Below are 230686 nucleotides of genomic sequence, written 5' to 3' on the forward strand. Positions count from 1 at the left end.
CATCAAGATTATGTGATATATGATAGCTTTTTTTGGAAGAAGGAGATTATTAATAGTGCAAATAATGTAAGTGATTTGTTACTAAGGGTTAAAGACGAAAAGGGTGATGTCATTATTGACGAAATTTTAATACCTCTTGGAAAAAGTGTTAAATTAGACGGTTTGAAGAGGAAAGAAAAGTACTTTTTTGAAATAAAGGCTCCACAAGGGCGTTTTAGCATTAATGCAGTATAAGGATTAGTTGGAAGTCTTAAAGATTGGGAAAAGTTTCGGAATTAAATTGAAATTTCTTATTCAACTTCCGGGTGCTTTAGTAGAATAGAGCGATAGCTACTATTGTAATTTAACGTTGCATGTTAGTTCAAGAGTACTGTTTGTCAACAATTGGACTATTTTGTGGAAGATAAGCAGAAACTATTGAGATCTTTATCAAAATAGTAATTAATCTATGGATGTTGTAAAATTAGGTTATGAATAGTTCTGGGGGGATTTATATAAATTATAATGCTATTAATCTAAGCGAGAAACTGTCCAAATTCAGTGAACACTGGTCTCCCAAAGTCATTGGGGAAATGAATGACTATCAGTTTAAGTTAGTTAAGATTCAGGGAGATTTTGTATGGCATGATCATAAAGACACCGATGAGGCATTCATCGTGATAGACGGCGAGATGTCCATCGAATTCCGTGATGGAGAGGTTAAACTTTCTAAAGGAGAAATGTATGTGATACCAAAAGGCGTGGAGCATAAGCCTTACGCCGAAAAGGAATGTCATATAATGCTGGTAGAGCCTAAAGGTGTAGTCAACACTGGTGAAACTAATGTTAAATTAACTGCAGAAAATAATATATGGATTTAAACCAATAATTCAGTTATTTCTTTGGAATAACACATAAAGGGAAATTATTTTCCGCAGTCAGGAGCGATTCTTTAATAAGAATCGCTTTTCTTATAGAACTACCATTAAAATAAACTTCTGTAATTTAGCAAAAAAGGCATTATCGCAGTTCATTCGTTTTAAACAAAGGTGGAAGAGATATGTTCTTCTTTCACTACGGTTGCTTTTGATTTCGACGGGATAATTTTTTATCGAAACATAAAGTAGATCTCAGAAATCCATAGTTAAATGTTACACTTAAACCAAAGCAGGATAATTGAACAACTCATTAGAGGAATTTTTCCTTAAAGAAACGAATTCTTTAAATAGTATTTTAAATTGAGAGTGGGGAATTATTATATTGTTTCATAATGGGGATTTAAAAGTTCGAATATTAGAAGATGAAGATAATGTTCTGTTAGCAAAATGGCTCTCAAATCCATCGGTTCTTGAGTTCTATGAAGGTAGGGATAATCCATTTGATTTAGACAAAGTGAATGAAGTTTTTTATGCCCCTGAAGATGAAGAAGTTAAATGTATTGTAGAATATGATGGTAACGAAATTGGGTATATCCAATTCTATCAGTTAGATGATGAAACTAAAAATGAATATGGGTATCTTAACGAAAATGTTTATGGGACAGACCAATTTATTGGAGAAATAGAGTATTGGAACAAAGGAATTGGAACATTACTTGTTACATCTATGATTAGATTTTTAATCGAAAACAAAAAAGCAGACCGAATAGTTATGGACCCTCAAACAAGAAATACTAGGGCTATAAAATGTTATGAGAAATGTGGTTTTAAAAAAGTAAAAATACTTCCAAGTCGTGAGCTTCACGAGGGAAAATATCAAGATTGTTGGTTGATTGAGTATCATAAATGAAAAATTTCTTGTTCAAATAACGTAGGCTTGTGATTTTTAAACTTTCAGACAGTTCACTAAAAGAGGTTAAGAATTTATTGAAAAAGATTAAATTTTTATTGCAATGCAGGGTCTTAATTCGAACGCAGTAGGTTCGCTGATGAGTGTTGTTTAAATTGGGGCAAATAAGTTAAGAAGATTAACTCATAACAATTAAAGGAGATGCACAAATGAAAAATATTTTTGATCATATGCATACAGCAGAAATTTTAAAGCGTATTGACAAATTGAGTCCAACTTCACAACCACAATGGGGAAAAATGGATGTTGCTCAAATGCTAGCGCATTGCTCATCTTTTCAAGACATTGCAATGGGAAGTTCTTTTCCACCAAGAAGTTGGTTAGGATTAATAGTAGGGAGGTTTGCAAAACATATCATTTACAATGACAAGACACTGCCCCATAATATGTCTACTATTCCAACCATTTTGATTGCAGATGAAAGAGAATTTGAAACAGAAAAAGAAAAGCTTAAACAAAAAATTATCACATTCCAAAATAATGGACCAGAGAAGTGCACAACTCATCCGCATCCCTTTTTTGGAAAACTTACTTCTGAGCAATGGGGTAAAGGTATATACAAGCACCTTGACCATCATTTAAAACAGTTTGATGTTTAAACATTGATCAGAAGTGAAAAAGTTGCTCAATGGAATATAGGGAAAAATAACTTATATTTTTGAGATTAATATTAATTAAACCAAAAACCTCGTTGTACCTTTACTTGAAAATCGATGAACTGCTTATCAATTTGTTCAAGAGGCGTACTAGACTGGGCAAGGTCCAGAAGTTTCAAACAAACGAGCAAGAAGAGGTAAACTATTCATTAAAAATACTCTAAACTAAATTAAAATCAAAAAGGGTTTCGAAATAAGACAAGCTACATTAAATTGTGTTTTCGTAATTTCTAAAATTGGTCATCAGGATGCAAGTTATTTCGCATAAGTTCCCTTACTTTGTCAACTTGCTCGTTAGATGCTATCTCGGTCGTATACCAGCCTTTATTGCTCATTATATCAAAAAGCTGAAAGTGGTTTGAGCTAGCATTTTCAAAACATTGCTTATATATTTCCCATAATTGCTGATGTGTGGTCTCTAACATGGTATTGCTGATGCTTCGGCAGCGTCCCTTCTCAAGCTCTAGACAAAGCTGGAGCATTTCACGGTCTGTTAAGCCTCGCCCTGCGATATTATTTGGCATATGAACCCCCCTTTGCAATTATTGAATGTTGTTTGTTCGGTTGAAGTACTGGGAGAGCGCGGCAATTTTTAACTGGTGTTTTTCTGCCATCTCCTCGAGTGCTTTTCTTAACTTGTGGTCTTTGCATTGTGTTGCACACCAGTTCATCGTTTTTGCGGTTATCTCCTCCGCACGGATTTCATCCTCTATAAATGCCAATTCTTTCATCGTTAAGACGGTCATCTTAATTCATCTCCATTGTATTGTTGGACATAGTAGATTATTCTCACCTGTTTCGTGTAGCTATTGCCTAACTAGTGTAGCCTATTTAATCAATCATAAGCAGTATGTGTTGAATATCATAACTCAAATTCTAGAGGGAGGCGTTTGAGCCTTTTTCTCTAGTATTTGAGTTTGACTCTTTATAAATTTTCGTTTTGTTGTTTAATTTCGTCGCCAGTAATTATAATATTGGCTTCTTCAAGCGCTTTATGCTCATTTACAGAATTCCCTGGTACATTTTTTAAATTTGGAAACGTTGAACCATTTTCAATTGTTATTTGAGACTTCTTTGGCGCTGTTGTAAGATAAGTTTCTTTTTTATCCAATCTTCATCACTCCTCTTTAAAGTTTTTGCTATAGTAGATAAACTTATACATATTTGACTTTTAAGGAATTGATAAAAAGCGAAAAGATTAGTGAAAGAAGGATACTGTTCTAAATAGGCTAGGAATTTCAAGTAGGTGGTGAAATAATTAAAGGTGCCAGGAAAACAATTCGAAATTGTTTTCCTGGCACCTTATATTTGTGAAAAAAACATTGAAAAAAGTAAAGAACAATGGTAAGTTTATATAGAAACACAGTTTATTTGTCGTCTAGAGTATAATATCCCTATTTTAATTTTATTACACATTGTTCGAAAAGTCAACCCCCATTTTTATTCTATAAAGGAGTGCTTGATATGAAAACGGATCTTCGGACGGAGCAAAAACGATTGGATAGCGTAATGGAGGCTATTACTGAACAAATCGGCAAGCTGGAAGACGAAACCAATCGGAGTCGAAAAGAAGTGATTGATTTCCGCAAACATTTTTGGGATGACATCAAGGTAAACACCGATACTTTTGACGATTATCTTGAGACGATCATCAGCTTGAGACAACAAGCTCAGAATCTTTCAGTTGGTCAAAGTACTCACAGACAAGTCTTTAACAAATTAACCGCGCTACGTCGAATGAAGGAGATACCTTATTTCGGCCGAATTGACTTCAGAGAAGAAGGAACTTTGGCTACGGAAAGATTCTATATAGGCATTTCCACCCTCAGGGATTTAAGTGGAGAGGACTTCCTTATCTACGACTGGAGAGCTCCAATCTCGAGCATCTACTACAATTACTCGCCGGGACCTGCCGAATACACTACGCCTGGAGGAACTATCCACGGCATACTAGACCAAAAGTGGCAATATATCATCCGCGATGGGGTTGTAGAATCGCTGTTCGATACTAATCTCACTATCGGAGATGAGATTTTACAACAGGTGCTCGGAAAAGGCACAGATAAACATATGCACAATATAGTGTCTACCATTCAACTAGAACAAAATCGAATTATCCGGCATGATCATGGCAGGCTACTCATCGTTCAAGGAGCGGCTGGAAGCGGGAAGACATCTGCCGCACTTCAGCGTATTGCTTATTTGCTCTATAAGTATCGGGATAGACTGAAAGCCGATCAAATTATTCTATTTTCACCTAACTCAATGTTTAACAGTTATGTATCCAATGTTTTGCCCGAACTCGGCGAAGAGAATATGCAGCAGGTCACATTCCAGCAATACTTGGAACATCGCCTAAGCAACTCATTTCAAGTTGAAGGACCTTATGAACAATTGGAGTATGTGTTGACTTCGGCGGATGACTCTTCATACAAGACTAGGACTGAGAGCATACGATTTAAAGCATCAGTTCGTTTTTTTGAGATAATTAAAACATACAGGCAGTCACTGGAATTATCCGGAATGCAATTCAAAGGAATTATATTTAGAGGAAAACCACTCGTCACTTCCAACCAAATGTCTGAAAGGTTTTATAGTAGTGACACATCTCTCCGCTTTCATAACAGACTTGAGAAGTTGAAGGATTGGCTAAACAAACAATTAGATGAAGCAGAGATGCTAGAGCGGAACGAGCTATGGGTACAAGAAGCAATTGAACTACTCAGCAACGAGGATTACCAAAAGGCATATAACCACTTACGGAAAAAACATAGCCTGAAAGGGAAATCATTTGACGATTATGAGATTGAACCCGAAGCGCTATGCCGATTGATTGTTCGGCAGAAGTTGAAGCCGTTACGCAAACGAATTCGAACACTAAATTTTGTTGACATAAAGGGAATGTACAAAGGAATTTTTTCCGATTTAACGTGGATCAAACCTTGGGTAGAGGGGGAAAGACCCGAGGAGTGGGCAAATATTTGCTTATCGACTGTGAAAATGCTAGATGAAGGAAAGCTATTCTATGAAGATGCTACTCCTTTTTTACTATTGAAAGAATTGATTCAAGGTTTTCAAACGAACGGCTCTATAAAACACGTGCTTGTAGACGAAGCGCAAGATTATTCTCCGTTTCAATTTGAGTTTTTGAAACGTTTGTTTCCTTCGGCCAAGATGACCGTGCTTGGCGACTTTAACCAAGCGATATTCGCCCATTCCAGCGAAACGCTTGATTTTCACACGCTTGCGAGCTTATACGGACCGAATGAGTCGGATACGATAACATTGACCCGCAGCTACAGATCCACAAGACCGATCGTCGATTTTACGCGTGGACTCGTTCCTCGCGGCAAACAGATTACCGCTTTTGAACGCGACGGAGAGATGCCTGTCCTTACACAATTGTCCAATCGATTCGAACTACATCGGTGCATCGTTTCCAAAGTCGCAGATTTGCAGAAGCGGAGGTATAATACGATTGCAATCATATGCAAATCTGCGGAGGAAAGCACCAACGCATACGATGCTCTGATCGATATCGAAGAAATTAAGCTCGTTAAGAGCGGCTCAATTGACTATGAGCAAGGAGTTGTAGTCATACCAGCGTATTTGGCCAAAGGTATCGAATTCGACGCCGTAATCATATATGACGCATCGGTGCAAGTATACGGTGATGAAAGCCTACGTAGATTGTTCTACACAGCCTGTACCCGGGCTATGCATCATTTGCAGCTATACAGTGTAGGAGAACCGAGCCCTTTTTTGCTCAATTCAGCACCAGAGAGTTTACTTCTAAGCTGAATGAGAACGGGAATGTTTTGAGGAGACTTACTTTGATGTTTAAGTGAAAATAAAATGAAAGTGTGGATTGAAGTAGGTAAACTAAAAGGTACAAGATCCTAAGACAATCTGAATCAATGGTAAATTGGTACACAGCACTAAGGAACCTCAATTATAAATACACTCTTTTTCGCTTATTTTAATCAATTTCCAGTAAAATTGGTGAACCGTTTACATACAGTTCACCTCCTAAGTCTTGAGTATTTTCTCGTAAATGAAATTGGCTTCTAAACAAAACCAAATATAATCGAGGGTTAAATTGATGAAAGATTTTACGAAAAGATATGTTGGGATGAAATAAAAAATAAGAAACTTGCACCAATTACCAGGTCATTAGTTATCATTATTGAAAACTAAAGAAGTGAAAAAAGAGAAAAAGCCTTTAATAATAGAAACAAACGGGAAAGAAAAGAAGTCCCCTCTGCATAGAAACAAATAGAATTTAGTTTCTAAGCAGGGAGGCTTTAAGTCTATACATATTGATAAAAGTAAGCTTTCATATAGTTCTCACATATCATATACTACTATTATTTATTTTTGAGAGATTGGATATTCTTATTTTTGTTAGTTGCATTGATGTTTGCTGTAGAGCCAAATTCTACAGCAAATTCCTGGCTTATGTTATCGTTATTGCTGTTGCTATTTTTATTTTCTTTATAAATTTCGAAACTATTATGCGTTCTTTCATTCATTGTTTTTTTATTGTTTTTACTCATTAATTATCACCTCCTATTTCCTAATGTGCACATTAGAGAAGGTTTTATTCTTAAAGAGCTCGTAATTTGCCAGGATTTAAAACCAAATAAGGACTAAGAATATTGTCTAAATTATGAATAGTACAGAACAATAATATGGTCTGATATGTCAACAGATTGTCACCTAGTAAAGAAGGCGAATAGTCCATAATTCTGTTATATTTAGAAGAGTAATAATATCGAGAAATTCGAAATGCGTTCAGGAAATGAAGGAGTGTTATCTAAACACTATGCAAAAGCTATCTTATTTGAACTTATGGGCACTAGCACTAAAAACTGGGATTATTAAATCTAATTTAATTCCAATGGTAGCAGGTCTCATGCTCGCTATATACACGTATGAGTTAAGTTTTCGTGACAATATTTTAAATGTTGTCTTTGCAATTTTAGGAACAGCCGCAGTAATTGCAGCAGCAGGATCGTTTAATAATTTGTATGATCGTGACATTGATATTGTGATGCAACGTACGAAAAATCGTCCCACTGTAACAGGTGATTTATCTCCAAAACTAGTTTTAGTCGTTGGAATCTCTCTACTTATTATTGGAACTGGATTACTTGCATTAACGACCCCACTTGCGTCGTTCTTAGGTTTTCTCGGAGTATTTTTCTATGTAGTACCATATACTATTTGGACAAAACGTCGTACAATTTGGAACACAGAAGTTGGTAGTATTTCAGGTGCCATGCCCCCACTTATTGGTTGGGCAGCAGTAGCACCCGACATTTGGCATCCAGCAGCGTGGGCATTATTCATTATCGTCATGATTTGGCAAATGCCACACTTTTATGCAATAGCTATACGTAAAAAGGATGATTATGCCGCAGCAAATATTCCAATGCTTCCTGTGGTAAAAGGAGAACGTCGTACTTATATTCAAACTAACATTTACTTAGTTTTATTAATTTTAACAAGCTTCTTATTTTTACCACTTAGCTTAGGACTTACATTTGTTTCAATTATTTTAGGGGCAATTTGGCTTTGGATGAGTATTATGGGATACCATAAGAAGGAAGGGAAGAAGTGGGCGAATCGCATGTTTGCTTACTCACTATTTCATATGATGTTCATTTTCGGCACGGTTATTATTTATGCATCTATAGGAATAATTTTAAACAATCATTAAGTTTGTTACCCTGTTTCAGAATAGTGTCTGACACAGGGTCCACAAACTATTTTTTACTTCTTACGAACAACACTTTATACCACTGATTAACTAAAAATGGCATAAAGGACAAGCAGTAAATATAGCCTAATTGTACTCTACTCAAAGCCGCGACTTCAAACACACCAGTAAGCTTTGGTATAAATAATACTAAATGTAAACATAAAAATCCTATTAAAAATGCTAGCCATGTATATTTATTTGAAAATACACCTATTGTGAAGATTGATTCTCTAGATCTAGAGTTGAAGCCATGTATTAATCTTGATAAACATAATGTTGCAAATGCCATTGTGCTGGCTGTCAGACTATCTCCTGTAGACAATCCCATCTGAAATGCAATGATAGTAGATATAGCTATCAATAACCCTTCGAGCATCACTTGAATAGTAAATTTTTTATTTAATAAATGAGTGTTAATTTTTCTAGGCTTGTCCTTCATTGTTTTTTTATTATGAGGCTCTAAACCGATTGCGATTGCTGGCAAGCTATCGGTAAGTAGGTTAATAAATAATAGATGCACTGGTGCAAAAGGAACTGGTAAACCTAGTACCGTTGCATATAAAACAACAAAAATAGCACCTGCATTCCCTGATAACAAGAATAGAATGGCGTTTTTTATATTCGTATAAATGCTTCTTCCATTCGCAATAGCTTTTACAATCGTTGAAAAATTATCATCTGTTAAGATCATAGAGGATGCATCTTTCGCTACCTCGGTACCGGTTATCCCCATTGCTATACCGATATCTGCTTGTTTTAGAGCAGGTCCATCATTGACACCATCTCCAGTCATCGCAACGACATTTCCTTTTTCTTGCCAAGCTTTCACAATTCGAATTTTATGCTCTGGTGTTACTCTGGCGTAGACAGAGAAATCTTGAACCTTTTCTTGTAATTCTTTATCAGTTAATCCTTCAATTTCTTTTCCTTCAATAGCTTCTGATGGATCTTTTAAAATTCCAATTTGCTTGGCAATTGCGGTTGCAGTTATTTTATGATCTCCTGTAATCATAACTGGCTTAATGCCAGCATTTATACAGCTTTCTACAGCAGCTTTTGACTCTTTCCTAGGTGGATCCATCATCGCCATTAATCCTACAAAGATTAAATCTCGCTCATCTTTTACATCGATTGTTTGTTTGTCCTTTATCTCTTTGTACGAAATTGCTAGTACTCTTAAACCATTCATAGAAAAGTCTCGGTTTACTTCTTCAATCTTTTTACGATGTTCTTCTGTAATATTAAGGATACCTTGGGAAGTTTCGATTTTCACAATTTTAGTTAGTAGAACATCTAATGCTCCCTTAGTAATCATAATAGATTGTCCATTGATATGGTTTAATGTACTCATTAGCTTTCTGTCTGAATCAAATGGAATTTCCGTTACTCTAGGATTGTGATATCTTACCGTTATTTCATCAAGATCATACTGCTTTCCTAATTTGACGAGAGCAATTTCAGTAGCGTCACCGATCTCCTTATTATCTTTTTCCACGGCGTCATTACATAATAGTGCCATTAAGATATGATTTTTCTCAATTGTATTTCTAATATTTAGTTGATCATGTGAAATTACTTTTTGATCCACATATACTTGTTGAACAGTCATTTTATTTTCAGTTAATGTTCCCGTTTTATCTGAACAAATAACAGAGACACTTCCTAGACTTTCTACAGTATAGAGCTTACGTATAATGGCATTTTCTTTCGCCATTTTTTGTGTACCAAAAGCTAGCACTATTGTGACAATTGAACTCAATGCTTCTGGAATTGCTGCAACTGCTAGTGAAACAGCAAACATAAAAGATTCTACTAACTCTCGTCCTCGAAAAAGATCAATAGTGAAAATAGCTAAACAAATCATCGTAATACCTAACGCTAAATTTTCCCCGAAGTGATCTAGACTTACCTGTAAAGGAGTTTTCTTTTCTTTCGCAGTATCAAGTAAAGTTGCGATTTTTCCTATTTCTGTTTCCATCCCAATAGAAGTAACAATTACAATACCCCGTCCATTAGTTACGAAGCTTCCAGTAAAAACCATATTTTTCTTATCACCAATAGTTACTTGATCTACATCGATAGGCTCGGTACTTTTTCCTACTGCTAATGATTCACCAGTCAACGAGCTTTCATTAATATGGAGATTATGGCTTTCTAATAATCTTCCATCGGCATTTACATAATCACCAGCGTCCAAATACAGAAGATCCCCAACTACAATATCTTTTGATGAAATTTTCATTAGCTGATTATTTCTCATCACTTTTGCAATTGGAGAACTCAAAGCTTTTAGATTGTCTAAAGATTGTTCTGCCTTCACATGCTGAACAGTGCCTAGTATTGCATTAATAATAACGACAATCATAATTACAATGGTACTTTCTACTTCACCTAATAGAAATGAAATGAAAGCAGCAATCATTAAAATAATGACTAATAAATCTTTAAACTGCCCAAAGAACACTGCTAGTGTACTTGTTCTTTTTCCTTCGACCAATTTATTGTAACCGTATACTTCTTGTCTCTTTTCGACGTCATAATCATTCAAACCTTGAGCTGTCACGCTAAGCTTCTTCATGACTTCAAGTGATGATTTTTGATGATATTCTAACATTCGATTCCCCTTCCAGTGTGAAATTATTAGATTATCATGCTAGTTAAAGAAACTCTCAGATGTTGAAGATTCTTGGAAAACTGGAATAAATCAAATTGTAATGGAAGAAAATTAGCTAGGAAACGATGAGAAAAACTAGTAGCTAACGATTTAAAACCTCCAAGTACTATTTGATTGATATATTTTTTGTTTTAAACTTGTCCAGTTTATTTTTATAGGAAAGGATCTTACTATCTAAATAATCTTTCATTTAGCAACAGCTTGATTTCCATTAAGTAGAATTGTAAATTCACTTCAATATATTTCTGAAAAGTAGCATTCGAATTATCATTCCAATTTTGTTCAATATATACTCCACCTCCATTAGCTATAACAATAATATTCCTTGGTCTATTCCAGTATGATAACAATCGATAGAGAAATTAAATTATTTGTTATATCAGAGGAAATATAAATGTAGATTCACTATAATTATGGAAGTAATTTCCTCCACTTTGTAATTAGTAAAATTAATTTATTTTCCATGTATTTTTCTGCAATCATTGCAACTTTATAAGTTTAATAATAGCGTTAATTCTTTTATTAATGATTGAATTTAAAGGAACTTTCTTACATGTGTCGAAGTGTTATTAATTGAGAATTGTTTAATGCAAGAAAAGGGCAGCAACGAAAAGTAGGAGGGTCTCGAATATCATGAAAGATTTAGTGAAGATTATATTGATCTTATTCCTTTTAAGCGGTTGTTCATACAATACCGGTAATTACATTAAGAACATTGGTTGTCCTGATGGTGAAATTGAATGGATAAATGCAGTTATGATGAATGATATTAAGTTTGAAAACAATTACTTTCCTAACCCAGCAGATGAACCTATTCCATTAGTGATGGAAGAAGGAAATGAAATTGGTAAAGTAACTTATAGGATGGCAGGTAGTGCTTGTAGTAATCATCGGATGAAAAATGGTGACGCCACATTTTTAGAAGAAGGTACACCCATTTTTGAAATTAAAGGGTATCCTCCATCTTTTGTAGTATTGGCAGATAATCAGCCCTTTGTAGTCAGTCAAAATAAATACGCAAAAAAGGCTAGTGAACTATTACCTTTAGATTCATTGGTGAAAAACATTTATTTTGAAAGTTTGGAGGATGGTAGCAGAATACATACAATCTCCCAATATTCAAAAGACAAATTCATAAACAGCTGGTATGAATTACAATTAGAAGATGTTGAAGGTTTAATTAATGAAGGAAAGTTGGAAGGCACACGTGTTTTTTTAGAATTTGAATTGAACAATGGGATTACTTTTAGAATGCTTTATTGGGCCGATTCGAACACATTTCATTCTGGAGTAATTGGAAATGATGAAATAAAAGATATCATTGATGATGAACTATCAAAAGTTATTAATTGAGTTAATTTCATACATAGCATTAAATGAATAAGTACAATGCTTAACTTATTTATTGGAAAGAGAGACGGCGCCTCAAGCAGGATGTTAGAAAGATGAGCCATTACAAGCGATGCGAATGCTATTCTTAAAGGAAGGAAAGGTGTATATGTTTGAAACAATAGATTACTTACGATTCGGAAACAAAAAACAAAAAGATGCTTATTCCGCCATCAAGAAATTGGGAATCATGCAAAACCTTTCAGAATATACTCCCATACTTTGTGGTACTTTCCCAATTGGGATTGATATAGTTAGTTCCGACTTAGATATTATAATGAATGTTTCAGAGTTCTCATCATTTGAGAAAAAAGTAACTACTATGTATGAAAAGCAAAAAGAATTCACATTAAAAAAAATTTCAATTCGAAATGTATCAGTAATTAAAGTTAATTTTAAATATGCCGGGTTTGAATTTGAACTATTTGGTCAACATCAACCAGTAAAAGAACAATTTGCTTATCATCATATGGTAATTGAAAATTCAGTATTAAGACATTTCCCAAATTTCAAAGAAGAAGTAATTAGGTTAAAAAGACAAGGGGTTAAAACCGAGCCTGCTTTTTGCAAGCTTTTAGGTTTAGAAGGCGATCCGTATATTGCTCTTTTAGAATACGGAAAACAAAAAGAAATCATTTAATCATTTTTTGAAACAGGCTTTTATGATTTTTACATAACGAGTTAATTCACTTGATAATATCACTACTCTGAATACAAATTCTGTGACACAACCATTTAATCTTAATAAACGATTAGTAGGGGGAGATTATTTTGAAAATTAGAGCTGCCACTTTGGATGATGCTATAGGTATTTCAAAAGTGCAAGTTGATTGTTGGAGAACTACCTATAAAAATTGTTTGCCAAGTGAATTTCTGGATAAATTGTCTTACAAGCATAAGACAGAATCTTGGATAAAGAATATAACAGATAATAATCATTATGTATTTGTTGCAGAAAATAGTGAGGGTAAGATAGCTGGATTTGCTGATGGAGAAAAAAGATATACGAATAAACTCAAATGCTCTGGTGATTTAACTTCCATCTATTTACTTGAGGATTATCAAAAAATGGGAGTAGGAAAAAAGCTTGTGAATAAACTATTTGAAACATTTAATAGACTAGGTTATAAAACAATTTTTGTTGAAGTTTTGGAAGATAATGATTCTAAATTTTTCTACGAAGCTCTTGGTGCCCAACTATTTAAATCGAAAAAAATCAATATTGCTGGTATTGAATTAAACCTATTGATCTATAGATGGGCAGATATTAGAAATGAATTTTTTCATCTAAAACAATAAAACCGATCGTACTCAAGTTGAGATTACTGATCGGTTTTATTTTATCCAATTACTATTAAGATACTTTTTTTTGATAATTATTTAGTAGAACATCCAGCTCTTGACTACATGAAACAACAATAGGATGGGTTAGCCCAAAATTCTTAGCCTTCCTATACATATCTTTTCTCTTAATACTAATTTGTGTTAACAATGCTTTTTCATCCAACAAACTTTTCACAAAAACTTCCTCCATACAATATATTTAGCTTCAATTCTTGAGGAGATTATCTAGAAGGTAGGGAAGCAACTTTTTTTATTTTAATATATTAAAAATGCAAAACTTGTCATATTACGGAGGAATTTAGAAAGTTCACAATTTTGTCACATAATAGTGGGATATAAGTCGAATATAGAAAAACGCAAATATAAATTTTTAGTAAATCACTAAAAAATAAAAGGTAATTAGTAGAAAAGAGGAATATTAATAAGTAAGGAGATACTATTCCAGAGAGTTGTACTTATTGAAAATGTAAAGATAAGTGTATTAATTATGGAACATTATGCATGGTTCCTGTCATTATCGTGTTTATTATACAAATTTTTTATTTGTAGACAACATATGATAGCTATGAATTCTGCGTAAGTGTGATCCTAATTGATCAATCTTAACTTAATTTTGAAAGGAAAACTATGTTAGATAAATGATTTAAGTTAGTTGGAGTAATAATAAAATCTTTAACTAGCTTCTTGTGAAAAATTCGAAAATTGAAACCAATCCCAAAGTTTTTTCGTAGTAGTTAGTAAAAGGGGTGTAATAATGAAAAAATATGTTGTATTCATGTTAAGTTTTACTTTGTTTTTATTGGTGTTCCAAATTTTATCGGGATGGCTACAAACAATATTATATACTCCAGATTTTTTGCGAAAGACGATTTCAGATCCAACTACTGTTTTGGGACAGAGCTCGACATTTCATTTAGTTGGAATACTATTCATAGCTTCATTGGCTTATTTTACTTCGCAAAAGCTCTCAAAAATCTAAATTTAGGAGTTTTCTATAAAGTAAAGCGACTTTTTGTTAGATAAATGCATAACTAGTAATCGATAGTAATATAAACCGCGATTTAATTTAGTAGTTCAATATGCAGCCATCATCTTGGAGATCATTTATATTTCAATAAAAACGGTCAAACCTTTTTCAAAGAATAATATAAATTTTTATGCCATGAACAGGTTGATTTCCGCTGCAGGCGGACGCTTTCCAGGGGGCAAGCATCAAGCCGCTTCCTTCGCTTCGCTCAGTCCAGGGTCTTGATTTGCTTGCTAATCCCCTAGGAGTCGCCGCCTTCCACTTCAATCAACAGTGCAACTTAAAGACAAATTGCTTTGTCGAAATAATGAACTGGCACTTTGCTTATCCATATGGCAAGCGGAAGTAGAGAAAAATAGGTAGTGTCTACCCATAAAGAAGTGAAGATCTTCCGAAATAGTATCTTCGGAAGCTTTTAAAAGAGTAGGGAAGTATTTCTTCTCTAATAATCCAAAACAAATGCATCATGTCTTTACATATTCCAAAAGGGCGACGGACAAACATCCGCCACAAGATTATCGAGAAAATGGATTGTGAAGTGACAGCTAATGTTTCGTCCAGATAACTCAGGAATTAGTGAAGCCAGGATGCACTTAAAGGACGCTGGCGCTTTTCTTAATCCTTGGGAAATTATTCCTTGGAAAGAATTAAACGAAGAGTGGAGTGCCTATACATATCGCATTTATCGGAAAGCGTATAACAAGTTGAATACGAAGGAGGATTAATCTTGAAGAAAAAAGTTATACTAATGAATATGATAGGGGTAGCGATTATATTATTCGGCTGTGAGAATACTAATGTGAATGGTAATAATGAAACCCTAAACGAAAATCAATTAATCATAAAAGAGCAAGAAGCCCAAATAATTGAATTAAAAAAACAAAATGAAGAACTGTTAATTAACTTGGATTCTTCTCAATTAGATCTAAGAATTGCGAGAGAACAAATTGATTACTTTCAACAATTCAGTCAAGACGCATTGCATTATTTAAGTGATAAAGAATTACTTGAATTAGCGAAAAAACAATGGGATTACAGGTTGGAAGTAAACAATCAACAGGTGCCAAAGGAAGGAACAATGGAAATACAAGAAAATACTATTGAGATTTCTTTATCCCAAACACAATCTACATTTAATGCTTTACCAGGTGAAATTTTTAGTAAAGGCGCAATTAGTGGAAGATATGAAAAACATATACTAGATTTCAAGCCAACCCCAATGGAAACATATTGGACGGATGGGACAGTTGTAACTGCGATACATTATCAGTATTTTGAAGTTAAAAGCGGTACAACTATTTCCTTTTCAATTACAGATGAGTTGGCAGAAAGATTAGGATTAGACACAACCCAAATTTCCATTGTGAAAAAATAATTTTTGAATGAATAGGGGTCTTACCAATTAATTATCTTTGGAAGTTAAATATTATTAGTGCTATATATGCGTTTTTTTTATTCGTTTCTTTTGAACTTCAACTTAACTTTTATCGAATGTTGCGATTAAGTGGATGGGAAGCTAATACAATAAGTCTTATAACTGGAGTGTTACATATTATTGGATTTATATTATTAACATTTCTTGTTTATATGTTCGATAAAAAGTGGATGCACGGTAAAAAGTCAAGGTATTGGTCATCCATTCTTTGGCTTCCATATTTAATTATCTTTGTCTTTATTTTTGCAAAACTATTCCCGATAACGTATAGAGGAGATGACCCTGCACCAGCATCTGGACTTATTATTATTGGTCAGCTCATTATTTATCCGTTTTATTTGTCCTTTATTTATTTTATTAGGTATGCCATCGATGGTGTTTCTGAAGAAAAATTAGTTTAATGAGCAATCAATATTAATTAGTCGGATTGTTATAAGGTTCAACTTCTTGAATTGTATAGCCTTGAGAAAAGTATTAGTTTAAGTTGTTTACATAATTTTGGGTATTACTATCTCCGGTTTTATTCCAAATCTTCGGTGGGCCGATATAGGGAGAGGCATAACAAGAGCAATTGCCTGTTTTCATTGATTTTTGTCATTCATGATCGCAATTGTAATACGAGGGTAATCAGTTACTTTTCATGTATTTACCCAATTTATTGTGTAAAAAGCGAAATAAGAAGTACATAAAAGGAGCTTATTTATGAACAATTCAATTCACCCAGCTATTCTCGAACATTTTGAAACAATTATAGGCAAAGTGGATACTTTTTCATTCCCTAAAAGACAAGGTGCTACGTCAGAAGTAACATTTTTACAAACGGCGAATGGGTTGTTTGTTTGTAAAATTGCGAAGAAATCACCGTATAAAGACTGGCTTTTAGAGGAAGCAAAGGTAATGAAACATTGGAATGAAGAAACAAACTTACCTATTCCAACTTTCTATCAATTTGTTGGAAAAAATCAAGAGAGTTATTTACTAATGAGTCTAGAAAAAGGAACTCCACTAAGGGAAGCACTTCTGAAAGCAGAATCAGATGAAGAAAAATATGCACTTCTCGAAAGTTTCGGCGCTCTTTTAAAGCAATTGCATGAAACAATACCACCAACATCGTGTGTTACAAAAGATTCTTGGCTTGATGAACAATTGGAAAAAGCTACATATAATTTACAAAACTACGAGGTAGATGGGGATCAACCATTACTGGATAAATTAAAAAGGCATAAACCTGTCCCATTCAAACAAACGTTAATCCATGGTGATTGCACCATAGATAACGTTCTTGTTTCAAACGGAAGAGTACGCACGTTTATTGATTTAGCTGGTTCAATATATGGGGATCCTCGGTATGATATTGCATTAGCTACTCGTTCAATCATAAACAATGAAGCGCTGTTACTAGCTTTTTATAAGGGGTATGAAGGAGAAACTATCACGGAAGAGGAATTTGATTACTTCGACAGGGGATTGTATGAATTTTTTTAAAAAGTTTTTTTATAATGTTAACTTGGAGGAAATAGAATGAAATTTATTGGTCCGTTTATTTTTTTTATTGGTATAGCAGGGGTGGGCTTTTCTTTATACGATTTTTTTACTTCGAACTCATGGGAAGGACCTGATTATTTCTGGTTAGGTTTTGTAGCCATGCCTGTAATATTTGTTGGTTTTATCCTAACAGCAATTGCTTATCGGAGTAAAATAACAAAATTAGACGAAGATCTTTTAAGAGATAAAATGAGGGTTGTAGGGCAAGGATTAAAAGAGGGCCTTTCTGATTCCGGTCACTACTGTTCCAATTGTGGCCATCAAGCCGAACGAACTGCAAAGTATTGTTCGGAATGTGGGAGAGAGCTTATATGAAAATGAAGCTAAAAGAGGAAAATTTAATGAACAGTTGGAAAACACTAAATTCAAGTTACGTATACAAAACTCCATTCGGGAATTTAAGGAAAGATGATTGCGAGCTTCCTGATGGACAAAAAATAGAGAGCTATTATGTCAACGAATACGCAGACTGGGTGAATGCAATTGTTCTCACAAAAGAGAAACAGATTGTACTCGTTAAACAGTATAGATATGCAGCACAAGACTTCTTTTTAGAAATTCCAGCAGGTAAGCTTGAGGAAAATGAAGCATATGAAGAAGCTATTTTGAGAGAGGTAAGGGAAGAAACAGGATATATTACGGAGAGAAAACCTGTATTATTAGGGAAATTTTATATTAATCCAGCAACACAAACGAATAAAGTAATAACATTTCTACTATTCGAAGCCTATAAGGCATTTGAACAAGAATTAGATCCTACTGAGTTTATTGATGTACATTTGGTTGACTTAAATGAAATGGAACCGATGATTACTAATGGGGAGATCAATCAACTATTTTCTGTAAGTGCTTACTATATGGCTAAATCATTCCTTACTAAATAATGAAGGAGGCTGGAATTGGAGTTAAAATGAAAACTTTTTTGAAATTATTTGGTATATTAATTCTTTTTATCATATTATCTATTACAAGCTTCTTAGTACTATTTAATCAACCCATGAAAACAGGTATTATAGTAGGGATTGTTTTGCTTGTTCTGAACGGTATTATTTTTTTGGTAAGTATTTTTGGACTGGTGTCAGGTAAGATATTAAAATGGAAGCTCTATAATAGAATTGAAGTGGGAGGCTTACTATTAAGTAACCTTTTCTTAACTTTGTTTATTTTTCTATTTACAATTACAAATACTGCGATGGAAGACACTTTAGAAAATCCAACCTTTAGTGAAAAAAAACATCTCGTATTAAACTTATTTACGTATCAATCTAGTCAAAAAGATGTTGTAAAGGAGAAAAGACAAGGAATTACATATATGTTTCATCCGGAAAATAGAGATACAGTTGATGAGTTCGAAGCTTTGTTTTTAGAAAAGAAATCATCTATGGATGCACTTTTTGGAAGCGAACTTAAAGACCGTTTAATTATAGAAATTTATAATGATCCTACTAGATTACAAGCAAACTCCCACTTTAATGATGTTGCAGGTTATTATGATTATACTAACAAGTCTATTAATGTACTAAAAATTGATAAAGATTATAATGATAATTGGAAACAAATTCTACTACATGAATATACACATTACAGAATTCAACAGTTTTCTAAGATGAACCATCTTGCTCAAAATTCAGAACAAGTACCTGTATGGTTTAATGAAGGCGTTTGTGTATTAATAGGTTATCAGAATAGACGAATAAGTAGTGTAACCGAATTAAAAGATATTGCCGATTTTCATTTACTAGACTCGAGTGAAAGTTATCATGCAGCAAGAGAAAATTATAATCCATATCTTCAGAGCTATTTTGCAGTGAAAGCATTAGTAAATGATTATGGGACATCGATAATTCCAAAACTTCTACTTTCAAAAACAGTAGACGATTTTTATAACAATCTTGAACAAATTACTGGTAAGAATCTAAAAGAGTTTAAGCAAACCTTTTTAAATGGTCTTCAATTGAAAGAGGAAGAGATTAGCGAAAAATTTGCTCTAGTTTCAAATGCTATTTTGGATCATCGATATAATGAAGCAGAAAAATTATTAACTGAAATAAAAAACGAAGGTTTTAAAGAAGATATTGATTATGCAAATTCCCTTTTAGTAGAAATTTATTTGGAACAAGGACTGTATGAAAAAGCAATAAATTTATTAAATAATGAAATACAAGATAAAGGAAATATAAGTTACTTAGCTAATATCATGCAGTTGGCTGAGATTTATCTTTTATTTGACTCTGAAAAAGCACTGGAATATGCAGAAATTGTCGAACTAAATGCGAAGAAAGCTCCGGTATACAACATTGAAAGAGCTGTGAATTTTGCAGAAGCGCTTCGTTTAATAAATTCTGGATTTCCTGTTCCCGGTTATAAACGACTGCTTGAAGAACAGCAAATTTTTAACGCACCAATACGAAATGAACTGCTTAAAAAATTAAAAGAAGATTATCCAGGACAGTGGTAAAGAAGGGTATTCACTATTTACTGCTTGACCATCAGCTCTATTACAAATTGCGCGTATTGACTTGAATTTCTATTCAAATCTCATAAGATTAGCAGTGGATTCAAATGATTGAATTCTTCACCTGTTTGGAGAAGTACATGTCCATTTAGTACTCAATTTCTTGAAGAAAGCGGGATTTTAAAAGGAATCTGCTGTGCGCGATTTTCATTAAATTAGAAGTTAATATGTTACAATAGTTGAAAGGAGTGATGACCGTGGACAACCAAGTTTTAGAAGTGTTAGTTGAAATAAAAAAAGAAATGCAAGAAATGAAACAAGGTATGCAAGAAATGAAGCAAGATATGTTTGGAATGAAACAAGAACTGAAAGAAACAAAACAAGAACTGAAAATGGAAATACAAGAAACAAAGAACGAAATGAAAATAGAAATACAAGAAACAAATAACAAAATGAAATTAGGTTTTGAATCGGTAAATACACGACTTGATAGTATTGAAAGTAAATTAGATGGTATTGGTTACCAATTTGAGCAACAAACCGCTCATACTACAGAAACAGTTACAACAATAGAGAATAAAACAGCTTACTTATTGGAAAAATCCCAATTACACGATATTGAACTTCATAGAATTAAACAAAAAATTTAACTTCTAGCATCCTATTGGGTGCTTTTTCTTTTTCCTCAAATAAACATTTCTATAAATGAAATCTATAAGTCCTGTAAAAGCTGAAGTTAAGCTAATTTAATATGAAGAACAACCGAATCGCAAGATAAAGAGATCAAATCGAAAATAGGATGCTAGAATCGCAAGCAAAGTTATTCAAATCGGTAAGTACCTTGTTAAAATCGCAAAAATTTGTGGTTCTAAATATTAGTTGGAAAATTAGCAGGTTAAGTTGGAATATAAGAGTGTTTAGTTGGAATATAGGAGTATTTAGTTGGAAAAATAGAATAGTTAGTTGGAATAGGTTTTTTCTTACAATTTTTTCGTCGGATTTAACGTGCTTTTTATAAGAATTCAGTTGGAATTGGTGTATAATATTGGTAAAGAAATTCAACACTTTCATGGATTACTGATTGTCTTAGTTGTTTTATTCTATTCTCCTTAACTGCAATTGAAAAACTGTAATTATGTAAATCAAAACGATCGTGTTACAGAACTTCTAAAGATAAAAAGTAATGATTTTTATGCGAGTAAAGAACTAAGATAGTAGGTGTTAAACATGACTACAGTCGGCTTAATAAGGCATGGAATTACAGAATGGAATGAACTAAAAAGAGCACAAGGGATTTCTGATATTCCATTAAATAAAGTTGGTATAAAACAAGCGCAAGCATTAGCTAATAAGCTTTCAATTGAAGAGAAATGGGATGTCATTATCTCAAGTGATTTAACACGTGCAAAAGAAACTGCACAAATAATTGCAAATCATTTAAATTTGCCTCTTTGCATTTACGACCAGAGAATATGTGAGATCAATTGCGGTGAAATAGAAGGAACAACGGAAGAAGAACGACTTCAAAAGTGGGGAATCCATTGGAGAGATTTAGATTTGGGTATAGAAAAATTTGAAGAAGTAGCAAAAAGAGGATTGGAATTTTTAGAAGAAGCAGTAATTACATATAAAGATAAGAGAATATTGGTTATAAGTCATGGAGCTTTAATTGGACTAACTTTACAACGATTGCTTCCAGAATTGTTTCCAACTACATATATTGAAAATACATCCATAACCATTCTTAAAAATAACGAAAATCAGTGGGACTGTAATCTATATAATTGTACTAAACACTTAGAGGTCTATTGACCATACAAAATGACATTTGTCATCTTTAGAAGGAGGGAAAACATTGTTGGAAAGAAGTTTATCTATTAAGCAACTAAGATTGTTTACTACTATTTTAATGTTAATAGTAATATTTATAGCTGCAATTTCATTTTTTCTAGAATTTTATCCAGGTGGTTACTCACTTCAAAATGAAAATCAAGAAAAAATAACTTTAATCAAAAAAAGCTTTTTTCAAAAAGAACAATTTGAAATTGCGGTCACAACAGAAAATGAACTTAAAGTTGCCTTATTGAAACATGAGTTAAATTTTGTAAAATCATTTTGGTTTATGAATCTAATTATATTTCCAATTTTTTTACATTCATTAGCTTTGTATTACTATTTAAAATATAAACAAGTTTTCTTATTGGTTTTGACATTTTTTGTCTTACTTATTCCATTAGATACTTATGTTTTCATCCAGAGTTTGAATTTTATCGAAAAATTATTAATGGGATTAAAAAATTAGTAGAAATGCTACCTTCAATTTATAAATCAAAGTATAGTAATCCAATATAAGTCAATCAGCCAATTCGCCTTCTGGTGAGTTGGTTTTTAAATTTTACCAATTTAAACACATTACATTGACACGCATAGTAATATGTTATACATTCTAATTAGAGGTGATGATTGTGTCTGAAAATGAAGTAAGTGCCGATTTGATACGTGGAAATATCGACACAATTATTTTGCGAGTTTTAAAAAATGGAGACAATTATGGATATGAAATTATGAAAGCCATTTCTGAAGGAAGCTCAGGAGAGTACATTTTAAAAGAACCTACTCTGTATAGTAGTTTAAAAAGACTCGAAAAAGCCGGTTTTATAAAAGCGTATTGGGGAGATCAGTCTCAGGGGGGTCGAAGAAAGTATTATACACTAACTGATGAAGGTATCACTTCCTTTAATAAAAATTTGTTAGCGTGGAATAGAGCGAAAGAATTAATTGATAGGTTAGTACAAGAAAGGAGTGAGAAAAATGAAGAATGTTAGAAAACATGTTGATAAAATGTTTGCCAAATATCCTAAAACAGATGAAACGTGGGAATTAAAAGAAGAAGTAATAGGAAATTTAGAAGCAGAAATAGAGGACTTGCAAAAGAAAGACATTTCTTTTGATGAAGCGTTTCAAATTAGTATAGGTAAGATGGAGAAATTAGATGATCTAATCGATGGAATAAAACCGGTACAGATCACTAGTATTGTTATGGAATTGATGCAATGGACGCTTATCTTCACAATTATTGCATGGATTCTTACCATTCCTTTAAGTATATTCAGTTCGATAAGAGGTATTTCTTGGATACTTTTCATTATCATTATTATTATAGGTGTAATTTACTTGATTCTATATTTTAGTCGTGGGTTTCTCCCAAAACATATTGTAAACATCAATCTTTTCAAAATTCAGGCAGGGAAAAAAATTATTTGGATTATCTGGGCTTTCTTTATCGTTGTAAAATGGGGAATGGTAACTGCATTACTTTTTGCTAGTAACATATGGTTTTGGCGTCCAATTAATATTAATGGACCTTATGAATTTGCAGGAATTTGTATGATGTATGCATCTCCACTTATCTCTATTATAATTCCTCTTCTAATGAATAAATTGAAAAGGATAGTTGATACATATGAAGAATAAATTGATATTAGGATTATTTGTAGTGGGTTTTATTCCTTTCATCTGGATGCAAATGGTTTATTTTCCAGGTCAAGAAAAACTTCGAGAAGAAGATAACTTGAAGCAACTCGATCCTGAAATGCATGATTTTGAAAAAGTGATTAAATATCAAAATCTTTATATGGGGAATGCTAGTAATGATTTTAACCTATTTGGAAACTTACCACTAAAACAGCATCTTGGAACGTTTGAAATAGATTCCGATCAGTTTTTACTCATTATTAAATACGGTTCAATGGAAGGCGTGTCGGAACGTATGATACAACAGTCGGTCATTTATAATACGACTGCTGCTTTTGTCCTCATTAAAAATTTACAGCAAATTGAGATGCAATTTCCGAATAAGTCATTTATAGTTCCACGTAGTAATGTAGAAAAGTGGTTCAACAACAATCTATCTAATTTAATTGACCCCACACAATTCAAGGAGATAGTTCAAGATCCACTAAAGAAAAACAATTTAGAAGAATGGTTGGCAACTTATACAGAGAAAAGAAATTAGGATAGAGACGATTAACAAAAGGATCAAAATTTTTTGATCCTTTTGTTGTATAATTTATAAACTTATTCAACAGATAATCTAATAAGAGTCGTATGGTTTTTCCTAATGATCAGTTGGTTTGAAATGAATTTTTGGAAAAGTGGAACTTATTATATTTATAAACGTAAGTATGATATTGGTATAGTAAGGAAAGGGCAAATAAAGAAGGACTACGGAAGTTTATATTGTCGGTTACTGGCAAAGTACTATTATTATTCAAGCAAGATGGACTATGTAATTTGTCACTATAGCCACAAATACTTAGCATTTCAGACTGTTAATATAAAAAGGAGAACATATGAAACTAAAAAATGGAGAATACCACGTAGTTATCAATGGAATCAAACACTGGATAAAAGTTGAAGGGAAAGAAAATAATACGATCCCATTAGTCATTATTCATGGTGGGCCAGGAGGAAACCTATATACATTCGAAAGAACTGTCGGCCCATACCTTTCAAAAGAAAGAACAGTTGTATATTATGAACAGCGTGGATGTGGAAGAAGTGAAAAACCCATTTCGGATAATGCTTATTCTATTCACGAATTAATTGATGACTTTAAGAAAATTCTTCAGTGGTTGAATATTAATAAAGTTGATTTATTAGGCTACTCCTTTGGTGGGGAACTAGCGCTTGAATTTAGTTATGCACTTCCAACTAATATTAATAAAATAGTGCTATCTGGGCCAAGTTTAATGTCTTTAAATACTCAATATATGTTTCAAATAGCTGGTTTCGTATCAATTGCAGATACTCCCTTAGTACATAAAATAGAAGAAATACTTAGTGAAAATACTTCAATTGAAAATAAATATAAAAAAGTATGGGAGATTGTAGATAGTGATACCGTTGACCGATTATTATTTGTAAATCAGGATATTGCTAGAAAGTACCGAGAATTGGCAATGAAAAGTAATTTGCATAATACAGGGCTGATGTTAGAAGAACTAAAGAGAAATCCTGTAGATATATCTTTATTTGAAAGACTTCAATATATTCCACATAAAACATTACTTATTACTGGAGTTCAAGATCGAAATACGGGGATACCTATATCTAATCTTATTAATAGAAATCTAGCAAACAGTGAATGGATATTGTTTAATGATAGTGCTCATTTTCCGGAATTAGAGGAAAAGGAAAAATTTGTTGGAGACGTATTGAATTTCTTGAAAATTCATTATGCATAACAGAAAAGAGGGGGAAATAATGAATATTAGGCTCGCTGAAAGAAAAGATATTAACCAGTTAATTCAAATGAGATGGGATTTCACATTGGAATACAATCAAAGTAAACTTTTCAATGAGAGTGATTTCAAAGCATTTAAATTAGAGTGTGAAGACTTTTTAGACAAGGCTCTTAATAGTGAAACCTGGTTTATTTGGGTTGCAGAGGAAAACTCAAATATTGTATCTCATATCTACATAGAATTAATACAAAAAGTACCGCGTCCTGGTAGGGTAACTTATCCTTTTGCATATATGACTAATGTCTATACAGTCAAGGAATTTAGGAATAAAGGAATTGGTAGTAAATTAATTACAACAATTAACGAATGGGTAGAAAGCGAGAAATATGAATTTATCATCGTTTGGCCAAGTGATGATAGCATTGATTACTATAAAAAGAATGGATATATGCATTGTAAAGAACCTATGGAGTTTTTTCCTACATAAAAAGGATGTGTTCAGATGAATACAGAAAAGGAAACACCTGAAAATAGAAGAGAAAGATTAAGACTAGAAGAATTGAAAAGGAATCCAACCGGGAATTTAAATGATGCTTTTAATCGAACAGGTACTGGTAGTTTTACGGATATGGGATGGAAAAGTACTGGAGTTCTTATTCTTGTATTAATAGTCGGTTTTATTATTGTATCAATTTTTTTTAAATGATGTGGGATTCCAAGAATTTTACAAATACTGATAACAGAAAAGTTTATGGAGGAAACGAAAATGGATCTTAATGAGCATGAAAATCCCTCTGGAATAATAATCGTATCATACAAAGAACAATGGAGAAGTGAATTTCTTTTACTAAAACAAATATTGAGTGAAATTCTTGGCGAATTAATGATTGAAGTAGAGCATGTTGGAAGTACCTCAGTTAGAGGTTTAGCTGCTAAACCAATTATTGATTTAGATATAGTCATAGATAATAACAGTAAGTTTGGAATTGTCTCTCAAAAACTTTTTGATATAGGATATTTACATGAAGGTAATTTAGGTATTGAGGGGAGAGAAGCCTTCGCTCGAAAAGATGAGTTTGTTCCTTGGAGGGACGATCAAAAACAATGGGTAGAACATCATTTATATGTATGTACAAAGGATAATGAAGAATTGCGAAGACATCTCAAATTTCGTAACTACTTAAGAGAACATCCTGAGGTCACAAGGGAATATGAACAATTAAAAATATTATTAGCAAAGAAATCGAAATCTCGTTTGGAATATACGGAAGCGAAAAGCGAATTTATTCATAGAATTTTAGAATTAGCAGATAGATCGGCTCTTTAAAAGACATGGAATCTTCCTAAGAGAATAAGAATAGATGGTGATAAAAAAATGTACGGAGTAATTGCTTTATTTGATGGTGAAACGGAGCAGATGATTAAAGAGATCTGGAAAGAGTTAAAGGAAAAGTCGATTAGTAATTATGCATATGAAGTAGAAGATAGAAGACCCCACATCACTTTAGCCAGCTACAATCATATCGACATAAAGACGTTTATGAAACAGATGGATGAATTTTATGAAGATAAAGAAGCTGTCGATATTACTTTTAGTACAATTGGTTCGTTTTTAAATTCGGGGACATTGTTTTTTTCGCCAATAGTTACGAATAAATTATTTGAACTCCACGCCAATCATCATCGGAATTTTAATATACATAATGATAATCCTAATTCGTTATATTTACCGAATAGTTGGATACCTCATTGTACTTTAGCAAATAGATTGTCCTCAGAAAAATTATTAGAAGCATTTAATTACTGTTCCAACACATTCGACACGATTTTTGGAAAGATAATTGAAGTTGCAATAATAGATGTAACTAAGCCCACCGTTGCTCCTATTATTTATTCAAGGGAATTAACATAAGAGTTGAATGAAGAAGATTGGGAGAGATATTTAATGATAAAAAGTGTATTTAAAGATTTTATATATCACAGATATTCGAGTGATTTAACAAATAGTGGGAAAATCTTTTAGATAAAGACTTAGGAGGAAATTATTAATTGATAAATTACGGTGAGGATTTATTTAAAGGTTCAGCATTATATTATTCACGTCATAGGCCATTATATTCTGCTTCTTTAATAAGATTTTTAATAAGTAGGTTTTCTTTAGATGGAAAGGGTAAAATGCTAGATTTAGGTTGTGGTGATGGAAGATTAGCTTTAAGGTTTTCGGATTGGTTTGAAAAAATAGTTGGAGTTGACTTGGAATCTGAGATGATTCAAGTAGCACAAAATCTTAGCAAAGAATATAGAGTTGAAAATGCGGATTGGTTTATTGGGGATGTTGAAAAATATAAAAGCCTATCCAACGAAGATTTCAGATTGGTGACTATTGCCAAGGCTTTTCATTGGATGGATAGACCTCTCGTTCTAGATCATTTATATGAAATAATTTCTGATGGAGGGGGTATAGCTATTATAGACAATTTTTCTCCAAATGGAGTTCACGTAGCGTGGCAAGAGAAAGTGAAAGATGTAGTAAACCATTGGTACGGAAATAAAAGAAGAGCAGGTAATACGATTTATTCCCATCCGGAAATTACACACCAAGAAATAATAGCTAACTCAAAGTTCAAATTAGAAGTTCATCAAATGCCACCATATGTACAGTTATGGACAATCGATTCTATTATCGGGAATCACTATTCAACTTCTTTTGGTTCTAAACGATTTCTTGGAGAAAATGCGAATTCATTTGAAGAGCATTTAAAAGAAGAACTATTGAACATTAATCCAACTGGCGTGTTTACAGAAGAAATTAATACATCGGTTAAACTGGCACTAAAGGATTAGAAAAAACTGCGCCTAAAAATAATAAAAAACAGTGAATTCAAGGGGGGATGAAATTGTTTGAAATAAGATACATAAATGAGAATGAAAAGAGTTTTCTAATGGACATGCTTTACGAGTCAATTCACATAGAGATAGAGAAAAAACCACCCCTAGATGAACTTCTTTATACAGATGAGTTGAAGAAATACCACCAAAACTGGGGTCGAAAAGGTGACAAAGCGTTAATAGCGGTTGATAATACAGGAACTCCTGTAGGTGCAGTATGGTATAGATTATTTAGCAGTGAAGAACGTGGGTATGGCTATGTGAACGATGATACACCTGAGTTAGGAATTGCTATTAAAAAAGAAGTAAGGAGAAAAGGTCTTGGCACTCAACTAATGCATTCAATAATAGATGAAGCAAAAAATAATAGCTTTAAAGCATTATCATTAAGTGTAGATGCTGATAATACGAATGCTATAAATCTGTACCGTAGTTTAGGTTTTGTTGAGCTTGGAAGAGAAGAAACTTCAATCATTATGGTATTAAAATAAGGAATTTGTATTAATCAAATATTATTCTATGTGGAGAGTGATTTACGTTAAATTTTGATGTGCTTTGGGATTACAATCATCCTGAAGAAACCTAGCAGAAATTTATCAGTTTGCTAAAGCAAGCAGAGGACTCAGGAAACATTGGCTACTTAGTGGAACTTTTGACTCAAATAGCACGTTCTCAGGGATTACAGTCAAAATATGAAATAGCGTATGAGACGCTTGAACGTGCAGAGAGTTTATTAAACAAAGATTTAAGTGTAGCTAGAATTAGATATTTTCTAGAAAGATGTAGAGTTTTTAATTCCTCATCTCGACGTCTGGACGCTATTCCGTTTTTCCTCCACGCACGGGAATTGGGAATCCAATCTGGTGAGGATGATTATGCTGTTGATGCAGCTCACATGTTGGGAATTGCTGAAGCAACTTCCGAGAAACGAATGGAATGGAATATGAAGTCGCTAGAGTATGCCGAAAATCATCCTAAAGCCAGCCGTTGGTTAGGTTCGTTATATAATAACATCGGCTGGGCGAAGGGAGAAAGTGGAAATTTGGAAGAAGCACTTGTATTATTCAAGCGAGCGTTGGAATTCCGTATAGAGCAAGGTAACTCAAATTCGGTGTTTATTGCAAAATAGTGTGTAGTACCGATTACTTTGAACATGATGGAGGATTTCCAGGTGTAAGTAATAGATTACAATAACAAGAGAAGTAAGAAAAATAATCTCGGAGCAAAAAGTAGAAGGTTTTTAATGGATAGTAGTAATAATTGTGGAAAGAGCTACTTACCGATAAGTAGCTTTTTTTCAACTAAAAGTAGGTTTAGTAGATGAACAATGAGATATGAAACAGTTTTTTTCTTGAAATCTATCGGGGGAGGTTAGTTCAAGAAGGAAAAACTAATTTAAATATAGAAATTAGTCCATATGTCTATTTTTAAAAAAGGAGATAACAAATTGATTGAATATAAAGTAAAAACATATGAGGAAGCCTTAGATGTAATAGAAGAGATTGGTTTACTTCCCCTTGCCCCTTTAATACCCGATTTTCCTTCTTTAAATACTATTACTTTAGCAAAGTATTGGCATTCTGAATCAGAGTTTGATCCATGGATTTGGAGGACAAAATTTTCAACAGACGGGGTTGCGGCATACGGTAAATTCATCAAGAAAAAATCGGTATTGGTTTCGCGCCAGCTTCTCCCATATGTAAAGAAGGTTTTAGGATATACAGAGTCTATTGAAGAACGATATTTTAATGGAAACGTTTCAAAAGAGGCTTTTGGTATATACAAAATTATTAGCCAAGAGGAAGGGATAGACACAAGGTCATTAAGAATGATGGCAGGACTAAAGGAAAAAGACAAAAAAAGGATATTTGAGAACGCTTTATTAGAATTACAAGGAACAATGGATATTGTAATTTCAGGCATTCATGAGAAAAGAAATGCAGAAAGTGAAAAGAAAGGATGGAGCAGTACAGCTTTTGAAACATATGACTCATGGGCTAATAGAAATAGAATTGAGTCCATTAATATTGACAAAGAAGATGCAAGAAAATATCTTATATCCTTTTTTTCAAATGTTTGTAGTAATGACTCAAGAAAGAAACTTGAAAAAATATTCGTATAATTAAAGAAAATAATGTATCAGTCTTCCTCTCCCAAGAGTAGTGAAAGTATTGAATCTATTACCTTGGATTCTCTGTGATGAAGGGCTGATTTTGCTCTTCATCGATGGGATCAAGTAAGGTTAGTTGTAAAGTGCTTTAATTATTGTTATATTACAAACGAACATACATTCTTTTTAGGGGGTTAATTATGAGTAAAAAACGTAAATTGGTATTGTATATTGCAAAAAGTATAGATGGATACATAGCTACTAAAGATGAGTCATTAGAATGGTTATTTAATGTTGAAGGTGAAGGTGATAATGGATATTCAGATTTTTATGAGACAGTAGATACAGTTTTAATTGGAAAAAAAACTTACGATTGGATTGCAAAACATGATGCAGGTGAATTCCCATATAAAAATAAAGAATGTTACGTTTTCACAAGGACTTCAATTAAGGATACCGAAGATGTCAAATTTGTTAATGATGATATAGTTAGTCTTATTAATAAATTGAAAAATCAAGAAGGAAGAAACATTTGGATTGTTGGTGGAGGAGAATTGTTACAATATTTTGTAAAAGAAAAATTAGTTGATGAAATTATCTTAACAGTTGCTCCAACAATAATAGGAAAAGGAATTCCATTATTTAAAGAAGGAGATTATCAATTAGACCTCTCATTAAAAGGAACAAGGATTTTCAATCAGTTTGTAGAACTACATTATGTAGTTAAAAATTAATTATCTTCTTCAACCAATAAGGTGAAAACTGTTGATCCCTCAATGATTATAGAGGGAGTTTATTATAATAAAAATAATTGTCTTACTTTTTCAGGGGGAGTGATTAGTTGAAAAAATTAGGGATACTTATTTTTATCTTGTTGTTTGTTGTAGGCTGCTCGGATGAAGATGAAAAAAATCAAATAGTTATCAAATACGAGAGCCAGATCAAAGAACAGCAAAAGGAAATTGGGGAATTGAAACAAGAAATTGAAGCACTTAACTTCATTCCGGACGTAAATTATAGATCGTCTTTACAGGAAGCTGATCGCGAAGCACGGAAAATACTGCGTTATATTTCAGAAGGTAAATTTGAAGAGTTAAAGAAGGAATTTGATGTTGAATTTGAAGTAAAGGAAGATGCAGTAGATTTTGGTGTACCAGAATCCAATACACCATTTCCTATCGAATTGACTGGAAATTTTATGTACATCGCCAACTTTATTAAACAACCGGGTGGGATGGAGATAAGTTATTTTATTGATGATCCAAAGAATGAAAGATCACAATTAATTCATATGTCTTTTGATATAGACATGGAATTTAAATTTATTTATATAGGAGATGCCTAAATAAAGTCTCTCCGGTCTGGTATATCGCGTATTATTTCATCCTCTGTAGTAGATAAAGATCTTGGCTATATGAATTGATAACCCTACTCAAGCAGTAGAAGATTTCGGTTTAAGAATAAAATACAATTAAGGCTATGTTTAAGAATAATATTTATTATTTTTAAGGAATTAAGTATGGACTACTTAATGAATATTATTTGAAGTTGAGAAATCAACACTTGAATATCAAGTTTATACAACACAAATCTAAAAATAACGTCTCACGCTATTCATATATTTTATATACTCTTCGCCAAATTTATTGATACACCATCTTTCCTCTGAAAGAATAATCCAATGAGCTGAAATTTGGAAAACTATTAATAACCCAAGTAATATCCATGAATGAGTAAGCAATGCACAACCCATGAAGTAAATGAAATATGAAACATACATAGGGTTTCGGGATATTCGATATAACCCGTTTACATTTATCCCATTCATTTTAGGATGAGCATAATTTACTGTAGATACCGTATATAGAACAATTCCTAAAATATAGATTATCAGCCCAATATAAAACAGAACAGAGTCTGTTCTAATTTTGAGTAGTATTAAAAATAATAGAATAACGGCGGTCGTAATTTGATAAATCCAGTAAGCTACTTTTTCTTTTTTCGATAATGGAGCAAAGAAACCTGCACGTTTAGACCCCTCTTTACTTATCGCACTTAATATACCATGCCTAATAAGTAAAATTGGTATAACTGTTAAAATTGCATTCATTCTATCCCACCTTTTAGGTCTTAAATTTATTGCTACATTATTTATTTTACGGATAATACAAAAAATGTAGAAGTACATTTACTTTGTAAAAATGTATTCGTATCCCTTAAAGCTATCTATTTCCAAATTATCGGAGTAGAAAATGATTAATGGGATAGTCTGTATTTCTCACTGAAGCAAGATTCCTTGGTATTTCATTGATCATTTTGATCAATACCTATTTTTATTGAAGCCACAATAGAATACCATATTGTGAATTTATAGAAATTTCTATATAATCAATTTAACAATGAAAGGTGGGGTTTTTATGGAAAAAATCACTTTTAATAACCTTAATTATATCGTAAAAAAAGAAAAGGAAACGGCTATCAAGTAATCATTAAAATAATTTAGATGCTCGATAGCCTTATTAGAACAATAGGGGGAGCATTCATGCTAAATCAAAAAGGATTTAATTTATGGGCGGATGGTTATGATAAAACTGTTCAGCTGAGTGAAGAAAACAATCAATATCCGTTTGCAGGTTATAAAACAATTCTAAATACAATTTTTAACGAAATAATGCAAAAAAACGAATCGTCCGTTTTAGATATTGGCTTTGGGACAGGTGTTTTAACATCAAAACTTTACGAAAATGATCATCAAATTGATGGGTTAGATTTTTCATCTAAAATGATTAAAATTGCACAATCTAAAATGCCGCAAGCTAATTTAGACGAGTGGGACTTATCTCGTGGATTGCCAGCTACAATCAAAAACAAAAAGTATGACGCAATCGTGAGTACTTACGTTTTACACCATCTTACAGATGAAAAGAAGGTTGAGCTAATTGAAGAATTGCTAACTTTACTTACTGAAGACGGCAACATCTATATTGGGGATATAGCTTTCGAAACGAGGGTACAGTTAGAATCTTGTCGATTAAATAGTTTAAATTATTGGGATGATGAGGAATTTTATTTTGTTAATGAGGAGTTAAATTTTATGCTAAAGAATTTGAGTAAAAGCGTGTTCTACCCAATATCACATTGTGGTGGAGTGTTTATTATTTCAAAAAGAGTTTAAGAGAAAAAAACTGGCGTTCCTACTATAATAGGGACGCCTTTATATTAGGAAACTCAATATTTAATAAACCAGTTCTCTTTCTTGTATTGGAACTCTTCGTTAATACTGTTTAAAAACGCAACTAACTCACTTAATGTATAAAGATTTTGAACTTTTTTATGTTTAGGTGTTTATGGTACGGAAAGAAGGATTGGTGCTTTATTCGGGGGCAGAATTTATCCTGTGAGTAGTTTGATTCCAGTTAAGGCAAGTCCAATTAAGGCACCGCATAATGCCCCATTTACACGGATCCAAGTGATGTCGTTTCCAATCTTGTTTTCAAGCAACACTGTAATTTCATCGTTTGTCATCTTATCCAAATTATCTTTCACTAATTGCCCGATTTTTTGGTGATTTTGTTCGATAATATCGAGAATTTCTTCCTTTATCCACGCATCTAATCTCGATAGTGCGGTCGGATGTTCTTTCAATTTGACAATTCCTTTTTTAATAATTGGCGAGAGTATGTCATCTATGAAATTTTCTTGTCGAACGTATTCCAACAAAAGGTTTTGAATTTGATTTTTTAGAGTTTCAAATAATGGCTTCATGTCATATTTATTTATTGTACTCTGCTTAAGTGTATCGATTTGTTGAATAACGGATTCGTTGTTTTTAACTTTCTCCATTTCGTTTTGAATAAAACCAATGATTTTTTTTCGGTTTTCACTGGTATCGCTATTTAAGTCTTCTAGAAATTCCGTGATCGTAACATCGATGATTTCTGCCACTTTTCCACTAGCCATAGACATCAAAGATTTTAAGGCGATTCCAAAAATTTTATTTTCTGAATTTTTTTCAATTGCGTTTGTGATCATTTTAGTAATCTCATCTTTTGTATTTTGGTCAGACAATTTACTATCTACCATTTTAAGGGTCATTGTATATAATTTTTCATCCATTTGATTTTCTAATGCTTTATCAATGGCTATTTGAATCACGTATTCTGTTTTGATGTTACTCATAAGTTTTTTTGCACACATCTCAAATTGAGGCTTGAATGGGTTTAAATCGAAATTACTAGCTAGATAAATAGTGGCTTTTTGAAGTTGCTTTTTCATCTCATTACTTTGAAGTTCCGTTTCTATTTTGTCTATTAGCAATTGTGCAATTTGGATGTTGTTAATTTTATTAATAATACTTTCTTTCGTGAGCCATTCATTTTCTAATACGTGTAAAATTGTTTGAATGATCCGTTCACGGTTTTTAGGTAAGAGTGCTGTGTGAGGGATCTTTATATTGAGTGGGTGTCGAAATAACGCAGTTACTGCAAACCAATCGGCTAAGCCCCCTATAAGACCTGCTTCAAATCCTCCTTGCAACAACTTTCCCGTTTTGGAATCGTTTATTGGCAGGGTAGCCAAGAATCCCATACCCATTATGCCGAGTGACCAATTCGCAATTTTTTTAGAATTTGCTTTTCTCTCTATTTTAGTCAATTGTTGTCACTCTCCTCTGAAAAATAAGTTATATCCATTATAGGTCTTCCTATTCTGTAAGAAAAGAAATGTCTTTTTAAAAAATTGCTGATCAGCCCGAGGTAAAACAACACCAGATCTTTATGATGGGTGTGGTCTTTTTTAAAATTGGGATGTTTTAACAAGCAGAAGAGGAGGGGATGTGAAAATCCCCTCCTTAATTTCATTTAATGCATATAAATAAGTCTGTTTACTTTTTATTTCTTAAGCATTCACACACTTTTTTAGTTTGTAGATTCCAATTAAAGACTTACTAAACTGAAATTAGTACACATCTCTTTTCGTAAAAGTAATAAAGGCAATAAGAAGTGCTGTGATTCCCCATATTGTAAGGATTGTCATCGAAAAGCCCAGGTTCATTCCTTGTATGGGGGGAGCACCTCCACTGATATAATTCGTGATTCGAAGATTGACCATAAATAGATATTTTGCCGATTCCCAAGATGAGACCATATTGGCTAAAATGGGACCCGAGATAAGAGTTGCCAGCATAACGCCAGTCACAGCTGCCGTACTGCGTATTAAGACAGAAAGCATCAGCGTAATTGATCCGACAATGATTCCAACAAACCAAGTAAGACCCAATTCCATCAGAAGGTATTGCCATTGGCCAATTACGTGAACGTACGTTGTGACGAGGTCATCTCCATTTGTTGAAAATCCGGTCAGAATAGGCATCGTCCAACCGGAATATCCGAAGACAATTCCCGATATGAGATATGACAATGAACCAAGGGACAACACGATAAAGGAAACAGAAAGAATCATGGTAAGAAACTTGCTCAGTAAAATCCGCGACCTTTTAACCGGTCTCGTCAGGAGCATTTTAATTGTCCCACCGCTTAATTCGGAGGAAACTAAATCACCAACGACGACGACAACCATCAGCGGCAACAATAGGTCAATAGAGTTTTCCAAAAATATGCGCATGAAGGTAGGGGCTCCTGGTGCAGAGGGATCGATATCATGTTCCAAATAATATTCCTGCTGGCTGACTCTAATAAGTAAATATTTACGGAAATCATCTGGAATCGTACTAGATGCAAGGCGGTTTTGTGTATTCACAATGTCCTGTTGCAATTGCGTTCTCCAGTCGGTAGTGCCCAATCGTTCTTGTAAAGATTTCACTTCTTTCATTTGAGCGTAAGTAAACAATGCAACAAGAACCGCCACAATAGCGACAATGACGTATAGACGCTTTTTACGAACAAGCTTGATGAGTTCATTCTGTACTAAATTAATCAATCGTTTCACCTCCAGTTAACTCGATAAATAAATCCTCAAGCGTTGGAAGTTTTGTTTGGATTCCACTTACTTTAACACCTTCGCGAACCAATCTTTCATTAATGAACGAGAGTCTTTGCTCATCATAAAGAGTAATTAACAATCCATCCTGCTCAGACAATATGGTTGTTTCTTCTGATAAAATTCTTCTGCCTTCTGCTATCGGATGAAGCTTCCAAGATACTCGCTCCTGTTCGGCAAGTATATGTGCAACTGAATCAATCTTAATGATTTCTCCTTTTGAAATAATCGCTACTCGATCGCACATAAGTTGGATTTCACTGAGTAAATGGGAGGAGATAAGAATGCTTATTTGATCTTTCTCTGCCAACATCCGAATAAATTCACGCATTTCCCTTATTCCTACGGGATCGAGACCGTTTGTAGGTTCATCAAGAATGAGAACTTTGGGTTTTCCCAATAAGGCTTGGGCAATTCCAAGTCGCTGACGCATTCCTAAAGAATAGGTTTTAACTAGATCGTGAATTCGGTTTTGAAGTCCGACTTGGGCAATGACTTCATGTATACGATATTCATTGATTTCTGGAACCATTCGAGCAAACTGCTGCATATTTTCCCAGCCCGATAAATAAGGATAAAGTTCAGGATTTTCCACGATACATCCAAGATTTTTTATGGCATTAGAAAAATCTCCCTCTAAATTGTAGCCACAAATGGAAATCATCCCTGACGTTGGTTTAATCAAACCAACAAGCATGCGAATTGTGGTTGTTTTACCTGCTCCATTCGGACCCAGAAATCCAAAAACCTCCCCTTGCTTCAATTCGAATGTAATATTTTTAATGATATCTTTTTTCCCGATTGTTTTTTTAAGATTTTTAACAAATAAAGTAGACTGAGTGCTATTCATTTTGATTATTCTCCTTCTCAAAGGTAATGAGAGTTGCAACACGATTTCCGATTAATTGGTACCCATTACTGTTTGGATGGAATTTATCACTGGATAAATTATCATTTACATTCATTTCAAATAAGTCAAAAGTTGGCACCACCACAATTTTTTTATAAGAAGCTGCCAACTCTGCAGTATCGAAATTCCATCTGCGAACAGCCTTGGAAGTATTTTCGGAATTGGGTAATTCGATGAAAGGATTGTAAATTCCAACGTGGAAAACGGGTGCTTGTGGATTAATTTCTCTTATGGTGTCATAGATTTTTTTCAAATTGCCTAAATAGTTTTTTTCAAGTGAATTAATAACTGACTGATCAAGATTAGAGAGCGTATTGCCTCCTTGAAATAAATCATTCGCACCAATGGTCATAACAATCAGATTGGAATCACGTAATTGTCTTTGAATTTCTGTTTTTTCAAGCTGGTTTAAAAGTTGTTGGGAAGTAAGGCCCTTTATTGCTAAATTCGATAATTGCACTTTTTGTTTCGTTTTTGATTTCAAATCGACCAACATGTATTGAACATATCCTTTTCCAGTTGAATCTCCAGTTCCACGTGTTAATGAATCCCCTAGGGCAACGATTGAGATGCCCTTTGTTTGAGCTGGGTTTAACGAAATGGCAGTTGAAGTTGGTTCAGATGGAGGAGGGTTCTTGAAAAATTGATCATTTATCGTTAAAAATAAACCTCCAACCCACATGATAGTTGCAACTATTGATAGAATCGTAATGATTTTGACCATATTTATTTTCACGGTATCATCCTCTTTATTGTTAAGTAAGTTAAAGGTACTGAATAATGTTTGGAAAGTAAAGGAAAGAGTGTTCTGTAACAAAATGAAAAGAATTATCCAAATCAGGTTCAACTTCATGCCATTCATACCGATACTTCGTCAGTGAACCATTTCCACATACTGGGCTAAATTATTCTTTAGAATTATATAGCGGGTAATTTAGCTGAAGCAGTAAGGTGGATTTCAAATGATTTAAACAAAAATTGAGAATAAGTGCTTATTAATCCAACGGCTGCGTTGATCGTTGTTCCTCAACTAGGCTATGCAGGTTAGTGAAATAACTGCATTTGCAGACTTGGAGGTAGTTATTTGAATATAACGAAGAATAATGGTTTTGAGTTTTTGAATTTATTAGTACAAGAGAAGTAGAAATTCATAACTCTCAACCCGTTGCAGGTTAGTTCAACAAGAAATAGGCATAGATTCAAAAAAAAGAAGGTTTTTTTGATATTACATAGAATATTACTAAAACTGCAAATAAACGGAGGGATTAGAATGAATTTTGTTGGATTTAATAAGAAAACTAAGGGTTTATTTTATTTTTTCCTTTTGTTTTTAGTTTTGGGATTAATAAGTTTCAATCTAGCTGATTTAATAAAATCTAAATACAGTGTGGTTCGTGATAACTTAGTTAATCAAATTAATGGTAAAGAGCTTTCCAATAATGATATCAATAATATCGAAAATACTCTTCAAGTTATTAATGACAAATTTCATACATCTGAAAGTATTGCGATATATGCCAAAAAAGACGTAATCAATGACGTACAATATTTAGATTTAGATTTAATAGAGGCAGAATATTTGTTTCCAATAAATGCTGTAAAGGAAGGGAAATTGATAACTGAATTATTTTACCCAACTGAAGGATTCAATGCAGGGAAATATTATATCGTACATAGCTATTTTCCAGATTGGTATTATTTATTCCCAGTTGGATTGTTTACTGTAAGCGGAGTATTATTTATATTTTGGCTTTTATTTCAAATTAAATATGTATACACCTCAAGAATTTTTAGGCTAAAACTTAAAATTAATTAATCTCTAACTTGCTGAGATACTTAAATAAGCCATCGCCTTTTTCGATCACTTTTTATGCAAGATATGGATCTTCTAGTATGCCTACCGCAATTACCGGTACATTTAATGCTTCTTTGTATGCTTGAGCAAACAGAACTTGGTAACCAGGAGTATTTGCTGGTTTTATTTTACCTGGAGTTGCTTCACCACCACTTGAAACATGGAACACATCCACTCCAGCATCTTTATATTTTTTAGCAATTCTAATGAATGCTCTAGTCGGTATCCATTATCCAAATACTCAACAGTTGTTATGCGGGATAGCATTCCGTTTAATGAGTCCTTTTTAGATTGTGTTAGTTATGTAAGGTTGCAGGTGAAGGAGGATTTAGAGGGCTTTTGTAGAATATTGATAGATATGTTCATGTTCTTTTGAGTGAGCACGGGAAGAGAATATTTAATAACAAATTATTTGTGGGGGTTAAGAGAAAGTGAATTATATGATTATTGATGAGTTTAACGATAAACAATTACAAGATTTACATAGTCTATTTAAAAACGAATGGTGGACGAAGGAACGTGAGCTCACAGAAATAAGAAAAATGGTAGAAAACAGTGCTGTGGTAGTTGGATTAGTTGATAATGATACGGAAGATTTAATTGGATTTGCAAGAGCGATTACAGATACACTTTATCGAGCGTTTATTTTCGATGTTATTGCAAAAGAGAATTCTAGGAATAGTGGAATTGGTACTATTTTGATGAAAAGTATTCTAGAACATCCACTAGTTCGAGAGGTAGACAGAGTAGAACTATATTGTCCTGAAAGATTAGTAGGATTCTATGAAAAATTCGGTTTTTCAACAGATGTAAATGGTAGTAATTTAATGAGATTAAAAAAATGACCAGTATAAATAACTTATTAGTAAATGGATAACTTACTATCTTAAAGATTGAAGAAAATTTTTAAAGGGTGAGGGGAAGTATGGGTTCAAGAATAATGCACTTGGTTAGCGCAAATAGAATCGCAGAGTATCTATCGATAGAAGATAAAATACCCTTTTTAATAGGAGGCATTGCTCCAGATGCTGTTTCACCTAAAGATTTGTCACATTTCTTTATAGGAGAAGTAGAAGATTATTCAAGAAGTATTGATTATAAAGGATTTTTACATAAATATGCTTCGCAAGTAGAAAGTCATTATATATTGGGGTATTTTACACATTTGATCGCTGATGATATATGGCTGAAAGGTTTTTATCTTCCTTGGTTGAAAAACAGAATGGAAGCTAGTAAAGAAATATTAAGTTTATACCATAATGATTTCCGATTACTGAATGGAAAATTATTAGAATACTATGGTTTTACGGATGAATTGAGAAAAATGCTAAAGTTCCCTTCGACAGTCCTTGATTTGCAAGAGGTTAAATCCAAAGAGGTTGAACAATTCATTCCTTATGTATTAGGTGATCTGGAGTACGATAAGGAAGTTATAAATGAAAAACTTAATGTATTTACGTTTGATCAGATAGTTGGTTATATAGAGACATCAGTTGATAAGGGGTTATTGAATATAAAACCTATCCTTACTTAATATATTTTTAAATTACATTCTTCAGCTAAAGTGGATGGGTCATTATATTGTATGTTGCTTAATAGGAGGTGGGATAACTGATTAATTCAAATATTAATTTTTCGAGTAGAATGCTTAGGATATTAGAATACGCTGAAAATGAAGCCCAATTATCAAAATTTAAGGTATTACAGCCAGGATACCTCCTAATAGCATGTTTGAATGAGAAAACAGGAGCTCTTGGAGAAATATCTCTTAAAAGCAATTTAGACATTACCTCACTGAAAGAAGAATTAGCGAAAATGGAGGATATTCCAAATCAAAATACAACAAACAGTGTTTTTTTCAACGTGAGAGTTACTAAAAATGTAGTTAAAGTTATGGAAGTTGCTATTAGTTATATGAAAAGATATAACCAAGTATATGTAAATGAAGGTCATTTACTTAAAGCATTAATAACAACAAATGTAATTGACAATTTCTTGTCCAATGAGACTAGAAATATAATTTTATCCCTTGGTACTACCTCGCGAGATATGATTACTAATATTGGGAATTATTCATTCCCAGTAATTAATTCATCCTTTGTCCGTAAAGTTAATAAGAAGGATGTTAACGATCTTGTTCATTTTATTGAAACTAATTTCTCGATTGAGTGGTCACAAACTATTAGAGAAGCATTCCTATTAAGTGATCCTCCGATATACATTGCTTTAGATAATAGCGGAGATATTGTTGGGTTTGCTGCATTTGATATTTATAAGAGTAAGAAATGTTATTTTGGTCCTATGGGTGTTGAATTAACCAACAGAATTAAAGGGATTGGCTATTCTTTACTGCATCATTGTTTAAAAGATATGAGTGACATTGGTTATGAGTATGCAATTATTGGAGATGCGGGACCAATAGAGTTTTATGAAAAAGCATGTAATGCTGTTGTAATTCCTTCAGATATAGTTTAAAGCACTGAATATAATATAAAAAATAAAGGTAGTATTAAGAAAGTTTTATATTAACTAGTTTTAGAATAAAAATCTATAAAAGATTTATCAAAGAAATAGAATAAGTCCTTATTTGAACAATAACTGGAGGTTTTACATGGACGAGTTGCAAGTTATATATTTAGATAGAGTATCATTCCAATTAATAGAGAAACATAACTTCGAATGGCTAAAAGATTATGGAGAAGTGTTCAGCGTTTTTGCTGAACAAGATTCTGGAAATATATGCTTCGGAATTGAAAAGGATGGAATAAAAAAGTTTGTGAAATATGCAGGTGCGAAGACGAAAGAATATTCAGGACTACCAGAAGATGCAATAGCAAGGTTAAAGAATTCAATACCAATTTATCAAGATTTACAACACGAACACTTAATAAATCTACTTGACCATTTTGAGGTTGAGAAGGGATATGCGTTAGTTTTTGATTGGTTTGATGGTGAATGTCTTCATTCCCATTGGTCATTTCCTCCTCCTCATAAATATACTCATCCTGATTCCCCTTTTTTTCGATTTAAACAGTTGCCTATTGAAAAGCGCTTAGAATCATTTAAAAGTATTTTAGAATTCCATGTCAATATGGAAAAGAATAATTATGTAGCAGTTGACTTTTATGACGGGAGTATTTTATATGATTTTAATAAAAATGTAACTAAGATTTGTGACATTGATTTATATCAGAAAAAACCATTTATAAATACAATGGGTAGACTTTGGGGTTCATCTAGATTTATGTCCCCAGAAGAATTTGAATTAGGTGCTGAAATTGATGAAATAACGAATGTGTTTAATATGGGGGCAATAGCATTTGGATTGTTAGGGGGAGAAATTGACCGTTCTATATTAAAATGGGATGCAGGTAAGGAACTATATGAAATAGCAATAAAGGCAATTAATACAAATAAAAAAGAAAGATATTCAACAGTAGAAGAATTCTCCTTAGCTTGGGATTCAAAAACGGATCTTCTGATTCAACTAACGGAAGGATAGTTGAAATATAAAGTCAAAACCTATACTTTACAAGCATAAAGAGGTTTTGACTTATATTATAATTACTTAAATAATAAATCTGAAGAAATTGGTTTAATCCCGATTTCCCTTGACCAAATAGATAATTGTCCAATATGGTGAACCTCATGTGTTATGACATGACGGATTATTTTATCATAAGAAAAATTATATGTAGTTCCATTCTTACTTTTCATTTCAATAATTTTTTTACCAATTTCACTAGTATAAGATTGTAAAAAAATGAGCGTATTCGTTTTTGTAATATTTGAAAACTCGATAACTTCCTTTAGATTAGATATAGTATTAATATCTTTAATAATTACCGGTGTTCCTATCATTTGATTAAACCAAATTTGCTCACAATCGATTACATGAAATAAATTATGTAAGATACTTCCCAGCCCTCCAACACGTTTCTTAATTAATTCTTCATGTGAAATATTTTGACACCAATTAAACCATTCTTCTCTTACTTTCCAATTATATAAAAACATATCTAACATTTATTTCCCTCCATTTAAAGAAAGTATTCAAGTGTATTATCGCAAATATCAATATATTTTGATATATTCATTTTAGATAAGTGTTAGTATCTGAATAATTGCAGCAAAGGTACTTTGGTGAATAAGAAGAAGTTAATATTGAAGAGTTATCTAAATCGAGGAAAGTCTAGGTGGGGTGAAATGATGGAATTAATAATAAGAGCAGCATTTATTTTAAATCCAATTTTAGCAATTGTATTTTGCTTAAATTTAGTATCACTAATCAAAAAGGTTAGTAGAGATACCGAAGCTCATACATCCAAAAATACAATTTGGTTGACCATTTCAGCTTCCTTTATCATATTCAGTATAACTTGGTTGTTTCTATTTATAAGATAATTTTGTAAAAAGATGAGTAATGCGGCTTTACTTAAAATTCGTTAAGATATTTTCTAACTGAACAAAATACGAGTTTCTTAATTATTATTTGGAGGAAATACGTTGGAAAAATTTTTTTATATTTGGACCACAAGCTGTTGGGAAAATGACAGTTGGACAACAACTATCGTCCTTAACTGGATTAAAGTTGTTTCATAACCCTATGACCATTGATTTATTAGAACCTCTATTTGGATTTAGTTCTGAAATGTGGAGTCTAACACACTTATTTCGTCGAGAAGTATTTCTTTCCTTTTCCAAAAGTGATCAATACGGAATGATATTTACGAAAATATGGTATTTTGATCAAAAAGAAGATTGGGATGAGATTGAAAATATATGTAATATTTTTAGTTCTCAAGGGGTTGAGATCTATTTCGTGGAATTAGAAGCAGATGTAGAAGAGAGGCTAATTAGAAAAACAACCCATCGACTTGAACACAAGCCAACCAAGCGAAATGTCGAGCAATCGGAACAACATTTACTTAGCACATTAGAAAATAGAAGGTTAAACTCAATAGATGGTGAAATCAAAAGAAAAAATTACTTACGAATTAACAATACAAAATTGGATGCACAGGAAGTAGCTCTTATGATCAAAAATGAATTTAACTTATAGTTGAAAAATATTACTTTATGCAGAACTGAAGATACTTGTTAGATAAAAAAGAAGGAGTATTTATTCATCTTATAGTAAATAAGTGTATTTTAAGTAGTGTTGCTGATAGCTGCTGCATTTTTCTCATAAATCGGTAGCAATTAGTAGAGCCGCTTTTTTACTAATGAATAACGATTGTCAGAGATGTGTTTATGGTAAAATTGTGGAAAAGGTGGTAGGTCCTAATTAAAACTAAAATCAATTATCCATTTATCTATTTTTTTATGGAACCCAATGTCGTTTTTGTTTATCACATGGAAACACAAAAATATGTAACAATTTCGGATTTGAAAGATATTGGCAGATGGGAGACATTTGAACTTAATCATACAGAAAGCTTTGAAACGTTCAACTACAAGAAAAGCCAGCCAGTTGAAGGAAAAGGATTCATGATAAATCAGGATGATATGAACAAGATGGTGGAAGAAATAAATAAGCATATTCAAAAAAGCCGACATATGAAGGGGGTGGTGAATCAATTTGGTGCTGTACATATCGTAACTTCAGAGTCTGTTGCAGGTTCTTTAAGAGTAGGAGTTGAAAGACCAAAGACTGTAATTGGATTTCCAGACTCCTTTTCGATTGGCCCATTGTGGAAGTTAGATGAAAAAATTGGTCAAAGCTTTCGTGAGGAATGGCTATTTGAAAATATTAACTTTGAGCAAGATGATTATGAATATGAAAATAAGTTTAACAATACACTGCGTGAGATTGAGGATATAGCTAATAATGTTCCAATCTATATTTGGTGTGGTAATAATGCTGATGAACAAACAGGTCTTCGTTTTTACCTCTATTTATTGCGAGAAAAGACAAATGATATTTTTCTTATGAACTCTACTGAATTCTATAAGAAATATAGTGCTACTGAAGAAGTGCAACCTATTTTGCATACAGCTCAAATTGATCCGAAAAATCTAAGATTATTTTTTGAAAAAAATAAAGAGAATAAACCATTATCTCCTAAAAAACGACTTCAATTTCATAGGGAATGGGAAAAACTATCCCAATCTAAAGAAGTGTTACGTTTGTGGAAAGACGATAAAATTAAATGTATATCAGAAGATCATTATGATCCACTCATTATCGAAACAATTGAAAAGCTCCATCATAAACAAGGAACGAAAGAATTTATAAGGACTGGAACTGTGATTGGAGAAATCTGGACACAAAAGGAAGCTTATATGGATTATTTCTTTTTAGAATATAGGATTCGGCATTTAGTATACAGTGGTGTACTCGAGTTAAAAGGAATACCTAAATCAATGAGACATTATAGTATAAAGCTTCGGTAGTTCTTAATTACATAAAAATTATAAAAATAAACCAATAAAGGAATTGTAGTGAAATACAATTCAATTATTCATTGACTCAACCATTTAGTTACGATATAGTTTTCTTAATTATCTAATATCAAATATACGGCTAAGAAGAGAAGAGTAGTTTTGATCCATTATTTCCAGAGAGCTCCTATAGGTGAGAAGGAGTAATAATGTTCTTAATGAAAAAAGTCTCTGAGCTTCGCACGGATCTAAAATTTTTTAGTGATACTGCGACGGGATCTCCCGTTAAAGAGATAGGGTATAATCAATTTTTTAAAAATTGCCGTACCCGAAGAGGTTGATGTGGCAACATATCAATAAACTGAGGTGGTAACACGAAGCTAATGGCTCTCGTCCTCAAGATGAATAATCTTGGGGGTGGGAGTCTTTTTGTTGTTTTTCGTATAAATTTTATAATTCAAATTGCATTAAAAAAAATATAGACTGGAGTGAAATACAATGAGTAATGAACAAAATACTCAAAGAACAGAGAAATTAGAGACATTAAGAAATCAAGGAATTCATGTATACCCAGAAAAATTTTCAGCGAATTATGAACTTCATGAAGCGGCAATGCTTCAAGACGGAACATCTGGAGTTCGAGTTGCTGGAAGAATAATGAGTATTAGAAACTTCAGTAAATTGAGTTTCATTACGCTTTCAAACATTCATGGAAACTTACAGCTTCTTTTTAAAAAAGAGGAAATAGGGGAAGATTCATTTTATCAATTCCATCATTTATTGGATATTGGAGATTTTATCGGTGTGGAAGGACATATGTATACAACTAAAACGAAAGAGAAAACACTGCGTATGGAGAGCTATGTGTTTCTTGGAAAGGCATTGAAAACTCTTCCAGAAAAATGGCACGGATTAAATAATGTAGAACTTCGATATAGACAGCGTTACTTAGATTTAATCATGACAAAGGATACTCAAAATCGTTTATTAGTAAGAACTAAAATGGTACGTGCCATTCGTAGATTCTTTGAAGACTCAGATTTTTTGGAAGTAGAAACGCCGGTATTACAGCATACTTCCTCCGGTGCACTAGCTAAACCTTTCAGTACATATCATTATTCTTTAGATACTGAATTAAACCTAAGGATTGCCCCGGAAACCTACTTAAAAAGACTAATTGTAGGTGGTTTTACCAAAGTATTTGAAATAGCAAAGTGCTTTAGAAATGAAGGGATCAGCCCTCAGCATCTGCAGGAGTTTACTATGGTTGAAGGATACGCAGCATACTGGAATTATGAGGATACGATGAAATTAATGCGTGAAATGTTTCTGTATGTACTTGAGAAAACTTTTAATACAACGATAATTACAATGCATGGTCAAACAATTGACTTCTCATTAGAATGGGAGATTGTCTCGTTTAGAGATCTAATATTAAAAGACACTGGTATTGATATAATCCTATTCATGGACGTTAAAGAACTATATCAAGAAACAAAAAGAAAAAATATCAACTTAGAACATTCGGATATTCATTCATTAGGGAGAGGAAATTTAATTGATCTTCTATACAAAAAAATGTGTCGTCCTCAACTTATAAAACCAACATTTTTAGTTCAGCACCCTATCGATTTATCTCCGTTAGCAAGAGCTAATGATGATAACCCTACTCTTACAGATCGATTCCAATTAGTCGTGAATGGTGCTGAAATTATTAATGCCTATTCTGAGCTGGTTGATCCAATCGAACAAAGAAAAAGGTTAGAAGCTCAAGCTCTTCTTAAGAGTAATGGAGATGTAGAAGCTATGGAGATGGATGAAGATTATCTAATAGCCATGGAATATGGTATGCCACCCATATCTGGATGGGGATTCGGCATTGAACGCCTACTAATGGTACTAACTGATTGTGATACGATCAAAGATTGTGTTTTATTTCCGTTAACTAAAAAATTATAAACTTCATGAAATTGAATCTTTTGGTATATAAATATTAATGGGTTTCAAATAGGTTGATGGAATACTAAAATAACATTTTATACTCTATGGCACAATGATTCATCAAACTTCCTTTCCAGCTATAGTTTTCACTACTTTTTTCTGAAGGCATTTTCATTATCTATGGTGTAGAACCTTTTGCGCTTACTAGATGAACAACGAGGATGTTAGATTAATAAGCAGGTAAAATAAAATACATGTCGAAATAGTCAATATCACAAGTTACCAACTAATAGACAAATATTGAAAGAAAATGAGGTGTTGAACTTGGTAAAAACGAAAGAAAAAAATGAATTAATAGAATGGGTTAAAGTAATAGGAATTGCTATTTTAATAGCATGGGGAATACAGTTTTTCTTATTAACACCAATTGTGGTTAGTGGAGCTTCAATGATGCCTACATTTGAAGACGGTGATAAAGTAATTATTAATAAATTTGGCCCAAAATTAACGGAGTATAAACGATTTGATGTGATTGTTTTTGAAGCAAAAGAAGACACTAATTATATCAAGCGTATAATTGGAATTCCTGGAGACCACATCGCCTATCAAAACGATGAGCTTTTTATTAATAATAATAGATACGAGGAACCATACTTAGATGAATATAAAAAAGAATTAAAAGATAATGGGAAATTAACGGAAGATTTTACGTTAGACGAGTATCTAAGTGAAAAAGTTGTACCTGAGGGTTACTTTTTTGTATTAGGAGATAATCGTCGTTTTAGTACAGATAGTCGAGACCCTAGTGTTGGATTTGTTCCAATAGAGAAAATACTAGGTTCTGCAAGAATGATTTTTTGGCCTTTAGATAATATAAGGATTATAAACGATAAAGGGACTAGCGAGACGACAAATAAGTAATCCTGTATTCTTCATCAACTTACGTATTAATTTAATAAAAAAACAATGAGCTGCATAGACGGCTCATTTTTCTTTCTTTACAAATTGTGAAGGTTAGTTTTACGAAAGGTTCTGCTCCAAATTAAGAATGATCACATTCACTAAACTAATGAGAAATTAATTCATCATGCATGATGATGTTGGTTAATAGGAGGCAGTCAATGGAAAAGAAAGAATTGTATGTTTACCATATCGTTACTCGAAAAAAAATGAGTCTTGGGCAGATAATTAATTTTGACAATAACCAAAAGAACACATTATACAGCTTCTTTTTTGAAAAGGAACAGTTGAATTCTAAAGGTGAAGACTTCATTCAGATTTTACAAAGTAAATATACAAATGAAGGCTTGAACTTGAATAATGAAGATGCCCAAGTAGCTTTAAATTATGTTGGCCAAACAATCAGAGCTATTAGAGAAGTAATAGTAGAAATGGTTAGAATACAAGAATATCCTGAATATCCTTCAAGGTTGTCTTGCTTATTTGCTTCGAAAAGCTATGAAGATGCATTAAAATGGAAAGCATTATTTGAGTCTTACAATAGAAAAGTTTTGCAGATTGTTAGACTTCGAGTTATTGGGGAATCTTTTGAGGGAGATGGGAACCTTTTACCAAAGGAGGATGGGGTCCCTTTTTCTAAAAAAATTGAACAAGCTAGAGAATATTGGAAGGGTAATGTAAAAAGTGGGCTACCAGAACTTTTAATTAATGGAATAATTGAAGTGGTAGAAATTATTGAAGATTTCTCATAAAATTCATTGGTTTATTGTTTTTAAAGTTCTTATTTAAAAATCTGGGGCGTTGTTTCGAGTAGAAGTAATCCTAAGTATTAATGATATGGAAGAAAGTAAACCGCGCCTCAGCCTAGCTGACAATAGGGACGGTTTACTTTTCTTTACTTAATTAAAATCCTCGTTTATAAGGTGTAGGGGGTACTGTTTTACCTGTGATAACTTCTTCTGCATGTAGTGCCCAATATGGATCCTTTAACATGCCTCGTCCAATAGCAACTAGTTCTGCGTCGCCTTCTTCGATCACTTTTTCTGCAAGATTTGGATCTTCTAGTATGCCAACTGCAATCACAGGAACATTCAATGCTTCTTTGTATGCACGAGCAAACGGAACCTGGTATCCAGGTGTGTTTGCTGGTTTTATTTTACCAGGAGTTGCTTCACCACCACTTGAAACATGGAATACGTCCACTCCAGCGTCTTTATATTTCTTAGCAATTTCTAATGAATGCTCTAATCCGTATCCATTGTCCATATACTCAACAGCGGAAATTCGGAATAGGAGTGGCATTTCTTTTGGCATGACGCTACGAACTGCTTGAATAACTTCTACTCCAAATTTGGACAAGTCTTTTCCATACTCATCTGTTCTATTATTAATCGCTGGTGAGTGGAATTGATGGATTAAATATCCGTGGGCTCCGTGGAGTTCAATCGTATCAAATCCAGCTGTCACAGCACGTTTTGCAGCTTCTTTATATTTTTCAACCATCTCTTTGACTTCCAAGGTTGTCAGAGCTCTTGGTATTTTCCATCCTACATCTACAGGAATATTAGATGAGCCAACAGGTTGTATTGCATCTGTTGCTTTTCTACCCGCATGCGCAATTTGAATACCGATTTTGGAATCATATTTATGCACCTCATTAACGATTCTTTCATATGCAGGAATTTGCTCGTCGAACCATAAGCCTAAATCGAAATCAGTGATTCTACCATCTGGATCAACGTCGGTCATTTCAACAATAATCAGTCCTGTTCCACCAACAGCTCTAGAAACATAATGTACATAATGCCAATCATTTGGGGAACCGTCCTTTGCTTCCACTGAATATTGACACATTGGAGCCATTACTATTTTATTCTTTAATTTAAGTCCTTTTAATGTAATAGGGGAAAATAAATTCGACATTCCAACACACTCCTTTCTACTATTATCTTTTTATCTTTCACTGAAATCAATTAAAGTGTTTTGCAAATGAATTTATTGCTCATATTTATGAAGTATTTGTTGTATTTATACATTCCATGTGATAAATTGTGTATATTAATACTGATTTATTGTATATAAATACAAAGGAGGATTATAAAATGAACAAAAAAGTCGTTTTAGCATATTCAGGGGGACTAGATACATCCGTAGCAATTACTTGGTTGAAAGATGAAGGGTATGACGTAGTCGCAGTTTGTCTAGATGTTGGCGAAGGAAAAGATCTAGAATTTGTAAAAAACAAAGCAATAGAAGTTGGCGCTATTGAAAGTTATATGATTGATGCAAGAGAAGAATTTGCGAATGAATATGCATTAATTTCTTTACAAGCACATACTTGGTATGAAAACAAATATCCACTTGTTTCCGCATTATCACGTCCGTTAATTTCTAAAAAGTTAGTGGAAATTGCAGAACAAACAGGAGCAACTGCTGTAGCACACGGTTGTACAGGAAAAGGGAATGACCAGGTACGTTTCGAAGTTTCCATTAAAGCATTGAATCCAAGTTTAGAAGTAATTGCCCCAGTTCGTGAATGGAGCTGGAGCCGTGAAGAAGAGATTGCATACGCAAAAGAGAAAAATATTCCTATTCCAATTAATTTAGATAGTCCATTTTCTATCGACCAAAACCTTTGGGGTCGAGCTAATGAATGTGGAATTTTAGAAGATCCATGGGCTGCTCCACCAGCAGATGCATACGATTTAACGGTTGCATTAGAAGATGCACCTGACACTGCGGATATTATTGAAATCGAGTTTATAAATGGTGTTCCTGTTGCGCTTGATGGTGTGGAATACAAACTATACGAATTGATTTTGAAATTAAATGATTTAGCAGGTAAGCACGGAGTTGGTCGTATTGATCACGTAGAAAATCGTCTTGTTGGAATTAAATCACGTGAAGTATACGAAATTCCAGGTGCTCATACATTACTTCTTGCACATAAAGAATTAGAAGATATTACACTAGTAAAAGAATTGGCTCACTTTAAACCTGTAATGGAGAAAAAACTAACAGAGCTTATATATGAAGGACTTTGGTTTTCTCCACTAAGAACTGCTTTAGAAGGATTCTTAAAAGAAACACAAGTATATGTAAATGGTACAGTTCGAGTGAAATTATTTAAAGGACATGCAATTGTAGAAGGACGTAAATCACCAAACTCTTTATATGATGAAAAACTTGCTACTTACACAGCAGATGATGAATTTAACCATGCATCAGCAGTTGGATTTATCGAACTTTGGGGTCTTCCAACAAAGGTTCATGCCATGGTGAACAAGGGAGCAGGGAAGGTGAAAGCATGAGCAAACTTTGGGGCGGAAGATTTCAAAAATCAGCAGAACAATGGGTAGATGAATTTGGAGCCTCTATTAGTTTCGACCAAACATTAGTAATGGAAGACTTAGATGGCAGCATTGCGCATGTTCAAATGCTTGGAGACTGCAATATTTTACCTTTAGAAGATGTACGGAAGATTTTAGGTGGTCTCATACAATTAAAAAATCGTGCAGCAGAGAATGCATTAGAGTTTTCTGTTGCAAACGAAGATATTCATTTAAATTTAGAAAAAATGCTAATTGATCTAATCGGACCTGTAGGTGGAAAGCTGCATACAGGCCGCAGTAGAAACGATCAAGTAGCAACGGATATGCATTTATTTTTGAAAAATAGAGTAGGAGAAATAATTGAGTTAATTGAGCTTTTCCAAAAAACAATTGTCGCTCAAGCCGAAATCCATGTAGAAACACTTGCGCCTGGATATACCCATTTACAACGTGCACAGCCAATTTCGTTTGCTCATCATTTAATGGCATATTTCTGGATGCTTGATCGAGACAAAGAGCGTTTTCAGGATTCCATTAAACGTATAGACATTTCGCCACTTGGAGCAGGTGCTTTAGCCGGAACTACTTTCCCAATCAATCGTAAGCTTTCCGCAGAATATCTTGGTTTCTCGAATGTTTATGCAAACAGTATGGATGCGGTAAGTGATCGTGATTTCATCGTGGAATTTTTAAGTAATTCTTCTATGTTAATGGCGCATTTATCTCGCTTTGCTGAAGAAATTATTTTATGGTCAAGTTCAGAGTTTAACTTTATTGAACTAGATGATTCTTTCTCCACGGGTTCAAGTATTATGCCACAAAAGAAAAACCCTGATATGGCCGAGTTAATCCGTGGAAAAACGGGCCGTGTTTATGGAAACTTGATGGGTTTATTAACTGTAATAAAAGGATTGCCACTTGCTTACAACAAAGATATGCAAGAAGACAAAGAAGGTATGTTTGATACGGTGCATACAATCGTTGGATCGTTGAAAATATTTGAAGGAATGATTCGCACAATGACTGTTCATACAGAACGACTACGCGATACCGTTCACAAAGATTTTTCAAATGCGACAGAGCTTGCCGATTATCTTGCAGCAAAAGGGCTTCCATTCCGCGAAGCGCATGAAGTGACAGGAAAGTTAGTATTCATATGTATCCAACGCGGTTATTTCTTATTGGATCTCCCGCTAGAAGATCTGCAAGAAGCAAGCAGTCTAATCGAGTCCGATATTTTCGATGTATTATCACCATTAGCTGCTGTAAAAAGAAGAAATTCACTTGGTGGAACAGGCTTTGAACAAGTTCTTCTTCAAATTGAAGAAGTTAAGAGACGGTTTGCATATTAAAGACTGTAGATAATACTGATTTTCATATTGAATCATAATCACACAGACATTAAACATTCAATTTGACAATGAAAAGCCATCTCATATCAATCTTTATGAGATGGCTACTTTATTTACTTGATTAATTTATCAATTAAATTGTTGTGACTTTACGATATAGTCGTTAACAAATGCTTTTATGAAAAAAATTTCATTCTCATTAGGGTCCCTTTTATTTTCTAACTTAAAGCTCTCCATAGCATTTTCTAGTGATGTAGAATTTACAGCTTTACTTGCTCCTGTTAACTCTTTCCAATAAATATTCATTTCATCTTTATAACAGATAGACTCATGACCTAGTAGGAACATTTCAGAATCATATTTTTGAATGTCTTTTATCATAGGTAATAACAATAACTTCTTGTAATGAAATAAAGAGTTTGTAGTCGTACCATACGTACTATCACCTAAAAAAATTACTTTTTCATCAGGAATATAAATGATTGTAGAGTCATCAGTATGAGTGCTTTTGATCCTTTCAATTATGCAAACTTTATTTCCTAGATCAATAGTTAATGTTTTTTCAAAGATTACATCTGGAGAATTCAACTTAAAACTCTCCCTATTTTCCATCTCAATTTGTATTATCTTCATACACATAGAGCTCATCTGATTATTAATGACATATTGATTGAGTGAAATATCATCATACGAATAGCTTTTCCATTCATTTATCATTTTATTTGTTTCACTATTAACTATAACAGTAGCATCAAATTCATTCATACCTAGAAAATGATCCCAATGTGCATGCGTAATTACCAAATATTTAACTGGTGGTACATCTAGCTTCTCGATTTCTAGTAAAAAGTCCTTAGCATGTTGAGTAGAATTACCAGAATCTATGATTAAACTACATTGGTCACCAATTACCAAACCTAATGTCGGTCGATCTCTATCATCTTGATTAGAAAAATAATAAATACTATCACTTAATTTATTTAACATGTTAAAACTCCTCTATTCTAATAATATTAATTAATTTTATGAAAGAGAAAATCTACATGTATATTCCAAAATTAATAAAATAATTTAAGATTTTCTCATTTTATTTATTTACCATTGGACTTAGACCTCCTTTACTAATATGGAAAAGTATAACATATATATTAAAATCTAAGTTATTTTTATAAAAATTTTAATACCTTTTTTACTCTTCAATTATTTATAATTCGATGTTCGAATACAAAATGAAGCCATTCTTCTCAAATGAGTATTAAAACTAATTGTATTAGAAAGGGCTTATCCGCGACTCTCCGATTATTAATCACCAATAGCCTCGCTATCCGAACCATAATCGGATTATTCTGAATCTAAACAGCCGTTTTATTTATTGAAATTCACCTGAAGAGTATATGGACAAGAGTGTTTCAGAAGGGAAGTCCCTATTTTTGCACACCAATTTTTATTGCGGGCAAATGAGATAACAAATCGTTCGTAAACAGAAATAACATTATATAAGCCTAAAAGAAGTGCAAAACATTTGAATGGTCATTATTACGTTGGATTAATTGTTGATGAAACATTAAATGAAACTCCAGTCGGAATGGAATATATTTAAACTACAACGGATTACATTAACATCAGAGGTAAAATAGCTAGTATAGGTGAACTTCATATGAAGTTATTAAATTGGGCTGAAGAACAAGGATTACAAAGAAACTTAGAGGCTTTTATTGTAGAAACATATCATAAAGGTGAAAATAATGAAGAAGTGGTAGAAATTTATTTGCCAATTTTTTAGACACAAATTATGATTAGAAAAAGGAATCACAAAAAATGTATATAAAAAACTAAAAAAGACAGGTTATCATAACCTGTCTTGCTTATACCCTATATTAGCAACCTTCGACAACACCATTTGATAGGAAACTTGCGCCAATTATTATTAATAAAATAAACAGAACAATAATTAGAGCAAATCCTGATCCTAATCCTGGTCTTGCATATCCCGGTCCGCATACAGGTCCGCAACCATATCCATATCCTCCATAACCATAACCCATTTTGTACACCTCCTAAGGCGAGATAATTCATTCTATGTCAATATTGGATGTTCACCTGATTCATTTGCTTATTTTTTTAAAAAAAATATTTTTTAATATCACTGGAGGCACAGCCGAGGAGGTATGATGTACCTCTCAGTTATAAATTAGTTTATTCAATACTTTAAAAAGTACCGGGGCTAATACCTGAAGTACCAAAGAAAATTAAGATTTAATCAAAGTAAATCATATACAGAACGGGGTTACTAATCCTTGTTGCCCGCTAAAGAAAAACAGCGCAAATGATTTCCGCTGTTTGGATAGCATTCCTCTAACGAGGCGTTTGTTTACTCGTCACTACGTTTCAGGGGCCATCATTTCCGTTTGATTTCACTTTTATATTGTTTTAAATTTAATCATGAAATTGATTCAATTTATTCTCCTAAAAAATTTACCATGAGCAAAACCTCCCTAAAAATTTACTATTAATTTATTGACAATTATGAATTGCAGAACTATAGTTGGTATGTAAGGGCTTACATTTAATTACCAAAAACTAAAACGTTTTCGTTAAAACGAATTAATACTTTAAAGCGCACGTTTTTTTCGATTTTCCGAAAACGTTTTCGGATTCTTGACTTTTACTTCTAGAAAGGAGAATCTCATATTTTGATAAATTATTCACAAGGTAAGGAAGAACTAGAGAATTGGATTGTTTCGGAGGTGCAATTCAATCCAGAATCACTTGGAAAAAGCGAGGCAATCATGTGTCTTGGAAATGGCTATTTGGGATTACGCTCTGCAACAGAAGAGCCATATAGATGTGAAACAAGAAATTTGTTTGTTAATGGTACTTTTAACAAGGCAGATAAAAATGAGGTCACTGAGTTGCCCAATTTAGCAGATGTGACAAAAATTGATATAAGAGTAGATGGTGAACGATTTAGTCTTGAATTTGGCAAAACAAGAGTCTATGTACGTCAATTAAACTTAAAGACAGCTGAACTGACAAGAAATATTGAATGGACTTCTCCTAAGGGGAAAAAAATTCAATTTCAATTCAAACGGTTTGTCTCACTTCATAATTTGCATTTGATTGGGATGAAAATGATCGTAAAAAGTGTAACAGATCCGGTTCAAATTTCCTTTGATACTGGTATTGATGCACAAATGAGTAACTCAGGCTCACAGCATTTTCTTGAAGGGGAGCGTAGAATATTCGATAAAAAATTCATTCAGTTAGTTCAAACTACGAATGAATCAAATATTGATATTGTTCTTAATACTTCCCACAAAATTATTATAAACGGAGAGGAAAGAGTAGTAGAACCTGAGATGAACATGACTCGCCGTAAAGTGTGGCTTACATATGATTTGGATCTCCAGACTAGCGATACACTGGAAATGGAAAAGTTAACAACAGTGTATACAAGTCGTGATAAAGAATATGTTCACTCCGAATACAATATTCTCCAACTACGTGAGAATTCATTAAACGATATATACGTCAATTCTGAAAAAGGATATGAATTGCTTTTTCGTTCTCATCAGGATATATGGCTAAATAAAGTGTGGAATGCATATAACTTAGAGATTAATAGTAATGATTCCTTTGATCAACTTGCTTTGCGATTTTCACTTTATCATTTAACTATTATGGCACCTGCACATGATGAAAGAATGGGAATTGGTGCGAAAGCATTAAGTGGTGAAGGGTATAAAGGACATTCGTTTTGGGATACAGAATTATTCATCCTCCCATTTTTCATCTTTTCAAATCCAAAAGTTGCAAAATCACTTTTAATGTATCGTTATCATGGTTTAGAAGGTGCAAGGAAAAAAGCAGTTGAAAATGGATATGTAGGAGCGATGTTCCCTTGGGAAGCAGCTTGGCCGACTGATGGAGAAGTAACACCGAAACTTGGGGATATAGATATCGTTACAGGTGAACAAACCAAAATATGGTCAGGATTTATAGAACAACATATTTCCGCAGACATTACATTTGCAGTTTATCAGTACTATAGTGTAACAGACGATCATGATTTCATGAATAGTTATGGATATGAAATTATTTTTGATACAGCAAGGTTTTGGGCAAGTCGTCTCGAGTGGAACGAAGATAAACAAGAATATCATATTAACGATGTAATTGGCCCCGATGAGTACAAAGAACATGTCAATAATAATGCATTTACCAATTATATGGCCTATTTTAATATGAAACTAGCAATCCATTATTATGAAAAATTAAAAAATGAAGACTTACAAATAATAACAAATTTGAATAAAAAGTTAGATTTAAATAATTCATACCAACTTTGGCGGTCGAAAGTAGAAAAAATCTTTTTACCTAAACCTCAAGAGGAAGATTTAGTAATACCACAGGACGATACGTACTTAGAGCTAAAAAAAATAGATCTGACAAAATATAAAAATCAAGAAAGTGTTAGAACAATTTATCGAGATTATAATCCAGAACAGATTAATTCAATTCAAGTGACAAAGCAGGCAGATACATTAATCCTTATTTACTTGTTGCAACAAACTTTTTTGCATGATGATCTTCGTTTTTCAGAGGCTGTCAAACAAGCTAATTATCATTATTATGAGCCTAAGACATTACACGATTCGTCTTTAAGTTTAGCCACTCATTCAATTTTGGCAAATGATATTGGGGAGTTTGACTTAGCGTATTCTTTATTTAAAAAGGCTTGTGAAGTCGATTTAGGATCTTTGTTGAATACTTCAGACGATGGCATTCATGCAGCCGCTATTGGTGGGATTTGGAAAGTGTCGATATTTGGATTTGCCGGATTAAGACTAAGAGATGGAAAACTATGTATTAATCCAAAATTACCAAAACACTGGCATCAAATGCAATTTACAATTCATTGGAAAGGTCAACCTATAACAATTTTCCTTTCAACTTCTTCTATATCTTTAAAAGCAGAAAACAAGGTTAAAGTAGCATTTGAGATATATGGGAAAAAGTATGAGTTTGACGATTTTATTAATATAGAATTCAATTCGATAATGTGAATAGTAGATACTTGATGACGTTTTCAAACGATTCGACTTTCATTCTAATTTAATACTAAGAGAAAGTAACAAATGTAGGTAGTTATAAAATGTTTTGTCATTTTATTCTATAGAAATTCAAACTTATGGGGGAGGAATTCAAATGAAGTTCCAAAAAAGAACGTTCGGTAGTTTATTAGTAGTAGCATTATTAATGATTTTAGCTGCATGTAGTGGGAATGGCGACGCTGGAAATGCGAGCGAAAACAAAGATGACTCTGGAAAATCAACCAAGCAAAAAATCACCATTTTCCAAAGTAAAGTTGAAATTTCTGATCAGTTAGAAGCGCTAGCAAAGGAATATACGAAAGAGACTGGCGTGGAGGTCGAAGTTTGGGGAACAACAGGGGATGATTACTTCCAACAACTGCAGATCCGTATGAATAGTAATCAAGGACCATCCATCTTTAGTCTTCAAAATATAACGGAAGCAGAAAAAATGAAATCATATGTTTACGATATGAATTCAGAAGGATATGTAAAACATATTGCACCTGGAATGGAACTTAAAATTGATGACAAAATTGTTGGTGTTCCTTATGGAGTTGAAGGATTTGGATTGGTTTATAACAAAGACTTAGTTAAAGCTGAAGACGTTGCTGATTATGACTCTTTTGTACGTACTTTAGAAAAATTTAAAGCAGAAGGTATTAATGGACTTGGGCTTTCGAAAGAAGCATATTTCTTAATTGGTCATATTAGTAACTATCCTTTTGCATTACAAAAGAATCATTATGAATACATCGATAAGTTGACCGAAGGGAAAGTAACAATGGCTGAAACGAAAGAGTTCCAAGAATTTGGAAAGTTTATGGATGCGATTAAAGCAAACACTCCGAGTCCTTTAGATGTGACATATGATAAAGAAGTTGGTGACTTTGCCGCTGGAAAATCAGCTATGATTCATCAAGGAAACTGGGCTTTTGGTATGCTTTCTGATTTCGATTTTAATTTCGAGGTAGGTATGCTTCCATTCCCATTAATGGGTAATGATAAATTGGCTGTTGGAGTCGGAAATAACTGGGCTATCAATGGTAAAAAGGATGAAGCGGAAGTAAAAGCGGCAAATGATTTCTTAAATTGGATGTTTACAAGTGAAATTGGTCAGAGATATATTGTAGAGGAATTTGGATTTGTTCCTGCTTTGACAAATATTAAATCAGATAAATTGGATCCTTTATCTCAAGATGTGTTGAATGCTTCTAATAGTGGTAAAACAATTCCTTGGGCATTAAATTACTATCCAGCTAATATAATTCCAAATGATTTTGCACCAAAAGCAGAAGAATTCTTCTTGTCAAAAGATATGACTGGTAAAGAACTTGTTGATAAGTTAGATGATGCTTGGAAAAACGCTGTAAAGTAAAATTTGGACAAATAATTATATCTTTGAATCAATTTCATAAATAGCATTAAAATACTAAAACACGAACAAAACTGCACTTATTGATTGGAGCGACAGGCGGCGACTCCAGACGGAGGCCAACAGGATGTTGGTCACGAAGGCTTTGCCACAAGATGTGGCGCTCTTAGCCTTCGTTCCACGGAGACAGATGAGTCATCGCAAACGACGCGAATGAGGCGGTGATGGCTCATCACTCACCCCGCGGAAAGCGTCCGCCGATAGCGGAAATCATGCTGATTTATAAAGCGAATATTATACGTGTTCAAGGATTTCACTTTAAAATTGTTCGTGTTTTATCTTTAGATTTGAATTGTGTAATTGATTCCTTTTATTAAACTAATTTTTCTGGGCATCTCTTTTTATAAGGTGTCCAGTACCTTCCTTTTAGTGATTATACAAACTACATGAAAGAAGTGATGACATGCCAAATAAAAGTAATAAATGGTGGTATATATTATTTACTACTCCGCTATTGTTAATTTTTATAACAGTAGTGATTATTCCATTTTTAATAGGAATTTATTACTCCTTTTTTGAATGGGATGGTATTTCAGCAAATCCAAAAGTGTTTGTTGGATTGGATAATTTTAGCCAATTATTTGGGGATACTCGTTTTCTAGCATCTACTGGGAAAACAGTTTTATTTACATTGTTAGCAGTAATTTTTGTAAATGTAGTTGGACTCGTATTTGCACTCCTCGTAACGTCTAAACTTCGAACTGCGAATGCGGCACGTACGATGATATTTATGCCTTATTTAATTGGCGGATTAATTTTAGGGTATATTTGGCAGTTTATATTTTTGGATGTTTTTACTCTCTTCGGTAAAGTAACTGGATTCGACAATGTATTTTTTAATTGGCTTATCGATGTTGATTACGCTATGTATGCATTAGTTTTCGTTTTTACTTGGCAAATGGCTGGATATATCATGATTATTTATATAGCAGGTATTCAAGGAATTCCAAATGATGTAATTGAAGCATCTAAAATTGATGGGGCAAACGGATGGCAAAGGCTTAGAAAAATTACTTTTCCACTTTTAATGCCTGCCTTTACAATTAGTTTATTTTTAACACTTTCATCGGCATTTAAAATATACGATGTTAACCTATCTTTAACAAATGGTGGGCCAGCTAATTCTACCGAAATGTTCGCGATGAATATTTATAATGAGATTTTTGGTTATAGTAATTATGGTTTTGGTCAAGCAAAAGCAATTGTTTTCTTCTTTATCGTTGCTGCCATTACACTAACACAAGTTTATATTACGAAGAAGCGGGAGGTAGAAATGTGATGAGAAAAATACGTGGATTTACAAAAGAAATATCACTTCTCATAATAGCTCTTTTCTTCCTATCTCCTATTTACATAATAATTGTAAACTCTTTTAAAGATCGTCAGGAGTTATATGAAAATGCACTAGCATTTCCTAAAAGTTTTAGTTTTAAATATTATCTTGAGGCTATGGAAAAGATGAACTTTTTAAATGCTTTGGGAAACTCATTGTATATTACGATTATATCTGTATTAATCATCGTCGTCTTATCCTCTATGACCGCATGGATGTTAGCAAGAACAGACAATAAGTTGAGCAAGTTTATTTTCATGACTTTTATCGCGACCATGCTTATTCCTTTCCAAACACTTATGATGCCTTTAATGCAACTCATGAGTTCCATTACGAATATGTTACACATTCCAATGTTCAATACTCGTGAAGGATTAATTTTTATGCACGTTGGATTTAGTTCGAGTATTTCAGTCTTTCTATATCATGGTTTTGTCAAATCCATTCCAATTACTTTAGAGGAAGCAGCCACAATTGATGGAGCATCCAAGTTCGGGGTTTTTTGGAGAATCATATTCCCGATGTTAAAACCGATTACTGTTACAGTGATGATTTTAAACGTTATTAATATTTGGAATGACTATCTATTGCCTTCTCTGACACTGACTGATAAGGGACTTCGTACAATACCACTATCCACTTTTTATTTCTTTGGGGAGTTTACGATTAAGTGGAATTTGGCAATGGCAGGTTTAATGCTAACTATCATTCCTGTAGTGATTTTCTATGTTCTCGCTCAAAGACATATTATTAAAGGTATAGGGGAAGGGGCAGTAAAATAAGACCAATCTTTCAGGAGGGATGAAAATGAGAGAGTTTCCAGGCTTCTTGGGAGTATTGTACAGTTCTACGGAATGGGTTATGCGGTTTTCTGTTATTAATGTATTTTGGTTTCTCATGAATATCCCCAACATAATAATTATTTTAAGTGTTTACTTCAATAATTCTAGTAATGAATTTCTTCTATATTTAATACCATTAGTAATTTTAATACCAGCATTATTTTTCCCAAGTACGATCGCTATGTTTGCTACAATGCGTGATTTGGTGATGAAAAAGGACCTAAATTCCATTACAAAAGCGTTTTTTTCCTACTTAAAGTCTTATTATAAGAAGAGTTTACTATCAGGACTAATCTTGATGTCTGTTTGGCTCATTTGGGTTGCTGATTTTTATTATTTTAAAAATGAAAACGACTTAATTAGGACAATGATTTTGTTAGTAGGGATACTATTGTTTGTGTATACAATTAATTTCTACTCATTAATTGTACATTACTATATGAATATTAGGGCTCTACTCATCAATACGTTTTTTGTTACGTTTAGTAATCCTGTCTTGTTCTTATTTGTCTTAAGTAGTAATTTCCTGTTGTTCTATATAAGTGCATCAAAGTTTTTATTCTTGTTTCCTATTTTTACAGGATCATTAAGCGCATTTTTTTCTTTTTCTGCTTTTTATCGTTTTACTTTAAAAATAGAGAAAAAAGCAATGTCCATTAAAAAGTAGTTAAAATAATTAATAATGTAGGAAGTGACTAATTGAAATGGCCACGATAAAAGATGTTGCTAAAAAAGCAGGAGTTTCGATAAGTATTGTGTCAAAAGCATTTAATAATTATGTAGATGTAAATGAAAAAACTCGACAAAGAATATTTGAAATAGCAAAAGAACTAAATTATACACCTAATATAGTTGCTAAAAATTTATCATCCAAAAAGCAAATGACAGTCGGATTGATTTCATCTGGCGTTCTTAACAACAATGAAAAGGATAATAACGCATTCGATATATTCAAAGGAGTATATACAGCTGTTTCGGAAAGTCAGTTTGAATTGTCAATCTATCTAATAGATTCTCTGCGGCAAAAACAAAAAAGCTATGCTCAATACTGTAGGGAACGAAATATTGGGGGGGCTATTTTACAGGGAATCCGTATAGATGATCCATACTATATGGAATTAATCGATACGAATATACCTTGTGTTGTCCTCGACATTATGACAGAAACAGACAATGGACTAATCGGGAGTGTCTCTATTAATAATGCGGAGGCTAGCAGAGAGATTGCTGAATATTTATTGGAACGTAACCACCGAGATATTGTCATCATGGCAGGGACATTAGAAACTTACGTAAATAAAGAGCGTATTAAAGGAGTGCAGGACGCCTTTAAAGCAAGGAAGTTGGAATTTTATGAGGAGAAAGTGTTGTACGCGCAATTTTCAGAGGAAGAAGCTTATACTTTAGCGAAAATATACTTACAAACGAAACAACCTACTGCATTTCTTTGCTTTAGCGATCTAATGGCATTCGGTGTAATGAAAGCTATAAATGAAGCCGGTTTTAGAATTCCAGAAGATATTTCTGTTACTGGATTCGATGATTTAATGTTAAGCAGTTATACACAACTTACCACGATTAGTCAGAACTTTTTTGAAATCGGAAGGTTGTCAGCTCTTCTATTGCAAGACTTAATTGAGAATAAATTGGATCGACAACATATTTATGTAAAACACCAGTTAATTGAACGAGGAAGTGTCTATACACTCGTTAACAACTAAGATAGAAAGGAAAAAAACAAATGATCCTATACCCACAGGCATTTATATACGATCTTGATGGTGTTATTACCGATACAGCAGAATTTCATTTTTTAGCGTGGAAGAAACTTTCAGATGAATTAGGCATATCGATTGATAGACGGTTTAATGAGCAACTCAAAGGAATAAGTCGTATGGATTCTTTAGAGCATATTCTAAAACTAAATTCTTCCTTATTAAAACTGACTCATGAAGAAAAGGTAAGACTAGCAAACCAAAAAAATGAATACTATTTAGAATTAGTGGAATCTATTAATTCATCGAATATTTTACCGGGAATTGAAACTCTTTTGAATAAAAATAAAGAACAAAATATTAAAATTGCGCTTGGCTCAGCAAGTAAAAATGCCCTTCAAGTGTTAGATAAGCTTGGACTTTCTAAATACTTCGATTATATAGTAGATGCTTCGAAGGTGGAAAAAGGAAAACCGGATCCAGAGACTTTCACGACTGCTGCGGATTACCTCGGTATTCCTTACAAAAAATGTATTGGCATTGAAGATGCTGCCGCAGGTATTGAAGCTATCAATAAAGCCGATATGTTTTCTGTAGGAGTTGGAAAAGGAGAACATTTATCTCACGCTGATTATTTAGTGGGAGATACTTCTGAATTGATTTATGAAGAAATCATAAATCAATATATATATAAGTTACATATGGAGGAGAGATAGCTTCATGACCTGGAAATTGACTAAATCAGAGCTTGATAATCGTAACCTTTTGTTAAATGAAAGCCTTTTGTCTTTAGGTAACGGTTACTTAGGTGTAAGAGGTAACTTTGAGGAGGGCTATGAAGATACATACAATACGATTCGTGGTACATATATAAATGCTTTTCATGATGAAATAGAAATTAGTTATGGAGAGAAATTGTATGGATTTCCAGAGACTCAGCAAAAAATCTTGAATGTCATTGATGCGCAAACCGTACAAATCTATTTTGATGAGGAACTTTTTTCTTTATATGAAGGGGAAGTACTTAACTTCGAAAGAAACTTATATATGGATGCAGGTTATGCGGAACGAATTGTACACTGGAAATCTCCAAAAGGGAAAGAGATACATATTTCCTTTAGAAGGCTCATTTCTTTTGTTACAAGAGAACTATTTGCTATAGATGTAAAAATAGAACTTTTAAGTCATGTGAAGCAAGTAAAAATTGTTTCGTCTGTAAATGGAGATGTCTCAAACTTTGTGGATAAAAATGATCCTCGGGTTGCTTCTGGTCATGCAAAACGTCAATCTGTGGAAGAAGTTCGAAGAGATGACAATTATAGTATAATAAAAAGTAAAACATATGCTACAAAACTAGAAGTAGCATGTGTAACCACAACCAGTATTGGATTAGAAAAATATGAATATATGAGTAATACTGATGATACTAGTGTAGTAGAGACCTATATATGTGAGGATAATAAAGCAATTCACTTTACAAAGTACAATGTTTACACAGATACATTAAGACATGGGAAAGAAGTAATTAAAAAAGCAATTGCTATTCAACAAAAGTTAAAATTAACTACCTTTGAAGATTTATTAATACAACAAAAAAAATATCTAAATAATTTTTGGAATAAATCCGATGTGATTATTAATGGAGATTTAAAACTTCAAGAAGGAATTCGATTCAATCTCTTCCAACTCTTACAATCCGTCGGTAAAGATTCAGTAAGTAATATAGCTGCTAAAGGATTATCTGGTGAAGGGTATGAAGGACATTATTTTTGGGACACGGAAATCTATATGTTCCCTGTTTTTTTAATGACCAATGCGACCATAGCAAAAAATTTATTAGTACACAGATATTCTATTTTAGATAGTGCTAGAAAAAGAGCGAAAGAGATGGGACATAAAAAGGGAGCATTATTCCCATGGAGAACGATTACTGGTCCGGAAAGTTCGGCATTTTTTCCAGCGGGAACTGCGCAGTATCATATAAGTGCAGATATTGCTTATAGCTATATCCAATATTATTTAGTAACAAAAGATGAAGCATTTTTAACAGATTATATGGCAGAAGTCCTTTTTGAAACCGCTCGTTTATGGCTGGATACAGGTCATATGAAAGATGATCTTTTTAGAATCGATAGTGTAACTGGTCCTGATGAATATTCTTGTATTGTTAATAATAATTATTATACAAATGTCATGGCAAAACATAATCTTCAATGGGCTGCTAAAGTGTATAATCTTTTAAAAGAAAAAGATAAAAATTATTTAGAGCAATTATCGGATAGGTTAGAACTATCACCATTAGAAGTGGAAGAATGGAGCTATGCTGGAGAAAAGATGTATCTTCCATATGATAAGAAATACAAAATCAATGCACAGGACGATAGTTTTTTACAAAAGGATCGCTGGGATTTAGAAAATACGCCAAAAGAAAAATTTCCACTTTTGCTAAATTATCATCCGTTAACACTTTATCGATACCAAGTTTGCAAACAAGCTGATACTGTATTGGCACACTTTTTGTTGGAAGATGAACAAGATCTTGAAACGATAGAAAATTCCTTTAACTACTATGAAAAAATTACAACACATGATTCTTCTTTATCTTCTTGTGTATTTAGTGTAATGGCTTCCAAACTTGGATATAAAGAAACGGCATATAAGTATTTTAGAGAAACTGCCCGTCTGGATTTGGAAAATACACATGGTAATACAAAAGATGGTCTCCATATGGCTAATATGGGCGGTACATGGCTTGCTATTGTTTTTGGATTTGCAGGTTTACGTGTGAAGGAAAGTGGTCTTTCTTTAGCACCTTCTCTTCCAGATGATTGGGAGTCACTTAAGTTTCATTTGCAATATCAAGATAGATTAATAAAAGTAATTATAGAAAGAAATTTTGTAATCTATTTGCTAATAGAAGGAGAAGAATTGACCCTTTCTCACAAAGGAGATTTTATTTATCTAGAACCTGGAAAAGAAGTGAAGGTTTCATAATGTAATATATAAAGCCAAAACATTGGAGGAAAGATAATGGCAGATTTACAATTAGTGAATATCAAAAAGGTATACGATAAAGACATTGTTACAGTACAAGATTTTAACTTAGAAATAAGAGATAAAGAGTTTTTAGTATTGGTCGGACCATCTGGTTGTGGGAAATCTACTACGCTTAGAATGATTGCTGGTTTAGAAGAAATAACAGATGGAGACCTTTTTATAGGTGGCAAAAGAGTAAATGATATCGCCCCAAAAGATCGAGATATTGCAATGGTCTTCCAAAACTATGCACTATATCCTCATATGAATGTGTTTGATAATATGGCTTTCGGTTTAAAACTTCGCAAATTGAAAAAAGATGAAATAAAAAAACGTGTGCATAATGCAGCAAAAATTTTAGGTTTGGAAGATCTCTTAAATCGCAAACCAAAAGCTCTTTCTGGTGGACAACGTCAGCGTGTGGCTTTAGGACGGGCAATAGTTCGTGATGCGGAAGTATTCTTGATGGATGAACCACTATCAAATTTAGATGCAAAGTTACGTGTTCAAATGCGTGCGGAGATTCAAAAACTGCACAGACGACTGCAAACGACAACTATTTATGTTACTCATGATCAAACAGAAGCGATGACAATGGCAACACGTCTCGTAGTGATGAAAGATGGTATTATCCAACAAGTAGGAGCTCCCAAGGAGGTTTACGACAAACCTAATAATATATTTGTTGGTGGATTTATCGGATCACCCTCCATGAATTTTCTAAAAGGCAAATTAGAAGAGAATTATTTTGTTATGGGAGATGTAAAAGTACTCGTTCCAGGAGGAAAGCTACAAAAGCTTCGTGATCAAGGATATATGGGGAAAGAGCTCATTCTTGGAATACGCCCAGAAGATATTCATGATGAGCCATTATTCATTGATTCTTCCCCTGAAACAAAAATTAATGTCTCCATAGAAGTTGCTGAACTTATGGGAGCAGAAACTATTCTATATTCGAAAGTAAATGACCAAGACTTTGTGGCACGAGTGGATTCGCGTTTCAATGTTATAGCTGGTCAAACAGTCGACTTAGCATTTAATCTTAATAATGCACACTTTTTTGATTGTGAATCTGAATTACGTATTCAATGAATCAATTTTATAATTCAAAGTTAGAACATAAAACACGAACAATATTAAAGTGAAATGAGAGAATATGTATAATATACTCTTCATATATCCGTATGGTTCCCGCTATCGGCGGACGCTTTCCGCGGGGTGAGCGATGAGCCATCACCACCGCATTCGCGTCGTTTGCGATGTCTCATCTGTCTCACAGAGGAACAAAGGCTAAGAGCGCCACATCGTGTGGCAACGCCTTCGTGACCAACATCCTGTTGGCCTCCCGCTGGAGTCGCCGCCTGTCGCTCCAATCAATAAAATAATCATAGTTCGTGTTTTAATAATTACATGCTATTTATGAAATTAACTCCAATAAGAATATTTAATATAAAATATAAAAGCGTAAAGTAATTTAAAGACTTTAGACACCCGTATTATTACGAACATGTCTAAAGTTTTTTTCTATTAATTAATCTTAAGATTGTTTTGATATAATATTCTTAAAAGAACGAAAATTCAGGAGTTGAGATTATGATTGATGTAAGACGACTGCAATTAGATAAAACAAGACGTTCAATAGTTATTTCCGATATACATGCAAACTTAAAGGTATTTAAAGAACTTTTAGGCAAGGTGAAATACACGAAGGAAGATTATTTATTTATTAACGGTGATCTTTGCGAGAAAGGACCGAACAGCTTAGGGGTTATTGAGTATGTAAGGGAGTTATCTGAGCAATCTCAAAATGTGTATGTAACAAAAGGAAATTGTGATGTTATATATCGTTATGTTTTTAACGGGAGTGAGGGAATCATTCCATACATGAACAAACAACCTAATTCGGTTTTAAATGAAATACTAACAATACATAGTAAAACACTGGATGATTTCTGTAATTTAACTGAATTAGCTCATTTTTATCGGGAGCATTTTCAAGATGAAATAGAATGGATTGAATCATTGCCAAATGCTTATGATACAGATGATTTTATTGTCATCCATGCAGGTATTGAAAAGATAGAAGATTGGTATCAAACAGAAGAAAAGTTTGCTTTATATATAGACTCCTTTTACGAAAAAGAACACCAAGCGGATAAAACAGTCATTGTAGGGCACTGGCCAGTCGTTAACTATCGAGCAAAGCAAATAAGTTCACATAATCCATTAATTGATTTAGATAAAAAGGTAATTGCATTAGATGGTGGTAATCAAATTAAAAAAGACGGCCAGTTAAATGCTCTAATTATTAATAACGATACGTTTTCATATACATATGTAGATGAGTTAACAGAAGAAATGATTGTACAAAAAGATTATTCCGATTTAGCGAACAGAATGGGAACCGTTACTTATCCAAACTATGAATTGCGGATATTAAAGCGAGAGGAATACTTTACCCTCTGTGAAAATATGAAACTAGGAATAGATCAATGGATAAAAAATGAATATCTAGTAGATAATGATAATTTAACAAATTGCAGAACTGATCTTAGTACAACTTTTTTGTCTGTAAATCGAGACGAAAAAGTTTGGATCGTTGATAAGGAATGTGAAGGGTATATTCTTATTAAGAGGGCAAATGGAGAAGTAGGCTGGATACCAAAAAACTGTTTGGATGTTTGACATGAAGAAAGTGTTTTGAAAGATCCATGGGATTACTGAATAATAAGGAAGGGGGAATAATTTGAGATTTTCAGAGATTCATCCATTTCTATACCATATTCGGATTAAGCAAAAGACCTTATTTCGTTATCTACAAAACATGAGAGACAGAAAAAAATTTGCAAAGAACCACAGCAAGGATTCTTATCCTTTTACATGTAAAAAACACCAATCGCTCTTAAGGAGGCGGTTAGGTGATAGCGATCCACGACTTCAAGAAAATAAAATAGTAAATCTATCCATTGCAACGAATGATATAGATGGGATCATTATCCGTCCTGGTGAGACTTTTTCGTTTTGGGAATTAGTAGGGAAAACAACAAAAGCAAAAGGATATATAGAAGGTATGCAACTCTCACATGGAGAAGTGAAAACTGGTGTTGGTGGTGGGATTTGTCAACTTGCAAACCTACTTTATTGGATGGCTTTACATACTCCGTTAACTATTTTAGAAAGACATCATCACAGCTTTGACCCATTCCCAGATGATGGTAGAGTTCTTCCTTTTGGTAGCGGTGCAAGTGTTTTCTTTAATTTTGTAGATTTAAGATTTGAGAATAAAACGAAGTACTCCTTCCAAATCCGTGTTTGGTTGACTAATAAGCATTTAAAGGGAGCAATCTATTCAAACGAAAAGGTACGGTATACCTACCATTTAGAAGAAAGGAACCACATGTTTTTTAGGGAGAATGAAAAAAATTATAGACAAAATGAAATTTGGAGAAAAACGATTGATAAAAAAACAGGTAACTGTATAAACGAAGCACTACTTATAAAAAACTTTGCAGAGGTAAAATATGAAATCAATTTAGACTAAAAAAGCTCTTTGTGTTAGAAAATTATCGTTCTAAAATAAACTGGTGAATTTTAGAGGATTGAAAATATCTTTAGAGGGTACCGTCAGCAGAATGCGGATAATCAACGTTAAGACTATATCTCTGAATAAGAACTATTTATTTGACCAATATTGGAGGGTAAATAATGTAGATTTATGGTGAAGGAGAAGTAAATGGCTATGAAAGAAGACAAGAAGACCAATTCCAATTTTACAAATGTCTCTGTTTACTCAAATCGAAATCTATGGTCGGGGGTTCTATTCGGGGTTGGAGTAGCCGCTTTTATAGATGAGACAATTTTTCATCAACTACTGCGTTGGCACCATTTTTACGATAAATCTACGACTGATATTGGACTAATTTCAGATGGTCTTTTTCACGCTTTTAGTTGGTTTGCAACAATAGCAGGTTTATTCTTGTTTTCCGATCTTCGTCGGCGAAACGCACTATGGATTAGCAGGTGGGTGGGTGGTGTGTTGATTGGAGCAGGTGGTTTCCAATTATATGATGGTGCAATCCAACACAAACTAATGCGGATACATCAGATTCGTTACGTGGAAAACGTTATTGTCTATGACTTAGTATGGAACATGCTAGCTGTTTTAATGATCATAATTGGTCTCATTCTTATTGTTCGCACACGAAGTAAGAAACAATTCGGAAAGGCAGTTTCACATGAACATTAATAATCACATTTATCATAACGATGGGAATGAGATACCGCATATAGCCTGGATAATACCTCAGATGCTCCTAGCCCTGCCATTTATAATGGCATTGATTCTGTATATCCTAGCTGTAGTCCTTTCTAGTCGGTGTTATAAGCCGTGGCCATTATACCGAACCATCTGCTGGACTTTCGGAGTTCTGTTTGCGGTTATTGCTGTTGCTGGCCCCCTTGCCAATCGTTCCCATACTGAATTCACAGCGCACATGCTCGGTCATTTACTATTGGGAATGTTAGCACCATTGCTTATGGTAATAGCCGCACCAATGACTCTTGTGCTAAGAACGCTAAGCATCCCTTTAGCCCGACGACTTTCTCGTATTCTGAAGAGTTGCCCGTCTCGCATAATGACTCATCCCATTGTTACATCCTTCCTTAATTTAGGAGGTCTCTGGTTGTTGTACACTACCGACATATATTCGCTTGTGCACGAGAATACCCTTTTTCATCTCATAATGCATTTCCATGTATTCATAGCTGGCTATCTATTCACGGTATCCATGGTTTATATTGACCCACTACCCCATAGAATATCTTTCTTGTACCGTTCAATCGTATTAATTATTTTCTTAGCAGGTCATGGCATTCTATCAAAGTTCATCTATGCTCACCCACCTACTGGAGTACCGTTAGAACAGGCACAACTTGGAGGCATGATTATGTTCTATGGTGGAGATGCCATTGATATTATTGTTATCTTCATCCTTTGTTTGCATTGGTATAGAGCGACTCGTCCTCGAATAAAACTATCCATTAACTAGTAGTGGCAAAAAGTAAAATAAGCGGTTTTATAGGGTATTAATGAAAATTGATTGCTCCATCTAGTCACCTTTGGTAGGAAACACATTAATTCACGGAGGGTATACCATTTTAAATCGGAGAAAGTATTCTCTTTAGATTCTTTAAGACCAGTAAAATTTTCGTGACTTTGTTAAAAAAGGGGGAATCGTCTTAAAAATCGGCTTAGTGTTGTAAAACCGTCCCCCATAGAGAAATAATTAGAATATTATTAACAAATTAGAAGAAGACAATGATAAAATATAGATATAACTGAGTTAATTTCATAAATAGCATGTAATTTTTAAAACGCGAACAATCCTTAATTTATTTATTGGAGCGACAGGCAGCGACTCCAGCGGGATGAGTGAGACAGATGAGACATTACAAACGACGCGAATGCGGCGGTGATGGCTCATCGCTCACCCAGCGGAAAGCGACTGCCTATAGCGGAAATCATGCTGATTTATGAAGAATATATTATACATTTTCATGCATTTCAATTTAATATTGTTCGTGTTTTATGCTCTAAATTTGAATTATAAAATTGATTGAACTATAAGAAAATGAACAAATAGATACTAATAAATTTTTCATTACTTTCATTTTCTTTTCAATAAAGCTTTTTCATATATTTTTATGGAATTTATAGTGTGGATTTATGGGATAGAGACCTTATTTTTGAACTTTTTCATAAAGTTTTGGATTTTAAAAGGGGTGTTAGAATGGGTAATATGAACTTATTGGGAGCTGGAAATTGGATTGGAATACTTTCTATAATACTGATTGTATTATGCTTTTATTTCTCTCTTACTTTCTTTCAACACTTAAAAATAGGTGATGAACGTCTGATAAAACAGTCAAAATTAGCAGCAGTCGTTTGTCTTGCTATGAGTTTATTAATTCCAGCATTATACAGTCTTTATATCTATAATCAGATGATGAAATAATAATAGATTCAAACTATGATGATTTTTCATTAAGTCGCAAATCTAAAAACTATAACAAGTAAAAGGAATTGTTAATATGCATAAATACAACCTTTTAGAAAGATTATTATTTCCTCCTACATATTTCAATAAAAAGAAGTTAAGCAGTAAACTAAATGGAAAAACGATTCTTATAACTGGTGCGAGCTCTGGGATAGGAGAGAAAGTAGCTTAACTAGCAGATATTCATGCTCATCTTATTTTAGTTGCCAGAAGAGAAGATAAGCTTTCAATAATGAAAAGTGAAATAGAAAAGGAAGTTGCCAAAGTAAGTATTTTCAGGGCAGATCTTAGAAACAAAGAAGAGATGGAGGAGTTACTGGATTTTATTCATCGACTTCCCAATGGGTTGGATATAGTAGTTAGTAATGCAGGTTTATCAATTAATCGCTCTATTCACAATTCATTAGACCGATTTCACGATTTTACCCGTACGATGGCTATTAATTATTTCGCTCCAGTTCAACTGCTTTTGTCAGTCATTCCTTTGTTAGAAAAAAATAAAGGACAAATTATCAACATTTCCACAGTAAACGCTCTTTTAATACCAATTCCATATTGGGCTGCATATCAAGCATCCAAGTCAGCTTTTGATACTTGGTTTCGATCTGCAGCTCTAGAGTTAAATATGATGGGAATATCTACAAGCTCTATCTACTTACCATTAGTTAAAACCCCCATGATACTTCCTACAACTGTTTATCTTAAGATGCCTGCCATGTGCCCGAAACATGTAGCACAGATTATTTGTAAATCCATGTATACCAAAAGGAAAAAATATAGGCCATGGTGGTTAATATTTGGCCAGTTGACCTCCATATTTTTTAGAGGCATTCTGGAAACTTGTATTACTAGTGTTTTAAGAAAGAGGGGAGAAGGAAAGTGAGATTAGTAAAACTTATAAAAGTTTTATATAAAATCAAGTTATTTTCTCCATTAGGAATATATTGGTTAATAATTGGTATTTATAAATGTGGAGTAAATACCATGTTTCTGTTATATATTGCCGAGAGGGCATACGGCAATAAAATCGCACTAGTATACGAAGAAGAAACAATAAGCTATAAGCAATTACTATTACAATCCGAAAGATTAGCCTTTATTTTAAAAGAAAAATTCCAATTAAAATCAGGGCAGAAGGTTGGCTTTTTGTGCAAAAACCATTCTTCTCTGATAAAATCTATTTTTGCTATCTCCCGTTTAGGTCCTGACATCTATTTGCTTAATACAGAAATGAGCAAAATGCAGTTTAATCAATTAGTAATTCAACATAATTTCGCATTAATTGTCTATGATTTTGAATTGAGTTCTTATATAGAAGAAACCCAATACAATAAAGAGAAAATTTTGAGCTACCATGATAACTTTCAGGCAATTAATAACTTACTTCATTCAAGAATAGATGTTAAATACAAGCTTCAAAAGTCTTCAAAGAGTAAAATTGTGCTGCTAACAGGTGGAACTACAGGGAAATCAAAGGAAGTCGCACATACACCTTCAGTATTCAATTTTTTAAATCCATTCTTAGCATTAATTACACGATTAAATCTATTAAATTGTCATACTGCATATATTGCTACTCCCCTTTATCACGGTTATGGGATTGCTGTTTTATTTTCGTTTATTGGATTAGGGAAAACAGTGATTTTAAATAAAGGATTTCATGCTGAAAAGGCTTGTTGCCTTATACGTGAGAATAATGTTGATATTGTTACAGTCGTACCATTAATGATACATAAAATGTTAAAAACCAATCCAGAAGATTTGCAATCTCTTGTTTGTATCGCTTCTGGAGGAGCAGAGCTGAATCCTAAACTTGTAGAGGATGTCTTCAGTAAATTAGGGGATGTTTTGTATAATTTATATGGCACTTCGGAAGCTGGTTTGAATATAATTGCAACACCAAATGATCTGAAGTATTCGGTTCATACGATCGGTAAAAAAATAGACGGTGTTCGATTAAAAATATTGGATAACAATAATAAAAGGGTCAAAAATGGTGTAATAGGACAATTCTTCATTAAAAATAAATGGTCGATGACAAATAGTGAGAAATGGTGGATAGAAACCGGTGATTTAGGTTACCGAGATAATAATGGGTACTATTTTTTACGAGGGAGAACAGATGATATGATAGTTTCAGCTGGAGAAAATGTTTATCCCATTGAAATTGAGCAAGCATTAATAAATCATGAACTAGTTGAAGATGTAGCAGTTATCGGAATTAGCGATGAAAAGTTTGGTCAAAGATTACAAGCATTTGTACAACCAGTTGATGTTCATCTCTCCAAAGAGGAGCTCTTTGTATGGTTACGTCCAAGGGTAGCGCGGTTTCAATTACCAAAGGATATTGTATTTGTGGATCATATTCCGTATACACCATTAGGTAAGATTGATAAAAGACAACTTAGACAAATCAAGGCAAAGGTAGCACTTCAAGATTACCGCTAAATTTAGAGTTAATAAAAGCATGTTTTCCACCAGTTGATATTCAAGTGGAATACGTGCTTGCTTATTATAATGCACTAGAGATTTATCTACATTTTTTGTTTGTGCAAAATAAGATAGTTGGAAAACTTGAGGGAAGGCAATTCAAAGAATGCAATTAGTTTACAGTTTTAGCAGTTACACATGTTAATGGACTAATAAATAACTTCATATGGAGGTGTAAGATTAAATTTGAAAAAATGGCTTTTTGTTATTTCATTTATTTTTATCATTTCTATAATTTATTATCAAATGGATTATAAGACATTAGAAGAAGCCATAGAGGAATCAAACGTGCCTATGGATGAAATTTTTTATACCACAGAAATGAAAGGAAATACTATTATCATATATGGAGATAATAATATTTTATCCGCTGCTCTAATCGAAAAAAACTTCTTCGGCTATCGTTGGTCTGGTGGGTCTGGAGGTGAAGAATTCAATCGGAATGACTCGATATTAACTAAATCACTTACCAATTTGCTTCCTCGTAGATCATCATCATTAGATGATTACGTTACAATCTTAATGGGTGTTATTTATGATGATGAAATCGAAAAATTACTAATTCAATATAAAAATCTAGAAAGTACTGAGGCTACAATTCTAGATACTAATAAAGGACGTATATGGTTTAGTTTCTCACCAACTCCTATTAATTATGATACAGAAGTGATTAGGATCTATAAGGATGGAACCAAAATAACTGGATGGTATTAATGATAATTCTTTAAATAATTCTACTAAATTAAAACAAGGCGTTGATTAACCACTTTCTTACATAAAATCCTTGTATGAAATGTGCTCCATTTGCATCTATACGTTTTCGGTTTGCTTTGGTTTGAATATTCGATTAGACATGGTTGAATTGACTAAAAGAGAATTTTATACTTATACATGAAAAAAAGCGGCATGATTATTCATCAAATCATGCCGTTTTTTCAATGTTTATTATCCTAAATCTTGCCCAGTGATGATAATATAACAGATTAAGAATATATTCAAAATGATGATTAAAACGGTACATATCCAAGCTAATATTTTTACTGGTAATCTATTTGCAAATTCACCCATTTTCCTTTTATCGCTAGTAAACATTACTAAAGGAACAACGGCAAATGGGAGAGCTAGACTTAATACGACCTGACTCCATAAAAGTAGTTCACCTGTTCCTTTTGATCCAGCAATCCAAGTTACAACAAAAGCAGGGATAACTGCTAATAATCGTGTAATCAAGCGACGTAACCAAGGGGAAATTCGTAAATGAATAAATCCTTCCATCACTATTTGACCACTCATCGTTCCAGTGATAGTAGCATTTTGTCCGGAAGCTAGTAAAGCAACTGCAAATAATGTACTTGCAATACCAACACCTAACGTAGGACTTAATAATTCATACGCCGCTTCAATTTCGGATACATTTAAGTTTGTTCCATAAAAGGCTGCTGCTCCAAGAATTAATATAGCAGAATTGATGAAGAAGGCCGCAGTTAGAGAAAATGTAGAATCAATGAGTGAAAATTTTAATGCCTCTTTTTTTCCCTCTATTGTTCTTTTGTAGTTTCTCGTTTGAACTATGGAAGAATGCAAATATAAATTATGTGGCATAACCGTAGCACCTAATATTCCAAGTGAAATAAAGAGCATGCCTGGGTTTGTTACAATTTCCATTTGCGGAACATATCCTCCAAATAAAGCGGAAATCTCCGGCTTGGAAATAAACACTTCAAATGCAAATATGAAAAAAATCGTTACCATTAATACGATGACAATCGATTCTATAATCCGAAAACTTTTCTTTTGCAAATAAAGTAAAAGTAATACATCTAGTGTTGTAATAGTAATCCCTAATAAAAGAGGAATTCCAAATAATAAATTCAAAGCAATCGCAGAACCGATGACCTCTGCTAAATCTGTTGCAATAATTGCAAGTTCCGTTAAAATCCAAAGAAAAATAGCCGTTTTCTTCCCGGTTGCATCCCTTGTTGCCTGAGCAAGGTCTCTTCCAGTTACAATCCCTAGTTTTGCTGACAATGACTGTAATATTATTGCAATTAAATTAGAGAGTAAAATGACACTTAATAGCGTGTAACCAAATCTTGCACCACCTGCAATGGAAGTCGCCCAGTTTCCTGGATCAACATATCCAACAGCTACCAACGAACCTGGTCCAGCAAACGCCAGAAGCTTACGCCAAAATCCTCCTTTAGTCGGAACGTTTACTGAGCTATTTACCTCTTCCATACTTACATTAGAACTTTCTTTAAACCATCCCTGGTCGTTTGACTTATTTTTGGGCCGAGAACTCATTTTTCATCCCTCCTAAATTTCTTTTTATGTTAAAATGTTTCCCAAGACCAACTTTTGAGGTAATATAATACACTTTTTAGTATATGTAAATATCTTAACATGGTATCTTGTCTTTGTAAAAGTTTTTTTCTCTAAGGAAACTTTTATTGTGATAGAACCATTCAGGACAAGGTCTCAAATACTTGGGTAAGTGAAAAAAACTATAGGAAAAAATGATTTTTTCTCAAATATTTAATAAACAGGAAACAATAAGAACGTTTTCCACTGATTTAAGTGATAATAATATTTAGTATGTACAAGGAAGTTGACTTTAGTTCTATTAAGATCGAATCGATTATTCCTAGTCGAGCGGAACCAGCCTACTAGGTAAAGATTATTACTCATAATCTGGAGTAGCCCGAGATGAAGTTTATCCATTCGATACACATAAGATCATCTGTTGACACGATAAGTGGTCTACGTTTGAAGCATTGATTGCACAAAAGGAAGTTTTCTTAAGTTATTTAGATGTACGTATTGGAATCATTTAATAGAGTAGAAAAACATGAAACTGATATCTCTAAAGTAATTGCTACACAGAACTTGAGAGATGAGATTGAACTGCAATTATTGAAAAATGAAAATACAGTATTTGCGCAGCTTTTAAAAAGGGGAAATTATTGTCGATTATGGCGTGTATCTGTATTTATTTTATTATTATCTTAATAGAGTGACTCTATTGAGATACATGTAGCGTACTGGTAAAATCATAGTTAGAAGATCCTGTATTTATGTAGAAATAAAAGAAAATTAGAATAATTCCAAGGGAGAAGAGTGATGATTGATATTTTAAAGCTTTTTACGGCCTTAGCTTTGGGTTACCTTTTAGGCAGCCTTAATACAGCGGTGATTGTAGGGAAAATATACGGCAAGGACATAAGGAGCCATGGAAGCAAAAACGCCGGGCTTACCAATACTCTGAGGGTACTTGGGAAATCTGCTGCGGTGTTTGTTCTTGTGGGAGATATATTAAAGGGGATAATTGCCTGTTTAATAGGAATTTTCCTCAGCGTTAATTTTTATTCGGGAGATGCTAAAGACTGCTTAAGCCTTTTAGCGGCAGGCGCAGGAGTGGTTATAGGGCATAACTGGCCGATATATTTTAAGTTTAAAGGGGGCAAGGGAGCACTTACAGCAGTGGCTGTGCTGTTTATGGTTGACTGGGTTATGGCCCTTTTATGCCTTGGCTTTTTTGTGATAATAGTAGCTTTAACCCGCTATGTTTCTTTAGGCACAATATGTGCTACAATGCTTTTTGCGACTATTTCATTTATCCCTGTTTTTGGGAATACCTTATATTTTTATATATTTGCGTGCCTAATGGCGTTTATGGTTACTTTTAGGCATATGGAAAATATACATAGGCTACTTTCAGGAACAGAAAATAAACTTATTTTTTCGCGACGTTGATCAGTCTTCGAATCGTTAAATTACTATATGAACACGATCGTACATTACAGGATATTACCGAAAAATTAAATATCGGTAAATCTACCATCCATCATCATCTTAAAATATTGAGAGCAGCTAAATTAGTGGAGATTATCGATGCAAAGTATTCTCTTAAGAGAAATGCGCTCGATATGTTATCAAAAGAATTGGAGTTATATTTAAATCAATGAGGAGAGGGATACGTAACAACTTATTAGAAAATCGTCCTTTTCTCATTGTATGGGTAGGTAATGTCATTTCTGAATTAGGAGGAGCATTCGGGACTTTTTGTAACTCCATACTAATTTATCAACTGACCAGTTCCACAATGGCAATAGGCAGTATGTGGTTATTGTATTTTATACCTTCCCTCTTTTTGCAATTGTTTATTGGTCCATTTATTGACCGATGGAGTAGAAAATAGATAATGGTATTTTCTCAATGGACTCGAGGGTTAATTTTTCTCATACCACTTGTATCTTTTACTACTGGAAGTCTTGAAACCTGGCATATTTATGCTGTTCAAATAGTAGTTGGTTTAATTATTCCTGTCTATACACCAGCCAATCAAGCGATTATACCTACTATTGTTTCTAATAATCAATTAGCAACAGCGAACGCATATATTGACGGAACGGTCCGATTAATGACCTTCCTTGCACCGATTCTAGGTGGAGTTGTTATCGAGGATTTAGGCGTAATACCAACTTTAATATTCGTATGTGGAATACTTTTTACAAGCGGTATACTGTTACTTTTTATACAAGAGACAAGAATCACTCAAAATGTACGAAAATCTTGGCTCGAGCAATTCCTTGAAGGAGTAACTTATTTTTTTGGTCAACGTCTTATCGTTTGGTTAGGAATCTTTTTAGGTTTTGTTCAATTTGGAGTAGGGGTGACGATGGTTGTCACATTGCCTTATATTACAAATGAATTAGCTGGTAGTTATTCAGAATATGGATACTTCATGGCAGGTTTTCCATTAGGCTATGTAGTTGGTTCAATATTAGTTGGAAAAATTAAATACAAAAGTAGAAGAGTTTTAATGTTAGGAGCTTTAGTAATTGGTGGTTTAACTTTTATTACGTTAGGCTTTAGTCATAGCATTATCTTAGCTATTATTACCGAAGTTATTGCTGGGATAGCTATGGCAATCTTTGGAGTACATAATATAACCATTTTTCAGCAAACCGTACCAAATGAGTTAATGGGGAAAGTATCTTCCGTTCGACTGTTTATAATTAGGGGAGCTATGCCATTAGGGGTTCTAGTAGGCGGAGTTTTGAGCGCACAATGGGGAATACGGCCATTGTACTTTTTGATAGGATCTATTATCTGTACCGTGTCTTTGCTAGGAATATTTCTTCCTTATTTCAAATTTATGGATATGTCTTCAAGAAGGACTTAATACGTTTATTAAAGAATAGAAACTTATACGAATAAAAGGAAGTGGGCTATTCTATGTTTTTGTTTATAGGTAGAACCGGTCGAGTATTATTCTATATTTCTTTGTTTTTATTAATAGTTTTAGGTTGTTCCAATGAAATAATAACTGGAAATCCAACACCAAAAGATATGCTTAAAAACAGAGATGCAGATATTTTTCTTTTAGAAGATATTGTATACGCGAATGCCCAAGAGATTGAATGGGTTACAGAATCCGAATATACGCTAGGTGAGCAAGTTGGGATAATAATAAAACAAAAAGAATCTGCATTTAACTTTAATAATGGTACAGCAAATAAGTTGCCTGTTGGAACGAAGATTTATACAACAGGTAAGGGTTTTAAAATTGCTGTGGTTGATGGAATGGAGATTCCTTACATACCATTGTTGGAAGGTTAGTTTAAAGATCATTTATAAATTTAAGAAGGAAATAAAGCGTTTCATCTTGAATTAAAACGTAGACCACTGAAAGGAAGTGGACTCATAAATGAGAACAACACGAAAAATTGCTCGGTGCAGTATTAATCTAATAGCAGATTGTACCGCGGAAAATGAAGATGCTATTAATTAAACTGCGTCATTTCTCATTTTAATTGACTGCGAAGCGAGATAACCCTCTTGATGAGTGCCCCCTGGAAAGTGTCCTCCTGCAGCGTAAACAAACCTGTTCATTCCATAAAATGTTATATATAATTTTCTAAATAATCTGTGATATAATCTATTAAATTACAAGTTATTGGAGGCATTATATGCTGCTTTACAATTGATTCATCCTGATCGACCTTATTGAATGATAAAAATGTTGGATAAGGAGTGTTCAGTATGAAATGGGTTAAAAATTTTTACGAAAAACAATTTCAATTATATAAAGAAGGTCTAACAGGTCCAAACGAAGAGCATGAGGAAATATTGGCGAAAATCGAGAAAATGGTCTCTAACCCTTTCCATTCCATTTTGGAGTTAGGTGCGGGAGGCGGAGAGTTTGCAATAACAGCTGCTAAAAAGGGATACTCTGTTACTGCAGTAGAACTAGTAACATCTCGAATTGACTACATGAAAAAGCTGAAAAGCGAACATAGTTTAATCGGGGAGCTTGAAATGGTAGAAGGCGACTTTTATGAGGTAGAACTTCATAACTCTTTTGATGTTATTTGCTATATAGACGGATTCGGTATTGGTGAAGATCAAGATCAACACAAATTATTAAAACGAATGAGCAATTGGCTAAAACCTGATGGTTGTATCTTAATAGATATTTATACTCCTTGGTACTGGGCAAGTGTTGCTGGTCAAGAGATGGCAGTAGAAAATACACTTCGAAAGTATGATTTTGATTTTTTGAATTGCCGTATGCTTGATACATGGTTTGATGGGGAAGGAAGCGTTACTCAATCTTTAAGATGTTACTCTCCTCAAGACTTGAAAAAGTTATTAGAGACTACTGGACTTACGCTTGTCGATATTGAACCTGGTGGTGCGATGAACTACAAAACTTGGGAATATCATGTGCATGTTGACTTAAACGAAGCAATGTCTTACATGGTTAAACTGAGAAAAGAATAATATGTAAAAAATAGTTGGACAGGCTGATAAAAGTCTGTCTTTTTTGTGCTCACTTTTAAGAACAGAAATTAAGAAACTTAAGTTTACTTTTTATACCATGAAAATTTTCTTTTTAAGTGCTATACTGTTTTTATAGATGAATAGTCCTTCGGGGTCGGGTGAAATTCCCAATCGACGGTGATGAAGAAATTCTAAGCCCGTGAGCCTTCTTTAAGGCAGGATTTGGTGCGAATCCAAAGCCGACAGTATAGTCTGGATGGGAGAAGGATGTATGAGCAAGCTTATTTCCTTATGGAGAAAATACACTTCAAGAGGTTTATTTGTTGATGCTTTAAACAGAATTTTCCTAATTACCCCGTAGAGATATATCTATGGGGTTTTATTTTTAAATAAAACCTAGCAAAATGCAAAATTTCATACATGTAGTCCTTCGGGGTCGGGTGAAATTCCCAATCGACGGTGATGAAGAAATTCTAAGCCCGTGAGCCTTCTTTAAGGCAGGATTTGGTGCGAATCCAAAGCCGACAGTATAGTCTGGATGGGAGAAGGATGTACGAGCAAGCTTATTTCCTTATGGAGAAAATTACTACTTCAAGAGGTTTATTTGTTGACGCGTAAAACATAATTTTCCAACTACCCCTTAGAGATGTTTCTATGGGGTTTTATTTTTGAGTAAATTCTTAAACAGAAAAGAGGTGTAGCCTATGTTCACTGGAATTGTAGAAGATTTAGGCAAAGTTAAATCGATGAAAAGCGGACCTAATAGTATGCAATTAACTTTGGAATCCAAAAAGATTGTAGAAGATATTCACCTAGGGGATAGTATTGCGGTTAATGGTGTATGTTTAACAGTCATTTCTTTTTCGAATGAACTATTTACAGTGGATGTTATGCCAGAAACGGTAAAGTCTACAAGCATTCAATCTTTGCAAATTGGTCATGCTGTTAATTTGGAGCGTGCAATGCCTGCTAATGGTCGATTTGGTGGTCACTTTGTTTCGGGCCATGTGGACGGTACGGGTGTCATTTTAAGACAAAGAAAAGTAGAAAATGCCGTATATGTAGATATTAGCATTAGTGAGGAACTCAGTAAATTCTGTATGCTAAAAGGTTCGGTTGCAGTAGATGGCATTAGTTTAACCATTTTTGGTATAAAGTCAAATCAACTAACAGTTTCCCTTATTCCACTTACATTTAGTGAAACACTTCTCGGTATTAAAAAAGAGCATGATGTAGTGAATATTGAAAATGATTTACTTGGCAAATACGTGATAAACCATTTGGAAAGAAAGCAAGAAAGTTCGTCGATCTCAATGGATTTTTTAAGACAAAATGGATTCTAACGAAAAGGCGGTACATTACATATGTTCCATACAATTGAACAAGCAGTAGAGGATTTGAAAAAAGGGAAAATTATTATCGTTGTAGATGATGAAAGCCGAGAAAATGAAGGTGATTTTCTAGTGTTGGCAGAGTACGCAACACCGGAAAACATTAATTTTATGGCAACATATGGTCGGGGTTTAATTTGCACGCCTGTCACTCAAGTGTTAGCAGATCGTCTTGATTTATATCCGATGGTTCAAGATAACACGGACAATCATCAAACGGCGTTTACTGTAAGTGTGGATTATAAAACGACTGAAACAGGCATTAGTGCATTTGAGCGTTCAGAAACGATATTACAACTGTTAAACACGGAATCGGTTAGCTCGGATTTCCGCCGACCTGGTCATGTGTTCCCACTTGTAGCAAAAGAAAATGGTGTACTCGAGCGTCCAGGTCACACAGAAGCAGCTGTTGATTTTGCGAAACTTTGTGGTATGCAACCTGCAGGAGTTATTTGCGAAATTATGAGTGTAGACGGCTCAATGGCGAGAGTTCCTGAATTACATACTATTGCCGAAACACATGGTTTAAAGTTTGTGACGATCGAAGCATTAGTGAAATATCGAAATGAACAAGAACAAGAACAAGCAGTTTGATAAAAAAATTTAAAATGAACTTATAGGAGAGATAAAGAATGGGAAAAGTATTTGAAGCGAATTTAATAGGTACAGATTTAAAAATTGGTGTAGTTGTTGGTAGATTTAATGAATTTATTAATGGTAAATTATTGGATGGTGCATTGGATGGATTGAAGCGTCATGGCGTTGCCGAGGAAAATGTAGATGTTGCATGGGTGCCTGGTGCATTTGAAGTACCTTTCATCGCAAAAAAAATGGCAGAAACGAAAAAATATGATGCGATTATCGGTTTAGGTACCGTTATTCGCGGTTCTACGACACACTACGATTATGTTTGTAACGAAACAGCTAAAGGCGTTGCAAGTGTTGGCTTAACTACAGGTGTACCAGTTATGTTCGGTATTGTAACTACGGAAACAATTGAACAAGCGATTGAACGTGCTGGTACAAAAGTCGGAAATAAAGGCTATGATGCTGCAGTGTCCGCAATTGAAATGGCGAATTTGAATCGTTTATTTTAAGTGAATTAGCAATTTAATATACATCTAAGGACAGGCTGAAATGAGTCTGTCCTTTTTGTAATCATTGATCATATACGTAACGTATTATTAAATATGATACGATATGTTTTATAGTGTAGAGAAGTAATAAAAAGGAGAAAATATAATGGACAACACGAAGAAATTCAACGGTAAAGCTGCTATTTATGCAAACGCAAGACCTAGCTATGCGCCTGAATTGATTAACCATTTATCATACATTGGGATAGCTAAGGACTCCTTTGTCGCTGATATAGGTTCGGGAACAGGGGTTTTTTCAAAGACATTACTTGAAATGGGATGTAATGTGTACGGCGTTGAACCAAGTGAAGACATGCGAAGTGAATCTAAAGAAAATTTAGGACAATTCTCAACATTTTATCCAGTGAATGGAACTGCGGAACATACTACTCTTCAGGCAAAAAGTGTAGATTTTATTACTGTTGCACAGGCGTTTCACTGGTTTGATACAGTTAGATTCAAAATGGAGTGTAGCCGTATTCTTCATGACAAAGGAAAGGTTATTTTAGTATGGAATTCCCGTGTGATGGACAGTCCGTTAGTACAAGAGAATGAACAAATCTTTAGAAGGTTTTGCGCGGATTTTAAAGGTTTCAGTGGAGGAATTGGATATATGGATGAAAAAATCAAAACGTTTTTTAGTAATTTTGATGTACATCGTTTTCAAAATGATTTGCAATTTAATAAATCAAAATTTATCGAAAGAAACCTGTCAGCATCCTATTCACTAAAAGAAAATGACGTGGAATATGATAGTTATATAAAGCAGCTGAAGAATTTGTTCGACAAATATGCCATAGACGGTAGGCTTATTGTCCCAAATGAAACAATCGCATACATTGGGCAGATATAAAATAACAGATGAAGAAACCCATGAAGGAATGAATCTACTTCGTAGGTACTTCACTATTTGTATGGAGATAGTAGTCAATTTATTTGAACCAATTTCATAATTCAAAGTTAGATAATTATTTCGAGATGGTAGGAATAATTAGAATTTATAATAAACTGCCTCATTCGCAGGAAATATCCAAAAATTCTCTTTTTTTATAGTTCACTATGTTATGATAATTTCATCATAATTTTCTGATAGTGAGGCGATTTTTTGTGAAGGGCTTTTTGAAATGGATGCTTCAATTAGTTGTTGCATTCGTAGGTATACTACTAATTAGTGGACTACCTATACTGATTACTGGTTTTCAACAAGGAGAATTTTTGTGGAAAGAATACGGACAACAATTACTTGTTCTATTTCCACTTTCCAATTTTATGGACCAATATTATGGTTCACAAATCGGATATTACATTAGCTATTCTTTAGAAATATTGTTTTTGGCAATGATTTTCGCAGTTTTTTTAGCACTCCTATTTACAATTATTACAATGTTGTTTAAAGAGCGGGCAAGACAACGAATTAAAACAATCTTTTTCTTTTTGGAGTCATTTCCTGACATTTTAGTTATTTTGCTTGTTCAATTAACAATTATCATGATTCATAAGCAAACAGGTGTTTTTGTTTCAAAGATTGCTGTGACTGGTGGAGAAAGAATCTATATGTTACCTGTTTTTTGTTTGATGATTTTACCAATGGTTCAACTGTATCGTTTAAGTATGCTCACATTTGAAGCAGAGGAACGAAAAACGTATGTTGAGCTTACCAAGTCTCTTGGTTTTAGTAAGTTGATTATTTTAATTATACATATTTTTAGAAACGCAGTTATTAGTATATTTTTTCAATCGAAAAAGACGATGTGGTTTATGCTTTCCAATTTATTTATATTAGAACGAATGTTTAACATGCCAGGTATTATGTTTCACTTGAGTGAACACTTGTCAGGGGAATTATTTTTTATTGCTGTTTGCAGCTTTTTCTTCCCAGTATTCTTCATATATAGCTTTGGTGAGTGGTACTTCTTGCATCGTTTAAATCGTGGAGGTGCTTTGGAATGAAATCTGTTTGGAAGCAACCGTACTTTGTTTTTGGATTTAGTGTGCTAACATTCTTTTTGGTTGGTAGTTTTGTATTTGAATGGATTTTTGGACCGGACCCGAAACAAACGTATTTTATCTATGAAAATGGTAGGTTGGTGGCAGCCGCTCCGCTATCTCCTAGTTTAATGCATCCTTTTGGGACCGACCAGTTCGGATATGATATGCTTTCGAAAATTATGCTTGGCGCAAAATATACAATTATAGCTGCGATGGGTGTGGCTGCCGTGCGTATGCTTATTGCAGTACCTCTTGGATTTGCAATCGGTACGTATTGGCAAAAGAGACGTTTATTGGTTAATAGTTTCATTGATCCACTTCATTATATCCCTATGACTATTTTTTCTTATTTGATACTGTACCCCGTCCTATGGGAGCCAATAGAGGGGTTTTCTACTACTGTGTGGGAGCGTATTGTTATTCAAGTTGTGCTAATGGCGATTATTACAGTGCCAATTGTTGCGTCGTTAATTGGCAATGAAGCGAATTTACTTTATCACGAGGAGTATATTTTGGCTTCAAGAACACTTGGTGCTAGTCGACTTCGAATTATTACGCGACATCTGTTTCCAATGATGCGCGAGAAATTATTTGTATTATATGGGCAGCAAGTTGTTGAAACATTAGTTGTTTTCACTCATTTGGGTCTTCTTAAATTATTTATCGGAGGAACGAAAGTGAGCTATGATCCAATGTTTGGAGATCCTCCGAAATCGATTGCCTATGAGTGGGCTGGACTTTTTGGTTCATCGTTTCGTTATTTGTTGGGTGTTCCATGGCTTCCGCTTGCACCTGCTATTTGTTTCGCCCTTGTCATTTTAGCAGTTGCTGCAATGATCGAAGGCTATACGAGAGCTGTGAATGGCCAAGTCAAAATCCCTAAACGAAAGAAAGTTGCTTTTGTGTCGGATGAGACACTCAAATGGAATAAGCAGCAGTTAAAAGAAAAATTGCAGCTGTTGCTTCAAAATGAACAAGAAAATACACCAAAACTGTAGACCTCTGTCTGCAGTTTTTTATCTCGGGAGGGATTGATAGGGATGAAAATTAATCAGAAGGATTTTAGTGTTAACGGGGTTTCCTACATAGTAAGACATGCGATTAATAAAGATGCGAAGAATTTGTCGGAAATCAGATTACAGATTGATGGAGAGTCTCAAAACCTTGATAGAGAAAAAGGGGAAGCATATATAGACACAGCTGGTTTTGAGAATTTAATCAAAACGGATACGGAAAATAAGAAAAACCTTTTTCTAGTTGCCGTTATTAATGATAAAATTGTCGGATTTTCAAGATGTGAAGGAAATTTTTTGAAACGTTACGCCCATAAAGTAGAATTCGGGGTCTGTGTATTAAAGGACTATTGGGGTTTCGGTATTGGAACAAACCTTTTAAAAGAATCTATTGATTGGGCTGATTTGAACGGAATAAAGAAAATAACTTTAAATGTTTTAGAAACAAATGACAAAGCGATAAATCTTTATAAAAAGTATGGTTTTAAAACGGAAGGTATTTTAGAAAATGACAAAATCCTTTCAGACGGTCAATATTACAACACCGTTGTTATGGGAAGATTTAATGAATAAAACACCAAAATAAGCATTACAGTCTAATGTATAGTCGCCGCCTGCCTTATTTTAATTAAATGCTATAAATTAGCTCGTTTATTGATATCACTTACATACGCAGCGGTATTAAAGCATATGTAGTTGTTTCAAATACAGTTGTAACCAGTTTGCTTTATAGTAGCACTTCTTTAATAAAACAAAGGAGTTTCTAGTGTGACTGTAGAATAGTAAAAATATAATAAATAAAGGAGCATACAAATGCACAAATTACTGGAGAAAAATGAGTACGCACCGTATTATTCAACATATGTAGAGTTAGTATCTGATGGGGATTCCATACAAACTTTAGTTCAACAGATGGAAGAAACCATTGCATTACTTCACAACATTTCTGATCATCAAGCTCATTTCCGCTATGCGCCCGAGAAATGGAGCATAAAAGAAGTGATTGGGCATATGGCAGATACTGAGCGAATTATGAGCTTTAGGCTGGTTTCCATCGCTCGAGGAGAAACCGCTGCTCTCCCTGGTTATAATGATAATGAATATGTACAAAATGCATCTTTTAATAAACAGTCTGTAGAGGACCTTCTTCAAAATTTGAATATTGTTCGCCAGTCAACTATTCATTTAATTAAGAGCCTATCAAGTGAAGATTTACTTCGCCGGGGAACTGCAAACAATGCTGAAGTAACTGTCCGTGCACTTATCGCTATTATAGCTGGTCATGAACTGCATCATCGCAACATAATTAGAGAACGTTATATTTCTTCCGAAGCTTACCCTAATAGCTAATTAAGAACTAATAAAATGGCAAGTGAATCTAATTGATCGTTGTCAGAGTGTGTTTTGATTAATATGTCAAAACGCACTCTTTTTTTATTGGTCCCGCGTGTATCTAAAACTATTTATTACCATTGTATAAGAACGAATGTTTGTCATATACTATTAAGAACAAATGTTCCTTTTTTAGGAGTGGAGAATATGTATGAAGGGTTAGAAAACCGAAAAATTATATGCATTGATATGCGAAGCTTTTTCGCAAGTTGTGCGGCAGCGGATGCTGGACTTGATGTGATGACAACACCTATTGCTGTGATTGGTAATTTGGAGCAAAAGGGGAGTATTGTGCTTGCTGCTTCGCCGAGAATGAAAAAAGAATTTGGTGTAAAAACAGGAACTAGGCTATTCGAAATCCCAGATCATCCATCTATTCATCTAATCGAGCCGAAGATGGAGTTTTTTGTTCGTGTTTCTGTAGAAATCGTCCGTTATTTAAACCAGTTTGTTCCGAATGAAGCGATTCATGTGTATAGCGTGGACGAATGCTTTGCAGATTTAGGAGGAACCGAAAAGCTTTGGGGACCAGTAGAGAATACAATTAAGCGCATACAAGATGGGATGTATAGTCAATTTCAATTGCCATGTGCGGTTGGAATGGGACCAAATATGCTTATGGCGAAGCTTGCATTAGACTTAGATGCGAAAAAAACAGGTTTTGCAAAATGGACTTATGAGGACGTACCGAAAAAATTATGGCCGGTCTCACCATTAAATAAACTATGGGGAATTGGCTCCCGTTTAGAGAAAACGCTAAATAATATGGGCATTTTCACTGTAGGTCAGTTAGCGCAAACTCCTTTAGAAATATTAGAGAAGAAATTTGGTGTGATGGGAAATCAGCTATATTACCATGCTTGGGGAGTTGATTTATCCGAACTTGGTGCACCTCTAGTAGAAGGCCAAATTAGTTATGGAAAAGGGCAAGTATTATTTCGTGATTACCGAACGAAAAAAGAAGTGATGGCGGTTATTTTGGAGATGTGTGAAGACGTGGCAAGACGTGCAAGAGAAGCAAATATGGCTGGAAGAACGATACATCTCGCGGTCGGATACAGCAAAGATGCTTTTGGAGGGGGATTTAACCGTTCTCGCTCCATAGAAGAATCGACGAATGCCACGATGAAAGTATATAAAGTATGCGAACAAATCTTCGACGATTTTTATGATCATCGTCCGGTTCGGAGACTATCGATTTCTTTAACGAATTTAGAACCGGAGCACTCGATGCAACTAAGCTTATTTGAAGCGGACAAATGGAAAATACGAAAACTGGGAAAAACCATGGATGACTTGCGAAGTAAATATGGTTCCACCGCAATTTTGCGAGCAGTGTCCTATACTGAAGCAGGAACCGCTAGAAAACGAGCTGGATTACTTGGAGGACATAAAAAGTAGAAAATTAAAGGGAAATTCGAAAATTTATCGAAATAAATAAAAAGAAGGATAGATAATCAAGGAGTTATGAATGGGGAGAATTCTATGAGCTATAAAAACACTTTTATTTTAATTTCTGAAGATTCACCAGTTACTTCCGCGGTTATACCGATGTCTAAAAATGAAAAACCTACAATTGCTTATATTGAATACGATTTAATCTACAACAATCCCTACAAATACACACAAGAAGATGTGCAATTTAAAACTTACCTGATCAAGAATCAAACTAAATCCAATCAGTTAGAAGAACTACGAGAACAATTTTTTGCAACATCTAAAGCATGTTTCAGAGCTTCAGCTTTAGTAAAAAAGTATGGGTGGGGAATCCACTATGATGAAGAAGGGAAAATAGCAATTTATGATGCTAATAGTGATAAATATAAGCAATTTCTACAGTCAGATGCGATTACAGTTTTAAAAGGAATGCGTTCTAAAAGAAAGAGTAAATAAGGGGGAGTTAATTTGGAACAAACAATTTTTCAACATATGGAGACAGTACGAGGAATAACAAAAGAATTCATTCAACAGATACCGGAAGAGATTGCGGATATAGTTCCAACAGGCTTTAATAATAGTATTCGTTGGAATTTCGGTCATATTGCGTTTATACAGGAAAGACTCGTATTTGCAGTATTAGGTGAAGAGTTAGATGTACCAAGTAACTATGAAGAACTGTTTAGCGCTGGAACGAAACCAGCTGATTGGAAAGTAACACCGCCATCACTAGCAGATATTCTTATTGTATTAACCGAACAAACAACAAGAATAAGAGAATCTATTCAAGGAAATATAAATAAAACACTACCAGCGCCATTTACAAATAGATTAGGCATCACTTTTCACAATAGAGGGGAAACATTTCTCTTCAGCTTTTATCACGAAGCCATGCATATGGAAGCGATTAAAAGAATATATCGAGCGATTACGGTGGAATGAAAGGATATTTCTTCAAACGCTTCGATAAGATTGCACCAGAAATTCTGTGAAATAAAGGGTGAGAAATGATTAAAAAAAGCAATAGCAATAGGTTTAATTATTGTTTTCATTTTACTCTCAGGATGTAATACGAAAAATTTAAACAGTGCTGAATTCACTAACACTACACCAGCTATAATTAAAATAGACAACTTAACCTACCGAATGACCGATGAAGTTATACCCACTAACGAGGTGGAAGAACAAATAGGTAAAATTACACGAATTCATGAAATAGTCTCCTACTCGGAAGACCAAAACCCATATGAAAATCCTAGTAAAATTTTCAAAATAAAGGATATAAATGTAGGAGATGCAATAGCAATTCAAGTTAATAACAGTCTATTTAAAGCAAATATAAACTAAAAAATAGTTTTAATATTTGAGTGGAATCTAATTTCGTGGAGAATAGGGGACTTTTAAATGGAACAAACAATTTTTCAACATATGGAGACGGTACGAGGAATAACGGAGCAATCTATCCTAAAGACATCAGAAGAGATTGCGGATATAGTACCCAAAGATTTTAATAACAATATTCGTTGGAATTATGGCCACATTGCATATATTCAGGAATACCTGGTTTATGGAGTATTAGATCAAAAGATAAATCTCCCAGTAGAATATAGAGAATTTTTTAGAGCAGGAACTAAGCCAACTGATTGGAAAGAAACACCCCCATCATTAGCCAATATTTATTCCGTTTTATCTGAACAAAAAATAAGAATCCAACAATCCCTTCAAGGAAATTTACATAAAAAACTACCAAAACCATTTACGAACCATTTTGGCATCACATTTCACACACTTGGAGAAACATTTCTCTTTAGCTTTTATCACGAAGCTATGCATCTGGAAGCGATTAAAAGAATATATCGAACGATTATGGTGGAATGAAAGGTTGAATAAGTATCTTATTTAGGGTAGTTATGTGAAGTAAAATTACGCAGATGAATTAACAAGTATCTAAGGAGGTGCATATGAAATATTTATGTACGATATTCATAATTTCTATGTTGACCGTAAGTGGTTGCTCGAACAATGAATCTGAGAATCATTTAAAACAAGAAAATGAACAGTTAAAGAAAGAAAATGCAATGTTACTAGTAGAAAAAAAGCAATTAGAATCGGATCAAACTATAGAAGTAAGTTCGGAATTATCTCAAAAAAATGATCAATTAAATTATGAAATAAAAACATTACAAGCAGATAATGAAGAGCAAAATGAAATGATTACACGTTATCAGAAGGCATTTGAATTTTTAAATACAAACACGAATACCCTCGTTAATACATTAAGTATTTTTTCATTAGAAGAAGTTAAAGAAGGAAATAAAATCGCTGGACTAACAGTTTCTGATGTATATATGGAGACTACAAAAGAGCCAGCTAGTTATAATGTGAAATTTTCAGGCGAATTCCAAGTTAGCGGATCAATAGTGCACAACGTAATTGGAGGAAGCAAGTATTCTTTTATTGTTAGAGAGAATCTAGAGAGAATGCCACACACGTTAGAACAGTTTCAACAAGGTAGTGTCTATCTTGATATTGAAAATGAGGATGGATTAAAAAAAGCCTTAGGTGATAAATTAGAACAATTACCTGAAAATGGTGAACTAGAAATAGAAGGCATTTTTAAAAATTATTCTTATATCTATGTACCTGAAACAGATTTTCCTAGTTCCGCAGAATTTGTGAGATTGAAAGAACAGAATTGATTAAAGGCGGTAGCAAACAAGGTGAAAAATAGTTTAGAACTACCAATTGAAATAATTGGAGTTCAAAATGTTGAGGAAGCTGTACAGCGAATAAATGAGCTAAATAATAAGTAGAAACAAACCAACAGGTACTAAAAATTTGATTATAAATGTACCTTCTTTCCTTGTTGATGTAGGAAGTTGGATAGCGAGTTCTCAATCGTAGTTGAACTCGTTTTTTATTGAGCAAAAATAAAATGAACGATTTATCATTTCAGACTGTCTAATAGATAACGAGGGGGTGGGAGTTTGGATTTGGAAAAACGAGCAATTGCGGGTGAAGAACAGGCGATAGTGGAGCTTTTGAAGCGACATGAAGATACGCTCTATCGGACAGCCTATGCGTACTTGAAAAATGAGCATGATGCTATTGAAGCGGTACAAGAGCTGACGTTTCGAGCTTTAAAAAAGATTCATAGCGTCAAAGAACCCGCATACATAGCAACATGGCTTGTTCGGATTATCATTAATATTTGTTTAGATGTGAAAAAGAAGCAGGAGAAGTTTGTCTATAATCATGATGTGGAAATTCCATCGGCAGATCAGCAACCATTTGAAATCACAGATATTATCGCCAGTTTGCCAACAGAACAACAGGAACTGATTTACTTAAAGTATTTTCAGGACATGAAGAACGCAGACATTGCACAGTTGAAGCAAATTCCCGAAGGCACTGTGAAATCGAGGCTACACATGACGTTAAAAAGATTACGCCTACTCATTGGAAAGGAGGGACTGTAAAATGACTACCTTAAACGAGCAGGATCGGCAGAAGCTAAAGGAGGAATTAGAAGCAATTGAAATCCCTAAAGAAGCGTTACATCAAGCACGTACAAAGGCTGTGCATCAGCATCGGTTAACGAAGAGGAGAAAACGCCGTCTGTATTCAGTTGCCAGTGTCGCCGCTATTTTACTGTTGCTATTTGTAACTTCCATTCGTGTATCTCCCGTATTTGCACAAGCTGTAGCCAAAATCCCTGGGTTTGTTTCAATCGTGCACATGATTGCTACTTATGATAAAGGAATCAGTGACATTGTCGAAAATAATTACTATGAGGAACTTGGAATTGTGGTAACTGAGGGTGATTATACCTTGAATTTACAGGGTGTGGTGGCTGATTATTCGGGTATGACTATATTCTATCAGCTTGAATCCCCCTTTGATCATTGGGGTGTAACTTCGATAGAGGTTTCTCAACAAGGCATTCCATTTGGTGTCATAGATTCCTACATGTCACGTCCAGGTGAAGGGAATGTAATTGAAGACAATGTTGAAATTAGGTCTGCCGATGATTTATCATATGAGAATATGACATTTGAATTTAATTTACACTTGAGTGATGCAACAGAAACAGAGACAAAGTTCTCTGTGCCATTCACACTCACCAAGCCTATTGAACAACCAAAAGTATATGAATTGAACCAAGACGTTGTAGTAGATGGTCAAACAATTGATATTAAACATTTGAAAATATCGCCGTTACGTGCAGAAATCCGACTAGCTACTGACGAACAAAACACGATGCAATTACTAAAATTTATATCGGTCCGGTTGATGGATGAGAATGGCGAAGATTGGGCTCAACCAAGAAATATCTCAGGGGGCATCCACAATTTGTCTGACGGTGAAGTGAGTCTGTTTTTACAAAGCAATTACTTCCAACAGCCGAAAAAATTAACGTTAGTGTTGGAGAGGATTCAAGCAGTTCCAAAAGGCTCCGACTATATCGAGGTAGATTTCGAGCAAAAGAAAGTGCTGTATGTACCGAGTGAACTGGATATTGACGTTCAAGTACCATCACGCAATACATTGGAAGTTACTTATCCATCTAGCGGTTGGCAACTATTTTCAGAAATGGTGGATCAAGAAGGAAATGATTTTACTAGTAATTTAATCGAAACGAACTTAACTCATTTTAGCAGAGGAGAACCTTATATCACACAAACCTTTATATTTGTTCCTAATAATGGAGTGAATCCAATTCGTTTCAATATTAATAGCTATCCGATGTATTTGGACGGCAAGGTGGAAATTGATATTCCACTTAATTAATAGGCTTCAACCTTAAAAAAATTATAACCAAAACATACAATAAACGCCACCGCTATGAGCAAGTAAGTTTTCATAGCGATGGCGTTTATTATGTTTTGGGCTCGATCCATGAACTCATCAAACGTATAAACACTATAATTCAAGTTGTATTTCTAAACCATCTTGAAAGTCTTCTTTGTTTACACATTGATGGCATATCTTCAAACAAAAAAGAAGGTATTTGAAATAATTTATTGAATAAAGAAAGTTATGTAAAATATTTCTTTTTGGGGTGTATTATGAATAACAAAGTAAGAGAAACCTATAATCAGCTTGCAAACGATTATGAACACAACGTAGATAAAAAGAGCCTATTTAATACGGAATATGAAAGACCAGCTATGATGAAACTACTTCCAACAAATTTAAGAAAAAGGAAAGTTCTAGATGCAGGATGTGCAGCAGGCTGGTATACGTCTCAATTAGTTAAATCAGGTGCTGATGTAACTGCAATCGATATTAGTCCTAACATGGTAGCAGCTACTAAAAGACGGATTGGAGATAACGCGAAAGTTATGTGTTTAGATTTGGAGAATAAACTACCTTTTGCAGATGAAACTTTCGATTTAATTGTAAGCTCTTTAGTACTTCATTATATAAAGGATTGGAGCAAGTCTTTCAGCGAGTTTCACAGAATATTGAAACCAAATGGGAAGTTTCTTTTTTCAGTCCACCACCCATTTATGGATATTAAATTGTCCAAAACCGATGATTACTTTTCAAATGAATTGATTATTGATCAATGGGAAAGAGAAGGTATATTGATTGAAGTACCATTTTATCGACGTCCTCTTCATGAAATAATGAACAAAACACTTGAATATTTCTCTATAGAGAAAATAATAGAACCACAACCCACAAAGGATTTTAAATTAAAACAACCAAAAAAGTACGAACAATTAATGAAAAACGCCCACTTCTTAGTTGTAGAAACAATGAAGGAAAAATAGAAACAGAAGAAACTTTTTTTGGACTGATTAGTGTTCATACATTAGTCAGTCTTTTAAAATATACTCTATTGCAAAAAAACGTTAGCAGTTTTTATTTCCGTTAGATCTGCCCATTCATTTATTATATCTTCGTTGAATCACTACTAGCACCATCTTATCCAAAACAGTAGCAATCATAATTCCTACGGCATAACGAATTAGGTCCACTACAAGAAATCCTTTACCTAGAGTCAATGCCCCTAGCAATGTACCGCGAATTTGATTGATCAACTCTGCTTGATACAGCTGGCTGAATTCAATGCCAAAACTGAAAGAGATACTAAACCAGATGGCTGTTACCATGCTTTTACGTATTAAAAGAAAACGAAAACCGATATAGACCATCATGGCCCACATGACATCCCCAGCATTATGAGCAATAAATAACGGAAGAAAATGACCGTATTTTCTAGAGGATAGACCTAATAAAATGGTAATAAAAATCGCAAATAAATAAACTATCCTCAAATTACGGTTTCCCACTTTAAAATGTTTGTTTTTATAAGGCAATCTCATCACTCTTTTACATGTATTGGTGATCTTTTATTGTGAATATACAAGTAGTGAATGAGAGAAGCAAGCATTATTTGTTATCAATCACTTATTTAGATATGATCCATTTATCCTTACTTGCAAGAATGTGGAGGATATTAGCAATATTGCATGTTATAAAGGACGAATCAGTAATTCAATTTAGTTTATCCTTATATTTTCGCGCTGCAAAGTAAAGTTAACTAGTCAAAAAGTAAAATAAACTATACAAAACCATCATTTAATTATACAATTCGAATAGAATGTTTGGAGGGAGCAGTTTGTTGAAAAATCGAGTAAAAGAATTAAGAGCCAGATTTAATTTGACGCAAGGGGATCTAGCAGAAAAAACTGGTGTAACAAGACAGACAATTGTTTCATTGGAAAAAGGAAGTTATACCCCTTCATTACTACTTGCTATGAATATCGCTCAAGTGTTTGAAGAGCCAATTGAACAGATTTTTTATAAGGAGGAGGATCTGAAATGAGGATGTATATTACGATTACTTTGAGGGTGTTGCTTTACGTATCTCTCGCTATGATGGTTTATGACTATGTAAAAGTTGAGCAATATTTCGTAATGATGGAAAGAGGATATATCGAAGGATTTTCCGTATATGTCACTACATGGAGAGGTGCTTTTTTTGGTGCAGTCGCAGTACTTCTTGTCGTTTTCAATGTTATCGATTTTATTGTAGTAAAGAAGAAGAAACATGCCCAATTAAAAGAATATATTCTTTCTGAATATGATGTTGCCGATGAACGAACAGTAGAGATTACAGGAAAAGCAGTTCGATATGCATTCGTTGTTATTTTACTTTATACATTTTTACTACTTGGTTCTTATATGTTTATACCAAATTATTTTCTCGATTATCCTTGGTATCCAATTTTTACGACCGCTTCGGTACCAGTATCGGGTCTTCTCATATATTTAATTACATTTAAGTACTTTCATGCTAAATAGAAAATGAGGTGGGGTTTGATGAAAAATTTATTCATAATAATTACGTTAAGAATACTATTAATTATTTCAACTGCAGTTTTTGCATTTGTTACAGTTAAAAATGCTCAACTTTCTAATATGTTTTTAAACGATGAAATAGGCTTTAAATATTATAGAGAAAATAGGTTTAACGTTGGATGGTATAATGTTTTACCAATATTTTTTGCGAGCATGAACTCCTGGTACACAAACTATCATTCAAAAAAGCGGAATAATGGAAGAATTAAAATTAAAGAAGTGGTAATTCCTGAAATGATTCACGATGATGAGAGAGAATCTGAAATAACAGGTAAATCGGCAAAAGCAGCATTTTCAACCATGTTTGTTTTTAGCTTTATTTTGTTAGCAAGCTTCGCTTTAGTTCCGCGTGCATTGAATGATCCTTTATCATACGCAATCTTCGCCATTGCAGCTCTTCCAATAACAGGATTTATCACTTATTTCATAACATATAAAGTACTGTATTCTCGGTGAATTGATTGGAGCAAATATGTTTGGTTGGTTAGAGTTTCTGTAAGGTTGATGGAACCATGACATTAAGATTACTATAATATGAAAGTGGACAACTTTAGTGAATCTCTAGTGATTCAGACAAAACATATATAGCACAATGATTAAATTCATTGAAAAGTATGTTTAGAAAAGCTCTTTGAGGAAATGCAAAGAGCTTTCTATTATTACACTAGTTTACTTTGAAAACGAATCATGAAGTCACTAAGTGCTTGACAAGCTTCTAATGGGACTGCGTTATAAGCAGATGCTCGGCAACCACCAACAGAGCGATGTCCATCTAATCCTACAAAACCAGCTTTTTTTGCTTCCGATAAAAATTGTTTTTCTAAAGCTTCATCAGAGACGCGGAATGTGATATTCATTAGTGAACGGCTTTCCGGAGTAGCATGTCCAGTGTAAAAACCGTTGCTATTATCAATAGCATCATAAATCACTTTTGCTTTTACCTCATTGTTTTTGGCAATTGCTTCTAGTCCACCTTTTTCCTCAATCCAATTGAGTACTTCTCCTAGCATATAAATACCAAAAGTAGGGGGAGTGTTATATAGGGAATTGCTATTAGCATGTGTGCTGTATTTTAAAATAGTTGGTATTTCCGTGTTTGCTTTTTCAAGTAAATCTTTTCGAACAATAACAACTGTCACACCAGATGGTCCAAGGTTTTTCTGCGCACCTGCATAGATCATGCCAAATTTACTTATATCAACTGACTTCGACATAATATCACTTGACATATCTGCTATTAAAGGAATATTTCCAGTGTCAGGGAAGACAGACCACTGAGTTCCATAAATTGTATTATTAGAAGTTAAATGAATATATGCGTCGTCTGAATTAAATTGAATATCTTCTAATGCAGGAATGTTGGAGTATTTGTTTTCTTTTGAACTTGCTATCTCATAAGGTTTTCCAAATAATTTGGCTTCACTATAAGCTTTCTCCGACCAGGATCCAGTCATAATGTAGCCAGCCTTTTGATTAATTTCCAAAAAATTCATAGGGATCATAGAAAATTGTAGGCTAGCACCACCTTGAAGAAAAAGAACCTCATACTCATCTGGAATAGAAAATAATTTCCTCATTCGCGTAATGGCTCCGTTATGTACCTCTTCAAAAATTGCACTGCGGTGAGACATCTCCATGATGGACATACCTGTCCCACGAAAATTAACAAGTTCTTTTTGAGCTTTTTCTAGAACTTCTAGTGGAAGAGCAGAAGGGCCTGCATTAAAATTAAAAGTTCGATTATTTGAAAGATCCATGATAAACACTCTCCTGTCATATATGAATGATTTTATTTATTCATTATATACGCTTTTGTTTGCTAGACAATGAAACTAACGAAATTTTTTAAAAAAAGTGAATAAATTGTTAACGAAACTAATTAATAATAGCTATAAATTAAGACATTGATACGATAAACACTTCCTATGCTTAATAGGTTAGGTGCGGATAACTTCGTTTTAGGTGCCTATAGACTCCGAGTAGGTGCGGATAACCATATTTTGTGCTCAACTCCACAGTTTACGTGCTTATAACTTCGATTTAGGTGCTTATAGCAATACTTTAGGTGCTTATAGACTCCGTGTAGGTGCAGATAAACATATATTGCAATCAACTTTAGTGTTTAGGTGCTGATAGCTTCGATTTAGGTGCTTATAGACTCCAAGTAGGTGCGGATAACCATATTTTGTGCTCAACTCCACAGTTTACGTGCTTATAACTTCGATTTAGGTGCTTATAGCAATACTTTAGGTGCTTATAGACTCCGAGTAGGTGCGGATAACCATATTTTGTGCTCAACTCCACTGTTTACGTGCTTATAACTTCGATTTAGGTGCTTATAGCAATACTTTAGGTGCTTATAGACTCCAAGTAGGTGCGGAAAACCATATTTTGTGCTCAACTCCACTGTTTACGTGCTTATACCTTCGATTTAGGCGCTTATAGACTCCGAGTAGGTACGGATAAACATATTTTGCGGTCAACTTTGCTGTTTAGGTGCGGATAACTTCGATTTAGGTGCTTATAGCAATACTTTAGGTGCTTATAGACTCCGAGTAGGTACGGATAAACATATTTTGCGGTCAACTTTGCTGTTTAGGTGCGGATAACTTCGATTTAGGTGCTTATAGACTCCGAGTAGGTGCAGATATACATATTTTGTGCTGAACTCCACAGTTTACGTGCTTATAACTTCGTTTTAGGTGCTTATAGACTCCAGGTAGGTGCGGATAACTTCGATTTACGCGCTTATAACAATAATTTAGGTGCTTATTGACTCCGAGCAGGTGCGTATAGCCACATCTTAGTTAAACTTCAAAATTTCTTTAGAAATTGCACGAACCTAACTTTTCTATACTTCAAAAATAAATGCTGGAACGATGAATAATATTTCAAAATCCGAATTATTTTGTTTTCTTATCTTTCCCAATCTTCGAACATTTGCTAAACTAGTAAAGTCTTAATATATAAACATGGGGGAAATAAAGTGAAAGTATTTTTAGATTTGGGCTGGTTTTTTAAAGAGAGGAAAAAGCAGTATTTAGTTGGGATTCTCATGCTTATGTTTGTTGCATTTCTTCAGCTGCTTCCGCCGAAAATAATTGGTTTTATTGTAGATGAAATAAGTGAAGGTACATTGACTACAGCTTTTTTAGTTAAATGGCTTGGTTTTTTAGCGCTTTCAGCTATTGGGATGTATATTCTACGTTATTATTGGCGAATTATGATATTCGGTTCAGCTATCTTTTTAGCAAGACAACTTAGAGAGAGACTGTTTCATCATTTTACAAAAATGGCACCATCGTTTTATCAGAAAAAACGTGTTGGAGATTTAATGGCTCATGCAACGAATGACTTGTCCGCGGTTCAACAAACAGCAGGTGCTGGTGTTTTAACACTGGTCGATTCTATTACAACAGGTGGATTTGTTATTGCAGCTATGGCAATTACGATTAACTGGAAACTTACGTTAATAGCACTTATCCCACTTCCTTTAATGGCAATATTAACGAGTTATTATGGTAAGTTACTGCATCAACGTTTTCGATATGCCCAAGAAGCATTTTCTGATTTGAATGACAAAGCACAAGAAAGTATTTCCGGTGTAAAGGTTATTAAAACTTTTGGACAGGAAAAAGAAGATACGGAGGACTTTGTTCAGTTATCCCAAGAAGTCGTGGAGAAAAATATCCATGTAGCAAAAGTGGATTCGTTATTCGATCCAACGATATCGCTCATTGTTGGCATGTGCTTCTTCCTATCAATAGTATTTGGAACTCGTTTTATCCTTGCGAATGACATGTCCATTGGAGATTTGTTCGCTTTTACATCGTATTTAGGTCTACTTGTATGGCCAATGCTTGCTTTTGGTTGGTTATTTAATATTGTGGAGCGTGGGCGTGCCTCGTATGACCGAATTAAGGATTTATTGGATGAAAAAGTAGAAATTGACGATATAGAAAATGCGTTGGATCAAAAACCAGAAGGGGATGTACATTTTAATATAGATGAATTTAAATTTCCTGGAGATGACCGAGTGGCACTGCATAATGTTCACTTCACGTTAAAACGCGGAGAAACATTAGGAGTAGTCGGAAAAACCGGTTCAGGAAAGACAGCAATTTTAAAACTATTGATGAGAGAATTTGAGGGGTATGAAGGGCAGATCATTTACGGAGACCATACCATCGACGAATACAAAAAACGTCGCTTACGAGAAGCAATTGGTTATGTACCTCAAGATCACTTCTTGTTTTCGACGACCGTTGCTGGTAATATTGCCTTCGCAAATGCGAGTGCAACGATGGAGCAAGTACACGAAGCAGCAAAACTCGCATACATCCATGAAGATATACTACAGTTTACGGATGGCTACAATACCGTTGTAGGGGAACGAGGTGTGTCACTTTCTGGTGGACAAAAGCAACGAATTTCGATTGCTCGTGCTTTAATGATGGAGCCTGAATTACTCATATTAGATGATTCATTATCAGCAGTAGATGCCAGAACAGAAGAAGCGATACTAGAAGCATTGAAAACAAAACGGACAGATGAAACTACAATTATTACTTCGCATCGTCTAAGCGCGATTCAACATGCACACCAAATTATTGTCATGAGTGAAGGAACTATTATAGAAAAAGGGTCACATGAACAGCTAATGGATTTAAAAGGAGTATATTTTGAAATGTATCAGCTGCAGCAACTAGAGTCTTTAGTTGAAAAGGGGGGTGAAGAGGTATGAATGAAAAGCAACCACAGCTTTCAGGAAAAGATCAGTGGAACATATTAAAGAGATTATTAACCTTCTTAAAACCACATAAAAAAGTAATTGGAATTGCATTATTTTTGCTTGTATTAACAGTGACAGGAGATATACTTGGACCATATTTAATTAAAACGTTTATGGATGACTATTTAACACCCAAAAGTTTTCCAACTGGACCACTTGTAGGATTGGCTTTAGGTTATGTATTTATCCAAGTTGGAAATGTCATCGTAAGTTATTTTCAATTATTAAAATTCCAAGAGATTGCATTGAAAATAATACAACAAATGCGAATTGATGTGTTCACTAAAGTGCATAAGCTAGGTATGCGTTATTTTGACAAAACTCCGGCGGGAAGTATAGTGTCGCGAGTAACAAATGACACAGAAGCGATTAAAGATATGTTCGTTAGTGTATTAGTAGGATTTGTACAGAGTGGTTTTTTAGTAATTGGTGTGTACATTGCTATGTTTATTTTGAACGTAAAATTGGCACTGTTCGCAACGATTTTATTACCAATTATGTTTGTGATTATTAAAACATATAGAAAGTTTAGCTCGGTTGTTTACCAGGATTTACGTGAAAGACTGAGTCAACTTAATGCTAAGCTTGCAGAATCGCTACAAGGAATGACTATGATTCAAGCTTTTAGACAAGAAGACCGTTTACAAGACGAGTTTAATGAGATTAACGATTCCCATTGGAATGCAGGGAAACGCAATATCAAACTGGATAGCATACTGCTTCGCCCCGCAATCGATTTAGTTTACGCTTTAGCGATTATCATGGTACTAAGTTATTTTGGAATTACTTCGATGAATAACATTGTAGAAGTAGGGGTTATATATGCATTCGTAACTTATATAGACCGTTTCTTTGAGCCGATAAATCAAGTGATGCAACGTCTATCTATTTTCCAACAAGCAATTGTTGCGGCTTCACGAGTGTTCAAACTTTTAGATGAAGAAGATTTAGCGCCAGTACAAAAAAATAGTGTAGAAGCTAAAATAGAACAAGGAAAAATTGAGTTTCAAAATGTGACGTTTTCATATGATGGAAAAACAAATGTTTTAAAAAATATTTCATTCACAGCAGAACCAGGTCAAACTGTTGCTTTAGTGGGACATACAGGCAGCGGAAAAAGTTCTATTATTAATCTACTAATGCGTTTCTATGAATTTGAACAAGGAAATATTAAGATTGATGGCCACTCTGTCAAAGACTTTCAAACAGAGGAAATTCGTGAAAAAGTAGGGTTGGTACTTCAAGATCCATTTTTATTTTATGGTGATATTGAAAGTAACATTCGATTACATGACAAAAATATGACGGATGAAGACGTTCAGGCAGCAGCAGAGTTTGTCCAGGCGAATAACTTTATTGAGAAATTGCCGTTTGGTTACAAGCAAAAAGTAACAGAAAGAGGATCTACTTTCTCGAGTGGTCAAAGACAACTTGTTGCATTTGCACGAACAATAGCAACAAATCCAAAGATATTAGTATTGGATGAAGCTACAGCAAATATTGACACTGAAACGGAAGTTGCTATACAAAGTAGCTTAGAGAAAATGCGTAAGGGTCGGACAACGATTGCAATTGCCCATCGGTTAAGTACTATACAAGATGCAGAGTTAATATTAGTTCTCCATCATGGAGAGATTGTTGAACGAGGTACACATCAACAACTATTGAATGAAAAAGGTTTATATCATAAAATGTACTTACTTCAAAACGGAGTTGTTGATGAAATCGCTTAAAAGAGTCAAAAAGCTGTCACAAGCTTTAGTAGAGTAAAAGTGTGAAAAATTTGGTACGATAGGGACAGTAAATCGGAAAGGAAGACTGCCGTGAGTACCGATATAAATTTATTATTGGCTTTTGGAGCGGGATTTTTAAGTTTTATCTCGCCTTGTACTTTACCATTGTATCCTGCATTTTTATCCTATATTACAGGAATGTCTTTAGAAGATATAAAAACAGATAAGAAACAAATGCAAAAAAGAGGGATGCTTCATACGTTATTCTTCTTATTAGGGTTTTCTATCATATTTGTTGCAATAGGATTCGCAACGTCATTTGTAGGAACATTTTTCATTCAATATGATGATCTTCTTCGTCAAGTCGGAGCAATTTTTATTGTAATTTTTGGTTTAATCATCATAGGAATCTTTAATCCAGCGTTCTTAATGAAAGAGAAGCGTCTCCAGTTTAAAAATCGTCCAGCTGGATATTTGGGAACAATTTTAATCGGTATGGCGTTTGCTGCTGGGTGGACACCATGTACTGGACCTATTTTAGCAGCGGTAATAGTTATGGCTGGATCGAATCCTGATGCAGGGATGTTATATATGCTTGCTTATGTATTTGGATTTGCTATTCCATTTTTCGTATTATCGTTCTTTGTCACGCGACTTAACTGGATTCGTAAAAATAGTAATCTAATAGTGAAAATTGGCGGATATATTATGATTGCACTTGGAATCTTATTATTTTTTGATGGTTTAACTTTCATTATTCGTATTCTAAGTCCAATTTTTGGCGAATTTCAAGGATTTTAAAGAGAGGGAGGCATGATGATGCCAACAGTGTTAGTTGTTGACGATGCAGTCTTCATGCGAGCAACTATAAAAAGAATGCTAGAAAATCATCAATTTGAAATAATTGGTGAGGCTGCAAATGGGAAAGAAGCAATTGAAAAGTATCGTGAATTAGTACCAGATGTGGTGACAATGGATATAACTATGCCAGGGATGACTGGCATTGAGGCAGTGAAAGTAATTACATCTGAATTTCCAGAAGCTAAAATTGTCATGGTCACTGCTCTTGGCCAACAAAAACTCATTGTAGAAGCAATTGAAAGCGGGGCAAAGGATTTTATCACGAAACCTTTTAATCCAGAACAAATTATACAAGTTTTGCAAAATGTTACTAATTGAAATGAAATTTGATGCCCAAGATTTCTCGTGATAAAATACTTAAAAATATGTGTAACCATTAAAAGTTTTAAATGATATGGGGAATTCTAATGTTTGAAAAGATTCAACCTAATTTAATGATTATTGTTACTTCCGTCATGGCTATAGGTATGGGAATACTTGTAACAACCATACGAGCAAGATCGTCGAAAAAGCCTGCAAGCGTCAAAAAGATATTATTACCACCGCTGTTTATGTCTACCGGTGCACTCATGTTTGTATATCCATACTTTCGCGTAACAGGTGCGGAAATATTAGAAGCAATTGGAATTGGAATGTTATTCTCAACAGTGTTAATTTGGACATCAAAGTTTGAACGAAGAGATGGAGAAATCTATTTAAAGCAATCAAAGGCTTTTATTTTCATAATAATTGGATTGTTAATTGTACGTATAGTAGGAAAGGTAATATTAAGTTCAACAATTGATGTAGGACAGCTTAGCGGAATGTTTTGGTTATTAGCATTCGGTATGATTGTCCCGTGGCGTATGGCGATGTTTTTACGCTATAAAAAACTTCAAAAAGCAGGAGCAAACGAATAAATTAAAAAGCGAGTACCTTTTGAAAATGGGTACTCGCTTTTATAGTTATGCTTTTTTTCTATTCTCTGATTCTTCAAAGAACATGTTATATGGGGTAACGTCTATCTCCATTTCAGCAAGTTTTTTTCTTAAGAACTTATGATCCCGCTTTGGAGTAGCTATTATATAGCCCCGAATTAGTAATTCACGAGTTATAGAAGTTGCTTTTTCTTCTAAAGCTAGCTGACCAATTTTACCAGCAATTTTCTGTTTAGCAACAGGTCTAAAAAGGTCTGGAACAGGACTCACTAATTCATTTAAAAGCGCTTTTTGATCATCATTCCAGAGATGAATGGTACTATCCACGTAATACTCTTCCCAATCTAAGTCCGATTTCCCATCATTTTTGGGAAGTGCTTTTAAGAACTTACGGAACATAAAAAATCCTCCGATGGCCATTAAGACTACTAAAACTACTACCCAAAATAGGATAAACCATAAAAACCAACCAGTTAAAGCCAATCTATCACCTCATTTTTCTATCTTAAGTATAAGATGTTCTTATAAAAATTTCACTCTCTTTGTATCCTTTCTTAAAGAAAGTTTCTATTTACTAGTTGAAAGGTGGTGATACAAATGGCAAATCTAGAATACAAGCAAGCAGTATTAAGATTGGTATTTGAAGGTGGATTGACTCATGACGGTAAGATGAAATTTAAATCAAAATCCTATCGTAGCATTAGAGCAAGTGCAACAGCCAATGGATTGGAAACAGTCGCTACTACACTTGCAAACTTCACAAACAGCCCTTATATAGGTGCTGAAAAAATGGAAACATCGATTATTATCTAATTTAAATTAATAAAAAAAAGGAGGAAATGAAGTGGCAAAATCATTACAACTTAACTTTGAAACTGCAAACGGAAAAAGTTTAATGCTTACTGTAGATGATCCAAAAGAGTCGCTAACCAGTACTGAGATTGATGAAGGAATGAAAGCAATTATTGCTAGTAATGTATTTCATGTTGAGGGGACACCTCTATCGATAGTAAAAAGTGCAAGAGTTGTAGAACGCAACGTTACAAATATTATTTAATTATTTAGACTCTCCAGTAATGGAGGGTCTTTTTTAAAAAGGAAGTGAATAATATGGAACAGTGGCTTTCGTTGATTCAAGATGTTGGCTTTCCTATATTTGTGTCATTTTACTTAATGCACCGAGTAGAAAGCAAACTAGAAGAAATCAAACATGTCCTGTTATCTTTAAAATGAGCTATCTATTCACAAAACTGTTGAAATAGATGAGACAATGTAGTTGAATGAACAAAATTCTTTCGATAAGATAAAGCTATGAATAGAAAAGAGAGGTCTCATAAATGAAAAAACTATTAGCTATTATTTCCATCACTTTGCTCGTCCTTGCAGGTTGTGGCAGTAGTGGCAACTTTGAAGCTCAAACAAATTGGCAGGTGCAAGATTTCACTAATGTGAACCAGCATAATAAAAAGGTTTCATTAGAGGATTTGAAAGGAACCGTCTGGTTAGCTACATTTATCTTTACCAACTGTACTTCAGTTTGTCCTCCAATGACCTTTAATATGAGCGAAATTCAACAAGTGCTTCATGATAAAGGGATAGAGGATTATAAAATTGTAGCCTTTAGTGTTGATCCAGAAGTAGATACACCTCAGAAGCTCCAAGAATATTTAGCAAACTATGACGTAGCCGATGAAAGTAAGTGGGAACTATTAACTGGTTATAAACAAGATGAAATTGCAAGCTTTGCTGAAAAATCATTTAAAACATTAGTAAAAGATGATCCGAAATCCAATCAAGTAATTCATGGTACATCCTTTTATTTAGTAGACCAAAATGGAATAGTAGTAAAAAACTATAGTGGAGTATCGGACGTTCCAAAAGAAGAAATTGTTATGGATGTTGAATCATTAATTAAAGATGGGAAATAATAGAGGAACCTATTTCTGAGATAGGACTTTGCAGACTGTAAACATACTCGATTAAAATGGAGTTTGTTTACAGTCTTTTTTCCTTTAAAATAGTAAGTAAGAAAATAACACCTAAAAACTCAATTGCTACAGCGGACAAACCGTCCTGACTCCTCACTAGTTTCACTCTAGGGCACTAATCTGAGATTTCTATTTACGCAGATGCTACTATTTGTTAGAGAATTATTAGAATTACACCAACTCTGGGGACTCCAGCGCTTCATTCATGAAGTATCTCACAAGTCCGTTTTTACTACGTATGGGTTTCGGGTATTTTCTTGAAAATGTATAACATTAAAAATTCATAACATTTTCAGACTATTGTTTAAAGTGATTTTGTGCTATTGTTTTCCTAGAACGTAGATGGGTGGTGTACCAAAATTTGTTTAAAAGAACATTCCGAAAAATATCTTTTCGAATAGTATTCATATATGCAGTTACAGGTATATTATGGATATCACTATCAGATAAATTATATTTTCAATTTTTCCCAAATGGAAATTCTGTACTAAAGGGTTTAATATATATATCATTCAGTGTATTTTTACTTTTATTTTTAATGAAACAATCCTGGAAAACACAACAAGACCTATTATTAAAAGAATATGAAGACGAATTAACTGGCTTACAAAATAGAAGTTCATTGCAAAACGTGTTAACTAATTTAATCCGCAATAAAGAAATATTTTATTTATTATTCGTGGATTTCGATCGATTTAAAACGATTAATGATTTATATGGGCATGATTGTGGAGATATCGTATTAGTTGAAATTTCCAATCGATTAATTGGTAATGATTATGTCAATGCTTCCGATACAGTTGCACGTTGGGGAGCTGATGAATTCATCCTAATTTTAAAAAATAGAACTTATGAAGATATTGAAATAATCGTCAAAAACCTTTTAAATGAATTAGCAACTCCACTACATATAAATGGTAAAGAAATCATGAGTTCGTTAAGTATTGGATCTGTCCAATGCCCAATTGATTCAATTAAACCGAAAGAACTGTTGAGATTTGCAGAACTTGCAGTGGACGAAGCCAAAAAAAATGGTGGATTAACGCATGTTAAATACCGTAAGGAATTATCCGATTTATCAAATAAGGAATTATTCTTAGAAAAGGGCTTACACAATGCATTAGAAAAAAATGAATTGTTTTTAAACTTTCAACCGCAAATAGCTTCAGAAACGCATGAAATCATTGGAGTAGAGGCACTTCTTCGATGGAAACATGATGGTCAATACATATCTCCAGGAGAATTTATTCCTATTGCGGAGAAAAGTGGGCATATAATAAAAATTGGTGATTATGTTTTACGCGAAACGTGTAAAGTTATTCCTATAATTGAAAAAGAAGTTGGTAAAGAGCTAATCTTTAGTATTAATGTTTCAGCTCGTCAATTTTATCAAAAAGATTATATTGTCCGCACAAAGAAAATATTAGAAGAAACGAATATACATCCTAGTAAAATTGTTTTGGAAATTACGGAATCCATTATTATGGAGTACACAGACTTTGTAATAAAGTCCTTGCAAGATTTAAAGGATTTTGGGTTTCAAATCGCAATAGATGATTTTGGAACTGGATACTCTTCTTTTAAATACTTAGAACTTTTACCTGTATCCATTATTAAAATAGACCAAAGTTTTACCCAAGCTATACATAAAGTAAGAACAAAGGCCATTGTTCAATCCATTATTTCTCTTGCTCATAATTTAAATATGAAAATATTAGCAGAGGGTGTAGAAGATATTTTTCAAGTTGCAAACTTAAATGAATTACAATGTCACTATCTTCAAGGTTATTTTTTCAGTAAACCACTATCACAAGAACAACTGCTAATAGAATATAAAAAGTAATTTATGGAATAGGTGAAGTAACCGATGAAACAGAAGAAGAATAACTCATATAAAACGAAAATCTGGATAATTATATTACTTCTCCCATTTACAGTTACAATTTATATTGTAGCAATCATTGGATGGCAAGAGCTGAAGAAAATACCAGCTGTTCAAGAGTGGGCAGAATCTATACAGCAAGTACCTAACGGTAAGAAATTGGATGTTCCAAATGAATACATTCCTATATATAAAAAAGCTGCAGAAAAATACGGTATTCCATGGACACTTCTTGCTGCACATCATCGAGTTGAAACAAAATTCTCAACAATGGATCCTTTAATTTCTCCATTTGGTGCTGAAGGTCATATGCAGTTTATGCCTTGTACATTTGTAGGTTGGTCCCATCCAAGTTGCAGTGGACTAGGTAAGGGTAATATACCAGAGGAAGATAAAACAAATCCTAAAATTATTGCAGAATATGGTGGGTATGGAGTAGATGCAAATGGGGATGGTAGGGCAGATCCATTCGATATGGAAGATGCCATATTTAGTGCTGCAAATTATTTAGCGGCAAGTGGTGCTGCGGACGGCAAGCTCGAAAAAGCTATCTTTAATTATAACCATAGCGAGAAGTATGTTAAGGATGTTCTTCATTTTTATAATTTGTATGAAAGTCAGTTAGAGGAAATTCAAGCAGCTTCTATAAAAAAGTCAACTAAAGAGGTTGGGCTCTAATATGACCCAACCTCTTTAGTAGTAATACCAAATATTTATTTTATTAAGTATCTACTTTGACCAAAGCACGTGTGCTTTTCACGGTTATTTTCGCATAGATTTTAGGATGAGGCTTAAAATAGCTACTAAAATTATAGCCCCAATTAAAGCCGGGATAATTGCCATGCCCCAAATATTTGGACCCATGTCTGGGAATATTAATCCGCCAATCCAAGCCCCGATAATACCAGCAATGATATTACCAATAATTCCTCCTGGAATATCTTTACCTAAAATTAATCCTGCTAACCATCCGATAATACCACCGATAATTAAATATAGAATAAATCCCATTTATTCCATCTCCTTTAAAATGATTTATAAGGTAACACTCTTTATATAACCATAAAGAAGAAATGCTAAACATCATGAAAATATTTTTTAAACAATAGCACCAAAACATTTTTCGTGAAAGCTTGCATAGCATCCTATTGAGCAACAATCGAAATCCAAAAAGCAGTATGGAGTACACATATATCTGTATTGACAACTATTATATGAATTTCGTCAGTAGTCCGTTCTTCCTCAAGTAAATTTGTAGTCATAATAGAGATATAGTGCATTTATCCATTCATATAATTCATTCTTCATTAATTTCATATACTGTTTTAAGCTTTCTAAATAATTCACATTCTGGTGAATTACAAATATTATAAGGAGAGAAAGGTGCACGGTTCAATTTAAAACTGATTGTTATGTTCATATGGATTCGTTGATAAAAACTACAAAATGTTTATTAGCAATAAGTTCATTCGTTAATCGAACAATTTAATCCTCTAATTCTTATCTTGGCATCCCACAATTAAATTCTCCTCATCCGCAACTAAATCATCTTTATTGTCCTCTGTTACTAAGACTTTATAAATAAAATAGCTCTCTTCCTTTTTCTTTTATGGTGAATTAATCAAAAAATATAATGCGAGAAAAAAGGAAAAAGAATTTTCGAAACATTTTGCGTTTTGTATTTAAAAGTATTATAATTGAAAAAAAAGGGAGTGGAGAATATGGACATTCAAAAAACAAGAAAGTTAAATAAGCAAGGATTATGGTTTGTCATTCTTCATACAATCTTTATTGTAAACTTGGCTGCCGATATGTTTTCCTTACATTAAAAAGAACAATAAATAATTGTTCTCAGACTGTAGACAAACTCGAAAAAATCGAGTTTGTCTACAGTCTTTTTTGATAGAAAAGAGTCCGACTATTACTATTTTAAAATTATTTGGCGTGGCGCGTGAGAATCCTGTAGGAAAGCGATTTCAACGAAAGCGCGGCAATGGCTCCATGTGCAGAGGCTCGTCGACTCTAGAGTACGAATGTAGAACGCTAAATTGCTGGAGTATTTTATCTGCAATATAAAGAACATTTAATTGCTTAGTTCTTTTATGTAAACTAAAGTTCAATTTGAAGCCAGAAAAAAATGATTGGTCTCCTAGTGAAATAATGGATCATTTAGATAAGATGAAGACAACAATTAGAAGATCCAACTAGTCCAAAAGCAAAGAAAAAACCAATTCAACTTTCTACCTTAGGAATTAATAAGATAAAAGCTCCAACTCATACAATTCCAAGTGAGGGGAATCATACAAAAGAAGAAATGAAGTTGCCCTTCTAGAATGGTACTGCTTTCTATTAACGTAGACGCATCAAGAAAAATTAATCTATAAAACATCCAATTTTGGACAAGACCACTAATAAAATGGTTTCCTTTTGTAGGACTTCATGAAAAAAGACATCTATAACAATTAGTAAAAACAATTGAAAAAATAAAAGGTCATAAGAAATAGTTATTACTTATAATAATTTTAATGTAATTTACTTATAGACTCTAGTGAAGTATGATAAGTAGTGGAGAAAAGTCATTTTAAAAGATCTTTTCAATAGACATTAGGAGGAACACAAATGGCAAAAAGTAATTTACACAATAGCCGTACTTCTTTTTCGCTAAATGGTAAAGAGTATAATTATTACCGAATAGCTGCAATAGAAGAAGCGGGTATCGCAAATGTTTCACGCCTTCCTTATTCAATTAAAGTATTATTAGAATCAGTTTTACGTCAATATGATGGCTATGTAATTAAAGAAGATCACGTAAACCAACTTGCAAAATGGGGTAAAGACGCAAACACGGAAGCAGAAGTTCCATTTAAACCTTCTCGCGTTGTACTTCAAGATTTCACAGGTGTTCCAGTAGTAGTTGATTTAGCTTCATTACGTTCAGCTATGAATGAAATGGGTGGAAATCCTGACAAAATCAATCCTGCTATACCAGTTGATCTTGTAATTGACCATTCTGTACAAGTAGACAAATATGGTACTTCAACAGCATTAAAAGCAAATATGGATTTAGAGTTTGAACGTAATGCAGAGCGTTACAACTTCTTAAAATGGGCTCAAACATCTTACGATAATTTCCGTGCTGTACCTCCAGCAACTGGTATCGTTCACCAAGTTAACTTAGAGTATTTAGCTCCAATCGTACATGTGAACGAAACTGCTGAAGGCGTTTTAGAAGCATTTCCAGACTCAGTAGTAGGTACTGACTCTCATACAACTATGATCAATGGTCTTGGTGTACTTGGATGGGGTGTTGGTGGTATCGAAGCGGAAGCAGGAATGCTTGGTCAACCTTCATACTTCCCAATTCCTGAAGTAATCGGCGTTAAACTAGTTGGGGACCTTCCAAATGGAACAACTGCAACTGACTTAGCACTTAAAGTTACTCAAGTACTTCGTCAACGTGGAGTAGTTGGTAAATTTGTTGAGTTCTTTGGTCCTGGTGTATCAAAATTACCGCTTGCTGACCGTGCAACTATTGCAAATATGGCTCCTGAATATGGTGCAACTTGTGGTTACTTCGCAATTGATGAAGAGTCACTTAATTACTTACGTTTAACAGGTCGTGACGAAGAACATATTGCAGTAGTAGAAGCATATTTAAAAGCAAACGACATGTTCTTTGACCCAACTTTAGAGCCTGTTTATACAGATGTAATAGAAATTAACTTAGCGGATATCCAACCAAATCTTTCTGGACCAAAACGTCCACAAGATTTAATTCCACTTACTGATATGAAAGCTCGTTACCATGAAGCAGTTGTTGCTCCACAAGGTACTCAAGGTTTCGGTTTAACAGAAAAAGAATTCGATAAAACTGCAACTGCAAAATTTGCAGATGGCGATGTAACAATCCCAACAGGTGCAGTAGCAATCGCTGCTATTACTTCTTGTACAAACACATCTAACCCATACGTAATGTTAGCGGCTGGTTTAGTTGCGAAAAAAGCAGTAGAAAAAGGATTAACAGTTCCTGCATACGTAAAAACATCTTTAGCACCTGGTTCAAAAGTAGTTACAGGTTATTTACAAGATTCAGGTCTAGATCAATATTTAGATCAAATTGGTTTCAATACAGTTGGTTACGGTTGTACAACTTGTATCGGTAACTCAGGTCCTTTATTACCTGAAATTGAAAAGGCAATTATTGACGAAGATTTGTTCGTTACTTCTGTTCTTTCTGGTAACCGTAACTTTGAAGGCCGAGTACATCCACTTGTAAAAGCCAACTATTTAGCTTCACCACCACTTGTTGTTGCTTATGCACTTGCTGGTACAGTTGATATCGATTTACAAAAAGATTCATTCGGTAAAGACAAAGACGGAAATGAAGTATTCTTTGCGGATATTTGGCCATCTACAGAAGAAGTAAACAAAGTGCTTTCAACAGTTGTTACACGTGAATTGTTCCAAAAAGAATATGCACGTGTATTCGATGAAAACGAAGCATGGAATGCAATTGAAACTTCAACTGAGTCTCTATACTCATTTGATGACAAATCAACTTACATTCAAAACCCACCATTCTTCCAAGGATTATCGAAAGAACCTAGTGATATTCAAACACTTTCTGGACTTCGTATCGTCGCGAAATTCGGTGATTCTATCACTACGGACCACATTTCACCAGCGGGTGCAATTGGTAAAGATACTCCTGCAGGTAAATACTTGCGTGAAAACGGTGTAGAAGTTCGTGATTTCAACTCATATGGTTCTCGTCGTGGTAACCATGAAGTTATGATGCGCGGAACATTCGCTAACATCCGTATTCGTAACCAAGTTGCTCCAGGTACAGAAGGTGGATACACTACTTACTGGCCAACTGGCGAAATCATGTCAATCTACGATGCTGCTATGAAGTATCAAGAAGAGGGTACTGGTTTAGTAGTACTTGGTGGAAAAGATTACGGAATGGGATCATCTCGTGACTGGGCAGCTAAAGGAACAAACCTTTTAGGTATTAAAGCTGTAATTACGGAAAGCTTTGAACGTATTCATCGTTCTAACCTAGTAATGATGGGTGTTTTACCACTTAATTTCTTACCAGGTGAAAATGCTGAATCCCTTGGCTTAACTGGCAAAGAAGAAATTAGTATAAATATTGCAGAAGGTGTTAAACCTCGTGATATTCTACAAGTAACAGCAAAAGCGGAAGATGGTACTGTAAAACAATTCAACGTACTTGCTCGTTTCGACTCAGAAGTAGAAGTAGACTACTACCGTCACGGTGGTATCCTTCAAATGGTGTTACGTAACAAAATGCTTGAAGCTTAATTAAATGAGTAAGGACCTAATCCTTTGGGAATTAAGTCCTTTCCGACTGTAGACAAACTCGATTTTATTGGGTTTGTCTACAGTCTTTTTTCTTTTCATTTAAAATAAGCTTTATAAAATCCCCTTCAAGTAAAATGTCTCGTCATTTTACGATACATGGTTTTTTCACCGTCTACTTAAAGGGTCCAATATCAAGGTAAGTTGAGAGAAGTGGTTGTTTTTAACCTGACTACTCCTTTTAGTTATGTGGTAATAGGTTCTCTACTAAGTTCATATCATGAAAATAAACACTGGAGGAGTGAGTTAAGCGAAAAAAAAGAACCCCGTAATTGTTGGGAGTGTGTTATTTTCAGCAATCTTTATATATCTTTTTTCATATACGCAAACCACAAAATTAGTATTAGAGCTTTGTTCCCCGTATTTAGAGGAACCTGAAATAGCACAAAGCTTTCAATACAATTTTATGCAAAAAGAAGGTTTGTACGATCAATTGGGCCAGCAATTGAAAGAAAAAGGATATAATCATCTTATTATTACTGGTATAAATTCCAAAAAGGAAATATTAGTAAAGCTTGTACTGAAAGATATGGAAGCAAATGAACAGAGACAAGAAAAAATTAAAGAGATATTTAATGATTTCCTCATAACTAATAAACTAGATCCAAGTCTATTTAAAGTCAAAGTAAGTAATGATGAGAGTCTTTACTGGTAGACAATTATTTTACTTTTTCCAATCGGGTTGGATTAATGAAAAAACAAAAGCATCATTAGACTTGTCATTTTGGTAAATATAACCTCTTAAGAGTCCTTCTTTTTTAAACCCTAATTTCAATAATAACTTATAGGAGGGTTCATTTTCTGGAAATGTAACCGCTCCTATTCGATATAAGTTTAATTCCTCAAAACAATAATGAATTACCGCTTCCACTGCTTCACTAATAATCCCTTTTCTCCAATAATCAGGAATTAAGTCATACCCTATTTCTGTTCGCTTACTCGGAAGAAGGAGATTGTTTAATCCTACTGTGCCTACAAATTCAAGCGTGTCCTGCAGCACAATACCCCAACGCACCGATCGTTTTTCGATAAAGTTTTTTGAAAATGATTTGATAATATTTTCTGCTTGTTCCACTTGTGTGAAAGGTGACATACCATAGTACTCTATTACTTCATCATTTGAAAAAATACGGAAAATATCATCTGAATGTTCTTCTTTTATTTCTATTAACATTAACCTCTTTGTCTCTAAAACTGGAAATTTCATGTTACATCTTCCTTCCTAGTTTCATTCCAATCATCTAGTTATTTTACCATATTTTTATATCTTCTAATACAATTGAATTATCATTCAATTTCGAATATTTATATGTTAGGATAAATAGAAAAACTATAATTTAGGAGTGGAGGTAAAGGATGGAACATTCAACGATTATAATATCTAAACTGACCCCTCCTATTACCTCATCTTTTTATATGAGAAGATCATCTCTCATAAAGAAATTCCGATCAAATGAAGGTAGGAAATTAACTCTGATACATAGTGGGGCTGGATTTGGTAAAAGCTCTGCTTTAGCACAGTACTATTCGGATTCGAATGAATTGTTTTCGTGGTATACCATATCAGAAGAAGATGATGACATCCTACCATTTTTACGACATTTATTACATAGTATTCGTAGAATTGTTCCCATGTTCGGAGAGACCTTAATTGATAAAGAAATAATTTCCATGTATCCAAAGGAAGAGGAATTAAAGCAGTGGTATTCTTTGTTTAGTAATGAACTTTCCATGATCCATGCTCCTTTTACGATAATTCTAGATGATTTTCACCTCGTTGATCATGTGTTTCATATTAATTATTTAGTGGAAAAAATAATTGAGTTTTTACCTGCACATATTCATCTTGTCATTGCATCGAGATGTCGTCCTAAATGGTCTAAGTTGGTAAATCTTAAGTTAAAAGGACAACTGGTGGAAATCAGTGAACAAGATTTTATTTTTAATGAAGAAGAAATACAAGTTTTTTTTGAGGATTACTTTGAAAAAACTATTTCGTACGATGAAGCAGTAGAAATAATGAGAATTACAGAAGGCTGGGCAATTGCAATACATTTAATTGCGATGCAGCTTGCAGAGACGAGTAAACAAATAAACGAGTTATTTGATCCTGCTTTCAAAGATTTGTTTTCTTATTTATCCGATGAAGTATTTTTTCGAATGAACGAGGAAGATAGACAATCCATTTTAAATTTTAGTATTTTTCCAACCTTTAACTCGGAGGTAATAAAGACGTTATTTGGGGAAAATGAAGCAACTAATCTAGAAAGATTGGCGAATAGCCACACTTTTATTCAATCGTTAAGTGATACGGATTCTTATCGATTCCATGCATTGTTTCATCAATATTTGGAGACAAAGTGGCTACAAAAAGATCAAAAGTCATATTATGACACACATAAAAGAGCTGCTACTTTTTATGCTGGTCAAAATAATGTAATTCAGTCGCTTCATCATGCGGTTAAAGCAAACGATGAATGTTTTCTAGGAAACAAGATTGTTCATTTTGCACACTCTATGATTAGAGCAGGTCAATTTGATTGGTTGTTAGAATTACTAAAAGATCATCTCTCTGAGAAAAGAAGAAAAGAATTTTACGAACTTTTTTATTATGAAGGCGAATGTCATCGATATAGGGCTTTCTATGAGAAAGCAAAAAAGGCATATGAAATGTGCATTTTGTTTGCGATGGAAAATGAAAATTTGCTATTTTTAAGTCGTGCTAATGCAGGTATAGCCCATATTTATCTGGATACGATACAACCGAAACTCGCTAAGCCTTTTCTTGAAGACTCGGTGAAATGGGCAATGAAGAGCTCTGACATAACAAAACATGAAATGCTATCTCTAAAACGCTTATTAGCAGAGAATCTTGTCAATTTAGGGAAGGCCAAAGAGGCTAGAGAGTGGGTTAAACAAGAGGAATTTGATATTTCTATTCTCAGGGAAGGGAACTTAGATGCACGGATACTGCTCCGTACCGGGATGCTAAATGAGGCACAACTTGTTTTAGGAAATAGAATAAACGACGAGTTAAGTTTACCTGATTCGCATAGGGAAACAGAAGTCTTATTATCATTTATCTATTCTTTAATGGGTCAAGCAGATGACGCAAAACGAGCTGCTATAAAAGGAATCGAAACGGGATATCGTGAAAAGTCAGGTTTTGTAGAAGCTGTTGGGTGGATTAGAAGAGGTCATGCAGAAATATTAGATAATCCTTTCGATTTGGAAACACCTGAGAGCTATTATCTAAAGGCTGTTCAACGAATGGAAGAGTTAAACGTCTCTAGAGGAAAAGCGGAGCCATACATGGGTCTTTCAATTTTAAATTCTAGAAAGGGATTATTTCATGAAGCAATTTCTTACGGGGAAAAAGGGCTAAGAGAGACTGATAAAGGCAACGATTATTGGTTGTCTGCTTATATTTTAATATGTTTAACGATTGCATATTTTGAGAAAGGAGAAATGGAGCAGGCGATAAAAAAAGTAAATGAAGCAAATCACCATTTTACAAGTAGTGGAGATGTTTACGGTGAAATGATTTCTCACTATTGGTACATGAATATATATAATTATGAAGGAAATAATGAAGCCTTTATTCTGCATACCGAAAAATTTGCATTCCTTTGCGTTCAGTTCCATTTTGAGTTTTTCTTATTAAGAAAAACTATGTTCGGTCCTAGAGATTTACAAATACATTATCCATTGTTTCAGAAAGCGCTTCTATTTAATATCAGTTCCAACTATCTAAATTCAATTATAAAGTTGCTAAATATAAATGAAACAAGTAGTTACCCAGGCTACGAACTAATGCTCCAATTCCTTGGACCTTTTACACTTTTTATGAGCAGTAGAGAAATTAGTGAACGGAAGTGGCAGAGGGACAAGTCAAAAGAATTATTTACTTATCTTTACATCCATAAAAATCGATTCGTTCCAAAAGATGAATTAATGCGTGTTTTATGGGGAGAAGTTGATGATAAAATAGCCGACCGTGATTTTAAAGTGGTCTTAAACTCCTTGTTGAAAGTAATAGAACCGAATCGGCTAGCGAGGGTTGAATCTTTCTTTATAACCCGAAAACAATCGATGTATCGTTTAAATCCGAGCGCAACGATTTATAGTGACTTAGAATTTTTCCATGTTTATATTGAAAAAGGTATGAATGAAATAAACGCAATAACAGCTAAAGAATATTTGTTAAAAGCAGTGAACTTATATAAAGGTGAACTATTAGAAGATAAACCTACTATTGAATGGATATTATATCATCGAGAGAAAACTCAAAACGAATATTTATTAGCTATAGAGCGCCTTGCACAGACTTGTACAAGATTAAAAGAATTTGAACAAACAATTTTCTGGGCTGAGAAGCTGATAAGGTTGGACCCCACTTGGGAAGAAGCATATCGCTTATTAATGTTTGCCTACTATCAGCTTCGAGATAGGACAAAAGCAGTCAAATGGTACGAGCGGTGTATTTCAGTTTTAAAAGCTGAATTAAAAGTAGAACCAATGAATACAACAATTCAAATGTATGAAATGATAACGAGTTACAGTTGAGGAAAGGAAAACCTGTGCTTTAAAACGAGCTTCTGTTTTCCTGTAACTCTTTTGTAACTCTTCTTTTATATTCTTAAACAGAAGCATGAGAGCGCTCACAAAAAATAAGGGGGATTTGGATGACAAAAAAATGGGGCTTACTTTTAATACTTATTATTTTTGCTATTTTTAGTGTTGCTTGTAGCGATAAGACAGGTACTTCGGGTACCTCGAAAGAGGAAGAAAAGGAAAAAGAAGAAACAACACCTGTGTCAAGTACAGTGACAGAAGAAGCTGGTACGATCAAAATCGGAGTTCTTGCTTCCCTGACAGGTGCCCTTGAGTCATATGGTAAACAAACGAAAAATGGCTTTGAATTAGGACTTGAATATGCCACTGGAGGAACAATGGAAGTTGCAGGAAAGAAAATTGAAGTTGTCTATGAAGATACGGAGACAAAACCAGAAGTTGCAGTACAAAAGGCAACGAAGCTTTTAGAAGACGATGAAGTGGATTTCTTAGTTGGTTCTTCTAGTTCTGGTGATACATTAGCTGTTCTTCCACTTGCAGAAGAATATAAAAAAATAATGGTAGTTGAACCTGCAGTTGCTGATAGCATTACTGGCTCAGAGTTTAATCCTTATATTTTTAGAACAGGTCGTAACTCTTCCCAAGATGCTGTTGCTGGTGCGGCGGCAATTGCAAAACCCGGTGTAAAAATTGCAACATTTGCTCCAGATTACTCTTTTGGATGGGATGGTGTTGCGGCATTTAAAGCGGCGGCAGAGAAGTTAGGAGCAGAAGTGGTGCTAGAAGAATTTGCAGATCCAGCTGCAACTGACTTCACATCAAATTTACAAAAGATTATTCAAACAAAACCAGATTATTTATTTGTCATTTGGGCAGGAGCAAACTCTCCATGGAACCAAATTGCTGATTTAAAAATCCAAGAAAAAGGTATTAAAATTTCTACAGGTGCTCCAGATATTGCTGCGTTATCTGTTATGGAGCCTCTAGTTGGTATGGAAGGATTCACAGTTTATTATCATACACTTCCTCATAATAAAGTGAATGATTGGTTAGTGGAAGAACATAAAAAACGTTTTAACGGAGTCGTACCTGACTTATTTACACCTGGTGGAATGTCAGCAGCAATTGCGATTATTGAGGCACTGAAGAAATCAGAAGGTGTTGCAGATGGTACGGAACTAATTAAGGTGATGGAAGGAATGTCATTTGAAACACCAAAGGGAACAATGACTTTCCGACCAGATGACCATCAGGCTTTACAAGCCCTTTACTCTATTAGGTTAGAAAAGCAAGATGGGTTGGATTATCCTGTACCCGTTCTTATAAGAGAATTATCTCCAAGTGAAACCGAACCACCGATACTAAACAAAAAATAAGTAAGAAAATCCTTGCAAAAGAAACACGGTCCTATAAAAGACCCTGGACTGAGGGAAGCGACTTGATACTTGCCTCCTGGAGCGGAGATCAAACTGTTCATGTAATTGTAATGAAAATACCATGAATTTTAGGTTTTATATACGTTCTTTGTAAAAAAGTGACGACCTATTGGATTAGGTCGTTCACTCTCCATATGATAGACCATCTCTCTATCATATGGAGAGTGATGTTGGAAAGGAGCATTTTAATGATGGAACCTATACTACGAACAGAAAACTTAACAATAACATTTGGAGGTCAAACTGCTGTAGACCATGTGGACTTTTTCATGTCAAAGAAACAATTTAAATCCATAATTGGCCCTAATGGTGCAGGAAAAACAACTTTTTTCAATTTGATAAGTGGTGAGTTAAAACCAACTGTGGGAGATGTTTTTTTTAATGGGGAATCCATGGCCAAATATTCTTCGGTAAAAAGGACTAGAAAAGGACTTGGTCGTTCTTTTCAAATAACTAATGTATTTCCTAATCTTACTGTCATTGAAAATGTTCGGTTAGCAGTCCAATCGAAAGAGAATATTCGGTATCAAATGTTTCGCCATTTTTCATCTTATAAAAGTTTGCATATCCAGGCAGAAAAATTATTAGAAATTGTGTTACTTTCCAGTAAAGCAAACTCCTTTGCAAACCAATTATCTCACGGTGAGAAAAGGAAATTAGAAATTGCGATGTTGCTAGCACTAGATACGGAAGTACTGTTGTTAGATGAACCAACAGCAGGAATGTCTTTAGAAGAAGTTCCGGCTATTCTTGAAGTGATAAAGCAAATAAAACAAACGGATGAGAAAACAATTTTATTAATCGAGCACAAAATGGATATGATTATGGATTTATCAGACTCTATTATGGTTTTGTTTAATGGGAGATTACTAGCAGATGGTACACCAACCGAAATAATGAATAACGAAACTGTTCAGCAAGCTTATTTAGGAGGGTTGTACGATGAGCGTCTTACTTAAATTAGAAAATGTCCACACATTTATCGGACAATATCACATATTACAAGGAGTTTCTTTTGTAGCACAGGAAGGGGAAGTGAGTGTTCTATTAGGTAGAAATGGGGCTGGTAAAACAACTACTTTAAAAACCATTTTAGGGTTGACTCCAGCAACTTCTGGTTCAATTATTTTCCAAAATCAAAACATTACAAAAAACGCGACACATCACATAGCATCAAATGGAATAGGGTATGTTCCTGAGGATCAAGGGATTTTTGGAGCATTGACTGTAGAAGAGAATATTAAAGTTGCTATGAGAAAAGAGGATGATGCTGCTCATGGGAGGCAAGAATTTGTACTCGATTTATTTCCAGACTTAAAAACCTATTGGAAAAAAGAGGGAGGGCATTTGTCAGGTGGGCAAAAACAAATGTTATCAATGGCTAGAGCGTTTGTAAATGACAGTAAGTTGCTTTTAATCGATGAACCCTCTAAAGGCCTGGCACCTGTTGTTATTGAAAAAGTAATGGAAGCGATTATAGAAATGAAAAAGCAGACTTCCATTATTTTAGTAGAGCAAAATTTTATGATGGCAAGTCGAATTGGAGATACATATACACTTATTGATGATGGGGAAACTGTTCAATCAGGACAAATGAGTAGCTTAATAGAAAATGAGGAATTGAAACGAAAGTATTTAGGAATCGGGTAAGGAGGTTAAAAGATGGAGTTACTTATCAATCTATTTATAAATGGTTTAGCTACAGGAATGCTTATCTTTCTTCTTGCTGCCGGATTAACTTTAATATTTGGGTTAATGGATGTGTTGAACTTTGCTCATGGTGGGTTGTTTGCATGGGGGGCTTTTTCAGGCGTATGGTTTTATGGATTAACAAATAGTTTTACGTTTGCAATAATTGGTGCGATATTAACTGGTATTATACTTGGATTTATTACAGAGAAGCTCATTATTACGCCAGTTTACGGGAATCATGTTCAACAAATCCTGATCACACTTGGCTTTATGATCGTATTATCGGAAATGTTAAAAGTAGTTTTCGGTCCAAATCAAATTGCAGCGAAAACACCTCCCTTACTCGCTGGAAGTTGGGAAATTGGAGATGTCATTATTATTAAATATCGTTTGTTCATCATCCTAATTGGATTTTTAGTATTTGGGGGTTTTCAATTTTTATTAAAACGTACGAAGATAGGTTTAATCGTTCGTGCAGGTGTGATGAATAAAGAAATGGTGCAAGCTCTCGGGATTAATATAAAACAAATATTTTTATATGTATTTATGGCTGGAGCAGCGCTTGCAGCACTAAGCGGAGTTCTAATGGCTCCATATTCTGGAGTAATTTATGCGGAAATGGGGATGGAATTCGCCATCCTAGCTTTTATCGTTGTTGTCATTGGTGGAATGGGTAGTTTTCCTGGATCACTCCTTGCAGCAATTCTTGTAGGGCTTGCGGGTAGTTTCATGGCTTACTACGTTCCAGCTTTATCACTTGCGGTTAATATGATGCTTATGGCAATTGTATTAATATTCCGTCCGCAAGGTTTGTTTACAGCGAAAGGATGATGTGAAATGATATCAAAATTTCAATTAAATAATGTCATACTATTAGTCATCATAGCTATACTCGCATTTTTTCCTTTTATCTCAGACTCACGTACTTGGACAATTTTACTTACTCAAATATTCATTTTTTCAATACTTGCAATGAGTTACGATATTTTACTAGGTTATACGGGGATTGTTTCCTTCGGTCATGCTATGTTTTTCGGGATGGGTGCTTATACAACGGCTATTATGCTTAATCATTTTGAAGCTACTTTAAGTATGTTTTTCATTTCGATTATCGTTGGCATGATTATCGCAGGATTCATCAGTTTTTTAGTAGGGTTACTCACACTAAGATTAAAAAGTCATTTCTTTGCAATGTTAACATTGGCTGTTTCAGGTTTGTTTTTAGTTCTAGCAGAAAAATGGAGAACGCTTACACATGGAAATGATGGTTTCACGTTTAAAGCACCAGAGTTCTTTAAGGATCGTATGATGTTTTACTTGCTCGTTCTCGTTTGTTTAGTAGTTGTGTACTTTTTCTTGCGAAGATTCGTGGAATCACCACTTGGGAGAATACTAATTGCCGTCCGTGAAAATGAGCAAAGGACGAAATCGTTAGGTTATCAAACACTTTATTATAAAGTAATTGCTTCAGTCATTGCAGGAGCAGTCGCAAGTTTAGCTGGATCTCTTTATGCGGTTTCATTAAGATTTGTAAACACTAGTGTACTTACAATGGATATTACATTAGATGCATTACTTATGACAATTATTGGCGGAGTAGGAACACTAATTGGACCTATTATTGGCGCAGGTGTCATAGAGCTGGCCCAACATTATTTGTCCGGACTTGCAAAAGAATACCCTATTTTCGAAAGATGGATTATTTTCTTCGGAATTATTTATATTTTAGCTGTAATCTTCTTTCCAAGAGGGATTGTTGGAACGATTCAATATGCTTTTTGGAAACGAAAAAATAAAGCAGTAAATGTAGGGATACGTCCTTCCAGAAGAAAGGTGGAAGCAAAATGACCATAGGAATAGTTAGTACTGGTGTATACATACCAGATCACAAAATGACTGCGGAAGAACTTGCAAGCCTTTCTGACATACCTGTAGAAATCGTGAAAACCAAAATGGGTATTACTCAAAAACCTCTCCCGGGCCCAGATGATCATACCGTGGCAATGGGGATACGAGCAGCGGAAAAAGCAATTCAAAAAGGAGCAGTGGATCCGAAAACAATTGACCTAGTCATTTATATTGGGGAGGAGCATAAAGAATATCCTTTATGGACTGCTGCAATAAAAATGCAAGAAGAATTAGGAGCCTATCATGCATGGGGATTCGATGTGGCCCTACGCTGTGGGACTACTATTATGGCAATCAAGGTAGCGAAGAGCTTGATGGAATCAGATACTACTATTAATACCGTTCTTCTTGCAGGTGGATACCGGAATAACGATTTTATTGATTACACAAATGAACGAACTCGTTTTATGTTTAACTTAGGTGCTGGAGGAGCAGCGATGATCCTAAAAAAAGATCATCCAGAAAATATTATTTTAGAGTCAGACATCATTACAGATGGCTCTTTTTCTGAAGATGTAGTAGTACCTGTTGGCGGGACTAAGGTGCCTTTAACTGAAGAACATTTGCAAAAAGGACTTTATCGTTTGGACGTGTTGGATCCAGCAGGAATGAAGGCAAGGCTGGAACAGAAATCCATGCAAAACTTTTTAAAAGTGATTCGAAATTCGTTGTTGAAAAGCGGATATTCTGATAACGATATCGACTATTTAGCTATTCTTCACATGAAAAAATCTGCGCATGACTTTGTACTAGATGAATTAGGTTTAACAAGTGAACAATCAATCTATCTAGATAACTACGGTCATATTGGACAAATGGATCAAATAATTTCGCTAGAGCTTGCACAGGATTCAGGAAAATTAAAAGATGGAAATTTGGCAGTATTAGTGAGTGCAGGAATCGGATATGCCTGGGGATCAGTGGTAGTTAAATGGGGAAAGGAGCTTTAAAAATGGAATTTCAAAAAGTTATGTTAGCAAATGGAGAGGCAATTGCTTATAGGGAACGTCTAGGTGGAGAATATGTGATTGTGCTAGTGCATGGAAATATGACTTCATCAAAGCACTGGGATGTGTTATTAGAAAAGTTAGATAAGAAGTTCACTATATACGCTATTGATCTTAGAGGGTTTGGGGGGTCCACTTATTATACACGTGTACAAGGAATTAAAGACTTTTCAGATGACTTGAAAGAATTTGTTGACCTATTATCGTTAAAACAATTTCATTTAATTGGATGGTCAACCGGTGGGGCAATATGTATGCAATTTGTTGCAGATTTTCCAGGATACTGCGAAAAACTTGTTCTTCTAGCATCTGCTTCTACACGTGGCTACCCATTCTATGGAACGAAATCAGATGGAACTCAAAACCTAGAACATAGATTACAGACACTAGAGGAAATAGAATCAGATCCATCTAAAACCATTGTAATGCAAGGATTATATGACACCCGGAATAAAGATGGATTAAAAGCAGTTTGGAATGCAGCCATTTATACACATAATCAGCCTTGTGAAGCTCATTATGATGCATACGTGGATGATATGTTAACACAACGAAACTTGGCCGATGTCTATCATTCATTAAACACGTTTAATATCAGTGGCGAACATAATGGCGTAAAAATCGGATCCAATCAAGCAAAAGACATCACCATTCCTACACTCATTATAAGAGGAGATCGAGATTATGTAGTCACGGAAGAAATGACACAAGAAATTGTCTCGGATTTAGGAGAAAATGCTACGTATATTCCATTAACCAATTGTGGTCATTCGCCTTTAATCGATGATTTGGAGCAGTTAACAAATCGTATTGAAACGTTCTTAACAAAGGAGAATGATATATGAGATTAAAAGAAAAAGTAGCGATTATAACAGGTGCTGCTAATGGCATAGGTTTAGCTGCTGCAAAACGTTTTGCTGAAGAAGGTGCGAAAGTTGTATTGGCAGATTACAATGAAATTTCTGGATCTGATCAGGCAGAATCATTAGTAGAACAAGGTGCAGAAGTAAAATTTATTCAAGTAGATGTAGCGAACCGTGAGAGTGTGGACTCTCTAATTCAACAAACAATTGATTATTTTGGAAAAATTGATATTTTAGTAAATAATGCAGGAATAACGAGAGATGCAATGTTAACTAAAATGACAGAAGAAGATTTTTCGGCTGTCTTAGATGTTAACTTAAAAGGTGTTTTTCATTGTACACAAGCAGTAGTGCCTTATTTAATCGCGCAGGGTTTTGGAAAAATCATTAATACATCCTCCGTAACTGGTGTATATGGTAACGTCGGTCAAACGAATTATGCTGCCTCGAAAGCAGCTGTAATTGGGATGACAAAAACTTGGGCAAAAGAGTTAGGGCGAAAAGGGATTAATGTCAACGCAGTTGCTCCTGGATTTACGCGTACTGCGATGGTTGAGAAGATGCCTGATAAAATAATAGATCAAATGAAATCCGTTATTTCCCTCCAACGACTTGCGGATCCAAAAGATATTGCGAATGCTTATTTATTTCTAGCTTCTGACGAATCGAGTTATGTGCATGGGCATGTGTTACAAGTGGATGGCGGTATTATGATGTAATGAAAGGAGCGGTGCAATTTGTATACAGAGCAAACTTGGATATATAAACGTGCAGCACTGTCTCCAAAGAAGATTGCTTTAATTGATAGTAATTCAGGTGAAAAATGGAGTTATCAAACGTTAACTAACCATATCTCTAAATGGATTCATTATTTTAATCTTCAACAATATCAAAAAGGCGATAGAGTTGCTATTTTGTCTCAAAATAGAATTGAACTGTTTTCAATTTTATTTGCATGTGGTTTAAAGGGGATTCTATATGTTCCACTCAATTTCCGATTAAGTGAACTAGAATTACTGTATATTTTGGAAGATTGTCAACCAGTTCTCATTATCCACGATGCAGAACATCAAATTATTAGTAGTAAGTTTACAAATATCAATCGATTATTAATATCGGATATAAAAGATAACAATTCAGAGTTATCAAGTTCCTATTCTAATTGTACCCCATCTGATCCATGGTTTATCATATACACGGGCGGAACTACTGGTAAGCCAAAAGGGGTAGTACTATCTTTTAATGCGATCAATTGGAATGCTATCAACACGATAATTAGCTGGGGTTTAAATAAAACGGATTGTACACTCAATTATATGCCAATGTTCCATACAGGAGGTTTGAATGCCCTTTGTATTCCAGTACTAATGGTAGGTGGAACCGTTGTCACTGGTAGTCGTTTCCATGCAGAAGAAGCCTTAAAAGCTTTAAATACATATAAGACGACTATTTCATTATTCGTACCAACAATGTATCAATCGATGCTTCAAACAGATTATATGAAAACTGCCACATTCCCTACTGTAAAAGTTTTTTTATCAGGCGGAGCTCCATGTCCCAAAACAATTTACAAAGAATTTGAAAAGAAAGGAGCACTTTTTAAAGAAGGATATGGATTAACAGAGGCTGGACCAAATAACTTTTATATTCAACCAGAAGTAGCAAGAAATAAAATAGGATCTGTAGGGAAATGTATGCAATTCAATGATGTAAAAATTATAAATGAATTAGGAAAAATCTGTAAGACAAATGAAATAGGGGAGTTATATATTTCAGGAAAGCATGTATTCACTGAGTATTGGAACAATGAGCTAGAGACGAGTCAATCGCTCGTTAATGGTTGGTTAAAAACAGGGGATTTAGCAAAAAAGGATGCAGACGGGGATTATTTTATCGTAGGCCGGATAAAAGAACTGATCATTTCTGGTGGAGAAAATGTATATCCTCAAGAAGTGGAGCAGTGTCTCATATTACATCCTAATATACGAGAAGTAGCGGTAATTGGAGTAAAAGATGATAATTGGGGAGAATGTGTTACTGCCTTCATAACATGTAAAGAACCGAATGAATTTGATGAATCAGAGATTATTACCCATTGTAGAAAGTCACTTGGAGGCTTTAAAGTTCCAAAAAAGATTTTTAATGTAGAAGAACTTCCACGAACTGATATTGGTAAAATTGATAAAAAAAAATTGTTACAATTAGCTGTAGAGTAGTACTTTACAGCTTTTTAAGTCGTCTTTTTGTATAATAGATATAGAGGTGACTTTCAAATGTTTATTAGTGAAAAAGAAATTGAAGTACGATATGCAGAAACAGATCAAATGGGAGTTGTATATCATGCGAACTATGTTATTTGGTTGGAAATAGGGCGTACTCAACTAATTCAAGACTTAGGTTTCACCTATGCTGGGCTAGAGGAACATGGCTTTATATCTCCAGTGACAAATGTGAATATTAGCTATAAATCTTCCGTTAAATACGGTGAAAAAGTAATCGTTAAAACATGGATTGAAAACCATGGTAAATTAAGAACTACTTATGGATATGAGATAGTACATAAAGATGGCACTATTGCATCTACCGCGACATCAGAGCATGTTGTAGTAAAAAAAGACACTTTTCGACCAATTTCTCTAAAGAAAATAGATCCTATTTGGGATGCGAAATATGCCGAAATCGCCAAGGTAAATGAATAATGGCTTTTGGAATAACTCGAGATGAACTTAATGAGTGGAAAAGACAAGTAAAAAACGAGCAAATAGCATTCCTTACTCACTATTGGGTTGATAAGCGATTCCCCGGTTGCAAGACAGTTACAAAAGTAGGTTGTAGCAACATCTCTACACTAATAGAGTGGGGTAAAAAGTACGGATTAAAAGAACAATGGATTGATTTAAAAGAAGGATATCCTCATTTTGATTTGTTCGGAAAATACGAATATGACATTATGGAAGAAGAAGGACTTCTATCACAATTAAAGAGGTTCAAATAAAAAAAGCGTGGTATAATCACGCTTTTTTATATGAATAAGATAATTCGTCTAACTCTGAATCTAGATTAACATAGAGATCATGACCATCAAAGAACCATTCATCTAGTTCTTCGATAAAGAATAAAATATTTTTTAACATTAATGTAACAGATGGTATAACCGGAGTATCCTTTGTCATGCCAATAGAAAACCCATCATGTAAAGGACTTGATCCACCGTAGCGAGCATAAAAGCGAATTTTGTCTCCACCTTTCGCTTCCATTTCTTCTTGGAACCAGTTCATTGCTTCTGTAGAGATGAATATTTTCAAACTAATCACCAGCTTTCAATAGCTTAAATCCATTTTACTTTCGGTTCGGTTCCTGCTTTGATTCTTTTTATATTCGAACGATGTCGATAAAAGATAAAGATTGCAATTAGTAAAACGACTCCGATTAACGGTAAATCATGATCAAAAGTAAAATAATAAATTATAGAATATAATAAGGCAATGATTGCTAAAATCATTGAAGTTAAAGACACCATTTTAGTTATCTTAAGTACAACCAAAAAACCAACAATTAATAATACAAATATTGGCCAGTTATAACCAAGTAATATTCCGCCAGAAGTGGCAACTGCCTTACCACCTTTAAAATTAGCGAAAATTGGGAACATATGGCCAACCACTGCAACTATGCCAAGTATTAAAGGATGAACATTAGTAGATTCAAAAAATGGAAGCAAACCAAGTAGAGTGGCAGCAGTTCCTTTTAGTATATCCATAATAGTAACAACCAAACCAGCTTTTTTGCCTAAAGTTCGGAATGTGTTCGTTCCACCTAAATTTCCGCTACCATGCTGTCTTATATCAGTATTATAAAATAATTTTCCAACCCACAGGCCAGAAGGGATTGAACCAATTACATATGCAAGTAATAGCAAAATAATGATCATCATAAAATACTCCTTTTAGTATAAAACTAATAATATATTGAACTCTTAGTTTACCATGTACGATAAGCACTGTTCAATGTAAAGAACGTCAAACGAATGAAAATCAGTTAAAATATTTATAAGTTGAACTTATTATGTTTACCATGTAAGCTAAGTTCTGTTAAACATAAAGAAGGAAAAATGCATACCAATAGAGAAAGCTAGTGTATAGTAGATTGCAAACAGCATTATATTTATTTACAATTAAAGCTGGCCCTATGTAAGCAAAGTATTGACATACGAACAATCTGTTTGTAGGCTTAAAGAATAGCTAAGAACAGATGTTTTGTTTTTTTTGGAGGGGAACATATATTGAGTAAAACCGAAATAATACACAGCTATAGTGATGATGATATTCAGGTATTGGAGGGGCTCGAAGCCGTCCGTAAAAGACCTGGTATGTATATTGGTTCCACAGATGCAAGAGGATTGCATCATTTGGTGTATGAGATTGTAGATAATTCTGTAGATGAAAGCCTCGCGGGATTTGGTAATCATATTACCGTGACAATTCATGAAGATCAAAGTATTACTGTTCGAGATTATGGACGAGGAATGCCGACTGGTATGCATAAAACTGGAATACCGACCGCTGAAGTTATATTTACAGTATTACATGCTGGCGGTAAGTTCGGTCAAGGAGGGTATAAAACAAGTGGAGGTCTACACGGTGTAGGGGCTTCCGTTGTGAATGCGCTTTCATCAATTGTCGAGGTTATTATCCATCGCGAAGGAAAAAAATTTATCCAACGATTTGAAAATGGTGGGAAAGTTGTCCAACCGTTAAAAGAAATTGGGACGACAAAAGAAACTGGTACATCCGTACATTTCCTTCCAGATGACTCCATTTTTTCTGTAGTTAAATATAACTACGAAACATTAAGCGAAAGATTAAGAGAATCTGCTTTTCTTCTAAAAGGATTAAAAATCGAATTAATTGATGAACGAACAAGTACCCATGAAACTTTTTATTATGAAACTGGAATACAAGCATTCGTATCTTATTTGAATGAAGAAAAGGATGTCCTACATCCCGTGTTCTACATGGAAGGGATACAGGATGAAATAGAAGTAGAGTTTGCCTTTCAGTTTAATGATGGGTACTCAGAAACAATTCTCTCGTTTGTAAATAATGTCCGTACCAGAGATGGCGGAACGCACGAAACTGGTGCAAAAGCTGCACTAACAAGAGTTTTTAATGAGTATGCTCGGAAAACAAGTTTATTAAAGGAAAAAGATAAAAATTTAGAAGGTTCAGATATTCGAGAAGGAATATCTGCTATAGTTTCTGTTCGTATTCCAGAGAATTTACTGCAATTTGAAGGACAAACAAAAGGGAAACTTGGGACAAGTGAAGCAAGAAGTGCTGTTGATGGAGTTATTTCGGAAAAACTTCAATATATTTTGGAAGAAAATGCTGAGCTTACATCCTCGTTAATACGAAAGGCAATTCGTGCTCAACAAGCTAGAGAAGCAGCACGTAAAGCAAGAGAAGACGCTCGTAATGGAAAAAAACGAAAACGTTCTGACACGTTATTGTCTGGTAAGTTAACTCCCGCTCAATCTCGAAATGCTTCTAAAAATGAACTCTATCTCGTCGAAGGAGATTCTGCCGGAGGATCTGCCAAGCAAGGAAGAGATCGAACTTTTCAAGCAATACTTCCTTTGAGAGGTAAAGTAATTAATACAGAAAAAGCAAAACTTGCGGATATTATGAAAAATGAAGAGATTGCCACTATTATTCATGCTATCGGAGGTGGAGTAGGAACGGACTTCCATATAGCCGATATTGCTTATGATAAAGTAGTAATCATGACTGATGCTGATACTGATGGCGCTCATATTCAAGTGCTATTGTTAACCTTCTTTTATCGCTATATGAAACCACTGATCGAAAACGGGAAAATATACATCGCTTTACCTCCTCTTTATAAAGTATATAAAGGTCTAGGTAAAAAAGAAGTGTTCCAATATGCTTGGACAGAAAAAGAATTAGACGCGGCTTCCAAGAAGATTGGGAAAGGATTTATGCTCCAACGTTATAAAGGGCTTGGAGAAATGAATGCTGACCAATTATGGGATACAACTATGAATCCTGAAACTCGTACATTAATTCGTGTAACTATAGAAGACGGTGCTCGTGCTGAAAGACATGTAACGACTTTAATGGGTGATAAAGTAGAGCCCCGTCGTAAATGGATTGAAGCTAATGTTAATTTTAGTTTAGAAGATGATTCAAATATTTTAGAAAATGAAAGAATTCACACGGAGGATGAACAAGTATGACACAAGCCGAACGTTATCAAGATTTACCACTAGAAGAAGTGATAGGTGATCGGTTTGGACGTTATAGTAAATACATCATTCAAGACCGTGCACTACCAGATGCAAGAGATGGGTTAAAACCTGTTCAACGCCGTATTTTATTTGCAATGTTCCATGAAGGAAATACAAATGATAAACCTTTCCGTAAATCCGCTAAAACAGTTGGTAATGTTATCGGTAACTACCATCCTCATGGCGATAGCTCTGTTTACGAAGCAATGGTTCGTATGAGTCAGGATTGGAAACTTAGACATATGTTAGTGGAAATGCATGGTAATAATGGTTCTGTTGATGGGGACCCACCTGCTGCAATGCGTTATACAGAAGCAAGACTTTCTGCTATTTCACATGAGCTTCTCCGAGATCTTAATAAAAACACAGTAGACTATATTCCAAATTTTGATGACTCCGACTCAGAGCCTGTTGTTTTACCTGCACGTTTTCCAAATCTATTAGTTAATGGATCGACTGGTATATCTGCAGGATACGCTACAGATATACCACCTCATGCTCTTCATGAAGCATTGGATGCTGTATTAATGCGAATGGAAAATCCTGCTGCTACAATCGATGAGTTAATGACAGTTATAAAAGGACCTGATTTCCCAACTGGCGGGATAATTCAAGGTGTGGATGGCATTAAAAAAGCATATGAAACAGGTAAAGGGAAAATTGTTGTTCGTTCTAAAACGGAAATAGAAGTAATAAAAGGCGGTAAAGAGCAAATAGTTATTACTGAAATTCCTTTTGAAGTAAACAAAGCCAATCTAATTAAAAAAATTGATGAACAAAGACATGATAAGCGTCTCGATGGAATTGCAGATGTTCGTGACGAATCCGACCGTACGGGATTACGTATTGTTATTGAGATGAAAAAAGAAGTAGAGGCTCATGGTATCCTTCAATTCTTATTCAAAAATACAGATCTACAAGTAACGTATAACTTTAATATGATTGCAATTCATAATAGACGACCTACAATGATGACCTTACCATTGTTATTAGATTCATATATCGGTCATCAAAAAGAGGTTGTGACTAGAAGAACTGCTTTTGACTTAAAAAAAGCAAAGGAACGTCTGCACATTGTTGCTGGCTTAATGAAAGCATTATCCATTTTAGATGAAGTAATTAAAACTATCCGTGCTTCTAAAGATAAACGAGATGCTAAAAATAACTTAATGACTGCATTTGCTTTCTCTGAAGCTCAAGCTGAAGCAATTGTTTCATTGCAATTATATAGACTAACTAATACAGATATAACAGAACTACAAAATGAAGAAGAAACGCTCAATGCGTTAGTAAAAAAATTAGAAAGTATTCTAGCTAGCGAAGCTGTTCTTTTAAAAGTTATAAAAAAAGAATTGTTAGAAGTCCGAAAACAATTTGCAGAACCAAGAAAATCTGTAATTGAAGATGAAATTGAAGAGATTAAAGTTACGCTAGATGTATTAATTCCAAGTGAGGAAGTAATTGTAACAGTTACAAAAGACGGGTATGTTAAACGTACAAGTATGCGATCATTTACTGCTTCTAACGGACAAGACTTTGCAATAAAGGAATCTGATTACGTATTATACAAAGAACCAATTAATACACAACATCATTTACTACTATTCACTTCCAAAGGAAATTATATTTATCAACCTGTTCATGAGTTGCCTGATATTCGCTGGAAAGATCTTGGTCAGCATATTTCAAGCATAGTACCTTTAGAAACGAATGAATCCATCATAAATGCAATAGGTATAGAATCATTCGATCTGGATTTATGTGTACTTACCGCAACTAGAGATGGCCAGATTAAACGATCTTTACTTTCTGATTATGTTGTTCAACGATACGCACGACCGATTAAAACTATCAACTTGAAAAAAGAAGATGAATTAATACTTGCAGAACTTGTTTCACCTTCCGATGAAGTATTATTTACCACTTACAATAGTTACTCCGTTCGATTCTCATTAGATGAAGTGCCAATCACTGGCGTTAAAACGGGTGGAGTTAAAGCTATAAACTTAAAAGAAGATGATTACGTAGTAAGTGTTAATATAATTAGTCAAAATAGTCATGATGATATTACATTGGTGACGCATCGTGGATCAGTGAAAAAAATGGCCTTAAAAGAAATTGAAACAGGTGGTCGTGCGAAACGAGGAATTGTTACCCTTCGTGAATTAAAAACGAATGCACATAGAGTATTTACAGTAATTTTAACGAATAAAACAGATGAACTTGTCTTAGAAACAGAAAAAGGAGTTCAGGAAATCGTTCAAACGAACACTTTGCGTCCAACTGACCGTTATTCTAACGGGTCATTTATTGTAGATACTGAAAAAGACGGTAAACTTGTTCGAGTATGGAAACAGCCGATTGAGCTGAAAGAATAAGGGTATAATATGTGGAGAAATACGAATGTTTGGATTGTTTTAATAGGGGAATTGATTGCAGGCTTCGGTCTATGGAGTGGCATTATTGGTAATCTTGAGTTTATGCAAGAAAAAGTTCCATCTGATTTTCATAAATCATTAATTCTTGCAAGCGGACTATTAGCAGGTGTATTGATAGGTCCGTTTGCAGGGAAGATTATTGATCAATCTAAGAAAAAAAAGGTGTTAATCGTTTCAAGTATCGGACGGGTTCTTAGTGTTTTGTTTATGTTTGTTGCAATTGCTACAGGTTCGATATGGTGGATGGTATTATTTTTAATTAGTTTACAAATATCCGGAGCTTTTTATTTCCCTGCTTTACAAGCAACATTACCTTTGATTGTTAAAGAAAAGGAATTGTTACAACTTAATGGTTGGCATATGAATATATCTACTATTGCACGTGTAGCTGGAACTGCTATTGCTGGACTTGTACTTGTGTATTGGCCAATACAATCACTTTATATTGGATCAATGATTTCTTATACTGGTTTGTTAGTGTTTACTTGTTTTCTTAAATTAGAGGAAAAAGAAAAGGTAGCAAGACAAGTTGGGAAAGAGAAGAGCGGATTTAAAGAGATTTTTCCAATGTTAAGGGCAAATTCTGCTGTTCTCATGACACTTATTTTAACGTTAATTCCAGTCTTATTTTTGGGTTCTTTTAACTTACTTGTTATTAATATTAGTGAAATACAAGGCTCGTCTTCGATTAAAGGAACTATTTATGCAGTTGAAGGAGTTTCCTTTATGCTCGGTACGGTAGCTGTAAAGTATATTGGCGCAAGGTGGAAAATAAGTAATGTTTTATTTGCATTTGTATTTATCATCGGTTCTGCTGAGATTTTACTATACTTTGCTGCAAATCAGGCATTAACACTAATTGTTTTTGCTATTTTTGGTTTTTCACTTGGTTGTTTCTTCCCAACAGCTATGACTATTTTTCAAAAGCAAATACCTAAAGCATTTCACGGTAGATTCTTTTCATTCCGAAGTATGTTGGATAGAATAGCTTTCCAAGTTGTTTTGCTATCGACAGGAGCTCTTTTAGATGCCATCGGTATGCAATACATGGTCATTGTCTTTGGCCTGCTTAGTGTATCGATAACGTCCATTTTCGTATGGAGAATGAAAAAAAGTAAATTAGCTTTTATTTAAGCAACATAAAAAGCATTTCCATCGGGGCGTAAACCTTGTTGGAAATGCTTTTTATGTTTATTTTGATACTGTTGTAATTTTTCTTTCTTTGTTTTTGTCATTCGTACGTGGGTACTAAAATCAACATCATTTCTAAATGCAGATACATCTTTTCCTGTGTTTCGAAGCTGGTGAGCTCGTTTTTTATATGCAGCAGATTTTGCCATCTCAATCACTCCTATAGTAATTATTTCTTTCAAAGGATAGCGTATATTAATTTTAGTGGAAATACAAGTTAAAAAACTCATTTTGTCAGAATGCTTAGATAATATAAAAATCAACTTATGATATAAAAAAAGTGCAATAGAATAGTGTGTTCATGGGCGGTCAGCATTTCCTTTATTCCTATTTACTATCCCTGTTTTTTAACAGGAATAGGGAAAGGAGATGTTGCATATGACGACTTTTGAAGCTTTGATGTACGCAGTAGTGTTCGCTGGTTTAATTGTCTACATTCTTACTTTTTCAAAAGAAAAAAAGTAAACCGCCCCTGAGCCGTAGCAAGCATTGGGTAGTTTACTCTTAGTAATTGCTGATCGCCTTTGAAGCGACACTATTTTATTGCAAGACTGTTGGGTGTTGTTGCACCAAACAGTCTTTTTTTTAATATATTCAATTGATACTTATATAATACCACCCACTTTGTTATTTTCAACTAAATTGACTAGAGTAAATCAATAGAAGTATTAAAGTAAAAGTTACTACTTGAAGTCAAGTGGTAATTTTTAAAGGATTGAGTAGTTAAACCAACAAGTTATCAGCCTAGTTATGCTACACAATTATAAATTGTCGTTTATGACAATTTATTCATATAATCATATTAGACAATTCTGAAATCTATTAGCCGAGAAGAGGTGGCAAAGATGGCACAAATTGAGGTTAGAAATTTCCAAGAAAAAGATATGCAGCTTTTGAAAACATCTCGTGAGAATTTAACAGTTAAACAGAAAGTTATTTTTTGGTGGGTAGGACCAAAAGAAAATTGGCAAAATGTATTTTGTGCATTTGAGAATGATCAAATGATTGCAAAAGGACAGGTGCAAATTGTCGCGGAAATCCCTGCGGGCACTCCAGGGATTCATAAAATCTTTACAAATCTTAAGATTTTACCAGGGAGAGAAGAAGATAATAACCTCTATGATTCTGTGTATGTTATTGCTTCAAAAAGCAAACGAATTAAAGCAATCGCTCTCAAGTCAAAATAAAACGATGCTATGTGTTGGAAATTATTCAACTGAAGAACTTAATAATGCATTTTTCATACGTCAAGGATTTAAATACATAGAGAGTATATTCTCGATGCAAAGGGATTTAGATAAGCCTATCGATAAACTTAAAATTAATGCACCTTTTCAATTTCGTATCTGGGAAATGACAACTAATAAGGACATGAAGGAATACTTAAAAGTAGAAGCTGAAATTTGGCCAGATTCACCACTTAGATTGGATCGATTAATTGAATATCAAAAAAACCATTATGGAAAGCCCTCACTATATGGCGCGATAATACACTAGTTGCTAGCGTGATGGTATGGAAAGAAGACGGGCATGGCTGCATTGAGGATCTTTTTGTTCGTGAATCCTGCAGAAAGCAAGGGATTGCAAGATTTTTACTTTCTGAGGCACTTTCTTATTTAAAAGAGAACGGTTGTAAATCAGCATTTCTAGATGTAAATACAAACAATGAATCAGCAATGTTATTATATACATCTGTTGGTTTTGAACAAGAATATGAAGAAGTTCGATACGGAAAAGAAATATAAGAATCTCTCCATAAATGAATGGGGAATTGAGGAGATTAGGAATTGTATGAGTTTTATAAAATGTCTGGAGCAATATATAAAAGCTACAAACACTCATAATTTTGAAAACGTTAAAAGTCTATTGCATCCAAATGTAGTTTATTGGTTTTCTGATAAATCTTGTACAACTATCAATGAAATTCAAAGTTATTTTGAAAATTCATGGGAAGTTATTAAAGAAGAGGTCTATTCAGTATCCAATGTTCAGTGGTTAGTAACTGAGGAAAAAACGGCAACTTGTATTTATACATACCACTATGAAGGTTATTATAATGGCAAATTTGTTTCTGGATGTGGACGTGCAACAAATGTTTTTATTAAAAAAGATCAGAATGAATGGAAATTAATTCATGAACATTTAAGTAGTGTTTTATCAAGTTTTTAGGATATAAATGCCTTACAACATATGCACCAGAACATTATATATGAGGGGAAGGTATAATGTTTTTACTTTTTTATTGATCATATGGTAAATGCACCCATATGAATTGTGATAGGAAAGAGTTTAACAAGTGATTAAATATACAGATGATTTAGCAAATATTCAGTCAGAATTATTAGAAGGATTTTTTGTCGATTGGCCAAACCCACCTTCAACTGAGACTCATATGAAAATACTCAAGGCAGTTCTCATAAAATATTAGCTATCGATTCCGAAAGTGGGGGAGTAGTAGGGTTTATAACAGCAAATTGTGATGGCGTTATAAGTGCATATATTCCACTTTTAGAAGTTTTAACTGCATATAAAAATAAAGGTATCGGGAAAGAGCTACTACAAAGAATGATTGCGGAGCTTAAAGACCTCTATATGATTGATTTACTATGTGATGACCATTTACAGGCTTATTATGAGAGGCACGGGATGATGAAAGCATCCGGCATGATAATTCGAAACTATCAGAATCAAGCTGGTATACTAGAATAATTACTTTAAACAGGGGAAATCTGATGATAATAAAATTAGCAGGGGTAAGCGATTTAGTACACATACTAGAAGTTTTAAATAAAGTTACGATTGATTTGCAAAAAAGGAATATAAATCAATGGTCTAATCCTTGGGATTCTGAGTATATTTGTAATGAAATTAGTGAAGGTAATTCATATAAATTAATGCATAACGAAAATGTAATTGGTACCTTTTTTATTGAAACAATTGTTAAAATAGGTGAACATACAATTGAGCCTGAAAGCTTATATTTATCAAAAATTGCAATTCTTCCAGAATACCAGGGAAGTAAAATAGGTTCTAAAATAACTGATTTTGCATGTACTAGTGCTCAAAGTTTAAACAAAGTACTATATTTAGATTGTTGGGCTGGTAATATAAAACTTAAAGAATTCTATACTAAAAATGGATTCCAATATATTGGCGATTTTTTCGAAGAAGATTATTTAATTAGTATCTTTAGATCTGGTAGGAAGTAGTTTTAATAATTATCAAGAATGCAAACGTAAACAATGTCAATCCATTGATTACGTTTGTTTTTAGTTGCAAATAGTGAACAGCTACTAAAGTTCATAAAATACTAAAATTATGTAAATTTCTCTCGAATATCTCAATGTTTCAAGTATACTTTATTAATGAGATACAACTGCAGATAATATATATTATGTAAACTTAATTATTTTCAGGGATACCAATAACCAATCATTTACCTTCCCATAATTATTCATATGGTCAAGTTCCTCCACTCAAGTTGACCATAAGAAACAATGCCTGCTGAATAAGTGGCAGGTACGTACCTATAACTCTCTGGGACGGGACAGAATTTCACGGTGTGTACAAATAATCACTTTTTAGGAGGTCTTTCTAATGGAAATTCAGCAAGCCGTAGACGAATTCTTATTGTATCTCAAGATCGAACAAAATTATTCGGAAGAAACCATTCGCAGCTATGAACAGGACCTGACATGTTTCCGCCACTTCTTAAAGCACCACCAGCGCTCATGTGAGCTACAGGATCTAAATCGCTCGATTGTCAGACGGTTTATCCAAGATCAGATGATAAATGCCAAAATGAAGCCTAGGACCATCCAGCGGCGTATCTCCGGCCTCAAGTCGTTTTGTAAGTATGCGCTAAAGGAAAGCTTTATAGACACCGATTTTATATTGCCCAAATTTAATTTTAATTATTTTTACTGAAATTCGCCCATTGTTCAGTAGGTCCTGTGTTATCTATTATGAATAAACTACCGTCTTTCTTATAAAGAAAAATCTCATTCCCAGATTCAGCACCATCTCCTAATGCAGTTAATGCGTTTGTTGTGACAATTTGACTCATATCCACTTGCTCTTTTGAAATAATTCTGTTAAAAACATACTTCTCACCACCATAATTTATCCATTGCAGTGGAAGAGGACCACCTGTGATTATGGTATCTTTAGCGGTTTCTTTCAAAGAATCTTTTGCACTTTCTTTAATTTCTGAAGTCGGTCCACATCCATTAATGACAATAAGTATGAATAACAATAACCACAGCTTTAATAGATGGCTCATATGCCTCACTCCTTATTAGACGTACTAACTCAAAATTAGCTTATTGAACTAACTTGCTTCGTTACTTCAATAAGAAAAAGGCTTTACTCCTTTCAGAAGTAAAGCACACTGTTTTAGTTAAATAAAACTTATGAATGCAAAACACTATGAACAAAATATTTTGCATCATCTGCGTCTCTTTTTCTAACAGAAACAACATATTGTTTTTCATAATTCTTGTTCATTCCGAAACTTCCAAAGTTTCCTCTTGATGTACCAGGTCCCAACCATTTTCCTGAAGGGTCTATAACTTTATAGGTATATTTAATACCTTCTCTTTTTAAAATTGCTGTTACCTTTGATAATTCTTCCATTGAAAATCCCATATAAACATCTTCTTTATTAAAGAAAAACATATCCATCCCCCTATAAATATTAAGAAACCACTGTTTATACACTATTCTGTACCCGTTATTTCAATATTTTACATATATTAACCTATTCAACACAATAGCAAAAAAACCTTCTTATTCAACTAAACTGCCACTTTAGTTCAATAAGGAAAAGGCTTTACCCCTTCTTGAAGTAAAGCACCCGTTAGTTTAAGTGAAATATTTCACAAACTTGCTTGTTAAAATAAAAAAAGGGATGTTTTTACACCCCTATTTCGTTAAGATTAATTTTGCTGTTTAATTGTGGTATTTTCATTGTTGTTATCACAAGAACTTAATAGAAAACTAGACATAATAGTTAAACAAGTAACCAAACATAATCTAATCCAAGTATTCTTTTTCACTTTAATTATCTCCACCTTTATTTGACTAACAGGCCTCTTTACTTTAATACGGATGTAAGAAAAAAGGGTTCCAATATTTTCAATTTCAAATAAAGAAAAAACCATATAGCTTATTAAACTAACCTGCTGCGTTAGTTCATTAAGAAAAAAGCTTTACTACTTCTTGAAGTAAAGCACCTCGCACCTCGTTAGTTGAACAATTCAATTAGAATAGCATCAACTCTTATTGTTATCATCTCTTCTTTTATAACTTTCAAGCACATCTTCAACCGTTAAACTTTCTTTTACTCTTTCCCCTTGTTCTTTTTCAAGTAATTTGCCAATAGCTGAATTGTTAATTCCTTTTGTAACTGCTGCCTGAATCACATAATATAATATAAGAAATCCAATAATCATAAACCCAATACTTATATATCCTTCCATAACTAACAATACCCTCCCAAATAAATATTTTTAGGTCGACTCCAACTAATCTGCAGCTTTACTTGAATACGTTTGAGACGAATTGAGGTTCCATTTTTAAATAAATTTCCCATTTGAAATTATCAAAATTCTTTAATGGTGGACAAATATGACTTCTGTCCATTAACGTAATATAAATATGTAATATCAGTGAGTAGTACTTTTCCTGGAATTCCTTGTTTAAAGTCTCGATTTAATAAATTGGGCACTACAGTGTGTTCTTGAGTGGCTTTCAACATTTTCTTGTAAGGATTAGTCCTTCTAATAGGACATACAATTTCGTATTTCTTCATAACTCTTCGAATCCGCTTTAAATTGTAAGTAATTTGAAACTGTCCTTCTAATGATCTTAATCTGACGTGCACCCTTTTAGTTGAAGAAGAAAAGTGAAGCTTACTCGACAATCGAGTCCGTTTGCTGCAAATATAGCACCAAAGCAAAAGGTGATTCAGTTCAGACCTATACATTTAATCTACGTTATTCTTTGGTATCACCAATCAAATCATAAATATAGTTATAGTCAAAAGTAGAATCCTCAATTTCATAATATCCATCCTTGAACCCAGTTATGGAAGAACTAATACGAAGGACACTAGGGGTGTCTATAGATATATCCGAGATAAATATCATTTCCGATTCATTAAACTTTAGCATCCCATTAAAATAGGTTGCATTTTCATAATTAAGCATTTTTTGTGCTACCTTATCCTTTAAAGGTATTAATTTTAGACCGCTAAGGTATTCCAAAACTAAGCCACAATTTTTTGCATCATGGCATTTTGCATTGAATCCTTCACCATTAGGGAGATTTTTTGTAATATGAAAGTCAACATCGGATTCAGATGAGTACTCCTTAATAGGATTGAAAGGAATCGAATAATATATGAAACTCTTATATAGATAGATTGATAATAAAACTAAAACTATCGCAAAGGCTAAATACTTAATTTTTTTCATCTTAAGACCAATTCCTTTCGATTTATCTTTATATTTATTGCTATCACGGTCTCTTGAAGTAAAGCGCCCGTTAGTTGAATAAGGACAACTCATTTTTCTGTTTCCAATTCATTTATTAACTTGCAAAGATAGCCAACGATATATTCTCTTTGAGTCGTTTCTTCAATGTCATTATTATCTACAAGGTCATTAATTCCTTTATTAACAATGTCCCATAAAGGTGTTCCTTCAAATATTTCATACGGATGTGCCATTAACTTATAACCTCCCTGTTTATCTGCTGATGGTATTTCGTTAATAGATAATATCTTCTTCACTCCTACCCCTTTAGTTTAATAAGAAAAAAGGCTTTACCCCCTTCTTGAAGTAAAGCACCCGTTAGCTTAATAAGAATAATCCGTTTCTATTGTTTCTGAGACACATCTTATCTCGTCCCCAGAGTTTAATGTAATTGTAGTCTTAATATATTCATCTTCTACTTCTAAATCAATTGAGTAGATATAAAAGCCACTTCCCCATGGTTCTAGCATTGGAACGTGTAAATTTCTTACCTCATTGAAAAACAACTTAATTTCCCTTGTATTTGTATCTTGGTTCGTCGCTGTTCTTAGATTTATTTCTATTTCCTTTTTACTGTAATTAACCAATATATTTTGAAGTTCGGAATCGTGTAAATAAATGTCTTTTAATTTTTCGTAATTATTTATTGAATAAATAGCCACTTTGAACCCCTTTCTCATAACATTCTCAGATAAAAATATAGTACTTTTAACAAATTTTCTAATTCAACTAAACTGCACCTTTAGTTCAATTAGAAAATTATGATTTTATTTCTTTATCAAGAAGGTACAATAGCTTTCTTCGTGCTTCTTTACTACGAATAATTTTTCTAACACGAATTGTGCTTTGTAAATAACGTCTGACGTGTTTATTTACAAAAAACAAACGGTGATATTCTTCATCCTCGTAAATCTTTTTAAACCAATCGTATTGATTTAACCGTTCAATATTTTGGTCAATTTTTTTCGTATTTAAAGTGTCACTATATCCAACACTGCCGAATAATCCTGCAATTAATTCAAATAAAAAACTAAACATAGTTTACTCCTATCTACTTTTCCTTTTGAGAATTCTCTCCTGATTGTGCCTAATCCTTGTTCAACTAACCTGCCCCTATAGTTTAATAAGGAAAAAAGCTTTACTCCTTCTTGAAGTAAAGCACCCGTTAGCCATCCATGAAGCGCAAAATCAGCGCTTCACCACAGAGAATGAAAATGGTTAGAGGAGTCAATACTAGTAGTCCACTGAAAACAATAGACTTATTAATGTAGCTCTCCTCTTTTTTTACGATTACGCAGGGGTCTTCTTAAGTATTGTCATTTTTCTTTTCTTGAAGTAATTAATTTTCATGGTAGTTCATCAAATCTACTTATTTTTATTATGCAATTCAAATGATTCTTCAGTTTCATTCCATTTTACATGTACTTGTATAACTTCATCTTCGTTTACTTTTGCTCCACCTCCTGAACTTCCCCTAGAAGTAAATATTAATTCTTTAGGAGGGTCAGTGAATTCCTCTGTTGATTTCCCACTACTACTAAATGTTTCATAAGAATATTCAAGTTTTTTCATAGAAGACAATTCTTTTAAAGCTCCTTTGTATTTTAATACAAATTCATGGTTATCTTCGTTAGAGTAAGTTTTTGTTCCGTTATTATCTCCCCATGTTTCTGTTCCTTTATAAATATATTCAGCTTCCCAATGTTCACTTTCTCCAATAAATTTATAATTATTGTTAGTAACTTCATCTTTAGTAATTTCATTTTTAGTGACTTCTGTACAAGCCGTTAAAACTAATATTGTAAATAATAATAGCGTGAGTATTTTTTTCATTTTATTTCCTCCTTTTATAATTTTACTTTACTCATAATAATATAAATGCCTTATTCAACTAAACTGCCGCGTTAGTTGATTAAAGATTTTTGGTTTTTTAATCTTTTCACCAATTCTAATACTTTTTTAGTTGAATCAATTAAAGTAGTATCTCCTTTTAATTCTCTTAGATTGAGTGCTTTTGTAAAGCTTATTTCAGCTTCATCTAACCTTTCCTTTTCCATTAGACATTTTCCCTTATGTTGTAAAGCAAAATCTAAGTAAGTGTCTAGCTTATTGTCTTTACAATTTTTAATGCTTTCTCAAAAAACTGTATCGCTTCATCATGTATTTCATCATATTTTAATACTTCACCAAGTCGTATTAATGTGACTGTTTCCCTTATTATGTTTCCCTCTTCTAATGCATGACATAGGCAGAAATTTAAGTAATTGAGTGCTTTCTGAGGCTCTCCGCAAATTCTATACAAATTACCCACTGTTCCGTAAAGGAAATACTTATCGCTTTCTTCAATACTAATTTTTAATAAATATTCCGCATCAGCAATAACTTGTTTTAGTCTCAAAGGATTTGAAGTCTTCTCTCGTAAATAATCATTACTATCAAAATAAATAAATTCACTTTTTAAAGAAAGACTTTTTTAAAAATCTACTATTCTCATGTCTTATCCTCCAAAATTAGCTATGCCCTCTCTAAAAAAAACTGCGTCGCTAATCCAATAAGAAAATTAGGTACCTAAGCAATATTCTACTAAAGCAGCCGTTAGTCATCCATGAAGCGTATAAACTAGTACTTCACCACTGAGAATGAAAATGGTTAGAGGAGTCAATACTAGTAGTCCACTGAAAACAATAGACTTATTAATGTACGCTCTCCTCTTTGATTACGCAGGGGTCTTCTTAAGTGTGTTTCTTGAAGAAATAATTTTCATGGATTTGAAGAAGAAAAAAGAGACGCATATTAAACAATTGCTCCCGATTGTTAATGTAATAAATAATTACCTTTTTAAAAGATCCTCTTAAATAGTTACAACATCGAAAGGTATTGATTTGCCATCCACTTGAACGTCTATTACTTCATGAGTTGAATCAGTTGTTAAATAATATACATTTTGTTTTACGGCATCATCTTTAGAATTACGTACATTAAACTTTATAATTACTGTATTCCCCTGTGTCTCTAAATCAGCTTCTACTTCTCCACTTGAATGAAAAATAATATAAGAACCATTTGTTTCATTAATTGACTGAAGTCTTAAGTTAGGATCAATTTTATCTTGCACTTTGTTTGGTACGTTTTCAATTTCACTAAAACTTAACTTTGATGAGTTACAAGCCGACAAAATTGAGAGGACTAAAAACATCATAACAAATAATTTCCTCACTTATTTCACTCCTTCACTCTATTTTTAATTATCCAACAATCTGGCCCAATTGTTGAACACAAGTTAAACAGCGCTCTTCAACTAAACCTACCTCGTATTTCATAATTTTCTAATGCAGTTTTTCCTTCTGCTTTTGTTTCAGAATTATCATTATTCCCTAATACTATGACTAAAGTCGATATTCTAATAAGAAGTTCTAAGGCTAGGTTATTAAACATGAAAGCTCTTCTTTTCATCTTGTTCTACTAAGGACCTGTTAGAGTGTAATTCTTCATAATGTTTATTTACTTTATATCACCTAATTCAGCAACAAAAAGACTAATACCAGATATAACACAAAGCGATAACAGTAATACTAATCTTAACCAATCCATTGATACCCAAAAGTCCCCGCCATTAACAATATCGGTGCTTAAACCATACTCATCGACAAATTATGATACTGAAAAGTAAAAGAATTATTTATATACTTTTTTTATTACTTGTTGTTTTACTTTCGGGATGTAATGGTAAAGAGAAGTCAGTTAGTAATTACTATTTATCGTTAATGGGAGAAAGTCAGACCTGGATTTTAAATGGATACGAAGTTGTGATAACACCAGAAAGTTTTAAAGTAGGCAATGGAATTTTACATTTAAAAAATGGAAATAAGTCTATTGTAGACTCTATTCATTTCGAAACACACATAGTTATTAACGAAAAAGACGTAGTAGTGCATTCTGGTGCGGTAACTGGTGTTGGAATTGATATTACTGAGGAATCAACTGGCGCAATTGAAGGTGGAACATATCTGAACGAAGATGGAACCCCTATTACATTAAACGAAGTAAATAATATTTACATGATTGTTGAATGGGGGGGGAAGAGTGAAAGTGCTAAAGAAAGAATTGACTTATACATCAAACCTAACAAAGAACAAACCTTCTTGTACTACCGGGCTTTACTTCAATAAGGCCCCCAATTTTCCACATATCCCTAAGTCTATTAAAACGCCAAAAATCCCTACTTTTATTTTGAGAGTAGGGACTTTTCTTTGTATTCAATTATAAGATTTTAAATTAAATCACTACACTACATTGAAGAAGAAAAAGAACTTAATTATTTTTTCTTTAAAGCAAACAACGTTTCTAACGTATCTGACATTATATCCATTTGTCGTTCTATTTCATTTAACCCTTCTTTTACCTCAATAATACAGTTCAATAAAACTTCATCTGATATTTCACCTTTAATTGACTCTATCAATTGATGTGCTTGTGCTTGTACTTCAAAGTTTCCATTTATCAAATGGTAAATTAGTGTTTCTAAATGTGCTGAACAATCGAATGGTTCTAGTGCGTATAATAGTGTTCCTCTAAAACCTAAAGTTTTTGGGTCATTAATAACATCTATTAACGGTTGTACCACTTCTTCGTCCCCAATATCACTTAACGTTAATGCAATGGAGTTTCTAAATAAAGCATTTTCTGTACTTTGTAAGTATTCAATAAGTAGAGGAATTGCTTGAATGTCCTTACTTCTGCTAATTTCCTCTAAAATGATTTCTGCATCATCAAACTTTTCATTTTCTATTGCCAACCTTAATGAATTATTGTCCATAATAATTATCCGAACTCCTTGTCATTTACCGTAATTAAACCAACCTAGATTAAAATACTGTTCTTCTTCAACTAAACTGTCTCGTTAGTTTAAGTGTAACATTTCACATTGTACATAAAAATAGACCATCATTTTTTTTGATGGTCTTGTTTAACTAACGCACCCGTTAGCACAATAATAATTTTATTTTGTTCTTAATATGGGCTCATGACCAAAACAGCACTGGAAAGGTATTCTAAAACCTTTTTACATAAAAACTGCTATAGAAAAAATCAAAGAAAAAGTTAATCCAACGCTCCATACACAGCCTAGTATTTTTTGATTATGTATGTCTTTTCCTTGGTTTAATTTTTCTAATAGTTGGACTAAATTAAGAAACCATAGTATCGAAAACAAGAACGCTGCTAAAAAGTATTCCATTTTACACCTCTCTCCCTTTTTTAATAACATTTTACCATTAAAAACCATTTATTGTTAAACTAACCTGTTTCTTTAGTTCAATAAGAAAAAAGAGTTGTCTAAGCAGCTCAACGATCTTCCACTAAAGCACCCGTTAGACATCCATGCAGCACAAAAAAAGTGCTGCCACAGAGAATCTTAAGTATTATCATTTTTCTTTTTCTTGAAGAAATTAATTTTCATGGTAGTTTAATAAGAACAGCGACGCTTATTAAAAAATCGCGCCCGATTGCTGAACTGTTTTAGAATTTTGGATTAGAACTATTCAATTATGATTACTTCTCCATCCCTTAATGCTTTAAATAGAATTTTATTATCGATCATAAATTCAATTGCTCGGTCCATATCGTTAGATTCTTTGTGGTCTGATTTATAATGTGGGGCAATTACATAATCCAAAATGCATAAACCTTCCCATATAGCTTGATGTTCATTTCCGTAAGGTTTCTGCTCAGGTTCGTCTGCTAAGTGTATGCCTTTTAAAGTTGGTCCAAGAATACAACCACCTGCACTATATCCCCCATATAGAATATCTCTTTTTTCTCTATAATACTTTTTAATGATTTCATCGAAACCGCTTAATCTCATTGCTTGTGCAAGAACAAAAGTATTGCCACCTCTTACCCAAATAACATCGTATTGGTCAAGCTTTTCTTTCAATCTTTCGTGGTTATGGAAGTACATTTTCAAGTCTAAAATATCCACTGTGAAACCTATTCTTTGCAGTTCACTCACGTCTGCAACATCACTTTTATTTTTTCTTTCTCAATCAGTCGCAAAGTCTAATGCATTATTGATATATGCAACTTTTTTATTCCCATTTTCCGTTAATTCGATTAGTTTCCGTTCTTCATTTCCAATTTTAAAAGATGAAAGATAAAATTTCATATTGTCCCCCTTATTGTGTATTTCAATTGCTCACTTTTTAAGCTTTCCTTTTCTGTTAAACGGCACGATTGTTGAGCGCAAGTTAAACATCACTCTTCAACTAACCTGCGGCGTTAGTTCAATAAGAAAAAAGAGCCGTTTATGCAGCTCGTTGATCTTGAACTAACGCACCCGTTAGCTTAATAAGAGCAGAGACGCTTCTTCACCAACCCTATTGTTGTGTCAAACTAATTCCTTCTCCATTGTCCAGTAAGTCTCATACCAGCCAACATGAACATATCCGAATTGTTCGTAAAAGCGACAAGCTGGATTTCTTGGGTCTACACTTAAACATAATTTCTGATAGCCAAAATTTTTTGCTTCCGTTTCAAGCACGCTTAATAAAGCATTTCCAATTCCTTCACCCCGAAATTCTTTAAGGATGGCAATTCCTATTTCTGGCGTTTCATCATCACCATAGCCCTTGCGTTCTTTATCAAACAGACGCAACCAAATGGCACCAATCGATTGTTCATCTTTTTCCGCAATCAATCCAATATCACCACTCTGTTCCCCCCATCCATCCACATATTTTGAGACAGATGGTTCTTCTAATATTGTTCGTGGGAAAGGGTTTTGTCCTTCTGGTACAAACGCGGACTCATACACCATATCTCGCAAGAAGGGGATATCGTGTTTTTTAAGATTTCTTATTTCAAAATTCATAGGATTATCACCTGACCTTTTTAGTTTGTCCTCCATTGAAATGTTCTACATACCCTCCTACCATGATAATTATAAATCAAAATCTCGACTCGATTAAACCAACCTGACCTCGTTAGTTCAATAAAGCTTGTTCCCTTATATGTCTCGATTGTTGAACACAAGTTAAACATTACTCTTCAACTAAACTGCTTCTTTAGTTCAATAAGAAAAAAGGCTTTACTCCTTCTTGAAGTAAAGCACACGTTAGTTGAAGAAGCATTTTTTCCTTCTTTTTGGCAACTTTGTCTCCTCACTAATTATTTAAGTAACTCTGTAACAAGCCATGAAATTATGCCCCCCAAAAAAAGTAGGATTAAATTAAATAACCAATGACCATTTGCCATTTCATATAACCCTTGGATAGATAGACCATATATATCTTTTTTCTTAGAATCTGTTTTTAAATTTTTATCTAGTACCTTATTAAAAATATCATGCATTACATTTACTTTTCTTAAAGTAGAATGATGCAATTTAATATATTCTCCATTTTCAAAAGCTGCCGCCTCTTCTGCGCCCTTTAAAAAATCCTTATCAGAAATAGCATTCTTAATAATTAACTTTTCAAAGCGGGGGTGTTCAATATAGTTATCACCGAAAATTATTTTCAGTTTATCAGCTAAATCAAATTTTTTATCGTCGGCAATTATCTTTGGTTCTCCTCCTAACACTCGTAAACGATGGTTTATCGCTTGGAAACCATACCCTATATCTCGCATATTCCAATGAATCCAATAATAGTTATCATGACGATTAACAAATTCAAAAAAATCTTCTAACATTATACTTTCTAATTCATCATAGTGTGATTCAATACTATTTAATTTACCTTCCTTTTCAGCTGTAGTATGAATTGAAAAACTCACCGACTGTCCCGTTTCAAAATATCTTACTGCAATTGAAGTTATACGAGCTGAACGTCCCGATTCTCTTAAATCATAAAAACTCTCACAAGAATAATGAATGAATAAAAGTTTTGATGCATGCTCATCTAACCTGTCTAATTCTAATAATACTTTTTTTCTTTTCTTTAATTTTCTTTTAGTATTTGTCATCAAGATCCCCCCTAAAACGTTTGCTTATTATCATTACTACTCTATATTTCCAGTACATATTAATCTCTTTCCATGCTACGCCTTATGTACCAAATACGACATAAAACTTCTCCTTCTCTAATTGAACTAAACTGCTTCTTTAGTTGAAGAAGAATATGGCTTTACTCACTCTTGAAGTAAAGCACCCGTTAATTGAATATGATTATTGAAATAAGCCGAAAACCCAAACTATAAGATACATAGGAACCGCAACAATTATCATCCCTGCAAGTAAATAGCTAATTGGCCTTATAATAAATTTAAAAATATCATATATAGCACCTGCTAAGTCATCAACAAATCTCAACACTAAAACCCCTCCCACAACATATACTTACCAATACCATTTTAACATTATTTTCCTTTAGAGAACAAAATATATATAGTTCATTCAACGAAGTTCTTCTTAAACCTACTGCCACGTTATTAAAAACACATCCTATGTCTATAATTCTATTAAGTTGGCAATAATCCTTTTATATTACTATTTTAGGGGGAATGGAATTGTTACTATCAAAAGCATGGGCTTCGTTTGAAGCGGATAAACGAATAGAGGGCTTTTCGCCACGAACATTGAGGGCCTACCAGTTACAGTCTTTGCTACTAATTGATTATTTTAAGGATGTAGACATGGAATTGCTGGATACAAATCGACTAAAGGAGTACCTTGCTATATCCGGCAAACATTTAAAACCAGCCAGTCTTGCACATCGTATCCGGTTTATGAAATCATTTTTTCGTTGGTCTCATGAAGAAGGCTACCTGAATAAGAATCCAACTTCCAAAATTAAAGAACCCAAAGTAGGCAAGCGGATCCCCAAGTATTTAACCGAACGGGAGATCGAACACCTTCGTGAATCCTGTCATTCCCCAATGGAAAAAGCGATTTTTGAATTCATGTTTTCCACTGGTTGTCGAATTGGAGAAGAACCATATTAATTGGTCCAATCAATCTGCTATCGTTAGAGGAAAAGGTGATAAGGAAAGGGAAGTTTATTTTAATACACGTTGCGATTTATGGCTTAAACGCTATATGGAAACCCGTAACGATCATAATTCAGCTATCTTTGTAACAGCAAGACAGCCACATCAAATGAGTGTTGCCCAAATGAGATACATCATCAAGCGGATCTCCAATCGTGCAGAAATCAATAAAGAGATTCATCCACACCAACTTAGACACAGCTACGCAACTCATTTGATGAATAATGGAGCTCCTATTGAAGTCATACAAAGTCTTATGGGGCATGAGAAGAGTGAAACCACCAAGATCTATGCTCAGTTAAGTGGAAGGTTAAGGAAAGAATATTATCAGAAGTACTTTTAAATATAAAAAGAGCAACGACTATATAGACGTTGCTAATCGATTGAATATTACCTTATCTTGGATTATTTCTTCTTTTTTGGTCGATTTTCAGTCGTTTTTGCGTTAATCCTTCTTTCCTTAACTTCTCCGGATAATAAATAACACCCGAATTCTTTATATTTCAAGAGTTTCGGGTGTTTTAAGAAATGTCGAATAACTAAATAATTACTAATACATGCAAGTATATTTCCATTAATTAAGTCCATAATCCTTATCTAGAAACTATTATCTATAATGTATTAAATATTTTAAGTATTTTCTTGCCAAGAATAAAATTAAGTATATCCTTGCCGATATGGCAAAGATATACTTAAAGTCACACACGTTCATTGAAACTCAATGAAATTGTATTATGGAGACGGCGGGAGTCGAACTACTGTCTCTTAAAAATGCGTTCCGGAGATTAAGCTACTTAAATTTTCTAGCTCAACACTCATATTTATTTAGCAGTCTCATCAAAAGTTTTATCTGGTCCACCACTCTCTCGATAAACACGTTCAAGACTGGCCATTAATACTTCTTTCTTTACTTTGGCTGAATTTCTCACCTTTTTGAATTAATCCTTCTTTCCTTAACCCTAAAGCAAAATAAAATACAGCCAAAACCTTGGCGATATAAGGATTTTGGCCAATTTATATTAAGATGATTATTTGCTAATTTCACTATCATGAGGTCGCTATTTTACTAAGTCCCACTAACTGATGCGTTAACTTAATAAGATGGGGAATAAATTCTACCTTTATTAGTATCGATTGCAAACTTGATTTTAAAATTGCCATCACCACAACAAACAGCATATTTAAAGCGATAAGTGCTCACTTACCCATTTACCCACCAGTTATCTCTTTAACCGGTCTGCGCCTTGCCACTAAAAGTCAATCTATAGCCTCTCCCGAAATAATTCTTAATTAGAGTAAGTTTTTTTCTATTAGTTTTAAAGCAATTTTTGGATGTTTATCCAATAATACTAAAATTTTTTCCTTTAATAAGTGTATTTTTTCCGATTTATTTATTTCGTTTGATTCATAGACATCTACTTTCCTACTTTTATCATGCTTTTCCACAAACTCATGTTCTGTGATTACATCTTTGACTTCTTGGGTCAACTAGGCAAACTAAAAAGTCTAGCTTTGCTGCTAATTCCACTAATGGTTCGGTATCGGGACCTGCTCCAAATATATAGAGAAGCTCCTTTGGTTTATACAGTTCCATTAGGATCTCTCCCATTGTCCCTGTTTTAAGAATCACCGTCTTTTTTTTCAATTTTGAAGAATTATTTTCCATTTTATTCACTACTCCTTAAATACCTCATAAAGTTATGGATGGCTAAAGATTCAGGAAAAGTTTTAAGTATATCCTTCCATTATGGCAAAGGTATACTTAAAGTCGCGGATTCTGACACATGGAATTTGTTTATTGTATAGAGACAGCAGCCGAACCAACCGTCTCAGAAAGTTTGTGGGGGCATTGATTATTTTTGACTATGATTTTGACTACAAGGTATAAAAAATTGCGGGATAAAGATTAGTAAAAGAATTATCATTGAAAAAGACAGACTAAGGGTTTCCCCTAGCCTGCCTTTGCTATGTCTTATTTTGGAAGCTCATTTATGTAGAAAATACAGATGATTATCCGCATTTTCTACATCCTCTCTTTAGCACTACCCTACTTGATCACTCTTATGTACATGTCTGTGCCACCCGTATTTTGTCGAATTATAACAACTAATAAGGGAGCGACAGGCATTGTATTTCATTCAATACTATTTGGCCATTGTATTCACAATCAATCCAATATGTGTAAAGTAATTCATGGCTCCAAATAGAACAAAGGCGATGCCTGCAATTCCCCAAAGGTATTTAATAACTTTAGCAAAGTTTGGATTTGCGTCTTTGTTTAAAGAAAAAGGAAATAATACTGCTCCAATCCCTATAATCGCGAATAATCCTGACATAAAAGTAGCCTCTAACATTGGATAATCAGCAAAAGTTCCTGATATTGGTTCTTCTGGTGGTGCTGCAAATAATTGAAATCCAATACCTGCAAATGCGATAGAAATGAGTGCTAGCCCCATTGCCGCAGCAAAATAAGATAAAGGTTTAAACAAGTATGGCAACTCACTACTTAAAGAATTGGATACAATTTTCGTATCGTTCATATTAATACCTTGTTTTAAATATAGATTAGATTTTCTCCATAATAAGACGGCTGCAGCCAGAAGCATAATCCCAAAAGCTAAAGAAGTCTCACCAAAAATAATATCATCAAACGGGAATCCAATCTTTGACAAGGGCCAAGTAAGTGTCATATGAGCTCCAGTTAGCGTTAATATAATGCCAGGTATTCCAAATCCTATTGCCCAACCTTCTAGTTGTCCAACTTTTTCTTTAGCCAAATGGGAACTAAATTGAAGAATTAATAATAACCCAATGCCAGATGAAACCGACATAATTGTGTTATAGACTGCTGTTACTGACCAATCGATAACCATATAAAAAACCCCTTCCTAAATATCTCGAATTTGAGATGTATTAAATTCGAATTAATTCTATTCCTATATCATAAGTTTGTCAATAAAAGTGGAAAATGATAATACAGTTTTGAAATTTTGATAAAAAAATATTTGGTTTGTGCGGCAAAATCGAGCATTAGAACGGGAAAAAGAAAAGTGGGTTGAATATTACGAATTAACATTCTAATTGTAAATAACATAAAAAACGCCTCGTGAATAATTCTCTAAGCGTATTTTTCTTTTCTTGTTAAACTAATGTACAACGTTAAGTACAAAATTTTAAAAGCATTCTAATAGCATTCCTATTTTTCACGGTAAATAATAAGAATCTGGTTTAAAAGTAAAGCTTGATTTTTATAAAAAAATTTGTTCAATTTCTAGTTATGCTGATCAAAGATCGTGTCCAATTGTGGAATAATGAAAAATCAAAAATACTTTCACTTTTTTTCTATTTTTGAGTCCTCTAATTTGTTCCATACCTTTTAGCCGCTCTAGTACGAGCACGCTCAGCTTCGACCTCACGATTCCGTGGCTCGGTACTAGTTACTAGTGTGTTCATTAGATCTCTAGAAACCATTGCAATCTCATTGACTGCACGAATAAACGCCTCCTCATTCGCCTTCGAGGGCTTGTTATAACCCGTTATCTTTCTGACGTACTGAATAGATGCTTCATGAATCTCTTCTTCGGTAACTGGTGGGTCGAAATTAAATAATGTTCTAATGTTTCGGCACATAACTTACTCCTTTTTGTTTACATTATTGTTGGTTTTGAAAAAAGATTGAATAAATTTTACGCATATAAAAGTTCATCATTTCGAAAAAAATTGATCAAAAACATGGTTCTTTTCTATTTTCAGATTTATTATTGATCGAAAATTCCCATTCATTTCTAACACCTACTTATAAATAAAGGCTTAGGTATTTATTCTCCATTGTTTTTAACAATACCTTCTTTCACTAATCTGTACGATAGCTCAATAAGAACAGCCGCCCTTTATGAGCTAATTACCATAAATCATAGAATACACCCAATACAACTTAGTTTTATATCAGATAATTTTTTATAAGCAAATAGTATTAGTTTTCCGCTGGTTTTTAAATCCTAATTAAAATATTTAATAAAGAGCTTATTGATAATTATCTTGATTGGGAAACTGCTCTAGATAAAAAATCATTTAAGGATCTGTCTGTAACATAGCTTCCTTTTTTAATCGCCTCTTTTACATTGCCACTTAAAGCATTGATTAAAATGATGTGTCCATCTTCCATTTTCGAATTTGTCAGAAGAATATGAGCTTTGACTTGGAAGACAAGAAAATTGAGTAGTTAGGATTTTTGCTTGTAAAAACAACCAATTCTTCTACATTTAAATCAAAAATATTACTTCTTTCATTTTCATTTTTTAAAATTTTTGCACATGCATCAATAAATATCAAATATATTCCCTTCATTTCTTCTGAACAAACGTTTTTGTTTACATAATATTATTATGGTATTTTACTCTGATTATAAAAAAATGTTGCAATTAAAAAATACTTAAGGTGTCATATACTAAATATGAAAAAACTCCTTCGCATGGTTAAGAGATAGAATTGATACAAGCAATACTAAAGATACTATTGCAAAGATCTCTATTAAATACATCATATTTGACCGGTTCCTTTACAAACAGTGCACTTTATATTCATTGGTATAGGTAAGAATATTTTTATTTTTCCAGTACCATTACACTTTTTACATATCATCTGGATCACCCCCGTCATTAATATTAGTTCTTATAATACTCTCCCTACTTTCCATCTTTTTCCTGTGTAATACCTTAAGAGAATCGATAAGGTGCTTTAAGCCCTCTTCATCTAAAGTATCTATTTTCTTCACTTGTTTCGTAATATACGTATGTAAATCCTCCTCATCGTGATCAAGTGGATCATCTACTAACTGAATTGTCCGTTCGATATTAGAAAAGTAAATTGCCATGCTCCCTGTTATAGAACCTATTAAACCAATGCCCACAAGCATTAAAATTCCTGCTACAATTCTTCCTCCTACTGTAACAGGAGAAATATCCCCATACCCTACACTAGAGACAGTTACCATAGCCCACCAGAAAGAGTCACCAACGTTGTTGATACTAGGGTTATAACCTTTTTCAAACAGGAAATTGCTTATTGCTCCCCACGCCATCACGAGAAAAGTAAAAATAAATACATAGGTTAAACCACCTAATTTGAAAACACTTTGTAATGTCTTGGATACCTTCATTATCCTAATTAAACGAACAAGACGCATTAAACGAGCCACTTTAAAAAAGGCATCGAAAGGAATTAGTGCTATTAGATCAAAAATATTATTTTTTACAAACTCTCCTTTATTATCTGATTTAAGTATTCTTATGATGTATTCTACAGCGAAATATACAATAAATGTGTAGTCAATCCATTTAACTTGTTCTTTCGTTAGCAATTCGCTACCTGTATATCCCACAAGAATAATGGTCAAGTACAGTAAGATTAACAAAAAGATAAAAAATTCATATACAACAAAAAGTCCTTTCATAAGAACACTCTCCAGTAAGCTTAGATCCACTTAATAACTTGTTTTTTCTTTTCTTTACCCTAACTATGAAAGAGTATTCCAACATTTTTTAAAATCTCTTATAAAAACGAGAATTTCGGTAATACTAAAAATAACAATCAATTGGAGGAGTTATTTTTGGATACTAATGAATCTAAAATTTCCATTTTTGCATTAGGTGGAATAAATGAAATCGGAAAAAATATGTATGTCATCCAATCATCCGATGATATCGTAATAATAGATTGTGGATCCAAGTTTCCGGATGAAAGTCTATTGGGAATTGATTTAATCATTCAAGACATTTCTTATCTAAAGGATAATAAAGAAAAGATTCGTGCTTTAATAGTCACTCATGGACACGAAGATCATATTGGTGGAGTCCCCTATTTTTTAAAACAATTGAATGTACCAATTTATGCAACCAATTTAACGTTAGGCTTAATTGAAATTAAGTTAAAAGAACATGGGTTATTAAGACAAACGAAGCTTTTTATGATCGATTCCGATTCAAAAATTCGATTAGGCACCATAAATGCAACATTTTTTAAAACAAGTCACAGTATACCCGATTGCTTGGGTATTGCATTCCATACTCCACAAGGCACAATTGTGCATACCGGCGACTTTAAATTTGATTTGACACCAGTGGACCATCAAGCTCCGGATATACACAAAATGGCGGAGTTAGGGCAAAAAGGTGTTCTACTACTTTTATCAGAAAGTACCAATGCGGAAAGACCTGGCTTTACTCAATCAGAGCTGGTTGTCGGTGAACATATTGAGGATGCGTTCCGTCACGCACCTCGAAAAATTTTCATTTCCACTTTTGCATCTAATGTAAACCGAGTACAACAAATAATACAAGCTGCTATTAAGACGAATCGGAAAATTGCTCTTCTAGGTAGAAGTATGGTTAATGTTGTTTCTGTAGCGATGGACCGTGGTTATTTGGAAATGCCTGAGGGAATGTTAATAGACGCTAGTGAAGTAAATACAATGAATCCAGAGAATGTAGCCATTATTTGTACCGGAAGCCAAGGGGAACCAATGGCAGCCTTATCTAGACTCTCTTCCTCTAGATTTCGCCAAGTAGAAGTACTTCCGGAAGATACAGTCATTATGGCTGCAAGTCCAATACCAGGGAATGAAAAAAGTGTATCACGAATTATAGATAACTTATTATTATTAGGGGCAAAAGTAATCTATGGATCGGGTAATGTAACTGGAATGCACGTTTCCGGTCACGCTTGCCAAGAAGAATTAAAACTAATGCTAACGTTAATGAAACCCAAATATTTCATTCCTATTCATGGAGAATACAGAATGCTACATAAGCATAGTATGTTAGCTGAAGCCGTAGGAGTTAATAGGGAGAACATATTTCTTATTAATAATGGTGACGTAGTAGATTTAATCGATAAAAAAGCAATTCAAACTCGTAGTGTTGATTCTGGAAATGTCTTTGTCGACGGCTTTGGAATTGGAGATGTTGGGAATATTATTTTACGCGATCGAAAAGTACTTTCAGAAGATGGAATGCTAGTAATCGTTATTACCTTAAGTAAGTCTCAAGGAAAAATAATTTCTGGACCCGACTTACTTTCAAGAGGTTTTGTATATGGACCAAATGCAGAGGAACTTTTAAATGAAGTAAACGAATCCATCAGCACGACTATTAAGAAATTGAGTGATAGAAGTAAAAATCAACGAGAATTAAAGCAAGATATTAAAAAGTCAATTGAACACCTTCTATATTCACGTACTAAAAAAAGACCAATGATCCTGCCAATCATAATTGATATATAAAAACACAAATCTCAAAACTGTCCTATTTAAGAATATTTTTCTTATAGGGCGGTTTTTTTTATTTGGTTTACCCCATTCGATGTTAGGTTAGTGTAAAATAATGTTAGAGTAAATTTAACAAATAAAGGAGTAATACATACATGCTAACATCCAAACAACTACTAGATATTGAAAAGCTTCAAAATGAATGTGAAACGTATGATCAGCTCCAGTTAAAATTAAACTGGGAAATGCTTCGGCATAGAGAGTCAGATCAACTAGATTACCTTCATTATGAAAACGGAGAACTAGTAGCCTTTTTAGGTTTATACGCTTTTGGTTCAACAGTAGAAGTATGCGGAATGGTAAAACCAAGCGAACGACGAAAAAGTCATTTCTCCCGATTGTTTCAGCAAGGCATGACTACGGCAAAACAAATGGGTTTTAAACGAATATTGTTAAATGCACCTTCCAGATCCACGGAAGCTAAAGCTTTTTTAACGAAACATGGAGCTAGCTATGGATTTTCCGAACATCAGATGAAGTGGCAAGAAAAGCATTTAGAAGAAGTACATGGTTTTACATTGCGACATGCAAATACTGAGGATTTAGAAATGCGTATTCGTTTAGATATCGAAGCATTTGATATAGCTAGAGAAGATGCACAAGCAATGGAAAGTAGAATAGACGGAGATGCGGACAACGATATGTTCATGATTGATGTAAACGAGGAAACCGTCGGGAAAATCCGTGTGAAACGAGAAAATGGTGAAGCTTGGATTTATGGATTTTCCATCTTACCGACATATCAAGGGAAAGGGATTGGAAGAAAAGTATTGAAAAGAGTAGTTAAGGAACAGTCTGAATCAAGACACTCTGTTCATTTGGAAGTAGAAACTTTAAATGAGCATGCACTTGGACTTTATCAATCAATAGGATTCCAAGTGGTTCATGCTCAAGACTACTATACGTATGAATAAATAATTAAAACCCTGGTTTTTCTACAAACCAGGGTTTTAATTATTTATTCTATTGTAAGGTCTCCCCTGTTTCAAGTAGACTTTTCAGATTGCTCAAAATCATTGGCCAGCCATTATTATAGCCTTTAAATCCATCGTTTTCTTCAACAAAATCCGTTGGCAAAAGATCCAAATGATTGAGTGTTAATTTTACAAACGAATTTATCTGTTTTAGTTCAAAGGATACCGTTGTAGGACGTTCACGTATTGTTTTATCTTCCAACCATTGAAAAGTATATGAAAGAAGTTGAAATGGCTCATTTATTAGTACTTTCCCTTGGTCTGTAATCTTTCCATTCTTATCTAAAAAGGAAACTATTGATCCTACTTGCCAATCAGTTTGAACTTGTAAATCAAACCAATATTTTTTTATAATATCGCTGCTAGTTAGAGCTTCCCAAAGCTTGTTCCGAGTTGTTGCGATGTAGATTTCATAAACAAATGTTGTATTAGTCATCATTTCCCCCCTCTAATATTAACTTATTAAGCTAATTTATTATTCCAATCACGAGCTAACATTCCATAAACAACATGATCAACATAATGGTCATACAGCCACTCGGCTTCTCGTACACAACCTTCTTCTGTGAAATTTAGTCTTTCTGGAATCGCTCTACTCTTATTATTTTCTACAGCTGCACGTATCTCTACTCTGTTCAATTTCAAATCATTAATCGCATAATCAACAAAAGCTTTTACTGATTTAGTCATTAAACCTAGCCCTACATAGTCATTACCAAGCCAGTAGCCAATACTTGTTGATTTATTACTCCAGTTGATTTGATGAAAGCCGATAACACCTGCAATTTTGCCATCATACCAAATTCCTGTTTGAAAACCATTATTGTCTGCAAATTGTTTCATCGTGGATTGAATAAAGTTCTGAGTGTCTGCAACAGACCTATTGTAATCGATAAATGGTAGCCATTCTTTCAGAGTTTCTTTTGAATGAATCGTCAAATCGAACAAATGTTCAGTGTCCCGTAAATCGAGCATTTTTAGTTTTGTTTTTTCATCAATTATGTATGTAAACATAAAATCCCTCCTTATTGTTGTTTATAATAATACTAGATTGTTTAGAATATTTCCAAATTATAATGAAATAATTAGTTTACATAATATAATTATATTAACCCTATTTTGTTAAAAGGGTTACTTTCTATCACTTGTATAATTTCTTTATCTTCTACATGCGTATATATTTGTGTAGTAGATACACTCGAGTGACCAAGAATATGTTGCAGACTTCTAATATCAGCACCATTTTTGTACATAACTGTTGCTGAAGTGTGTCTTAGCTTATGTGGTGTAATTTTTTCTTTATTTAAGCCGGAGTCGTTGTTGATTTGTTTAACAATTTTTGCAACGGTTTGGCGGGTTAGTCTTGTCCCCTTTTGAGATAAGAATAGAGCTTCATTGTCATTTACACCGTTTATGTATGTTCGTTCTTTTTTCATATAAACTTGAAGAGATTGGATACAAGCATTGTTTAAAAATACAGTACGTTCTTTGTCACCTTTCCCGATAACATGCAATACATTACCTTGGATAGATGTAAGATTTAGACTACATAGCTCTGTAACACGTAACCCTAAGTTTAAAAAGAACATCATCATACTATAATTACGATAATAATGGTTGCTCCTTTTTATCCCTTTTATAAACAACTCCGCTTCTTGTAGATCCATATAGATTGGCTTTTTCTTTCCTATTTTCGGGGATTCCAGCTCATCAGCAGGATTATCTTCTAATAGTCTTCTCTTTCCTTTTAAATATTTAAAAAATGATTTAAGTGTCGCTGCTTTTCTTGCTCTAGTTGCTGGACTATTTTTCCGCTGAACTTCACAAAACTCTAAAAATAAATACATGTCTTCTAATGATATTTCCTTAATAAAATCTATTGTAATGTCCTTAATGTTGATTTTATCCATATTGTCAATTTTAATATCATCTTTCACTGTTTTTAGAAATCTGAAAAACAAACTCAAATCATATTCATATTCTTTTCTTGTTCGTAGTGATTTTCCTTTAATCGTAGTTAAGTATATTAAAAAATCCTTTAGTAGTTTTGGAATTTCTCTCTGCAAAAATATCACCTCATATCCTCCTATTTTATCACAAAATAAAGTTCCCAAATATGAATTTGGGAACCTTAATGTATTTTTCAGTAAAAAATCTAATTGGAAGTAGATTTTATACACATAATCTTACTACTTTCAAATTCGCTCTGAGAAGCTTTTAACTTTTCCACTGCTAGTAATTGTACGTAATTTACCTCTCAACTCATATGAACCGTAAAATCTTATAAGAACAACATTTTACGATTGTTCCGCTTTTTTAAATTGTTTTTTACGGAATGCATATACAATTGCTAACAATATAGGAATAAAGAGAAAAACAGCTACGGAACTGGCTGTACTAGCGTGTGAGTCAAAGTTCTGTTTTGAAATAAAATCAGGAGCAATAACCATTGAAAGTACAATAACAATTATTAGTAAAGGATAAGTTAAAGGGCGATAATCTTTCAAATTAAATATTTGTGCCAAACCTATCGTTCCAGCATAAAAATATAACGCCATTTTAAAATAGAGCGATATTATCCATAATGCCGCCATTAGAACCTCAATGCGATTTAAGAAGTTTCCGATATTTATTTGCCTCGCTAATACGTAACTTGGATAAACTTGCCTAGCTGTTGTACTTGAACCTAAAACAAAAACGCATAACAGGGTGGCAATAATTATTACCAATCCACCAATAATATTTCCTAAAAAGAAAGATTTTTTTCCTTTTTTAACTTCTTTTACAAGTGAAGGAAATATCATTAATAAAACAAGAGAATTTACTGATGATGTAATAGTTACGTAAATAGAAGGCCTCCATAGAGTACCTATATCGGAAACAAAAAATGGTTCGAGATTTTGAATATCTACTTCCGGAAGAATAAAAATGACTAATCCTATAAAAAGGAATAGGAATAAAAAAATCAGTATTTCTGCGGATCGTGCTATTGTTTCTATACCAAGCCGAATACCCATAATTAAAATAGTTGACTTAAGAATATTTAGGTAAATAATCGGTGTATTTGGGTATAATTGTGATGATAAAAAGAAACCAGAATGGTTCAATAAACTCGCTGTAAATAAAATACATACAAAAATAAATAAAAGACTACTGAATTTACCAATCCATTTCCCAAAGATTTTTTCATTAAGTTGAACATAAGTGAGATTTGGAAACCAAGATGCTATTTTGGTGTAAAACCAAACAACCAATATACCTATTCCTGTACCTATAATAGCTGCAATCCATGCATCTTGCTTAGCGTCTGCAGCTATAACGGATGGTAGTTCAAGGATACTAGTACCAATCATAAAGAAAATGACAAGGACTAGGAATTGAAAAGGACTTATTTTAATATTTTGCATTCCATCACGCCTTTCTACAGCTGCTTTTCATTATTTTTTTGTATTTAATACATTAATTATAGGCTTTAAAACGAATGATAAAAAATCTGCCGGATTTGGAATTGCTTTATTTAGTGCCAATGCAACACTCAAGCCAAAACTTAAAGCAATGAGAAACGAAAAAACAATAATTCCTTTTTTATCCTTGTTTTTCAATAATTCTGGAATTTCTAGTTTTAAAATAATTCCAAAAACAATAATTAATCCTATTATTTTTTCCATAATTAGTTAGTCCCTTATTTTTTCTTTAAAAGAATTGTTAATTGAACCTATTAATTGAATATCAAGCTTTACAGAAACGTTTACTTTTAAATTAGGAAACTCTTCATCCCAATTTTTCTCTACTTTTTTCCATCCTTTTGGATCATCATGATAAATGGCTGCTCCAAATCCAAAAATATCAACGTCTACTTCTTTCTGCACTCTTTTTATTGTCTTTTCGATAGCATCTTTTGCTTCTTTTTCAAATGTTTTCTCTAATGCACGAAGTGTTTCTACTTTCATTAAATCGAGTTTACATTCTACTCCCCCAACATTTCCTTTGATTAGAATGTTGATATCTACTTCTGGCTTCCCATTTTTAAATTTACCTTTCATTTTTGAATTATATTGTTGAATTTCTATGTTAACTTTCCCCTTCTTAGGGCAGGAAATAGTTGCTACAGACTTGTTTATGTGATTAGTAACACTATTAAAACTTTTGGTTTCTTTTTCCTCCAACCAGGCTACAAGTTTATCTTTTTTAAAAATGGCTAATCCATCGAATTCTATTTTAGCGGCCGGTTTGATGGAATCTATATTAGACTTATCTGAACCACTTTTAGGATCGCCTATAATGTGAACACCAGTTAATACAGGTTGTTTACCTGTTCTATCTAGATCTCTTAACAGTTCAAGTAAAGTCACGCTTAATGTATTTGCATAAGTTTTATCTGAATTTAGTAGCGTAAAGTACATTTCTGCACCTGGAATGTTCTCTAATGGAGTTTGGACATTCAATATGTTTTCAGCAGTACTATCCTTTGCAATTGCAACATAGAAATCCCATCTTACTTCCCAATTTCTTGCAAGGAAATCTAATGAATCTCCTATCCCTTCTCTTGCTAAAGTTTCCCCTATTATTAACATTCTTAGATGCCCTAAGTACATAATTCTTGGAGAAGATTTGGTCAGTTGACGAATTGCTTCAAACACGGTTGGTCCTTTTGCTTTGTAAAGTGTTACTTGAGAGTGACCTGGTCCACCTCCTTTCGATGAAAGCTCAGATGGTACCGCAACTTGTGCAGAGACCAAATATTCATCATCGATTTTATCTATGCCAATTGCAACTATTATGGCAAGTTCATTTAACTCTCTTTTATCCCAACATCCAGAAACGAAAAGGATGAGAATTATTAGTATAAAAATTCCTTTTTTCACATATACTCTCTCCTTTACTCATCCTTCCCTCTCTCACTTGGTTTAGGAGGAGTAAAATTTTCTCTTACGTTATTTTTTGAGATTGCCTGAGGCCGCGTCTTCATTTTCCAAACTGGCAATCGAATTATCGTATCTTTTTGATCTGAAAGGTTAAAAGGTGCTAAAGGAGACATAAAAGGAACCCCAAATGAACGTAAACTGCATAAATGTAAAATAAGTGCTATAAAACCAATTGTCATGCCATAAAAACCAAACACTGCAGCTAATCCTATAAAAGCAAATCGTAGAATTCTACCAGCAATTGCAATATCATAGAGTGGTGAAACAAAACTAGATATAGCTGTAAGTGATACAACTATAACCATCGCCGCTGAGATAATACCTGCCTCAACAGCCGCAGTTCCAATGACAAATCCCCCTACAATTGACATAGCTGCACCTACTACTCTTGGCATTCTTAATCCTGCTTCTCGAAGTATTTCAAAAGCAATTTCCATAATCATTACTTCTATAAATGCTGGAAATGGAACTTTTTCACGTTGTGCCGCAACACTTATAAGCAGAGCTGGTGGTATCGTTTCTTGATGGAAAGTGAGGATGGAAATATAAAATGCAGGAAATAGCAACGAAATCAAAAAGGCAAAATAGCGTAGAAGACGAATTAAGGTTGCCATTAATGCCCGTTGATAATAGTCTTCTGTTGATTGAAAAAATTGAACAAATAATGCTGGAACCATTAAAACAAATGGTGTACCGTCAACCAGAATAGCTACTCTCCCCTGCAAAAGTGCTGCAGCGACAACATCAGGTCTTTCGGAATTATACATTGTTGGGAAAGGCGAATACTGTGAGTCTTGAATTAATTCCTCAATATAGGCACTTTCCAATATTCCATCAATGTTAATCGCATCTAATCTAGAATTTACTTCCTTAACAACACCATCTTCCGCTACTCCCTTAATATACATAATGGCGATATTCGTTTTGGACCGTTTCCCTACAACTTTGGATTCCATCCAAAGGTTTGGATCCTTAATGATGCGCCGAACAAGTGCAGTGTTGACTCGGATATTTTCAGAGAAGCCTTCTCTTGGACCTCTCACTACACTTTGAGCAGTTGCCTCGGTTACTCCACGTTCAGCCCAATGCCTATTACCAATTATTAATCCATTTGTATATCCATCCAACATTAGAATTGCGTCACCAGATAATAGGTGAGTAAATAGATCATCAAAATTGTTTAAATCCTTAATTTCTCCAACTGTCATAGCAAAATCTTTTAAAGTATTAATTATATTAGGATTTGGAGTTAAATCGTTTTCCAGTGATGTTCCTTTAATGTCCAACATTAGTGTTTCCAAAATAAAGTTTTGTAATGAAGCTGCATCGCTTAAACCATCCGTATAAACGACTGCTGCTTTTATACTCCCATCTTTACCAATTTTTATTTCACGGATTATAATATCTCCGCTTTTTCCAAGTGTTTCATTTATTTTTTGAATATTTTCTTGAATATTTGAATTTAGTGCAGTTTTTTCTTCTGACTCCTTCTCTTGAGGCGAAGGAGGCGGGGGATTTAATACAATATTATTATTCTTTTTAAAAAAACCCATACGTTCCCTCTTTATCATTTATTTATTTTTTTGTAGCATCTTTTGTCATAATAGAGTATTGCCAATTTAACAAGAGCTTATACTTTATTCCTATTTGAAGACATATTTACGAGATTTTTGTTTATTTTAATAGAATTCTTACTAATTGAGCTTATATCGATTTTTCATATAGGAGAAAATGACAAAAAAAACACCAAAGTGATTAAACTCTTGGTGTTTTAAAACTTGTATTATGTTTATTGAAACGTAAAATTTCTGTATCAGATAGTTAGGCTTATTTCTTCCTGATAAGTTCTAATATCAATATCTAGAACAATAAAGTTTGCAAGAAACCTTCTCTTAAATTTGTAGATTATTCAGCCTTAACTTGCTTCAAAGTAACTTCATTATGACCTTTTAGCTTATAAACTAGTGTCCCAACAATAAATCCTACGATTGCTGGTACTAACCAACTAAATCCATCTGAAGCAAGTGGTAACTTTGCAATTATGTTTGTTAAAACTGGTGTCTTTAATAAGGATCCAACGGTTTCTAAAAAGCTAACGATGAAAGTTAACAAAATAGCTCCTTGATAAGAACCAGCATTCGGAATAAACTTAGCAAAAACACCAAGTAATACTAATACAATAGCTACAGGGTACAATGCTAGGAAGATTGGCATGGCATACGTAACAATTGCTCCAACTCCTGCTGAACCTATAACAATCCCGACAACACAAATAATCCCAACCCAAACTCGATAATTTAGTTTATTTTTGGTCAAATCATTCAAGAATTCTCCGATAACAGCAATAACTCCAATTGCAGAGGTCAGACATGCTAAGGCAATTGCAACTGCAAGAGCTACCCCACCAATACTTCCAAGCGAACGATCAATTAATAGAGATACTAAAGCAGTATCTTCAATACCTTTTGGTGCAAACCCACTTCCTGATGCTCCAATAAATAACAAACCACCATATACAATCAGTAATCCTATACCTGCTATAAGTGTACCTGTTAACGCCATTTTCCGAGCAGATTTTCCTTTATAACCAAAGCCAGCGATCGCTGCTATAAATATTGGCGCACAAAATATTCCTGTCACTACATCTCCTGTTTGGTAAGCACTAATAAAAGCATTAGAAAATGAATTTTTAATATTTGTTACAACTGGAGCACCAATTGGGTCAAAAATACCTTTACCAACGATAAATAACAGGATAACTACTAGCAAAGGTGTAAGTATTTTTCCTATTTTATCAATTACATTTGATTTATCCATTGCAAAGTAAAAGCAAATTGCAAAGAATACAATAATTGTAACAATGGATGGAACACTAGGAAAAAGTTGATGAACTCCTAATTCATGGGTAGTTGCAGACATCCTTGGAATTGTTACAAACATTCCGATTCCAACCATTAATAACAAGTTAAACACTTTATAAAACCAAGGACTGATTGGTCTAGTTAAATCTTCAAATTTTCCACCAACATTTATAATCGCAATAACTGACAATAGTGGTAAAACGATTCCTGTTACACAAAAACCAACTAAAGCTACTATCCATTCAGTACCTGATACATTCCCTATAGATGGCGGAAATATTAAATTTCCTGCCCCGAAAAATATAGCAAATAATGCAAATCCTACTATTAAACTATGTTGTACTGTTTTACTCATAAAATTCCCCTCTTTCAAATATAACCCCATTGAAAACCCTTACAAAACTACAAGAAAACGTTCATCACATCTTCAGCGGTTCCTTTTCGTAGGAAGAGATGTGCGAAGTAAAGTAAAAAACTATAAGGCTGTTTAATTGACCCCCAAGTTCTAATTTTCTAATAGTTATTTTTTATAATATATAATTATGAGTAATAAAAAAAGGAGGTAAATATTTCACCCCCTTTGTAAAAACTTTTTACCTTAACTCGTATTTTTCCATCTTATATTTTAATAACTGTTTTGAAATTCCCAATCTTCTTGCTGACTCAGCCAGTTTACCACCCGTGTTTCTTAGTTCCCCAACAATTAAACTCTTTTCATATTCTTCGACTTTATCTTTTAGATTCATGCTGCTTTCCGTCTGATTAATTCCAATCGGGTTAGTTAAAGAATTTTTTATTTTGGTAGGAATATCATTCATAGTAATAATTTTTGAATTTGCATTGTTATATGCTGTTTCAATCGCATTTTTCAGTTCGCGCACGTTACCTGGCCAATTGTATTGTTTGAATAAGAATAATACATCTTCGTCCATTCTTTCCATTTTAATATGCATATGGCGATTATAAAACTGTATGAAATATTTCGTTAGCCCTTCGATATCCTCTTTTCTCTCTGACAATAAAGGCAAATCGATACGAAAAACACCTAAACGATAATATAAATCCTCACGTAATACCTTATTAGCAACTAACCTATCAGGATCCGCATTCATAGCAGCTATAACACGAATATTTAAATGAACATCATATGTACTACCCATTCGACGAATAATCTTATCTTCAATAACTTTCAATAACTTTGCCTAGATCTTTAAATCCAATGCATTTACTTCGTCTAAAAAAATTGTTCCTCCATTAGCTTGTTCAAATAAACCAATAATATCTGGTGTAGCAGTTACACTATCCTTTTCAGTTCCAAACAGAATATGCTCAATAAAATCAGTTTGAATCTCTGCACAATTAATAGAAACAAATGGTTGGATGAACCGTTTACTCAAGTTATGAATAGCTTGGGCTACAATTTCTTTTCCTGTTCCAGTTTCTCCATAAATTAATACAGTAGAGTCTGTGTTAGAAACTTTTTGAATCTTATTCTTCACTTCTTGCATGCAGTTACTTTCTGAAATAAAGTTATCTATCGTGTAAAAAGTATTATTTTTTCTATATATTTTATTTTCAGCAAATTGTTCAAGCTTTTGAATATCTTCTTTTTGATAAAAATGTTTTGAGAACTCTATAGCCCCAATTATTGTGTCTCCTTTTTTAATGGGAAAGGAGGAACTTTTCGATATATAGCTAAATCCATTTGTGGACGTTAATTTTTGTTCTGTATTCCATAATGATTCTCCAGTTTTTAACACATTCATCAAAGTGCTATTTTCTATAGATAGGTCTTTATAAAAAGACGTTATGTGCTTTCTTAAAAACTCTTCGGGCTTTAACCCTAATTGCTGTAAAATATTCAAATCCGCTAAATCATAAAAAATGGTAATACCGTTTGCATCGACTATTAAAACATTGTCGTAATCAGTCAAATGATAAAGTTCGATGAAATTCATTGATTTGCCAGTCCTTTCAATACCCTTGTTATCTGATGAAAATTATGGTTTCGGGTAAAAATACAAGGTTAAATAAATCTCATAAATTCCTCAAACCACTGTGCGCATTTAAAAGAGTTTTCCCATTCAGGATCACTGTCTTCTATTCCCCAACAAGCATATAATGTGGACATCGCTACGGCCGATTTTAAAAGTCTTTCTTTATTTAATTGCATTTCTTCACAGAGCAAAAAAACTCTCTGTTCTAATAATTGTCTTGGATCTGGTTTATTAAACAATTGATTTGTTAGAAATGAAATAAAGTCAAAGTACGTGTCACCTTTTACTCCCTTTGGATCAATTGCAAGCCATCCGTAATTATTTGAGTACAATATATTCTCATGATGTAAATCGCCATGCAACAAATCGTTATTGTCTGAGGAACTAGCTATTTCATTAAAATAAGTTTTTGCAAGAAATACAAAATGTTTGGAGATGGGACCTTCATTCGTATGATATTTTTCTAGATAACGATCGAATGCTTGCATCCAATCCGCTATAGACGGATGATTAGCATCTTTTTCCACTTTTCTTCGGAGAGTAGTCCAAACATAAGAATATTTTTTTACAGCAAGAAGTTCTTCTAATTCGGTAAGCATCGTACCAGGCTGTAAATGCTCTAATAGCATAACACCATTTTCAGAATCCGCTTTTATTAATTTGGCACACCCACTTCCATTGTACGTTTGGATTGTTCGTATCTCGTTTCCAAAATCGTAATTAGCAATTCCTAGTTTTAAGATTGCTCTTTTTCCGCTTTCGTCTATTACTTTTAAAACATAATTATATGATAAATTTTCTACTGCACCTTCTGAGTGAAGGTTCCATTTTTTCAAGTATGTATCCACCAATGTTTCTAATGTACCTAGCCATTCTTTTCCTTCTTCACCAAAAGCCCCAACAATCTTCATTTCAAAATCACGAGGATATTTCATCTATTTTACCTGCCTTTACAATTTAAAGTCTTCAAAATATTATCGCGCAATTCATTAATTTCTCGCAAAATTACCATCGACTTCTATTGTTTCAAAAATATTTATAAATGCACTTTTATCATGTTTGCGAACAATTTGTTTAATTTGCATCGTTTCATATCGTGTAACGACCATCATTAATATTTGTTTCTTTTCTCCCGTATAGCCACCAAAACCATCTGTAATAGTTAACCCTCGATAAATGGACTGTACTAATTCATTGCGTATTAAATCACCCTTAGTAGTTACAATCTGCATTGTCAGTTTTTCATGATTTGTGTAAATCGTATCAATCATCTTACCTGTCAAATAAATAGATAAAAGTGTATATAACGATATTTCCCAAGAGAAAACAGCTCCTGATATAAGTACTATGATGCCATTCATTCCAGTTAGTAGCAGGCCAACACTCATATTACTAGTACGTGAAATGATAATTGCAATAATATCCAAACCACCGGAAGTACCCGCGTACTTCAAAATTATCCCAACTCCCATTCCACTAATAATGCCACCGAAAATTGTTGATAGTAACATATTATCAGTAACAGCAACAACAGGGAGCACATATAAAAAAACAGATAATGAAAATACACAAAGAAGTGTACTAATTGTAATCTTTTTACCAAGTTTAAAGTACCCTAATACAAGTAGTGGTAAATTAAGTACAAAGTTCAGTAATCCGGTATCAAAAGGAGTAATAATTCCAAGTAAGATTGCAATTCCACTAATTCCTCCACTAAGTATTCCTTGAGGAACTAAAAACAAATTAAACCCAAATGCAATAATAAGTGACCCAACAACAACAATTAAATTTTTCATAATGACCCCCATATTCCTCTAATTAGATATAAAATTTTTCAGACAAAAAACTCGTCCCTTGTAAGGAACGAGTTTTTTACTCCCGTGAGCACCCATAATTCACAGTTTAACATAATAGACACTCTATTAATAAACTATTTACATGAAGAAACACACACTTCTTTTCTATAATCTTTTAAAGAATAATTTCCTGTTAAGATTTCTTTACAATTATTTTACCGTTGTCTAATTGTAAATTGATCAAGTTTAATCCATCTCCAAATATCGTTTGTGTATTCGAATGCCCAAAAATATCAATTTTACCTACATCCACTTTTGCTTGAAAAGTCGCATTAGAAGGTTCTTTATCGGTTTGTATTTCGATTAGACCATTATCAGTTTTAAAATCAATGGATCTTTCCAAATTATTTGTAATTAATACAATGCGTCCATTATCCGTTTTCGCTTTTAACTTGCCTTCTACATTATCCATTAGAATTTGTCCGTTATCCGTTTTAGTAAGAACAGAAACTGAATTAATATTCTTTAATTCAATAGAACCGTTATCTGTTTCTAAATCAACGTTTTTGACATTCAAATTTTCAGCAACTATACGTCCGTTATCTATCTTTGTCATAAGTTTACTGTATTCTTGCTTTGGTACATATACAGTTAGTTTAATGTCATGTGAAGTTAAACCAAATTGAATAAAGCTCCATCTTTTTTCTTTTAACTCAACTTCTAGTGTATCCCCTTTTACATCTGCATGAAAATTGTATCGGGACTTTTTTTTCATTTTTCCCGAAAACATTACTTTTGTTGTTTCGTTTTTCGTCGGTATAACTTCTACTAAAGCATTATCACTCAAGATATGAATGTTTGTGAAAGAATTATTTTCCACTATAATCTCATCTGATTTATTTATCAACGCGTCCTTTAAGTTTAAAAAAATACTAATTGCTGCTCCTACTAATAAAACAAATAATGATATAATAGCAATTTTTTTAATCCCCATCTACTTAATCCCCCATTTGATTGAACTATTTCTTATATCTTATTATACTGTACAGACAAAACATTCATATGGTCTCTAGGAGTGTTTTATATCAGCCCTAAGACGTAGAATTGTTATTATAGATAAGACTATTCACGAATAAATTTGATTCAAATTTGTTGTCAGAGCAGCGATATAAACGTATAATAAACTTATAGAATGAATAAAATAAAAAAGACCGAAAGATGTTGTAGCATCATTCGGTCAGAGTAACAGAGGTGCCCTCTAAGGGCTTCGACTTCTGAATGGTTTGACTACCCATCCCTACGAGCCGTTAACTCAAGGATGGGTTATTTTCTTTTCTGGTTAAATGAAAGTATTAACACGATTAATGTTGCAAAAGCTATAGCAAACATTAATGCCTCGAATACTGTCATTGGCGTCACCCCCTTCCATAGGAGAGTGAGCCGACCACCCTTGAGTCACCTATTCTATTACTATACCATTATACCACACGTATGTTCTGTTATGAGAATAAATGCTAAAAATAGCCTCAAAATTTTCACTATAAATTACCTTATACTAAAGTCCTCATCCAATCATCCTCTATGCTTGCTCGTAATGATATAAACCTCGACTGCATATCTTATTGGTTGTACCATTTCGGAACAAGTAACTTAAAATCATCAAATTGATCTATTGTAAAACGAGTATACTTTTGAAACTTTTCCAATTGATTTATACCACCTTCATGGCCCCAAACTTCTGCAAATACAATATGCATTGCTGCATACAAACGATGCAATTCCCAAAAAGAATCCGGTATAGACTTTTTATCATAATAACCATCGAAAACCCCTTTGGAATAGTTTCTACTAATTGGTACATTAAAATATTCCATTTTATAAAACTCATTGATCGGGTCCGCGTATGTAATTTTTTGCATATCTATCAAACCAGTAAAGGTATCTCCATGAACCAATATATTACCAGGGTGAAAATCATAATGTTGAACACAACATGGTCTACTTTTCAATAAATGTAAATTGTTTCGGATAAAAGGTAAGATGCTCTGATAGCGTGAATTTTTTTCTACTATTTCACTAAAACGGGGAGCTTGTAGTTCAAGTCGATTTCCCCAAGTCTCTTCCCAGGAAGGAAAGTTAGCTGGAGCAGGAAAACTATGCATTTTCTTAAGAGTTTTACCTACTTGAATACCAATTTTGTATTGATCTTTTTCACTTTTCAGCGGTAAAGCTTCTTCCCCATTTTCTCCATTTATATAATCTAAAATCATATATGCCTTATCTCCATATATTCCAACATCATGAACTTTAGGGATGTGGCTGTCCACTGAATGTACCTTATTTATTATTTCTGCTTGTTTTGTTAATTTATATATATCTCCATGTGGTGAAATACGTAGTAAATAGGTGTGGTCTACACACCATTTTTCATCGTCTGAAAACCCTTCTTCTATTAATTGAAAATAGGAGCATGTATTTAGAAATGGTATATCCAACTTATTCATTCTGTTCCTCCTCATTTTTTTCTGTATTGGAAGTTTTTGAACAACGAATTTTTACTTTACATTATTTTCAGATAGTTCGCAACAAAATTTTCCATAATAAAAAGCCGCTCGTAGATTGAATAACGGAGCCGCTTTTTAAAGATTAAAGTATTTGGAGTATCCCGTGTTCATAGTGTTTTGATTGCACAGAAACTTTGGAGCGCTGATTATCCCTATCTCTTATATGGAGAAATGGTTGCTTTTAGAGAAAATTGGTTGCTCTTTCCACGGAAATGGTTGCTGATAGTGTAGAATTTGTTGCTTTCACCTTGCACTTGGTTGCTCTTTGACAGTTTTTAACTTATTAATTTACAGAACGAACGTTCGTTAAAACATTTATTGCGAACATGATTACACTAAATACAACTATTACTCCTCCAATTGCTGTAAAAATGGTTGCAACTTCAGACCCATTTAAAATAAGTACTGAAAGAGCAATCATCATTAGTGGAAGTCCAATATTAGCACTCCAGAAATGGAGTTTTGCATAGAGATTTTTACTAGTATTTGGAAATAAATGATACACAAATCCAGCTAAAGCAAAAGAAGCCCAGCCCAAAAGATTGATGTGTACATGTACTCCTTTTAATTCGTAATCATGTGCCATAGACATATAGAGTCCTAAAATAACACCAATGGCAAAATAGACTACCGCGATTTGAAGAAATCGGACACCCATTCTTTCGTTTCCCCTTTCGAATAATAGAATAATAGTGCTTATTTATTCTATTTCAAAATTAGAAAGAGTATTCTTTCAATAGATAAAGAATAAGAACAGGCTTATTTCCAAACGTCGTTAAGCTTATCAGCATAAAAAAGGATTGCTCTTTTGTAATTCAAAACTTCATCATCTTTAGTAGTATCTAACAAGCATTTTAATAATAACTCCACAGCACTTTGATGCTCTTTTAAGTTATAGAGTGTCATTGAATAGAAAACTTGGATTGCTTTATTGCTTGGGAAAAGTTCCATTCCTTTCAAAAAAACATGTTTTGACTTCTTATATTCACCAAGTGTTCTATACGTACTTCCTAAGCCTAACAAAGCTCCTTCTAAATCAGCACGGGAGAGCCCTAATTCAATAGCTTTTTCGTAATAAGGTACTGCCTTTAACTCCTCTCCTAATACATCGTAACTCCAAGCACATTGATATTGAATGCTTGCATCAGCAGGTGACCGTTTTACTAATTTTAGTAATAATTCATTTGATTCCTTTTTCTTACCCTCGTTCCGCAAACTTATGGCGTGTTCTAGTTCTGTTGGCATGTAAAATATTCCTCCTAAATAAAGGTTAAAAGGTTTTTTCCTTCTCTTAATAGAATAGTATAAAAAAGGAGTGAAAATTTTGAATGTATTAAGTATCGTTTACTTAGTTCTTTCCATCATACTTATCGGTCGTATCGTTTATCAGATAATAAAAAAGAAACGGTTACCTCACAGCAACTATACGCCATTCGATGATATGATGATGGGAATGGATCCGGAATTAAAAGAAAATAATCAAATTCTTGCAGATACGAAACATGAAACAAATTATGAAGAGAGAACTACTCGAAAAGGGTAGTTTTCATTTTTATTCCATTACCAAAGAAATCAGCTGATGTCTCGTCTGAAATCCAGCAGCTTTATATAAGTGAATAGCTTTTTCGTTTCTTGATCCTATACATAAAGAAACCTCAAGTATCTCTTCATAAGAAAAAAGATGGCTTAGTGCTGCTCCTATTAGCGTCTTTCCAATCCCTTGTTTACGATAGGATGGAGAAACGGCGATATATTCAATCGTTCCTTCCTTATGAGCCGGATTCGCTTCCACATACAAATACCCTATTAACTTTTCATTTGAATCTTCCATGATTAGTAATAAATTGTCCTTATCAATACGATTTAATATTTCTTCCGCACTATAATATGTATTTGGAAAAGTATGTTTATGTAGTTCAAAAAAGTCGTCTTTAAAGGAATCGTTATATTTTACGATATCTTTATGTTTCGGATTATGAAAGCTATGTCGTAGAGCTTCCAATATAAAGTGACTCCCCTTTTCTATCGCATTCTTTTCTAACGCAAAGCTCCTCACATTCGAGTTTTGTTTATTTACAAAAAAACGATAGGTATGTATTTCTATAGGTACAAGAACTTGTAACCTTTCCCACAAATCATTTGCAAGCATACTAAAATTCTGACAATCTCTAATGAACGGTCCCCACACTTCTGCACTTTTACTTTCCATATCGATATCAAAACCTAATGCCCCTATTATTTCGCCATTGACGTATGCTAATGCAAATGACTTTGATAAATCCAAATCTGAAAAATCGTGAAGAAGTGTATGTAATATTTCTTTTTCCTCAGTGCCACAATATCCAATATGTTGTTTAGGCTCAACATTCATTTCTGCCAAAAAGTGTGCTAATTTATGTGTATCTAGTGCGTTAACCATTATTAATCACCTTCATTTTCAATAATAAATAGAATCATCAGTTATTTCATCAGTATACTTAAATTTATTAAGTTTTGCTATCCACTTTCTCAATTTATTCCAATAATTAAAAATTTCTTTTGTTGAGTCGTACTTCCCGTCCCAGTCGAATATGATTCTAAGAAATCATTTTTACGGAGGGCTCCATTTTATGAATTCATTAGCAACCTATTTCCTTCTTGGTGTTTCCTTAGCAGCTCCAATTGGGCCAGTCAAAGCAACATTATTAAATACAGGAATTAAAAATGGTTTTTACCATGCTTGGTTCTTTAGCATGGGCGCTATCGTGACCGACATATTATATATGCTAATGGTCTACTTTGGCGTTGCTCAGTTTATAGATTCTCCATTTATGAAAACATTTTTGTGGTCTTTCGGCTTTTTTGTACTTATGTATACAGGAATTGAAAATATTTTAACCTTACATACTATATCCACTAATACAAAACATAAAAAAGTTATTCGTTTGCGACACTCCATGATAGCGGGTCTATTAATGGCATTATTAAATCCATTGACCATTTTATTTTGGTTAGGTATCTATGGGTCAATTCTTGTTGGAGGATCTGGAAATACATCGGGTATTCAAGTTATCGTTTTTAGTATAACGATTTTACTCGGAATAGCATTGGTTGATCTTTTTATGTCAGTTATTTCAAGTACATCTCGGAAGCTATTATCAGGTCCATTATTGAAAATTATCTCATTAGTTTCTTCATTATCTATGATAGGATTTGGCATTTATTTTGGTATTCAAGCATATCACTCCATCTTTTAAATAGGTAGAAGCATAATAACGCATAGATTGGGAATCATACCTCTTACTAATGATTTATATGAGGTGTCCAATGGAAAACACGAACAACGTTGAAAATAAGGTTAGTATTTGGTGCATCATAAGCCTCGCCTCCATACCGCTAGTCATGACCCTTGGTAATTCCATGTTAATACCTGTACTACCAATATTAGAGAAAAAGGTTGGAATTTCTTCTTTCCAGTCCAGTATGATTATTACAAGCTATTCGGTTGCTGCGATTCTTCTCATACCTATTGCTGGTTATCTATCCGATCGTTTTGGTAGAAAAAAAATCATTTTACCCAGTTTAGTACTCGCACTTATTGGAGGATTAATCGCAGGCTTTGCTTCTTGGAAAATGGAAAATCCATATACATGGATTATTATCGGGAGAATTTTACAAGGCGTCGGAGCTTCAGGTGCGATGCCGATTGTTTTGCCACTTGTCGGTGATTTGTATAAAGGTGATGATGAAAAGACAAGCTCTTGTTTAGGAATTATCGAAACTTCGAACACATTCGGTAAAGTGTTAAGCCCGATATTGGGATCCGTTTTTGCAGCCCTCCTATGGTTTTTACCTTTCTTCTCCATTTCTATCTTCAGTCTAATATCCATTATACTTATCTTTTTCTTTGTAAAAGTTCCTAAGGAAAAGGATGAACCAACTAACTTGAAAGACTTCCTAAGCAACATTAAGAAAACCTTTAAGTTAGAAGGAAGATGGTTATATACTGTTTTCCTAATGGGTATATATGCAATGCTAATACTATTCGGCGTGTTATTCTTCTTATCCGAAAACCTTGAAAAAGTGCATGCTATAAAAGGAGTCAAAAAAGGATTTGTTCTAGCCATTCCCCTTTTACTGCTTTGTATTGCTTCTTTTATAACTGGTCGAAAAATTAAAGGAAGTTTGCCAATTATAAAACGAATGATGGTTATATGTTTGATCGTCACATCCGCCAGTGTAATTTTTGTCGGCTTTACAAAAGAAAAACTAGTTCTTCTTTTAGTTGTAACGAGCATCGTGGGTATTGCGATTGGCGCATTACTTCCAGTTTTAGATGCAATAATAACGGGAAACATAAAAAAAGAAGAGCGAGGAACTGTCACTTCATTTTACAGCTCCGCAAGATTTATTGGGGTTGCTGCAGGTCCTCCTATCATGTCACTCGTTATGAAGAATTACCTCAATGTAAGCTATATTACAGTTGGTGTTCTTGGACTTGTCCTTTTATTCCTCGTGTTTAAGTTTGTTAAAGTAGAGGATATTGAAAAGAAGGAAACTGCATAAAGAAAGTGGTATTAAAGTATTGTCTATGCGACTATCTCTTGTTGCATTCACCCTCTAACTTGGAGACTTTAGTATTTCCATAAAAAGAGTAGCTATCCCCAATGGAAATAGCTACTCTTCTTTAGTTAATAACTTTCTTTAGATGCTTGAATAAGCGTTTGAATTGTATTTAAATCTTGATGATAAAATGCATCTACAATTGCACTACCAACGATAACTCCGTCAGAAACAGCGACCATACTTTCCACTTGTTCTGGTGTGGAAATTCCGAATCCTGCGAGAACTGGAATGGTACTTTGTTCCTTTAATTTTGCTAAATGTTGCTTCAACAATTCATCAAAACCATCACGTATACCTGTAATACCATTAACAGTTACTGCGTAAATAAACCCCTCGGCAACAGCTAAAATTTTTGCAATTCGATCAGGTGGACTTGTTAACGAAACTAAGGGAACAAGTGCAACGTCTGTCGCTACAAGTGCTTTTCGAAGGATATCACTTTCCTCTAAAGGTAAATCAGGTACGATTACTCCCCCAATTCCTATACGCTCACAATCTACTGCAAACTGATCTAATCCGTAATTTAGTAAAGGATTATAATAAGTCATTAGAACAAGCGGTACTTTAATTTCTTCATAAAACTGGTCGATTTCTTTTATTATTAAGCGAAGTGTAGTTCCATTTGCTAGTGCGCGTTTTCCTGCTAGTTGAATCGTTGTTCCATCTGCTACTGGATCTGAAAATGGGATACCTAACTCTATAGCGGTGGCACCTTCTCCTTGGAGAAATAGAATTTTTGATTTCAATGTTTCGAGTCCACCATCACCAGCCATTATATATGGTATAAACGCTTTTTCTTCCTGACTGTTGCATGCTAAAATTGCTTCTGTCAATCGCTTCTTCCTCATTTCATTTACCTCCCAGCGCATCTCTAACTGTCTGAACGTCCTTATCGCCACGACCAGAAAGACAAATAACTAAAATCTGATTTGGTTTCATTTCTTTCGCAATACGTGCAGCATAAAATATGGCGTGAGCACTTTCTAAAGCAGGAATGATCCCTTCTTTTTTTGAAAGTAGTTGTAGTCCTTCCAAAGCCTCTGAGTCTGTTACTGATGTATATTTCACCCGACCGATATCATGTAAATAACTATGTTCTGGACCAATAGCAGGGTAATCAAGTCCTGCAGAAATGGAATGGGCTTCTTGGATAAACCCGTTTTCATCCTGCAAAATATACATATAAGCTCCGTGTAAAACGCCTTCTTTTTCTTCTGCTACAGCAGACGCATGTCTCCCAGTATTAATACCTTTACCACCTGCCTCTATGCCGTAAAGTGCTACTTCTTCATCTTCAACAAATGGGTGGAACATACCGATTGCGTTACTACCTCCACCCACACATGCAACAACTGCATCTGGTAACCTACCTTCCTTTTCAAGGATTTGATGACGGGTTTCCACGCCAATTACTCGTTGAAAATCACGGACGATTCTAGGAAATGGGTGAGGTCCAAGAGCAGAGCCTAAAATATAATGCGTATCCTCAACATTGGACACCCAGTAACGAAGCGCTTCGTTCACCGCGTCTTTTAGAGTACCCGATCCTTGTTCAACCGACACGACTCTTGCACCGAGCAATTCCATGCGAAAAACATTAAGTTCCTGTCTGCGCACATCTTCTCTCCCCATGAAAACTACGCATTCTAAATCGAATAGCGCACAAACTGTAGCCGTTGCAACCCCGTGCTGTCCCGCTCCTGTTTCTGCAACTATTTTCTTTTTCCCCATACGTTTTGCAAGTAATGCCTGACCAATCGTATTATTGATCTTATGCGCTCCTGTATGGTTTAGATCTTCTCTTTTTAAGTAAATTTTTGCCCCTCCAAGTTCTTTTGTAAGACGTTCTGCATAGTATAGAGGCGTTTCACGACCTACATAATCTTTTAAATAATAAGCCACTTCTTTTGCAAAAGAAGGATCCGTTATTGCTTCTTCATAAGTTTGTTCTAATTCAATTAGTGCAGTCATTAAAGTTTCCGGTACATACTGCCCACCAAAGCGACCATATCTCCCTGTTTCTTCTTTTACCATTTGCTCATCTCTCCTCAACTTTAACTGCACGAATAAACGCACGAATCAACTCAGCATCTTTTCTGCCCTCTATCTCTACTCCACTAGAAACGTCCACCATATAAGGATTAACTCGTTCAATTGCTTCTCTGACATTGAAAGGATTCAATCCACCAGCTAAAATAATTTTGTTATCTGCTATGCTATTTACTTTCAATAATTGCCAATCGAATGTATGTCCGCTCCCCCCTTGATAATCGATTCCAGGAGCATCAAATAAGTAGTATTCCGTTGTAAACTTCTCTGCTAGTGTTACATCCACTTCGCTTAAAATAGATAATGCTTTAATAGAAGGAAATCCATTCATTTGGATAAATTTAGATGTTTCATTGCCATGATATTGAACCAAATCTAAAGGTACTTCTCGAAAAACAGTTTCTAACTCTTCTCTTGATGGATTCACAAAAACACCAACTTTTAGGATGTGCGGAGGAATTTCTTCAGCTAGTAGTTTTGCTTGTTCAAGCGTCAGTTTTCGCTTACTCGGTGCAAACACAAAGCCTATAGCATCTGCTCCCGCATCTATCGCTACTTGTACATGCTCTTTTTCCATTAATCCACAGATCTTTACTTTCGTCATACAGTTACAACACCTCGCTTCACTTTTAAAGCACTTATTGCAGCACTTACATCCTCACTTTTCATAAGCGATTCTCCTACAAGCACTGCACTTACACCATACCTCGCTACTCGAGCTGCATCTTCCGCATTCCAAATACCACTTTCACTAATCAATACTCGTTCTTCGTGGAAAGGGAATATAGAAGCAATTTCAGCAGTACGAGATAAGTCTACTTCAAAAGTACGTAAATCTCGGTTATTAACACCAATGAGCTTGGCTCCCACTTTTAAAGCAGTTTCTAACTCGTTTGAATCATGTATCTCTACTAGCACTTCCAATCCTGCAGATATTGCGTATTCATAAAGGTCTTGCAGTTCTATTTCACTTAGTGCTGCAACTATTAATAGAATGACAGATGCTCCAGCATTAATCGCTTGATCAATTTGTACTTTATGAAGTATGAAATCTTTACATAATAACGGGATAGGCACCGAATCAGAAATAACAGTTAAATCTTGAAATGAACCTCGAAAAAAGGATATATCTGTCAAAACGGATATACAAGCAGCTCCAGCATTATAGTAGGCGTTTGCTTGCTCTACAGGATTTACTCCTTCTGCAATTAATCCCTTAGATGGAGATGCACGCTTTATTTCTGAAATGATTTGCAAATGCTCCGTACCATATAATTGATCGAACAAACTTGGACGTGTAATTTTATGTTTCTTTATTGGAATATCATTTTCTAACATTGTTTCAATTTGTTTCTTTTTCTCAAAAAGAATCTTATCTAAAATAGTCGTCATCAAACTACCTCCTGTTTACAGGCATTGGTAGAAAATTCAATAATAGCTTCTAACTTTTCTAAAGCTTTTCCAGACATAATACTATCAGTCGCTAATTTTATACCTTCAGGAATATTGCTGACCATTCCATTTGTAAAAAAACCAATTCCAGCGTTAAAAATCACCGTATCAAAATAAGGACTCCGCTCTCCTCGGAATACTGACTTCATAATTTTTGCATTTTCCTGCGCATTTCCACCTTTTATTGCAGATATGGGAGCAGAGGTTAAACCAACATCTTCTGGTGTTAACGTAAACGGAATTAAATCGCCTTTATCGACCAAAACAAAATCATTTTGCCCTGCTAAAGATGCCTCATCCATACCTCCTGATCCGCACACGACAATTGCTCTTTCTCTACCAAGCATTTGTAAAACGGATGCATATTCCATCGTAAAACCCGGTCTATTAATACCAGTATATTGACTCTTTAAAGCCACTGGATTCGTTAGCGGCCCAATAAGATTAAAAATTGTTGGTTTACCAATTTGTTGTCGAACGACACCTAATCGCTTTAATTTCGGATGAATAGTTGATGCATTAAGAAAAGTAATACCCTCTCGTACAAGTAAATCCATTGATGCTTCCGTATTGATATCTGAAGGGATTCCTAAGGCCTCTAAAACATCTGTGCTACCGGCTTTACTTGTAATTTTCCTATTTCCGTGTTTCACGATAGATGCTCCTGCTCCTGCTAATACAAAAGCAGAAGACGTGCTAATGTTGAAACTGTTTAAGCTATCTCCACCAGTACCACAGTTATCCATATAATCTCCTTTAGGATAGTTTAATTCCAAAGCAAATGATTTCATAACAGAAGCAAGAGCTGCAACTTCGTAAGCAGTTTCTCCTTTTTTGGAAAGCGCAATTAGGAAATCTGTGATTAATTGCAGATCTGTTGTTTCATTAAACATTAATTGTGATACCTCTATCATCTCTTCATACATTAAATGCTCGTTCTTCTCTACTTTTTCAATAAAGTTTCTCATCTAAATCTCTCCTCGTCTCAGCTCTTCTAAATCACTTCAAAACTTCTAGTAAGGACCGTGCTTTATTAAACGTTTCTTTATATTCCAATTTAGGTTCAGATGCTGCAACAATACCTGCACCTGCTTGCACATACGCTTTCCCATGTTTTAAAAGCATTGTACGTATCGTTAGAGCAAAGTCCATATTTCCATTAAATGCGAGGTATCCAATTGAGCCTCCATAAAAACTACGTTGCATAAGCTCTAATTCCTCAATAATTTCTATTGATCGTTGTTTTGGTGAACCTGTTACAGTACCAGCCGGAAAACAGGACATTAGACCATCGAGCGGATGCAATACCGGTGCTAATACTCCTTCTACTTCCGATACAATATGCATGACATGTTCATACCGAACAATTTTTTTATAGTTTGTTACTTGTACAGATTCTGGCACACAAACTTTTCCTAATTCCTTGATACTAAGATCAACAAGCATATTATGTTCAGAAATTTCTTTAGGGTCAGTTAACAGTTCTTTTTCAAGCAAAACATCTTCTTCAGCAGTTCTCCCTCTTCTACGGGTACCAGCAATCGGATTTGTTGTTACCTTTCTATCAATAACCTGAACTAGACTTTCTGGTGAAGTTCCTACGATGACATACTCATCAAATTCCATATAGTACATATAAGGTGAAGGATTACGTTTTCTTAGTTTTCGATATAATGAAAATGGATCACCTTTAAAATTAGCTACAAGTCGACGAGATAGCACAACTTGTTCCACTTCACCTTTTTCAATATAATCTTTTGCTTTAAGAACAAGTTCTTCAAATTGTTCTTGTGTTATGGAACATGAATATTCAGCTATTTGAATTTCTCCATCTTGTAGCTCACTTCGTGAAAGAATTTGGTCCGCTATAGAATCCAAATTAGGTAGTTCTCCATCTGATCCGGTATCTGTATTTATTAGAGTAACTTCATCTAATTGATGATCAAAGATAACGAGCGTTTCATAAACATTGAAATAGACATTTGGTAAACCGATTTCATCTTCTAAAGGCGAATTTTTATTTATACATGCCTCATAACCAATGTATCCAACTGCCCCACCTGTAAATGGTAACCCTGTATTATCCGGAATACTTGGCATTAACCTTTTTAATAGTTCAAAAACATTTCCTTCATGCGTGTACTCTTTACCATTCTCGTAGAAGTGTTCGATTAGTTTTCCACTACGAACCGTATACGATTTCAATGGATTTACCCCTATAAACGAATATCTACCTGAGCTATCATGCTTAGCTGAACTTTCTAATAAAAATTTCCTTTTCCCTTTCAATCTTCTCAAAATCAAAATCGGAGTCAAAGAATCCCCATTCAATTTTTTCATCGTTGTTCGCAAGCTTACTTGTTCTGTTCTCATCTAATTCTCTCCTCTGCTCATCTCAACTATTTTCTTTTAAAAGAAATAAAAAAAGTCCTCTTCAAAGGAATTCAGAAAAATCCCTTTGAAGAGGACGGTGTTGACCGCGTTGCCACCTCTAGTTGGAGCGTTACCACTCCCACTCAATATCCTGTAACGTAGGAAATACGTCTACCCCTAAAACGAATAATCGTTCTCAAAGTAGCTTTCATAAGTCCATTCACACTAGCTACAAATCAGTTCCCACCAACCACTGACTCTCTTTATTGCACACTAGTGTTACTCCTCTTATTCAAACAATTTCTCAACTATGCTCATCTAATCTCGGCTCGTCTGTTCTATGGGCGACACCGCTCCCGGTGCCTTCTACCCGTATCCGAACATAAAAGTTATTGTTTATGTTAGTACGAATACTTCTAATTGTCAAACTATTTTTTGTGATTATTTAAACTAATACTAATTTTTTTCTTTTAAAGGATCGTATGACCAATGGAAAACGATACTTAGGTGCGGATAACTCCGCTTTATGTTTATAATATGATTAAGTAAAGACTGAAAACATACAGAGTAAGAAAGAAGAGAAAACTATGAAAAGAATCCTTGTAATAAGTGATATTCACGGTGAATTAGAGAAATTTGAAAAATTGCTTGTAGAAGCAGATTACAATCCAGAATTAGACCAATTGATATTATTAGGTGATTATGTAGATCGTGGCCCTAATGCAAAAGGTGTTATTGAAAAAGTAATGAGTTTAAAAAAATCCGGAGCCCGACTACTAAAAGGTAATCATGAGGATATGATGATAAAAGCGTTAACGACTGATGTAGAGAGATCATGGAACCACTGGGTTAAGAGGTGTGGAGGGGATAAAACCTTATTTAGCTATGGGTATTCCGAAAAAGAAACTGAAGTTAGTAAAGAAAATTTTCAAAAACCTCTGTTAGAATCCGAAGAGCTGAAGAAACATTTAGAATTTGTCCAAAACCTTGAAAACTATATTGAAACAGACGATTATATTTTTGTTCACGCTGGCGTTCACCCAACAACACCTATCTCTGAGACAGATCCATATATATTAGTATGGATCCGAGACGAATTTCATAAAGGATACAACGGTGATAAGACTGTAATATTCGGCCATACAGAAACAAATCTACTTCATGAGGATGAAGAAAATCACCATGTTTTTTTCGGGAGCAATCGAATCATTGGCATTGATGGTGGAGCAGTATATGGGGGGCAAATGAATTGCCTTGAGTTGCCTAGTAAGAGAGTATTTTCGGTGAGATAAGATATCACTTAAAAATGTTGAACTTAGTCCTAAATAGTAGTTACTTTAAAGAGTGTCTCTATTCTGCGTGAGTCAAGCCCAATTAATAATAAAAAAGATAGTAGAACTGAATGAAATATCTACAAATAGGAAATTCAATTTATAGAGACTTTTTACAAGTCTCTATAAATTTTGTTACTAGTAAACTTTGTTTCTCGTTTTTTCTTGTGCAAATTGCAATTTTATGTGCCACATGGATATCTTGAACATATACTCTAGCTAACTGATTATTTTCCACATATTCACGGACAACAAGAGATGAAATAAAGTTTGCTCCGTAGCCCGCCATTACGGAGCGAATTGTTTCATTCAAACCGTTGAATTGCAAAGCTACTTTTGGTGGTTTTACTTGGTAGGTCTGACAAAGAGAAAAAAGATGTTCTCTCATTGAGCTTCCTTCTTCACGCATTATAAATGGCTCCTTCACCATATCAGCTAGTGAAATATATTGATTTGCATATGGGTGATGAGGTGAAACAACAAACCAAAGCTCATCTTCAAGTAATTCGTCCCACTCAACTTCTGCTGGCCTTTCCGATATACCTCCTCCATATATAGCGATATCTGCTTTAAATTGCTTTAATTGCTCAAAGGCTTCTTTTGTGTTTGTTGTTGAAATGACTAAATTTACATCTTCATTGGAAGCCAAAAAAGTAGCTGCCCATTTAGGAATTAAATAATTTGCTGGCAAATAAGTAGCAACAATATGAATCTTTCCCTTTCTGGCCAAACGATAATCTTCAATAAACGATTCAATATGTTCTTCAAAAGCATAAAAATTCTTTGCTTTTTCCGCTAACTCTTCTCCAAACTCAGTTAATAGAACTCCGCGCCCGTGCTTCTTAAATAATGGAATTCCTATTTCTTGTTCGAATTTTTTAATCTGGCTAGAAACAGCAGGTTGACTAATTCTCATCTCTTCCGCTGCTTTAGTAAAACTACTAGTAATCGCTACTTGATGAAAAAGCTTTAACCCATGAAGATTCATCTTTTCACTCCCATTCATAAATAAAAGTTATGAATTAGTAATAATAATATATTTTTTTTATGTTTTATTTTAACATACACTAATCCTGTAAGCATGAAAATAAAACAGAAATAGAGGAGAATATCATGAGAAATGACTTAACTTGGAATGAAGTGGATGAGTATTTTATTGATAAACTAATACCATTTGATTCAATACTTGAACATGTACTAAAAACAAATAAAGAGGCTGGTATTCCAGAGATCGATGTGTCTCCTACACAAGGAAAGTTATTGTATCTATTAGCTAAAATAAAAGGGGCAAAGAATGTTTTAGAAATAGGTACCCTTGGTGGGTACAGTAGTATATGGCTCTCACGTGCTCTACCTGAAAATGGAAAAGTATACACACTTGAGATTGAGCCAGAATATGCAAAAATTGCAGTGAAGAATATCCGACATGCAAATTGTCAAAATAAAGTAGAAGTAATTGTTGGAAAAGCGCTTGATAGTTTGTCAGACTTGAAAGAAAAAGGAGTTTCCCCCTTCGACTTGATCTTTATCGATGCTGATAAACCTAATAATCCACATTATTTAAAATGGGCATTAGACTTAGCTAAGTCGGGGACGCTTATTATTGCTGATAATGTAGTAAGAAACGGAGAAGTAATGGATGAAATAAGTAAAGATGAACGAGTACAAGGCGTGCGCAAATTTATAGAGTTATTGGAAAACGAACCTCGAATAGAGTCTACCGCTATTCAAACAGTCGGTATTAAAGGGTATGATGGTTTTGTGCTTAGTGTTGTAAAATAAACTCTAATTAAGGATAAAAGTAAAATCGGATATGAGATACAAAATTATATCCGATTTTCTTTAACGTTAACCTCTCAACTTGACGGTTTTATTTACAATAAAATTGTATGGTAAGCTTATTTTTATTTCTGTTCCTTCTATGAACATTTTTTCCTAGCTCTACTCCTTGCAGAACTGCATTAAATGGAGCTCCGCAATAACGTTTAATACCAACGTTCCGATTTATACCATTTACTCTAAAAGAACTGGTATTACTTATTCAAATTGCATTTTTTCTTTTTTTCCCAATCATTCTCTAGGAGACTAAATGTAATTATGTCTTCATAATGGTCATATAACCACTGTCCATCACGTTTTGTTCCTTCTTGAACAAAACCTAATTTTGTTGGGATTGCAATACTTTTCAGATTATTAGCTGCAACCTGAATCTCAATTCTATTTAAATTGATAATTTTAAATAGGTAATCTATTATTGACTGTAAACTTTTAGTTATAATACCTTTTCCTTGTTCTTCTTCAGATAGAAAATAACCAACAGAGGTTGATCTATTTTTCCAATCAATATAAGGGAGACCAATCATTCCAACTAATTTTCCATTATACCTAATACCAGCATCGAATCCATTATTATCGGCATAATTTTTTATCCAAATTGGAATAATAGGCTCAAAATCCGCTGCTGATTTTCTCTTATCAACCCAGAGCAACCATCTTCTTAAATACTCTCTGTTCTTGTCCACAAGATTAAATAACTCCTCTTTGTGTTGCTGTTGTAATAACTCAATTTCTATTTGATCATTCATTTTAAATGAAAACATCTTAAAACCTCCAAACATTTTGGCAAGTATAAAACATAATGACGATATTTAATAAAATCAGATATTAGAATGAATACTAATATCCGATTTTGTATAATAGAATCCTCACTCTGCTGGCATTATTTGCAACGAAATAGTATGATTTGCTATTTTAATTTCTGTTCCAACAGGTGTATTTTCTGTAAACAATAAATTACGCATTAACAAGTTTAGTTGCAACATAGGCTTAAACTTTTCAATAACTAGCTGAAGTTCTTCATCTGCACTTACAGCAATATCCACACGCATATCGATTGGTAATTTCAGTTGTTTTCTATATGCTTGTATTGCGCGTATTAACTCACGCGCCAATCCTTCTTGAATCAGTTCTTCGGTTAAAGAAAGATTTAAAGTTACGGTGTATGCACCATTTGTTGCTGAAGCATATCCCTCTTTTGCTATGTTTTCAATCAGAACATCTTCTAACATTACATTTTCTTTCTCATATTCTAAAAAGCCCTCTTGCAAAAACTTTCGAACTTGTTTGTCATCTAATGACTGAAGCCAAGTATTAATTGCATTCGACTGCTTACCAAACTTTGAACCTGATTTTTTGAAATCGAGTTTTATTTTTGTAGTTACAAACTTCCCTTCATTTTCCGTTTGTTCAAATACCTTCACATTTAACTCATCTAGTATGATATCTTTGTATAATTTCCAGTTAATATCCTTATTAGGACTTATTAGTGAAAGACTACCTAAAGGTTGTTTTACCTTCAAGGAAGTAGTATTTCGAACACTTCTTCCTAACTCGACTACTTGTAAAACTGCATCCATTTCATTTTCCAGTTTTTCATTCATAAGTTGTTCATCTGCTAATGGAAAATCCGATAAATGGACACTTTCACCTGTTAAGTTCATAAACACATCTTCTGCAAGAAACGGAGTTAATGGTGCTAACAATTGACTAGTTTTTGTTAATACTTCATAGAGCGTTTCATATGCAGCTGCTTTTTCTGGGTTCATATCACTTGACCAAAAACGCTCTCTGGAACGTCTTACATACCAATTGCTTACTTGCTCTAGTAGCTTTGCAATTTCTCTTGCACCGTTTGTAAAATGATAATCCTCTAAGTTTGATCGAACGATTTTAATCGTGCTATGCAAACGGGATAATATCCAATTGTCCAGTTTATTTTTTTCTACTTCATAAGCAGCTTTCGGATTGTAGTTATCTAAATTAGCGTAAAGTGAATAAAAACTATGCACATTGTCGAGTGTATCAACTAATTTAGACTTAGCTTCTTGTACGATTCGTTCAGAGAACCTTTTTGTATTCCAAGGTGCACTGTCCACTAATAAAGCCCATCTTAGTGCATCTGCTCCATACTTTTGAATTAGCTCTACTGGGTCTAGGGCATTGCCTTTACTTTTAGACATTTTTTGTCCTTTTTCATCCAATATATGACCAGTCGAAAGGACCCGTTTATAAGGAGCCTTACCTGTAAATAAAGTGGATACAGCAAGTAAGCTATAAAACCACCCACGCGTTTGATCAATACCTTCAATGACTACATCTGCTGGGAATTGTTTTTCAAAAAACTCTTTATTCTCAAAAGGATAATGGTATTGTGCAAATGGCATAGAACCACTATCGAACCAAACATCAATTACTTCAGGTGTTCTTGTCATAGTCCCTCCACAACATGAACAGTGAAGCTTTACATGATCTACATATGGCTTATGCAATTCAATGTCATCTAAAGTGTGAACAGAATGCTTTTTTAGCTCTTCGATACTTTTCGGTGCATATTCATGATTACATTCTTCGCATTCCCAAACATTGAGCGGTGTGCCCCAATACCGTTTACGACTAATATTCCAGTCCACCATTTGTTCTAAAAAGTTTCCGAACCGGCCGTGTTTGATATGCTCCGGATACCAAGTAACTCCTTCATTATTTTGTATAAATTGTTCCTTCAACGCAGTTGTTTGGATAAACCAGCTTTCATTTGCATAATACAAAAGAGGTGAATCACAACGCCAGCAATGAGGATAACTATGTTCATACTTTTCCTTACTGTAAAGCAAACCTTTCTCAGAAAGGTATCGAACAATATCTACATCACAATCTTTCACAAATCGGCCTTTAAAACCAATAACTTCCGAAGTATACTTTCCTTTTTCATCTACAACATTAACGAAGGATAACCCATTTTCCTTCACCACTTTATAATCTTCTTCTCCATAAGCTGGCGCAATATGAACAATCCCTGTTCCACTTTCTGAAGATACATAATCCGCAGTTACCACTTTATGTCCGATTTCCACATTTGCAAAATCAAATAATGGCGTATATGTCATGTCTTTTAAATCTGCTCCTACGTGCACAGAAAGTATTTCAAAGTCCTCCTTTAATACAGAACTTACTAATGCTTCCGCAACAATAAAAATATCTTGCCCTTTTTTTGCGCGAACATATTTCAACGAAGGATTAACTGCAAGTGCAACATTAGCTGGTAAAGTCCAAGGAGTTGTCGTCCATCCAAGAAAGTATTCATTTTCACGATCTATTATTTTGAATTTAGCAGTTGCAGATAAATCCTTTACGTTTTTATATCCTTGTGACACCTCATGTGAGCTAAGTGAAGTTTGACAGCTAGGACAATAAGGGGATACTCTGTGACCTTTTTGTAGTAACCCTTTTTCATGAATTGTGCCAAGAATGTTCCATTCACTTTCAATATAATCATTACTTAAAGTTAAATAAGGATCATCCATTTCTACCCAGTAACCTAGTTGTTCAGTAAACTCACGCCACTGTTTTTCATATATAAAAACACTTTCTTTACATTTTTCAATAAAAGCTTCTACACCATATTTTTCAATATCACTTTTACCAGATATACCTAATTGCTTTTCAACACCTAATTCAACTGGTAAACCATGCGTATCCCAACCAGCCTTTCGGATAACTTGATGTCCAGTCATTGTTTTATATCGTGCAACTACATCTTTAATCGTTCTACCTAGTGCATGACCAACATGTGGTAATCCATTTGCTGTAGGTGGTCCTTCATAAAAGACAAAAGAAGGACATTCTGCTCTATCATCTATGGACTTTTTAAAAATATTATGTTTCTCCCATTGTGCTCGAATCCGTGCTTCTCGCTCACTTACAGATTCTTTTTCGTTCGCTTTGACCATTTGATATCACTCCTATTTTTATTAATAAAACATACAAAAAACCCGTCCCTGGAAAAGGGACGGGTTTAACCGTGATACCACCCTAATTCTATTGCAAGCTTTCACTCCACAATAGCACTTAGCCACGTACAATCATACGCGTTCCTTTTAACGGTAGACACCCGGTCTCACTTACTCAATTTCAGCTCGACTTCTCAGAGAGGATTTTCATAAATGAAATGAACACCGGCTTTCAGCATCTACCGGCTCTCTTTGGAACATTTTCATTTACTACTTTTTCTCTTCAACGAATTTGTATGGTTTTATTATGGATGAATTTAACATAAAACGAATCGGTTTGTCAAATTAATTTACGCGTTATCGTTATCTACTACATTTTATACAGGCTCATTTGAGAGTATGCTCTATTAAGCTTGTTATAGCAATTATAAAGTAATATATTAGACTATTTATAGTGTTAATTCGAATTCTGAATCTTTAAGAAAAGCCTCCTTTAGCCATCTACAATGGTTAACCTTTCGTGAATCTGCTAAAAAATGAAATTACCTCAACCTACTAAGTATTTTATTGAAAGCTTGCAATCACTTGTTTTTTTATTTGTCCATACCTCTTTTATTTGCGTGGTAGATTCCAGTGAAAATAGATGGATAATAACCTTAATATAACAATTACGAATAGGAGGGAAAATGTGGCATAGGCGCCATGTATCAAATCTAAACCAATGGCAAGACCTGCTAAAACTGCCCATAAGGCATAAATTTCCGAACGAAAAATCATCGGTTTTCGACCTGAAAATAGATCTCTTATAATCCCACCACCTGCACCTGTCATGGAAGCTGCTATGATTACAACAATTAATGGAGCATCAATAGATACAGCATAATTTGCACCTTGAATGGCGAATGCTGCTAACCCAATGGCATCAAAAAAATCCACCCTATTTTTCCAATTACAAATCCTTTTATTCGGCAATATATAAATCACGGTAATTGTCAAAAATGCTATTTCAAATAAATAACCTTGTAACCAAAACTTTTCAATTGGTATTCCAATTAATAAATTTCGAACAAGACCCCCTCCGAATGCTGTTGTAAACCCTAAAACGTAAATACCTAAAATATCATAATCCTCTTCTACTGCGATAAGCACACCACTTATTGCAAAAGCAATGGTACCAATGATGTTAAGAATGTCCCATGTCAAAATGATTCCTCCTTTCCTCAATGGACCCATTTAATCGCAAATGAGTCGTTCAAAAAGTATATTTTGAACGACTCTACTGATTTATTCCTGCATACTACAAACAACTTGTCCGACGGCTTTAGCAGCCACTAAAAGTGCATCTTCGTCGATATCAAATTTTGGATGATGGTTGAAATATGGCTTTTCAACGCCTTTTGGTGTACACCCGATATAAAAGAAACAAGCAGGGAACTTTTCAGCGTAGTAAGCAAAGTCTTCTGATGGTGCCATTGGTGGGACTTCTTTTACTTCTGTAATTTCTTTCACATTCGCATTTTTTAGTGCTTCTGCAACTTTTTCAGTAAGTTCAGGATTATTGTACAAAGGCGGATAGTCTGGTGTATATGTAAGTTCACAACTTACATCGAACTCTTCTTCAAGACCTTTGACAATACGTTTTACTTCTCGTTCAATTGTTTCTCTCGTTTCAACAGTCATGTAACGAATATCACCTTCAAGCTCTACACTATCTTTTATCACATTAAAGGTACCAGCTCCATCAAACGATCCGATTGTAATTACGCCTATTTCAAATGGACTTAATCGACGGCTTATGATGGTTTGAACTGCGGTTACAAAATGAGCACCTGCAACAATTGCATCGTTTGCTAAATGAGGCGATGAACCATGCCCACCTCGCCCTTGGATTTTCAATTTCATGTAGGCCCTTCCGTTGAATGCATAGCCCTTATTGTAACCAACCATTCCAGCAGGAGCAATTGGCAGTAAGTGAATTCCATACACTTCATCTAAATCATCCAACAGTCCAGATTCTACAATACTTTTTGCTCCGCCTGGTGGAACCTCTTCAGCATGCTGATGAATGATTTTAATAGTTCCGGATAATTCTGATTTCAATTGAATTAAACAATCAGCAAGAACTAACAAGTAAGCTGTATGACCATCATGTCCGCATGCATGCATGACACCCTCATTTTTCGACTTGAAGGGTACGGGTGTTTCTTCTACAATTGGAAGCGCATCAAAATCTGCGCGCAATCCAATTGTTTTTCCAGGTTTTCCTCCTACTATTGTTACAATAATTCCGTAACCATTCCCGACATTTCTTTGTACTTCGACGTCTTTTCCTTTGTAAAAGTCAGCAATATATTGAGCTGTTTTTTCTTCTTTAAATGATAATTCAGGATGTTCATGTAAAAAACGACGGATTTGAATCATTTCATCTTTACGTTCATCCAACATTTCCATTAATTTTTCTCTCATATCTAACAGACTCCCTTATGAAGCTTCATTTTTACCAGCATTATTTGGAACCATGAAAATAATCGATAACAATGCGATGACTGCAAAAATTACATTGGCGATAATACCTCCAGTTGCAGCTGCATTTACTCCGCTTTTGTCTGCAATCATCGCATATACAGTCGCAGAAATCGCAACCCCGAAAGCAGAACCGAGGGAACTTGCCATTTTATAAATACCCGATGCTGCACCAATTTTATCGTCAGGTGCATTAGAAACCGCAGTGTCTGTAGATGGTGTTGCATAGATCCCTAAGCCTAAACCGAACAAAGCGAATCCTATGAATACAACGACTGTGTAAGCAACATCAGGTAGGAATGTTAAGCCCATCACCCCAACACCGATAAGGGTTAAAATAGTTCCCCAAAGCATTGGTTTTTTTGCACCAATTTTTTGAAGAATCTTTTCCCCAACTCGAATCATTGCAAGTACAGCAATTAGGTAACCGATAGAAAGCATACCCGATTGAAAAGATGTGAAACCTCTTCCTTGTTGTACATACGTATTCGCAACAACAAGCGTTCCGGCAACAGCATTGAGCAAGAAGTTTGAAACTGTTGCACCAGTGTATGGCGCGTTTTTAAATAATCTAAAATCGATTAGCGCATTCGATTTACCATTTTCAACTTTTATAAAGACAATCGCACCAATAACTGTGACAACTAACAGTACGATAGTAATCCAGTTTGTCCAACCAATATCGGCACCTTGTGTGATGAAAATATTCAATGCTAACATAGTTATAATGAAAACAATTAGACCGCCAATATCAAATTTCGAATTACCAGTTTGCTTCGCCTTACTTTCAGGTGTGTCTTTTATTAACCACAATGCAAGAATTGCAAAGATAATGGAGAAGATGAAAATCCACTTCCATCCCATATAGGTTGCAATAGCTCCGCCAAATAACGAACATAGACCAGAACCACCCCAAGAACCGATTGACCAGTAACTAAGTGCTCTTTGACGTTCAGCCCCTTCAAAATATTCTTTCACCAAGGCAATCGTTGCAGGCATAATACAAGCGGCCGATAAACCTTGAAAGATTCGACCAATAATGAGTAATGTTGACCCATTTGCTAAAACTAAACAAAGTGAACCAATGATACTTAACATTAGTCCGATATTTGTCATTTTCTTCCTTCCAATTTTATCAGCAAGACCACCTGCAGCTACTATAAAAATACCCGAGAAAAGTGCCGTTAAACTAATTGCAACGTTTAATGTGCTGGAAGAAACCCCTAAATCCTTTTGAACTGCGGGAACTACGTTGACCATTGCTTGAGCAAAAAGCCAAAATGTTAATACCCCAAATACAATCCCTGTAATCAATTTATTTGAACCTTTGAAGGATTTCCCCATAATTTTCACTCCTTGCATTTCTTAAAACTTATCATTTGTAAGAACTACTAACTCTATACATTACTTAAATACTCTTGAGTCAAATCTATTGAATCTGGAGTTACGTATATTTTAAACAAGAAAACTCCTGGCATGCCTTGCCATTTAAGCTCACTTCATTCGTTTCAAAGAACAACATTCCCGACATAACTTAATCACTGATACAAAATAGCCGGTTAATTTTTATCAAGAGAAATCATGTAAACATAAAAAAGCCATCGGTATCTTCTTAATTAAGTGTGACCAGTACCCTAGGTACACAAACGTTTTGAGCAATCTCCTCAAAATTAATAGGTTCTTGTAAATACTTCCCTTATGATGAGCAAACGATATATTCAACACATTATATCGAAATACCTTCCAATTGAAAAAGGTATGTAAAACAACAATGTTCACATACCTTTCTACATATTCTATTTAGAAAAAACCTCACTTACTTACAGTACTGATCTACGTGACTAAATAAAATGAGATAAGATCTTCATGTTTTTTCTTTCAATAATCTATTTTATCTATTCCTGACTTACTTTTCGATTTTATTTCAGCATGAAGAGTTGTTTGAAGACACACTCATCTGAGCGTGGGAAAAGAAAAAATATAGAATCTATCTCAATAATCGTTAATTCTTCTACATCATTTGGATAGAGGTGGCCGGATGTGGTCAATCTTCTGCTTATTCATGATATAATAGTATGGTTAGTTTTGTGCACCAAGGAGGTCTCATATTGAAATTAAATAAAGGTGTTTTATTTATATTATTAGGTGCTTCATTTTTTGGTTTTACACCAATATTTGCTAAATTGGGGTTTAGCTACGGTTACTCCCTTGGCCAAATCAATATAGTTCAAATGGTAATTTCCTTTTTTTTATTATGGTGTTTTACTCTAATTAAACGCTCCAATTTCAAAGGACTTAATAAGAAAAATGTTCTTCAAATTATGATTACCGGCTGTTTTATCGGTTTAACAAGTATCTTTTATTATGGTTCGATGCAATATCTGCCCGCTTCACTTGCTATCATTTTAATGTTCCAATTTGTATGGATAGGGATTTTTTTAGAATGGATTTTCAGTAAAATAAAACCTTCTCCTGTAACAATATTGTCCATCATTTTAATTTTAGTAGGGGTCTTTTTTGCTTCGAATATTTTAAATGGAGACATACAGGGCCTTCCTATTAAAGGTTTCCTTTTTGGAATTTTATCCGCATTCACTTATGCTGGATTTATTTTTTTCAGTGGAAAGGTCGCTGTAAATGTGGATCCATGGACTCGGAGTTCTTTGATGGTAACAGGATCAACCATTTTAGTGTTTGTCCTATTCATGCGCGACGTCCCAACTGTATTGCCATTGGAGGAAAACCTGTTAACTACTGCCGTAGGAGTTTCGTTATTTGGAGCAGTCCTTCCACCACTATTTTTCGCAGTGGGCGCACCTTTGGTTTCAGGTGGAATTGCGAATATATTAACAACCATTGAATTGCCTATCGCAATCCTATCAGCTAGCATTATTTTGTCAGAAACGGTAACGCCGCTTCAGTGGCTAGGCACGGCTATTATTCTAGTTGCTATTGCATTTAATGAACTCGGTACTAACCTTTTCCGAATTAGAAAGCATTATTAACACTCAAAAAGAGCTTTTAAATAATTCAATGGTGAAACCAATGGCATTTACGAACTTACCTAATAACCTTTAGTAGATTTATATAAAGGAGTTAGCGAGAATAAAAATAGAAAAAGAAATGTCTCAACTACACAAGACTTTCGGAATACTTTTTTCTTAGCTTAAGACTGTAATCAACCTCGATGAAATTCGTCCTTGATTACAGTCTTTTTTGTTTTAACTTGAAATAAGAAGATAATAAGGAGATGCCCATCTTCGACATTACATAGATTTAACCTAATCTCCATATAAATTAAGTGAAACAAGGAGTCAAAAGGAAAATTGTGATTTCGTAAAGTTGAATTTTTTTGGACGATCGCTTGGTAATCATTCGTCCGTAGTTCTCCACAGACACAAATAAGAAGTGCAAAATCTCTGAGAATTAAGTCTCAAATATTTCAATCAGAATTATGCTACTGATCTTGAAAATCTGCATGCAAGTAAATAAGCAGACCTCCAGGTTTTTTTCTATTTGTACCAACTAGGTTTAAATTTACTGAAGTAATCATGATCTTCTAAAAACAAATACACTTTATCTAACATGTTATTCATGTCATCCGGAATAGTTTTTAATGTCCAAACTACTGTTGAAAATACGCACATAGCCAGATAAAGTGAATACATCTTCCAAAAATGTTCATTTGGATCTGTATTATTAAAATACCCTTTGATTTGCCCTTTAGAAAAAGGGACACTTACCTCTCTGCTAAAAATACCAATTTTAAGAAATTCATGAATTGGATCGCCCCAATCGTATCTGTTGAAGTCAATTACTCCCGAGAATTCTTTATTATTAACAATAATATTTCCAACATGGAAATCATCATGTTGGAATAAGTTTGGTCTTTGTTTCATTAAGTGAATGTTATTATCAATAAAATTCATTATATCTTGATCATTTTTTACTTTAACGCCACATTCTAAATAAGCATCTATGTATTTCTTATGTTTTTCCGCTTTTCTTGAATACCACGAGGAGACATTACTTGGGGCTGCAAATTGATGCATTTTTCTTAATTCTTTTCCAGCCTTCATGCCAATATTAAATTGTTCTTGATCTGAGTAATTTTGGATTTCTTCTTCAGCATCTTTACCTTCTATATAGGTAGTAATCATATACCCTTGATTTCCGATCTCACCAATAGAAATCGGTCTTGAGCAGATAACATTGTAGTCCTGCATTCTTGTCAAAATAGAATACTCTTTCTTTTTAGATTCAAGCTCTGCTAGGTCAAACAATCGAAGAAGTAACTTATGATTATCAAAATGTATTAGATACTTTTCATCTGATGAAAACCCTTTTTTAATTTGGACTATATCTCTACAATCCCCAATAATAGGAATCTGCTTTGCTAACGTTTCTATCATTCTCTCACCTCTCTATTTCGAGTGTTAAAGTATATTTGAATATTATTTTAGTTATTGTTTTGATAATAAATAAGAAAATCCGTCCATTCATCGTTTTCTAGAGAGAATTGTTCTCTCTTACATTCAAAAGTAAATCCAGCTCGCTCAGCTAATCTTTTAGAGGGTACATTATCCGTATTAATATGCAATTCAATACGATGAAAATTTAATTCTGTGAAGGATAGTTTAGTTGCTACTTTTACACTCTCAACACCATACCCATTTTTCCAAAACTGGTTATGTATCGAATACCCCATCATCGCCCATTGATAATCCATTCTTAGAATCGTGATTAATTCTACTTTCCCAACATTTACTTCATCTTCTTTTCGAAATACCCCTAATATGTACATTTCATCTTTTTCAGCAGCTTGTTGAAACCCATCAATCCATTGGATGAACCATTCTTCAGTAGAATAAGACATATCTGAATATCCATCATCGTATTTGTATTGCGAAGGTAGACGTTCATTAAACCCTTTATACCAATTTACATAATCATCATTTTGAAAGGGTCTTAGAATTAGTCGATCTGTTTCGGCAAATAATTGCTTTTCAATCAATATGTTAACCTCCTGTTATATTTTATGAAAGAGAATCTGAAGTGGTTTCAATTGGTTACAGCCATTTTCGTTATTCGGGGACTTCTCATGAACTATCTTATGGTCTGGCTAATTATAAATCACGGTGCGGATGCGTTTATGCATTTAATTATCGTTAGAAGAATAATGAGTTATGAATTTTCCAGTCTGATATTTTTAGCATTTCTGTTTGCTGGAAATAAGGCAATTCAATTAATGAACAAATACGACATACAATGGTCAAAACCTGTTGAATACAAATGAGATTAGGAAAGTAAAAATGCACCTGAGTAAAATTTTGTTATTGGTAATGTAAAAACCACCAAAAACACCATTTTGTGAGGTGCATTTTTATAGATTTGCAGTTAGAAGTGCTACATTACTATTTTTTAAAAATCCTATGTACGATTCCAATTACATTATTCCTGATACCATCTTTCATCAAATTCAAGATTTAACGCTTTGCCTAAATATTTTCCAAATCTAACAAACCCTCGTCCTCTTGCTGTAATAATGTTTTCATCTTGCACTACCATGTCCTTTGAATAATTTTCTAATTCAAAGACACCAGACTTCTTTATATTCTCTTCGGTCATTCCTACAGTATATTTTTTCCCTCTTAAAACGCCAGCTTTTGCTAAAAGGTATGGGGAGCTAGATATACTTGCAATTACCGTTTCTTTAGTAGCTACTTGTTTAATGAAATCAAATAATCTTTCTTCTTCATTTAAAGTCAAAATATCCATACAACCTGGTAATAAGAGGCTATCTACTTCTTCAAAGTTAATTTCACTAATAGTTGCATCAGCTACACAAGATAACCCTGACTCTCCTTTTATCGATTGGTTGCTTAAACCAACCGTAATGATTGGTTTTTTTCCTTGCATTAATATGGATAACGCTACTGTTAATTCATATTCGCTAAATTGGGGATATAACAAGACCGCTGTTTTTTTCACTTAAATTCTCTCCTTACAAATAGCTCTGTCACTATAAGTTTTAAATAGTTCTTAAATTTACAGCTTCACTAACACTCCATCTTTGCATAAATAGTTTTTTCAATACCTGGAAGTAGAGCATAAACACTTTCTCCAATTAATAATTCTATCTCTTCTTTTATTTCATAAAAACTTTTCCAGCGAATTGCGGTATTTGTGTCCGTGCCATGCCTTAAACCAACGGAAATGAATCTTTTTTCAAGAGTGGTAAATCCATTTTCATCCGCTAATGCATCACATAACGTAATTACCTTATTGTACAAGTCATAATTATTATTCACCTTTAAAACTTCCACTAATTTTTCCTTCATATGAGGTGGAACAATTGTCCAATCCGCAGCGGTTTCAATATCTTTATTTTCATTAGGAAAGGAGTGTGTAACACATACTATAGCATTTCCTTGATAACCAAGTTCGTCCATGAAATTATAACCATCATAGGAATGGATAACTGATTTTGTAAATCCTTTGTATCTACCAATATCATGAAGTAGCCCAGCATTATATGCAATATCACAATCAAGATGAAGACCCTTTTTTGTCAGTTCAATTACAATATTTTCAGCAGCTTGTGCTACATTAAGTGAGTGTTTATACCACGGGCCCGGATTAAGTTGGTTAGCAAGTTCGAGCAATTCTCTAGCATGTGATCGATCTTTAATATATTTAATCATCTATTTTGAAGTATACTTTCTTGTAAAAATTGTTTAAAATCATTAATTTCTTTAAATGTTTGGTTAGGCTGTGTGTTAAAATCAGCAGTCTGATAATCTTCCAACCATTGTACGCCAATTGTAACAACGCCTGCTTGCAATCCTGCTACTATATCTGCCTCGCTATCACCTATGAATATCGCATCTTCTTTTTGAACATTTAAAAGAGTTAATGCCTTAATAACTCCCTCTGGATGAGGTTTCGGATCTATCACATCATCACCTGTTACTAATACTTCAAATAGGTCTTCCATTCGAAGTGCTCTTAACGAAATATCTAAACTTCTTTTTGCCTTCCCTGTAACAATAGCAAGCTTTAATCCCAATTCTTTAATATATTTTAATAAATCATCAATTTCATGGTTTTGGTTGACTAGTTGCTCATGGTTTTCTAAATACTTTTCATAATACATTTCAATTGCTTGTTCTTTGTTCAACTGAATAAGATTTTCTCTAATAATCCCTGTCTCTGAGGGACCAAACATTGCTTTAATATCTTCATTAGAAAGATCTCTGTTGTCAAACTCTTTAAATACACTTTGAAAAGAGTAATAGCAAATAGGCAAAGTATTAGCAAGAGTTCCATCAAAATCAAAAATAATTGCTTTCATAATTACACTTCCTTTTCATTTATTGTGATATTCTCTTTTTACCTTCTATGTAAGATTTTATCATATACTCTTGAATTCCTACATCACATTTGAAATCTATCGTGTGCAATTTTCAATAAATCAACAATAAATCATTTAGTTTTCGTAAAGAACTCTGTTATTTCATTGGACAATTCCCTAAATTGAAATCAAATAGATAACAACCAAAAAGCTAGGTGGAGTCGCGTTGAAGTGAGCTTCCAAGGACTGACTCCTCTACCTAGCTATTTAGAATTAGGTTTTAGTATACACAGTTATTAACTAATAATTTTTAAATAAATGAATTTGTAATAGCTGTTGGTCTAGGAAGCTCCTCTTCGGCAATGTTAATTGTGTTAACAATAAAGCTTAAGCTTAACATCGCAACAATTGAAAGCGTTAATAACACTAATCTCTTTTTCATTTCACAAATCCTCCCATTGATTAATATATTTTTGTTTAAATAGAATTTGATTTGATTTTTGATAATATAAGCATGATGCTTTAAGTTTATGTTCTTTAAAGTAGTGGTTTGCCAATAAAATAGAATACTTTAGTACATGTCTATCATCTTGAATTTCCTCGAAATGATTTATTGCACTTTTCAATACATTTTCAAGTTTTTCATCAAAACTATGCAGTGCTTGATATATCTCGAAGTGAAAAAAATAGGAAGTACGTTCATAGTTACGTTGACTTCTAACCCCTTCTACTTTTTCTAATCCCTCTTTACACCAACTAAGTACATGTAAATGATTACGTTGTTTGGAATACTCTTTGACAATAGATAATATTGTCAGTAAGTATCCTTCTGAGTTACTGTTCTCTACTTTAATTACTAGACTATTCTTATAGAGATCAATCGCTTTTTCGTGTCTTCCCTGAATCGCATATAAAGATCCTAGATTTTGATAAATCACCCCCTCATAGGAGAACAATTTAAAGTCAATCGCCAATTTATTTGCTAGATGATAGTTCTTCTCTGCTTCATCATATTTTCTTAAGTTTTTATGAGCCGCCCCTATAACTATATAATTATCAATCGCTCGTTCGAATAAGAGATTGTCTTTATAAAACTTCAATGATTTTGAAGCATAATCAATAGCATTACAATATTCATTGCACTTGAAATACGTATGGCTTAGTACATTGTAAAAATCAGCTAATTCCCAATCATCGAAAATTAAGTTATTAACGAGTTTTAATGAAACTTCCAATTTACATAATGCTTTGTGATTTTCATCTTTCAAAGAATGATAAAGACCAAGATTTAAGTTAGCTACAAATCGTTGCTTATTCACAAACTTATCTTCTAATTTCACTATAATTGAATAAGTAGATGAAAGGTTAGTTTCCTCCTCATTAAGTATTAACAGCAATCGAAACATATAAAGATGGTAGCTATAATAATTATTTTGCTGCAAGAAGTGAATTTTTCGATTGGTGATTTTATGCAAGGATTCTCGTATTAAATTCTTATCCCTCTCCAAAATGCCAGTTTTATACAATTTAAATAATGATGCAACAACCTTATTTTCTTCTTCACTGGATACTTGGTCTATCACTATATTCAGTCTTTTAAGTAGTAAAGTTATTACTTCTTCACTTGGAACTGTTGTATTATTTTCGATTTTGCTTAAATAGGATGGAGAGCAGATTCCCATGGCCAATGTGATTTGTTTCATACTTTGGTTTAATCTTTCAGATTTTATGATATGACCTATACTACTCATTTTCTTCACCCTTTATGAATTAGTAATATACTATTTCTTGAAAAAAACAAAAAATCCTTTTTCAATCGTTCGACCATATCCGACTGCATTTTTGTCGAAAACTAAGAAACCTACCAGAAGGCTGTAGAATAAAATATAATTTTTATCCAAATTTCATTATAAAAAAGTAAAATTTCATTCTAATAAGAAATTTGTGGAAGTTAAATATAAATAACCTTATAAACCCAAAACATATTTCCCAACTTTTAAATATTCTAAAAATACAAGAAGTTTAGTATTATATAATAAATATTTATTATTCTTTTCAACGACAATTACCATTACTACAAGTGATGTGAAATATGAATAATTCTTTTTTAAAGGACAAGTAGAAACAATTTGGCATAAATAAATATTTGTAAATTAAAGGGATTACTCAACAGGTATATAAAAAACTGAAGAATATTAATAAATGGAGAAAGGGGGGATACTCATGATTGGCGAGGGAAACATTATACAATTAATTGGCAACTTCGGATTTCCCATTGTAGTCACTATTTATTTATTACATCGATTTGAAAATAAAATAGAGTCTCTTGAAAATATCATTCAAAATATAGCTACCGTAGTTAACAAGAGTATAGAAAAAAGAAAGTGATGTAGCAATTTGAAATAAACATATATCCTGTTGATTAGATAAACTGCACTAAAAACTTATACTTTCTAAAAGGAAGAAGATAATACACTGAAGCATGCTTTCTATAAAGAAAATCTACCAGTAGTAAAAAGTAATCCATCCAGAGTAATAACTCAAAAATGGATTACTTTTTTCAAGTAAATGAGATAAGTATCATAATGAATTAGGTAATTTTTAGTTTTGAAATATAGATAAACCCTTCGTATAGATGACATTTAATAACTGAAGAGCTTCAAAGTGAGTTATTTCGCCGATTTATTCCAGCCTGACATATTGCAATAGACCGAGCTGCTTTTGATTGTCCTAACATTTCTTTAAATATTCCTTTTTTTCGCATACACGTTATCTTATAATCCTTTTATGATTTCAAAATGAGATTCTTACCATAATTGTCCTCGTATAATGCCACTCCTATTTTGAATCTTTAGCTAATCGTAAAATTCCATATGCGCTTTTTTTTGTTTGTAATAATCCATTCTTTCTTGTAGAGTTCCGGTATGAAATTCAAATTTATGTCCATCTAAATCAGTAAAGTAAATTGATTTTTTATCTCTTGCATCTCTTTGGCGGCCAGCAAGTATATTTACATTTAAATCCTGTAGTTTTTTATATGTATTATCAAAGTCTGCTTCTGAAATTGAAAAAGCTATATGTGTGTAGGATTCAATTATTTTATTACGAGGTATATCTTCTTCATTCAAAGCAAGCCACATACCATTTAAATCAAAATAAGCTGTACTTCTTCCTTTCACTAATAAACTAGCTTCAAAAACATCTTGATAGAACTTAATTGATTTCTCTAGGTTAGAGACAGAAAATAAAAAATGATTTAAGCCTTTTATAGCCATTCCATAAAACCCCTCACTTATTTAAAAAAATTGACTATATTTATCCACTATCTCCTATATATTAATAAAGCTCATTTAAGCAATACTGTTGTAATTCATTTACAAAGAGAATCTATTGTATTATTTATTTTGGATTATCGAATGAAACATTTACTTTAATGAATACTTTTTAAAATTTTTAAAAGAGTGTCCTTTTCTCCTTTTATCCAAATATCATATGCCTGCTTATTGTTAGCAGGTATTACTGCATGTATTTCAATCCATGTTTCATTATTATTAGCCGCTGCAGGATTACTTCGTTTAAGAGTAAAGACTTTACCTTTACCAATATCTGTTTCTACATCTTCCGTATTCAATATTTCGCTATGGTTTGGCAAAGTAGAATTGTAATCACCATAATACCCAACCAGAGATATTCCACCTACTGTCTGTTTATTTTCGTCATCAAAAAACAATTCATTCTCGTTTCCTCTTTTTGACCATTTCGAAGGAAAAGTAAAATCAAGTTTACTAAGATTTATGTTTTTGTCATTTTCTCCTGCTACTTTAACTTCTTTCGTATTTGAGATTTCTACATTTTTTTCATTTCCATTACAACCTATTAATCCAAAAGAAATTATTACTGTGATCATAGAAGTCAGTAATTTTTTAAAGTAATTCATTAATCTAGCATCCTTTCGATAAATTATTCGTTGTCTACTACTGTGATTTCAAATTCCCTATTACTTTCAAAGCTTAGATAGGATAACCAGCGCATAGGGATATATCATCATCTATTCTCTTAACATCAATTAAATGCATATCACGAAAAGTAAGCCTATATATATCGGGCATTGCAAGCTGCTCCCAGAAGTGAACATCATATTGTGGATCAAAATAGTTCATGATTAATACCATTATATTGCCATGCGTTCCGATAGCGATGTTTTGGCCTTTGTATTTATCAAGAACTTGTATCGTTGCAGCAACGCCTCTTTCCTGAGCAATATTATTTGATTCACCACCATCTAAAGAAATATCAAAATTAGACCACACTTTTTTGATCGCCTCATTAAAATCTGCTACTGGCCGGTCAGACAATATCCGTTCCTTAAACCCATCAATAATTTCGATATCTTTACCTAATTCATTAGCAATCCCTTCAACTGTTTGCACAGCTCTTTTAAATGGACTAGAAATAACATGATTTATATTCTCCATCTTCAGAAGTCTAGTCATTCTCCTTGCATCTGCCATTCCACTTTCAGACAAAGGTCTTCCTAGCTCGTCTGGTGTATAGGTAGAATGTGCATGTCTAACAAAATATAAATTTGTAATCAAAAATAATTCTACCTCCTAAATAGTTCTTTTCGTAAATATACTTCTCACAAATGGCTCCTTTAAATCGGTATATTCCGTTATTTCAATATTTCCGCGGGCAGCATAGCTTATTTTCAACCTTTTATATTCTTCTCTAGCTTTTTCATTTGCATTTAAATAATCTCTGAAAAAAACAAGATTTCTCCAAAGTTCTTTTTCATAATCAACTACATGAATGAAATGTGTTTTCACTACAAACGTATCATCCGTAAATTTCGCGAATACGATTTCACCTGGTCTCTCCACTTTAAGCCTTAAAAATCCGACCTTATGTAAAGCTTCCGTGAAGGATATATCTACCTTTTCTATATCGTTCACACCGACTAAGATGTCTATTATCGGCTTTGCTACCATGTCTTTGATTGCGGTACTTCCGATATGTTCAATACAATTTGCTCTTATATCCATTTGTTTTAGTAATGCTTCTTTAACTCTAGTAAATTCTGTCTTCCATTCATTTGTATAAGGCATTAGTTTCACTTCGTCTTTATTTAATCCAAGCTTCAGAGTGAATTACCCCCTTGTATTTCATTCACTGTTTATATGTTCTAAAGTAGTCCTGTTAATTGTTTAGTAATGCTTTTGATAAGTAATCCATGTAGGACAAGGATCGAATGGTAAAACACCGAGAGATTACATTGCAAATGGACTAGTCGTATCAAATTCGCCATGTAAGAATTCAACATTATGCTCTTTTAAATAATAAAACTAGTTTCTCACTTTTTAATATTCGTTGTAAATATTGTTCTTCCTTACATAGTTTAATTAAATGATTCACTTGATTTTCATCTTTCTCATTGTATTAACGTATATTTAAATGCATATCGTTCAAAAAATCACCCCTCAAGATGAGTATTATTCGTCATGAAGGGTGAAATATCCTTTTATTTAAATATCTTGTCGTAAAAATTTTAATAAGTCTTTTTGATTTTCTGGTGCTACACCATGTGCAACTGGATAACTTTTAAATGTTACGTTTGCACCTAGTTCGATGAAATAATCTCGACTTGCTATTCCCCATTCAAATGGCAGCATATTATCTAATTCACCATGTGAAATAAATGCATTTAATTGATCAACAGGCTGTATCGAATATTCTTCTTTCACTATTGCTGGAATATATCCACTAAGTGCCACTATTCCTTTTATTCGGTTACCCATTACCAGTGCTAGTGATTGAGCAAGTATAGCCCCCTGGCTAAAACCAAGAAGATAAAGCTGATCGCGATCAATCGTATATTCTTCTACAGTTTCTTCGATAAAAGTTTGGAGATCTTTTAATACTTGATCAAAAATTGCAAGATGGGGTTTTCCTATTCCTTCAATTGTGAAAAAAGCATAACCTGGTGGCTGTGAAATCGGTCCTCTAATACTAAAAATATGGCATTTCTCATGTAAGCTAGATACGAGTCCTACTAAATCATGTTCATTGCTACCCATTCCATGCATTAAAAATAATGCTGGATATGTTCTATTTACATTACTACTATCTGGCGCACTATGAATATAAGTAAATTTTGAAACCATATTATTTATCCCTTCTTTTTGGGTATAGACAAAGTTGTCCACTTGTCTTCAGGAGTTACTTGTTTCGCAATATAAATAATCTGTCCAACATGGCTTGATATATGTGCTATGCATCTTATAACTGCTTCCATGACAGTATGAGGTTGATTTCTAATATAAATTGTTTGTAGTAAATGCTTCTCTTCTATAGTGTCGATTGCATTCAAAAACACATTGCAACCATTCTCCCACATTTTCAATAATTCTTCACGTGACTCTATTGTACTTTCAAACTCCCCATCACGATTTCTATCAGGTTTTTCCCCATCTGTCGTTAAAAAATCAGTCCAGCGAGAAATTAGGTTTCCACTCATATGCTTGACGATAACATCGATACTATTTGATTGTGCATTTGGTGACCAAAATAATGCTTTCTCATCCATTTGCATAATCGCTTTCTCCGTATCGCTTTTCATTTCTTCAAATTTCTTTCGAATAACTCGAACAAAATCAGCATGCAGTTTTGTTATTTCTGACAATCTAATCATCTCCCTTTATTATCATTCCATTTAATAATATCATTAAAAGCAGTTTCCTTTGAGGTTGTTTACAATATTGCTATTATGATAGTGTAACTATTCGGAAAAAGGGAGATGTTTAAACTAGCTATGAGTAATAAAGTAGAAATTGGTAAAACTGGACTATTTGTAAATCCCATAGGACTTGGTACCAATGCCGTTGGTGGGCATAATCTTTTCCCCAACCTCAATGATGAGACTGGAAAAGAAATAGTATGTACTGCTATAAATAACGGAATTGACTTTTTGGATACAGCCTTTATTTACGGTCCAGGAAGATCAGAAGAGTTAATTGGAGAAGTATTGAAAGAAACTAGGAAACGTCAAGATATTGTTGTGGCTACCAAAGGGGCACATAAATTTTTGGATGGAAAAGTGGTAGTGGATAATAACCCAAATTTCCTAAGAGAAACAGTTGAAAATAGCTTGAGACGTCTTCAAACCGATTATATCGATTTATTTTACATTCATTTTCCAGATGAAAACACTCCAAAGGAAGAAGCCATTGGGTCGCTTTCTCGTTTGAAAGAAGAAGGAAAAATACGTGCTATTGGTGTATCAAACTTTACACTAGATCAATTAAAAGAAGGTAATAAAGATAGACATATTGACGTCCTTCAATCCGGTTATAACTTGTTAAAACGAGAGGTGGAGAATGATTTAATACCCTACGCAAAAGAGCACAATATTTCCTTTATACCTTATTTCCCACTAGCCTCGGGTTTACTTACTGGAAAATTTGATAAAAATAGTACTTTTGAAGATGGCCGTTCAAAAAATCCTTTATTCCAAGGAGAAGAATTTGTTCGCAATCTAGAAAAAATAGAACAACTTCGACTAATAGCAAATGATAAAAACGCAGCAGTTTCAAATTTAGTTCTTGCTTGGTATTTAACGCAGGATACAATCGATGTGATTATACCTGGAACGAAAAAATCGGAGCAAGTATTGGATAATATAAAGACCTTAGAAGTGCAGCTTAGCCTACAAGAAATAAAACAAATTGACCAAATCTTCCAATAATCTTCGAGAAGTTGTCTTTAAGCCATTCAATTGGCTAAAAGACAACTTTTCTATCACTTCCTATGAATGATATATCTCGTTTAATATTGTATTTCCTACTAATAAAAAGTTCATCCTTCTTATATCAAATGGCAGATCGAGACCAATTTGTACTTAAGCGAGACTAAAGTAAATGAAATCGTAACCAATTCTGATAAATTCGAGACTAAATCAAAAATCTGCCTATAATTAGGGGGTAAACATCCTCGGACAGCCCCCCTCAATATTATTCCCACTCAAACGGTGTTTCTTGGTAGACATAATAATTCAACCAATTTGAAAATAATAAATGCGTATGAGAACGCCAAGAATTTATCGGTTGTTTCGTTGGATCATCGTCTGGAAAGTAATTTTTAGGTACATCGATTTCAAGTCCTTTATTCACATCACGATTATATTCATCTGCAAGTGTATCTGCATCGTACTCTAAATGTCCCGTGATCATAATATGTTTTTTATCTTCAGATATAACAAGGAAAACTCCTGCATCGTCCGAATTTGCAAGAAGTATTAATCTCGAATCGTTTTGAATTTCTTCAAAAGATACTGCAGTATAACGGGAGTGTGGAGCATTAAACTCATCATTAAATCCTCGAACTAGATTGTTTGTTAGATCGGAAATTCGATGTGTATATACCCCTGAGCATTTTTGGGGCAAATCATATTTCCCAATACCATAATGATGATACAATGCAGCTTGAGCACCCCAACAAATATGTAAAACAGATGTCACGTTGGTTTTGGTCCAATCCATAATTTGAGTCATTTCTTCCCAATAGTCAACATCCTCGAAAGCTAAGTGTTCAATTGGGGCTCCTGTAATGATCATTCCGTCATATCGTCTGTGTTTTATTTGATTAAAAGTAGTGTAAAACGTATCTAAATGCGTTTTACTTACATTTTTTGATTCATGTGTTGCTGTGTTCAAGAACGTTACATTTACTTGAAGGGGTGTATTTCCTAAAAGTCTTAATAATTGTAATTCTGTTCTTTCTTTTTCAGGCATCAAATTTAAAATAATGATGTTCAAGGGGCGGATGTCCTGAGTGGAAGCGCGGTTCTCATCCATCACAAATATTTTTTCTTCCTTAAGCAATTCAGTAGCAGGTAATTTCTGTGGGATATTAATAGGCATCTATTTTGTCTCCTTTTCCATTTACAAAATAAAAAAACCTCTTTTCTAATGGATAAGAAAAGAGGGTTTCCTTCAAGCTCTTTGTTCTTATCTCTCAAGATCATTAACAATCTTGATGGAAGTAGCACCTTTCTGACAAAGTCAGAGGTTGCTGAAGCGTCATAGGGCCATATCCCTCAACTTCTCTTAATAAGAGTATATTATTTTTATTACTAAAATATAAATTTCATAGTATCACTTTCAGAACATTTAAGCAATAAAGATTAAACAATGACACAAAAATTATTTCGGTAATTAGTTTTCAGTTACTAATCTCAAACTTGAAATTATTAAGACTCAAGCCATTGTTCTATTAACTCTTCTAATTCTTTTTCTTTTACATCTCTGATCGAAAGAAGGTTTTCATATTTTGACCAGTCTTGTTCCTTTTCAATTTGCTTCTTTAACAACAGAACTTCCTCTTCTAAATTCCTAATTACTTCTTCAATCTGTCGAATATTTAGAGGCTTTACTTCGATAAGTTTAGTAAGCCCCTTCTTTTGTTCTATAACTGGGACACTCTGCTTTGACTGTTGCTCCTCCCATTTTACACGGGCCCATTGGTAAGGCCCTTCAAAAGTTGTAAGTTGACCTTGATCTAGCCAAGCAGTTCTTGGAAATAATTTATTTAAAAAGTATCGATCGTGAGAAACAGCTAAAATTGTTCCTTGAAAGTCATCTAATGCATCCTCTAAAACTTCTCTTGAATCTATATCCAGATGATTCGTTGGTTCATCCAACATTAATAAGTTGATATCTTGATGCATAAGCTGGGCGAGTCGCAGGCGCATTCTCTCCCCCCCACTTAAATCACCCACTCTTTTGAATACATCTGGTCCGTAAAACATAAATTTAGCAAGTATGTGACGAGCATCTCCTTCTAAAACATTAACTTCACTTCGAAATACATCAATTAGCTTTTCTTTTGGATTGTTTATTTCAAAGTGCTGAGACAGAAATCCAACTCGGACATTACTGCCTAGACGTACACTTCCTGTATCCACCGATAATTCTTGTAAAAGTGCTTTTAGTATCGTAGATTTCCCTGTACCATTACGTCCAACAATGGCAACACGCTCTTTCCAGTACACGTGTAAATTAGCATCTTGAAGAAGCACTTTTTCCCCATATTTTTTCGATACTTGCTCCATGATGATCACTTCTTTTCCACTTCTAGGAGCTGCCTCAAACGATAAGCTCATCTTTTTAGGGTCTATTAGTGGTTTTCTTACCTTTTCCATTCTTTCTAATGCACGTTCCATATTTCTCGCTTGTCTGTGAAGTCCAGCGTTTGGCGGCACTGCTTCATTAGCCCATATTTTTAATCGTTTAATTGCTTCTTTCATTTTCTTTATCTTTTTTTGTTGTTCTTCATATTGCTGAAACTCGCGCATTAATGCATCTTCTTTTTCGATAATAAAAGATGAATAATTTCCGTGATATAACTTTATTTCTCCATCCTCCAAATCAGCAACTTTAGTAACAACTTGATCTAGAAAGTATCGATCATGTGAAATAATAACTACTGTACCCGAATAGGAAACTAAATATTGTTCTAACCATTCAACTGCAAATAAATCTAAATGGTTCGTAGGCTCATCTAGTAACAATAAGTCTGGTTTCGTTAACAAAAGCTTACCAAGCATTATTTTTGTCTGTTCCCCACCACTTAATGTCGTAAATGATAGATGCACAAAAGAGGATAATTGCAAACCCTCTATTACTTTATTGATTTCCGAATCAATCGCATAGCCGTTACGATTAGTAAACTCCTCTTGAATTTCTCCGTATACTTGAAGTAATTTTTCTAACTCCTTAGGGTCCTCAGTGGATAGCTTTCCTTCAAGTTCTTTCATCTTAGATTGTAATTCTATTAGTTCCTTAAATGCAGAATTTAGTACATCGATGCCGGACACATTATTTGAAAATAATGGAATCTGAGCTAAATAACCAATTTTCGTTCCTTTTTTGAAGTGAATCTTGCCCTCATCTGGCATTTCTAAACCAGTTATTAACGTAAGTAGGGTTGTTTTACCACTACCATTACGTCCTACAATCCCTAATTTATCTCCAGTTTTGATAGATAAAGATAAATTTTCAAAAATTGTGTTTCCTCCAAGCATTTTACTAACTTCTTGTATTGTACATATCATATTTTCCGCTTCCTCTCATCTCTGATTTAGCTGGAAGCATTTTTCTGCAAAGAAAAAAGACTGCATATAAGCAGTCTTCTCCTAAAATTTTGGTTCAGAAAGAATGGCTTATCAGCTGTGAAATTCATTAAATTGTCTAAAAAAGGACAGACTAGTCCCGTTAGGCTCAATTTCATGAGTAATCGCACAAGATGTGGATAAAAATTCCAGTATAAATCCATGTGCATTCACAGTGTTTTTCATTCTTTCGTCACCTCCGTTCACTAAGTTGATAATATTTTATCATATCTTTTATATTATGCCAAATAAATTTTTCTTATTTAACTAATAGGTGGTCATTATTTTCATTCTTATCTGGAATTCCAACATCATTTTCCATATCCACTTTTTTATTACCAGTATTTGGAACAGTATTTGGATTTGCATTACCGTTAACTTGGGTTTGTGTATTAGGTGGTCCATTTGAATTTCTGTTGAAACCACAAGCAGATAAGCTAAGCAATAGGAAAACTAATAGCACCACAATCAACTTTTTCATAATATCTCTCCTCATTTTCCATTAGATTGCTCTTTTTTTATTGAATTATCCATAAAAAAACTCCAGCAAAAATTCACTGGAGCTTTCAAAATATCTATTCTTCAATGTCGAAGTTAATCTCGTCTTCGTCATTATATTCGGATCCATTTTCAAATAACACGGTTGTACGTAGGATTAATTTTGTAACTTCGTCATTACCATCAGGTAGCCATCTATCATCAGGTATAATTTCAAAAGGAATCATTTGCATATCTTTTGATGCTACTGTACCTACAAGTTCAATAGAATGTTTGGATACGATTTTGGATACTTCCCCATTTATTAATTTGAAAACTTCTAGTTTAATATTTCCTATTGACTCGTCATCATGTACACCATCAATATATATAGTTCCGGAAAGGTTTATACCATGTTCAATATAAGGATGATCGACCACTGTGTCAATTTTAATCGTTTGTACTCTTATAGAAGATTCAAACTTCTTCGCCATAACTCTCAGTCCACCTTGTTATTTGTATACTCATAATGGTTTTCTAAATTCGTTTCATACCTATTATAACGCTTTTTAAATAGTGTATAAAAATGTGAAACAATAACTTTTAATATTGCATAACCTGGAATTCCTAATATTACACCAGGAACACCAAACAATGATCCTGATGTTATCAAAACAAAAATAATCGTAATTGGATGAACATGTAGTGACTTACCCATAATTTGAGGGGATATAAATTTACCTTCCACTAATTGAACTATAGTCCATACTATCGCAAGTTTGATTAACATAAAGGGTGGTGAAACAAGTGCAATGATGGCAGCTGGTGTGATTGCTATAACTGGTCCTAAATAGGGAACAACACTTGTTACCATTGCTATTACTCCAAGTAACAAGGCGTAATCCATTCCGATAATTGTAAATCCTATATAGATCATAAATCCAATACACATAGACACTAATATTTGGCCTTGTATATACGAACTAATTTGTTTATCAATATCTTTAAATACGGAATGTAAATCATCTCTCATACGAGGTGGAAATAATTTCATAATATACTGTGGTAGCTTTTCTCCGTCTTTTAATAAATAAAAAAGGATAAACGGAACCATAATTATGGATAATACAAAGCTTGTTACTGCCCCCACAATAGATGTTATTCCACTTACAATACTTGCGACGGTACTTTGAAACAATTTGCTTATTTCAGTAGGTACATTTTTTAATAAGTCCATGACATCACTTTCAATTTGTAAATAATAATCTGCAACAAAAGAGTTTCTCAAAAAAGTATCTAAAGAATTAAGCAATTGAATAAGGTTATTAGGTAATTCCTCCACCAATCTGATAGATTGGGCTTTCAAAAATGGAAATACTAAAAATACAAGCAATGTTATTAATCCTATTAATGCTAGGAAGATGATTAATATTCCCAAAACTCTAGGAATTTTTATTTTTTCTAAGAGTCGTAATATTGGTCTTAATAAATAATATGCAATGACCGCTAAAATTATGGGTAAAATCACACTCCCCAAAAATACAGTTAGTGGTATAAAAATAAAAGATATTTTATCGTATACCATTACAACTAGACCGGTTAACAGCAATGCTATTAACGTAAAGAATGTATTACGCCCTCCTAAAAATTTTATGTATCTTGTAGAAAAAAAAGAAGGTTTTTCAGGTTCCACTCTTATCAAACTTCCTTTCCAATATACTTTTATTTTACGGAGGAAAATCAAGATTAGCAACGTATAAGTATTACTTTTCTTTTAAAAATTCTGAAACTGCAGCTTTGTTTTTTTCAATATTTATTTCTATTACGGAGCCAGCGTGAGCATAACTGTTAAATGAATAGGTTCCTTCAAGAGGAATTGTTAATTTTTCGATTTCCACTTTACCGCTCGTTATAACTTCTAAAACACGTTTAACTTTATCCATTTTTTTATAATCAGTTTCAATATACCCTTCAGCGGCTCCTATAAACTTAGGTATATTTGGTAAGTTCTTAATGGAAAGTACTTCATTTTTTAATGCTTCCATAACGATTTGTTGTCGCGAAACTCTTCCAAAATCACCTTCGGAATCATGTCGAAATCTTGAATAACCTAGCAATTCTTTTCCAGATAAATCATGTTGTCCTTTTGTTAGTGATACCCCTATTTTCTCTGACATATCTTTTTCCACGGATATAGGCACTCCGCCTGGAGCAATAATATCAACTAATGATTCGAAACTGCTAAAATCAATTAATGCATAATGATGAATAGGAATATCAAACATATTTTGTAATGTTGTAGTTAGCAGTTGGACGCCACCTAAATAATATGCAGTATTTAGTTTGTATGATTTAAATCCTGGAATTTCCGCATAAATATCGCGCATAAACGAAATTATTTTCACATCATTTTTCTTTTTATCCCATGAAACAAGCATCATTGTGTCTGATCTTGCTTTATCTTCACCTCTTGAATCTACACCAAGAACTAAAATATTTTCCCTATCATTCGGACTAAGCTTATCACCTTTAAATTCCTCAATCTTTAGATTTTCTCCATTTGCTAATTTTGCCCCATAGTTGAACTGGATAATGGAATAAATACCGCAAATCAATACTGTTAAAACTAGTAATAACATGAAAAGTCTACCTATTCTAAACCTTCTTTTTCTTTTCGGTTGGGAACGTCTCGATTCTTGAGTTTCATCCATACAAAAACCTCTCCTTTGCCTTTATATAAATAACGTATATTATTAATAATAGTTTCTGTTTCTTTGTCTAACTATTAATGAAGTGATAGAATAAATTTTACAAGATTAGGAGGGATACTTTTGATAGAAAAAGCAACATTTGCAGGTGGCTGTTTTTGGTGTATGGTGAAGCCATTTGATTCATGGGACGGAATACATAAAGTAAAATCAGGATATATGGGGGGTCATTTAGAAAGCCCAACTTATGAAGATGTGAAGAAAGGAAATTCTGGTCATCTAGAAGTCGTGGAAATCCAATTTGATCCTGCCATTTTTTCATATAATCAACTTCTTGAAATTTTTTGGCAACAAATTGACCCAACTGATGCAGGAGGTCAATTTCAAGACCGTGGAGAAAGTTATACTTCTGCTATTTTCGTTCATTCAGAGGAGCAAAGACTTCAAGCTGAAAAATCGAAAGAACAATTGGCAGCTAGCGGTAAGTTTTCAAAGCCAATAATAACTCCAATTAGAGAAGCAAAAACTTTTTACGAAGCAGAAGATTACCACCAAGATTATTATAAAAAGAGTCCAAAACATTATAAAGAAGATCGTGCTCAATCTGGCCGAGACGAATTTATCGAAAAATATTGGGACTAACAATTGAACGATAGCTTAGTTCTTTGAACTGAGCTATTGTATCAACATATTTGAAGAATCCCAATTAATGCATGCTTGCCAAACCTGAATAACTCTTTAGTGCCCAATCTCTAATAACATTTATAGATATTTGCTTAGATTGACAATCGACAAATATTTTCAAATCAAGACGTCTTCTAATTTCATCAAATTACAAAACCAATAAGCCTTCTAAGCCTTTAATAATTAGAACATCATACTATTCACATGAAATCAAACAGATAAAATCCGAACACAACTTTCCAAATCAACTGAATCAGGATGGACGTAGTCTTGGTTTTACTATCTTAAAATAATCATCCGTATTTATAATTTTGACTCTTATATCCCCTAAATTTTCTTCGAGCCTTTTACTAAACCTTGTTTTTCCACTTCCTGAATCACCTGCGACTCCATAGTAATACTATTTTTTCTCCTTACATACTCCTTCATTAAATTTAAAACTTTTATTATTTTTACTGAAATTTATTAGTCTGGTTAGTTTTAAGTACATTTATTAATTCTACAGACTTCCAGAAATTCCTCCCAATATCAAAATTGAACTTTGCTAAAAAAATATTTATTCCTTATAGCTTTTGACTACACACTGGCTATACTATTACAACATTATTTTTCAAAGCTACATGTGAATGCATTTCCATTGGTACAAGTCATGAAAGAACTGAATTTTCTTCATTAATAATAATACCTAATTTTGTCGCATTCATGTTATAATAATAGCATTGTGAATTTTAGGAGGTACTACCATGATTGCAGTAAGTAATGTAAGTCTTCGTTTTGGTGATCGTAAATTATTTGAAGACGTAAATATAAAGTTTACTCCAGGCAACTGTTATGGTTTAATCGGTGCAAATGGAGCAGGTAAATCTACATTTATCAAAATTCTTTCTGGAGAAATTGAGGCTCAAGAAGGAAACGTGATTATGAACCCGGATGAGCGTCTAGCAATTCTAAAACAAAATCACTTTGAATATGAAGAATACACAGTATTAGAAACAGTTATTATGGGACATAAACGCCTATATGAAGTAATGAATGAAAAAAATGCTATTTATATGAAAGAAGACTTTTCAGATGAAGATGGCATGAGAGCGGCAGAATTAGAAGGAGAGTTTGCTGATCTAAATGGTTGGGAAGCTGAATCAGAAGCGGCTATCCTTCTTCAAGGATTAGGTATTCCTGACAGCATGCATCAAAAGAAAATGTCTGAATTAACGGGATCTGAAAAAGTTAAAGTGCTATTATCTCAAGCTCTTTTCGGTAAACCAGATGTACTACTTTTAGATGAACCTACCAACCATCTTGATATTAAAGCTATTCAATGGTTAGAAGATTTTCTGATTAACTTTGAAAATACTGTTATTGTTGTTTCCCATGACCGTCATTTCTTAAACAAGGTATGTACTCATATTGCTGACTTAGACTTTAGCAAAATTCAAGTTTATGTTGGGAACTATGATTTTTGGTATGAATCAAGCCAACTTGCTTTAAAATTAGCTTCTGACCAAAATAGTAAAAAAGAAGAAAAAATTAAAGAACTTCAAGCGTTTATTGCTCGTTTTAGTGCAAATGCATCTAAATCAAAACAAGCGACTTCTCGCAAGAAAATGTTAGACAAAATTGAATTAGATGACATTAGACCATCTTCAAGAAAATATCCTTATGTGAATTTCTCCATGAAACGGGATATTGGTAATGATGTTTTACAAGTTCAAGATTTAGGTTATACATTTGAAGGTGAAAAACTTTTCTCTAAAATGAATTTTACTTTAAATAAAGAAGATAAAATTATTCTTATAGGTGATGAACTTGCTAAGTCTGCTCTACTTCGCATTCTTGCAGAAGAAGAGGAAACACAAGAAGGTTCTATTCGTTGGGGTGTAACAACAACTCGTGCATACTTCCCTCTAGACAATGCAAAGTATTTTGAAGGAAGCGAGACTTCACTAGTTGACTGGTTACGTCAATATTCTCCAGATGACGAAAGCGAAACATTTCTACGCGGATTTCTAGGTCGTATGTTATTCTCTGGCGAAGAAGTAAAGAAAAAACCATCTGTACTTTCCGGTGGAGAAAAAGTACGTTGTATGCTTTCTAAAATGATGCTTTCCGAATCGAATGTACTTTTACTTGATGAACCAACAAACCATTTAGACTTAGAATCAATCCAAGCACTTAATAATGGTTTAATAGCATTTAAAGGCGCAATGATCTTTACATCACATGACCATCAGTTCATCCAAACAATTGCTAATCGTGTTATCGAAATTCGTGAAGACGGATCGATATTTGATAAACAGTTAACATACGATGAATATTTAGAATGGAAAGAACAACAAAAATAAAAGGTTAAGGGGCTTTATAAGTCCCTTAACCTTTTTTTCATATGAAAGTATAAAACTCTATTATGGACAAGTTGATTCTACCTAAGGCGGACGTTTCTAGTGGGCAAGCATCACCTCGCTTTCCCGTCAGCCCCGACCTACCTCTTTAGCTTTCGGTAATGATATTGCTCTATACTATCTAAAGTCCTCCGAAAACGATTGATGAGGTTTAGTTCTTAAAGAGGATTTGTGCTTTTCTTACTTGATTTTTTAATATATCTTCCGAGTAATGATCTTGCAGGCAGTTTCCCAAGCAATGTATCACTAGTTTCAGCAATTTTTTTCAAAGCTTCTAATAGTTTCATATCCCCTACCCAATGCTCTTCAATTATTTCAGAAGAAAACTTATTTAACAACATATTTATGATAAAGGTTGCAACGATAATATCATCTATATATCCACCCGGTCCTATTAAACCCTCCGGTAGTAAATCTAATGGTGAAATAAAGTAAAGAATTCCACTACTAATTATTGTTTTACTCTTTGTATCTATTCGTCTATCTAACAAAGCCTTTATTAACAAATAAAACAAATCTGGAGCAAATAATAAATAAGGTGCTAATTTACTTTTTTTGCCTGATTTCGTTGAAAGAAAAGCCATTACTTTTAAACGCAGCTTTTCATAAAAATCTAGCTGTTGTTCATATGGTGGTAAGTCTCTTTTTAATTCATAATCCAAAGTAATCTCTCCTTTCTTATTTTACTATACCAAAAACGCCGGAAAATGAAACATTCTATATCTTTACACGTCTAAAACAAAAAGGAGGAGAAAAATGAAAAAATTTTTTCTACTTATTGTGCCTATTCTTTTTGTTACTGGATGCGATTTAAACAAAAAACCCACCTTACCTGAAAAACAAATAACTTTAGAAAAACAAACTCAAGAAGACATAACATTATCAAAATTCTTCATGAATGACAATTCAACTGTACAGTTTAAAGGCGAAGGAAATGAGTTTACAAGTTATACATTGAAAACGCGATTTTTATTTGATGATTATATTGCAACTTATGAAGATAATGGCGGTACAGTTATAGAAAAAATATATCGAATTTTCGATGATCATATTGGCATTATAGCTAAAAACGCTGAAGTGTACGAACCTAAAATTCGAACGTTGGAAGAACTAAAAGCTATGCCAGAGCTTGAGATATATTTGGGGACACCACTAAAGGTTGGAAATGAGTTTGAGGGCTGGAAGGTAATATCGACTTCTGAAATCGTAAAATCAAAAAGCAATATCTTTAAAGATGTAATAGTGATTGAAAAGATCGATGGACAAAATACTATTGAACGAAAATACTTTGCTAAAGACTTCGGGGAAATAAAAAGAGAATTTTCTATGACTACAGATGGTAAACAATCAATTGTTTCCTCCACATTTGAAAAATTATTAAAATAAGAAGCTCTTAGACCAGAAGAGCTTCTTCTATTATAATTAACTAGTTATTCTTTTTTATAGACTCATTTCATCAAATATACGTTTAATGCTTGTTGCAATGTCCCGTATGTTTTTGTATCATTATCGAACGCGATTCCTAACTTGATTATTTGTCTGACAACATCAGGTCGTAAGCCGGTGATGACACACTTACAACCCATCATTGAGGTCCCAGAAATAGTCTTCATAAGACGGTCTATTATTTCCGTCTCTAATTCTACAATACCTGAAAGGTCCATAATTAACGTTTGAATATGTAGTTTTCCTATTTCCATCAATACCTTCTCTTCCAGAATTGTAGTTCTAAAAGTGTCTATGGAACCTATTAATGGCAATATACAAATAGTTGGTGTAATTGGGATAATGGGAACAGATAAATTTTCTACAACTTCTCTTTGGGCTATTATTAGAGAATCCTTGAAAGTCGAGTAACTTAGGAAAAATTCATTCAAAAAGTGATCAATATTGTTGTTAAATTGTTTTTCCAATTCGAAGAAAGTGTCAATAGACACTTTTTGTATACGATTACTGTATTCTTGTATAAAACTCCAAAGTGATCTGCGAATTGCTTGCACCCATTCGAGCTTAAACGAGAGTGTCAGTGAATGAGATGCCCACGCTATTCCTTCTTGTTTTGCAAAAGCTTGTAGCTCAACTTGTTTATCTCCATCAATAATATAATAAATGAGTTTATGAGCATTATTAATAAGATCAATATCCCCTACTCTTAAAATATCATTAATTTTATCTCGAACATTAACTGCCTGGTCTAATAATTTTCTTTCAAATAATTTTTTGTTCAACTCAAAAAAATTATTAAAATCCTCTATTAAAAATTCCTCTTTCAAAACTTTTCCCCCTAAAAAAGTAATCTTCCAACTTTATAAATATCCTATATTTATGTTTTCTAAACCTATTTCTGAAATTATACACTTCTCAACTCAAATTACCAATTCAATAAAAAAAGAAGTTCTCCACTTAGGAAGAACTTCTTTTCTAATACTATAGTTTTGTTACATTTGCAGCTTGTGGTCCACGGTTTCCTTCTACTACTTCAAATTCAACTTTTTGGCCTTCTTCTAGAGATTTGAAGCCTTCTCCTTGAATAGCAGAAAAATGTACGAAAACATCATTTTCCCCTTCAACTTCGATAAAACCAAATCCTTTTTCAGCATTGAACCATTTTACAGTACCTTGTTTCATTTTATTACCTCCAAAAAATTAATATCAATACGTGAAAAACAAAAATTCACATATTCCATGAAGTACCGATATCACATCGATCACTACATAGGATATGTGAATTACAAATACTTGTTTCTCACTATGGATTGTTAATTAAATTATATCATTTGGATAAATATAGTCAATAAATAATTTTATAATTCTAAATCGTTTATTAAATTTCGTTCCAAATGATTCCATGGTAAATTTGTAGGTCTTCATCACATGAGTCACAAAAACATAGTTCCTTTACGGACCAAAAAGCCCAGTACTTATCGTTTTTCATTTTTTCTGCTGGAAATTTTTTTCGAAATTCGATTAGTTTTTTAGTTAAAAAAGCTACAGCCTCCTCCTTATTTTCAAAAGTAACTCTTTCAATTATATGTTCTTCCCATCCTGGAAATGCCCACCATGGTTCAAAGTCCGCTTTCATATAAATAATTTCATACATTATTTTATCGCCTCTAACATTAATTATTAACTCATATTTTACTGCTATCCATTAGAAAGTCTACTTAAATGACTTATTAGGATAAAATAAAATTGAAAATCAAACAATTATCGGTTAAGTTATAGTTAATACAATTTTCTTAAAAAGGGTACTCATTCAATAAAATTATTCTATTTATTTAATTGACAAAAATCTGGAACACTTTTTATGCAAAAAATCGAGTTTCGTATATAATTGGAAGTATATTATTTAAAAGCCTACAAAATATTTATGGTTTCCTTGTACTTTCAAAATGAAACCTTCTTCCTTTTTGTTCGTATAATATATTGTAGATAAAAGGAGGTAACCAATTATGACTGAAGTAGTTCACACGCTCTTTCGACACATTTTAAATATACCTGTTATGGTTTCATCCTGGTTCATCTTCTTTTTTGCATTCGACCAAAGCTTTTTCATTTGTTCTGCTCTTGCGTTAGGGGTTTATTTAGTTTCGAATTTTACCATAAAAAAATTGCAGCAACATAGTATAATGAAAAAACATCAATTAACACATACTGAGTATTTTCACATACAAAATCAATTAAAAGAAGCAAATAAAAAAGTACGAACCCTAAATAATCAATACCTTAAAGTTAGATCATTAAGTTCTTTTAAACAACTATTTGAAATGAATAGGCTAGCAAAACGTATTATTTCATTAGTGAAAGCGAATCCTCGTAAATTTTATCAAGCGGAGAACTTTTTCTACGCACACCTAGATTCCGCAGTAGAACTTACTTCTAAATACTCATTGTTAGTATCTCAACCAGTTAAAAACAGTGATATGAAAATTGCATTGCAAGATACACGCGATACACTACAAGATTTAAATTCAGTCTTGGAAAATGACTTAAAAGACGTCCTTGCTTCAGACATTGAACATTTAAAAATGGAATTAGATTTTGCTAAGTTGTCTGTTGGAACTAAAGAACGACCTTTATATTTAAAAGGAGAATCAGAGGATGAACGAAAAACTATCGAATACAAATAATGATTTTTTAATGGATGAATTATTAGAAAGCCCTTTTGAAATGTCAGCACCAAAGGAGCAATCTCTAACTACTAATACAAATGAGCCAGCTCCAACAAAATTGATCGATCGATTATCCGAAATAGAACAGCAGAAAGCGCGTCAATTAGCTGACCAAATTCCTGCTGGTAATTATGAAGCGATTTTAACCTACGGAGCAAATGCACAAACGGAGCTTTCTCGATTTTCCCACCAGATGTTAGATCATGTGCAAAAGAAAGATATTGGTCCAGTCGGTGATATTTTAGGTGACTTAATGAATAAGTTGTCAGAGATAAACCCTGAAGAGCTTTCTGTTCAAAAAAAATCAGGTCTTAAAAAACTTTTTCACAAGGTAAATCGTTCCGTTCAAGAAATGATGACAAAGTATCAAAAACTGAGCACACAAATTGACCGCATTGGGATTCAATTGGAGCATTCTAAACGAGGTTTAGTAGAGGATGTTCATATGCTGGACAAACTTTATGAGCAAAACAAAACATATTTCCAAGCTCTAAACGTATATATTGCCGCAGCAGAACTAAAAAAAGATGAAATATCAAACGTAATAATTCCTGAACTTCGAAGAAAAGCAGAAAGTTCGAATGACCAAATGGCATATCAAGAAGTAAACGATATGGCACAATTTTTAGATCGATTAGAAAAAAGAGTGTATGATTTACAGCTTTCACGACAAATTACAATTCAAAGTGCACCTCAAATTAGGATGATCCAACAAACTAACCAAACATTGGCTGAAAAAATACAATCTTCTATTATGACATCTATTCCACTTTGGAAAAATCAAATCGCGATTGCCTTAACGCTGAATCGCCAACAAAAAGCAGTGGAAGCACAAAAACAAGTGACTAAAACGACTAATGATTTACTCCTGAAAAATTCTGAAATGCTGAAAATAAATAGTATTGAAACGGCAAAAGAAAATGAACGCGGTATAGTAGAAATAGATACTTTGAAGAAAACACAGGAAAATCTTTTACAAACTATCGAAGAAACACTTCGAATTCAAGCAGACGGCCGTGTAAAACGAAAAGCTGCAGAAATAGAAATCGGTCGTATGGAAGAAGAATTAAAACAACGTCTACTTTTAATAGCAGAACAATCACAAAACCGTCCTTCCTAGGAAAGACGGTTTTATGTTTTCATTTATTTAGGCAATTAATTGCTTCTAGCCTATGTTAAGAGCTTTTCACTACATGATGAAGCATTTTTTTTAGTAATCTTAACGTCTCATCTGAAAATTTTTCTAAAGAGGAAGCAGTTGCTGTCTTTTTTCCAAAAATTAAATGAAACAGACTCAATTGTTCTTCAGATGCTTCGTTGTCATTTAAAAATAAATGAAGGACAGATATATTCTTCCTTTCAAGTTCAACTACTGCTTCTGCTGTATCCATTATACCATTTTGTGCATATCCAAAAGCAGATGGCTCTCCGTCAGAAAACATGAGGATGAATTTGTGCTTTTCAGTCCTATGCTCTAACCTTTTTCCCATCCATCTTAAGGCAAAGCCATCTCTATTATCTTCATGTGCCTCAATCGAAAGAATTTTCATGCCATTGTCTTTTTGCGCATCCTCTAATTTGTGAATCCATTCAAAAGTATTTGGTTGTTTTGTTTCTGAAGCTTCATACGCATCTTCATAATGCAATACAATCTCATGGGCAATTCGTAATTTTCTTAACACATCATGAAATAAAAGCACTGCTTTTTTTGTTTCTTCTAGTTTATCTTGCATGGAAGCAGAACCATCTACAAGTAGTCCAAATACAGCGTTTAGTTGTGTACTTGGAGCTGTCTTTTTATAAAATGGTTTTGGTCGTTCTTCCGTCCAAAGTACAGTTTGTTTGGAGGATAAACGCCCTCTTGATAAATTTACTCGTTTCTCTATCTTTTTCTGTTCCATTCGCTTTTTCATTTCTTCAACGAAAGCTTTTACATAAGGAGCTTGTTCCTGTCGATATGTTTGTAACATTACTTTATCTGTAGTGGTGGAATTAGAATTTAATCGTTTTTCTTCATAAACAACATGTGTATGTTCTTTCCCAAATGCTTTCCCTGCTTTTTTTAATACATTTGACTCCTTGTTCGAAACATTATCTTGTTTTGCTTCAGTTGTATTCCCTATTGATTGCCCATGGCCAATCTCCGTAATCTCATGGCCTTCTTTACCCTCTTCTGCTGAAATACTTTGATTTGCTTTCCCATCTCTTCCATGCTCTAACTCATATTGCAAATGAATTCCATTTTCCTGTTCATTTTCACGATGCCAGGTTCGGAATATTTCTTCTATCGTATCTTTTTTTCCATCTTCCCCCACTTCAGAATCCATCGTACCTTGGTGATAATGAAAGTCGGTTTTAGGCAAATTGACAGATGAAATGACCGAGTAATATTCATGCAATGTATCTTCATTTATGTCCTCATGTAATAAAAAATATAGTTCATACACAATGTTTATAGATGCTTGGGTATCTTTATTTTCATAGATTTTTTGGATAATGTTATTCGCCTGTTTAAACACCTCAGGGCCATTTACATGCATAGTGCCTTCATAAAGGCATATATAAATATAACTAATAAATGCATCTGCAAGAAAACCTTTTTGACTATTTACTATTAATTGTTGTTTGTGAAAGGATAAATACATTTGTATTCGCTTCTTAAAAAGTTTAACTGTACCAAATCTTTTTTTCTGTATCTTTTCCACTAAACGAAACTCTTCTAAACAAAATACTAGTTGATCCATCCATTTTCCTAATTTTTCCTGACGTTCAGTGAGATATTCCTCCCAAGCAGTAACATCAAAATCTCTCCAAAATCCTTCCGCCAATATGTAAATATCGGACAATCTACCTGCATCCATTAAAGATTCTTCTCTATGACGCCAAAAAACACTAATTGATATTGTCTGTTCTTCAGGTTGAAATTCCAATAACTTTCGCTCATTAACCATTAGTATTGGGTTTTTCGTTAATGCCTTTGCTACATTTTCATAATGCATTAATTGTCTTGCATCGATTGTCTCATTGTTAAATTGAATAAAACGATTTACAGAGGGCATCTACATCCCTCACTTTATCCAAGAAGAGGCTAGTTCTAAAACAAGTTTTTTCTCTTGTTCATCCTCTAATTTTTCAGCTATTGCATAATTAATCGCTCGAATTGGTTCCATGTATTCCGAAAGCTCCATTGCATGTTGTAGACTTCGAATAGATGCTGCTTCCTCGGAAAGTAATCCTTGCTTCACCTGGCTCATTAAATCTTCTGCCAAGTTTAACATTAGAGCATGCATTTCTTTTGATGCAGAAGGAAATAGCGCATTCCAAAGACTTTCAAGCAAATCTCCTGAAATATAAGGAATTGAAAATGAAACAAATCGATTTTTTAAAGCTTCATTCATAGGTGTCGTGCCAATATACCCTTCATTAATCGCAGCAATCACTGAAAAATCAGGATGGGCTTTAATTACTTCTCCCGTAAAAGGATTTGTTAACATTCTCCGATAATCGAGTACACTATGTAAAATCGGTAATGTCTCTGATTTCGCCATATTGATTTCATCAATATACAATATATGACCTTTTTTCATTGCTTCGATTACAGGACCTTCTACAAATTCAATAGAGTTAAGACCATCCTTTAAAACGATCGTTTTAAATCCTATTAATGCCTCTGCATCTAAATCAACAGAACAGTTAATACTTTGTACAGGTTGCGAAAAAACTTGAGATATTGTTTCAGCAAGCTTTGTTTTCCCAGCCCCAGTAGGACCTTTTAGTAACACATTCTTTTTTAAAGTTACAGCAATTAAGACATCATTTAATAAATAATCATTAGGGGATAGATATCCACCAGTTCCTATTAATCGCTGATCTTCCTCACTATGAATTCTATTTGAGCGAACCTTTTTTTCATTTTCGATTAGATTAATCATATTTTAAATTCTCCCTCTAATAAAAAAACCCGATGAAATTCATCGGTTTTTTTATTGAAAATATTCTTTATAGTATCCGCCGACTTTACCTGTGTTGTCAATCACGAACAGGAACTCTTCTGTTTCATTTTTTACTTCATATACTTTTCCAACAGTTAATACATTACTTACTAAGAATTTTTTAGCATCTGTATGAACACATGTAACTGTTTTAAGTGTTGGCTTAGTTGCCCAATTTGTATGTATCATCTAACCACTTCCTTTACTTTATAGTATACGATTGTATTCATTTTTTTTCAACGCCAGCATATACTGATCACTCTTCTTTTCAACAAATGTAGGTTGCTGATTGATCGATTATTTAAAAGATTGATCGATTTTGACCATAGATTGATCGATTATTTGATTTGATTGATCGATTATCCAGCTTCATTGATCGATTCTAATAAAAAATACTTTAATCCCAATAAGAAAAACCAGGCAAAATTCGCCCGGTTCTTTTTGGAAGAGTAGCATCTGAATGTCGTTGCTTTCCGCTACGGCGGACGCTTTTCGCGGGCATGAAAGCGTTGCTTCAGGGAAAAGGCGTCTTTAGCCTTCCTTCCCTCTCATATACGTTCCTGCATGGCCTTCCGCTCATGCACCTGTCACTTCGCTTTCGGTCAGTAAACATTTGCTATTCCCGCAGAAGTCGCAGCCAGCACTCCAGTCAAGGTACTACTCACTTAATGGATTGTAGTGAAAGGTGGCTGCTCCAGACGGAGGCCAACAGGATGTTGGTCACGAGGGCGTTGCCACACGAGGTGGCGCTCTTAGCCTTCGTTCCTCGGAGAAAGATGAGCAATCACAACGAACGCGTGAGCTGTGGTGATGGCTCATCGCTCACCCTACGGAAACGCGTCCACCTGAAACGGAAATCTGCGGTATTATCTTAAAGTACTATGAACACTGGTTTCGTAGGACGATAATCCATATACTTTCGCAAAAGAGACTCCCAATTAGGGAGTCTCTTTTTCAGAAATAATTAAGAATTTAACATTAAGTCTTCTGGGCTTTCTAGAAGCTCTTTTACCATTTTTAAGAATCCAACTGAATCTTTTCCGTCAATTACACGGTGATCATAAGATAAAGCCACATACATCATTGGACGAATTTGAATTTCATCTCCAACTGCGATAGGACGTTTTTGGATTGTGTGCATTCCAAGAATACCAACTTGTGTGCCGTTAAGGATTGGTGTAGACAGTAATGAACCGAATACCCCACCGTTAGTGATTGTAAATGATCCACCCGACATATCAGAAAGAGCTAATTTATTATCACGTGCTTTTTTCGCTAATTGTCCGATATTGTCTTCAATTTCTGCAAAGTTTTTGCGATCCGCATCACGTACGATTGGAACAACTAATCCACCTTCCGTTGATACTGCAATTCCAATATCATAGAAGTTATTTTTTACAATATAGTCTCCATCGATTTGAGAATTTACATATGGATATTTTTTAAGTGCAGCAACAACTGCTTTTGTAAAGAATGACATAAAACCAAGACGTACATCATGATCATCGAAGAATTTGTCTTTTTTACGAGAACGTAATGCCATAACATTAGTCATATCAATCTCATTGAATGTAGTTAACATTGCCGTGCTTTGTCTTACTTCTAACAAGCGAGAAGCAATTGTTTGACGACGACGAGACATTTTCTCACGTGTAAAACGACCATCGTCTTCTTGAGAAATCGCAGTAGACGGAGCTGGAGCTGCTTTTGGTGCAGGTGCAGTTCCATGAGCTGAAACGTCTTGCACACGAACGCGTCCCATTGGATCTACTGGTGAAATTTCACTTAAGTTAATGCCTTTTTCACGAGCCATTTTACGTGCAGCAGGACTTGCGATTGTACGGTCTTGTTCAGAAGTAGTTTCAACAGTAGCTGGCACTGTCTTTGTTTCTTCAGTTGGCGTAGTAGCTGCCGGCTCTTTTGTTTCAGTAGCTGGTGATGGTGTAGCTGACCCTGAACCTTCCCCAACTCTCGCAATTACTTGACCTACTTGTACTGTATCTCCTTCTGCTGCAAGTAATTCACTTACAACCCCTGCTTCTTCAGAAATTACTTCTACATTTACTTTATCTGTTTCAAGTTCAACGATGAACTCACCTTTTTCAATTGTATCACCTGGTTGTTTTAACCATTGTGCAATGGTACCTTCTGTAATTGATTCTGCTAATTCTGGAACTATAATATCTGCCACTTGAATTTCCTCCTCTAAATTATCCTACATTTTCGCCGGTTATATATACGTCAAGCTCTTGTGCAAAGCTCGTCACAGAAGACATTAGTTTGCTTCTGCGCATGAGCCCGCGACAATTAACTAGATTAAGTTAAATGCTTTTAACTGCCTCTTCAATTATACGCGCTTGTTCTACTTTATAAGTATCAATATCCCCTTCAGCAGTACTTGAACGATCTACACGTCCTACGTAAGAGATATCTTTACCATTTGCAAGTTCTAGTAAATATGGTAGTGCAAAATTCCATGAACCTTGGTTTTGAGGTTCTTCTTGAGCCCAAACTAATTGCTTCGTATTTGGATAACGATCGATAATTGCTTGAATTTTTTCAGTCGGGAACGGATACATTTGTTCAATACGAACAATATGCATATGCTCATATCCAGTTCCATCTTTTACTTTATCCGCTAAATCAATTGCCAATTTACCGCTTGCAAATACAAGTTTTTTAACTTTTTTCGCATTTTCCCCTAGACCCGGTTGTTCAATTATTGTTTCAAATTGACCAGTAGATAGATCTGCTACTTCTGCTCCAACTAACGGATGACGTAACAATGATTTTGGAGAAACGATAATTAATGGGCGAATCGCTTCTTCTTTTAACATTTTTGCTTGTCTACGTAGAATATGGAAATAGTTAGCAGCACTTGATAGATTCGCAACTGTCCAGTTATTTTCTGCAGCAAGTTGTAAATATCGCTCTAGTCTAGCACTTGAATGCTCTGCACCTTGCCCTTCAGCACCATGAGGCAATAACATAACTAATCCGGATTTCAATCCCCATTTGGATCGTGCAGCACTAATGAAATTGTCAAACATAACTTGCGCCATATTTGCAA

Annotated in this window: 244 protein-coding genes, 6 pseudogenes, 3 riboswitches and 3 other annotated features (2 of these 256 only partly in view); of the genes and pseudogenes, 144 read left to right on the plus strand and 106 right to left on the minus strand. The window is 33.8% G+C overall.

Annotated features, from left to right (window positions below):
* The 4 genes from ACTSKG_RS02920 to ACTSKG_RS02935 all read left to right on the plus strand — a co-directional run.
* On the plus strand, nucleotides 1-234 hold the 3' portion of the coding sequence (locus ACTSKG_RS02920; protein ID WP_464756654.1) for a zf-HC2 domain-containing protein. The gene continues 387 nt to the left of window position 1, outside the view; the window shows 234 of its 621 coding nt (coding positions 388-621); its start codon lies beyond the left edge, outside the window; the stop codon is at nucleotides 232-234.
* A gap of 260 nt (nucleotides 235-494) precedes the next feature.
* A complete protein-coding gene (locus tag ACTSKG_RS02925) occupies nucleotides 495-860 on the plus strand; it encodes a cupin domain-containing protein (protein ID WP_464757950.1) in 366 nt (121 codons plus the stop codon).
* 376 nt (nucleotides 861-1236) lie between these two features.
* Complete coding sequence (locus ACTSKG_RS02930) at nucleotides 1237-1767, plus strand: GNAT family N-acetyltransferase (RefSeq protein WP_464757951.1); 531 nt, start codon at nucleotides 1237-1239, stop codon at nucleotides 1765-1767.
* Between the two features lie 209 nt (nucleotides 1768-1976).
* A complete protein-coding gene (locus ACTSKG_RS02935; protein WP_464756655.1) occupies nucleotides 1977-2426 on the plus strand; it encodes a DUF1569 domain-containing protein in 450 nt (149 codons plus the stop codon).
* Nucleotides 2427-2713: 287 nt separating this feature from the next.
* On the opposite strand, the gene ACTSKG_RS02940 is transcribed toward ACTSKG_RS02935, so the two are convergent.
* The 3 genes from ACTSKG_RS02940 to ACTSKG_RS02950 form a co-directional block, all read right to left on the minus strand.
* Nucleotides 2714-3007, minus strand: a complete 294-nt coding sequence (locus ACTSKG_RS02940; protein ID WP_464756656.1) for a spore coat protein — start codon at nucleotides 3005-3007, stop codon at nucleotides 2714-2716.
* Nucleotides 3008-3025: 18 nt separating this feature from the next.
* Nucleotides 3026-3229, minus strand: a complete 204-nt coding sequence (locus ACTSKG_RS02945; RefSeq protein WP_464756657.1) for a hypothetical protein — start codon at nucleotides 3227-3229, stop codon at nucleotides 3026-3028.
* 179 nt (nucleotides 3230-3408) lie between these two features.
* Nucleotides 3409-3594, minus strand: coding sequence for a hypothetical protein (locus ACTSKG_RS02950; protein WP_464756658.1), 186 nt, complete (start codon nucleotides 3592-3594; stop codon nucleotides 3409-3411).
* Nucleotides 3595-3947: 353 nt separating this feature from the next.
* Between ACTSKG_RS02950 and helD the strand changes: the two genes are divergently transcribed.
* Nucleotides 3948-6284 carry an RNA polymerase recycling motor HelD gene (gene helD, locus ACTSKG_RS02955; RefSeq protein WP_464756659.1) on the plus strand — a complete coding sequence of 779 codons (2337 nt, stop codon included), beginning with the start codon at nucleotides 3948-3950 and terminating at the stop codon, nucleotides 6282-6284.
* 566 nt (nucleotides 6285-6850) lie between these two features.
* Here the strand turns inward: helD and ACTSKG_RS02960 are convergent.
* Nucleotides 6851-7039, minus strand: a complete 189-nt coding sequence (locus ACTSKG_RS02960; protein WP_464756660.1) for a hypothetical protein — start codon at nucleotides 7037-7039, stop codon at nucleotides 6851-6853.
* A gap of 269 nt (nucleotides 7040-7308) precedes the next feature.
* Here ACTSKG_RS02960 and cyoE point away from each other — a divergent pair, with 269 nt between their 5' ends.
* Nucleotides 7309-8205: a heme o synthase gene (gene cyoE, locus ACTSKG_RS02965; RefSeq protein ID WP_464756661.1), complete on the plus strand. Its 897-nt coding sequence runs from the start codon at nucleotides 7309-7311 to the stop codon at nucleotides 8203-8205.
* A gap of 46 nt (nucleotides 8206-8251) precedes the next feature.
* On the opposite strand, the gene ACTSKG_RS02970 is transcribed toward cyoE, so the two are convergent.
* A complete protein-coding gene (locus ACTSKG_RS02970) occupies nucleotides 8252-10861 on the minus strand; it encodes a cation-translocating P-type ATPase (protein WP_464756662.1) in 2610 nt (869 codons plus the stop codon).
* A gap of 693 nt (nucleotides 10862-11554) precedes the next feature.
* Here ACTSKG_RS02970 and ACTSKG_RS02975 point away from each other — a divergent pair.
* The 3 genes from ACTSKG_RS02975 (at nucleotide 11555) to ACTSKG_RS02985 (ending at nucleotide 13609) form a co-directional block, all read left to right on the plus strand.
* Nucleotides 11555-12274: a hypothetical protein gene (locus ACTSKG_RS02975; protein ID WP_464756663.1), complete on the plus strand. Its 720-nt coding sequence runs from the start codon at nucleotides 11555-11557 to the stop codon at nucleotides 12272-12274.
* 145 nt (nucleotides 12275-12419) lie between these two features.
* Nucleotides 12420-12950, plus strand: a complete 531-nt coding sequence (locus ACTSKG_RS02980) for a DUF4269 domain-containing protein (protein ID WP_464756664.1) — start codon at nucleotides 12420-12422, stop codon at nucleotides 12948-12950.
* Between the two features lie 131 nt (nucleotides 12951-13081).
* The gene (locus ACTSKG_RS02985) at nucleotides 13082-13609 is read left to right on the plus strand and encodes an N-acetyltransferase family protein (protein ID WP_464756665.1); all 528 of its coding nucleotides are present in this window, start codon (nucleotides 13082-13084) and stop codon (nucleotides 13607-13609) included.
* Nucleotides 13610-13664: 55 nt separating this feature from the next.
* On the opposite strand, the gene ACTSKG_RS02990 is transcribed toward ACTSKG_RS02985, so the two are convergent.
* On the minus strand, nucleotides 13665-13829 hold the full coding sequence (locus ACTSKG_RS02990; protein ID WP_464756666.1) for an aspartyl-phosphate phosphatase Spo0E family protein: 165 nt from the start codon (nucleotides 13827-13829) through the stop codon (nucleotides 13665-13667).
* Between the two features lie 579 nt (nucleotides 13830-14408).
* Between ACTSKG_RS02990 and ACTSKG_RS02995 the strand changes: the two genes are divergently transcribed.
* The 25 genes from ACTSKG_RS02995 (at nucleotide 14409) to ACTSKG_RS03115 (ending at nucleotide 31706) form a co-directional block, all read left to right on the plus strand.
* The gene (locus ACTSKG_RS02995) at nucleotides 14409-14633 is read left to right on the plus strand and encodes a hypothetical protein (RefSeq protein WP_464756667.1); all 225 of its coding nucleotides are present in this window, start codon (nucleotides 14409-14411) and stop codon (nucleotides 14631-14633) included.
* A 596-nt stretch (nucleotides 14634-15229) separates the two neighbouring features.
* Complete coding sequence (locus tag ACTSKG_RS03000; protein WP_464756668.1) at nucleotides 15230-15406, plus strand: hypothetical protein; 177 nt, start codon at nucleotides 15230-15232, stop codon at nucleotides 15404-15406.
* 2 nt (nucleotides 15407-15408) lie between these two features.
* Entirely contained in the window at nucleotides 15409-16056 is a 648-nt protein-coding gene (locus tag ACTSKG_RS03005; RefSeq protein WP_464756669.1) for a hypothetical protein, read from the plus strand.
* A gap of 167 nt (nucleotides 16057-16223) precedes the next feature.
* Nucleotides 16224-16517 carry a hypothetical protein gene (locus ACTSKG_RS03010; RefSeq protein ID WP_464756670.1) on the plus strand — a complete coding sequence of 98 codons (294 nt, stop codon included), beginning with the start codon at nucleotides 16224-16226 and terminating at the stop codon, nucleotides 16515-16517.
* 301 nt (nucleotides 16518-16818) lie between these two features.
* Nucleotides 16819-17601 (plus strand): aminoglycoside phosphotransferase family protein, encoded by a 783-nt coding sequence (locus ACTSKG_RS03015; RefSeq protein WP_464756671.1) that lies wholly within the window; start codon nucleotides 16819-16821, stop codon nucleotides 17599-17601.
* 36 nt (nucleotides 17602-17637) lie between these two features.
* Nucleotides 17638-17976 (plus strand): zinc ribbon domain-containing protein, encoded by a 339-nt coding sequence (locus ACTSKG_RS03020; protein WP_464756672.1) that lies wholly within the window; start codon nucleotides 17638-17640, stop codon nucleotides 17974-17976.
* Nucleotides 17973-18545, plus strand: coding sequence for an NUDIX hydrolase (locus ACTSKG_RS03025; protein WP_464756673.1), 573 nt, complete (start codon nucleotides 17973-17975; stop codon nucleotides 18543-18545). Before ACTSKG_RS03020 ends, ACTSKG_RS03025 begins: the two co-directional genes overlap by 4 nt.
* A 26-nt stretch (nucleotides 18546-18571) precedes the next feature.
* Nucleotides 18572-20119 (plus strand): peptidase MA family metallohydrolase, encoded by a 1548-nt coding sequence (locus tag ACTSKG_RS03030; protein WP_464756674.1) that lies wholly within the window; start codon nucleotides 18572-18574, stop codon nucleotides 20117-20119.
* Nucleotides 20120-20373: 254 nt separating this feature from the next.
* Complete coding sequence (locus ACTSKG_RS03035) at nucleotides 20374-20766, plus strand: hypothetical protein (RefSeq protein ID WP_464756675.1); 393 nt, start codon at nucleotides 20374-20376, stop codon at nucleotides 20764-20766.
* Between the two features lie 577 nt (nucleotides 20767-21343).
* The gene (locus ACTSKG_RS03040; protein ID WP_464756676.1) at nucleotides 21344-21928 is read left to right on the plus strand and encodes a histidine phosphatase family protein; all 585 of its coding nucleotides are present in this window, start codon (nucleotides 21344-21346) and stop codon (nucleotides 21926-21928) included.
* A 43-nt stretch (nucleotides 21929-21971) separates the two neighbouring features.
* Nucleotides 21972-22418 (plus strand): hypothetical protein, encoded by a 447-nt coding sequence (locus ACTSKG_RS03045; protein ID WP_464756677.1) that lies wholly within the window; start codon nucleotides 21972-21974, stop codon nucleotides 22416-22418.
* Between the two features lie 163 nt (nucleotides 22419-22581).
* Entirely contained in the window at nucleotides 22582-22941 is a 360-nt protein-coding gene (locus ACTSKG_RS03050; RefSeq protein ID WP_464756678.1) for a PadR family transcriptional regulator, read from the plus strand.
* Nucleotides 22928-23590 carry a hypothetical protein gene (locus ACTSKG_RS03055; RefSeq protein WP_464756679.1) on the plus strand — a complete coding sequence of 221 codons (663 nt, stop codon included), beginning with the start codon at nucleotides 22928-22930 and terminating at the stop codon, nucleotides 23588-23590. The genes ACTSKG_RS03050 and ACTSKG_RS03055 overlap by 14 nt, the downstream gene beginning before the upstream one ends.
* Nucleotides 23580-24131, plus strand: coding sequence for a DUF4825 domain-containing protein (locus ACTSKG_RS03060; RefSeq protein ID WP_464756680.1), 552 nt, complete (start codon nucleotides 23580-23582; stop codon nucleotides 24129-24131). The genes ACTSKG_RS03055 and ACTSKG_RS03060 overlap by 11 nt, the downstream gene beginning before the upstream one ends.
* A gap of 337 nt (nucleotides 24132-24468) precedes the next feature.
* Nucleotides 24469-25362, plus strand: a complete 894-nt coding sequence (locus tag ACTSKG_RS03065; RefSeq protein ID WP_464756681.1) for an alpha/beta fold hydrolase — start codon at nucleotides 24469-24471, stop codon at nucleotides 25360-25362.
* Nucleotides 25363-25381: 19 nt separating this feature from the next.
* Nucleotides 25382-25849, plus strand: coding sequence for a GNAT family N-acetyltransferase (locus ACTSKG_RS03070; RefSeq protein WP_464756682.1), 468 nt, complete (start codon nucleotides 25382-25384; stop codon nucleotides 25847-25849).
* A 15-nt stretch (nucleotides 25850-25864) separates the two neighbouring features.
* Nucleotides 25865-26068, plus strand: a complete 204-nt coding sequence (locus tag ACTSKG_RS03075) for a DUF6366 family protein (RefSeq protein WP_464756683.1) — start codon at nucleotides 25865-25867, stop codon at nucleotides 26066-26068.
* A 60-nt stretch (nucleotides 26069-26128) separates the two neighbouring features.
* The gene (locus tag ACTSKG_RS03080; RefSeq protein ID WP_464756684.1) at nucleotides 26129-26689 is read left to right on the plus strand and encodes a GrpB family protein; all 561 of its coding nucleotides are present in this window, start codon (nucleotides 26129-26131) and stop codon (nucleotides 26687-26689) included.
* A gap of 48 nt (nucleotides 26690-26737) precedes the next feature.
* On the plus strand, nucleotides 26738-27274 hold the full coding sequence (locus ACTSKG_RS03085; RefSeq protein WP_464756685.1) for a 2'-5' RNA ligase family protein: 537 nt from the start codon (nucleotides 26738-26740) through the stop codon (nucleotides 27272-27274).
* Between the two features lie 137 nt (nucleotides 27275-27411).
* Complete coding sequence (locus ACTSKG_RS03090) at nucleotides 27412-28206, plus strand: class I SAM-dependent methyltransferase (RefSeq protein ID WP_464756686.1); 795 nt, start codon at nucleotides 27412-27414, stop codon at nucleotides 28204-28206.
* Between the two features lie 53 nt (nucleotides 28207-28259).
* Entirely contained in the window at nucleotides 28260-28742 is a 483-nt protein-coding gene (locus ACTSKG_RS03095; protein WP_464756687.1) for an N-acetyltransferase family protein, read from the plus strand.
* Between the two features lie 110 nt (nucleotides 28743-28852).
* Complete coding sequence (locus ACTSKG_RS03100; protein ID WP_464756688.1) at nucleotides 28853-29380, plus strand: hypothetical protein; 528 nt, start codon at nucleotides 28853-28855, stop codon at nucleotides 29378-29380.
* 318 nt (nucleotides 29381-29698) lie between these two features.
* Nucleotides 29699-30373 carry an AlkZ-related protein gene (locus ACTSKG_RS03105; RefSeq protein WP_464756689.1) on the plus strand — a complete coding sequence of 225 codons (675 nt, stop codon included), beginning with the start codon at nucleotides 29699-29701 and terminating at the stop codon, nucleotides 30371-30373.
* A 188-nt stretch (nucleotides 30374-30561) separates the two neighbouring features.
* Complete coding sequence (locus ACTSKG_RS03110) at nucleotides 30562-31095, plus strand: dihydrofolate reductase family protein (protein ID WP_464756690.1); 534 nt, start codon at nucleotides 30562-30564, stop codon at nucleotides 31093-31095.
* Between the two features lie 107 nt (nucleotides 31096-31202).
* Complete coding sequence (locus ACTSKG_RS03115; RefSeq protein WP_464756691.1) at nucleotides 31203-31706, plus strand: hypothetical protein; 504 nt, start codon at nucleotides 31203-31205, stop codon at nucleotides 31704-31706.
* Nucleotides 31707-31952: 246 nt separating this feature from the next.
* On the opposite strand, the gene ACTSKG_RS03120 is transcribed toward ACTSKG_RS03115, so the two are convergent.
* Complete coding sequence (locus ACTSKG_RS03120) at nucleotides 31953-32471, minus strand: methyltransferase family protein (protein ID WP_464756692.1); 519 nt, start codon at nucleotides 32469-32471, stop codon at nucleotides 31953-31955.
* A 432-nt stretch (nucleotides 32472-32903) separates the two neighbouring features.
* Here ACTSKG_RS03120 and ACTSKG_RS03125 point away from each other — a divergent pair, with 432 nt between their 5' ends.
* Nucleotides 32904-33536, plus strand: a complete 633-nt coding sequence (locus ACTSKG_RS03125) for a class I SAM-dependent DNA methyltransferase (RefSeq protein ID WP_464756693.1) — start codon at nucleotides 32904-32906, stop codon at nucleotides 33534-33536.
* Between the two features lie 215 nt (nucleotides 33537-33751).
* Here ACTSKG_RS03125 and ACTSKG_RS03130 read toward each other — a convergent pair whose 3' ends face one another.
* The 4 genes from ACTSKG_RS03130 to ACTSKG_RS03145 form a co-directional block, all read right to left on the minus strand.
* Nucleotides 33752-35014: a DUF445 domain-containing protein gene (locus ACTSKG_RS03130; RefSeq protein WP_464756694.1), complete on the minus strand. Its 1263-nt coding sequence runs from the start codon at nucleotides 35012-35014 to the stop codon at nucleotides 33752-33754.
* 303 nt (nucleotides 35015-35317) lie between these two features.
* Nucleotides 35318-36298: an ABC transporter permease subunit gene (locus ACTSKG_RS03135; RefSeq protein ID WP_464756695.1), complete on the minus strand. Its 981-nt coding sequence runs from the start codon at nucleotides 36296-36298 to the stop codon at nucleotides 35318-35320.
* A complete protein-coding gene (locus tag ACTSKG_RS03140; RefSeq protein WP_464756696.1) occupies nucleotides 36291-37208 on the minus strand; it encodes an ABC transporter ATP-binding protein in 918 nt (305 codons plus the stop codon). The genes ACTSKG_RS03135 and ACTSKG_RS03140 overlap by 8 nt, the downstream gene beginning before the upstream one ends.
* Nucleotides 37201-38004, minus strand: a complete 804-nt coding sequence (locus ACTSKG_RS03145) for an SGNH/GDSL hydrolase family protein (RefSeq protein WP_464756697.1) — start codon at nucleotides 38002-38004, stop codon at nucleotides 37201-37203. The genes ACTSKG_RS03140 and ACTSKG_RS03145 overlap by 8 nt, the downstream gene beginning before the upstream one ends.
* 534 nt (nucleotides 38005-38538) lie before the next feature.
* Here ACTSKG_RS03145 and ACTSKG_RS03150 point away from each other — a divergent pair.
* Nucleotides 38539-39084, plus strand: a complete 546-nt coding sequence (locus ACTSKG_RS03150; RefSeq protein ID WP_464756698.1) for a hypothetical protein — start codon at nucleotides 38539-38541, stop codon at nucleotides 39082-39084.
* Between the two features lie 52 nt (nucleotides 39085-39136).
* Here ACTSKG_RS03150 and ACTSKG_RS03155 read toward each other — a convergent pair whose 3' ends face one another.
* Nucleotides 39137-39298, minus strand: a complete 162-nt coding sequence (locus ACTSKG_RS03155; RefSeq protein ID WP_464756699.1) for a hypothetical protein — start codon at nucleotides 39296-39298, stop codon at nucleotides 39137-39139.
* A gap of 265 nt (nucleotides 39299-39563) precedes the next feature.
* Between ACTSKG_RS03155 and ACTSKG_RS03160 the strand changes: the two genes are divergently transcribed.
* The 4 genes from ACTSKG_RS03160 to ACTSKG_RS03175 all read left to right on the plus strand — a co-directional run bounded on the left by ACTSKG_RS03160 (nucleotide 39564) and on the right by ACTSKG_RS03175 (nucleotide 42625).
* On the plus strand, nucleotides 39564-39968 hold the full coding sequence (locus tag ACTSKG_RS03160) for a GNAT family N-acetyltransferase (RefSeq protein WP_464757952.1): 405 nt from the start codon (nucleotides 39564-39566) through the stop codon (nucleotides 39966-39968).
* An 80-nt stretch (nucleotides 39969-40048) separates the two neighbouring features.
* Complete coding sequence (locus ACTSKG_RS03165) at nucleotides 40049-40657, plus strand: hydrolase (RefSeq protein WP_464756700.1); 609 nt, start codon at nucleotides 40049-40051, stop codon at nucleotides 40655-40657.
* 92 nt (nucleotides 40658-40749) lie between these two features.
* A complete protein-coding gene (locus ACTSKG_RS03170; protein WP_464757953.1) occupies nucleotides 40750-41598 on the plus strand; it encodes a GNAT family N-acetyltransferase in 849 nt (282 codons plus the stop codon).
* A gap of 136 nt (nucleotides 41599-41734) precedes the next feature.
* Complete coding sequence (locus tag ACTSKG_RS03175) at nucleotides 41735-42625, plus strand: serine/threonine-protein kinase (RefSeq protein WP_464756701.1); 891 nt, start codon at nucleotides 41735-41737, stop codon at nucleotides 42623-42625.
* Between the two features lie 62 nt (nucleotides 42626-42687).
* Here ACTSKG_RS03175 and ACTSKG_RS03180 read toward each other — a convergent pair whose 3' ends face one another.
* Nucleotides 42688-43149 carry a DinB family protein gene (locus tag ACTSKG_RS03180; RefSeq protein WP_464756702.1) on the minus strand — a complete coding sequence of 154 codons (462 nt, stop codon included), beginning with the start codon at nucleotides 43147-43149 and terminating at the stop codon, nucleotides 42688-42690.
* 523 nt (nucleotides 43150-43672) lie between these two features.
* On the opposite strand from ACTSKG_RS03180, the gene ACTSKG_RS03185 reads away from it, so the two are divergent.
* From ACTSKG_RS03185 to ACTSKG_RS03205, 5 genes are all read left to right on the plus strand, one after another.
* Nucleotides 43673-44185, plus strand: a complete 513-nt coding sequence (locus ACTSKG_RS03185; protein WP_464757955.1) for a shikimate kinase — start codon at nucleotides 43673-43675, stop codon at nucleotides 44183-44185.
* Nucleotides 44186-44478: 293 nt separating this feature from the next.
* The gene (locus ACTSKG_RS03190) at nucleotides 44479-45519 is read left to right on the plus strand and encodes a DUF1835 domain-containing protein (protein ID WP_464756703.1); all 1041 of its coding nucleotides are present in this window, start codon (nucleotides 44479-44481) and stop codon (nucleotides 45517-45519) included.
* A gap of 123 nt (nucleotides 45520-45642) precedes the next feature.
* Nucleotides 45643-45908: a binding site (T-box leader), on the plus strand.
* 97 nt (nucleotides 45909-46005) lie between these two features.
* The gene (lysS, locus tag ACTSKG_RS03195) at nucleotides 46006-47466 is read left to right on the plus strand and encodes a lysine--tRNA ligase (protein ID WP_464756704.1); all 1461 of its coding nucleotides are present in this window, start codon (nucleotides 46006-46008) and stop codon (nucleotides 47464-47466) included.
* Between the two features lie 306 nt (nucleotides 47467-47772).
* Nucleotides 47773-48369 carry a signal peptidase I gene (gene lepB, locus ACTSKG_RS03200; RefSeq protein WP_464756705.1) on the plus strand — a complete coding sequence of 199 codons (597 nt, stop codon included), beginning with the start codon at nucleotides 47773-47775 and terminating at the stop codon, nucleotides 48367-48369.
* A gap of 200 nt (nucleotides 48370-48569) precedes the next feature.
* Nucleotides 48570-49160, plus strand: a complete 591-nt coding sequence (locus tag ACTSKG_RS03205; RefSeq protein ID WP_464756706.1) for a DUF2441 domain-containing protein — start codon at nucleotides 48570-48572, stop codon at nucleotides 49158-49160.
* A 151-nt stretch (nucleotides 49161-49311) separates the two neighbouring features.
* Here ACTSKG_RS03205 and ACTSKG_RS03210 read toward each other — a convergent pair whose 3' ends face one another.
* Entirely contained in the window at nucleotides 49312-50331 is a 1020-nt protein-coding gene (locus ACTSKG_RS03210; protein ID WP_464756707.1) for an NADH:flavin oxidoreductase/NADH oxidase, read from the minus strand.
* Nucleotides 50332-50510: 179 nt separating this feature from the next.
* On the opposite strand from ACTSKG_RS03210, the gene ACTSKG_RS03215 reads away from it, so the two are divergent.
* Both ACTSKG_RS03215 and argH read left to right on the plus strand, forming a co-directional pair.
* Nucleotides 50511-51719, plus strand: a complete 1209-nt coding sequence (locus tag ACTSKG_RS03215) for an argininosuccinate synthase (protein WP_464756708.1) — start codon at nucleotides 50511-50513, stop codon at nucleotides 51717-51719.
* A complete protein-coding gene (argH, locus tag ACTSKG_RS03220) occupies nucleotides 51716-53092 on the plus strand; it encodes an argininosuccinate lyase (RefSeq protein WP_464756709.1) in 1377 nt (458 codons plus the stop codon). Before ACTSKG_RS03215 ends, argH begins: the two co-directional genes overlap by 4 nt.
* A 129-nt stretch (nucleotides 53093-53221) precedes the next feature.
* Here argH and ACTSKG_RS03225 read toward each other — a convergent pair whose 3' ends face one another.
* Nucleotides 53222-54079: an MBL fold metallo-hydrolase gene (locus ACTSKG_RS03225; protein WP_464756710.1), complete on the minus strand. Its 858-nt coding sequence runs from the start codon at nucleotides 54077-54079 to the stop codon at nucleotides 53222-53224.
* A gap of 670 nt (nucleotides 54080-54749) precedes the next feature.
* On the opposite strand from ACTSKG_RS03225, the gene ACTSKG_RS03230 reads away from it, so the two are divergent.
* Nucleotides 54750-54875, plus strand: a complete 126-nt coding sequence (locus ACTSKG_RS03230) for a hypothetical protein (RefSeq protein WP_464756711.1) — start codon at nucleotides 54750-54752, stop codon at nucleotides 54873-54875.
* 94 nt (nucleotides 54876-54969) lie between these two features.
* Here ACTSKG_RS03230 and ACTSKG_RS03235 read toward each other — a convergent pair whose 3' ends face one another.
* On the minus strand, nucleotides 54970-55137 hold the full coding sequence (locus ACTSKG_RS03235; protein WP_464756712.1) for a YjcZ family sporulation protein: 168 nt from the start codon (nucleotides 55135-55137) through the stop codon (nucleotides 54970-54972).
* Between the two features lie 648 nt (nucleotides 55138-55785).
* Here ACTSKG_RS03235 and ACTSKG_RS03240 point away from each other — a divergent pair.
* The 18 genes from ACTSKG_RS03240 (at nucleotide 55786) to ACTSKG_RS03325 (ending at nucleotide 75806) form a co-directional block, all read left to right on the plus strand.
* Nucleotides 55786-58158 carry a glycoside hydrolase family 65 protein gene (locus tag ACTSKG_RS03240; protein ID WP_464756713.1) on the plus strand — a complete coding sequence of 791 codons (2373 nt, stop codon included), beginning with the start codon at nucleotides 55786-55788 and terminating at the stop codon, nucleotides 58156-58158.
* Nucleotides 58159-58300: 142 nt separating this feature from the next.
* Nucleotides 58301-59563 (plus strand): ABC transporter substrate-binding protein, encoded by a 1263-nt coding sequence (locus tag ACTSKG_RS03245; RefSeq protein WP_464756714.1) that lies wholly within the window; start codon nucleotides 58301-58303, stop codon nucleotides 59561-59563.
* 460 nt (nucleotides 59564-60023) lie between these two features.
* Nucleotides 60024-60899, plus strand: coding sequence for a carbohydrate ABC transporter permease (locus tag ACTSKG_RS03250; protein ID WP_464756715.1), 876 nt, complete (start codon nucleotides 60024-60026; stop codon nucleotides 60897-60899).
* A complete protein-coding gene (locus ACTSKG_RS03255; RefSeq protein WP_464756716.1) occupies nucleotides 60899-61735 on the plus strand; it encodes a carbohydrate ABC transporter permease in 837 nt (278 codons plus the stop codon). Before ACTSKG_RS03250 ends, ACTSKG_RS03255 begins: the two co-directional genes overlap by 1 nt.
* A gap of 25 nt (nucleotides 61736-61760) precedes the next feature.
* Entirely contained in the window at nucleotides 61761-62462 is a 702-nt protein-coding gene (locus ACTSKG_RS03260) for a YesL family protein (RefSeq protein ID WP_464756717.1), read from the plus strand.
* A gap of 37 nt (nucleotides 62463-62499) precedes the next feature.
* Nucleotides 62500-63516 (plus strand): LacI family DNA-binding transcriptional regulator, encoded by a 1017-nt coding sequence (locus ACTSKG_RS03265; protein WP_464756718.1) that lies wholly within the window; start codon nucleotides 62500-62502, stop codon nucleotides 63514-63516.
* Nucleotides 63517-63536: 20 nt separating this feature from the next.
* Complete coding sequence (gene pgmB / locus ACTSKG_RS03270; protein WP_464756720.1) at nucleotides 63537-64226, plus strand: beta-phosphoglucomutase; 690 nt, start codon at nucleotides 63537-63539, stop codon at nucleotides 64224-64226.
* Between the two features lie 4 nt (nucleotides 64227-64230).
* Nucleotides 64231-66504 (plus strand): glycoside hydrolase family 65 protein, encoded by a 2274-nt coding sequence (locus tag ACTSKG_RS03275; RefSeq protein WP_464756721.1) that lies wholly within the window; start codon nucleotides 64231-64233, stop codon nucleotides 66502-66504.
* Nucleotides 66505-66540: 36 nt separating this feature from the next.
* Nucleotides 66541-67638, plus strand: coding sequence for an ABC transporter ATP-binding protein (locus tag ACTSKG_RS03280; protein ID WP_464756722.1), 1098 nt, complete (start codon nucleotides 66541-66543; stop codon nucleotides 67636-67638).
* Between the two features lie 501 nt (nucleotides 67639-68139).
* A complete protein-coding gene (locus tag ACTSKG_RS03285) occupies nucleotides 68140-69231 on the plus strand; it encodes a metallophosphoesterase (protein WP_464756723.1) in 1092 nt (363 codons plus the stop codon).
* A gap of 61 nt (nucleotides 69232-69292) precedes the next feature.
* The gene (locus tag ACTSKG_RS03290) at nucleotides 69293-70087 is read left to right on the plus strand and encodes a VanW family protein (protein WP_464756724.1); all 795 of its coding nucleotides are present in this window, start codon (nucleotides 69293-69295) and stop codon (nucleotides 70085-70087) included.
* A 198-nt stretch (nucleotides 70088-70285) separates the two neighbouring features.
* The gene (locus tag ACTSKG_RS03295; RefSeq protein WP_464757956.1) at nucleotides 70286-70792 is read left to right on the plus strand and encodes a DUF2243 domain-containing protein; all 507 of its coding nucleotides are present in this window, start codon (nucleotides 70286-70288) and stop codon (nucleotides 70790-70792) included.
* A 61-nt stretch (nucleotides 70793-70853) separates the two neighbouring features.
* Nucleotides 70854-71594, plus strand: a complete 741-nt coding sequence (locus ACTSKG_RS03300; protein ID WP_464757957.1) for a cytochrome c oxidase assembly protein — start codon at nucleotides 70854-70856, stop codon at nucleotides 71592-71594.
* Nucleotides 71595-72263: 669 nt separating this feature from the next.
* Entirely contained in the window at nucleotides 72264-72560 is a 297-nt protein-coding gene (locus ACTSKG_RS03305; protein WP_464756725.1) for a hypothetical protein, read from the plus strand.
* 76 nt (nucleotides 72561-72636) lie between these two features.
* Entirely contained in the window at nucleotides 72637-72774 is a 138-nt protein-coding gene (locus ACTSKG_RS03310) for a hypothetical protein (RefSeq protein ID WP_464756726.1), read from the plus strand.
* A gap of 24 nt (nucleotides 72775-72798) precedes the next feature.
* The gene (locus ACTSKG_RS03315; protein ID WP_464757958.1) at nucleotides 72799-73485 is read left to right on the plus strand and encodes an SDR family NAD(P)-dependent oxidoreductase; all 687 of its coding nucleotides are present in this window, start codon (nucleotides 72799-72801) and stop codon (nucleotides 73483-73485) included.
* On the plus strand, nucleotides 73482-75050 hold the full coding sequence (locus ACTSKG_RS03320; protein ID WP_464756727.1) for an AMP-binding protein: 1569 nt from the start codon (nucleotides 73482-73484) through the stop codon (nucleotides 75048-75050). Before ACTSKG_RS03315 ends, ACTSKG_RS03320 begins: the two co-directional genes overlap by 4 nt.
* A gap of 228 nt (nucleotides 75051-75278) precedes the next feature.
* On the plus strand, nucleotides 75279-75806 hold the full coding sequence (locus ACTSKG_RS03325) for a hypothetical protein (RefSeq protein ID WP_464756728.1): 528 nt from the start codon (nucleotides 75279-75281) through the stop codon (nucleotides 75804-75806).
* Nucleotides 75807-76037: 231 nt separating this feature from the next.
* On the opposite strand, the gene ACTSKG_RS03330 is transcribed toward ACTSKG_RS03325, so the two are convergent.
* Nucleotides 76038-77396: an Nramp family divalent metal transporter gene (locus ACTSKG_RS03330; RefSeq protein ID WP_464756729.1), complete on the minus strand. Its 1359-nt coding sequence runs from the start codon at nucleotides 77394-77396 to the stop codon at nucleotides 76038-76040.
* A gap of 516 nt (nucleotides 77397-77912) precedes the next feature.
* On the opposite strand from ACTSKG_RS03330, the gene ACTSKG_RS03335 reads away from it, so the two are divergent.
* The 22 genes and pseudogenes from ACTSKG_RS03335 (at nucleotide 77913) to ACTSKG_RS03440 (ending at nucleotide 96016) form a co-directional block, all read left to right on the plus strand.
* Nucleotides 77913-78101, plus strand: coding sequence for a hypothetical protein (locus tag ACTSKG_RS03335; RefSeq protein WP_464756730.1), 189 nt, complete (start codon nucleotides 77913-77915; stop codon nucleotides 78099-78101).
* Nucleotides 78102-78212: 111 nt separating this feature from the next.
* A complete protein-coding gene (gene plsY, locus ACTSKG_RS03340) occupies nucleotides 78213-78845 on the plus strand; it encodes a glycerol-3-phosphate 1-O-acyltransferase PlsY (RefSeq protein ID WP_464756731.1) in 633 nt (210 codons plus the stop codon).
* Between the two features lie 5 nt (nucleotides 78846-78850).
* Nucleotides 78851-79057 (plus strand): annotated as a pseudogene (locus ACTSKG_RS03345) (ArsR/SmtB family transcription factor); the annotation flags it as partial.
* Nucleotides 79054-80277 (plus strand): annotated as a pseudogene (locus ACTSKG_RS03350) (MFS transporter). The pseudogenes ACTSKG_RS03345 and ACTSKG_RS03350, both read left to right, overlap by 4 nt.
* Before the next feature lie 53 nt (nucleotides 80278-80330).
* Nucleotides 80331-80714 carry a hypothetical protein gene (locus ACTSKG_RS03355; protein ID WP_464756732.1) on the plus strand — a complete coding sequence of 128 codons (384 nt, stop codon included), beginning with the start codon at nucleotides 80331-80333 and terminating at the stop codon, nucleotides 80712-80714.
* Between the two features lie 423 nt (nucleotides 80715-81137).
* Nucleotides 81138-81878, plus strand: coding sequence for a class I SAM-dependent methyltransferase (locus ACTSKG_RS03360; protein ID WP_464756733.1), 741 nt, complete (start codon nucleotides 81138-81140; stop codon nucleotides 81876-81878).
* Between the two features lie 140 nt (nucleotides 81879-82018).
* A riboswitch (FMN riboswitch) is annotated at nucleotides 82019-82150 on the plus strand.
* Nucleotides 82151-82300: 150 nt separating this feature from the next.
* Nucleotides 82301-82432: riboswitch (FMN riboswitch) on the plus strand.
* A 150-nt stretch (nucleotides 82433-82582) separates the two neighbouring features.
* On the plus strand, nucleotides 82583-83221 hold the full coding sequence (gene ribE / locus ACTSKG_RS03365; protein WP_464756734.1) for a riboflavin synthase: 639 nt from the start codon (nucleotides 82583-82585) through the stop codon (nucleotides 83219-83221).
* A gap of 21 nt (nucleotides 83222-83242) precedes the next feature.
* Nucleotides 83243-83863 carry a 3,4-dihydroxy-2-butanone-4-phosphate synthase gene (gene ribB, locus ACTSKG_RS03370; protein WP_464756735.1) on the plus strand — a complete coding sequence of 207 codons (621 nt, stop codon included), beginning with the start codon at nucleotides 83243-83245 and terminating at the stop codon, nucleotides 83861-83863.
* Between the two features lie 38 nt (nucleotides 83864-83901).
* Nucleotides 83902-84366 carry a 6,7-dimethyl-8-ribityllumazine synthase gene (gene ribH / locus ACTSKG_RS03375; protein ID WP_387580874.1) on the plus strand — a complete coding sequence of 155 codons (465 nt, stop codon included), beginning with the start codon at nucleotides 83902-83904 and terminating at the stop codon, nucleotides 84364-84366.
* A 145-nt stretch (nucleotides 84367-84511) separates the two neighbouring features.
* Nucleotides 84512-85258: a class I SAM-dependent methyltransferase gene (locus ACTSKG_RS03380; RefSeq protein ID WP_464756736.1), complete on the plus strand. Its 747-nt coding sequence runs from the start codon at nucleotides 84512-84514 to the stop codon at nucleotides 85256-85258.
* Between the two features lie 254 nt (nucleotides 85259-85512).
* A complete protein-coding gene (locus ACTSKG_RS03385; RefSeq protein WP_464756737.1) occupies nucleotides 85513-86355 on the plus strand; it encodes an ABC transporter permease family protein in 843 nt (280 codons plus the stop codon).
* Nucleotides 86352-87392, plus strand: coding sequence for an ABC transporter permease (locus tag ACTSKG_RS03390; RefSeq protein WP_464756738.1), 1041 nt, complete (start codon nucleotides 86352-86354; stop codon nucleotides 87390-87392). The genes ACTSKG_RS03385 and ACTSKG_RS03390 overlap by 4 nt, the downstream gene beginning before the upstream one ends.
* A gap of 42 nt (nucleotides 87393-87434) precedes the next feature.
* Nucleotides 87435-87980: an N-acetyltransferase family protein gene (locus tag ACTSKG_RS03395; protein WP_464756739.1), complete on the plus strand. Its 546-nt coding sequence runs from the start codon at nucleotides 87435-87437 to the stop codon at nucleotides 87978-87980.
* Between the two features lie 240 nt (nucleotides 87981-88220).
* Nucleotides 88221-88757: a DinB family protein gene (locus ACTSKG_RS03400; RefSeq protein WP_464756740.1), complete on the plus strand. Its 537-nt coding sequence runs from the start codon at nucleotides 88221-88223 to the stop codon at nucleotides 88755-88757.
* 189 nt (nucleotides 88758-88946) lie between these two features.
* Nucleotides 88947-90200, plus strand: coding sequence for a Y-family DNA polymerase (locus tag ACTSKG_RS03405; RefSeq protein WP_464756741.1), 1254 nt, complete (start codon nucleotides 88947-88949; stop codon nucleotides 90198-90200).
* 84 nt (nucleotides 90201-90284) lie between these two features.
* The gene (locus ACTSKG_RS03410) at nucleotides 90285-90692 is read left to right on the plus strand and encodes a DUF6157 family protein (RefSeq protein ID WP_464756742.1); all 408 of its coding nucleotides are present in this window, start codon (nucleotides 90285-90287) and stop codon (nucleotides 90690-90692) included.
* 12 nt (nucleotides 90693-90704) lie between these two features.
* Nucleotides 90705-91178 carry a DinB family protein gene (locus ACTSKG_RS03415; RefSeq protein ID WP_464756743.1) on the plus strand — a complete coding sequence of 158 codons (474 nt, stop codon included), beginning with the start codon at nucleotides 90705-90707 and terminating at the stop codon, nucleotides 91176-91178.
* Nucleotides 91179-91640: 462 nt separating this feature from the next.
* Nucleotides 91641-92114 (plus strand): DinB family protein, encoded by a 474-nt coding sequence (locus ACTSKG_RS03420; RefSeq protein ID WP_464756745.1) that lies wholly within the window; start codon nucleotides 91641-91643, stop codon nucleotides 92112-92114.
* Between the two features lie 83 nt (nucleotides 92115-92197).
* Nucleotides 92198-92935 carry a hypothetical protein gene (locus ACTSKG_RS03425; RefSeq protein ID WP_464756746.1) on the plus strand — a complete coding sequence of 246 codons (738 nt, stop codon included), beginning with the start codon at nucleotides 92198-92200 and terminating at the stop codon, nucleotides 92933-92935.
* A gap of 288 nt (nucleotides 92936-93223) precedes the next feature.
* A complete protein-coding gene (locus tag ACTSKG_RS03430; protein WP_464756747.1) occupies nucleotides 93224-93715 on the plus strand; it encodes a sigma-70 family RNA polymerase sigma factor in 492 nt (163 codons plus the stop codon).
* A 1-nt stretch (nucleotide 93716) separates the two neighbouring features.
* The gene (locus ACTSKG_RS03435) at nucleotides 93717-95027 is read left to right on the plus strand and encodes a DUF4179 domain-containing protein (RefSeq protein WP_464756749.1); all 1311 of its coding nucleotides are present in this window, start codon (nucleotides 93717-93719) and stop codon (nucleotides 95025-95027) included.
* 278 nt (nucleotides 95028-95305) lie between these two features.
* Nucleotides 95306-96016: a class I SAM-dependent methyltransferase gene (locus tag ACTSKG_RS03440; protein WP_464756750.1), complete on the plus strand. Its 711-nt coding sequence runs from the start codon at nucleotides 95306-95308 to the stop codon at nucleotides 96014-96016.
* 114 nt (nucleotides 96017-96130) lie between these two features.
* Here the strand turns inward: ACTSKG_RS03440 and ACTSKG_RS03445 are convergent, their stop codons facing one another.
* Nucleotides 96131-96523, minus strand: coding sequence for a ribosomal maturation YjgA family protein (locus ACTSKG_RS03445; protein WP_464756751.1), 393 nt, complete (start codon nucleotides 96521-96523; stop codon nucleotides 96131-96133).
* Between the two features lie 326 nt (nucleotides 96524-96849).
* On the opposite strand from ACTSKG_RS03445, the gene ACTSKG_RS03450 reads away from it, so the two are divergent.
* The 3 genes from ACTSKG_RS03450 to ACTSKG_RS03460 are packed head-to-tail and all read left to right on the plus strand — an operon-like array spanning nucleotide 96850 to nucleotide 98066.
* Nucleotides 96850-97074, plus strand: a complete 225-nt coding sequence (locus ACTSKG_RS03450) for a helix-turn-helix transcriptional regulator (RefSeq protein ID WP_464756752.1) — start codon at nucleotides 96850-96852, stop codon at nucleotides 97072-97074.
* On the plus strand, nucleotides 97071-97553 hold the full coding sequence (locus tag ACTSKG_RS03455) for a hypothetical protein (RefSeq protein WP_464756753.1): 483 nt from the start codon (nucleotides 97071-97073) through the stop codon (nucleotides 97551-97553). The genes ACTSKG_RS03450 and ACTSKG_RS03455 overlap by 4 nt, the downstream gene beginning before the upstream one ends.
* Before the next feature lie 18 nt (nucleotides 97554-97571).
* Nucleotides 97572-98066: a hypothetical protein gene (locus tag ACTSKG_RS03460; protein ID WP_464756754.1), complete on the plus strand. Its 495-nt coding sequence runs from the start codon at nucleotides 97572-97574 to the stop codon at nucleotides 98064-98066.
* 203 nt (nucleotides 98067-98269) lie between these two features.
* On the opposite strand, the gene serC is transcribed toward ACTSKG_RS03460, so the two are convergent.
* A complete protein-coding gene (serC, locus tag ACTSKG_RS03465) occupies nucleotides 98270-99367 on the minus strand; it encodes a 3-phosphoserine/phosphohydroxythreonine transaminase (protein WP_464756756.1) in 1098 nt (365 codons plus the stop codon).
* A 1229-nt stretch (nucleotides 99368-100596) separates the two neighbouring features.
* Here serC and ACTSKG_RS03470 point away from each other — a divergent pair.
* The 5 genes from ACTSKG_RS03470 to ACTSKG_RS03490 all read left to right on the plus strand — a co-directional run bounded on the left by ACTSKG_RS03470 (nucleotide 100597) and on the right by ACTSKG_RS03490 (nucleotide 105895).
* Nucleotides 100597-102354, plus strand: a complete 1758-nt coding sequence (locus ACTSKG_RS03470; protein ID WP_464756757.1) for an ABC transporter transmembrane domain-containing protein — start codon at nucleotides 100597-100599, stop codon at nucleotides 102352-102354.
* Nucleotides 102351-104135: an ABC transporter ATP-binding protein gene (locus tag ACTSKG_RS03475; RefSeq protein ID WP_464756759.1), complete on the plus strand. Its 1785-nt coding sequence runs from the start codon at nucleotides 102351-102353 to the stop codon at nucleotides 104133-104135. The genes ACTSKG_RS03470 and ACTSKG_RS03475 overlap by 4 nt, the downstream gene beginning before the upstream one ends.
* 90 nt (nucleotides 104136-104225) lie before the next feature.
* On the plus strand, nucleotides 104226-104936 hold the full coding sequence (locus ACTSKG_RS03480) for a cytochrome c biogenesis CcdA family protein (RefSeq protein ID WP_464756760.1): 711 nt from the start codon (nucleotides 104226-104228) through the stop codon (nucleotides 104934-104936).
* Between the two features lie 18 nt (nucleotides 104937-104954).
* Entirely contained in the window at nucleotides 104955-105314 is a 360-nt protein-coding gene (locus ACTSKG_RS03485) for a response regulator (protein ID WP_464756761.1), read from the plus strand.
* An 89-nt stretch (nucleotides 105315-105403) separates the two neighbouring features.
* Complete coding sequence (locus ACTSKG_RS03490) at nucleotides 105404-105895, plus strand: CcdC family protein (protein ID WP_464756762.1); 492 nt, start codon at nucleotides 105404-105406, stop codon at nucleotides 105893-105895.
* 45 nt (nucleotides 105896-105940) lie between these two features.
* On the opposite strand, the gene ACTSKG_RS03495 is transcribed toward ACTSKG_RS03490, so the two are convergent.
* Complete coding sequence (locus tag ACTSKG_RS03495; RefSeq protein ID WP_464756763.1) at nucleotides 105941-106396, minus strand: DUF2621 family protein; 456 nt, start codon at nucleotides 106394-106396, stop codon at nucleotides 105941-105943.
* Between the two features lie 114 nt (nucleotides 106397-106510).
* On the opposite strand from ACTSKG_RS03495, the gene ACTSKG_RS03500 reads away from it, so the two are divergent.
* From ACTSKG_RS03500 to ACTSKG_RS03525, 6 genes are all read left to right on the plus strand, one after another.
* Entirely contained in the window at nucleotides 106511-106726 is a 216-nt protein-coding gene (locus ACTSKG_RS03500; protein WP_464756764.1) for a DUF1659 domain-containing protein, read from the plus strand.
* A gap of 31 nt (nucleotides 106727-106757) precedes the next feature.
* Complete coding sequence (locus ACTSKG_RS03505) at nucleotides 106758-106970, plus strand: DUF2922 domain-containing protein (protein ID WP_464756765.1); 213 nt, start codon at nucleotides 106758-106760, stop codon at nucleotides 106968-106970.
* A gap of 53 nt (nucleotides 106971-107023) precedes the next feature.
* Nucleotides 107024-107146 carry a YvrJ family protein gene (locus tag ACTSKG_RS03510; protein ID WP_387580802.1) on the plus strand — a complete coding sequence of 41 codons (123 nt, stop codon included), beginning with the start codon at nucleotides 107024-107026 and terminating at the stop codon, nucleotides 107144-107146.
* 104 nt (nucleotides 107147-107250) lie between these two features.
* Entirely contained in the window at nucleotides 107251-107841 is a 591-nt protein-coding gene (locus ACTSKG_RS03515) for an SCO family protein (RefSeq protein WP_464756766.1), read from the plus strand.
* A gap of 421 nt (nucleotides 107842-108262) precedes the next feature.
* Nucleotides 108263-109744, plus strand: a complete 1482-nt coding sequence (locus tag ACTSKG_RS03520; protein WP_464756767.1) for a putative bifunctional diguanylate cyclase/phosphodiesterase — start codon at nucleotides 108263-108265, stop codon at nucleotides 109742-109744.
* Between the two features lie 24 nt (nucleotides 109745-109768).
* Nucleotides 109769-110461, plus strand: a complete 693-nt coding sequence (locus ACTSKG_RS03525) for a lytic transglycosylase domain-containing protein (protein WP_464756768.1) — start codon at nucleotides 109769-109771, stop codon at nucleotides 110459-110461.
* Between the two features lie 84 nt (nucleotides 110462-110545).
* Here the strand turns inward: ACTSKG_RS03525 and ACTSKG_RS03530 are convergent, their stop codons facing one another.
* Entirely contained in the window at nucleotides 110546-110794 is a 249-nt protein-coding gene (locus ACTSKG_RS03530) for a GlsB/YeaQ/YmgE family stress response membrane protein (protein WP_464756769.1), read from the minus strand.
* Between the two features lie 1608 nt (nucleotides 110795-112402).
* Between ACTSKG_RS03530 and acnA the strand changes: the two genes are divergently transcribed.
* Together acnA and ACTSKG_RS03540 are read left to right on the plus strand one after the other, a co-directional pair.
* Nucleotides 112403-115111 carry an aconitate hydratase AcnA gene (gene acnA / locus ACTSKG_RS03535; RefSeq protein ID WP_464756770.1) on the plus strand — a complete coding sequence of 903 codons (2709 nt, stop codon included), beginning with the start codon at nucleotides 112403-112405 and terminating at the stop codon, nucleotides 115109-115111.
* A gap of 340 nt (nucleotides 115112-115451) precedes the next feature.
* Nucleotides 115452-115823, plus strand: a complete 372-nt coding sequence (locus ACTSKG_RS03540) for a hypothetical protein (protein ID WP_464756771.1) — start codon at nucleotides 115452-115454, stop codon at nucleotides 115821-115823.
* A 9-nt stretch (nucleotides 115824-115832) separates the two neighbouring features.
* Here the strand turns inward: ACTSKG_RS03540 and ACTSKG_RS03545 are convergent, their stop codons facing one another.
* Nucleotides 115833-116375: a GNAT family N-acetyltransferase gene (locus tag ACTSKG_RS03545; RefSeq protein ID WP_464756772.1), complete on the minus strand. Its 543-nt coding sequence runs from the start codon at nucleotides 116373-116375 to the stop codon at nucleotides 115833-115835.
* Between the two features lie 149 nt (nucleotides 116376-116524).
* On the opposite strand from ACTSKG_RS03545, the gene ACTSKG_RS03550 reads away from it, so the two are divergent.
* The 12 genes from ACTSKG_RS03550 to ACTSKG_RS03605 all read left to right on the plus strand — a co-directional run bounded on the left by ACTSKG_RS03550 (nucleotide 116525) and on the right by ACTSKG_RS03605 (nucleotide 129644).
* Complete coding sequence (locus tag ACTSKG_RS03550) at nucleotides 116525-119734, plus strand: BTAD domain-containing putative transcriptional regulator (protein WP_464756773.1); 3210 nt, start codon at nucleotides 116525-116527, stop codon at nucleotides 119732-119734.
* 119 nt (nucleotides 119735-119853) lie between these two features.
* Nucleotides 119854-121119, plus strand: a complete 1266-nt coding sequence (locus ACTSKG_RS03555) for a substrate-binding domain-containing protein (RefSeq protein ID WP_464756774.1) — start codon at nucleotides 119854-119856, stop codon at nucleotides 121117-121119.
* A 251-nt stretch (nucleotides 121120-121370) separates the two neighbouring features.
* Nucleotides 121371-122138 (plus strand): ABC transporter ATP-binding protein, encoded by a 768-nt coding sequence (locus ACTSKG_RS03560; RefSeq protein ID WP_464757959.1) that lies wholly within the window; start codon nucleotides 121371-121373, stop codon nucleotides 122136-122138.
* Nucleotides 122122-122829 (plus strand): ABC transporter ATP-binding protein, encoded by a 708-nt coding sequence (locus ACTSKG_RS03565; RefSeq protein ID WP_464756775.1) that lies wholly within the window; start codon nucleotides 122122-122124, stop codon nucleotides 122827-122829. Before ACTSKG_RS03560 ends, ACTSKG_RS03565 begins: the two co-directional genes overlap by 17 nt.
* 12 nt (nucleotides 122830-122841) lie before the next feature.
* Nucleotides 122842-123702, plus strand: coding sequence for a branched-chain amino acid ABC transporter permease (locus ACTSKG_RS03570; protein ID WP_464756776.1), 861 nt, complete (start codon nucleotides 122842-122844; stop codon nucleotides 123700-123702).
* Nucleotides 123703-123708: 6 nt separating this feature from the next.
* Nucleotides 123709-124719, plus strand: a complete 1011-nt coding sequence (locus ACTSKG_RS03575) for a branched-chain amino acid ABC transporter permease (protein WP_464756777.1) — start codon at nucleotides 123709-123711, stop codon at nucleotides 124717-124719.
* Nucleotides 124716-125729, plus strand: coding sequence for a 3-oxoacyl-ACP synthase (locus ACTSKG_RS03580; protein ID WP_464756778.1), 1014 nt, complete (start codon nucleotides 124716-124718; stop codon nucleotides 125727-125729). The genes ACTSKG_RS03575 and ACTSKG_RS03580 overlap by 4 nt, the downstream gene beginning before the upstream one ends.
* 2 nt (nucleotides 125730-125731) lie before the next feature.
* Complete coding sequence (gene phaZ / locus ACTSKG_RS03585) at nucleotides 125732-126631, plus strand: intracellular short-chain-length polyhydroxyalkanoate depolymerase (protein WP_464756779.1); 900 nt, start codon at nucleotides 125732-125734, stop codon at nucleotides 126629-126631.
* Nucleotides 126628-127368 (plus strand): 3-oxoacyl-ACP reductase FabG, encoded by a 741-nt coding sequence (gene fabG / locus ACTSKG_RS03590; RefSeq protein ID WP_464756780.1) that lies wholly within the window; start codon nucleotides 126628-126630, stop codon nucleotides 127366-127368. Before phaZ ends, fabG begins: the two co-directional genes overlap by 4 nt.
* Nucleotides 127369-127386: 18 nt before the next feature.
* A complete protein-coding gene (locus ACTSKG_RS03595) occupies nucleotides 127387-128865 on the plus strand; it encodes an AMP-binding protein (protein ID WP_464756781.1) in 1479 nt (492 codons plus the stop codon).
* A gap of 57 nt (nucleotides 128866-128922) precedes the next feature.
* The gene (locus ACTSKG_RS03600) at nucleotides 128923-129348 is read left to right on the plus strand and encodes an acyl-CoA thioesterase (protein ID WP_464756782.1); all 426 of its coding nucleotides are present in this window, start codon (nucleotides 128923-128925) and stop codon (nucleotides 129346-129348) included.
* Entirely contained in the window at nucleotides 129348-129644 is a 297-nt protein-coding gene (locus ACTSKG_RS03605; protein WP_464756783.1) for a hypothetical protein, read from the plus strand. Before ACTSKG_RS03600 ends, ACTSKG_RS03605 begins: the two co-directional genes overlap by 1 nt.
* A 16-nt stretch (nucleotides 129645-129660) precedes the next feature.
* On the opposite strand, the gene ACTSKG_RS03610 is transcribed toward ACTSKG_RS03605, so the two are convergent.
* Both ACTSKG_RS03610 and plsY (ACTSKG_RS03615) read right to left on the minus strand, forming a co-directional pair.
* Nucleotides 129661-129963 carry a HesB/YadR/YfhF family protein gene (locus ACTSKG_RS03610; protein ID WP_464756784.1) on the minus strand — a complete coding sequence of 101 codons (303 nt, stop codon included), beginning with the start codon at nucleotides 129961-129963 and terminating at the stop codon, nucleotides 129661-129663.
* Between the two features lie 14 nt (nucleotides 129964-129977).
* On the minus strand, nucleotides 129978-130583 hold the full coding sequence (plsY, locus tag ACTSKG_RS03615; protein ID WP_464756785.1) for a glycerol-3-phosphate 1-O-acyltransferase PlsY: 606 nt from the start codon (nucleotides 130581-130583) through the stop codon (nucleotides 129978-129980).
* A 348-nt stretch (nucleotides 130584-130931) separates the two neighbouring features.
* Between plsY (ACTSKG_RS03615) and parE the strand changes: the two genes are divergently transcribed.
* From parE to ACTSKG_RS03630, 3 genes are read left to right on the plus strand one after another with little or no spacing between them, the layout of a single operon-like run.
* The gene (gene parE / locus ACTSKG_RS03620) at nucleotides 130932-132905 is read left to right on the plus strand and encodes a DNA topoisomerase IV subunit B (protein ID WP_464756786.1); all 1974 of its coding nucleotides are present in this window, start codon (nucleotides 130932-130934) and stop codon (nucleotides 132903-132905) included.
* Nucleotides 132902-135334: a DNA topoisomerase IV subunit A gene (gene parC, locus ACTSKG_RS03625; protein ID WP_464756787.1), complete on the plus strand. Its 2433-nt coding sequence runs from the start codon at nucleotides 132902-132904 to the stop codon at nucleotides 135332-135334. The genes parE and parC overlap by 4 nt, the downstream gene beginning before the upstream one ends.
* A 9-nt stretch (nucleotides 135335-135343) precedes the next feature.
* Nucleotides 135344-136528, plus strand: coding sequence for an MFS transporter (locus tag ACTSKG_RS03630; protein WP_464756788.1), 1185 nt, complete (start codon nucleotides 135344-135346; stop codon nucleotides 136526-136528).
* Here ACTSKG_RS03630 and ACTSKG_RS03635 read toward each other — a convergent pair.
* Nucleotides 136525-136734: a hypothetical protein gene (locus tag ACTSKG_RS03635; protein WP_464756789.1), complete on the minus strand. Its 210-nt coding sequence runs from the start codon at nucleotides 136732-136734 to the stop codon at nucleotides 136525-136527. The two genes, ACTSKG_RS03630 and ACTSKG_RS03635, sit on opposite strands and share 4 nt — an antisense overlap.
* Nucleotides 136735-137430: 696 nt before the next feature.
* Here ACTSKG_RS03635 and ACTSKG_RS03640 point away from each other — a divergent pair.
* From ACTSKG_RS03640 to ACTSKG_RS03670, 7 genes are all read left to right on the plus strand, one after another.
* Entirely contained in the window at nucleotides 137431-137772 is a 342-nt protein-coding gene (locus ACTSKG_RS03640) for a hypothetical protein (RefSeq protein WP_464756790.1), read from the plus strand.
* Nucleotides 137717-138082 (plus strand): hypothetical protein, encoded by a 366-nt coding sequence (locus tag ACTSKG_RS03645; RefSeq protein WP_464756791.1) that lies wholly within the window; start codon nucleotides 137717-137719, stop codon nucleotides 138080-138082. The genes ACTSKG_RS03640 and ACTSKG_RS03645 overlap by 56 nt, the downstream gene beginning before the upstream one ends.
* A gap of 11 nt (nucleotides 138083-138093) precedes the next feature.
* On the plus strand, nucleotides 138094-138330 hold the full coding sequence (locus tag ACTSKG_RS03650) for a GNAT family N-acetyltransferase (protein WP_464756792.1): 237 nt from the start codon (nucleotides 138094-138096) through the stop codon (nucleotides 138328-138330).
* Between the two features lie 46 nt (nucleotides 138331-138376).
* Nucleotides 138377-138754: a YybH family protein gene (locus tag ACTSKG_RS03655; RefSeq protein ID WP_464756793.1), complete on the plus strand. Its 378-nt coding sequence runs from the start codon at nucleotides 138377-138379 to the stop codon at nucleotides 138752-138754.
* 294 nt (nucleotides 138755-139048) lie between these two features.
* On the plus strand, nucleotides 139049-139294 hold the full coding sequence (locus tag ACTSKG_RS03660; RefSeq protein WP_464757960.1) for a GNAT family N-acetyltransferase: 246 nt from the start codon (nucleotides 139049-139051) through the stop codon (nucleotides 139292-139294).
* A 23-nt stretch (nucleotides 139295-139317) separates the two neighbouring features.
* Nucleotides 139318-139794, plus strand: a complete 477-nt coding sequence (locus tag ACTSKG_RS03665) for a GNAT family N-acetyltransferase (protein ID WP_464756794.1) — start codon at nucleotides 139318-139320, stop codon at nucleotides 139792-139794.
* Nucleotides 139795-140182: 388 nt separating this feature from the next.
* On the plus strand, nucleotides 140183-140512 hold the full coding sequence (locus tag ACTSKG_RS03670; protein WP_464756795.1) for a site-specific integrase: 330 nt from the start codon (nucleotides 140183-140185) through the stop codon (nucleotides 140510-140512).
* On the opposite strand, the gene ACTSKG_RS03675 is transcribed toward ACTSKG_RS03670, so the two are convergent.
* From ACTSKG_RS03675 to ACTSKG_RS03730, 12 genes and pseudogenes are all read right to left on the minus strand, one after another.
* On the minus strand, nucleotides 140496-140867 hold the full coding sequence (locus ACTSKG_RS03675; RefSeq protein ID WP_464756796.1) for a hypothetical protein: 372 nt from the start codon (nucleotides 140865-140867) through the stop codon (nucleotides 140496-140498). The genes ACTSKG_RS03670 and ACTSKG_RS03675 overlap by 17 nt on opposite strands.
* A gap of 128 nt (nucleotides 140868-140995) precedes the next feature.
* Nucleotides 140996-141262 carry a hypothetical protein gene (locus tag ACTSKG_RS03680; RefSeq protein ID WP_464756797.1) on the minus strand — a complete coding sequence of 89 codons (267 nt, stop codon included), beginning with the start codon at nucleotides 141260-141262 and terminating at the stop codon, nucleotides 140996-140998.
* 596 nt (nucleotides 141263-141858) lie between these two features.
* On the minus strand, nucleotides 141859-142065 hold the full coding sequence (locus tag ACTSKG_RS03685) for a hypothetical protein (protein ID WP_402975607.1): 207 nt from the start codon (nucleotides 142063-142065) through the stop codon (nucleotides 141859-141861).
* A gap of 134 nt (nucleotides 142066-142199) precedes the next feature.
* Nucleotides 142200-142473: pseudogene (locus tag ACTSKG_RS03690) on the minus strand (IS3 family transposase); the annotation flags it as partial.
* A gap of 108 nt (nucleotides 142474-142581) precedes the next feature.
* The gene (locus tag ACTSKG_RS03695; protein WP_464756798.1) at nucleotides 142582-143154 is read right to left on the minus strand and encodes a hypothetical protein; all 573 of its coding nucleotides are present in this window, start codon (nucleotides 143152-143154) and stop codon (nucleotides 142582-142584) included.
* On the minus strand, nucleotides 143151-143378 hold the full coding sequence (locus tag ACTSKG_RS03700) for a hypothetical protein (RefSeq protein ID WP_464756799.1): 228 nt from the start codon (nucleotides 143376-143378) through the stop codon (nucleotides 143151-143153). The genes ACTSKG_RS03695 and ACTSKG_RS03700 overlap by 4 nt, the downstream gene beginning before the upstream one ends.
* 66 nt (nucleotides 143379-143444) lie before the next feature.
* Nucleotides 143445-143783, minus strand: coding sequence for a hypothetical protein (locus ACTSKG_RS03705; protein WP_464756800.1), 339 nt, complete (start codon nucleotides 143781-143783; stop codon nucleotides 143445-143447).
* 97 nt (nucleotides 143784-143880) lie between these two features.
* Nucleotides 143881-144159 carry a hypothetical protein gene (locus ACTSKG_RS03710; RefSeq protein WP_241600612.1) on the minus strand — a complete coding sequence of 93 codons (279 nt, stop codon included), beginning with the start codon at nucleotides 144157-144159 and terminating at the stop codon, nucleotides 143881-143883.
* A 327-nt stretch (nucleotides 144160-144486) separates the two neighbouring features.
* Nucleotides 144487-144954: a hypothetical protein gene (locus tag ACTSKG_RS03715; RefSeq protein ID WP_464756801.1), complete on the minus strand. Its 468-nt coding sequence runs from the start codon at nucleotides 144952-144954 to the stop codon at nucleotides 144487-144489.
* Nucleotides 144955-145025: 71 nt separating this feature from the next.
* A complete protein-coding gene (locus ACTSKG_RS03720; protein WP_464756802.1) occupies nucleotides 145026-145178 on the minus strand; it encodes a hypothetical protein in 153 nt (50 codons plus the stop codon).
* A 44-nt stretch (nucleotides 145179-145222) separates the two neighbouring features.
* Nucleotides 145223-145519, minus strand: a complete 297-nt coding sequence (locus ACTSKG_RS03725; RefSeq protein WP_464756803.1) for a tetratricopeptide repeat protein — start codon at nucleotides 145517-145519, stop codon at nucleotides 145223-145225.
* Nucleotides 145520-145972: 453 nt separating this feature from the next.
* The gene (locus ACTSKG_RS03730) at nucleotides 145973-146338 is read right to left on the minus strand and encodes a peptidylprolyl isomerase (RefSeq protein ID WP_464756804.1); all 366 of its coding nucleotides are present in this window, start codon (nucleotides 146336-146338) and stop codon (nucleotides 145973-145975) included.
* Between the two features lie 589 nt (nucleotides 146339-146927).
* On the opposite strand from ACTSKG_RS03730, the gene ACTSKG_RS03735 reads away from it, so the two are divergent.
* Entirely contained in the window at nucleotides 146928-147290 is a 363-nt protein-coding gene (locus ACTSKG_RS03735; RefSeq protein ID WP_464756805.1) for a hypothetical protein, read from the plus strand.
* A gap of 146 nt (nucleotides 147291-147436) precedes the next feature.
* Here ACTSKG_RS03735 and ACTSKG_RS03740 read toward each other — a convergent pair whose 3' ends face one another.
* From ACTSKG_RS03740 to ACTSKG_RS03765, 6 genes are all read right to left on the minus strand, one after another.
* A complete protein-coding gene (locus ACTSKG_RS03740) occupies nucleotides 147437-147937 on the minus strand; it encodes a HEAT repeat domain-containing protein (RefSeq protein ID WP_464756806.1) in 501 nt (166 codons plus the stop codon).
* A 720-nt stretch (nucleotides 147938-148657) separates the two neighbouring features.
* Nucleotides 148658-149131, minus strand: a complete 474-nt coding sequence (locus ACTSKG_RS03745; RefSeq protein ID WP_464756807.1) for a Type 1 glutamine amidotransferase-like domain-containing protein — start codon at nucleotides 149129-149131, stop codon at nucleotides 148658-148660.
* 30 nt (nucleotides 149132-149161) lie between these two features.
* Nucleotides 149162-149284 (minus strand): hypothetical protein, encoded by a 123-nt coding sequence (locus tag ACTSKG_RS03750; protein WP_464756808.1) that lies wholly within the window; start codon nucleotides 149282-149284, stop codon nucleotides 149162-149164.
* 222 nt (nucleotides 149285-149506) lie between these two features.
* Entirely contained in the window at nucleotides 149507-149989 is a 483-nt protein-coding gene (locus tag ACTSKG_RS03755; protein ID WP_464756809.1) for an N-acetyltransferase family protein, read from the minus strand.
* A 296-nt stretch (nucleotides 149990-150285) separates the two neighbouring features.
* The gene (locus ACTSKG_RS03760) at nucleotides 150286-151083 is read right to left on the minus strand and encodes a hypothetical protein (RefSeq protein WP_464756810.1); all 798 of its coding nucleotides are present in this window, start codon (nucleotides 151081-151083) and stop codon (nucleotides 150286-150288) included.
* 202 nt (nucleotides 151084-151285) lie between these two features.
* Nucleotides 151286-151432 (minus strand): hypothetical protein, encoded by a 147-nt coding sequence (locus ACTSKG_RS03765; protein WP_464756811.1) that lies wholly within the window; start codon nucleotides 151430-151432, stop codon nucleotides 151286-151288.
* Nucleotides 151433-151626: 194 nt separating this feature from the next.
* Here ACTSKG_RS03765 and ACTSKG_RS03770 point away from each other — a divergent pair.
* A pseudogene (locus ACTSKG_RS03770) lies at nucleotides 151627-152449 on the plus strand (tyrosine-type recombinase/integrase).
* A gap of 1107 nt (nucleotides 152450-153556) precedes the next feature.
* Here ACTSKG_RS03770 and ACTSKG_RS03775 read toward each other — a convergent pair.
* The 4 genes from ACTSKG_RS03775 to ACTSKG_RS03790 form a co-directional block, all read right to left on the minus strand.
* Nucleotides 153557-153772 (minus strand): hypothetical protein, encoded by a 216-nt coding sequence (locus ACTSKG_RS03775; RefSeq protein ID WP_464756812.1) that lies wholly within the window; start codon nucleotides 153770-153772, stop codon nucleotides 153557-153559.
* A 478-nt stretch (nucleotides 153773-154250) separates the two neighbouring features.
* Nucleotides 154251-154979 carry a DUF981 family protein gene (locus ACTSKG_RS03780; protein ID WP_464756813.1) on the minus strand — a complete coding sequence of 243 codons (729 nt, stop codon included), beginning with the start codon at nucleotides 154977-154979 and terminating at the stop codon, nucleotides 154251-154253.
* A 484-nt stretch (nucleotides 154980-155463) separates the two neighbouring features.
* The gene (locus ACTSKG_RS03785; protein WP_464756814.1) at nucleotides 155464-155736 is read right to left on the minus strand and encodes a DUF2277 domain-containing protein; all 273 of its coding nucleotides are present in this window, start codon (nucleotides 155734-155736) and stop codon (nucleotides 155464-155466) included.
* Nucleotides 155737-156736: 1000 nt separating this feature from the next.
* On the minus strand, nucleotides 156737-157558 hold the full coding sequence (locus ACTSKG_RS03790; RefSeq protein ID WP_464756815.1) for an ion transporter: 822 nt from the start codon (nucleotides 157556-157558) through the stop codon (nucleotides 156737-156739).
* A 156-nt stretch (nucleotides 157559-157714) separates the two neighbouring features.
* On the opposite strand from ACTSKG_RS03790, the gene ACTSKG_RS03795 reads away from it, so the two are divergent.
* Both ACTSKG_RS03795 and ACTSKG_RS03800 read left to right on the plus strand, forming a co-directional pair.
* Nucleotides 157715-159385 (plus strand): ribonuclease J, encoded by a 1671-nt coding sequence (locus tag ACTSKG_RS03795; RefSeq protein WP_464756816.1) that lies wholly within the window; start codon nucleotides 157715-157717, stop codon nucleotides 159383-159385.
* A gap of 140 nt (nucleotides 159386-159525) precedes the next feature.
* The gene (locus tag ACTSKG_RS03800; RefSeq protein ID WP_464756817.1) at nucleotides 159526-160344 is read left to right on the plus strand and encodes a GNAT family N-acetyltransferase; all 819 of its coding nucleotides are present in this window, start codon (nucleotides 159526-159528) and stop codon (nucleotides 160342-160344) included.
* A 49-nt stretch (nucleotides 160345-160393) separates the two neighbouring features.
* Here the strand turns inward: ACTSKG_RS03800 and ACTSKG_RS03805 are convergent, their stop codons facing one another.
* The 16 genes and pseudogenes from ACTSKG_RS03805 to ACTSKG_RS03880 form a co-directional block, all read right to left on the minus strand.
* Nucleotides 160394-160840, minus strand: coding sequence for an SRPBCC domain-containing protein (locus ACTSKG_RS03805; protein WP_464756818.1), 447 nt, complete (start codon nucleotides 160838-160840; stop codon nucleotides 160394-160396).
* Between the two features lie 26 nt (nucleotides 160841-160866).
* Nucleotides 160867-161418 (minus strand): GNAT family N-acetyltransferase, encoded by a 552-nt coding sequence (locus ACTSKG_RS03810; RefSeq protein WP_464756819.1) that lies wholly within the window; start codon nucleotides 161416-161418, stop codon nucleotides 160867-160869.
* Between the two features lie 89 nt (nucleotides 161419-161507).
* Entirely contained in the window at nucleotides 161508-162479 is a 972-nt protein-coding gene (locus tag ACTSKG_RS03815) for a tyrosine recombinase XerC (RefSeq protein ID WP_464756820.1), read from the minus strand.
* A gap of 222 nt (nucleotides 162480-162701) precedes the next feature.
* Nucleotides 162702-163811, minus strand: a complete 1110-nt coding sequence (locus ACTSKG_RS03820) for a GerAB/ArcD/ProY family transporter (RefSeq protein WP_464756822.1) — start codon at nucleotides 163809-163811, stop codon at nucleotides 162702-162704.
* Nucleotides 163812-163841: 30 nt separating this feature from the next.
* Entirely contained in the window at nucleotides 163842-164072 is a 231-nt protein-coding gene (locus tag ACTSKG_RS03825; protein WP_464756823.1) for a hypothetical protein, read from the minus strand.
* 6 nt (nucleotides 164073-164078) lie between these two features.
* Entirely contained in the window at nucleotides 164079-165269 is a 1191-nt protein-coding gene (locus ACTSKG_RS03830) for a Ger(x)C family spore germination protein (protein ID WP_464756824.1), read from the minus strand.
* 14 nt (nucleotides 165270-165283) lie between these two features.
* Entirely contained in the window at nucleotides 165284-166882 is a 1599-nt protein-coding gene (locus tag ACTSKG_RS03835) for a spore germination protein (protein WP_464756825.1), read from the minus strand.
* Between the two features lie 352 nt (nucleotides 166883-167234).
* Nucleotides 167235-168545 (minus strand): branched-chain amino acid transport system II carrier protein, encoded by a 1311-nt coding sequence (gene brnQ / locus ACTSKG_RS03840; protein ID WP_464756826.1) that lies wholly within the window; start codon nucleotides 168543-168545, stop codon nucleotides 167235-167237.
* A gap of 238 nt (nucleotides 168546-168783) precedes the next feature.
* Complete coding sequence (locus tag ACTSKG_RS03845; RefSeq protein ID WP_464757961.1) at nucleotides 168784-169008, minus strand: helix-turn-helix domain-containing protein; 225 nt, start codon at nucleotides 169006-169008, stop codon at nucleotides 168784-168786.
* Nucleotides 168988-170148: pseudogene (locus ACTSKG_RS03850) on the minus strand (sigma-54 interaction domain-containing protein); the annotation flags it as partial. The gene ACTSKG_RS03845 and the pseudogene ACTSKG_RS03850, both read right to left, overlap by 21 nt.
* Before the next feature lie 68 nt (nucleotides 170149-170216).
* Nucleotides 170217-171122 (minus strand): aminoglycoside phosphotransferase family protein, encoded by a 906-nt coding sequence (locus ACTSKG_RS03855; protein WP_464756827.1) that lies wholly within the window; start codon nucleotides 171120-171122, stop codon nucleotides 170217-170219.
* 54 nt (nucleotides 171123-171176) lie between these two features.
* Nucleotides 171177-171983 carry a YitT family protein gene (locus ACTSKG_RS03860; protein ID WP_464756828.1) on the minus strand — a complete coding sequence of 269 codons (807 nt, stop codon included), beginning with the start codon at nucleotides 171981-171983 and terminating at the stop codon, nucleotides 171177-171179.
* 193 nt (nucleotides 171984-172176) lie between these two features.
* Nucleotides 172177-172977 carry a DUF4097 family beta strand repeat-containing protein gene (locus ACTSKG_RS03865; RefSeq protein ID WP_464756829.1) on the minus strand — a complete coding sequence of 267 codons (801 nt, stop codon included), beginning with the start codon at nucleotides 172975-172977 and terminating at the stop codon, nucleotides 172177-172179.
* Nucleotides 172978-173602: 625 nt separating this feature from the next.
* Nucleotides 173603-174487: an aminoglycoside phosphotransferase family protein gene (locus ACTSKG_RS03870; protein WP_464756830.1), complete on the minus strand. Its 885-nt coding sequence runs from the start codon at nucleotides 174485-174487 to the stop codon at nucleotides 173603-173605.
* A 343-nt stretch (nucleotides 174488-174830) separates the two neighbouring features.
* Entirely contained in the window at nucleotides 174831-175205 is a 375-nt protein-coding gene (locus ACTSKG_RS03875) for a cytochrome-c oxidase (RefSeq protein ID WP_464756831.1), read from the minus strand.
* 101 nt (nucleotides 175206-175306) lie between these two features.
* Nucleotides 175307-175792, minus strand: a complete 486-nt coding sequence (locus ACTSKG_RS03880) for a tetratricopeptide repeat protein (RefSeq protein WP_464756832.1) — start codon at nucleotides 175790-175792, stop codon at nucleotides 175307-175309.
* 79 nt (nucleotides 175793-175871) lie between these two features.
* Between ACTSKG_RS03880 and ACTSKG_RS03885 the strand changes: the two genes are divergently transcribed.
* The gene (locus ACTSKG_RS03885) at nucleotides 175872-176090 is read left to right on the plus strand and encodes a hypothetical protein (RefSeq protein ID WP_464756833.1); all 219 of its coding nucleotides are present in this window, start codon (nucleotides 175872-175874) and stop codon (nucleotides 176088-176090) included.
* Nucleotides 176091-176099: 9 nt separating this feature from the next.
* Here the strand turns inward: ACTSKG_RS03885 and ACTSKG_RS03890 are convergent, their stop codons facing one another.
* Nucleotides 176100-176966: a GNAT family N-acetyltransferase gene (locus tag ACTSKG_RS03890; RefSeq protein WP_464756834.1), complete on the minus strand. Its 867-nt coding sequence runs from the start codon at nucleotides 176964-176966 to the stop codon at nucleotides 176100-176102.
* Between the two features lie 190 nt (nucleotides 176967-177156).
* Between ACTSKG_RS03890 and ACTSKG_RS03895 the strand changes: the two genes are divergently transcribed.
* Nucleotides 177157-177783, plus strand: coding sequence for a LysE family transporter (locus ACTSKG_RS03895; protein WP_464756835.1), 627 nt, complete (start codon nucleotides 177157-177159; stop codon nucleotides 177781-177783).
* A 70-nt stretch (nucleotides 177784-177853) separates the two neighbouring features.
* Nucleotides 177854-179092, plus strand: a complete 1239-nt coding sequence (locus ACTSKG_RS03900) for an MFS transporter (protein WP_464756837.1) — start codon at nucleotides 177854-177856, stop codon at nucleotides 179090-179092.
* A gap of 125 nt (nucleotides 179093-179217) precedes the next feature.
* Here the strand turns inward: ACTSKG_RS03900 and trpA are convergent, their stop codons facing one another.
* Genes trpA through ACTSKG_RS03930 form a run of 6 tightly spaced genes read right to left on the minus strand, consistent with a single transcriptional unit; the run spans nucleotide 179218 to nucleotide 185026 of the window.
* Entirely contained in the window at nucleotides 179218-180000 is a 783-nt protein-coding gene (gene trpA, locus ACTSKG_RS03905; RefSeq protein ID WP_464756838.1) for a tryptophan synthase subunit alpha, read from the minus strand.
* 1 nt (nucleotide 180001) lies between these two features.
* Nucleotides 180002-181186 carry a tryptophan synthase subunit beta gene (gene trpB / locus ACTSKG_RS03910; RefSeq protein ID WP_464756839.1) on the minus strand — a complete coding sequence of 395 codons (1185 nt, stop codon included), beginning with the start codon at nucleotides 181184-181186 and terminating at the stop codon, nucleotides 180002-180004.
* Between the two features lie 4 nt (nucleotides 181187-181190).
* Nucleotides 181191-181805, minus strand: coding sequence for a phosphoribosylanthranilate isomerase (locus ACTSKG_RS03915; RefSeq protein WP_464756840.1), 615 nt, complete (start codon nucleotides 181803-181805; stop codon nucleotides 181191-181193).
* On the minus strand, nucleotides 181802-182593 hold the full coding sequence (gene trpC, locus ACTSKG_RS03920; protein WP_464756841.1) for an indole-3-glycerol phosphate synthase TrpC: 792 nt from the start codon (nucleotides 182591-182593) through the stop codon (nucleotides 181802-181804). The genes ACTSKG_RS03915 and trpC overlap by 4 nt, the downstream gene beginning before the upstream one ends.
* Entirely contained in the window at nucleotides 182593-183621 is a 1029-nt protein-coding gene (trpD, locus tag ACTSKG_RS03925; RefSeq protein WP_464756842.1) for an anthranilate phosphoribosyltransferase, read from the minus strand. The genes trpC and trpD overlap by 1 nt, the downstream gene beginning before the upstream one ends.
* 31 nt (nucleotides 183622-183652) lie before the next feature.
* A complete protein-coding gene (locus tag ACTSKG_RS03930) occupies nucleotides 183653-185026 on the minus strand; it encodes an anthranilate synthase component I family protein (protein WP_464756844.1) in 1374 nt (457 codons plus the stop codon).
* 87 nt (nucleotides 185027-185113) lie between these two features.
* Nucleotides 185114-185331: a binding site (T-box leader), on the minus strand.
* Between the two features lie 282 nt (nucleotides 185332-185613).
* Here ACTSKG_RS03930 and ACTSKG_RS03935 point away from each other — a divergent pair.
* On the plus strand, nucleotides 185614-186318 hold the full coding sequence (locus ACTSKG_RS03935) for a metallophosphoesterase family protein (RefSeq protein WP_464756845.1): 705 nt from the start codon (nucleotides 185614-185616) through the stop codon (nucleotides 186316-186318).
* 139 nt (nucleotides 186319-186457) lie between these two features.
* On the opposite strand, the gene ACTSKG_RS03940 is transcribed toward ACTSKG_RS03935, so the two are convergent.
* Nucleotides 186458-187345, minus strand: coding sequence for a LysR family transcriptional regulator (locus ACTSKG_RS03940; protein ID WP_464756846.1), 888 nt, complete (start codon nucleotides 187343-187345; stop codon nucleotides 186458-186460).
* A 125-nt stretch (nucleotides 187346-187470) separates the two neighbouring features.
* Here ACTSKG_RS03940 and ACTSKG_RS03945 point away from each other — a divergent pair, with 125 nt between their 5' ends.
* Nucleotides 187471-188139: an O-methyltransferase gene (locus tag ACTSKG_RS03945; protein WP_464756847.1), complete on the plus strand. Its 669-nt coding sequence runs from the start codon at nucleotides 187471-187473 to the stop codon at nucleotides 188137-188139.
* A 251-nt stretch (nucleotides 188140-188390) separates the two neighbouring features.
* Here the strand turns inward: ACTSKG_RS03945 and ACTSKG_RS03950 are convergent, their stop codons facing one another.
* From ACTSKG_RS03950 to ACTSKG_RS03970, 5 genes are all read right to left on the minus strand, one after another.
* Nucleotides 188391-188957: a GNAT family N-acetyltransferase gene (locus ACTSKG_RS03950; RefSeq protein WP_464756848.1), complete on the minus strand. Its 567-nt coding sequence runs from the start codon at nucleotides 188955-188957 to the stop codon at nucleotides 188391-188393.
* A gap of 105 nt (nucleotides 188958-189062) precedes the next feature.
* Nucleotides 189063-192143, minus strand: coding sequence for an isoleucine--tRNA ligase (gene ileS, locus ACTSKG_RS03955; RefSeq protein WP_464756849.1), 3081 nt, complete (start codon nucleotides 192141-192143; stop codon nucleotides 189063-189065).
* 52 nt (nucleotides 192144-192195) lie between these two features.
* Nucleotides 192196-192439 (minus strand) — a binding site (T-box leader).
* Nucleotides 192440-192755: 316 nt separating this feature from the next.
* Nucleotides 192756-193346: a trimeric intracellular cation channel family protein gene (locus ACTSKG_RS03960; protein ID WP_464756850.1), complete on the minus strand. Its 591-nt coding sequence runs from the start codon at nucleotides 193344-193346 to the stop codon at nucleotides 192756-192758.
* An 81-nt stretch (nucleotides 193347-193427) separates the two neighbouring features.
* Entirely contained in the window at nucleotides 193428-194609 is a 1182-nt protein-coding gene (locus ACTSKG_RS03965; RefSeq protein ID WP_464756851.1) for an amidohydrolase, read from the minus strand.
* A 15-nt stretch (nucleotides 194610-194624) separates the two neighbouring features.
* The gene (locus ACTSKG_RS03970; protein ID WP_464757962.1) at nucleotides 194625-196013 is read right to left on the minus strand and encodes an MFS transporter; all 1389 of its coding nucleotides are present in this window, start codon (nucleotides 196011-196013) and stop codon (nucleotides 194625-194627) included.
* A 761-nt stretch (nucleotides 196014-196774) separates the two neighbouring features.
* On the opposite strand from ACTSKG_RS03970, the gene ACTSKG_RS03975 reads away from it, so the two are divergent.
* Nucleotides 196775-197671, plus strand: coding sequence for an EamA family transporter (locus ACTSKG_RS03975; protein ID WP_464756852.1), 897 nt, complete (start codon nucleotides 196775-196777; stop codon nucleotides 197669-197671).
* Between the two features lie 507 nt (nucleotides 197672-198178).
* Here the strand turns inward: ACTSKG_RS03975 and ACTSKG_RS03980 are convergent.
* Together ACTSKG_RS03980 and ACTSKG_RS03985 are read right to left on the minus strand one after the other, a co-directional pair.
* Entirely contained in the window at nucleotides 198179-199078 is a 900-nt protein-coding gene (locus ACTSKG_RS03980; RefSeq protein WP_464756854.1) for an aminoglycoside phosphotransferase family protein, read from the minus strand.
* A gap of 47 nt (nucleotides 199079-199125) precedes the next feature.
* Nucleotides 199126-199680: a GNAT family N-acetyltransferase gene (locus ACTSKG_RS03985; protein ID WP_464756855.1), complete on the minus strand. Its 555-nt coding sequence runs from the start codon at nucleotides 199678-199680 to the stop codon at nucleotides 199126-199128.
* 87 nt (nucleotides 199681-199767) lie between these two features.
* Here ACTSKG_RS03985 and ACTSKG_RS03990 point away from each other — a divergent pair, with 87 nt between their 5' ends.
* Nucleotides 199768-199962, plus strand: coding sequence for a hypothetical protein (locus tag ACTSKG_RS03990; RefSeq protein ID WP_464756856.1), 195 nt, complete (start codon nucleotides 199768-199770; stop codon nucleotides 199960-199962).
* A gap of 155 nt (nucleotides 199963-200117) precedes the next feature.
* Here ACTSKG_RS03990 and ACTSKG_RS03995 read toward each other — a convergent pair whose 3' ends face one another.
* From ACTSKG_RS03995 to ACTSKG_RS04015, 5 genes are all read right to left on the minus strand, one after another.
* Nucleotides 200118-200657 (minus strand): DJ-1/PfpI family protein, encoded by a 540-nt coding sequence (locus ACTSKG_RS03995; RefSeq protein WP_464756857.1) that lies wholly within the window; start codon nucleotides 200655-200657, stop codon nucleotides 200118-200120.
* Nucleotides 200658-200725: 68 nt separating this feature from the next.
* Complete coding sequence (locus ACTSKG_RS04000; protein WP_464757963.1) at nucleotides 200726-201367, minus strand: HD domain-containing protein; 642 nt, start codon at nucleotides 201365-201367, stop codon at nucleotides 200726-200728.
* Nucleotides 201367-202023 carry an HAD family hydrolase gene (locus tag ACTSKG_RS04005; protein WP_464757964.1) on the minus strand — a complete coding sequence of 219 codons (657 nt, stop codon included), beginning with the start codon at nucleotides 202021-202023 and terminating at the stop codon, nucleotides 201367-201369. Before ACTSKG_RS04005 ends, ACTSKG_RS04000 begins: the two co-directional genes overlap by 1 nt.
* A gap of 307 nt (nucleotides 202024-202330) precedes the next feature.
* Complete coding sequence (locus ACTSKG_RS04010; protein ID WP_464756858.1) at nucleotides 202331-202462, minus strand: hypothetical protein; 132 nt, start codon at nucleotides 202460-202462, stop codon at nucleotides 202331-202333.
* Nucleotide 202463: 1 nt separating this feature from the next.
* On the minus strand, nucleotides 202464-203771 hold the full coding sequence (locus tag ACTSKG_RS04015; RefSeq protein ID WP_464756859.1) for a helix-turn-helix domain-containing protein: 1308 nt from the start codon (nucleotides 203769-203771) through the stop codon (nucleotides 202464-202466).
* Nucleotides 203772-204243: 472 nt separating this feature from the next.
* Here ACTSKG_RS04015 and ACTSKG_RS04020 point away from each other — a divergent pair, with 472 nt between their 5' ends.
* On the plus strand, nucleotides 204244-204408 hold the full coding sequence (locus tag ACTSKG_RS04020) for a YvrJ family protein (RefSeq protein WP_464756860.1): 165 nt from the start codon (nucleotides 204244-204246) through the stop codon (nucleotides 204406-204408).
* Between the two features lie 467 nt (nucleotides 204409-204875).
* On the opposite strand, the gene fosB is transcribed toward ACTSKG_RS04020, so the two are convergent.
* The 6 genes from fosB to ACTSKG_RS04050 form a co-directional block, all read right to left on the minus strand.
* Entirely contained in the window at nucleotides 204876-205295 is a 420-nt protein-coding gene (gene fosB, locus ACTSKG_RS04025) for a metallothiol transferase FosB (protein WP_464756861.1), read from the minus strand.
* Nucleotides 205296-205450: 155 nt separating this feature from the next.
* Nucleotides 205451-205957 (minus strand): hypothetical protein, encoded by a 507-nt coding sequence (locus ACTSKG_RS04030; protein WP_464756862.1) that lies wholly within the window; start codon nucleotides 205955-205957, stop codon nucleotides 205451-205453.
* Nucleotides 205958-206030: 73 nt separating this feature from the next.
* Complete coding sequence (locus ACTSKG_RS04035) at nucleotides 206031-206612, minus strand: histidine phosphatase family protein (RefSeq protein ID WP_464757965.1); 582 nt, start codon at nucleotides 206610-206612, stop codon at nucleotides 206031-206033.
* Nucleotides 206613-206630: 18 nt separating this feature from the next.
* Entirely contained in the window at nucleotides 206631-207161 is a 531-nt protein-coding gene (locus ACTSKG_RS04040) for a GrpB family protein (RefSeq protein WP_464757966.1), read from the minus strand.
* A 381-nt stretch (nucleotides 207162-207542) separates the two neighbouring features.
* Nucleotides 207543-208181 carry an alpha/beta hydrolase gene (locus ACTSKG_RS04045; RefSeq protein ID WP_464756863.1) on the minus strand — a complete coding sequence of 213 codons (639 nt, stop codon included), beginning with the start codon at nucleotides 208179-208181 and terminating at the stop codon, nucleotides 207543-207545.
* Between the two features lie 5 nt (nucleotides 208182-208186).
* Nucleotides 208187-208699, minus strand: coding sequence for a DUF1572 family protein (locus tag ACTSKG_RS04050; protein ID WP_464756865.1), 513 nt, complete (start codon nucleotides 208697-208699; stop codon nucleotides 208187-208189).
* A gap of 129 nt (nucleotides 208700-208828) precedes the next feature.
* On the opposite strand from ACTSKG_RS04050, the gene ACTSKG_RS04055 reads away from it, so the two are divergent.
* Nucleotides 208829-209761, plus strand: a complete 933-nt coding sequence (locus tag ACTSKG_RS04055; RefSeq protein WP_464756866.1) for an aldo/keto reductase — start codon at nucleotides 208829-208831, stop codon at nucleotides 209759-209761.
* A gap of 265 nt (nucleotides 209762-210026) precedes the next feature.
* Here ACTSKG_RS04055 and metA read toward each other — a convergent pair whose 3' ends face one another.
* The 7 genes from metA to ACTSKG_RS04090 all read right to left on the minus strand — a co-directional run bounded on the left by metA (nucleotide 210027) and on the right by ACTSKG_RS04090 (nucleotide 216372).
* A complete protein-coding gene (gene metA, locus ACTSKG_RS04060) occupies nucleotides 210027-210935 on the minus strand; it encodes a homoserine O-acetyltransferase MetA (protein ID WP_464756867.1) in 909 nt (302 codons plus the stop codon).
* A gap of 84 nt (nucleotides 210936-211019) precedes the next feature.
* Nucleotides 211020-211131, minus strand: a riboswitch (SAM riboswitch).
* Between the two features lie 133 nt (nucleotides 211132-211264).
* On the minus strand, nucleotides 211265-213127 hold the full coding sequence (gene abc-f, locus ACTSKG_RS04065) for a ribosomal protection-like ABC-F family protein (protein WP_464756868.1): 1863 nt from the start codon (nucleotides 213125-213127) through the stop codon (nucleotides 211265-211267).
* A 111-nt stretch (nucleotides 213128-213238) separates the two neighbouring features.
* Nucleotides 213239-213370, minus strand: coding sequence for an RAxF-45 family protein (locus ACTSKG_RS04070; RefSeq protein WP_464756869.1), 132 nt, complete (start codon nucleotides 213368-213370; stop codon nucleotides 213239-213241).
* A 73-nt stretch (nucleotides 213371-213443) separates the two neighbouring features.
* Nucleotides 213444-213665: a hypothetical protein gene (locus tag ACTSKG_RS04075; protein WP_464756871.1), complete on the minus strand. Its 222-nt coding sequence runs from the start codon at nucleotides 213663-213665 to the stop codon at nucleotides 213444-213446.
* Between the two features lie 94 nt (nucleotides 213666-213759).
* Nucleotides 213760-214155: a sporulation protein gene (locus ACTSKG_RS04080; protein ID WP_464756872.1), complete on the minus strand. Its 396-nt coding sequence runs from the start codon at nucleotides 214153-214155 to the stop codon at nucleotides 213760-213762.
* Nucleotides 214156-214160: 5 nt separating this feature from the next.
* The gene (locus tag ACTSKG_RS04085; RefSeq protein ID WP_464756873.1) at nucleotides 214161-215354 is read right to left on the minus strand and encodes an AI-2E family transporter; all 1194 of its coding nucleotides are present in this window, start codon (nucleotides 215352-215354) and stop codon (nucleotides 214161-214163) included.
* A gap of 70 nt (nucleotides 215355-215424) precedes the next feature.
* On the minus strand, nucleotides 215425-216372 hold the full coding sequence (locus tag ACTSKG_RS04090) for an LCP family protein (RefSeq protein ID WP_464756874.1): 948 nt from the start codon (nucleotides 216370-216372) through the stop codon (nucleotides 215425-215427).
* A gap of 123 nt (nucleotides 216373-216495) precedes the next feature.
* On the opposite strand from ACTSKG_RS04090, the gene msrA reads away from it, so the two are divergent.
* A complete protein-coding gene (gene msrA / locus ACTSKG_RS04095) occupies nucleotides 216496-217011 on the plus strand; it encodes a peptide-methionine (S)-S-oxide reductase MsrA (protein WP_464757967.1) in 516 nt (171 codons plus the stop codon).
* Nucleotides 217012-217306: 295 nt separating this feature from the next.
* On the opposite strand, the pseudogene ACTSKG_RS04100 reads toward msrA, so the two are convergent.
* Nucleotides 217307-217432: pseudogene (locus tag ACTSKG_RS04100) on the minus strand (hypothetical protein); the annotation flags it as partial.
* A gap of 364 nt (nucleotides 217433-217796) precedes the next feature.
* Between ACTSKG_RS04100 and ACTSKG_RS04105 the strand changes: the two are divergent.
* A complete protein-coding gene (locus ACTSKG_RS04105; protein WP_464756875.1) occupies nucleotides 217797-219395 on the plus strand; it encodes an ABC-F family ATP-binding cassette domain-containing protein in 1599 nt (532 codons plus the stop codon).
* 215 nt (nucleotides 219396-219610) lie between these two features.
* On the opposite strand, the gene ACTSKG_RS04110 is transcribed toward ACTSKG_RS04105, so the two are convergent.
* On the minus strand, nucleotides 219611-220114 hold the full coding sequence (locus tag ACTSKG_RS04110; RefSeq protein ID WP_464756876.1) for a YkvA family protein: 504 nt from the start codon (nucleotides 220112-220114) through the stop codon (nucleotides 219611-219613).
* Between the two features lie 94 nt (nucleotides 220115-220208).
* Here ACTSKG_RS04110 and ACTSKG_RS04115 point away from each other — a divergent pair, with 94 nt between their 5' ends.
* Entirely contained in the window at nucleotides 220209-220838 is a 630-nt protein-coding gene (locus ACTSKG_RS04115; protein ID WP_464756877.1) for a hypothetical protein, read from the plus strand.
* 62 nt (nucleotides 220839-220900) lie between these two features.
* Here the strand turns inward: ACTSKG_RS04115 and ACTSKG_RS04120 are convergent, their stop codons facing one another.
* The 3 genes from ACTSKG_RS04120 to ACTSKG_RS04130 all read right to left on the minus strand — a co-directional run bounded on the left by ACTSKG_RS04120 (nucleotide 220901) and on the right by ACTSKG_RS04130 (nucleotide 222552).
* The gene (locus ACTSKG_RS04120) at nucleotides 220901-221725 is read right to left on the minus strand and encodes an STAS domain-containing protein (protein ID WP_464756878.1); all 825 of its coding nucleotides are present in this window, start codon (nucleotides 221723-221725) and stop codon (nucleotides 220901-220903) included.
* Between the two features lie 154 nt (nucleotides 221726-221879).
* On the minus strand, nucleotides 221880-222080 hold the full coding sequence (locus ACTSKG_RS04125) for a cold-shock protein (protein ID WP_090561394.1): 201 nt from the start codon (nucleotides 222078-222080) through the stop codon (nucleotides 221880-221882).
* 196 nt (nucleotides 222081-222276) lie between these two features.
* Nucleotides 222277-222552 (minus strand): DUF1033 family protein, encoded by a 276-nt coding sequence (locus ACTSKG_RS04130; RefSeq protein ID WP_464756879.1) that lies wholly within the window; start codon nucleotides 222550-222552, stop codon nucleotides 222277-222279.
* Nucleotides 222553-222904: 352 nt separating this feature from the next.
* Here ACTSKG_RS04130 and ACTSKG_RS04135 point away from each other — a divergent pair, with 352 nt between their 5' ends.
* Together ACTSKG_RS04135 and ACTSKG_RS04140 are read left to right on the plus strand one after the other, a co-directional pair.
* The gene (locus ACTSKG_RS04135) at nucleotides 222905-223582 is read left to right on the plus strand and encodes a 5-bromo-4-chloroindolyl phosphate hydrolysis family protein (protein ID WP_464756880.1); all 678 of its coding nucleotides are present in this window, start codon (nucleotides 222905-222907) and stop codon (nucleotides 223580-223582) included.
* On the plus strand, nucleotides 223554-224744 hold the full coding sequence (locus ACTSKG_RS04140) for a toxic anion resistance protein (RefSeq protein ID WP_464756881.1): 1191 nt from the start codon (nucleotides 223554-223556) through the stop codon (nucleotides 224742-224744). The genes ACTSKG_RS04135 and ACTSKG_RS04140 overlap by 29 nt, the downstream gene beginning before the upstream one ends.
* Before the next feature lie 55 nt (nucleotides 224745-224799).
* Here ACTSKG_RS04140 and ACTSKG_RS04145 read toward each other — a convergent pair whose 3' ends face one another.
* The 5 genes from ACTSKG_RS04145 to ACTSKG_RS04165 all read right to left on the minus strand — a co-directional run.
* Nucleotides 224800-226683 (minus strand): vWA domain-containing protein, encoded by a 1884-nt coding sequence (locus ACTSKG_RS04145; RefSeq protein ID WP_464756882.1) that lies wholly within the window; start codon nucleotides 226681-226683, stop codon nucleotides 224800-224802.
* A 9-nt stretch (nucleotides 226684-226692) separates the two neighbouring features.
* Nucleotides 226693-227556: an ATP-binding protein gene (locus tag ACTSKG_RS04150; protein WP_464756883.1), complete on the minus strand. Its 864-nt coding sequence runs from the start codon at nucleotides 227554-227556 to the stop codon at nucleotides 226693-226695.
* A 51-nt stretch (nucleotides 227557-227607) separates the two neighbouring features.
* The gene (locus ACTSKG_RS04155; RefSeq protein WP_464756884.1) at nucleotides 227608-227805 is read right to left on the minus strand and encodes a DUF6501 family protein; all 198 of its coding nucleotides are present in this window, start codon (nucleotides 227803-227805) and stop codon (nucleotides 227608-227610) included.
* 775 nt (nucleotides 227806-228580) lie between these two features.
* On the minus strand, nucleotides 228581-229807 hold the full coding sequence (gene odhB, locus ACTSKG_RS04160) for a 2-oxoglutarate dehydrogenase complex dihydrolipoyllysine-residue succinyltransferase (RefSeq protein WP_464756885.1): 1227 nt from the start codon (nucleotides 229805-229807) through the stop codon (nucleotides 228581-228583).
* 130 nt (nucleotides 229808-229937) lie between these two features.
* Nucleotides 229938-230686, minus strand: the final stretch of a protein-coding gene (locus ACTSKG_RS04165; protein ID WP_464756886.1) for a 2-oxoglutarate dehydrogenase E1 component. The gene runs 2056 nt beyond the window's last position; only the last 749 of its 2805 coding nucleotides appear in the window; the start codon falls outside the window, past its right edge — the gene reads right to left on this strand; the stop codon is at nucleotides 229938-229940.

This window comes from Psychrobacillus syltrankelensis (assembly GCF_055454035.1).

Bases quoted from the DNA above. Each gene is read 5' to 3' on its own strand.
- ACTSKG_RS02935 (WP_464756655.1), top strand. From the start codon at position 1,977: ATGAAAAATATTTTTGATCATATGCATACAGCAGAAATTTTAAAGCGT.
- ACTSKG_RS02940 (WP_464756656.1), bottom strand. From the start codon at position 3,007: ATGCCAAATAATATCGCAGGGCGAGGCTTAACAGACCGTGAAATGCTC.
- ACTSKG_RS02945 (WP_464756657.1), bottom strand. From the start codon at position 3,229: ATGACCGTCTTAACGATGAAAGAATTGGCATTTATAGAGGATGAAATC.
- helD (WP_464756659.1), top strand. From the start codon at position 3,948: ATGAAAACGGATCTTCGGACGGAGCAAAAACGATTGGATAGCGTAATG.
- ACTSKG_RS02960 (WP_464756660.1), bottom strand. From the start codon at position 7,039: ATGAGTAAAAACAATAAAAAAACAATGAATGAAAGAACGCATAATAGT.
- cyoE (WP_464756661.1), top strand. From the start codon at position 7,309: ATGCAAAAGCTATCTTATTTGAACTTATGGGCACTAGCACTAAAAACT.
- ACTSKG_RS02970 (WP_464756662.1), bottom strand. From the start codon at position 10,861: ATGTTAGAATATCATCAAAAATCATCACTTGAAGTCATGAAGAAGCTT.
- ACTSKG_RS02975 (WP_464756663.1), top strand. From the start codon at position 11,555: ATGAAAGATTTAGTGAAGATTATATTGATCTTATTCCTTTTAAGCGGT.
- ACTSKG_RS02980 (WP_464756664.1), top strand. From the start codon at position 12,420: ATGTTTGAAACAATAGATTACTTACGATTCGGAAACAAAAAACAAAAA.
- ACTSKG_RS02995 (WP_464756667.1), top strand. From the start codon at position 14,409: ATGAAAAAATATGTTGTATTCATGTTAAGTTTTACTTTGTTTTTATTG.
- ACTSKG_RS03000 (WP_464756668.1), top strand. From the start codon at position 15,230: ATGTTTCGTCCAGATAACTCAGGAATTAGTGAAGCCAGGATGCACTTA.
- ACTSKG_RS03015 (WP_464756671.1), top strand. From the start codon at position 16,819: ATGAACAATTCAATTCACCCAGCTATTCTCGAACATTTTGAAACAATT.
- ACTSKG_RS03020 (WP_464756672.1), top strand. From the start codon at position 17,638: ATGAAATTTATTGGTCCGTTTATTTTTTTTATTGGTATAGCAGGGGTG.
- ACTSKG_RS03025 (WP_464756673.1), top strand. From the start codon at position 17,973: ATGAAAATGAAGCTAAAAGAGGAAAATTTAATGAACAGTTGGAAAACA.
- ACTSKG_RS03030 (WP_464756674.1), top strand. From the start codon at position 18,572: ATGAAAACTTTTTTGAAATTATTTGGTATATTAATTCTTTTTATCATA.
- ACTSKG_RS03040 (WP_464756676.1), top strand. From the start codon at position 21,344: ATGACTACAGTCGGCTTAATAAGGCATGGAATTACAGAATGGAATGAA.
- ACTSKG_RS03055 (WP_464756679.1), top strand. From the start codon at position 22,928: ATGAAGAATGTTAGAAAACATGTTGATAAAATGTTTGCCAAATATCCT.
- ACTSKG_RS03060 (WP_464756680.1), top strand. From the start codon at position 23,580: ATGAAGAATAAATTGATATTAGGATTATTTGTAGTGGGTTTTATTCCT.
- ACTSKG_RS03065 (WP_464756681.1), top strand. From the start codon at position 24,469: ATGAAACTAAAAAATGGAGAATACCACGTAGTTATCAATGGAATCAAA.
- ACTSKG_RS03070 (WP_464756682.1), top strand. From the start codon at position 25,382: ATGAATATTAGGCTCGCTGAAAGAAAAGATATTAACCAGTTAATTCAA.
- ACTSKG_RS03075 (WP_464756683.1), top strand. From the start codon at position 25,865: ATGAATACAGAAAAGGAAACACCTGAAAATAGAAGAGAAAGATTAAGA.
- ACTSKG_RS03080 (WP_464756684.1), top strand. From the start codon at position 26,129: ATGGATCTTAATGAGCATGAAAATCCCTCTGGAATAATAATCGTATCA.
- ACTSKG_RS03085 (WP_464756685.1), top strand. From the start codon at position 26,738: ATGTACGGAGTAATTGCTTTATTTGATGGTGAAACGGAGCAGATGATT.
- ACTSKG_RS03110 (WP_464756690.1), top strand. From the start codon at position 30,562: ATGAGTAAAAAACGTAAATTGGTATTGTATATTGCAAAAAGTATAGAT.
- ACTSKG_RS03120 (WP_464756692.1), bottom strand. From the start codon at position 32,471: ATGAATGCAATTTTAACAGTTATACCAATTTTACTTATTAGGCATGGT.
- ACTSKG_RS03125 (WP_464756693.1), top strand. From the start codon at position 32,904: ATGCTAAATCAAAAAGGATTTAATTTATGGGCGGATGGTTATGATAAA.
- ACTSKG_RS03140 (WP_464756696.1), bottom strand. From the start codon at position 37,208: ATGAATAGCACTCAGTCTACTTTATTTGTTAAAAATCTTAAAAAAACA.
- ACTSKG_RS03150 (WP_464756698.1), top strand. From the start codon at position 38,539: ATGAATTTTGTTGGATTTAATAAGAAAACTAAGGGTTTATTTTATTTT.
- ACTSKG_RS03160 (WP_464757952.1), top strand. From the start codon at position 39,564: ATGATTATTGATGAGTTTAACGATAAACAATTACAAGATTTACATAGT.
- ACTSKG_RS03165 (WP_464756700.1), top strand. From the start codon at position 40,049: ATGGGTTCAAGAATAATGCACTTGGTTAGCGCAAATAGAATCGCAGAG.
- ACTSKG_RS03175 (WP_464756701.1), top strand. From the start codon at position 41,735: ATGGACGAGTTGCAAGTTATATATTTAGATAGAGTATCATTCCAATTA.
- ACTSKG_RS03180 (WP_464756702.1), bottom strand. From the start codon at position 43,149: ATGTTAGATATGTTTTTATATAATTGGAAAGTAAGAGAAGAATGGTTT.
- ACTSKG_RS03185 (WP_464757955.1), top strand. From the start codon at position 43,673: ATGACAGTTGGACAACAACTATCGTCCTTAACTGGATTAAAGTTGTTT.
- ACTSKG_RS03190 (WP_464756703.1), top strand. From the start codon at position 44,479: ATGGAAACACAAAAATATGTAACAATTTCGGATTTGAAAGATATTGGC.
- lysS (WP_464756704.1), top strand. From the start codon at position 46,006: ATGAGTAATGAACAAAATACTCAAAGAACAGAGAAATTAGAGACATTA.
- ACTSKG_RS03205 (WP_464756706.1), top strand. From the start codon at position 48,570: ATGGAAAAGAAAGAATTGTATGTTTACCATATCGTTACTCGAAAAAAA.
- ACTSKG_RS03210 (WP_464756707.1), bottom strand. From the start codon at position 50,331: ATGTCGAATTTATTTTCCCCTATTACATTAAAAGGACTTAAATTAAAG.
- ACTSKG_RS03215 (WP_464756708.1), top strand. From the start codon at position 50,511: ATGAACAAAAAAGTCGTTTTAGCATATTCAGGGGGACTAGATACATCC.
- argH (WP_464756709.1), top strand. From the start codon at position 51,716: ATGAGCAAACTTTGGGGCGGAAGATTTCAAAAATCAGCAGAACAATGG.
- ACTSKG_RS03225 (WP_464756710.1), bottom strand. From the start codon at position 54,079: ATGTTAAATAAATTAAGTGATAGTATTTATTATTTTTCTAATCAAGAT.
- ACTSKG_RS03230 (WP_464756711.1), top strand. From the start codon at position 54,750: ATGAAGTTATTAAATTGGGCTGAAGAACAAGGATTACAAAGAAACTTA.
- ACTSKG_RS03235 (WP_464756712.1), bottom strand. From the start codon at position 55,137: ATGGGTTATGGTTATGGAGGATATGGATATGGTTGCGGACCTGTATGC.
- ACTSKG_RS03245 (WP_464756714.1), top strand. From the start codon at position 58,301: ATGAAGTTCCAAAAAAGAACGTTCGGTAGTTTATTAGTAGTAGCATTA.
- ACTSKG_RS03250 (WP_464756715.1), top strand. From the start codon at position 60,024: ATGCCAAATAAAAGTAATAAATGGTGGTATATATTATTTACTACTCCG.
- ACTSKG_RS03255 (WP_464756716.1), top strand. From the start codon at position 60,899: ATGAGAAAAATACGTGGATTTACAAAAGAAATATCACTTCTCATAATA.
- ACTSKG_RS03260 (WP_464756717.1), top strand. From the start codon at position 61,761: ATGAGAGAGTTTCCAGGCTTCTTGGGAGTATTGTACAGTTCTACGGAA.
- ACTSKG_RS03265 (WP_464756718.1), top strand. From the start codon at position 62,500: ATGGCCACGATAAAAGATGTTGCTAAAAAAGCAGGAGTTTCGATAAGT.
- pgmB (WP_464756720.1), top strand. From the start codon at position 63,537: ATGATCCTATACCCACAGGCATTTATATACGATCTTGATGGTGTTATT.
- ACTSKG_RS03275 (WP_464756721.1), top strand. From the start codon at position 64,231: ATGACCTGGAAATTGACTAAATCAGAGCTTGATAATCGTAACCTTTTG.
- ACTSKG_RS03280 (WP_464756722.1), top strand. From the start codon at position 66,541: ATGGCAGATTTACAATTAGTGAATATCAAAAAGGTATACGATAAAGAC.
- ACTSKG_RS03285 (WP_464756723.1), top strand. From the start codon at position 68,140: ATGATTGATGTAAGACGACTGCAATTAGATAAAACAAGACGTTCAATA.
- ACTSKG_RS03295 (WP_464757956.1), top strand. From the start codon at position 70,286: ATGAAAGAAGACAAGAAGACCAATTCCAATTTTACAAATGTCTCTGTT.
- ACTSKG_RS03300 (WP_464757957.1), top strand. From the start codon at position 70,854: ATGCTCCTAGCCCTGCCATTTATAATGGCATTGATTCTGTATATCCTA.
- ACTSKG_RS03310 (WP_464756726.1), top strand. From the start codon at position 72,637: ATGCATAAATACAACCTTTTAGAAAGATTATTATTTCCTCCTACATAT.
- ACTSKG_RS03330 (WP_464756729.1), bottom strand. From the start codon at position 77,396: ATGAGTTCTCGGCCCAAAAATAAGTCAAACGACCAGGGATGGTTTAAA.
- plsY (WP_464756731.1), top strand. From the start codon at position 78,213: ATGATTGATATTTTAAAGCTTTTTACGGCCTTAGCTTTGGGTTACCTT.
- ACTSKG_RS03355 (WP_464756732.1), top strand. From the start codon at position 80,331: ATGTTTTTGTTTATAGGTAGAACCGGTCGAGTATTATTCTATATTTCT.
- ACTSKG_RS03360 (WP_464756733.1), top strand. From the start codon at position 81,138: ATGAAATGGGTTAAAAATTTTTACGAAAAACAATTTCAATTATATAAA.
- ribE (WP_464756734.1), top strand. From the start codon at position 82,583: ATGTTCACTGGAATTGTAGAAGATTTAGGCAAAGTTAAATCGATGAAA.
- ribB (WP_464756735.1), top strand. From the start codon at position 83,243: ATGTTCCATACAATTGAACAAGCAGTAGAGGATTTGAAAAAAGGGAAA.
- ribH (WP_387580874.1), top strand. From the start codon at position 83,902: ATGGGAAAAGTATTTGAAGCGAATTTAATAGGTACAGATTTAAAAATT.
- ACTSKG_RS03380 (WP_464756736.1), top strand. From the start codon at position 84,512: ATGGACAACACGAAGAAATTCAACGGTAAAGCTGCTATTTATGCAAAC.
- ACTSKG_RS03390 (WP_464756738.1), top strand. From the start codon at position 86,352: ATGAAATCTGTTTGGAAGCAACCGTACTTTGTTTTTGGATTTAGTGTG.
- ACTSKG_RS03395 (WP_464756739.1), top strand. From the start codon at position 87,435: ATGAAAATTAATCAGAAGGATTTTAGTGTTAACGGGGTTTCCTACATA.
- ACTSKG_RS03400 (WP_464756740.1), top strand. From the start codon at position 88,221: ATGCACAAATTACTGGAGAAAAATGAGTACGCACCGTATTATTCAACA.
- ACTSKG_RS03405 (WP_464756741.1), top strand. From the start codon at position 88,947: ATGTATGAAGGGTTAGAAAACCGAAAAATTATATGCATTGATATGCGA.
- ACTSKG_RS03410 (WP_464756742.1), top strand. From the start codon at position 90,285: ATGAGCTATAAAAACACTTTTATTTTAATTTCTGAAGATTCACCAGTT.
- ACTSKG_RS03420 (WP_464756745.1), top strand. From the start codon at position 91,641: ATGGAACAAACAATTTTTCAACATATGGAGACGGTACGAGGAATAACG.
- ACTSKG_RS03425 (WP_464756746.1), top strand. From the start codon at position 92,198: ATGAAATATTTATGTACGATATTCATAATTTCTATGTTGACCGTAAGT.
- ACTSKG_RS03435 (WP_464756749.1), top strand. From the start codon at position 93,717: ATGACTACCTTAAACGAGCAGGATCGGCAGAAGCTAAAGGAGGAATTA.
- ACTSKG_RS03440 (WP_464756750.1), top strand. From the start codon at position 95,306: ATGAATAACAAAGTAAGAGAAACCTATAATCAGCTTGCAAACGATTAT.
- ACTSKG_RS03450 (WP_464756752.1), top strand. From the start codon at position 96,850: ATGTTTGGAGGGAGCAGTTTGTTGAAAAATCGAGTAAAAGAATTAAGA.
- ACTSKG_RS03455 (WP_464756753.1), top strand. From the start codon at position 97,071: ATGAGGATGTATATTACGATTACTTTGAGGGTGTTGCTTTACGTATCT.
- ACTSKG_RS03460 (WP_464756754.1), top strand. From the start codon at position 97,572: ATGAAAAATTTATTCATAATAATTACGTTAAGAATACTATTAATTATT.
- serC (WP_464756756.1), bottom strand. From the start codon at position 99,367: ATGGATCTTTCAAATAATCGAACTTTTAATTTTAATGCAGGCCCTTCT.
- ACTSKG_RS03475 (WP_464756759.1), top strand. From the start codon at position 102,351: ATGAATGAAAAGCAACCACAGCTTTCAGGAAAAGATCAGTGGAACATA.
- ACTSKG_RS03485 (WP_464756761.1), top strand. From the start codon at position 104,955: ATGCCAACAGTGTTAGTTGTTGACGATGCAGTCTTCATGCGAGCAACT.
- ACTSKG_RS03490 (WP_464756762.1), top strand. From the start codon at position 105,404: ATGTTTGAAAAGATTCAACCTAATTTAATGATTATTGTTACTTCCGTC.
- ACTSKG_RS03500 (WP_464756764.1), top strand. From the start codon at position 106,511: ATGGCAAATCTAGAATACAAGCAAGCAGTATTAAGATTGGTATTTGAA.
- ACTSKG_RS03510 (WP_387580802.1), top strand. From the start codon at position 107,024: ATGGAACAGTGGCTTTCGTTGATTCAAGATGTTGGCTTTCCTATATTT.
- ACTSKG_RS03515 (WP_464756766.1), top strand. From the start codon at position 107,251: ATGAAAAAACTATTAGCTATTATTTCCATCACTTTGCTCGTCCTTGCA.
- ACTSKG_RS03525 (WP_464756768.1), top strand. From the start codon at position 109,769: ATGAAACAGAAGAAGAATAACTCATATAAAACGAAAATCTGGATAATT.
- ACTSKG_RS03530 (WP_464756769.1), bottom strand. From the start codon at position 110,794: ATGGGATTTATTCTATATTTAATTATCGGTGGTATTATCGGATGGTTA.
- acnA (WP_464756770.1), top strand. From the start codon at position 112,403: ATGGCAAAAAGTAATTTACACAATAGCCGTACTTCTTTTTCGCTAAAT.
- ACTSKG_RS03545 (WP_464756772.1), bottom strand. From the start codon at position 116,375: ATGAAATTTCCAGTTTTAGAGACAAAGAGGTTAATGTTAATAGAAATA.
- ACTSKG_RS03550 (WP_464756773.1), top strand. From the start codon at position 116,525: ATGGAACATTCAACGATTATAATATCTAAACTGACCCCTCCTATTACC.
- ACTSKG_RS03555 (WP_464756774.1), top strand. From the start codon at position 119,854: ATGACAAAAAAATGGGGCTTACTTTTAATACTTATTATTTTTGCTATT.
- ACTSKG_RS03560 (WP_464757959.1), top strand. From the start codon at position 121,371: ATGGAACCTATACTACGAACAGAAAACTTAACAATAACATTTGGAGGT.
- ACTSKG_RS03565 (WP_464756775.1), top strand. From the start codon at position 122,122: ATGAGCGTCTTACTTAAATTAGAAAATGTCCACACATTTATCGGACAA.
- ACTSKG_RS03570 (WP_464756776.1), top strand. From the start codon at position 122,842: ATGGAGTTACTTATCAATCTATTTATAAATGGTTTAGCTACAGGAATG.
- ACTSKG_RS03575 (WP_464756777.1), top strand. From the start codon at position 123,709: ATGATATCAAAATTTCAATTAAATAATGTCATACTATTAGTCATCATA.
- ACTSKG_RS03580 (WP_464756778.1), top strand. From the start codon at position 124,716: ATGACCATAGGAATAGTTAGTACTGGTGTATACATACCAGATCACAAA.
- phaZ (WP_464756779.1), top strand. From the start codon at position 125,732: ATGGAATTTCAAAAAGTTATGTTAGCAAATGGAGAGGCAATTGCTTAT.
- fabG (WP_464756780.1), top strand. From the start codon at position 126,628: ATGAGATTAAAAGAAAAAGTAGCGATTATAACAGGTGCTGCTAATGGC.
- ACTSKG_RS03600 (WP_464756782.1), top strand. From the start codon at position 128,923: ATGTTTATTAGTGAAAAAGAAATTGAAGTACGATATGCAGAAACAGAT.
- ACTSKG_RS03605 (WP_464756783.1), top strand. From the start codon at position 129,348: ATGGCTTTTGGAATAACTCGAGATGAACTTAATGAGTGGAAAAGACAA.
- plsY (WP_464756785.1), bottom strand. From the start codon at position 130,583: ATGATGATCATTATTTTGCTATTACTTGCATATGTAATTGGTTCAATC.
- parC (WP_464756787.1), top strand. From the start codon at position 132,902: ATGACACAAGCCGAACGTTATCAAGATTTACCACTAGAAGAAGTGATA.
- ACTSKG_RS03630 (WP_464756788.1), top strand. From the start codon at position 135,344: ATGTGGAGAAATACGAATGTTTGGATTGTTTTAATAGGGGAATTGATT.
- ACTSKG_RS03635 (WP_464756789.1), bottom strand. From the start codon at position 136,734: ATGGCAAAATCTGCTGCATATAAAAAACGAGCTCACCAGCTTCGAAAC.
- ACTSKG_RS03640 (WP_464756790.1), top strand. From the start codon at position 137,431: ATGGCACAAATTGAGGTTAGAAATTTCCAAGAAAAAGATATGCAGCTT.
- ACTSKG_RS03645 (WP_464756791.1), top strand. From the start codon at position 137,717: ATGTTATTGCTTCAAAAAGCAAACGAATTAAAGCAATCGCTCTCAAGT.
- ACTSKG_RS03650 (WP_464756792.1), top strand. From the start codon at position 138,094: ATGGTATGGAAAGAAGACGGGCATGGCTGCATTGAGGATCTTTTTGTT.
- ACTSKG_RS03655 (WP_464756793.1), top strand. From the start codon at position 138,377: ATGAGTTTTATAAAATGTCTGGAGCAATATATAAAAGCTACAAACACT.
- ACTSKG_RS03665 (WP_464756794.1), top strand. From the start codon at position 139,318: ATGATAATAAAATTAGCAGGGGTAAGCGATTTAGTACACATACTAGAA.
- ACTSKG_RS03670 (WP_464756795.1), top strand. From the start codon at position 140,183: ATGGAAATTCAGCAAGCCGTAGACGAATTCTTATTGTATCTCAAGATC.
- ACTSKG_RS03675 (WP_464756796.1), bottom strand. From the start codon at position 140,867: ATGAGCCATCTATTAAAGCTGTGGTTATTGTTATTCATACTTATTGTC.
- ACTSKG_RS03680 (WP_464756797.1), bottom strand. From the start codon at position 141,262: ATGTTTTTCTTTAATAAAGAAGATGTTTATATGGGATTTTCAATGGAA.
- ACTSKG_RS03685 (WP_402975607.1), bottom strand. From the start codon at position 142,065: ATGGAAGGATATATAAGTATTGGGTTTATGATTATTGGATTTCTTATA.
- ACTSKG_RS03695 (WP_464756798.1), bottom strand. From the start codon at position 143,154: ATGAGTTGTCCTTATTCAACTAACGGGCGCTTTACTTCAAGAGACCGT.
- ACTSKG_RS03710 (WP_241600612.1), bottom strand. From the start codon at position 144,159: ATGTTTAGTTTTTTATTTGAATTAATTGCAGGATTATTCGGCAGTGTT.
- ACTSKG_RS03715 (WP_464756801.1), bottom strand. From the start codon at position 144,954: ATGAAAAAAATACTCACGCTATTATTATTTACAATATTAGTTTTAACG.
- ACTSKG_RS03720 (WP_464756802.1), bottom strand. From the start codon at position 145,178: ATGGAAAAGGAAAGGTTAGATGAAGCTGAAATAAGCTTTACAAAAGCA.
- ACTSKG_RS03740 (WP_464756806.1), bottom strand. From the start codon at position 147,937: ATGGACAATAATTCATTAAGGTTGGCAATAGAAAATGAAAAGTTTGAT.
- ACTSKG_RS03750 (WP_464756808.1), bottom strand. From the start codon at position 149,284: ATGAAATTTTATCTTTCATCTTTTAAAATTGGAAATGAAGAACGGAAA.
- ACTSKG_RS03755 (WP_464756809.1), bottom strand. From the start codon at position 149,989: ATGAATTTTGAAATAAGAAATCTTAAAAAACACGATATCCCCTTCTTG.
- ACTSKG_RS03760 (WP_464756810.1), bottom strand. From the start codon at position 151,083: ATGACAAATACTAAAAGAAAATTAAAGAAAAGAAAAAAAGTATTATTA.
- ACTSKG_RS03775 (WP_464756812.1), bottom strand. From the start codon at position 153,772: ATGGAAAATAATTCTTCAAAATTGAAAAAAAAGACGGTGATTCTTAAA.
- ACTSKG_RS03780 (WP_464756813.1), bottom strand. From the start codon at position 154,979: ATGGTTATCGATTGGTCAGTAACAGCAGTCTATAACACAATTATGTCG.
- ACTSKG_RS03785 (WP_464756814.1), bottom strand. From the start codon at position 155,736: ATGTGCCGAAACATTAGAACATTATTTAATTTCGACCCACCAGTTACC.
- ACTSKG_RS03790 (WP_464756815.1), bottom strand. From the start codon at position 157,558: ATGAAAGGACTTTTTGTTGTATATGAATTTTTTATCTTTTTGTTAATC.
- ACTSKG_RS03800 (WP_464756817.1), top strand. From the start codon at position 159,526: ATGCTAACATCCAAACAACTACTAGATATTGAAAAGCTTCAAAATGAA.
- ACTSKG_RS03805 (WP_464756818.1), bottom strand. From the start codon at position 160,840: ATGACTAATACAACATTTGTTTATGAAATCTACATCGCAACAACTCGG.
- ACTSKG_RS03810 (WP_464756819.1), bottom strand. From the start codon at position 161,418: ATGTTTACATACATAATTGATGAAAAAACAAAACTAAAAATGCTCGAT.
- ACTSKG_RS03820 (WP_464756822.1), bottom strand. From the start codon at position 163,811: ATGCAAAATATTAAAATAAGTCCTTTTCAATTCCTAGTCCTTGTCATT.
- ACTSKG_RS03825 (WP_464756823.1), bottom strand. From the start codon at position 164,072: ATGGAAAAAATAATAGGATTAATTATTGTTTTTGGAATTATTTTAAAA.
- ACTSKG_RS03835 (WP_464756825.1), bottom strand. From the start codon at position 166,882: ATGGGTTTTTTTAAAAAGAATAATAATATTGTATTAAATCCCCCGCCT.
- brnQ (WP_464756826.1), bottom strand. From the start codon at position 168,545: ATGAGTAAAACAGTACAACATAGTTTAATAGTAGGATTTGCATTATTT.
- ACTSKG_RS03845 (WP_464757961.1), bottom strand. From the start codon at position 169,008: ATGAATGATATTCCTACCAAAATAAAAAATTCTTTAACTAACCCGATT.
- ACTSKG_RS03855 (WP_464756827.1), bottom strand. From the start codon at position 171,122: ATGAAATATCCTCGTGATTTTGAAATGAAGATTGTTGGGGCTTTTGGT.
- ACTSKG_RS03860 (WP_464756828.1), bottom strand. From the start codon at position 171,983: ATGAAAAATTTAATTGTTGTTGTTGGGTCACTTATTATTGCATTTGGG.
- ACTSKG_RS03865 (WP_464756829.1), bottom strand. From the start codon at position 172,977: ATGGGGATTAAAAAAATTGCTATTATATCATTATTTGTTTTATTAGTA.
- ACTSKG_RS03870 (WP_464756830.1), bottom strand. From the start codon at position 174,487: ATGAATAAGTTGGATATACCATTTCTAAATACATGCTCCTATTTTCAA.
- ACTSKG_RS03875 (WP_464756831.1), bottom strand. From the start codon at position 175,205: ATGGGTGTCCGATTTCTTCAAATCGCGGTAGTCTATTTTGCCATTGGT.
- ACTSKG_RS03880 (WP_464756832.1), bottom strand. From the start codon at position 175,792: ATGCCAACAGAACTAGAACACGCCATAAGTTTGCGGAACGAGGGTAAG.
- ACTSKG_RS03890 (WP_464756834.1), bottom strand. From the start codon at position 176,966: ATGGTTAACGCACTAGATACACATAAATTAGCACACTTTTTGGCAGAA.
- ACTSKG_RS03895 (WP_464756835.1), top strand. From the start codon at position 177,157: ATGAATTCATTAGCAACCTATTTCCTTCTTGGTGTTTCCTTAGCAGCT.
- ACTSKG_RS03900 (WP_464756837.1), top strand. From the start codon at position 177,854: ATGGAAAACACGAACAACGTTGAAAATAAGGTTAGTATTTGGTGCATC.
- trpA (WP_464756838.1), bottom strand. From the start codon at position 180,000: ATGAGGAAGAAGCGATTGACAGAAGCAATTTTAGCATGCAACAGTCAG.
- trpB (WP_464756839.1), bottom strand. From the start codon at position 181,186: ATGGTAAAAGAAGAAACAGGGAGATATGGTCGCTTTGGTGGGCAGTAT.
- ACTSKG_RS03915 (WP_464756840.1), bottom strand. From the start codon at position 181,805: ATGACGAAAGTAAAGATCTGTGGATTAATGGAAAAAGAGCATGTACAA.
- trpC (WP_464756841.1), bottom strand. From the start codon at position 182,593: ATGACGACTATTTTAGATAAGATTCTTTTTGAGAAAAAGAAACAAATT.
- trpD (WP_464756842.1), bottom strand. From the start codon at position 183,621: ATGAGAAACTTTATTGAAAAAGTAGAGAAGAACGAGCATTTAATGTAT.
- ACTSKG_RS03930 (WP_464756844.1), bottom strand. From the start codon at position 185,026: ATGAGAACAGAACAAGTAAGCTTGCGAACAACGATGAAAAAATTGAAT.
- ACTSKG_RS03935 (WP_464756845.1), top strand. From the start codon at position 185,614: ATGAAAAGAATCCTTGTAATAAGTGATATTCACGGTGAATTAGAGAAA.
- ACTSKG_RS03940 (WP_464756846.1), bottom strand. From the start codon at position 187,345: ATGAATCTTCATGGGTTAAAGCTTTTTCATCAAGTAGCGATTACTAGT.
- ACTSKG_RS03945 (WP_464756847.1), top strand. From the start codon at position 187,471: ATGAGAAATGACTTAACTTGGAATGAAGTGGATGAGTATTTTATTGAT.
- ACTSKG_RS03950 (WP_464756848.1), bottom strand. From the start codon at position 188,957: ATGTTTTCATTTAAAATGAATGATCAAATAGAAATTGAGTTATTACAA.
- ileS (WP_464756849.1), bottom strand. From the start codon at position 192,143: ATGGTCAAAGCGAACGAAAAAGAATCTGTAAGTGAGCGAGAAGCACGG.
- ACTSKG_RS03965 (WP_464756851.1), bottom strand. From the start codon at position 194,609: ATGAGAGAAAAATTAATGGAAATGTTGGATGAACGTAAAGATGAAATG.
- ACTSKG_RS03980 (WP_464756854.1), bottom strand. From the start codon at position 199,078: ATGATAGAAACGTTAGCAAAGCAGATTCCTATTATTGGGGATTGTAGA.
- ACTSKG_RS03990 (WP_464756856.1), top strand. From the start codon at position 199,768: ATGAACTATCTTATGGTCTGGCTAATTATAAATCACGGTGCGGATGCG.
- ACTSKG_RS04010 (WP_464756858.1), bottom strand. From the start codon at position 202,462: ATGAAAAAGAGATTAGTGTTATTAACGCTTTCAATTGTTGCGATGTTA.
- ACTSKG_RS04015 (WP_464756859.1), bottom strand. From the start codon at position 203,771: ATGAGTAGTATAGGTCATATCATAAAATCTGAAAGATTAAACCAAAGT.
- ACTSKG_RS04020 (WP_464756860.1), top strand. From the start codon at position 204,244: ATGATTGGCGAGGGAAACATTATACAATTAATTGGCAACTTCGGATTT.
- fosB (WP_464756861.1), bottom strand. From the start codon at position 205,295: ATGGCTATAAAAGGCTTAAATCATTTTTTATTTTCTGTCTCTAACCTA.
- ACTSKG_RS04030 (WP_464756862.1), bottom strand. From the start codon at position 205,957: ATGAATTACTTTAAAAAATTACTGACTTCTATGATCACAGTAATAATT.
- ACTSKG_RS04045 (WP_464756863.1), bottom strand. From the start codon at position 208,181: ATGGTTTCAAAATTTACTTATATTCATAGTGCGCCAGATAGTAGTAAT.
- ACTSKG_RS04055 (WP_464756866.1), top strand. From the start codon at position 208,829: ATGAGTAATAAAGTAGAAATTGGTAAAACTGGACTATTTGTAAATCCC.
- metA (WP_464756867.1), bottom strand. From the start codon at position 210,935: ATGCCTATTAATATCCCACAGAAATTACCTGCTACTGAATTGCTTAAG.
- abc-f (WP_464756868.1), bottom strand. From the start codon at position 213,127: ATGATATGTACAATACAAGAAGTTAGTAAAATGCTTGGAGGAAACACA.
- ACTSKG_RS04070 (WP_464756869.1), bottom strand. From the start codon at position 213,370: ATGAAAAACACTGTGAATGCACATGGATTTATACTGGAATTTTTATCC.
- ACTSKG_RS04075 (WP_464756871.1), bottom strand. From the start codon at position 213,665: ATGAAAAAGTTGATTGTGGTGCTATTAGTTTTCCTATTGCTTAGCTTA.
- ACTSKG_RS04080 (WP_464756872.1), bottom strand. From the start codon at position 214,155: ATGGCGAAGAAGTTTGAATCTTCTATAAGAGTACAAACGATTAAAATT.
- ACTSKG_RS04090 (WP_464756874.1), bottom strand. From the start codon at position 216,372: ATGGATGAAACTCAAGAATCGAGACGTTCCCAACCGAAAAGAAAAAGA.
- ACTSKG_RS04105 (WP_464756875.1), top strand. From the start codon at position 217,797: ATGATTGCAGTAAGTAATGTAAGTCTTCGTTTTGGTGATCGTAAATTA.
- ACTSKG_RS04115 (WP_464756877.1), top strand. From the start codon at position 220,209: ATGAAAAAATTTTTTCTACTTATTGTGCCTATTCTTTTTGTTACTGGA.
- ACTSKG_RS04125 (WP_090561394.1), bottom strand. From the start codon at position 222,080: ATGAAACAAGGTACTGTAAAATGGTTCAATGCTGAAAAAGGATTTGGT.
- ACTSKG_RS04130 (WP_464756879.1), bottom strand. From the start codon at position 222,552: ATGTATGAAATTATTTATATGAAAGCGGACTTTGAACCATGGTGGGCA.
- ACTSKG_RS04135 (WP_464756880.1), top strand. From the start codon at position 222,905: ATGACTGAAGTAGTTCACACGCTCTTTCGACACATTTTAAATATACCT.
- ACTSKG_RS04140 (WP_464756881.1), top strand. From the start codon at position 223,554: ATGAACGAAAAACTATCGAATACAAATAATGATTTTTTAATGGATGAA.
- ACTSKG_RS04145 (WP_464756882.1), bottom strand. From the start codon at position 226,683: ATGCCCTCTGTAAATCGTTTTATTCAATTTAACAATGAGACAATCGAT.
- ACTSKG_RS04150 (WP_464756883.1), bottom strand. From the start codon at position 227,556: ATGATTAATCTAATCGAAAATGAAAAAAAGGTTCGCTCAAATAGAATT.
- ACTSKG_RS04155 (WP_464756884.1), bottom strand. From the start codon at position 227,805: ATGATACATACAAATTGGGCAACTAAGCCAACACTTAAAACAGTTACA.